Source organism: Bradyrhizobium sp. SZCCHNR1053, assembly GCF_032381235.1.
GTDB lineage: Bacteria > Pseudomonadota > Alphaproteobacteria > Rhizobiales > Xanthobacteraceae > Bradyrhizobium.
The window spans coordinates 1-189723 of sequence record NZ_JAUHJM010000012.1 but is presented as its reverse complement, the minus strand read 5'-3'; the positions used below and the strand labels follow the sequence as shown (position 1 = coordinate 189723).

Below are 189723 nucleotides of genomic sequence, written 5' to 3'. Positions count from 1 at the left end.
CTTCATGTCGTTCGGGTTCATCTCGATGAAGGGGTACGGCGTCCGGTCCATGACGAAGTCGTTCTGGGCATCCATGAACGCATTCTGCCAAACGAGGTTGGTCCGTCCGTTGTTGACCAGGAACTTGTACTTGGCCTTCTGCTCGGCCTTGCCCGCGGCCTGAAGCCCGCGCCAGGGCGCGGCCATGAAGAATGCCTTGCCGTCCTTGGTCGAGAACTTTCCGTCCGTGTACAGTCGCTTGGTTCCCTGGATCTTGTTGTCGGCGAAGCCGACAGATGGCTCCTGGAAGCCGTTCGTGCCCATCGCGCGGAGGCGCGCATACGTGACGTTCTCGCCGCCTTTCTCGTGCTTGCGGTAGCCGTCGTTGAAGGCGTCTTCCTCCGTCTTCCAATCGAACCCTTTGAACTGATCGGCGTAGGAGGCATTGCCCTGCTCGCGCAGCACGCGCTCCATCGTGTTCGCAAACCGGGCGGCGATGAGGCAGTCCGGCATCGCGTTGCCGGGCGGATCCATGTAGCGCTCGGTCAGCCGCATTCGTCGTTCGCCGTTCATGGATGTCAGGTTCATCTCGCCGGAGATGGCTGCAGGCAACCAGACGTGGGAGGCTTGTCCGATCTGGGTCGGCACGATGTCGACGTCGACCGAGAACAGGCCGCCCTGCCGGATCGCGACCATGATGGCGTCGACCATGGCCTTGCGGTCGCCCCAGGGCACGGTGTTCATGGCGTCCTTCACCATGTCCGTCCGGCGCTTGTACACCTGCTTGAACTTGAACGCGTTGAGCGTCGTCTTGTAGTGGTCGCAGGCCCAGATGTGATGGATGCCGCCGCGCCCCTCGATGAGGAGCTTGTCGACGTAGGCGGCCGGCCGCCCGACATGGGCGTCGGATGGACGCGAGTAGCCTTCCTGGTGGCCGCCCAGGCGCACGACTCCGCCGCCCGGCCGGCCGACGTTGCCGGTCGCGAGCGCGAGGTTCACGATGGCGCCGTTGGTGCGGTAGTTGTCGTTGCCCCAGATGATGCCCTTCTCGTATCCGAACATCGTCCGCCGGCGCTTGCCGCCGGCCTTCGGCTCCGCGATCCACTGGGCTGCCTTGACGATGTCCTCTCCGCGGAGCCCGGTGATCTTCGCCGCTTCCTCGATCGACGTGCGGTTCGCAGCCAAGGCCGACGCGAAATCGGTCAACGGTTGATCGGCCGGCGTGCCGCCGGGCCGCGATATCAGACCGGCGGCCTGACCCGAGGGCAACGTGCTTGCCGCGATGAACTCCTTGTCGATCCACCCCTTGTCGGCCACGTAGGTCAGAAGCGCGTTGAACAGCACGAGGTCCGTGCCAGGCTCAAGCGCGAGGTGGAGGACACGATCCTTCCCGCCCTCGGCTTCGCAGGCAGCCGTAGTCGCGGTGCGGCGTGGATCGATGATGATGATCCGGCTGGCCTCGACGGGTTCGCCGGGGAATTCCTTCTTCCTCTTGTCCATCGTGGTGCCGCGCAGGTTCGGTATCCAATGGTTGAGGAAGTAGTTGGTCTGGGTCTCGAGCGGATTGGTGCCGATCGCCACGATCGTGTCCGCAAGCTCGGCGTCCTCGTAGCAGTTGTTGAGCTCGCCGACGCCCATGTCGCGCGTCGCATGCACCTCGGAATTGTAGGCGGGCCGATTGTGAATGCGGACGTTCTTGATCTTCATGGCGCCGAAGTAGAGCTTTCCGGTACCCCAGGTGTTCTCGTATCCTCCGGCCGATCCGCCGTGGTCGAACATCGACACGAAGAGGCCGTCTTCGCCCTGTTCGTTGATCACAGCTGCCGTGACGCGCGCCACCAGATCGAGCGCGTCATCCCAGCTCGTCGGCTGCATCGAGCCATAGCGCCAGACCATCGGGTCGGTCAGACGCTGCAGCTGGGTGTTCCGTTGCTGGGAGGTGTGGTTCTCGGCCATCCGCGCGCCGCGGATCGAACCGAGACCGGAGTTCACGACACAGTCCGTGTCCGGCTTGATGACGAGGTGAACGTCCTTACCGTCCTGCTTGACGATGTTGTACATGGACGGCGAATACCAGGCCGCGGTCTCCGCGCCCTGCTGCTTGGACAGGTCGACGCCGAATTTGTTGGACTTCGGATCGAAGCCACCCTGCTTGTTGATCGCCCAGGTGTAGGCTTTGTAGCCGCATCCGACGATACAGTAGTGGCAGGTGACGTTGTGCTCCTTGGCATCCGCCGGGATGATCGGGAGGCGGTCGGTCTGGCGCTTATAGGTCATGTTGTCCCTCCCTCACAGAACGTTGGAAAGCCGGCCGTACAGGAGCTCGTCCACACCGTCGGCGTAGATGTCGCCCTTGCCGTCGATCCGGAGCTGGTATTGCGCGAGGTTCTGGGTGGCGTGACCCCAGATCTGCTGTCCTCCCTTTTCGACGTCGTAGCGTCCATAGTGACCGGGGCAGCTCAGCGACCTATCCTCCTTCGAGTAGCTCAGAGGGAAGCCCTTGTGCGGGCACACCGTCGAGAAGCCGACGATATCGCCGTCGGGACCAATTCCGCCCTCGACGCGGGTGCCGAGCTTGATCAGCACGCCCGGCGCGTCCGCATCCGGATACGCCACGTCCATGGGCTCATTCGTTTTGAGCTGAGACACGTTGGCCAGGCGGTTCGATGGATAGGCCACGCGGGCTTGGGACGGGGCAGCCTGAGCGGGTGTCGACATCGCGCTCGCGGCCACGGCGCCGGCGGCGGCCACCGTTGCGCCGCTTAGAAATCGGCGCCTGCCGGCGTCGACCATCAGATCGCATTTTTTCATGAGGGCTTCTCCCGGGTGATGCGCGGATCATTGGGCTGATCCGTTCATCTCTGGAGTCCAATTCCCGGGCCAGAAGCGTTGACGCGCTAAGCTCTTGAAGTCTCTAGGACGCACTGCAGCAAGCTGTCCAATTCTCCGAACATCCACAAACGAGATGTTCAGAAAACTGAACGTCTCAGACCGCGTTGATGCCGAAACGGCGCATGCGATCCCACAGCGTGGTTCGCGAGACACCGAGCAGCTTCGCCGCTTCGGCGATCTGCCCGCCCGTATCCTTGAGCGCGCGCTCGATCTCCTGTTGTTCAGCGGCGTCACGCGCCTCGGCGAGCGATCTTCCGGACGGCTGGCTTGCGCTGCGCATCGTCTCGGGAAACAGGTCGACCGGCATAAGCCATGGGCCCGTCGCCAACGCGACCGCCCTGTCGAGCCGATTCCGCAGCTCGCGCACGTTGCCGGGCCAGGGGTGAGCCAGAGCGGCACTTTCGGCGCCGCTACTCAGTCCGCGCAGGTCCGGATTTGCGCTGGCAAGTTCGGTGAAGAAGCGATGTATGAGAAGCTGAATGTCTTCGGGCCGCTCGCGAAGCGGCGGAATAGCGACCGCGACGACGTTGATGCGGTAGTACAGGTCTTCGCGAAATCGCCCCGCAGCGACTTCCGCCGCGAGATCCCGGTTGGTGGCGCAAACGACGCGCGCCCGGAACGGGACGATGGCTTCGCCGCCCAGGCGGTAGAAGCGGCGCTCGTCAAGCAGCCGAAGCAACTTTGCCTGAAGTTGCAGTGGCAGCTCGGCGACCTCGTCGAGAAAGAGGGTCCCGGATTGGGCACGCTCCGCATACCCGAGGTGCCTGCTGTTGGCCCCCGTGAAGGCGCCCTTCTCGTGTCCGAAGACCTCGCTCTCGAGCAGATTGTCCGGGATGGCGGCGCAGTTGACTGCCACGAATGGCCGGGAAGCGGCATCCGAAATGTTGTGGAGGTGGCGTGCGCAGACCTCCTTGCCAGAGCCGGTCTCGCCGGTGAACAGCACAGGCGTATTGCGGCCGGCCATGCGGGCGAGCAGTTCCTCGATGCGGCGCATCTGCTGCGACAGTCCCAATACGCCGTCCGGAACCGCCGGCCTACGGCCGATCAGAGCGCGGGCGCGCGATATCAGATCGTCGAGTTCGAATGGCTTGGTCACGTAGTCGCCCGCGCCGGCCCTGATGAGAGCCACCGCATGGTCGATCTGGCCGTATGCGGTCATGAACAGAAACGGCGGGGCGGCACTTTCGCCGCTCACTTTCCGGAAGATGTCCTCACCCGACATGTCCGGCAAACGGATGTCACAGATGACAAGATCGGGGGCACCTCGCCTCAGGCCCGCGAGAGCTTCCTGGCCGCTGCGCCACCACTCGACCTTGCAGCCTTCCAGCTCCAGGTACTGGTTGAGGGATTCTCCCATGATCGGATCGTCTTCGATCACAGCGATGGACACTGACTCAGGCAACATTGCGCTGCTCCTCCCCCGAGCCATCGGGTATCGCTATGGAGATCGCCGTTCCGCCGCCGGCCGGATGCTCGACTCGGATGGAGCCGCCGACTTCCAGAACGAGACGCCGAATGATCCAAAGGCCAAGGCCGGGCTCTCCGGGCCGCGGCGCGGCATCCGCTTCACGGCTTTCGAGGTAGCTGACCCTATCCTGGTCGAGTCCGGCGCCTTCGTCGCTCACTGTCAGGACTAGGCTGCCGTCCACCAGTCCCGCTTCGAATGCGATACGGCCGGCGGGCGCGCTTGCTTGGCACGCGTTGAGCAGCAGATTAAGCGCGGCCTGACGGACGGCATTCGCTCTGACGGGAATCTCGCCGGGAAGCTCGTTCGCCCACGACAGCGAAAGGTTTCTGCGATCGAGCTCGGGACCGATCAGAAGACGCAGGTCCTCGATGTCGCTTGGCTTGAGCGGACGCATCGCGGTGTCGACACGGTGGGTCACCAATGCGGACCTCACGACGTCGCGGATGCCCGCGAGCCCCCGCTCGAGAAGAGAGAGTGCACGCTCCCGAACCCCGAGCTGATGGCCATGTCGCCGAAGCGTCTCGATCGCGTTGAACATGCCTCCCAGGGGATTGTTGATTTCGTGGGCCATCCCGGAGGCAAGACGGCCGAGGCTAGTGAGGCGTTGCTCTTCGGCGACGCGAGCAGCCAGCGCCTCACGCTCGTTCCATGATCGCACCATCATGTTGTAGTGTCTGAACAGGCGACCGAACTCCGAACTGGGCGGTCCGACATCCTCATCTGCGATGCACAGCAGTTCGCCGGACTGCCCCCGCCTGAAATGCGTGGTCAAGAGCTGCACCGGTCGCAGCATTCTGCGCACCGCGATGAAGCCGACCGCCGCGACGAGCATAGTGATGGCGATATTGGTCGCGACCAACGTCCAGAGCACGTCCCGCCGCTCCTTGAATCGAGCGCCGACGTCGAATTGGGTGTAGATCACCCCGATGCGACGCCCCTGATCGAGCAGCACGCGGCGGACGCCGGCACGCTCGGCCTGCTCGTCAAGCCAGCTATCGTTTGCGTCCGCAAACCGATCGACGATCGACTTCGGCACGGGTGCAAAGGCCGGCACGGTACGGGGATCGAAGGAAGCCAGGACGATGCCGTCGGGTTCCGCCACCACCGTCTCGAGAATTGTCAAGCCGCGGTACAGTGAACGAGCGCGGTCGAGATTGTCGAACGTCTCCCAGGCGTCCCCACGGATCACCGCAGGCATCACCGACGACGAAAGCCCGTCCAGGTAGGCGGCGGTCAATTCCCGGAAATGGCGATCCTGGGTTTCGGCGAGCCTCTTGAGCACCTGATCTGTGAGCACCACCCCGATGGCGACCATGAGCAGCGCCACAAGCGCAGGGACCTTGATCACGACCGGCAGATTCGATCTCAGGTCGAAGCGAGCGCTCATCCGAGGCTCCGAACATAGTTCATCTTCGCCCCAATTGTGTCGAACAGGGATGGATCGCTTCTCGTGAATCCGTCGAGATGCAGCATCTGCAGCACTCGACGGGCCTCCGGATCGGACGACATCCCGACGAATGCGGCGGCCAGGTCATCGACCGAAAGCCCGCTCGGGCGGTTCTTTCCGCACGCCACCGGCGGAAATCCGAGCCATTCCGATTGTCGCAACACGCGAGTTGGAGCCGTCAAATCGGGCTCTACGATGCTGAGGACTTCCCACACGTAGCCATCGACGGATCCGCTATCCGCCAGCCCGGAGGCGACTGCGCGGACGACGTTGCGATGACCATAGGTGAAGAAGTGATGCCTGAAGAAATCCTCCGGCTTGGTGTGCATATCGGTCAGAAGGGCGCGAGTGACGAGGAAGCCGGAATTGCTGTCGGGATCGGAGAACGCGTGCGTGTCGCCTTTCAGATCGGGAAAGGACTCGGCCTTACGGCGGGCATCGACGATCACGTAGGACTGGTAAAGTGGGCGGCCCTTCCACACCGGTACCGCTACCAGATCGAGCTGCTCGCGAAATTGGACGTAGGGGTAGCCGCAGATCCAGGCAGCATCAATTTGTCCGTTTACCAGGAGGAGCGTGATCTCCTGGTAGGTTCGGCGCGTGAGGATCTGGACTTCCCTGCTCCAAATGCGCTCAAGATAAGAGCGAAGTGTCGCCAACAGCTCCAGGTCGGAAGTCAGAAGCACGGGCGTGAGCCCAATCTGCACCGGCCGCGGATCAGCCGCTACGGCGCGTCTGCTTTTAAGAGCAATCGTACTCGCCGCTAGTCCGGATAGGACTGCGCGCCTCGTGACTCGCGTTCTATTCGCATGTGATGCAGGGGCCTGCCTTTGACGCAAACCCATGGCGATCCCTCCTAGAGCATCGTCGCCCCTTTTTTCTTAGAGAGTATCGAATGGCGTCTAGCGCGGCAACGAATATGACAAGCATGTGACAGTGAGGTATTGAGATAGCTCAAGCAACAGCTCACCGGCGCGCGTCTCAAGGACCTGCGGGAGCTCGGCGCCACTCTGTGGTTGACAGAATGCTGTAATATCCATAAGTCTAGAAATATGGATAATGAAGAAGCGGTCTTGGCGCTCGCCGCGCTCGCTCAGCCCACTCGGCTGAACGCATTTCGTATTCTGGCAAGTCATGAGCCGGAGGGTCTGTCGGCCGGAGAGCTTGCTCGCGCCCTGGAAGTTCCCCAGAACACGCTCTCGGCGCACCTTTCGATCCTTTCAAGGGCGGACCTCGTCACCTCGGAGCGACACAGCCGGTCGATCATCTATCGCGCCAATCTTGCCGAATTCCAGAAGGTGGCGCTGTTTCTGCTGCAGGACTGCTGCGGCGGCCGGCCGGAAGTCTGCGCACCATTGATTGAAAGCCTTGCGCCTTGCTGTCCTCCGAAAAAGAAAAGGGAGCGAAGCCGTGTCTGATCACCTCTACAACGTTCTCTTCCTCTGCACCGGCAACTCCGCCCGTTCAATCATGGCGGAATCGATCCTGCGAAAGAATGCCGGCGGCCGCTTCCGGGCGTTCTCGGCAGGCAGCACGCCGAAGGGCGCGGTCAACCCGCTGGCGCTACGCACTCTCCAAAGCCTGGACTATCCGACCGACGGCTTGCGCTCGAAGAGCTGGCTCGAGTTCGCCGCCCCCGATGCACCCGTCATGGATTTCGTCTTCACGGTCTGCGACAACGCCGCCGGTGAGACCTGTCCGGTGTGGCCTGGACAGCCGATGACCGCTCACTGGGGCATCGAGGATCCCGCCGCAGTCGAAGGTACTGATCTCCAGAAGGAGGCGGCATTCGTGACCGCCTTCCGGTACCTGAAGAATCGCATCGGTACCTTCACCAATCTTCCTCTGCGCAGCATCGACAAACTGTCGCTCGGCACCAAGTTGCGCGAGATCGGCCGGTCGGAAGGCGCGAGTTCATCCCGCAACGACGTGGCCTGACACATGAGCATCTTCGAACGTTACCTCACACTTTGGGTTGCCCTCTGCATCGTCGCCGGCGTCGTGCTCGGCCACTTCATGCCTAGCTTCTTCGGAGTGGTTGCAGCCGCGGAAGTGGCCAAGGTCAATTTGCCAGTGGCAGTCCTGATCTGGCTGATGATCGTGCCGATGCTGCTGAAGATCGACTTCGGTGCTTTGAGCCAGGTCCGAGAGCACTGGCGCGGCGTGGGGGTTACCCTGTTCATCAATTGGGCCGTCAAACCGTTCTCGATGGCGCTTCTCGGCTCCTTCTTCATCGGCAACGTGTTCGCGCCGATGCTGCCGTCCGCGCAGATCCCATCCTACATCGCGGGTCTGATCCTGCTCGCAGCCGCTCCTTGCACCGCGATGGTGTTCGTCTGGTCGAACCTGTGCGAAGGAGAGCCTCACTACACGCTCAGCCAGGTCGCATTGAATGACGTGATCATGGTCTTCCTGTTCGCGCCGCTGGTGGGGCTTCTGCTCGGTGTAGCCTCCATCAGCGTTCCCTGGGCGACGCTTCTGCTCTCGGTCGTCCTGTACATCGTTGTGCCGGTCGTCGTAGCGCAGGCCTGGAGGACGTCCCTTCTCGCCGCTGGCGGTGGTGCCTTCGAGCGGACCATGCGGAGGCTGCAGCCATTGTCGCTTGTTGCTCTGCTGGCGACGCTAGTTCTGCTGTTCGGTTTCCAGGGTGAGCAGATCGTCAAGCAGCCGGTCGTGATTGCGATCCTCGCCGTGCCGATTCTGATCCAGGTCTATCTCAACGCCGGTCTCGCCTACTGGCTGAGCCGGCGCTTCGGCGTCGCCTGGTGTGTCGCTGCACCTGCGGCGCTGATCGGCGCCAGCAACTTTTTCGAGCTCGCGGTTGCTGCTGCCATCAGCCTGTTCGGACTAGACTCCGGAGCTGCGCTCGCGACCGTGGTGGGCGTGCTGGTCGAAGTGCCCGTGATGCTGTCGGTGGTCCGCATCGTGAAGGCGACTCGCGGCTGGTATGAATCCGGAGCGAATGCGGCCAAGCCCGCGATGGAGGCTCACAGATGACCATTACGATCTACCACAATCCAGATTGCGGTACGTCCCGCAACACGCTCGCGATGATCCGGCAGAGCGGCATCGAGCCTGAGATCATCGAGTACCTCAAGACGCCGCCGTCGCGCGATAAGCTCCAGGAGCTCATCACCACCATGGGAATTCCGGTTCGCGACCTGTTGCGCGAGAAGGGAACGCCCTACAAAGAACTCGGCCTCGACGATCCGAAGTGGACCGACGACGAACTGCTGGATTTCATGATCGCGCACCCGATCCTGATCAATCGCCCGATCGTCGTCACGCCGAAGGGCGTCCGGTTGTGCAGACCATCGGAAGCGGTCATCGATCTCCTTAACGGCCCGTTCGGGCGGTTCGTCAAGGAGGATGGCGAGGTCATCGAGCCCAGATGAGCCGGTACAACGACCGCATTAGATCGCTCGGTCGAAGGTGATGCCGGGCGCAGTGTCCGACGGCTTAATCGCCAGAGGGCGGGCCTCAGGGTGCCCGGAACACACCATCGATACCTATTTTGTTGTTTCCTCGTAGCCCGTTGGTCACTCCCATCCGTTGATCCATCGCAACAGAGGAGCTCGCGGCGTTGCTATTGAATCTCCGCAGGTATCCCATCGCAAAGCGATGCAACGATGCGTTCATTTTGAACACAACGCTCGTCGCACCCATCGGACTGACGGCAATTGCATGACTGCTGCGTCTGCAGGACAGCTTATTATGTCTCACTTTCGCGCGCTGAACGCCCCGACGCCGTATCTGTTTTTCACCGGGAAGGGTGGTGTCGGTAAGACGTCGCTTGCATGTGCCACCGCTGTTGGCCTCGCCGACCGTGGACTACGCGTTCTTCTCGTCAGTACCGACCCGGCGTCGAACCTGGACGAGATGCTCGAAGTCACTTTGACTGATCGCGCAGCGCCGGTGGCAAACGTGGCCGGACTTTCGGCGATGAATATCGATCCCGAAGCTGCTGCCGAGAGCTATCGCAGCCGGGTCCTCGAACAGCTCGGACCGGAAGTCACCGCCGGTGAGCGGTCGACTGTGCGCGAGCAGCTCTCCGGAGCTTGCACCACCGAAATAGCCGCCTTCGACGAGTTCGTGGGACTGCTGGACGGCGATATGGCAGGATTCGATCACATCATATTCGATACGGCCCCGACCGGCCACACTCTAAGGCTGCTCAGCCTGCCAAAGGCATGGACCGGCTTTCTCAAGGACAATGACCGAGGAGCGTCCTGCCTCGGGCCGCATTCAGGCTTGAAGATGCAGGAGGACCGCTTTCGCAAGGCGCTCCAGGCCTTGGGCGATTCCGAGCGGACCACTATCGTTCTCGTCACCCGCGCCGACAAGGGGGCCATCCGTGAGGCGGCCAGAACATCGGGCGAACTCGATGCGCTCAATCTCTCGAACCAGCTCCTCGTGGTGAACGGGCGCTTCCACGCGGCGGATCGAACTGACGTCGTCGCGACTGCCCTTGAGCGGGATCAGGACGAGGCACTAGCGGCAATGCCTGCGTCGCTCACGAAACTTCCGAGAGACGAAATCCCGTTGCTTGGTTTCGACATCGTGGGTCTGACGGCTCTGAGGGCGCTTCTGCCGTCCTCCAGCCAGCCTTCAGTAGCTGCGAGCATGCCGAACCTGGAACCGGTTGACCTGCCGGGCCTGGACCGGTTGGTCGATGACATCGCGCGGGATAAGCACGGCCTCATCATGGTCATGGGCAAGGGCGGCGTCGGAAAGACGACGATTGCTGCCGCCATTGCCGTGGGATTGGCCAAGCGGGGTCATGCCGTCCACCTCAGCACCACCGATCCCGCAGCTCATGTCGCTTTCGTGGTCGATGGCGCCATGCCTGACCTCACCGTTGACCGGATCGACCCTCGGGTCGAGACGGAGCGGTATGTCGCGAAAATCCTGGCAAGTCGGGGTCGTGATCTGGACGAGCAAGGCAAAGCTCTGCTGCTCGAGGACCTCGCTTCGCCATGTACCGAGGAAGTCGCCGTCTTCCATGCCTTCTCGCACGTTGTTGCGGAGGCCCGTAGCGACTTCGTCGTGCTCGATACGGCGCCCACGGGCCACACGCTACTCCTGCTGGATGCGACCGGGGCCTATCATCGCCAGATGACAAGCCAACTTGCGCCAAGCGGAGCCGGGCGTATCGTCACCCCGCTAATGAGGCTGCAAGACCCCACCTACACAAGGGTGATCTTGGTGACGCTGCCGGAGACGACTCCGGTTTCAGAGGCCGCTGCTCTTCAGGAGGACTTGCGGCGCGCCTGTATTGAGCCATTCGGCTGGGTAATCAACAAATGCCTGATTGCATCGGGAACTCACGATCCCCTGCTGCGATCGCGGCTCGTCAGAGAGCGGACTCAGATCGCTCGCGTTCGGAACGGCCTCGCAGAGCGGGCATTCATGGTCGGTTGGCGAATCAAGTCTCCTGTTGGCGTGACGGAGCTTGCGGCGCTGTCGTGATGACGGCGTCTTCCGACCTACGCGACCGGCAGCGAGATCGATGTGGGCGGCCACGCAGTGGGTGGCTTGGAGGCTCGGTTACCAACCTCAGCTTGGACAACCATGGTTCGAGCTGATCTCGGGAGTACCCATCTACTTCCCGCCAGCATTCTTCTGGTGGTGGTACGCCTATGACGCGTATGCGCCGCAGGTCTTCGTAGAGGGGGCTTACATCGCGTCGTCCATCGCGTCGTCTGGCGGATTCATCTCGATCACGGTTGCCGTTGGCATGTCGGTATGGCGGGCGCGTGAAGCCAAGACTGCCGCGACCTACGGTTCAGCTCGCTGGGCGATGCATCAGGAGATTCGGGCTGCCGGCCTTACCGGCCCTGATGGTGTCGTGCTCGGGCGTTTCGAGCAAAATTACCTGCGTCATGATGGACCGGAACATGTGCTGTGCTTCGCGCCGACCAGGTCCGGTAAAGGCGTCGGTCTGGTGGTGCCAACGCTGCTGACCTGGCCGGGCAGCTGCATCGTTCACGACATCAAGGGCGAGAACTCGACCCTGACCTCGGGCTTCCGAGCCCAACACGGCCGGGTCTTGCTGTTCGATCCGACCAACGCCAAGTCAGCCGCCTATAATCCATTGCTGGAGGTGAGGCGCGGCGAGTGGGAGGTGCGTGACGTGCCGCTGCACCTTGACGAGTTCGACCTGTAGGTCGTGCAGCACGGCGCGATAGGTCTTGCCGCTTTCGTGTTGTGCGGGTCGTCTTTTGGATGATTGCGACATTTGCTGACATCTGATGGCGTAGGCTCAAAAATAGCTCGCGCCTGGTGTCAGTCGGAATCAATATCGCTGATTGGGTGCGGCGACCCGCAGGGGCGTCGCACCTACTCAACCTCGAAGCTCACCGCTCCTTGTCGCCCATGTGGTGCGGCGTCGACGTCGCGGGTCCGCCGCGGTAGTGGTGACCGCCAGTGCCCTGGGTCTTGGTGGAGACGCCGACCGTCTCCTTCTTGCCCATATGGTGGGGGACTTCGGTCTTCGGCCCTCCCTGATAGTGATGGCCGTTCTTTTCGGTGTCGGATGATCCGGTCTGCGCCATCGCTGGCAACGCAATGAGCGACAGGGCCGCGGCAGCGGCAAGAATTTTGGGAAGGGTCATATTGGCTTCTCCATTGTGAAACTTGGACGACAGATGTCGGGTCGCGGTCTTGCGTGAAGATCCCAGACGAAGCTCGTTTGCGCTGTGAAAAAATCCACATCAGCGAACGGATCGCTGACGATAAGAAACCGCGCAGGAAGCAATTTAGAGTTGGGATCGCTTCTAAGATTGACTTGCATCAATCGGTAGCCGGTAAAAATCGGCACTCATTGCGACCAATCAACTGATCAGCGGGAGGGTTCCATGAAACGTCTGGCACTGCCTGTCGCATTGCTGCTTGCAACGGCGAGCACAACGTCCTGGGCGCAATCGGCCGCCGATCACGAAGCGCACCATCCTGACCAGAAGGGGGCGCCCGCCGCCGCACAACCTCAGTCGCCTGCCGGCCAGCCCGGAATGATGGGACAAGGCATGATGGGTGGCAGGGGCATGATGGGCGGCAACATGCCCATGGCGAACATGATGCAGATGATGGGGCAGTCAGGTGCTGAAGGGGGCTGCGCTGGCATGAGCGGGTTGGCCACCATCGACCGGGTCGAGGGGCGGATTGCCTTCCTGAAGACCGAGCTCAAGATCACCGATGCGCAGGACGCCGCCTGGAATGCCTTCGCCGACGCACTCCGCACCAACGCAAAGAGCCTTGGCGAGGTGCGCGCCTCGATGATGCCGCAGACGGGGGCTGGGCAGCAAGGCTTGGTCGATCGTCTTGCGCTGCAGGAGAAGTGGCTGGCTGCGCGCCTGGAAGGCACCCGCGCGATGAAGTCGGCGCTGACAAACCTCGTCGGCACCCTTTCCGACGAACAGAAGAAAGCCGCCGACGAACTCCTGGCGCCACATATGGGCATGAACGCGATGGCGCGCATGATGCCGTCCGGCCAGATGCAACCGGGAATGATGACGCAGGGTCAGGGACGGTAAGGCTCCGACTCGCCCATTGGAGGGCTGCCATGGCCCACGCTTCCCTCCCTGAGGCCCACCGCGAACGCAGATCGCAGGCTGGTCCAGTGGTCAGGCCATTGGCGGATTCTGCCGAACCGGCCGCCGGTGCCGCTCCGACGGCCGCCATCGGCGTGTGGCCTGGCGACAACATCACGCCGCCCCATCAGGCGCTCGGCTGGATTCCGAGTGTTTACTCCGACACGGACGACCTGAAGCGGGCGGGCCAGCGCATCGTCTATCTCGTCAACCCGCATGTCGGGCATCTCGGCATCTTCGTATCCGCGAGCGTCGCGCGTCTCGACTGAGCCGCGCTCTCTAATCCCAATCAACTCTGTCAAACAGCCTGCCGCTCGCCGCAGCCTTGCTCACGGTCATGCCGCCGCGATCCCGCGGCCGTGTCGGCCCGAGCTCTGCTGCAGTTGGCGTCCTCGTCAGACGAGAGGGCGCGGGGAAGGCCGGGTGCTGGTCGCACCCGCGGTCCGCGTGCAGCAAAAAAGCACGCGGCAGAACCACAGGTACGGCCGAACATCCGGCCTTCCCCGCGCGATGGCTTTACGGCTTATACGCGATCTCCCCGGGGACCGGCTGTCTTGCCCCCGTCGCCCGCAGCGCTCGTCATGAACGCCGCGACCTTGACGCCAGCATCGGGGCGCCAGGACCACGCGACTTCGCCGTCCGCAGCTCATCAGTCGTCGCGCAAAAGCGCCTGACGAAGCCGCGGCCACCGCATTCCCGCCTCACGTGCCGTGACGATCGCGATACGCCCCTCTCGGCGAAGCAGGATGGCGGGAATAAAATCACTGATTTGGGGGTGGTGTCAATAAATATTCTGGTATTCAGAATTTATGGCTTGCGCCGCTGTCGTGCCGCATCAGTTGATCACATGAGTTGGCCGCCATCAAACTCACCATTGATGACGACCTGCTTCCCGAGCACGACGAAACATCGCCGCTTGGCGCTCGCAAGAAACGCGCGGAAAAAAGTGCAGCGTCAACGTAGTCCCAATCTAAACTCTGACTGAGAGCCCGCTCCGATGGCACAGCCGGTCTATCACCAGCTCCGGAAATCCTAGAGCGTTCGGGCAATCGCGTCGTGCCAATTGCAGCTGAATGCAAGAAGGCGATATGCACTTCCGCTCGTCCGCTATCGGACTTTCAATAACACTGCCAGTCGAATGCCCATTTCCGTGGGTCGCGTTGGCTGCGGGCGAAATACGCAGTGCCGCTGTCTCCCCACATCCAGCCAGCCTCGCTTTCGCTATCGATTTGGATGGCAAACGAGAAGTCGTCATCGCTGTCCTGATGGTACCACCACGGCTCCGACTGAACGCAGCTGGGCCAACCTCCCAATTTGGTCGCATGTATGCGTGGGAAATTCATTTCATAATAAGTGTCGCGGAGATTGTCTGGAAGGTCGAGCGGCAGGAGATCGTGCGTCGGCGAGTCGGGTGTGACATTGCTCCAGAGAACTTGGGTGTCACGGATCGTGGAGCCGTGTGACGGCGCAACGAGCGGGACAAGCGCGTCAACAGAAGGATACGTCCTTAAGCACCAACTCGCTCCCTTTCCTTCACCCGGATCTCGCAGCCACGGAAACTCGGCCTCCATGAAGTGGAACGAAATGAACAAGGCAATGAGTTCAATATCGGCGAGGCTGTTCGGACGCCAGGGAGCCTCCGTCAGGTTCAGTTGGCACAGGGGCCAGAGCGGCTTTTCGCGCCACGTCGGCCAATGCTCCCCGGGTAAGCAAACATCGACCCGGCCAAAGACCGAGGCGAGCTGGTTCCTATCTGGTGAAAGGGAGCCACCAACCTTGATCGGCACACACGGTCGTTCAAGCTGCCGCTGCCATTCGATCCACTCTGAGGCACTCGATGTTGGCATTGAACCGGTCCTTCGCTACGGCGGTCCCGGATATGTGACACAGCTCCTTGGCCCAGTCATGGTCGTTTGGTCATCCATGGGCATGTCTGGCATGGGGTAAGGGCGGCAGGAGCCCGTCGGAGAAAAAATGCAGCGTCACCGTAACCCGGTTTCCACAAAGCCGCAGCGGCTTTCCGATCGACTTTGGGGATGATGGTGACATTGTACTCGGAACCTGGTGGGGAATACGGTGCAGTGCACGAAACTCTGATTGATCGTTTGCTTTCGCCTGCTCTCGAGTGACGCCCTGTCGCTTCCGCCCGGCTGAATGCGCCAGGGGTTACGGTGACGCTGCACTAAACTTGCCAACGACGCCGAGGCATCCGGCACGCCGAGGCCCACCCCCGCGAACAAGCCGGCCGATCAGGAGCCGAAATAGCGGCTAGATGTCGATGTGACCTCTCTCACGGTCAGCCGCGCGATTGCGCGTCAATGTCGGCCCATGTGTTCCTGGCACGCCGAACAAGGGATGTGATGACATGCGCTGGAGTGACTCAGCCAAGGGATTTGCGGTCATCCTGGCGGTGACCGTCGCGGGATGCCTGTCCACGACCTATGTCGACCACCGATTTGCCGCGCTTGAAGCATCCGCGGATGCGACAACGAGCCCGCCCCCGACATCCTCCGCTTGCGTCGACGAAGACGGGCGCTGGCACAATTGGCCGTGGGCGAATGTGCCGATGCTCTCGCCGGCGTGTCGGCAAAATCGATAGCACGTAGGGCGGATGAGCGGAGCGTAATCCGCCATGCAGGATCATCGATGTCGGCTTTGGACCGTCGGCCGCAAGCTCGATGAGCAACCCCTCGCCGATCAAGCTGGTTCACGGCAGGAACGAGCTTCCTCCAGGAATGAGCGCCGACGGCTGTTGGCACGCAGCGTAAGCTGGCGGATTACGCTTCGCTCATCCGCCCTACGAACTACGAACGGTCGGACTCTTTCTGACTCAAAGTCACAGGCATCCCACGACAGCCACGAATCGCCTTTGACTCCAGGTTGCCAAAGTGATCATCTTCTCCATTGACGGGAGAGGCGGGCTCCAGCCAATCACACGCACCCAGGGAGGCGATGATGAACGGCAACAACAACAAGCTCGTGGCGGAGGCGATCGGGACGTTCTGGCTGACGTTCGGCGGTTGCGGCAGTGCGGTGATCGCGGCGGGCGTGCCTGATGTCGGGATCGGGATGCTCGGCGTGTCGCTCGCGTTCGGGCTCACCGTGGTGACCATGGCCTATGCCATCGGGCACATCTCGGGCTGTCATCTCAATCCGGCTGTCACGGTGGGGCTGGCCTGCGGCGGGCGGTTCCCGACAAGCCTGATCGTGCCCTACATCATCGCGCAGGTGGTCGGCGCCATCGTTGCTGCTGCCGTGCTGTATGCGATCGCCAGCGGGGCGCCGGACTTCAGCACGGCGAGCGGCTTTGCCGCCAATGGCTATGCGGAGCATTCGCCTGGCAAATATGGGCTTGGGGCCTGCCTGCTCAGCGAGTTCGTGCTGACGATGATGTTCCTGTTCGTGATCATGGGCGCGACCCATGGCAAGGCGCCGGTGGGATTTGCGCCGCTGGCGATCGGGCTTGCGCTGACGCTCATTCACCTGATCAGCATCCACGTCACCAACACCTCGGTGAACCCGGCGCGCAGCACCGGGCCGGCGCTGTTCGTCGGCGGCTGGGCGCTGGCGCAGCTCTGGCTGTTCTGGGTGGCGCCGCTGCTCGGCGGCGCGGCCGGCGGCTTCATCTATCGCTGGCTGAGCCCGGAGCCGGCCGGCGAGGTGACCGGCGAGCGGACGGGGCAGGGCGCGGTCGCGAAAAGCGCCTAGGAAGATCTCCTCACGCGGTTGGATCGGGCCGCGTCACGGCCGATGCTGCGGTCGCGCCGCTCTTGATCGCCGCCGGCTCTGTTGGATAATGCGCGCCTTGTCAGCGTTCACGATCTTGCAGGTGCGGTGATGAGCCGGGGGAACAAGGAGCCGGTGTCCGATCGCGTCGCTAGGGCGGCCGAGGCGCTGCTGGCCGAGCAGCACTACGTCAGCATCGCCGACCTGTTCTGTGGCCTCGGCTGGCTCGATGCGAGCTTGCTGGAGCAGTGGCGGCGCGGGCAGGTCGGCTCGCTGGAGGAGGTCACGCGCTCCGGTCTCCCGCGCATCAAGGAGGCGATGACGCATGTTCGTGCCTGGGCGCTCGCCAAGGGGCTGAGCCCGAGCGAGACCGCCTATGTCGCACAGACGCCACGCCGGCAGCCGCTGCGGTTCAGCCGCAGCAATGATCCGCAACTTGAAGAGCTGTTCCGGACGCACTGGGTCTCGCCGGCGCTCTCCGAGAAGAAGCGCGAGCGTGTGGCAGCGAAGGCGAGCCGGGTGCCGGAGCTGGTGGCGATCCTGCCGACGCGGGACGGTTGGAGCTGTCATCGCTGCGGCGGGACCGGCGATTTCCTGATGATGGAGGACGGTGGTCCGGCATGCCTCTCATGCGTTGGTCTCGGCGATCTCGTCTTTCTGCCCGCGGGCAACGCGCTGCTGTCGCGGCGGGCCAAGGCGAAGAGCAAGCGCCATGCGGTCGTGGTGCGCTTCAGCCGGACGCGTGGGCGATACGAGCGGCAGGGGCTGCTGGTCGAGCCGCAGGTGCTGGCCGAGCTGGGCAAGGACACCGCGTGAGCACGGCGCAGGACGCGCCGCCGATCGTCTCCATGATCCCGCCGTGCTACGATGCTCGTCCGGAGCGGGGCATCCGATGCGCCTGCTCCGGCGTTCTGCTGCGACAGGTGAGGCCGCAATGTTCGTCGACTTGCCCGGTGGCTGGCCGCATGATCCGAAACCGGAGCCGCCGAAGCGGCGGCTGTCGCCGCGGCGTGAAAGGCTGCTGCTCGTGCTGATCGGCTTCAACATGATGCTGCTTATGGTCGCACCTATCGGCGGTGCCACGCTGATCCACTGGCTGGTCGCCGCACTCTCGCGCTGACGCGGCGTGAGTCGCCGGGCTGTCGAGGCCGGCCTACACCTTCATGTCGATCACGGTCCGGCTCATCTCGTCGCTCGCCTTCAGCACTTTTGCATTCGCGGCAAAGCTGTATTTGGCGACGAGCTGACTGATCATCTCCTGCGCGAGATCGATATTGGGCGCCGCGACCAGGCCGTCCTTGTTGGCGAACGGCGCCGAGGGATCGTAGCTCGCTGTGGTCCCGGAGCCTGCGCGGGTGATGGTCGTCTGCGTGCCGCCGCCGGCGACGTCGCTCTGCACCAGATCGAGCGGCACATAGGCTTTCGGGGCGCCCGCCGGCAGCGTGCCGTCGGCATTGGGCAGCGCGCCGGTGCTCCGCGCATTGGCGACGTTCGAGGCGGACACCTCGAGGCGGCGCGAAGCCGCGTTCATGCCGGAGACTGCGATGGTTGCGGTGGGGCTCATGGGGCGCTTGCCGACGACGACGATCCCCGCAGCTAAGCCCTGCGCGTGCCAAGCAAGCGTCAACATCGGCCGCGACATTCGATCGTTCGCGGCAAGGTTTCGTTGACCATCGGCCGGTCGCCAGCGGCGGCCGACGACGCTCAGGACGCGCTGTTCTGATCGTCACGCAGCAGCGCCAGGGCGCCCGCCGCGTCGTCCGCGGCGGAGACGAGCACATATTCGCCGCGCGCCGCGCGGACGCCGCCGGTGACGACGACCGCCCGCTTCGGGCACAGGCCGAAGCAGCTCGTCATGACGACGCGCGCGGGCTTCTCGCGGGGGCCACTGCCGCGCTCACGCTCTGATGTCAGCGCATGCTTGATCGCCTTCTTGGTGGCCTTGGGGTCATCGCTGCGCTTCAGGCATTTGCGGCAGACGAGCACCGGGGCGGCGCGGTTGGGGCGGACGAGGGGAGGGACAGCCATGCCTCCCAGCTAAGCGGCCTCCCGAGACGCCGCATCCCTCATGGATGGGGAGCCGTCGTGCGGCCGGCGAGGTTCCGGGGCCAGCGCGCCGGTCGTTGCGCCGCAACCTGCCGAGGTTGGGCTATTGCCCATGGTCCGAGCATATGATCTGGTCTGGGCGAGGCCGCTGCGCCCGCCTGGGGATGGCGGCGGGCTTCGGTTCCCGGCGCCGCAGCCGCCATGCCATAGTGCTGGCCGATCCGCGTCGAGCCTCTGCTTGGCCGGGGTAGCAGCGACTGGAAGGAGACCGCGCGGCGTCATGGCGGGCAGCGACAGCGACAAATCACGGCTGGACGACGCCGCCCGCGCCGGCTGGCTGTATTTCATCGCCGGCCACACCCAGGACGAGATCGCCCGGATGCTGCAGGTGTCGCGCGCCTCGGCGCAGCGGCTGGTGTCGCTGTGCCTCGCCGAGCGACTGATCACCTTCCGGCTCGAGCACCCCATCGCGTCCTGCATGGCGCTCGCCGCCCAGCTCAAGGAGCGGTTTGCGCTGGTGCATTGCGAGGTGGTGCCGACCGACCCGGCTGCGCCCACCGGGTCTGCAGGAATCGCCGAACGCTGCGCCAACCTGCTGGAGACGACGTTGCGAGCCGAGACGCCGGTCATCATCGCGCTCGGAACGGGGCGGGCGGTGCGGGCCGCGGTCGAGCGCGTCACGCCGATCGACCGCCCCGAGCACCAGATCGTCTCGCTGGTCGGCAACATCCTGGCCGACGGCTCGGCGAGCTTCTTCGACACCGTCGGCCGGCTCGCCGACCGCACCGGTGCGCGGCATTATCCGATGCCGCTTCCGTTCCTGATGGGCACCGAGGACGAGCGCGACCGCATGGTCCGGCTCGATGCCATTGCCAAGGTCAAGGCGGTGGCCGACAAGGCCGATCTCAAGCTGGTCGGCATCGGCCAGATGGACCAGAAGGCGCAGATGCATGTCGACGGCTTCGTCACCCGCGACGAGCTCACCGAGATGATGCGGCTCGGCGCCATCGGCGAGATCACCGGCTGGGCCTATGACGCCAAGGGCAAGCTGATCGCCGGCGGCACCAACCGCAGGCTCACCAGCATTCCACCCGAGGTGCCGGCGCGCGCCATGACCATCGCGGCGGCGCTCGGTCCGGCGAAGGTCCCGGCGATCCGCGCTGCGCTCAAGGGGCGGCTGATCAACGGCCTGATCACCGACGAGGCCACGGCGCGCGCCGTCCTGGCGTGACAGCCTTAGGCCTGCGCCGCTGCTGGCCTCTGCGGCAACGGCGCGGCTCTTTCAATCCAAGGTCATTTTCTTGCCGCGCCGCACAACCTGTGGGCGCCGACGCATGCTTGACAAAGTCTGACCGGTGTTGTGAACATCAGCTCAGCCCGTGAGCATATGTTCACGCATCGCGGGATTGAGGGAGGACACCGTGAAGACCATCTTCACTCGGACGAGCATGCTTTGCGCGCTGGCAGGCGCTGCGCTCCTGACCGCGCCCGTCATGGCCGAGACCAGCCTGACCATCGCCACCGTCAACAATGGCGACATGATCCGGATGCAGGGCCTGACCAGCGAATTCACCAAGGCCAATCCCGACATCTCCGTGAAATGGGTGACCCTGGAAGAGAACGTGCTGCGCCAGCGCGTCACCACCGACATCGCCACCAAGGGCGGCCAGTTCGACATCCTCACCATCGGCACCTACGAGGTGCCGATCTGGGCCAAGAAGAACTGGCTGGTGCCGCTCGACAAGCTCGGCGCCGACTACGACGCGAACGACATCCTGCCCAAGATCAAGGATGCGGTCTCCGTCGACGGCAAGCTCTACGCCGCGCCGTTCTACGGCGAGAGCTCGATGGTGATGTACCGCACCGACCTGTTCGACAAGGCCGGGCTGAAGATGCCGGAGAGCCCGACCTGGGACTTCGTCATCGATGCCGCCAAGAAGCTCACCGACAAGCAGGGCGGCGTGTTCGGCATCTGCCTGCGCGGCAAGGCCGGCTGGGGCGAGAACATGGCGTTCCTGACCGCGATGTCGAACTCGTTCGGCGCGCGCTGGTTCGACGAGAAATGGCAGCCGCAGTTCAACACGCCGGAATGGAAGAAGACGCTGTCGACCTATGTCGACCTGATGAAGGAGGCCGGCCCTCCCGGCGCCAGCTCGAATGGCTTCAACGAGAACCTGGCGCTGTTCAACTCCGGCAAATGCGCGATGTGGATCGATGCCACCGTGGCGGCCTCGTTCGTGACCAACCCGAAGGAGTCGAAGGTCGCCGACAAGGTCGGCTTCGCGCTGGCGCCGAACACCGGCCTCGGCAAGAACGCCAATTGGCTATGGGCGTGGAGCCTCGCGGTGCCCGCCGGCTCGCAGAAGGTCGAGGCGGCGGAGAAGTTCATCGCCTGGGCGACCAGCAAGGACTATCTCAAGCTCGTCGCCTCCAAGGACGGCTGGGCCAACGTGCCGCCGGGCACGCGCACCTCGCTCTACAAGAACGAGGAGTATCTGAAGGTCGCGCCGTTCGCCAAGCTGACCCTCGCCTCGATCGATGCCGCCGATCCGAACAAGCCGACCGTGAAGCCGGTGCCGTATGTCGGCGTGCAATACGCCGCCATCCCTGAATTCCAGGGCATCGGCACCGCAGTCGGACAGCAGTTCTCGGCTGCGCTGGCCGGCTCGATGACGGTCGACGCGGCGCTCCCGGCGGCGCAATCATCCACCGAACGCGAGATGAAGCGCGCCGGCTACATCAAATAGGCGCGCCACGTCCATCAGCTCGAAGCCAAAACTCCTCCCGAGCTGATCACTGGCGGCCATCCCTCCCCACAGGGATGGCCGCATTTTTTCTCTGCTCGAACGCGACATGCGAGGCCCGTAGGGTAGGCAAAGCGAAGCGTGCCCACCGCCGGGCCGCGAACCGTGAAGACGGTGGGCACGGCGCTCCGCGCCTTTGCCCACCCTACGACTAGCCATCAGCTCGTCATTGCGAGGAGCCGAAGGCGACGAAGCAATCCAGAGTCCCGCCCGTGTTATGGATTGCTTCGCTTCGCTCGCAATGACGGCAATATCTGTCGAGCGAACAAGGAACGGCGGTCATGGCCACCAGACAGACGCAAATCCTCGCCCGCGCGCTGATGTCGCCCGCGGTCATCCTGCTGTTCATCTGGATGATCGTGCCGCTGGCGCTGACAGTCTATTTCTCCACGCTGCATTACAGCCTGCTCGATCCCGGCTCCGAGCGCTTCGTCGGCCTCGAAAACTTCGAATATTTCCTCACCGACCCCGCCTTCCTCGCCTCGCTGCAGAACACGCTGGTCCTGGTCGGCTCGGTGCTGCTGCTGACGATCGGTCTCGGCATTCCCCTGGCGCTGCTGCTCGACCAGCCGGTGATCGGGCGCAACATCATCCGCCTGATGGTGATCGCGCCGTTCTTCGTGATGCCGACCGTCAGCGCGCTGGTGTGGAAGAACCTGCTGATGCATCCGGTGTCCGGCCTGTTCGCGTGGATCCCGACATCGCTCGGGATGACGCCGATCGACTGGTTCACCGATGCGCCGCTGCTCGCGGTCATCTTCATCGTCGCCTGGCAGTGGCTGCCATTCGCGACCCTGATCCTGCTGACCGCGCTACAGTCGCTCGACGAGGAGCAGAAGGAGGCCGCCGAGATGGACGGCGCCGGCGCGGTGTCGCGCTTCATTTATCTCACGGTGCCGCACCTGGCGCGCCCGATCACGGTGGTGATCCTGATCGAGACCATCTTCCTGCTCACGGTGTTCGCGGAGATCTTCGTCACCACCGGCGGCGGACCGGGCCTGCAGACCACCAACATCGCCTTCCTGGTCTATTCTCAGGCGCTGATCCAGTTCGATGTCGGCACCGCCTCGGCCGGCGGCCTGGTCGCCGTGGTCATCGCCAACATCGTCGCCTTCTTCCTGGTCCGCATCGTCGGCCGCAATCTGGAGGCGTAACACCATGGCGCGCAAGGTCACCGGACGTCATGTCGCAATCTCCACCGTGGCCGCATGGCTCGCCGGGTTCGTGATCTTCTTCCCCATCCTGTGGATGGTGCTGGCGAGTTTCAAGACCGAGCTGGAGGCGTTCGCGACGCCGCCGTCGTTCCTGTTCTTCCACTGGACAACCGAAAACTACGCCACGGTGCAGGAGCGCAGCGACTATCTGCACCACGCGCTGAACTCGCTGATCATCGCCGGCGGCTCGACCTTGATCGCGATGCTGATCGCCATTCCCGCGGCGTGGTCGATGGCGTTTGCGCCGACCAAGCGCACCAAGGACATCCTGCTCTGGATGCTCTCGACCAAGATGATGCCGCCGGTCGGCGTGCTCGTGCCGATCTACCTGATCTACAAGAACTTCGGTCTGCTCGACACCCGCACCGGGCTGGTCTTCATCCTCTGCCTCGGCAACCTGCCGATCGTGATCTGGATGCTGTTCACCTACTTCAAGGAGATCCCGAAGGACATCCTGGAAGCGGCGCGGATGGACGGCGCCACGATCGGGCGCGAGCTGATCTACGTGCTGACGCCGATGGCGATCCCAGGCCTCGCCTCGACGCTGCTGCTCAATCTCATCCTCGCCTGGAACGAGGCGTTCTGGACCTTGAACCTGTCGACCCTGAATGCGGCGCCGCTGACGACCTTCATCGCCTCCTATTCGAGCCCGGAAGGCCTGTTCTGGGCGCGGTTGTCGGCGGCCTCCACGCTCGCGATCGCGCCGATCCTGATCATCGGCTGGTTCAGCCAGAAGCAGCTCGTGCGCGGGCTGACCTTCGGCGCAGTGAAGTAACGAAAGGCTGGGACCATGGGACGGATCACGCTGGAAGGTGTGCAGAAATCGTTCGGGCCGGTCCACATCATCAAGGGCGCCGATCTCGACATCCCCGACGGCGCCTTCGTGGTGTTCGTCGGCCCCTCCGGCTGCGGCAAGACCACGCTGCTGCGGCTGATCGCAGGACTGGAGGACGTCTCGGGCGGCCGCATCCTGATCGACGGCAACAACGTCGTCGACGTGCCGCCGGCCAAGCGCGGCCTGTCGATGGTGTTCCAATCCTACGCGCTCTACCCGCATATGAGCGTGCGCGGCAACATCGCTTTCGGCTTGAAGATGGCCGGGCTGCCCAAGGCCGAGATCAACCAGAAGGTCGAGGCGGCCGCCGCGACCTTGAACCTCACGCCCTATCTCGACCGCAAGCCGCGCGAGCTCTCGGGCGGCCAGCGCCAGCGCGTCGCGATCGGCCGCGCCATCGTGCGCGAGCCCAAGGCGTTCCTGTTCGACGAGCCGCTGTCCAATCTCGATGCCGCGCTGCGGGTGCAGATGCGGCTCGAGGTGACGCGGCTGCAGAAGCAGCTCGGCACCACGGCGATCTACGTTACGCATGACCAGGTCGAGGCCATGACGATGGCTGACAAGATCGTGGTGCTCAATGCCGGCCGCATCGAGCAATACGGCTCGCCGATCGAGCTGTACCAGCGGCCGGCCAACCTTTTCGTCGCCGGCTTCATCGGCTCGCCGAAGATGAACCTCATCACCGGCGCGGAAGCGGACAAACACCATGCGACCACGATCGGCGTGCGGCCCGAGCATGTCGCGGTCGTCGATGACGGGCACGGTTGGCAGGGCAAGGTCGTGATCGCCGAGCATCTCGGCAGCGACACCTTTCTCTATGTCGATGCCGGCGCGCTCGGCACGCTCACGGTGCGCGTCGTCGGCGAAAAGCGCCTCGGTGCTGGCGACGCCGTGACGCTGCGGCCGGAGCCGAACCGGATCTACCGCTTCGATGCCAATGGCAATTCGATCTTCGCATGAGAGGTGACGTCCCCTCCGGGCGTCAACGACAACAACGGACGACGACGATGTATCTCGAAAAATTCAAACTGAACGGCAAGACCGCGTTGGTCACCGGCGGCGGGCAGGGCATTGGCCTTGCCTGCGTCGAGGCGCTGGCGGAGGCGGGCGCGCATGTCGTGATCGCCGATCGCGACGCCAAGGCGGCAGCGGACGGGCAGGCGGCGATGAAGGCCAAGGGCTATGACACCGAGACCGCGCTGATGGACGTCACCAACTCGGCTCAAGTCAACGAGGTGGCCGACGATCTGGTCGCGCGCTACGGCGGCCTCGACATCCTCGTCAACAACGCCGGCATCGCGCGCAGCGAGACGCCGGCCGAGACCGTCACCGACGAGCACTGGCTCAACGTGCTCGACGTCAACCTCAACGGCACCTTCTGGTGCTGCCGCGCCTTCGGCAAGCACATGCTGGCGGCGAAGAGCGGCACGATCGTCAATATCGGCTCGATGTCCGGCTTCATTGTCAACAAGCCGCAGGAGCAGTGCTTCTACAACGCCTCCAAGGCCGCAGTGCATCATCTGACCAAGTCGTTGGCGGCCGAATGGGGCGCGCGCGGCATCCGGGTCAACGCGGTCGCGCCGACCTATATCGAGACGCCGCTGAATGCCTTCGTGAAGAGCAATCCGCGCATGTACGACGCCTGGATCGGCGGAACCCCGATGGGCCGCATGGGGCAGGTCGAGGAGATCGCGTCAGTCGTCCTGTTCCTGGCCTCGGAAGCGGCAAGTTTGATGACCGGCAGCGTCGTCGTTGTCGATGGCGGCTACACTTGCTGGTAAGCTCGCGTCAAAATTTGACGGGAGCGAAACATGCGGCAGGCGTTCATCGGTGTCGATGTCGGCACAACCAGCACGCGCGCCGGGATTTTCGACTGTAACGGCCGCCTGCTTGCCGCGGCGCGGCATCCGATCCAGACCTGGCACGAGGCCGGCGACGTCGTCGAGCAGTCGTCCGACGACATCTGGCGTGCCTGCTGCGCCTCGGTCAAAGCCGCGCTGGCGGAAGCGGCGATCGCGCCGGAGCTGATCAAGGGCGTCGGCTTCGATGCCACCTGCTCGCTGGTGGCGCTGGACCCATCGGGTGCTCCCGTCACTGTCAGCAGCTCCGGCGCGTCCGCCCGCAACGTCATCGTCTGGATGGATCATCGCGCGCTGATGGAGGCGCGCGACATCAATGCGACCAGAGACGAGGTGCTGCGCTATGTCGGCGGTTCGATCTCACCGGAAATGCAGATGCCGAAGCTGCTGTGGCTGAAGCGGCACCTGCGCAAGAGTTTCGATGCAGCAGGCCACTTCTTCGATCTCGCCGACTTCCTGACCTGGCGTGCGTCAGGCTCTTTGGCGCGCTCGATGTGCACCGTCACCTGCAAATGGAATTATCTCGCGCATGAGACGCGCTGGAGCGCGGCCTACTTTCGCCGCATCGGGCTGGAGGATTTCGTCGCAGAAGATTTCGCGCGGATCGGCACCGAGATCGTTGCGCCTGGCACGCCGCTCGGCCGTGGGCTGTCGCAGGACGCGGCCGAAGAACTCGGACTGGTTGCAGGCACACCGGTCGGCGCGGCGCTGATTGATGCCCACGCCGGCGGCATCGGCGCGATCGGCGGCCGCGCGGCTGAGCGCGGCGAGGTCGATGTTTGCGAGCGCCTCGCCTATATCATGGGGACCTCGGCCTGCATCATGGCGACGACGCGCGCTCCGTCCTTCGTGCCCGGCGTATGGGGACCGTACTATCAGGGCATGGTGCCGGAGTTCTGGCTCAACGAGGGTGGCCAGTCCGCTGCGGGGGCTGCGATCGATCACCTGCTGCGCTCGCACCCGGCGTTTGCCGAGGCCACGGCCGCCGCGCGTGCCGAAGGGCTCGACGTCATCAGCTTTCTGGAGAAGCGGATCATGGCGCGAGTGCCGAATGCCGGCGCCGCTGCGCTGCTGGCGCGGGATCTCCACATCCTCCCTGAGTTTCTCGGCAACCGTTCGCCCTATGCCGATCCCGACTCGCGCGCCGTCATCGCCGGCCTCGATCTCGATACCGAAATCTCAGCGATGGAGCGGCTGTTCGTCGCGGGATTGTGCGGGCTCGCCTATGGCTTGGCCGACGTGATCGACGCCTTCGCCGCCAACGGCGTCAGCAGCCGGACGCTGGTCATGGCCGGCGGCGCCTCGCGCAGTCCGCTGGTGCGCCAGATCATGGCGGACACGACGGGGTTGACGGTGGCCTTGCCCGGCACCCAGGAGCCCGTGCTGCTCGGCGCGGCCATGCTCGGCGCGGTGGCGAGCGGCGGCTTTCGCTCGATCGGCGAAACGATGGCGTCGATGTCCTCGCTCGGCCGCCTCAGCGATCCGACCGAGCCGGGCATCGCGGCCTTCCATCGCCGCAAGCGCCGCATCCACGGCCTGCTGCGGACGCTTGATCGCGAGAGCCGTTCCGTGATGCATGGGGTCCATGGGGAGGCATGACCATGATCCTGAGCTGCGGCGATGCGCTGATTGATTTCGTCCCGGCCAGATCGGCCGATGGCCGCGATGCCTTGCGGCCGGTGGTCGGCGGCTCGTGCCTGAACGTCGCCGTCGGCGTGGCGCGGCTCGGTGCGCCCACGGGCTTTGTCGGCGGCATCTCGACCGACCTGTTCGGCACCATGATCGCGGCGCATGCGCAAGGCTCGAACGTCGATCTCGGCTACGCGACCCGCAGCCCTGACCAGACCACGCTCGCTTTCGTGCGCCATGTCGGCAGCGAGGCGCAGTATGCCTTCTACGACGCCGAGACCGCCGCGCGGAAATGGACGTTCCGGCCGGGCAGCATCCCCTTTGCCGACATTGATGCCATCCATGTCGGCTCGACGACGCTGATCCACGATCTCGGCGCCGCGCAGACCCGTGCGCTGATCGCCGCCACGCAGGGCGCGGTGACGATCTCCTTCGACCCGAACTGCCGCCCGAATCTGGTGACTGATAAGGCCGGCTATCGCGCTGACATGGATGGGTTTGCCGCAAGCGCCGACCTGATCAAGATGTCGGATGTCGATTTCGACTATCTGCATGGCCACGACGATTACGCTGCGCGGGCCGACGCGCTGCTGGCGCGCGGCACCGGCCTGGTCGTCGTCACGCGGGGTCCCAAGGGGGCGCTCGGCTGGCATGCGCAAGCCGGCGCGGTCGAAGTCGCGGTCCCCCAGGTCGAGGTGGTCGATACGATCGGGGCCGGCGACACATTCCAGGCGGGGCTCTTGTTCGCGCTGCGCAAGCTCGGCCGCATCGGCCGGGAGGCCCTGAGGGGATTGAGCCAGACCGAATTGCGCAAGGTGCTCGCCTTTGCCGGGGCGTGTGCGGCCGTCACCTGCACCCGCGAGGGCGCCGACCCGCCGCGCTGGGACGACATGGCTGCAACCTGGGATCGCCTGGGCTGAAGCACCCCATTGCACTCGTCATTGGGAACTGGTTGGCTGTTCCCTCGTCATATGTGAGTACCGGGAGACGGAGCGCGATCGCGAGACGCCCCTGTCCGGGCCGCGGAATTCTTGACGCGACAACGAGTTGCAGGGAGGAGAACCATGGCACCCGCCGCACGGACCGAGCCGCTGTCTCGTCACGCGCTGGCCTTCGTGTTGGCCGGCGGACGCGGCAGCCGGCTGCTGGAGCTGACCGACCGGCGCGCCAAGCCCGCCGTCTATTTCGGCGGCAAGTCGCGCATCATCGATTTCGCGCTGTCGAACGCCGTGAACTCCGGCATCCGTCGCATCGCGGTGGCGACGCAGTACAAGGCGCACAGCCTGATCCGGCATCTGCAGATGGGCTGGAACTTCTTCCGTCCCGAGCGTAACGAGAGCTTCGACATCCTGCCAGCCAGCCAGCGCGTTTCGGAGACGATGTGGTACGTCGGAACGGCCGACGCCGTGTACCAGAACATCGACATCCTCGAGACCTACAACACGAAATACATCGTCGTGCTGGCCGGCGATCACATCTACAAGATGGACTACGAGCTGATGCTGCAGCAGCATGTCGACCAGCGCGCCGACGTCACCGTCGGCTGCCTGGAGATGCCGCGCGAGGAATCCTCAGGCTTCGGCGTCATGCACATCAATGAGGACGACACGATCCGCGACTTCATCGAGAAGCCGGCCGATCCGCCGCCGATGCCGGGCAAGCCCGACAGGTCGCTCGCGAGCATGGGCATCTATGTGTTCGACGCAAAGTTCCTGTTCGAGGAGCTGAAGCGCGACGCCGCGGACCCGAATTCCAACCATGATTTCGGCCGCGACATCATTCCCTACATCGTCAGGAACGGCCGCGCCGTGGCGCACCAGTTCTCGCGCTCCTGTGTCCGCGCCGCCCACGATCAGGGCAGCTACTGGCGCGACGTTGGAACGGTGGACGCCTATTGGGCGGCCAATCTGGATCTGACGGACGTCGTGCCCGAGCTCGATCTCTACGATCGCTCCTGGCCGCTCTGGACCTATTCGGAGATCACGCCGCCGGCCAAGTTCGTCCATGACACGGATGGCCGTCGCGGCGAGGCGACGTGCTCGCTGGTGTCCGGGGGCTGCATCGTCTCCGGTGCCCAGGTGCAGCGCTCGCTGCTGTTCACCGGCGCTCATCTGCATTCCTATGCCAAGCTGCAGAACGCGGTGCTGCTGCCCTACGTCAACGTCGCGCGCCATGCGCGCCTCACCAACGTGGTGGTCGATCGCGGCGTGCAGATTCCGGAGGGGCTCGTGGTCGGCGAGGATCCGGAGTTCGACGCCAAGCGGTTCAGGACAACGGAGAACGGCGTGACCTTGATTACCCAGCCGATGATCGATGGGCTCAATTCATGACGCCACTGCGCGTTCTGTCGGTTGCCTCCGAGGTCTATCCCATCGTCAAGACGGGCGGCCTCGCCGATGTCGTCGGCGCCTTGCCGTGGGCGCTGATGGCGGAGGACGTCGAGGTCCGCACGCTGATCCCGGGTTACCCCGCAGTCATGACCGCGCTGGAGCAGGCCAGCGAGATCAGCTCGCTGCCGAACTTCTTCGGCGGCAATGCCCGGCTGCTCGGCGGCAGTCATGGTGCGCTCGATCTGTTCGTGCTCGATGCGCCGCATCTCTATGACCGCGAGGGCAACCCGTATCTGGGACCCGACGGCAAGGACTGGCCGGACAATGCGTTCCGCTTCGCGGCGCTGGCGCGAGCGGCGTCCTATATCGGCCTCGGCGCGGTGCCGGCCTTCGTGCCCGACATCGTCCACGGCCACGACTGGCAGGCCGGGCTCGTGCCGGCCTATCTGCTCTACAGCCACCGGCCGCATCCGGGCACGGTCATGACCGTGCATAATCTCGCCTTCCAGGGCCGCTTTCCGCGTCACTTCCTGCCGCCGCTCGGCCTGCCGCCGGAATCCTTCTCGATCTACGGCCTCGAATATTACGGCGACATCAGCTTCCTCAAGGCGGGACTGCAATTCGCCGACAAGATCACGACGGTGTCGCCGACCTACGCCCGGGAGATCCAGAGCGACGAGCAGGGCATGGGCCTCGGCGGCCTGCTGCGCCAGCGCGCGTCCGACCTCGTCGGCATCCTCAACGGCATCGATACGGCCGTGTGGGATCCCGGCAGCGATTCGGCCATCCCATCGCCTTTCGGCATCGAGCGGATCGAGGCGCGGGCACCGAACAAGGCGGCGCTGCAGACCCGCATGGGCCTGCAGGTCGCGCCGGAGACGTTCCTGCTCGGTGTCGTCAGCCGGCTGACGTCGCAGAAGGGATTGGACCTGCTGCTATCCTGCCTGCCGACCTTGACCGGTAGCGGGATTCAGCTGGCCCTGCTTGGCGACGGCGAGGCCGAACTGCGCGACGCATTCCGCGCAGCCGCCGCGCACCATCCAGGGCAGATCGGCGTCGTCATCGGCTATGACGAGAGCCTGGCGCACCTCATTCAGGCCGGCTGCGACGCGCTGGTCGTGCCGTCGCGGTTCGAGCCGTGCGGCCTGACGCAGCTCTGCGCCCTGCGCTATGGCGCGCTGCCGATCGTCACCGCCGTGGGCGGCCTCGCCGACACCGTCATCGACGAGACCGAGGCCGGCGTCGCCGCAACGGGGTTCAAGTGCGCCTCCGTGACGGCGGAGGCGCTCGATCAGACCCTGCGCCGTGCCGCTGCGGCCTTCTACGCCTCGCGCAGCAACGCCGCGAACTGGACCCGCATGCAGCTCAATGCGATGCTGACCGACGTGTCGTGGCGGCACCGCGCCGGCCGTTATGCCGAACTCTACCGGCAGATCGTCGCGCAGCGGCGGCCGGCGGGTTGAAGGACGACTGCGTTACGACCACCGTCATTCCGGGGCAAGGCCGCGGGCCTTGAACCCGGAATCTCGATGTTGTCTTGCGTCCGTTCCTGAAATCTCGGGATTCCGGTTTCAATCGTCAACGTGTTGCCGCTTCGCGGCTGCGCATTGACGATTGCCCCGGAATGACGGTGACATCGCGCTCCTTGTTGACGCAGTGCCAGCGGTCGCGGGGCTTGCAGCCCAGCCCAGCGCGCACCTCATGCCGATCCCGCTGGACGCCCAGAGGCGTGCAGCGGATAGTCCCGCCAGCTCCGATCAATATCCCCGCGCGAGACCTCATGACCGATACCCAGCCTTCCTCCGACTCCTTCGACCTGATCATCCGCGGCGGCACCGTCATCGACGGCACGCGCGCGCCACGTTTCGAGGCCGATGTCGGCATCAAGGACGGTCGCATCGTCGCCTTCGGCGAGCTTGGTGGCCGCAAGGCTGCACGCGTCATCGACGCCACCGGCCACATCGTTGCGCCGGGCTTCATCGACTCCCACACCCATGACGACAGCGCGGTGCTGGTCGATCCCGACATGATCTGCAAAGTCTCGCAGGGCGTGACCTCCGTCGTGACCGGCAATTGCGGCGTCAGCATCGCGCCGCTGAAGCCGGGCTCGCCGCGGCCGATGCCGCTCGGCCTGCTGTCGCCCGGCGACGGTCGGGTCGCAGAGTACGCCTCGTTTGCGGACTACGTGGCTGCACTGCGCGCGGCACCGGCCGCCGTCAACGTTGCGCCGATGGTCGGCCACACCGCGCTGCGCGCCTCGGTCGTGAGCGACCTCGGCCGGGCCGCGACCGACGCGGAGATCGCCGAGATGCGGGCTCATGTGCAGGAGGCGCTCGACGCCGGCGCCATCGGCGTCTCGACCGGGACGTTCTATCCGCCGGCGGAGGCGGCGCCGACCGAGGAGATCATCGAGATCTGCCGGCCGCTCACCGGCAGCGGCGGCGTCTACGCGACGCACATGCGCAACGAGGCGAACGACGTGATCAAGTCGCTGGAGGAGAGCTTTGCCATCGGCAAGACGCTCGACGTTCAGGTCGTGATCTCGCATCACAAGGTGGTGGGCCCGGCCAATTTCGGCCGCACCAAGGAGACGCTGCCGCTGATCACGAAGGCGATGAGCTGCCAATGCGTCGCGCTGGACTGCTACCCCTACAACGCCTCGTCGACCATGCTGCACACCGATCCGGCCAAGCTGCAGGTCAGGGTCGTTGTCGCGGCCTCCGGGCCGCATCCCGAAGTGGCGGGTCGCGATCTCGCCGACATCGCCGCCGGCTGGGGCGTCGACCGGCTCGAAGCGGCAAAGCGGCTGCAGCCGGCGTCGGCGATCTACTTCGCGATGGATGAGGCCGACGTGCAGACCATCCTCGCCTTCGAGCCGACCATGATCGGCTCCGACGGCCTGCCGTTCGGCGAGCGTCCGCATCCGCGGCTCTGGGGCACGTTCCCGCGCGTGCTCGGCTATTACTGCCGCGAGCTCGAGCTGTTCTCGCTGGAAACCGCGGTCTGGAAGATGAGCGGGCTGACCGCGCAGAATTTCGGCATCAAGGGACGCGGCACGATCGCGATCGGCAACCACGCCGACATCACGATCTTCGATGCGGCCAGCGTGCGTGATAGCGCGACCTATGATGACCCCTGCGTGCCGGCCGCCGGCATCGAGGCCGTCATCGTCAACGGCGCGCTGACCTGGTGGCAGGGGGCGCACCAGAAGGCGCATGCGGGGCAGGTGATCACGCGCGCATCATTGCAGTGATCTAGCTAGATCGTGAACGGGCGCTGGCTGTCGTACTCACGATCTTCCTTGCCGATCCTGTAATGGTTCGGCGATTGCGTCGGCAGCATCTTGCGCTGAATCTGAAGGTGGAAATCGTTGTAATTGCCCTTGAATTGACCGTTCGCCCAGACCAGCAGCAGCGCCGCGGTGAAGACGCTGTTGATGGCGCCATCGAATGACACCTGATTGTCCTGGCAGCCCGAGATCAGACGGATGCTGGCCTTGGCGACATCGCTCGACTCCGCACCCGGCCCGCCCTTCGCGGCCCGGCCGATGGCTTCATAAAATGCGCGGTTCTGCTCATAAGTACGGAGGGCGATATCCTGCGGCAAGAACTTGGGCGCATAGCTGATCCCTTTCGTCGCGGCCCTGCCGGCCACGGCGATATCCAAATTCCCGGCGAAGCCGGCGGCCTGCGCCATCTCGTAGTAGCTCACCTTGGCCACAGTGCCGCTATGGCAGGAATCGGAGAGAATCAGAACGCGAACGCCATCGGCGATCGCGCCGTACACGCGATAGAGTTCATCATCGATCATCTGTCCGTCATAGAGGCACCAGGTCTCATCGAGTGCGTCGATCTCGTCACCGTCGAGGTCCTGAACCTGACTGCCGTGGCCCGAATAGGTGAGCAGCAGAATGTCTCCGCTGTTCAAGTCGCGGGCGGCCATCGTCAGCATGTCAGTCACGGCGCCGCGCGTGGCCTGCTCGCTGAGCAGAATGCCGGTCCGATAGCCCGCCGTCTTCGCAATCGCCTCCATCGCGCGCGCATCATTCTCACAGGCGTTCAGCTTGCCGTCCCACCCAGCATAGTGCTTCGGGTCCAGCCGATTGAGACCGATATGCAGCGAAATGCCCTTGGCCATTTCTGTCCCCCTGATGTCTCGGCTCGCAAACATCAAGCCGGCGGTTCGAGCCGATTGCCGCTTTCCGTGACCACCCAGGCGCAGACCGCGCAGATCGCATCGCCGTAGTCGCCGTGCCAACGGCAGTTCGCGCGGATCGAACACCGCGGCAGCGCCACGGTCCACTCATTCGGCAGGAGCTCCAGCCCGTGCTCGTTCAGGATCTTGGCGACGCCACAGCGCTTGCCGTCCCACTTCCCGCAGCCGCGCGCGAGGCACGGCGACGAGAAGCGGAAGCGCTGTTCCGGCGGACGTCCCTGCCGGGCGATTGCGACGAAGGCGGCGTCGACCTCGAAGCGCTCGGGAATGAAATCGATCCGGCCCTCGGCATTGACGATGCCGAGCAGCGTGTTGCCGTCGGCGCAGCGCGAACTCGGGCACATCGGCACCGACTTCGGCTTCACGGATGCTGCATCGGACATCGCCTGAACGCCTCTCGATTCGCTCTCGCCTCGCCCGGCTTGCTTGGTCTGGACATCGCCGTGATCCGAACGTGTGCCGGGCATTCGACCGCACTCAGGGATTATCCAGCTTCGGTCGATAGACAGCTCCGTAAATTTGGGAGCCAGGTCCCGCTCCGAACGCCTTGATCTGCGACAGCGGCGTCGCAACCATGTCGCCGCGCGTATCGAGCTTTGCGATTTCGGCCGTCACCGCCTTCTGAATGGCTTGCTCGATCTCAGACTTCAACTGGTCGGAGAGCGGAGCGCCATCGATCTGAGCGACGAAGCGCTCCATCTCCGGCGCCGGCGCCGCCTTGGCGCCTCCACGCTTCGCAATCTCAGCGTCCAAAGCGGCCAGCGCAGCGACAAGATCACCCTGGACGCCGACGATCTGGCGCGCATGGTCGCGCAACGACACCAGATCGTCGATGGATGCGGGCCCTTTGACGGCCGCCGCCAACGCGTTGCCAATGGCAACGCCATAGACCATGATTGCTCCACCGGCGAAGGATGCGATTCCGCCAGCTGTACTCTTCTCGGTCATGATGTCCCCCTCCAAACCTTCAAGGCGCTGACTGAAGATCGATCGTGGCGATCAGACCCGCAGTGGCGCCGCCGTGCGTTCCCCCGAACGATTGGATTTGAGACAACGCCGTGATCTTCAGGTCGCCGCCGCTATCGTGAGCGGCAATGGCAGCCTTCACCGCATTATTGACGGCCTGCTCGATGCTCTGTCTCGCCTGTGGCTCGATCGGAAGGCCGGTGATCTGCACGGTGAAGCGTTCGGATGGCACGACCTCGGCAGGCGCCGCGCCCTTGGCGGCCGCCTGTCCGCCGCGCTTGACGATTTCCTCGTCGAGCGCGTTCACCGCAGAAACCAGATCGCCTTGAGCGTCGACGATTGCCTTCGCGTGCGAGCGCAATGTGACCAACTCATCCAGAGTGATACCGCCACTTGCGAGCGCATTGCCGATCGCAAGGCCGTACAGAGGCACCACTCCGCCTGGAACGCCTTCCTTCGCCAAATTCGCCTCCCTCGTCCTCTATACAATCTAAGGTTAGTATTTTACGATACCAATCGTCAACGATGTCGCGGCAAATTTCATGTTCTCTCGTGTACCCCACGCCGATACCGAGATGCCGGTCCGATCAATCCCTTCCGGCGGCTTGCCTACCGCTCAACCGCGCTATGTGGTCTGGGAGATCACGCTTCTCTGCAACCTGAAGTGCAGCCATTGCGGGTCCCGGGCCGGCGCACCTCGCAATGACGAGCTGACCACCGCGGAATGCATCGCTCTGATTGGCGAACTTGCGCGCGCTGGCACCAAGGAGATCGTTCTGATCGGCGGCGAAGCTTACCTCCGCCCCGATTGGCTAGTCCTCGTCGAGGAGATCACTCGTAACGGCATTGTCTGCGGCCTGCAGACCGGCGCCCGGGCACTCACGGAAACGAAGATCGAAGCAGCCGCGCGCGCCGGACTCAAGACCGTCGGCGTTTCCATCGACGGCCCGGCCGCTACACATGATCGGCTCCGCGGTATCAAGGGCAGCCACGGCCAAGCGGTGGCCGCGCTCCGGAACGCGCGAAAGCATGGGCTGATGGCGACCGCCAACTCGCAGGTCAATCGTCTTACCCTGGGGGGCCTGCGCGACATTTTCGATACGATCGTCGACGCCGGGGCCTCCGCCTGGCAGATTCAGCTCACCGTGCCCATGGGCAATGCGGCCGATGCTCCATCCTTGCTGCTGCAGCCCTTCGATCTCGCTGCGCTGATGCCGGAGCTGTTTGCACTGTTCGAAGAGGGCCTCGATCGCGGCCTGCAGCTTATGCCCGGTAACAACATCGGGTATTTTGGTCCATACGAAGCGGCTTGGCGCAGTACCTCCGGACGATTCGAATACTACGGCGGCTGCCAGGCCGGACGGGCTGGCCTGGGAATCGAGGCTGACGGCGCCATCAAGGGCTGCCCGTCGCTCCCCACGGCCGCCTATGTCGGCGGCAATATCCGCGATCGATCATTTACCGACATCTGGAACGACAGCGCCGAACTGCGTTTCATGCGCGATCTCGACGAGAGCCGCGGGCGCCGCTGGGGGTTCTGCGCCAAGTGCTACTATGGTCCGATTTGCCGCGCCGGGTGCAGTTGGACCGCGCACGTGCTGTCGGGACGGCCTGGCAACAATCCGTTCTGCCACTACCGGGTATTGCGGCTGGCCGAACGCGGCTGGCGCGAGGTGATCGTGCAGCGGACGAGGCCATCGGGACGACAGCCGTTCGACCATGGCTGCTTCGACATCATGATCGAGGACGCCCACGGCGGCCGATACGGCCAGGAAGCGTACGCGAGCGACGAGTTCCAGGATCTCGCGCCTGACGCTGCGGCGAGGCTGGACCAGCTGCTGCTCTGCGAGTCCTGCAAGCACTTCTTCTATCAGGGAGAGCCGGAATGCCCGCATTGCCGCGCAGGCGCGGACGCAACGAACAGTGCCGATGATCACGTGCGGGTCGTGCAACGCGTCATGCAGCACCACAACGAGATCGAACAAATACTGCGCCGTATCGCGGCGCCCGCCGGACCGAAGGGCGCCTCCGCAGGTTGAGCGGAGTCGTTCTTCGGTGCCTACGGCCGCGGGAAGGCGCTGGCGAAAGTCGTCTGGTCCAATCAAACCCAACCGAGGAGAGTATCCCATGAATGCAAATGAAGACGTCAGAGCCGCGTTGGCGAACATTCCCGTGTCCTGGCTGCACATGCCGGCTTTGGCGTTCGCGGAAGCAGGAGCAGCGGGCGCGAAGGAATTCGGGCCGAAGATCGCGCCCGCCGTGCTGGCGCTCGGCGCTGCAGCCGCAGGAGCGATCGTCGGCGGTGGCCTGCAACTCACGCATCAATACCTTCACGACCGCAAAGCCGGACCTGTATCGTATCAGGGCATCGACAAGGTGATCTGCACGGCGACCTTCGCCGAGATCGAAGCAGCCGCAACGCGCATCTACCAGGAGTGCGCCCAGGCCAAGGACGGCAATACGCTGCAGCAGATCATCGATACTGCGGCAGGCGCGAAGTTCGTTCCGGCGCTGGTGCCCGTTGCCGGAGCGGCGGCGGCCTTCATTGCCGGTGTCTATGCCGGTGCTGCGGCGGCACGTCACTGATCAACAGTGAAACTGATCAACGCTGAAGGTGGGCGCGCGGCTTGCCCGTGCGCCGGTTTCACAGGTGCGGCATCGCATGATGCCGACCGAGTCGATTGGCGGCTTTGGCCCCCCGGGCATCGTGGACGGTGTGTGCGCCAGACCCGCCGCGACCAGCGGCGGCAAACCGTTCCGGTCGCAGCATAGCTCAGCGGAATGGCGATAGGCCCTTCTGAGTTTTCTTACTTCGTTCGTCCATTTAAGCCTTTGGCGGATTTGCCGAGTTCAAAATGCCCGCCCCGCGGCGTGCGGTGGCCTATCCATCCAATTGGCGATCCAATTTGGCGTCGGCACCAGCATGGACAGGCGTAGCCTGGATCGCTAGCTAAGCCGCTGCAGCCATCGCGCGCGCGAATTCCGGATAGCATTCGGCGAGCTCGTCGAGGATCCGGCCGCGGATCAGCTCGACCGTCGCCCGGTCCGGCGCGGGCGTCGGCGGCACGATCTCCGGCACCGCATAATCGAATCCGGTACGATCGCGCACGTCCTCTGCCGAGTAGCCGGGATGCACCGTGCGCAGCCGGAAGCCGCCGCGCTCGCGGTCGAAATCGAACAGCGCCAGATTGGTCAGCAGCGCATGCGGTCCGCCGCGGCGCCTCACCTCCGGCGTGGTCGCCGCGGCGCTGACGAAATCCACCTTCGGCACCAGCACGCGCGGCGAATGCTCCTCGCGAAACAGGATCACCCGCGGAATGAGATGGTAGAGATAGGCCGAGCCGAACGAGCCCGGCCAACGCACATCCATCCGCGGATAGTCGCCGGTGCCGACCAGGTTGATGTTGCCGGCGCCGTCGATCTGGCCGCCGCCGAGAAAGAACGCGTCGACGCGGCCCTGCGCGGCGCAGTCGAACAGCTCGACGCCGCCATTGGTGAAGAAATTGTGCCGGCTCGAGCCGAGGATCGAGATGCGGACAGGCGGCTTGCCCTGTTGCGCGTTGCGTGCGCGCAGCAGCATCGCGCCGGCCGCCGGGATCGGCGACGAGGCGCCGACGGCGACATGGCGGATGCCATCGAGCAGGTCGGCGATGACGGTGATCAGCAGTTCTTTGCGTGCGCGCTCGTCGTGCATGGTCATGCCACCTCCTTGCTGCGGGTCAGGAAGGCGGCGAGATAGGTGCGAAAGCCCTCGTCGGTGCGCGCCATCGCGGCGTAGCGCGAAAGCTCGGCGCCATCGGTCTCGTACTCGTCCCACAGCGGCAGCGGCCAGGCCCCGTTCTCGGCGACTGCGATCGCATCGACATAGAGCGTCGGCAGCACGCCGGCGGCGGAGTCCTCGGTCGCCATCAAATCGCGATCGACGATACGCTCGACGGTGACCAGCGTGCGCTTCGCCGCATAGGCCATCGTCGCCAGCTCACGGTAGCGGCCGATGCGGACATTGCCGAAGCGGTCGGCCTCGGGGGCATGAAACAGCGCCACGTCGGGCGTGATCGCCGGCACCACGACCACCTTGCCGGGCTCGCCGACCGGACTGTCGATCACCTTCCAATCGGGGCGGACCTGCAGCAGATCGCTGCCGATGATGCCGGCGATCGGCATGAACGGCACGCCCTTCTGCCCGGCCAGCAGGCCGGCATGGATCGCAGGGCAGGTGGCATCGCGCAGGCGGATGCTGCCGTCGCGCACGGCCGCGACGAAGCGCGGTGCGCCGCCGGCCTCGCCGAGCGAGACGGCGCTGGTTTCCACCACCGCGGCCACGCCGGCGCCGATCAGCAGATCGGCCTGGAGGCCCGATATCGGCACGCAGACGAGATGCAGCCCGGTGAGGCCGGCCTCGATCATCGCTGCCGTCGCCGCCATCGAGACGCCGGCACGGTCGACCGGGATCGCGATCGATTGCCCCGGTGCGATGGATGCGACGAGCACCTCCAGGCCGACCATCTCCGTCATCGGCGTATCCTCCCGTTGTTGCTTTGCCGCGCAGTGTAGCGATGCCTCGCGGACCTGTCAGTGCTCGTATGCGACCGTCGAGCCGCGGATGATGAGCTCCGGCGCCAGGACGATGTGGTCGGTCGCTGCCTCGCGCCCGGCAAGGCGGTCGAGCAGCAGCCGCGCCGCGGCTTCCCCCATGTCGCGCTGGGCGATCCGCACCGTGGTCAGCGGCGGCGCGACCATGTCGACGAACGGCATGTCGTTGTGGCCGACCACGGAGATATCACCGGGGCAGGTCAGGCCGCGCGCGGCGAGCGCGTCATAGACGCCGAGCGCCAGCAGATCATTGGCGGCGACGATTGCGGTTGGGCGCGTCCGCCGCGCGAGCAGGCGCAGCGCAGCCTCGCGACCCGCCGCACGCGTATAAGTTTCGACGGCTTCGACCGGCGTATGGCGGGCCGACAGTCCCGCAGCCCTGATGCTGGCCTCGAAGCCGGCGCGGCGGCGTGCGCCGGTCGAGATGTGCTGCGGGCCCGCGACGTGACCGATGCGCCGGTGGCCGAGCGCGACGAGATGCTGGACGGCGAGACGCATGCCGGCGGCGTCGTCGCTTGCTGCCGAGGGCAGGAGTCCGGCGGCGTCGACGCGATTGACAAGCACCACCGGCAGCGCTGCATCCAGGCAGTGCTTCACGACGTCGTCACGCAAACTCACCGTCGCCAGTACCAGACCGTCGACGCCGCGCGCGATCAGCCGGTCGACGAGATCCCGCTCCGACCCCTCTGTGCCGGCGTCGGCCACGATCGTCGCATAGCCCTGCGCGTGGAGATGATCGGCGATGCCGGACAGCATCGGCGGAAAGCCGGGGTCGGCGATATCCGGCGCGAGCACGCCGATCAGGCCGCTGCGTCCGGTGCGCAGGCCCTTGGCGGCCATGTTCAGCCGGTAGCCGAGCGCGTTGGCTGCGGCCTGGATCTTGTCCGCGACATCGGCAGCGACGAGGTGCTTCATCGCCGGGCTGAGCGCGCGCGAGACCGTCGAGGGATGCACACCGCAACGGGCGGCGACGTCCTTGATCGTCGGGCGCGAGGACGACGCATGCAGGCCTGCTGCCGGTCGCAATGTCCGTTTCATTCCCAGCCTCTGATGTCGCCGCGCAACGACGTTTTGATCATGCTATACCTTGACACGCTTTGCGTGTATGCAATAAATTCGGCTTTGCAATCGATTGCAATAGAACAATGGGAAACGTCCACATGACAGCGAGCGCGCTGAAGCCGCATCTGGTCAGCCCGGAGCATCTCGATCCGCATTGGCGCTGGGGGCGGGCGATTCCGTCGCATGGCCATGTCTCGGTGGATTTCGAGCGCCGCGTCGATTTCGACAGGTTGCGGCGCTACCGGCTGGCGCGGGCGCGCGCGGCGCTGAAGGCGTCGGGCTATGGTGCGCTGCTGCTGTTCGACGTCAACAACATTCGCTACGTGTCCGGCACCAAGATCGGCGAATGGGAGCGCGACAAGCTGTGCCGTTTCGCGCTGCTGGCCGGCGACGGCGAGCCGATCGTGTGGGATTTCGGCTCGGCGGCCGTCCACCATCGTCTGTTCTGTGACTGGCTGGCGCCGGAGAATTGCCGCGCCGGCATGCTCGGGATGCGCGGCACCGTGCCGCCGGCCGTCGGGCTGATGAAGGCGCATGCCGAGGAGGTCATGAGCCTTTTGCGCGCCGCAGGCGTTGCCGACATGCCTGTCGGCGTCGACCTTGCGGAAACGGCGATGTTCTTCGAGCTGCAGAAGGCCGGCATGAAGGTGGTCGATGGCCAGCAGGTCATGCTGGACGCGCGCGAGATCAAGAACATCGACGAGATCATGCTGCTCAACCAGGCCGCGGCCATGGTCGACGGCGTCTATCATTCGATCTACGAGCACCTGAAGCCGGGCGTGCGTGAGAACGACATCGTCGCGCTTGCCAACAAGATGCTCTACGAGATGGGCTCCGACGACGTCGAGGCGATCAACGCCATCTCCGGTGAGCGCTGCAATCCGCATCCGCACAATTTCACCGACCGCATCCTGCGTCCGGGCGACCAGGCGTTCTTCGACATCCTGCAGTCCTATCAGGGCTACCGGACCTGCTACTACCGCACTTTCAACGTCGGCCGCGCCACGCCGGCGCAGCACGACGCCTACAAGCAGTGCCGCGAATGGCTCGACAATGCGATCGCGCTGATCAAGCCGGGCGTCTCGACCGACACCGTGGCCAAGGTCTGGCCTAAGGCCGAGGAGTTCGGCTTTCCCTCGGAGATGGCGGCCTTCGGCCTGCAGTTCGGCCACGGCCTCGGGCTCGCGCTGCATGAGCGCCCGATCATCTCGCGGCTGGTCTCGCTGGACAATCCGATGGAGATCAAGACCGGCATGGTGTTCGCGCTTGAGACCTACTGTCCGGCGACCGACGGCTTCTCGGCTGCGCGTATCGAGGAGGAGGTGGTGGTCACCGACAAGGGCTGTCAGGTGATCACGCTGTTCCCGGCCGAGGAATTGCCGATCGCCAACCGCTACTGAGCGAAGCAGGTCAAAGGGAGTGACGCAAATGGCAGCGACGCATTCGCTCGGCTGGATCGGCATGGGGCGCATGGGCTATCCGATGGCTGAGCGCCTGCTCAAGGCCGGCCACAAGGTGTCGATCTTCAATCGCACCCGCGCCAAGGCCGAGCCGCTGGCGGCGAAAGGGGGCGTCATCGTCGATCATCCCCGCGATCTCGCCGCGTGCGACATCGTGTTCACGATGGTGTCGACGGGCAAGGATCTCGAGCAGGTCTATTTCGGCGACAACGGCCTGGTGGCCGCCGGTTCTGGATCGCGTCCCCGGATCCTGGTGGACTGCTCCTCGATCGGCATCGAGCAGTCGGAGGCGATTGCCGCCAAGCTCGTTCGACTGGGCTGTGAGTTCGTGCGGGCGCCGGTGTCCGGCAACGGCAAATGCGTCAAGGCCGGCAAGCTGTCGTCGGTGGTCTCGGGCCCCAAGGCCGCGTTCGAGGTCATCGAACCGTATCTGGCGAAGATCGCCGTCTCCGGCGTGTCCTATGTCGGCGAGGGCGAGCTCGCGCGCATCTGCAAGATCGCGCACAACGTGTTCCTCGGCGTCGTGATCCAGAACCTGGCCGAGATCACCATCCTGGCGCAGAAGGCCGGCGTGCCGCGCCATGCCTTCCTGAACTTCATGAACGCCAGCGTCATGGGGTCGACCTTCACCAGGTACAAGAGCAACGCGCTGGTCAATCTCGACTGGACCACGACCTTCACGCCGCCGCTGCTGCGCAAGGATCTCGATCTCGGCCTGTCGGCGGCGCGCCAGCTCGACGTCGCGATGCCGGTGACGGCCGCGACGCGCGAGGCATTGCAGGCCCATGTCGGCGCCGCCTCGCTGCAACCGGATCCCGCCGGCTATCTGGAGAAGGACTTTGCGGCGCTGCTGGAGACCGTCGCGCTCGCGGCGGGTCTCAAGCTGCAGCCCGAGAACGTGCCGATGCCGACGGGATTGGAGACGGAGGGATAACGTCCGTCAAACCGTCAGCGCCCGCCAGCGCGTGTCGCGCGCGGAGGGGCGGCGGTGCAGGCGGGCATCGAGCAGGTCGCGTGCCTGGGCCAGCGCGCCGCTGCGGATCAGCGCCAGGATGTAGGTGTCCTCGATCACCTCGCGCTGCGCGTGGCTGCCGCCGATGCGGGGGAGATCGCCGATGACGGGCGCAAGCTCGCGCGCGCATCCGCGCCAATTGTCATCGGCGAACGCACGCAGCGCCCGCAACATGTGCGGCACGATGCGCCCGGCCGGCAGTCTGCCCTCGGCCTGCCGCCGCTCGATCGCGGCAAGGCGTCCCTTGAGCGCGGCGCTGTCATGCGTCGCTGCCGCGATCATCACCAGATGCATCTCGGCGAAGGCGAGGGTCGAACCCGTGAAGCGCGTGCTCGCATAGGCCGCCGTGTCGGCCCATGCGTTGGGCGGCACCGGTTGCTCGTCAGCCATCAGCCGCCACAGCAGCGAGGCGCAGTCGGACAGGGTGTTGAGCGGCGGCGCCGAGTCCATCGTCGGCACCAGCACGTCGGTATAGACCGCCAGCGCCTTGTCGGCATCGCCCCGGTCCAGCGCGCCGATCGCCTGGTGCCAGCAGATATGACCGTGCAGCATCCCGGTGCGGTCATAGTCGCCGATCCACCCCGCGACGAGCGCATCGGCCTCGTCCACCGCGCCGTCCTCGAACATCGCATGCAGCAGCGCATGCACGGCATAGGCGTTGTGCCGGCGCAGCGCGAAGCTGCGCTCGGTGACGACGCGGCCCTTCGCCAACTCGCCGGCCTCGGTCAGGGCCCAGCCATGGTTGGACATGAACCACCAGTCCTCGCCATAATCAGCGGCGAAGCGGTCGCAGAGGTCGCGGCGGGCGGCATCGTGATCGGCGCGGCCGGAGAAGGCGAGCAGGCCGAAAGCGCCGAGCGGGAGCGCCATGATCATGGCGTCCCGCGGCCAGTTCGCCAGATGCGCCAGGGTCGATGTCAGCGCGTCAGTGCCGCGTCCCTCGATGGCGAGCACCAGGGTCGCGACATGGCTCTGCTCGCGCGGGGTGCCGCGCTTGGCAGCGAGGTCGCGGGCCCGTGCGATGGTCTGCAGCGCCGCCTCGCGCTGCATGTAGATCGCGTGGATGCGGGCACGCGCCGCGTGCGCCAGCGCGAACTCCGGATCGAGCATGATCGCCCGCTCGAACGCGTCAGTGGCCCCGGGCCAGAATGCGAGCAGCAGATCCATGCCGTCGCGATAGGCTGCGGCCGCGTCAGTGGAGGCGGTCGACAGCGGCAGGCCGTAGCGATCCTCCTCCATCTCTCAGCCCACCCGCGGCCTGCGGCCCTCGATCGGATAGGCCGGATCGTTGTAGCCGGGCGTCGAGGCGTGGCCGGTCACGACCAGCCGGTCGATCAGCGCCTCGTCGTCGGCGGCAAAGGGATAGTCGAGCGCGCGGATGTAGTCGTCCCATTGCGCCTCGGTGCGCGGACCCGCGATCACGGAGCTGATGAAGGCGGAGTTGAGCACCCAGGACACGGCGAACTGTCCCGGCGTGAAGCCCTTCGTCTCGGCGTGACGCTTGATCTCCTGCGCCAGCTTCAACGATTCGGGCCGCCACTCGGTCTGCATCATTCGCGTATCGTTGCGGCCGGCGCGGGTGTCCGTGTCCGGCGGTGCATCGGGGCTGTACTTTCCGGTGAGCACGCCGCGCGCCAGCGGGCTGTAGGGCACGACGCCGAGGCCGTAATAGCCGCAGGCCGGCAGGTGCTCGACCTCGGGCATCCGGTTCATCGCATTGTAGTAGGGCTGGCTGACGATGGGGCGGTCGATGCCGACTGCGTCGCAGAGATTGCAGATCTCGGCGAGCCGCCAGGCGCGGTAATTGGAGACGCCGAAATAGCGGATCTTGCCGGCACGCATGAGATCGCCGATCGCGCGCACGGTTTCCTCCAGCGGAGTCGCGTGATCCTCCTTGTGCAGGTAGTAGATGTCGATGTGACCGGTGCCGAGCCGCCGCAGGCTTTCGTCGGCAGCCTGCAGCACCCAGCGCCGCGACAGGCCGGCGCGGTTGGGATCGTCGCCCATCGGATTGGCGAGCTTGGTCGCGACGATCCAGCGGTCGCGCTCGCGCGCGATGGCGCGGCCGACCACCTCCTCGGAAGCGCCCTTGTTGTAGGCATCCGCGGTGTCGATGAAGTTGATGCCGGCGTCGCGCGCTTTGGCGATGATGCGGGCGGATGTCGGCTCGTCGGTGGGACCGCCGAACATCATCGTCCCCAGGCAGATCGGCGACACCTTCAGGCCGGAACGGCCGAGCTGGCGATATTGCATTCTTGCCTCATTTCAAACCGTCACCACCGCGGGCGAAGGGGATACGATAACTCTCTCAGCGCGTCATTGCGAGCGCAGCGACGCAATCCAGGGCCGGGTCGGGACTCTGGATTGCTTCGTCGCTGCGCTCCTCGCAATGACGGAGAGGCGAGAGCACGGCTCACTCGCTCTTCAGAATCTTGAACACGCCCGAGGCCATCGCGATCACGCGATGACCGGCCATGACCTCCGTGGTGATGAACACCAGGCTGCGGGTGATCCGCACCACATGCGGCCGCGACACCAGGGTCTCGCCGATCTTGCCGGACTCGACGAAATGCGTGTCGAACTGGATCGTCGCCATGTGCTCCTTGCCCGCGGCGTAGCGGGCCGTCATGCCGCAACTGCGGTCGGCCAGCGTCATGATCACGCCGCCCTGAACCAGGCCGCGGCGGTTGTGGTGCTTGTCCTCGGTGACGATGGCGTACTCGTGGACACCGCCGACGACCCGCTGCCACAGCGGGCCGATCAGATGCAGGAAACCGGAGGTGTCGACGATCTCCCAGCCGTCGGACGTCATCCTGGCCGCGGCTGATTTCGTCATCGCTGAAGACCTTTCCCGTTGTGGCCCGAGCCGGCCTGGAGGTCGTTTCATCTGTCGCCGGCCTGGTGTAGTCAAGCTGCATGCCGATGCCGTTCGACGATGCCACGAGGCGGAAAATCGTAAGCTGCTGTGCCGGTTTCGTGCGGTTGGAGGCGGCTGCGGCGGCGGCCTCGCTGAAGCGCGCGGCGGTGGTGATCGCGCTGGCCCCGCACCACGAGACCGGCGACACGGCGCTGCTGCTCACTCTGCGTGCTGCAGGGCTGCGCAGCCATGGCGGGCAATGGGCGCTGCCGGGCGGACGCTGCGACGCCGGCGAAACGACGGTCGAGGCCGCGCTGCGCGAGCTCGCAGAGGAGCTCGGGCTGATCCTGGCGCCGGATGCGGTGCTGGGCCTGCTCGACGACTATCCGACACGGTCGGGCTATCTGATTACCCCCGTCGTCGTATGGGCGGCCAATGGCCGCACGCTGCGGCCGAATCCGGACGAGGTCGCCTCGGTGCACCGGATCGGCCTCGACGCGATCACGGCGGATGACGCGTTCGATTTCACTGCGATCCCCGAGAGCACGCGGCGCGTCATCCGTTTTCACGCCCGCGAGGGTCTCATTCACGCGCCCACCGCAGCGCTGATCTATCAGTTCCGCGAGGTCCTGTCCGGCCGCGACACCCGGGTGCACGAGCTGGAGCAGCCGGTGTTCGCCTGGAAGTAGCCGCCGTTTCGGCTACAAGGGCGGCATGCTGCATCAGCCGATTCGCACCCTTGCCCTGATTCTCGCCTGCGCCGTTTCCGGCGCGCCGCCTTTGCTGGCCGCGGAACCCGGCTCACCGGTCGCGCCGCGCGAAGCTTTGGCGCAGATGGCATCGCCGGCTGCGATTGCGGAGTATCGGCGCAAACTCGCCGAATATCAGCAGGCGCGGGCGGAGTTTGACCAGGAGGCGGGCGCCTATTGGAAGGCGATCGCCGACAAGCGCCGTGCGCGCAATGCCAAGCGCCGCGACCGCCAGCCGATCGGGCTCGACGACTATGTGTTGGAGCAGCCGCCGGTCTACACGGGGCCGAAGCGGCCGGTGAACCCCGAGCCGGAACCTGAGGGCGAGCCGCGCGAGCGCAAGTACATCCCTGTGGTCGCCGACCTCGTGAAGGCGGCACAGGAGCATTTCCAATGGTCGCCGCAGCGCCCCACCAACGACATCGATTTCAAGCGCGCCTATGCGCGCTTCGCCGCGGCGTCGGGGCTGACGCGCGAGCAGGCGGTGCGCGTCTATGCCTTCGAGACCGGCGGCAACGGCAAGCATGACTCGCAATCGGGCTTCAAGGGCAACCGCGCGATCTCGACGGCGATTGGCTACAATCAGCTCTTGACCACCAACAGTGTCGAGCTGCTGGCAGAGCAGGGCCCGCTGTTCATCCGCCTGCTCGGCGAACGCGTGGCGCAGACGTCCGGCCCGGCGCGGGGCGCGATGGAGCACAAGCTCGCGGTCCTGAAGAAGATGGTCGCGATTGCGCGCTCCGTGCCGGACGACTGGTCGGCGCATGAGAAGATCGGCAATACGCCGCAGGGCTGGGCCATGCATGCGATGGTGCTCGACATCGACGTCGGGCCGATGCTGCAGACCCACAAGCTCTTGACCTCGGTGCTGTTCGCGCGCGCCAAGGGCTACACCCGGCCGCTTTCGGCGGCCGAGCTCGAGATGATGAATCTCACCGGGGACGGCACCGGCTTCGACATGGTGACGATGCCGCTCGAGATGCGCGATCAGGTTCCGACCGCTAACTTCTTCCAGCGCGGCGGCTACGAGCGCAATCCGGTCGCCGTTCGCCACAACACCGTGGCGAAGCTGCTTGCGGTGACGGATGCCAGGATGGACTCGCTCAGCGGCCTGCCCGGCGCCAAGGAGCTGGCGGCGGCGTTCTGAGGCTGCGCTCGCTCGCCTTCACTCATCCGCGCCGAACGAGAAGCTGCCGTCGCCGTCGAGATAGGGGGCCGTCCGCATGTAGAGCTGACCGTTCTGGCCTACGAAGAACAGCGTGCCCTTCGGCACCTTCTTGGCGCCCTTGAGCAGCATGTCGGCGTTCTTGGTGCCCATCTTGTAGGCGAGCGTCTTGCCATCCTTGCCATAGGCGTAGCCCATGTCGGGCTTCAGCTCCCACGGCTCCGGCGGTGCCGCGCGCGCCGCGCTGGTCAGTGCGCCCAGCGCACCGAGGGCGATAAGGGCTTTCAGAACCGGGCTCTTCATGTCCTCCTCCAATCGATGTTATCTCGAACAAATCACGAACGCCGAGGCGGCGTCAACGTCGCCCCGTCGCAGCGCAGTGATCGTTGGCGGATTTTAAATTCGCCGATCTCGCGATTATCCTGCAGCGTGGTTTAGAAACATAGGCCAAGAAAACACTTTGGGGATGATTCGGATGAGCCTCGTCACGAAGATCGGTTGGGTTGCGGCGTTGTCGCTGGTGACGTTGGCATCCGCCCGGGCCGACGACTTCAAGCTGTCCAACAACCAACGCATCGCCTGCAGCCGCGGTCTCTCCGCCGGCAAGCTCAATACGGCCGTCTGCAAGTCCTACGCCTACCTCTTCAACGTGAAGACCTCGGAATATTTCCGCTGCCAGGTCTCACTGTCGCTGACCCGGGACAACAAGGAGGTCATCAACGTCCAGACCGACGGCGGCTGTACCAGGAAGCCGCGCGTGTTCGACACCGATTCCAAATACGAGTTCGACGCCACCGAGACCGAGCCGGCGAACACCAACTCCTTCTTCGGCAATGGCGGCTACTCGATCTGGGTGGCGGATGCGACCCAGCAGAAGGTTCGCGGCTGCATCACGATCTCGTCCGGGCTCGGCTCGGACATCTCCAAATGCCTCGACATGACGTTCCAATGATCGGTGGCCTCGCGAGGGAGGCGGCCCGCCGCATTGGGCTGCACCTGCGGTTCAAGCTGGTGATACTGTCAATGTAAGATTGAACGCGGGGCGCATCGGTCCCGGCCTCGCGCCGTGGGAGCGGGAGCGGCTGGTGCGCCAGTCTTTCGGATGGGTTGACCCAGCGCCCGCAGCCGTCCAATTTGCGGCAAAATCAATGGGAGGATCCATGCGTTTCTCGACATTCTCTGGCGCTGCAACCGGTTTCATTCTGGCAGCCGCCTGCCTGCTCGCGGCGCCAGCGGCGCAGGCGCAGAGTTTCATCAACGTGCTCACCGGCGGCACGTCGGGCGTCTACTACCCGCTCGGTGTCGCGATCGGGAAGATCTACGGCGACAAGATCCCCAATGTGAAGACCCAGGTGCAGGCGACCAAGGCCTCGGTCGAGAACCTGATCCTGCTGCAGCAGGGACGCGGCGAGCTCGCCTTCGCGCTCGGCGACTCCCTGAAAGCCGCCTGGAACGGCGAGGAGGAGGCCGGCTTCAAGTCCAAGCTGGACAAGCTGCGCACGATCGGCGCGATCTATCCGAACTACATCCAGATCGTCGCGACGGCCGAGTCCGGCATCAAGACGCTGGCGGATCTCAAGGGCAAGAGCCTGTCGGTCGGCGCGCCGAAGTCCGGCACCGAGCTCAACTCGCGCGCGATCCTCGCCGCCGCCGGCATGAGCTACAAGGATCTCGGCAAGGTGGAGTATCTGCCCTTCGCCGAATCCGTCGACCTGATGAAGAACCGGCAGCTCGGCGCCACCTTGCAGTCGGCTGGCCTCGGCGTCGCTTCGTTGAAGGATCTGTCGACCTCGTCGCCGATCACGGTGGTGTCGGTGCCGAAGGAGGTCGTCGACAAGATCGGTGCGCCGTTCGTGGCGGCGATCATCCCGGCCAACACCTATACCGGTCAGGACAAGGACGTGCCGACCGCGGCTGTGATCAATTATCTCGTCACCAGCTCGGCGGTATCAGACGATCTCGCCTATCAGATGACCAAGCTGATCTTCGATTCGCTGCCGGAGCTCGCCAATGCGCATGCCGCCGGCAAGGAGATCAAGCTGGAGACAGCGGCGCAGGACAGCCCGGTGCCGCTGCATCCGGGCGCGATCCGCTACTACAAGGAAAAGGGCATCCTGAAATAAGGAGCTGCTCGCCCGGCCTTCCTTGCAGGCCGGATCATTCGCAACCGGCTGCGCGGGAAGCCCTCCGCGCAGTCTTGTCGTTCAGGTGATTGCGGCCATGGTCAGCAGCGCCTGATGGGCGCGTTGGGGGGATCATGACGATTGAAGCCGTGAACATGGAAACGCCGGTCAAGGTCGAGTTCGACAATTTCGAGCACGGCTTTCCGGAAGGCTTCGGCCCCGGCCGCTGGGGCTATCTCGCCTACGGCATCGGGCTCGCCTTTGCGATATTCCAGCTCTACGTCGCCGCCTTCAACTATCTGCCGAGCCAGGTCGTGCGCGGCGTCCATGTCGGCTTCCTGCTGCTGCTGACCTTCGGCCTGATCGGCAACTTCACCGCCAAGACCGACGCCGGGCGCATCGCCGGCTGGACCATCGGCGCCATCGGCTTCCTCTGCGGCCTCTATCAGTGGATCTTCTATGCGGATCTGATCGCGCGCGACGGCGATCCGACGCGCACCGATCTCGTGGTCGGAACCCTGCTGGCGGTACTGATCTTCGAGGGCACGCGCCGGCTGATGGGGCTCGCGCTGCCGCTGATGTGCGGCGCCTGCCTGCTGTACTGGTTCTTCGGCCAGTATCTGCCGGCGCCGCTCAACCATCGCGGCTATGATTTCGATCAGGTGATTACACACCTCTCCTTCGGCACCGAGGGCTTCTACGGCGTGCCGATCTACGTCTCGGCGACCTACATCTTCCTGTTCATCCTGTTCGGCTCGTTCCTCGAGCATGCCGGCATGATCCAGCTGTTCACCGACGTCTCGCTCGGCCTGTTCGGTCGCACCCGCGGCGGTCCGGCCAAGGTCGCGGTGTTCGCCTCCGGCATGATGGGCACGATCTCGGGCTCGGGCGTTGCCAACGTGGTGACCGTCGGCCAGTTCACGATTCCGCTGATGATCCGGTTCGGCTACCGCCGCGCCTTTGCGGCCGGCGTCGAGGCCACCGCGTCGATGGGCGGCCAGATCATGCCGCCTGTCATGGGCGCGGTCGCCTTCATCATGGCCGAGACGCTGGGAGTCGACTACTCGGTCATCGTCAAGGCGGCCGTGATCCCGGCCATCCTCTATTTCGCCTCGGCGTTCTGGATGGTGCATCTGGAGGCCGGCAAGCACGGCCTGACCGGCATGAAGCCGTCGGAGATCCCGAGCGCCTGGAAGGCGCTGGTGGTGCGCTGGTATCTCGTGCTGCCGCTCGCCGCGCTGGTCTACATGTTGTTCGAGGGCTTCACGCCGCTGTATGCGGGCTCGATGGGACTCGCGCTGACGGTGGCGCTGATCCTGGGCACCTCGATCACCATGGGCTTCTCCAACCAGGTGCTGCGTTACGTGTTCTGGATCGGGCTGGCGCTCGTCGTCGGCGCGCTGTCGCGCAACGGCCTGCAGATCGTGCCCGTCGCTTCCGTCGTCGTCGCGCTCATCGTCATCACCGGCTTCGTGCGCGGCGGCATGGGCACCTTGCACGCCTGCCGCGATTCTCTGGCTGAAAGTGCGAAGTCGGCGTTGACCGTCGGCATGGCCTGCGCGATCGTCGGCGTCATCATCGGCATGATGACGCAGACCGGCGTCGGCTCGATCTTCGGCAGCTGGGTGATCGGCCTCGGCAAGACCAGCCTGTTCGCGGCGCTGATCATGACCATGCTGCTGTCGATCCTGCTCGGCACCGGCATTCCGACCATCCCGACCTACATCATCACCGCGGCACTGGCGGCCCCTGCGCTCGCCAAGCTCGGCGTGCCGCTGATCGCGAGCCACATGTTCGCGTTCTACTACGGCATCATGGCGGACCTCTCGCCACCGGTGGCGCTGGCGGCGCTGGCGGCGGCGCCGATCGCCAAGGAGAATCCGGACAAGATCGGCTGGGAGGCGATGCGGATCGCGCTCGCCGGCTACGTCATTCCCTTCATCTTCGTCTACTCGCCGGCATTGATGCTGCAGGCCGGCGACCCGATGGAGGCGCAACTCGGCTTCATCGGCGCGGTGGCGTATGCCTCCGTCAAGGCGCTGATCTCGATCGGCCTGTTCGGCATGGTGGCGATCGGCTTCCTGTACGTGCGCATGACCCTGGTCGAGCGCCTGCTGGCGTTTGTCGCGTCGGTCTGCCTGCTCGGCGAATTTCCCTACAGTGACGTGCTGGGATTTGCCCTGGCGGTGGTGATCGTGGCGTGGCAGTGGCGGCAGCGGCCGCCGGCTGCTGTGGCGGCCTCCGCTTGAGCCTCTGCCTCGCGTCATCGGGTGTGGTGAAGGCGCTGACGCTCGCCGGCTTCACTTTGGCTTGGACCCACTCGGTCGAGAAGACCGCGTGGCAGGAGGATTGGCGCGTCACGGCCGATGGTCTCGAACTGGTGCAGGCGCGCGTCAAGGGCTCGGGCGCGGGCATGGAGCCGCCGCCGGAGGCGCGGCTGGTTGACGGCTGGTTCCAGTGGCAGACCCAGCGGGGGCCGCTGTCGCGGATCGTGCTCGCCAATTCCGGCGCGGCCGGCGAGTGGCGCATCTGTACAGAGGGGCAATGCCGGACGCTGTCGGACATCTTCGGCCATGACATCGGCGCAGCGACCATCACGATGAGCGCCTGTAGCGAATAACGAACGAACGACGGGAGAACGCGATGGATCGTCTCGAGGGTAAGGTGGCGCTGGTGGCCGGTGCGGGCTCGATCGGACCGGGCTGGGGCAATGGCAAGGCCACGGCCGTGATCTTTGCCCGGCACGGCGCCAAGGTGTTCTGCGTCGACCGCAACAAGGACGCCGCCGCGGAGACCGCCTCGATCATTTCAGGCGAAGGCGGGCAGGCCGAGGCGTTCACCGCCGATGTCTCGAAGGCCGCCGAGGTCGAGGCGATGGTGAAGGCTTGCGTTGCCGCCTATGGTCGCATCGACGTGCTCGACAACAATGTCGGCATTGCGGAGATGGGCAGCGTGGTCGATGTCGATGAAGCGGAATGGGACCGCGTGTTCGCGGTCAACCTGAAGAGCGCCTATCTCGCCATGAAGCACGTCATTCCGGTGATGATCGGGCAGGGCGGCGGATCCATCATCAACATCTCCTCGGTGGCCTCGATCCGCCAGGTCGGCATCTCCTATGTCAGCTACGGCGCCAGCAAGGCGGCGATGAACCAGATGACGCGCACGACAGCGGTCGAGTTCGCGCCGAAGCACGTCCGCGTCAATGCGATCCTGCCCGGGCTGATGAAGACGCCGATGGTCGAGCACTCCGCTGGGCTGGCTGCGAGCTACGCCAAGGGCGATGTCGAGGAGATGTGGCGCAAGCGCGATGCGCAGGTGCCGATGGGGCATATGGGCGATGCCTTCGACGTCGCCAATGCCGCGTTGTTCCTCGCCTCCGACGAGTCGCGCTATGTCACCGGCACCATGCTGGTGGTCGATGGCGGGCTGACCTGCAGGAGTTAGGTCTCGCCGCTCTCGTCATTGCGAGCGAAGCGACGTGTCCGCCGTAGCTCGAAGAGCGAGGGCGGAAGCAGTCCGGAGTCTCTCGGGAGCTCTGGATTGCTTCGTCGCCTTCGGCTCCTCGCAATGACGGTGGTGTGGAACGGCTTTGTCTTGTTGAGGGCTATTGCGCCATCGCCAGCATGCCGCCCGCGAATGCATGCCATGCCGAGGTCATGCTGATCGGCCAGTTCAGGAGCTTCACGGCGATCAGCGCCAGCCCGCCATAGACGTAGACCGGGTGGACACGTCCGAACGTGCGGCGGTCGTGGATGATGGCGACGACGAGCAGCAGGTAGGCGACGAAAGCCGGCGGGATCGTTACGAACACCGGCGGCGGGCCGAGCGGGCCGGGCGGCGCCAGGAATGTCAGGAACCAGCGCGCCACGGCGGCGTCGAGCAGCGAGATGCCGGCGAGCAGCATCAGCCGCTTGTGCGTTTCCGGCCGGCGCAGATGGACAACCGCGAGCGTAAAGACCACGGCAAAGAAGGCGATGCCGCTGAGCGGCACGATGGCAAAGGCGATGCCCTCATTGACCTGCCCCATTGCCGCAGAGCGCTTCATCGCCTCGATGGCAACGAGGAAGCCAAAGATCGTCATCGCCGTGGCGAGCGATACGCCGAAGATGCCGAGCGAGCGGTGCCGCGCCGTGCGTCCGGATGCGGCAAGCCAGCTCTGCAGCGCGAAATACAGAGTCCAGGTGAAGAACAGGAAGCCGTGGAAATGAATCACGGGCGCGCCGGAGAATGAGCCGCGGGCCAGTGGCAGCCAGTAGGTCGGTGCGAAGCCGATGATCGCAATGGCCATGCAGGCCAGAGCCATGTTGAAATAGAAATAGCGCGCAGGGGACGCAACGACGCCGCGTGCGCGCGAATTGTCGGTCAGAATAGTCATGCGGTTGTGTCTGCTGGGATCGCAACAGGTTCAAATGGCGACCGAAGGCATCGCCGGGGGCGCGCATCCACAACATCGCGAGGGGAATGCGCGGCACGACCACACGCATTTTTGTCGGGGCCGCAATCAGCTCGCGAGCGCCCGTTCGCAAGGGGCGCCTTCTGCAGGAAAGGACTGTCGCACCGCGGCTGCCGCTGTATAGTTGAAGTCGCCGCGGCGGCGGCTACGCCCGCGCCGTGCCGGATCGCCCACGACCTGAGAGAGCCATCTGCCTTGACCGCATCCGTCTCCTCATGGGCTGCAGCCGATCGCCGGGATGGGATGCTGCGCCTCGCTGCGCTTGTCGCGCTCGGATGGCTGGTCTCGACCCAGGCCCATGCGGTCGGCGCGGCCGAGCCCGGCAAGGAGCTGGCGGTGGATGCCGGTGCCTGTATGGCGGCCTCGGAGGCGCGCGATGGCGACAAGGTGCTCACCGAATGCGGCGCCGTGATCGACAATCCCAAGGCCGCGAGGGCCGATCGCATCAACGCGCTGATCGCGCGCGCCTCGATCTTCATCACCAGGGGTGAGATCGATCGCGCCATCGCCGATTACGGCGTGACCTTGCAGCTCAACCCGACGCTCGCCAGCATCTTCAATGCGCGCGGCGAACTGCATCGCAAGAAGGGCGACCGTCCGAAGGCGCTGGCCGATTTCGCCGCGGCGCTGCGGCTCAATCCGGATCACGCCAGCGCCCGCAGCAACTACCACGCGCTCGCAGTGGAGCTCGAGCGCCTGGGCGCGCAGATGGCCGTCGCGGGCAGGCCGAGCTTCAATTGCGCCATGGCGCGGCGCGCCGTGGAGAAAGCGATCTGCGCCGATCCGGAGCTCGCCAATCTCGATCGCGAGATCGACGGCGCGCAGGCCCGCGTCGTTCGCGAGGCGGCCGGCCCCGCCGCGGCGCGCGCCCTGCAGCGCGAGCAGGACGCGTTCATCGCGCGGCGCAACGCCGGCTTTGGCAAGCCCGGCTACGATCTCAAGAAGGCGATGCAGGACCGCCTGCGGCGGCTGAACGGCGTCGACGGCTATTGACCATCGGCGTGGCCGCTTGAACCGGGTTTCGTCCGGAGACGACAACGGGGGAGATCAGCATCTCAACCCGCAACAGTCGGAATTCGAGCCGAGTCCATGCCGATGCACGCTTTCATTCGTTCGATTTCATCCCGCTCGTCCTACCTCGCGCTGGGTCTTGCAGCCGGGCTTGTCCTTGGCCTCGGGGCCCGGCCAGCATTCGCCGCGGACCCCGAATGCGCTTTGGGCAGCAAGGCGCCCCCGTCCGAACTCATCGCCGCCTGCTCGACGGCAATCGAGCAGGCATCGGGTTCGCCGAAGGATCAATCCATCGCCCTGGTCGCCCGTGCCGACGCCCGTGCCCGCACCTCCAGCGGCCTGACCCAGGCCCTGAAGGATCTCGACCGTGCCATCGCGCTCGACGGCAAGAATGCGCGCGCCTATCGGCTGCGAGGCGACCTGATGCGCGAAGCCGGTGGCGATGCCGGCAAGGCGGCGGCCGATCTGAGCATGGCGATCTCGCTCGATCCGAATGACGCCGAAGCCTATGAGCTGCGTGGCGTTGTCCATACCGAGCAGCGCCGTCTTGATCGCGCTCTGGCCGACTACGACCAGGCGATCCGGCTGAAGCCCGACTACGCGCAGGCCTATGCCGACCGGGGCGTCGCCTTCTACCTGCGCGGCGACAATGAGAAGGCCGTGCGCGACTATGACGAGGCGATCCGGCTCGACCCGGAACGGCCGCGCACATTCACCAATCGTGCCGCGGCCTACAAGAAGCTCGGCCAGATGGACAAGGCGCTGGCCGATGACGACGAGGCGATCCGGCGCGATCCGAAGGTGTCGGAATATTACGACAATCGCGGCCTCACCTACGCCGCCATGAAGGAGTACGACAAGGCGATCGCCGATTATGACCAGGCGATCAGGATGGAGCAACGGGCAAATTTCTTCACCAATCGCGGCGATTCCCATCAGTTCAAGGACGAGCTCGGCGCGGCGCTCAGCGACTACGACGCGGCGCTGCGGCTCGATCCGAATTTCGCGCTCGCCTACAACAACCGTGCGGTGTTGTACAAGAAGATGGGTGAGCGCGCCAAGGCGCTGGCCGACTACGAGGCGGCGCTGCGGCTGGATCCCGGTAACGACAATGCCATTGCCGGCCGGCGCGTCATGCTGGCCGAGATCAAGAAGTTCGGCGCCGAGCCGCCGCGTCCGTTGAATGCGCCGTCGGAGCGAAGCGGTCCGTCGTTCGATTGCGCCACGGCCGTGCGCGAGGTCGAGAAGGTCATCTGTGCCGACCCGCAGCTCTCGGTGCTCGATCTCGGCATTTCCGAAAGCTACGCCCGGCGCTTGAAGTCCTCCCGCGGCCGCGCCGCTGCCGAGCTGCGCGGAACGCAGCGTGACTTCATCGCCGAGCGCAACGCCCGCTTCGGCAAGCCGGGCTACGACCTTCGTCTAGCCCTGCAGCGTCGCCTGGATACCCTCCGCGACGCAGCGCATTGATCCGGCCCGGAAAATGGCCCGGACGTCCGGCCCGCCTGATCTGGATCAATTCATGACGGCTTGAACTGTCGCTTTGTCCCGTGACAATAGTCGGGAATAAACACAGATCTTGGGGAAACGTCATGAGCGCTGCGAGCCGCTATCACGAGGTCCATGCACGGTCGCTGCAGGACCCCGAAGGGTTCTGGGCCGAGGCCGCCCGCGCGATCGATTGGATCGAGCCGGCCAAAAAGATCTTCGATCCGTCGATGGGCGCCTATGGCCGCTGGTTCACTGGGGCCGTCGTCAACACCTGCTACAACGCGCTCGATCGCCACGTCGCCGCCGGCCGCGGCGAGCAGTTGGCGCTGATTCACGATTCGCCGCTCACCAGCTCGGTCACCAAGCTCACCTATGCCGAGATGCTGAAGGAGGTGCAGACGCTCGCCGCGATCATGCAGGATTTCGGCGTCGGCAAGGGTGACCGCGTTATCCTCTACATGCCGATGGTGCCGGAAGCGATGGTCGCGATGCTCGCCTGCGCGCGCATCGGCGCGGTGCATTCGGTCGTATTCGGCGGCTTCGCGGCCAAGGAGCTCGCCACCCGCATCGACGATGCGACGCCAAAGCTCGTGCTATCGGCGAGCTGCGGCATCGAGCCCGGCCGCATCGTGCAATACAAGCCGCTGCTCGACCAGGCGATCGAGCTCGCCGACAACAGGCCCAAGGCCTGCATCATCCTGCAGCGTCCCGAGCATGTCTGCGAGCTCAAGCCCGGCCGCGATTACGACTGGGCCGCGCTGCGCAAGTCCGCGCTCGCCAATGGCAAGGCGGCGCCGTGCGTGCCCGTGCTGGCGACCGATCCGCTCTACATCCTCTACACGTCGGGCACGACCGGCAAGCCGAAGGGCGTGGTGCGCGACAATGGCGGGCACCTCGTCGCGCTCAAATGGTCAATGGAGAATCTCTATGGCATCAAGCCGGGCGAGGTGTGGTGGTGCGCCTCCGACATCGGCTGGGTGGTCGGCCACAGCTACATCATCTACGGCCCGCTGATCCATGGCGCGACGTCGGTGATGTATGAGGGCAAGCCGGTCGGCACGCCCGATGCCGGCGCGTTCTGGCGCGTCATCAGCGACCACAAGGCGGTGGCGCTGTTCACGGCGCCGACCGCGTTCCGCGCCATCCGCAAGGAAGATCCCGAAGGCACGTTGCTGCGCAAATACGATTTGTCACAGTTCCGCACGCTGTTCCTCGCCGGCGAGCGCGCCGACCCGCCGACCGTGGAATGGGCCGAGCAGCAATTGAAGGTGCCGGTCATCGACCACTGGTGGCAGACCGAGACCGGCTGGTGCATCGCCGGAAATCCGGCCGGCCTCGGCCTCTTGCCGGTCAAGCACGGCTCGCCGACGGTCCCGATGCCGGGCTACCAAGTCGACATCGTCGACGAGGCGGCGAGGCCAGTGCCCGCCAACACCATGGGCTCGATCGTGATCAAGCTGCCGATGCCGCCGGGCTGCCTGCCGACGCTGTGGCAGCAGGAGGATCGCTTCAAGGAGTCCTATCTCAGCGAGTTCCCCGGCTACTACAAGACCTCGGACGCCGGCTACAAGGACGAGGACGGCTACGTCTTCGTGATGGGCCGCACCGACGACATCATCAATGTCGCCGGCCACCGGCTCTCGACCGGCGGCATGGAGGAAATATTGGCCTCGCATCCCGATGTCGCGGAATGTGCCGTGCTCGGCATCAAGGATGCGATCAAGGGCGAGGTGCCGTGCGGCTTCATCGTGCTCAAGGCCGGTGTCTCGCGCAGCCCGTCGCAGATCGAAAAGGAGATCGTGGCGCTGGTGCGCGACAAGCTCGGACCGGTCGCTGCGTTCAAGCTCGCGATCACCGTCGGCCGCTTGCCGAAGACGCGCTCCGGCAAGATCCTGCGCGGCACGATCAAGAAGATCGCCGACGGCGAGCAATGGAGCATGCCGGCCACGATCGAGGATCCCAAGGTGCTCGAGGAAATCGGCGAGGCGCTGAAGAGCCGGGTCTGAAGCGGCGCCGCTGAACGTACCCCGGGCTTGACCCGGGCGCCCATTGTCGTCAAGCAACGGCCGAGACCAGCCCGATTGACGAGAATGGAACGTTCGATGCGACAGACCTCCGCCCGCCTGGCCTTGGTGCTGATGGCCGTATTTTCGCTCACGGCCTGCGCCTCCCGCAACCAGGGCCCTGCAGTGGCGCTCGGCAATGACGATGACGATGCGGTCTGTCAGGCCGGCGGCAAGGTCGCGCCGGGCTCCGCCGAATATGTCGCCTGCCGCAAGGACCGCGACGTGCAGCGGCAACGCGCCGAGGCACGCGCCGATCGCCGGCAGCGCGATCTCGGCGAATACATGATGAACCATCCCGATCGGCCCTGAGCGCACGTGCAAGCGCCTCTCATGGCGCGTGACTTCGATGCAACAGTTGCGTGACATCGGCACTGCAACAATGCCGATTGATTGAGATCAAATCCAAGTCCATGGCGTCCCTGCCACATCTGCGACCGCAAGGCGCGGCTGTGCCCGCGCAAATGTTGCTCAAGGGTGGCTATGGGGACTTCGATGAACAGAATCTTGAAACTTTCGTCGTCGCTGCTGGTGCTGGCGGCGATCTGCGGAGCCATGGGCTCGGCGCAAGCAGCCGACCTGCAGGCGGCGCCGGTCTACACCAAGGCGCCGGTGGTCGAAGCGTGGAATCCGTGGATGCTTCGTGTGCGAGCGCTCGGCGTGCTGCCGGATGCCGGCGGCTCCAGCGTGAACGTGACCGGCGTGCCGGCGCTGTCGTCGCCGAACTCCGGCCTGTCGATCTCCAACTCGGTCGTGCCCGAGCTCGACATCAGCTACTTCTTCACCAGGAACATCGCGGCCGAGTTGATCCTCGGCGTCACCCGGCATTCCATCGGCGGCACCGGCTCGCTCGACGGTCTCAACATCGGCAAGGCGTGGCTGCTGCCGCCGACGCTCACCCTGCAGTATCACTTCACCGATTTCGGCGCCTTCAAGCCCTATGTCGGTGCCGGCGTGAACTACACGGTCTTCTTTAACCAGAGCGCCGCGAACCAGGTGTGGAACGGTCTTGCCGTCACCAACCTGCACATCTCCAACCAGTGGGGCGCCGCGGTCCAGTTCGGCTTCGACTACATGCTCGACAGGCACTGGGGCTTGAACGTCGACGTCAAGAAGCTGTGGCTGCAGCCGAACTACTCGGCGACCGTCAACGGCGCAATTCCGGTCACCGGCCGCGCCAACATCGATCCGTGGCTGGTCGGCGTCGGCGTCACCTACAAGTTCTGATTTTTTCAGTTCCTCCCAGACTGCCATGGCGCCGGCATCCCCGGCGCCATTTTTTTGGGAGGTCTGTTTTGGCGAAGCTTGGTTTGTCGCGAGTCCCGCGCCTCCCCACCGCTGTCGTCCCGGCCTTGAGCCGGGACCCGTACGCCGCAGCGGGAGTGAGAAACGAGGCGCTGAGTCACAACCATCTCGGGCGGTTACGCAAGCCGGCGGTTATGGGTCCCGGCGTTCGCCGGGACGACACTGAGTGCGGGGCTGGCGCCCGCGAGTGAAGCGAGGAAGACGAACGCGCCCGCGTCCTACTCCTCGTCGTCCTGCTTCTTGCCGCCGATGGTCTTGAGCTTGGCGAACACGGCGTCGACGTTGAGATCGTCCTCGTCGCGGCCCGCCGGCTCGTACTCGTCCTTGCGCGTGGTCTCGGAGGCCGGGAGCAGGGTGGCGCCGCTGTAATTGGCGTCGAGCGGCTTTTCCTTGGCGGCACGCTGGACCTCGAAGTCGAGCTCGATCTGCGAGCACAGGCCGAGCGTCACCGGGTCCATCGGCGTCAGCGTCTGCGCATTCCAATGGGTGCGGTCGCGCACGCTGGCGATGGTGGTCTTGGTGGTGCCGACCAGGCGCATGATCTGGGCGTCCTTGAGCTCGGGATGGTTCCGCACCAGCCAGAGGATGGCGCTCGGGCGCTCGTGGCGGCGCGACACCGGGGTGTAGCGGGGGCCCTTGCGCTTGGGCTGCGGCGGCAGCACGACCTTGCTCTCCTGCAGCCGCAGGCGGTAATTCGGGTCGCGCTCGGCCTTCTCGATCTCCTCACGGGTGAGCTGCCCGGTCGAGATCGGATCCATGCCCTTGATGCCCTGGGCGGCGTCCCCGTCGGCAATGGCGCGCACCTCGAGCGGGTGCATCTTGGTAAAATCGGCGACCTGGTCGAAGGTCAAGGCAGTATTGTCGACCAGCCACACGGCAGTTGCCTTCGGCATCAGCGGGGCGTTGCTCATGGCAAATCTCCTTTGTGCTCCGCCCCGGCCCTGGAGGCGAAACCTGCGGTCATCGGCGATGACGGGAATTGGCCCTATATAAGCCGTCCCGGGGGCATGGCGCAATGGCCTGGAGAAAACGGCCTTGACAGCGCTCGAAAGCAGTCCCAAGTCCTACCCAAACCAGTGTCAGACCCAAGCTCCTCGCGTATCGACCGCCCCCGCTTGCCGGCCCGGGGGTCCGTGGTCGCCGAAACCAGCCCGCAAAGATCAGCTTAGACCAGCCCCATGGCAGCCAAACCAGACCTCAAAATCGTGCTTTGCTCGCCGCGCGGCTTCTGCGCCGGCGTGGTGCGCGCCATCGACACCGTGGAGCGGGCGCTCGCCATCTATGGCGCCCCGGTCTATGTCCGCCACGAGATCGTGCACAACAAATACGTCGTCGACAGCCTGAAGACCAAGGGCGCCATCTTCGTCGAGGAACTGGCGGAGATTCCCGACAGTACCAACGCACCGGTGGTATTTTCGGCGCATGGCGTGCCGAAATCGGTTCCGGCCGAGGCCCAGGCCCGCAATTTCTTCTCCCTGGACGCGACCTGCCCGCTGGTCACCAAGGTCCACCGCGAGGCGGCGATCCACTTCAAGCGCGGCCGCGAGATCCTGCTGATCGGCCATTCGCACCATCCGGAGGTGGTCGGCACCGTCGGCCAGCTTCCGGCGGGCGCCGTGACGCTGATCGAGACCGCCGAGGACGCGGCGACCTTCACCCCGAAGGATCCCAACAACCTCGCTTTCGTCACCCAGACCACGCTGTCGATCGACGACACCAAGGATATCGTCGCGATCCTCAAGGGCCGTTTCCCGAACATCTCGGGCCCGCACAAGGAAGACATCTGCTACGCCACCACCAACCGCCAGCTGGCGGTCAAGAAGGTGGCGCCGGTGGTCGACGCGCTGATCGTGGTCGGTGCGCCGAACTCGTCGAACTCGCAGCGCCTGCGCGAGGTCGCCGAGCGCGAGGGCTGCCCGATTGCCGTGCTGGCGCAGCGTGCCTCGGACATCGACTGGGCGCGCTTCGAGGGCATCAAGAGCCTCGGCATCACCGCTGGCGCCTCGGCGCCGGAGGTGATCGTCGAGGAGATCATGGGCGCCTTCGCCGAGCGCTACGTGCTCCATGTCGAGACGGTCTCGGCGGCTGAAGAGAACGAGTTCTTCCCGCTGCCGCGCTCGCTGCGGCCGGAAGCCGCGGCCGAGTAAAGGCGGCCCTGGCGGCCGCTCTTTTTGGTCCACCGCCGGCGCATCCGTCTTGAACGCGGCGCTCGCATGCGCGATGAAGGGCGCAAACGAGCCTCCCCGGTGATGAAGTTCGCGTCGGGGGAGGCGGGGCCGGCGAACTTCGAGAACCAGGACAGGGTATGGCGGTCTATACCGACGTCGCCGCCGACGAGCTTGCGGACTTCCTCAAGACCTACGACATCGGCGAGCTGCTCTCCTACAAGGGCATCGCCGAAGGGGTCGAGAACTCCAACTTCCTGCTGCACACCACCAAGGGCTCCTTCATCCTCACGCTGTACGAGAAGCGCGTGGCGGTGGACGATCTGCCGTATTTTCTGGGGCTGATGGCCCACCTCGCCGAGCGCGGCGTGAGCTGTCCGCAGCCCGCCCGCAACCGCGACGGGGCGGTGTATTCGAGCCTGTCCGGCCGGCCCGCGGCGATCATCAACTTCCTGGAAGGCATGTGGCCGCGCAAGCCGAACGTCACCCACTGCGCCGGCGTCGGCGCGGCGCTGGCGCAGATGCATCTGGCCGGACGCGACTTCCCGCTGGTGCGCAAGAATCCGCTCTCGGTCGCCGGCTGGTGGTCATTGTTCGCGCAGGCCGCCGACCGCGCCGACACGGTGCAGGCCGGCCTCTCCGCGCTGCTCTCCGCCGAGCTCGATCATCTCGAGCGCTCCTGGCCGACGCATCTGCCGGAAGGCGTCATCCACGCCGACCTGTTTCCGGACAACGTGTTCTTCCTCGGCGACAAGCTCTCGGGGCTGATCGACTTCCCGTTCTCCTGCAACGACATTCTGGCGTATGACGTCGCGATCTGCCTCAACGCCTGGTGCTTCGAGGCCGATCATTCGCTGAACGTCACCAAGGCGCGCGCCTTCTTCAACGCCTATGGCCGCGTCCGGCCGCTGTCGGAGGCCGAGCTGGAGGCGCTGCCGCTGTTGGCGCGCGGCGCCGCGATCCGCTTCCTGCTGACGCGGCTGGTGGACTGGCTCAACGTGCCTCCCGGCGCGCTGGTGAAGCCCAAGGACCCGCTCGAATATGTCCGCAAGCTGCGCTTCCACCAGGCGGTGACCAGCGTGCGCGACTACGGCATCGGTGGAGCCGTGGCGTGAGCGAGCATCCGGTCGTCAGCATCTACACCGATGGCGCCTGCTCGGGGAATCCGGGGCCGGGCGGCTGGGGCGCGATCCTGCGCTTCGGCGACAAGGAAAAAGAGCTCAAGGGCGGCGAGCCGCACACCACCAACAACCGCATGGAGCTGATGGCCGCGATCTCCGCGCTGGAAGCGCTGAAGAAGTCGTGCCAGGTCGAGCTCTACACCGACAGCCAATATGTCCGGCAGGGCATCACCGGCTGGATCCACGGCTGGAAGCGCAACGGCTGGAAAACCGCGGACAAGAAGCCGGTCAAGAACGCCGAGCTCTGGCAACGGCTCGATGCCGCGCTGAAGCCGCACAAGGTCAATTGGCACTGGGTCAAGGGCCACGCCGGCCACGCCGAGAACGAGCGCGCCGATCAACTGGCGCGCGATGGCGTGGCGATGGCCAGGATGCAGAAGAACGTGCGGGGCTGAGGTCTTCTACGGTTGTGAGTTTGATCGTCATTCCGGGGCGACGCGAGAGCGTCGAACCCGGAATCTCGAGGTTCCGGGTTCGCTTCGCGCCCCGGAACGACTGATCATCTGCAGCAGTGCGTTGTTTACTTACAGCTGCCCGAGCAGGGTGTCGCCGCCGGAGACCTCGACCTTGCCCGGAGCGGCTTCGAGGTTCAGCTTGGTGACCTTGCCGTCCTCGACCAGCATCGAATAGCGCTTGGAGCGGATGCCGAGGCCGGCACCGGAGGCGTCGAGCTCCATGCCGATCGCCTTGGTGAACTCGGCATTGCCGTCAGCCAGGAACACGGCCTCGTCGCGCTGGTCGGTGTCGCGCTTCCAGGCATTCATCACGAAGGCGTCGTTGACCGAGACGATCGCGATCGTGTCGACGCCCTTGTCCTTCAGCGCATAGGCATTGAGGAAGATGCTCGGCAGATGCATCTTGTGGCAGGTGCCGGTGTAGGCGCCGGGCACCGCGAACAGCGCGACCTTCTTGCCCTTGAAGATGTCGTCGGTGGTTTTGACCTGCGGGCCTTCGCCGGTCATGACGCGGAATTGGGCCTGCGGCAGCTTATCGCCAACCTGGATGGTCATTCGAGTTACTCCTTCCCCTGGATGTGTCTTTTGAATGTGTCTTGCGCGGTGCGCGCTACACTATTCGGCGCGCCGGAAACGGCAACGGCCCGCCGTGATCACGTATCCGTCATCGCAGGTCCCTCATCGCACGCCGGCGCTTGCGGCGCCAATGGACTCAGGCCGCCGCCGCCGGCTTCTTCTTCTCGTCGCGCAGCTCCCGGCGCAGGATCTTGCCGACATTGGTCTTCGGCAGCTCGGTCCTGAACTCGATCTGCTTCGGCACCTTGTAGTTCGTGAGCTGCTCGTGGCAGTGCTTGATGATGTCCTCGGACGTGAGGTCGGGATCCTTCTTCACCACGAAGGCCTTGACGACCTCGCCGGTCTTCTCGTCCGGCAGCCCGATCACGGCGGTCTCCAGCACGCCCGGATGGGTCGCGATCACTTCCTCGACCTCGTTCGGATAGACGTTGAAGCCGGAGACCAGGATCATGTCCTTCTTGCGGTCCACGATCTTGATCGCGCCGTCCGCGGCCATGACGCCGATGTCGCCGGTGCGGAAGAAGCCGTCCGCGGTCATCACCTTGGCGGTCTCGTCGGGCCTGTTCCAATAGCCCGCCATCACCTGCGGGCCCTTGGCGCAGATCTCGCCGGGCTGGCCGAGCGGCACCTCGTTGCCGTCGTCGTCGCGGATCGACAGCCAGGTCGACGGCAGCGGCAGGCCGATCGTGCCGGTGAACTCGGTCGAGGTCGGCAGGTTGCAGGTCAAGACCGGCGCGGTCTCCGACAGGCCGTAGCCTTCGGCAATGCTGCAGCCCGTCACCTGCTTCCACTGCTCGGCCACCGGGCGCTGCACGGCCATGCCGCCGCCGTTGGAGACCTTCAGCTTGGAGAAGTCGATCTTGCGGAAGTCGGGATGATGCAGCAGGCCGTTGTAGAGCGTGTTGACGGCCGGGAAGGTGGTGACCTGATACTTCATCAGCTCCTTGATGAAGCCGGGGATGTCGCGCGGATTGGGGATCAGCAGATTGGCGCCGCCCGCGCGCACCGCGAGCAGGAAGCAGCAGGTCAGCGCGAAGATGTGGTAGAGCGGCAGCGCGCAGACGATCAGCAGCTGATCGACATGCGGCGGCTTGTCCATCACTGGCTGCAGCCACGCATCGTTCTGCAGCACGTTGGCGACGACGTTGCGATGGAGCAGCGTGGCGCCCTTGGAGACGCCGGTGGTGCCGCCGGTATATTGCAGGAAGGCGACGTCGTCCGGACCGATGGTGGGCTTCTGGAAGCGCTTGCCGCGGCCGGCGGCGAGCGCATCGTTGAAGGGCACGGCGCCCGGCAGCGAGAACGCCGGCACCATCTTCTTCAGGCGACGGACGACGAGGTTGACGATCACGCCCTTGAAGCCGAGCAGGTCGCCCATGCTGGCGACGACGATGTGCTTGACCTGGGTGTGGCCGACCACCTGCTGCACCGTGTGGGCAAAGTTCTCCAGCACGATGATCGCCTCGGCGCCGGAATCCTTGAGCTGGTGCTCGAGCTCGCGCGGCGTGTAGAGCGGGTTGACGTTGACGACCGCGTAGCCCGCGCGCAGCACCGCGGAGATCGCGATCGGATATTGCAGCACGTTCGGCATCATCAGCGCGACGCGCGCGCCCTTGGCCAGCCCAAGGCCCTGCAGATAGGCGCCCAGCGCGACCGACATGTCGTCGAGCTCGCGATAGCTGATCGCCTTGTCCATGCAGATGAAGGCGCGGCGATCGGCGAATTTCCTGAAGCTCTCTTCCAGCAGGTCGACGAGCGACGGGTATTTGCCCGGATCGATATCGGCGGGAACGCCGGCCGGATAGTGCTTGAGCCAGATGCGCTCCATGACCCTTCCTCTCTGATCGTCTCTTGTTCGTGTATTGGCGTCCGCCAGCCTCGCTCGGGAAGCTGGCGGCGGCCAATATCGAATTTCCGGCCCTTCAAGGCAAGCGGCCGGCGTGTCGACGAAAGCGGCAGGGTAAGGAGGCCGGGCGGAGGCTGGGCCCAGTCGGCTGCGGCCCTATGGGCCGCGCCGGATCAGCCGTCCTTCGGCGCGGGCTTGCCGGCCGTCTTCGGCTTTGCGGCGGCCTTGGGCTTGGCGGGCTTGGGCGCGTCGGAGCCGGTCTTTTCCGCCGGTTTTGCGCCGGCATCGTGCTTGGCGGCGACGTGGCGTGCCGCGCCCGGCTTGGCCTCCGACGGCTTGGCCTCCGGCTTCGCCGCGGCCTTCGCATCCGCATCGGTCTTGGCGGCGGTCCGGGTCGCCGGCTTGGCATCCTTCCGCGCGGCGGCATGCGCCTTCTTGCCGCGGTGTCTGGCCGGGGTCTGAGCGTCGGCATCGGCGGCTACGGCGGCGATCAGCGCCGCGCCGGTCCGCGTCGGGCCGGTGTAGACCAGCACCGGCTCGGACGGGACGGGCGCCGCCGCCAGCAGCTCGGACGGCTTCATGGTCGGCGCCTGCAGGCCGGCGAGCAGGGTGCCGCCGGTCGCTTCGCCGTCCGCGCCGGCAACGGTGTCCTCGTCGTCGTCGCTGGCTGGTCGGTGGCGGCGGCCGTTGCACATGTCGTCACGCAGGTTGGGCGGCGTCGCGTCGACGGGGGCCAACTGATCGACTGTGCCGAGCGGCGATTTCAGCCAGCTCAACTGGTTGCCGTTGAAGCCGCGGTCCAGCATCTGGATCGCGCGCACGGCGCGCATCTGTCCCGAGGAGGCGCCGAGCACCACCGCGATCAGGCGCTTGCCGTTGCGGGTCGCCGACGCCACCAGATTGTAGCCCGAAGCGCAGATGAAGCCGGTCTTGAAGCCGTCGGCGCCGGGATAGCGCCCGATCAGCTTGTTGAAGTTCTGCACGACGCGGCGGCCGTAGCGGATCGACGGGATGTGCACGAAGTATTCGTACTCGGGAAGATCGCGGATGATGGCGCGCGCCAGGATCGCGAGATCACGCGCCGAGGTGATCTGGCCGTCGGCCGGCAGTCCGTTCGGATTGACGTAGCTGGTCTGCGTCATGCCGAGCTTGCGAGCGGTGTCGTTCATCATCGCCGAGAAGCCGTCGATGGAGCCGCCGACGCCTTCGGCCAGCACCACCGCCATGTCGTTGGCGGACTTCACCAGCATCATCTTCAGCGCGTTGTCGACGGTGACCTGCGTGCCGGGCCGATAGCCCATCTTCGACGGCGACTGCGATGCCGCGGCCGGTGAGACCGTGAACAGCGTGTCAAGCGTGATCCTGCCGTCCTTGACCGCCTTCAAGGTGACATAGGCCGTCATCAGCTTGGTGACCGACGCGGGATACCATGGATAGGTCGCGTTCTGCGCTTCCAGCACCTTGCCGGTATCGGCTTCGACGAGCAGCAGCGCCTCGGCGCTGGCCCAGCGGGGCGTGAGCACGAGAGCGGCAGCGAGAGCGATGATCTTGATCGGGGCGTAGCGGAACAACAGGCGAAGCGTCTGCACTGGTCTGGTCCGGTCCTTTGAGACCCGCCTCGCGCGGCGAGGTGGGCAAGCGGGCTTTCGGGTTTCAAGCGTGTCCGGCGCCGCTTCGGTTGCGGCAGGCCGCGAACCTATACCGGCTCGACGCTGGCGAACAGAGGCCAGCCATTCAATTCCACGATGAAAGCGTCCCGCGATCAGGTCTTGACGATGGTACCGTCGCTCTCGGACTCTGCGAGAGTCGCGCGCGCGCTCTCCTGCACCATGAACTGGGCCTTCGCCAGTTCCGCGAAGTGGCCGCCCTTGGCGACGAGTTCATCGAACGTTCCGCTTTCGATCACGCGTCCGTTCTCGAACACGAGGATTCGCGTCGCGTTGCGGATGGTCGAGAGCCGGTGCGCGATCACGAAGGTCGTGCGTCCCTTCATCACCTCGTCGAGCGCCGCGTTGAGCTTGGCCTCGGTGACGGCATCGAGCGCTGATGTCGCCTCGTCGAGAATCAGGATCGGTGGATCCTTCAAGAGCGCACGCGCGATCGAGAGCCGCTGGCGCTCGCCGCCGGACAGCATGCGGCCGCGCTCGCCGGCATCGGTATCGAAGCCCTGCTCGGCGCGGTCGATGAAGTCGAGCGCCTGGGCGCGCGCGGCGGCGGTGCGAATCTCCTCCTCGGTCGCATCGGGCTTGCCGACCAAGAGGTTCTCGCGGATCGAGCGATTGAACAGCAGCGCCTCCTGGAACACGACGCCGATGTTCCGGCGCAGGGCCGCAAGCTTCAATCCGCGGACATCCATGCCGTCGATCTTGATGAAGCCGGATTGCGGATCGAAGGCGCGATGCAGGAGCGCAATCGCGGTCGACTTGCCGGCGCCGGTCGGCCCGACCAGCGCGATGGTCTGGCCGGGCAGCGCGGTGAAGGTGAGGTCCTCGACCGCCGGACGCTTGCCGTCATAGGAGAACGACACATCGTTGAATTCGACCAGGCCCGAGAGCCGGCCGACGTCGATCGCATCGGGGCGGTCGCGCACCGCCGGCACGGCGTCGAGCACGGTGAAGAACTCGGCCAGCCGGGGCGCTTCCATGAACACGTTGTTGATGAAGGACACGACCTGCTCGAGCTTCTGGATCAGCATGGTCGCGAACGACACGAACATCACGATCTCGCCGACCGAGCTCAGTCCCTGCTGATGCAGCGCGATGCCGAGGGTGAAGATTGCCAGCACCGTGATGGTGGTGGAGGCGCGCGTGATCACCGTCACCAGCGCCCACCAGCCGAGCACCGGCATCTGCACCGAGAGCAACTGGCCGGCGACGTTGCGCAGGCCCTGCACCTCGGCTTCGATGCGCACGAAGCTCTGCACCAGCGCGACGTTGCCGAGCGCATCGGAGGCGCGCGCCGACAGGTCGCTGTAGTGCTCTTCGACCTCGCTCTGCATGCCGTAGGTCTTGCGCACCACCAGCGTCGTCAGCACCGTGAACACCACGCACAGCACGAACAAGAGGATCGCGAGCCGCCAGTTCAGATAGAGCGACAGCGGCAGCAGCACCAGCACCGACATGATGGCGGCGAAGTGCTCGCGGAAGAACGACAGCCACAGCTTCCACAGCGCGTCGGTGCCGTTGATCATCACCTTCATCAGCCGGCCGGAATGGGTGCCGGAATGGAACGTCAGCGGCAGCTGCAAAATGTGCTCGAAATAGCTCGTCAGCACGGCATGGCGCTGCCGGTGCGCCAGCCGGTCGGCCTGCAGCGCGACCCAGGCGCTGGCCAAAATCGTGAACAGGCCGAATCCGGCCCAGGCCGCGAGCAGCGGCCAGGCGGTGCTGGTCGAGGCGTTGCCGGAGAGCGAGTCGACAATGCGTCCGAACAGCACCGGCTCGGCGAACTGTGCCACCGCGAGGGCCAGGTTGGCGATCGCCAGAAACCAGCCCAGCCGCGCCTCCTTTCCGAGCAGATGGAGCACGCGGGCATAAATGCGGAGCAGGGACATGGGCGGGGCGCTTCGTGTCGACAGTTGGAGCCAGCGCTGGGTGCGCGCGGCGTCATGTTAGCAAGGGAACGGCCGCCGCGGCGAGCGCTCAGTTGACGAGCCGGCTGTCGGCGGGCGGCAGGAAGCTGTCGTCGAAGATGTCGGCGGGTAGCGGACGCTTGTGGTGGAATTTGCCGTCCTCGGCGAGCTGGTCGAGGGCCCGCTCGAACCGGGCGGGATCGATGCCGCCGATGCCGTCGCGGCGGACGTCCGGCGTCAGCACGTTGTCGACGAGCACGCTCTGCAGCCGCTGCAGCTCGAGCTCGCGCGAGCCGTCATCCATCCGGCTCACCACGTCGGCGATCGCGCCGGCAGGGTCCTTGATGGCAAGCTGCAGGCCAGACGTCAGCGCGCGCAGGAATCCCTTAACCGCAGCCGGCTGCTTGGTTGCGAAGCCCGGGTTGACGATGACGGCGTGGCCATAGGCCTCGCAGCCGTAATCGGCGAAGCGCAGCACCGCGAGATCGGCGGCAGGCACGCCGCGGTCGCGCAGATTGAGGGCCGACAAATAGGAGAAGCCGCTGACGGCATCGACCTGGCCGGCCGACAGGATCGGCTCGCGCACGGCCGCGCCGACGCGCGACAGCTTGATGGTCTCGGGCCTGAGATGGTTGTGCCGCGCGACCGCCGGCCACAGCCGGATCGAGAGATCGCCCTCGGCGACGCCGAGCGTCTTGCCTTCGATGTCGCCGAGCCCGTTGATGCCGCGGCTCCTGCGCGCGATGATCGCATAAGGCGCCCTGTTGAACAGCACGAACACGGCCTTGACCGGCTGGCTGTTGGACGCGTCGCGATAGCGGATCAGCTCGTTGATGTCGGCGAGCGCCATGTCGGCCTCGCCGGAGGCCACCCGCGCGATCGCATCGGGAGAGCCCTTGGCCGTGGTGATGGTGACGGTCACGCCCTCGGTGGCGAACAGCCCGCGGCTGGCGGCGAGGACCAGTGGCGCCATGCTGCCATCGAGCGGCCGATCCAGCGCGAACATGACGGCGACCGGACGTTTCGGCTCCTCTGCGAGGGCCTCGTGATCTGACAGCCACGCGGGCACCACGAAGGCCGCCAGGAGCGCCAAGCGCGCCAAAGCAAGCAGGGTGACGGGTCGTCGCATGCGCATCATGTCACGCCGGTATTCGCAGGCCGTACCGGTCTTGTCACGCCGGTATTCTAATCAGTTCGCCGGCCGTCGCGGGATCGATATGTCAATTTCGTGACAATGTCGCTGTCGCTGCCGCTCGGGGCCGGCGGTGCCTGATCATGTCGGATCGAATGTGAACGGTCCATGAGCAAGGCCTGCGGCGATTTGCGGCTTCGACTTCGGGTTTCGCGAGGGGAACTGTGGACGCAGTTCGCGAGTTGGTACGCGAGATGAGATTGTACGGAGGATCCACATGATCGCACAGTGCGGAAGTTTTTCACGCTTTGGCCGTGCTACCGTCCTGGCGACGGTGGCCGCGGTGACTTTGACGGCCGTGCAGCCGACACTCGCCTTTGCCGGCTCCGCGCCGGCCGAGAAGGGCGTCGTCGCCAAGACGGCCAATGATGGCGGCGTGACCGATGTCAGCGCGCGCCGGCGCCACTATCGCGGCAACGGCGGCGCGGCGGCTGCGGCGGCGTTCGCCGGCATCGTCGGCACCGGACTTGCCATCGCGGCGACACAGAACCGCCGTTCCTACTACGAGGACAACTATTACTATGGCCGGCCGGCCTATTACGGCTACGGACCGCGCTATCAGTATTACGGCGGCGGCCCCTATTACGGTGGCGGCTATTATCATCACCCGCATTGGTGATGTGAGATCGAATAGACGATCCGCCGGCCCCGCGCCGGCGGATTTCTTCTTGCCCGCCGCGAACGTTAATATGCGGACCATCGAATTTAACTATTGTGGCGGGATGACTGATTCGATCGAGCGGCTCTATCGCGCTGTCCTGGCGGCCAGGGATCTCGATCCCGCGCGATCGCGCACGGCCAAGCTGATGCAGCAGGGCACGGCCAAGATGGCCAAAAAGCTCGCCGAAGAGGCCATCGAGGTTGCGATCGATGCCGTCGGCGGCGACGCCCAGGCCGTGGTGCGCGAAAGCGCCGACCTGATCTACAATCTGGCCGTGCTATGGGCCGAGCTCGATGTCCAGCCCGAGGACGTCTGGCGCGAGATGGAACGGCGCGAGCTGATGCTCGGCATCGCCGAGAAGCTGCCGAAATCGCCGGTGAAGGTCGCCAAGGCCGCGCCCGGACGGGTGGCGGGGCGACCGATCGTCGCGGCCGAAAGCCGGACCATCCGCAAGCGGCACTAGTGTGGCGCTCCGATTCGGACCGGCATATGGGCCATGGACAAATCCTGCCCGGTTTGCTTCATCGCCAGCATGCTCAGACGGATCTACGACTGGTGTATCGACGCCGCCCACAAGCCGCATGCCATGTGGATCATGGCCGCGGTTGCCTTCGCTGAAAGCTCGTTCTTTCCGGTGCCGCCGGATGTGATGCTGATCCCGATGTCGCTGGCGAAGCCGCAGCGGGCCTGGCTGTTCGCCGGCGTCTGCACCGCGGCGTCGGTGGCGGGCGGCTTGGTCGGCTACGCCATCGGCGCGCTGCTCTACGACTCGCTCGGCCATTGGCTGATCCAGCTCTACGGCCTCGGCGACAAGGTCGAGGCGTTCCGTGCCTCCTATGCCGAGTGGGGCGCCGTCATCATCCTGGTGAAGGGATTGACGCCGATCCCCTACAAGCTGGTCACGATCACGTCGGGCTTCGCCGGCTATAATCTGTTTCTGTTCATCGTCTGCTCGATCATCGCGCGCGGCGGCCGCTTCTTCATCGCCGCGATATTGCTCAACCGCTATGGCGAATGGATCAGGGTGCGCATCGAGAAGCATCTCGGCCTGTGGGTGGCAATTGGCGCGGCCGTGCTGGTGGCCGGCTTCGTCGTCGCCGTGAAGCTGATCTGATGCGGCCGCTGCGCCCGGGGCCGGGGGCAGGGGCGGCGCTGCTCGTCGTCGTCTCGGTTCTCTCCGCCGCCGGGGCATGGGCGCAAACGACGCCTTCCTTGGGGCTGCGAGAAGCGCCGCAACAGCCGCCGCAGCAGGTGCCTGCCGTCCAGCCTGCGCCGCCGTCCTCCAATCCGGGTCTGGTGGAGGAGCTCGGCAAGCTGTTCGAGAAGATGGCGGTCATTCCGCTGAAGCGTCCGGAGGCCACGCCGGAGCCGCCCGCGAACGAAGGCGAGATGGCCGGCGCCCCCGCAGGCCCGCCGCGGCAAGCCGACCGGCCGGCTGCCCCGAACGGCGGCGACGCCGCACCGAGTGTGCTGAAGGAGACCAGTGACACGCTCTCGCGGCTCACCAAGCCCTCGACCATGATCTCCGGCCGCATCGTCTGCCCGATCGCCGCCAACGCCACGCCGGATTGCAAGCTCGGCGCCGACCGGCTGTGCCAGGGCAAGGGTTACAAGGAAGGCAAGAGCCTCAACACCGATTCCGCGGAGACCTGCTCGGCGAGGGTGCTGATCCCCGGTCGCCAGCGCAAGCCGGGCGATTGCCGCACCGACACCTACGTGACCTCGGCGCTCTGCCAATGACGCCGGCACGCCAGCGCCTCAACGCAAGACCCTGATCGGGCTTTTCCGGTCCCTCTGCGAGCGAATTGCCATCACGGCATGATGTCGGGCATGCTCGCGATCACGAGCGTTTCCGCATTTCAACGCAAGAGGAATTCCCATCCATGTCCATGCCCGCCTTGTTCAAGGGCCGCCTGTCGATCCCGGTGATCGGCTCGCCGCTGTTCATCATCTCCGTGCCCGACCTGGTGATCGCGCAGTGCAAGGCCGGCGTGGTCGGTTCGTTTCCGGCGCTCAATGCGCGGCCGGCCGCGCTGCTCGACGAATGGTTGGCGCGCATCACCGAGGAGCTCGCCGCCTATGATCGCGCGCATCCGGAACGCCCGTCGGCGCCGTTCGCCGTCAACCAGATCGTGCATCGCTCCAACAACCGGCTCGAGCAGGATCTCGCGCTGTGCGAGAAGTACAAGGTGCCGATGATGATCACCTCGCTCGGCGCGCGCGAGGAGCTGAACCAGGCGGCGCACGGCTGGGGCGGCATCGTCTTCCACGACGTCATCAACCAGACCTTCGCGCACAAGGCGATCGAGAAGGGCGCCGACGGCTTGATCCTGGTCGCGGCGGGCGCCGGTGGACATGCCGGCACGATCTCGCCGTTTGCCTTCGTGGCGGAGACGCGGAGCTGGTTCGATGGCCCGATCGCTCTGTCGGGCGCGATCGGGAACGGCCGCGCCATCCGTGCCGCGCGCGTGCTCGGCGCCGACTTCGCCTATATCGGCTCGGCCTTCATCGCCACCAAGGAGGCGAATGCGGTCGAAGGCTACAAGCAGATGATCACCAGCTCGGGCGCCGACGACATCGTCTATTCGAACCTGTTCACCGGCGTGCACGGCAACTACCTGAAGCCGTCGATCGTCGCCGCCGGCCTCGATCCGGACAATCTCCCGACCTCTGATCCGTCGAAGATGAGCTTCGGCACCGATGCTTCGGGCGAGCGCGCCAAGCCGAAGGCGTGGAAGGAGATCTGGGGCTCGGGGCAGGGCATCGGCGCCATCAAGGACGTGCTGCCCGCCGCCGAGCTGATCGCGCGCTTCAAGAAGGAATATGACGAAGCAATCGATCCGCCGCTCTAAGCGGCTCCGCGACGGACAAAAGAAAAGCGCGGCAGCCAGGGCTGTCGCGCTTTTTTGTTGAGGCCGCAACAAGCGGGCGGGCTATTCCAGCTCGATCGCCTGGAACTTGCCGCGCTCGTCGAGCGCTGTGCCCCAGATCTTATGCGAGGCCTGGTGTTCGGCGCGGCCGAAGCCGAGCTTGGCGCCAAGACCGAGATCGATGTCACGCATGTTCTCCAGCGTGTCGATCAGCGCCTCGGTGTCGAGCTGCGGGCCGACCCGGCGCAGCGCCTGGACCAGCACGTTGGCCGAGACGTAGCCTTCGAACGACACGTAGGACGGTGCCTCGCCCGGGAAGTACTTCTCGAGCGCGCTCTTGTACTCGAGCACGGCGCTCGAATAGCCGCCGACAGCCGGCACCACCTGGGTGACGATGACGCCGCTGGCATAGCGCGGACCGAGCAGCATCAGCTCGTCCGAGAGCTCGGTCGAGCCGACGAAGGAGACGTTGGTGTAGATCATGTGCGGGAACAGATCGCGCGTCTTCTCGATGAACTTCGCGGCTGCGCGATAGGTTGCGACCATGACGATCGCCTTGGGCGGGTTCTTCAATGCCCGCAGCTGGTTGACCGCGTCGTCGACGTCGACCGTGTTGCGCTTGTAGTTGAGGCGCAAGATGGCCGTGTCGGCAAGGCCGAGCGAGCGGAAGGCCTTGGCCACACCGGAGAAGCCGGCATCACCATAGGCGTCCTGCTGCGCGAACACGGCGATGTCCTTGGCCGGCAGGCGGCGCAGCTTGACCAGATAGCGAACGACGGTGTCGGTCTCTTCGGCGTAGCTGGCGCGATAGTTGAACACGTAGCGATCCGGCGGATCGTTGCGCAGGAGGTTGGCGCCGGTGAACGCGCCGTAGAACAGCACGCGGCGCTGCAGGGCGTAGGGCATCGCCACGGCAGAGGTCGGGGTGCCGACATTGCCGACGAAGCCGAACACCTTGTCCTTCTCGTAGAGCTGCTTCATCGCGTCCAGCGTCCGCGACGGCTCGTAGCCGTCGTCGGCCGAATAGAGCCGCAACGAGCGCCCGGCGATGCCGCCGGTGTCGTTGGCGCGGTTGAAGGCGGCCTCGATGCCCATCTTCATCTGCCGGCCGAGCTCCTTGGCAGCGCCCGAGAACGGAGCGGCGATGCCAAAGCGGATCTCGTTGGCGGTGACGCCCTGCACGTTGGTGGTGGACGCTGGCGGCAGCGTCGCGGTCGGTGCCGTCGCAGCCACGGCCGCGGACGGGGCGATCACCCCGGCGAGGCTGGTGGCGGTCTGGCTCGGCGCGCTTTGCCCGAGCGAGCGCTCGAGCTCGGCGAGCTGGCGGCCCGCGGCGTTACAGTCGGTCTGCGCCGCCCCCACGCGGTTGCGTCCATCGGCGACGTAGCCGTTGAAGACGCGGGTGAGCTCGTCACGATCCGAGCCGCCGGTGGAGGCCTCCCGGATCACCTCGCGAAACTTGTCGACAATGGCCTGAACGCGGCCCTGGTCGATCGCCTGACAGGCGGATGCTGCTCCCACGATCGGCCCGACCCGGCTCGCAAGATTACGCACCACATCCGCATTGGTGCCCGCCGCGCTGGCGGGCGTTGCGAGCAATGCCGCAACCAAGAACACGCTACAACGAAAGTTCATTGCCACTATCCCACTTTGGACCCCATCCAGGTCTTCCGCCTGGTGAATTGACGCCGTGTCTGCGACGGAGAAGACATAATACCGTCACCATGCACAGACCAGCCTTTCCTAAGAGCATGACCATTTCGGTAACCCGACACGCCTTTTTCCGATCATACTTTAGGACCTGCTAACGAAACGTCTTCACCAGTTCTTCCCCTTCGAAGCTAATTCTACTCAAGTTCGATTGCCTGATACGTGCCGGTTTCGTCGAGTGCAGTGCCCCAGATCTTGTGCGAGGCCTGGTGCTCTGCGCGTCCAAATGCGAGCGTCGTGCCGAGGCCGAGATCGAGGCTGCGCATCGATTCGAGCGTGTCGACCAGGCGCTCGGTGTCGAGCGGACTGGTCTGCTTCAGCGCCTGGATCAAAATCGTCGCCGCGATATAGCCTTCGAGAGACGTGTAGTCCGGCGCCTCGCCGGGCGCGTATTTGGCCAGGGCGTTCTTGTAGTCGAGCACGAGGCTCGAATAGCCCGAAACCGCCGGCACGCCCTGCGTGACGATGACGCCGTTGGTGAAGCGCGGACCGAGCAGCTTCAGCTCGGTCGCGAGCGAGGTCGAGCCGACGGCGGACACGTTGGCGTAGATCAGGCCCGGCACCGCGTCGCGCGTCTTTTCGATGAATTTCGCGGCGGCGCGATCGGTCGCCACCATGATGACCGCCTTGAGTCCCGGCTTGTGCGCCTTGACCTGATTGACCGCCTCTTCCACGTCCATCGTCGCGCGCGGATAGTTGATGCGCGTCACGGCATCGCCGAGGTTCAACTGTCGGTAGGCCTTCGCGACACCGGCGAAACCGTCGTCGCCGAATGGGTCCTGCTGGGTGAACACGGCGATCTGCTTGGGCGAGACGCGCTTCATCTTGATCAGGTAGCGCACCAGCGCGGCCGTCTCCTCGGCATAGCTCGCCCGATAGTTGAAGACGTAGCGATCCGGCGGATCGCGTCGCACCACTGCTGCGCCGGTGTTCGGCGCAAAGAACAGCGTGCGCCGCTCCAGCGCATAGGGGATCGCCGCCTGCGAGTTGGCGGTGCCGACGTTGCCGATGAAGCCGAACACCTGCTCCTTGTCGTAGAGTTGCGTCATCGCCGCCAGCGTGCGGTTCGGATCGTAGCCGTCGTCGGCCGCCACGAGACGGAGCATGCGCCCGTTGACGCCGCCGGCATCGTTGGTGCGTGCGAACGCGGCCTCGATGCCCTGGCGCATCTGACGCCCGGTCTCCTTGCGGATGCCGGAGAACGGCAGGACCATGCCGAAGCGGATCTCACGGTCGGTGATGCCGCGCACGGGGCCCGTGGTGACGGCGCCAGTCGTCGCTTCGGCCTTGACCGGTGTGATCGGGGCCGTCGCCGCAGCCGGCTGGCCGAGCGAGCGTTCGAGCTCCGTCAGTTGCCGCTCCGCGGCGGCGCAGGTCGCCTGCGAGGCGCCCGTACGACTACGGCCCTCGGCGATGTAGCCATTGAAGCTGCGGGTCAGCTGATCGCGCTCGCCGTCATTGCTCGTCGCCTGGCGGATGGCTTCGCGGAATTTGTCGACGATGCTCTGGACCCGGCCCTGCGCGATGTCCGGGCAGGCGGACGCCTGTCCCACGATCGGCCCAACCCGGCCGCCAAGCTCCCGGACGACGTCGGGAGCCGCCGCCAAAGCGGGGCTCAAGGGAGCTGCGAAAACACTCCCGATGATCAACGCGGACCAACGCACGGCCATCGAACCTTCCACTTGCTCAGCTTGTTTCCAACCCTCTTCGTTCTACTATTCGTGGCATTTCGAATTAATGTCGGGTTTCACTGTCGCTCTTTTGTCGTGGTAGTTGAGGCTGTCTTGCCTCTAGCGGTATCCTATTCAAGTTCGACGGGTTGATAGATGCCGCTGTCGTCCAGCGCTGTGCCCCAGATCTTGTGCGAAGCCTGGTGTTCGGCGCGGCCGAAGCCGAGCTGCGTGCCGAGGCCGAGATCGATGTTGCGCATGTTCTCGAGCGTTTCGACCAGTTGCTCGGTATCGAAGTTCGGACCGGCGCGCTTCAGTCCCTCGATCAGGATGCTCGCGGCGATGTAGCCCTCGAGCGAGGTGTAGTCGGCCGGCTCGCCCGGGGCGTATTTCGCAAGTGCGTTCTTGTATTCGAGCACCAGGCTCGAATAGCCGGAGACGCCGGGCACGGTCTGGCTGACGATCACGCCCTCGGCGTAGCGCGGTCCGAGCAGCATCAGCTCGCTGGCGAGCGCCGAGCCCGCGACCGCGGAGATGTTGGCGAAGATGACGCCCGGAAATACGCCTTGGGCCTTCTCGATGAATTTGGCCGCGGCGCGCGTCGTCGCCAGCATCACCACCGCCTTGACCGGGATCTTCAGCAGCTTCAACTGATTGATGGCGTCGTCGACCTCGACCGTGTTGCGCGGGTAGTTGACCCGCACGATCGAATTGTCGCTGGCGCCGAGCGTGCGGAACGCCTTGGCCACGCCGGCGAAGCCCGCGTCGCCGAACGCGTCGTTCTGCGCGAACACGACGATCTGGCGCGGATGCAGCCTTCGCATCTTCACGAGATAGTGGACCAGCGCGTCGGTCTCCTCGGCATAGCTCGGCCGGTAGTTGAAGACGTAGCGGTCGGGCGGATCGTGGCGCACGACGTTGGCGCCGGTATAGGGCGCGAAGAACAGCGTGCGGCGCTCGAGCGCGTAGGGGATGGCGACCGCGGCGGTGGCCGAGCCGAAATTGCTGATATAGCCGAACACCTGCTCCTTCTCGTAGAGCAGCTTCATCGCATCCAGCGTGCGCGCGGGATCGTAACCGTCATCGGCGGTGATGAGCTTCAGCATGCGGCCGTTGACGCCGCCGGCCTCGTTGGCGCGATTGAACGCCGCCTCGACGCCGATCTTGAGCAGCCGCCCGCTCTCCTTCACCGGTCCGCTGTAGGGAATGACCATGCCGAGCTTGATCTCGCTCTGCGTCACTCCGCGCACGTTGCCGGCCGGCGGCAGCAGTTGCGCCGGTACGGTCGCGGCCTGCGCGGTCGCAGGTCCGATGCTCACGGCGGGCAGGTTCGCGCGCGCCGGAGGCGGCGCGGCGATGGACCGTTCGAGATCGGCAAGCTGCCGATCGGCGCCGCCGCAATCCATCCGGCCTGACGTGACGAGGCCGCGACCTTCGGCCACGTAGCGGTCGAGCAGGCGCGTCAGCTCGTCACGGTCGGCCTCGCTGGAGGCGGCCTCGCGGATGACGAGCTGGAATTTCTCGATGATGGCCTGGATGCGCGGCCGGGCGATGTCGCGGCACGCGAGCGCGGCGCCAATGATCGGGCCGACGCGGCCGCCGAGCTGGCGCGCCACGCTCACATTCTCGCCGGGCGCAGCAACGGCCTCGCTGGCCACGAGGGACGCGAGCAGGATGGCTGCCACACGGGCATGAGCCAGCGGACGGCGTGCTGCCGCTTTCTGCGGTAGGACGTCGATCATCGTCGCCTGTGATGTGTTGGAAGTCGGATCAGTCGTGTAGAGGGTTTAGCGAACCCGCTCCATCTGACCCGTCTTCTGGTTCCACTGCATGAACTGCTGCAGCATGGGCTTTTCGGGAGTGTCGGCCTCTGCCGTCGGCGCCGGAGCGTCCGCGAGCAGCGACTTGAACTGCGACAGCGCGGGAGCCTGCGGCTCGACCCGCTCCGGCAGCGCACTGGTCTGGTCCGCCTTGGCGTCCTGCACGTCAGCGGCGACCGGCGGCAGCGTCTTCATCGACTGCACGGCGGCGACGAAGGACGAGCTTGCGTCGGGCTGGCGCCACACCGGCACGATGTTGACGAAGAACAGCGCGACGACGGCGGCGACGCCGGTTGCAGCGGCGAAGCGGCCAGCCACCTTGAACACGACCGAGCGGCGGTCGCGCTCGCGCTCCAGATCCGGCGGCTCGCGCATGACCTGCGGATTCAGCGACTGACGAAGGGATTCGAACACGGCGGTCTCCAGGCGAGCATCGAGCGGTCCTTGCTGTCCCGAAGCGGGACGCTCGGCCGCCTCCGCTGCCTTGGCATTGTCACCGACGAGAGATAGACGCGCGGCTTCCGGACGTTCGCGCAGCCACCGCGGTGCGTAGTGCAGCGGGTCCTGCGGGTTCATCGGATTCTGTTCACTCAACGAACTCATACGCTACTCCTCTGACGCTCGATTCCGGAAACTGATACGCTTCTGCCACGGTTCGTATGAGAGCTAGTTTCAAACGAAGAGCGGGAGCTGGTCTGCCACTTCAGTCCACACGGAATCACTCGCAGAATCAGACGTTTCGCGTCGATCAACGATCGCACGCCAGCGGTCCCTTCCTGCAAGGCGCCGTGGCACGTTTGCCGTGCCTTGGGCGCCTCTATCGATCCCATGCCCCGCCCCCTGACGAGTGTCAATCGATCGGAACCTCCTAAAGTCGTCGGTTCCGAATTATATGTACGTTAAAGTTATCATCATGATGTGATTAAAATGAGGCATGATAGGTCTTGACGCAGATGCTCATGAATTGCGTCTCATTGATGCCAAGATTGCGCCTTGATTCGATCATCATCGAACTATGTCGGGCGGGCCGCTGTCGATTTTTGAGCGGCTTAGCGTCGATTTAACCATCCGTTAACCATCTGGCGCCGACAGTTAACCAATCACTAAGAAGGTTGGGTCGGATGGTCATGAGTGCCAGCGCTGAAACGGTGCGTCCTGTTATTCGTCTGCGCGGGCGCTCCTACGTAGCCTTCGTGTTTTCGCCGGTGGTGCCGATTGCCGACTGGCTCAGCGAGCTCGATGCAACGCTCGCGGGCTCGCCCGGCTTCTTCGTCGGCAAGCCGATCGTGCTCGATCTCTCCGCGGTGGATCTGAGCCCGCTCGCCATCACGCACCTCATCAAGAGCATCGAGTCGCGCAACATCCGCGTGCTCGGGCTCGAAGGCGTCGAGCAGGGCCGGCTGTCGCTCGGCATGCCCCCCTTGTTGTCCGGCGGCCGTCATTGCGCCGTGCAGGAGATCGAGCCGGAGAAGCCGTCGCTGCAGCAGCCGACATCGCTCTTGCTCGACCAGCCCGTGCGCTCCGGCCAGTCGATCGTGTTTCCCGACGGCGACGTCACCGTGCTCGGCGCGGTGTCGTCGGGCGCCGAGATCGTCGCCGGCGGCTCGATCCATGTCTATGGCGCGCTGCGTGGCCGCGCGATGGCCGGCATCAACGGCAACGCGGCGGCGCGCATCTACTGCCAGAAGATCGAGGCCGAGCTGGTCGCGATCGACGGCTACTACCAGACGGCCGAGCAGATCGACGCCGCGTTGCGCGGCCGGGCCGCGCAGGCGCGGCTCGAAGGTCATTCCATGAAGATCGTTGCATTGAACTGAGTAGCAGGAGGATTCGTGACATGTCGAAAGTACTCGTAGTGACGTCGGGCAAGGGTGGCGTCGGCAAGACCACCACGACGGCGGCGATGGGCGCGGCGCTGGCGCAGGCCGGCGAGAAGGTCGTCGTCGTCGATTTCGACGTCGGCCTGCGCAATCTCGATCTGGTCATGGGCGCCGAGCGCCGCGTCGTGTTCGATCTCATCAACGTCGTGCACGGCGTCGCCAAGCTGCCGCAAGCCTTGATCCGCGACAAGCGGCTGGAAAATCTGTGGCTGCTGCCGGCCTCGCAGACCAAGGACAAGGACGCGCTCACCGAGGACGGCGTCGGCCGCGTCATCGCCGAATTGCGCAAGACGTTCGACTGGGTGATCTGCGACAGCCCGGCCGGCATCGAGCGCGGCGCCATGCTGGCGATGCGCTATGCCGACGAGGCGGTCATCGTCACCAATCCGGAGGTGTCGTCGGTGCGCGATTCCGACCGCATCATCGGCATGCTCGATTCCAAGACGGTGCGCGCCGAGAACGGCGAGCGCGTCGAGAAGCACATTCTCATCACGCGCTATGATGCCGGCCGCGCCGCGCGCGGCGAGATGCTGTCGATCGAGGACGTGCTGGAGATTCTCGCGACGCCGCTGCTCGGCATCGTGCCGGAGAGCCAGGACGTGCTGCGCGCTTCCAACGTCGGCTGTCCCGTGACGCTCAACAGCCCCGCGAGCGCCCCCGCGCGCGCCTATCACGATGCGATGCGCCGCCTCCTCGGCGAGGAGGTCGAGATGCAGATCCCGACCGAGCGCAAGGGCCTGATGAACCTGCTCTTGGGACGGAGGGCTGCATGAGCGTGCTGCGGCTCTTTACGGGGCGTGCGGCCTCCGCGCCTGTCGCGCGGGAGCGGCTGCAGATCCTGCTCGCGCATGAGCGCAGCCTGCGCGGACAGCCCGATCTCCTGATGCAGCTGCGCGAGGAAATCCTCGCCGTGGTTTCGCGCCATGTGGTACTCGATCCGGACAAGGTCATCGTTCGCATGGATCGGGGAAAGCATGTCTCGACGCTCGAGGTCGACATCGAACTGCCCAATGGCGCCGACCGCGCCTTTGCCAGCGCCGGCTGAGACGTGGCGAGGCGCGCGCTGATGCGGCCGATCTTCCGCATCGCGGACAATCGGGTCGCCGTCAGCTCCGATGCTGCAGGACCGTGGGATCCGACGATGCAACACGGGTCCGCGCCGTCGGCGCTGGCCGTGTGGGCGGCCGAGCGCATTCCGACGACGTCGCCGATGCGCATCGCCCGCGTCACCATCGACCTGATGCGCCCGGTGCCGCTCGCAGAGCTCCTCATCGAGACCGAGGTGCTGCGCGAGGGCCGCAAAATCCAGCTCTGCGCGGTGCGGCTGCGCGCCGGCGATACGGTGGTGGTCACGGCGACGGTGCTCAAGATCAGGCAGGATGCCGTGCCGCTTCCGGACGATGTCCGCGAGCTGCCGGTCGATCTGGTCGGTCCTGACGATGCGCTGCCGGAGCCTGCGGATTTCTCGACCAGCCCGTTCGTGCGCGGCATGACCCTGCGCGCCGCGCGCGGCCGGTTCGGTGTCAAGGGACCCGGCGCGATCTGGTACCGCGTCGACTGGCCGCTGGTCGAAGGCCACGCCGTGTCGCAGGCGATGCGCGCCGTGGTCGCGAGCGACTTCTGCAACGGCACCTCCGCTGCTCTCGACTTCCACAGCTACACCTTCCTCAACGCCGACCTCACCGTGAACATGGCCCGCGAGCCGGTCGGCGACTGGATCCTGCTCGACGCCGAAAGCTGGATCGGCCCGGACGGTGCCGGTCTGGCGATGGCGCGGCTGGGTGATGTCAGGGGCTATTTCGGCCGCGTGGTGCAGAGCCTCGTGATCGAGAAGCGGTGAGGGGGCGGTCAGCCGTCCGGATTGCGTTCACAGCGAGTTGGCGAACTGATCACCGCACCGGCGCTGCTTCGTTTCCAACGGCGCGCCGCGGCGAGGTGTTATTAAGTTGGGTCGGTGATCGGCAGTTGCCTGCTTCGTTTCCGGTGAACCGATCACCCCCGCGCCAAGCTCCGCTGCGCCCCGCTTGCGGGGGAGAGTTGGAGAGGGGGACGCCACGCACACCGCCGCTGGAGCGGCCCCCTCCCTAGCCCTCCCCCGCAAGCGGGAGAGGGAACACACTGCCGTTGTCGCGAGTGAACGAGTTCAACGACGAATGATTTCGCTCTTGCGCCGCCCGCACCGTGTTCAAGAATCGTCCCACCTCCAGCTTCAGCCGGTTGCTGTCCTGTGACAGCGACTGCGCCGCCGACAGCACCTGGGACGAGGCTGAGCCGTTCTCGTTGGCAGCCGTGCTGCACCTCGGTGATGTTGGACGACACCTCGTGGGTGCACTGTGCCGCTTGGCCGTGGAGTTATCAATATTGCTCTAAACTTGAGCAGGCCAAGATGGTCGTATAACTACGACGCGGACTACACGCAGGTGGAACGACAAGCAGGTGGATGGGAACAAGCGTCATGGCGAAACCAACGAAGGCTACGAGCGTCGGCGAGGGGAACCAGTCTCCGTCGGAGCTGATCGACGCCCGGATCAAGGAGCTCGGGGATTGGCGCGGCGTCACGCTCAGCTACGTCCGCGATCTCATCAAACGGGCCGATCCCGATATCGTCGAAGAGTGGAAGTGGCGCGGCGTTCCCGTATGGTCGCATGCCGGCATCGTCTGCACCGGCGAGACCTACAAGGCCGCGGTGAAGCTGACCTTCGCCAAGGGAGCCTCGCTGCCGGACCCTTCCGGCCTCTTCAACGCCAGCCTCGACGGCAACACCCGCCGCGCCATCGACCTTCATGAAGGCGACGTGATCGATGAGACGGCGTTCATGGCGCTGATCCGCGCCGCGGTGGCGCTGAACATGACGAAGGGGAAGCGCTAGGGCTGGTGCATCGCTCCGCGCAGTCAGTATCAACGATCCAGGTCGCTGCTCACTCACCACGTCGTCGCGAGCGCAGCGAAGCAATCCAGGGCCAAGTCGAATCATCTGTCTGGAAGGCCTGGATCGCTTCGTCGTTTCGGGGGGGGCTCGCGACGGCGGCGTGCCGGTCGCCGACAACCTTTCGCAACGATGATCCGTGTGCATCGGGCTGGGAGGAGGCGGCAGCCATGGTTGCGCTCTGCCGAGAAACACGCTAGTTCAGCGCATCCCAACTTCAACGCAGGAGGCGACGATGTCCAGACTCACGCGCTTCCCGGGCTCGCTGCGCGATCATTGACGCGGCCGACCGGGATGATTGTCCCGGCCATGATTTGACCCTTTCGCATCTCATCGAAAAGCCCGCGGCCCTCGTGGCCTGCGCTTGAACCGTCGTGTCATGACATCAAATCTCTTGCTGACTCCCCGCCGGGAGCCGGAGCGTTCCGACCTGCGCGAACGCCGGCTGCGGCGCTATTCGTCTCGTCTGCAATCCCGCGCGCGCGCATGCGCGATGCGACATCCTCATCTCGCCGACCTCGCGCTCAGCTTTCCGGCGCTGCTGTTCGCGCTGGCGGTGCCGCGCCCGGATGTCGATCCGGAGCGGGCGATCGCGTGCGTGATCGCGGGGCGTCCGCTGGCCGAGGCGGCGGCCGCGGCCGGTCTGCCGCTCTGGCTGCGCAAGCTGCCACCGGAGGCGTTCGTCCGTCCGATCCCACCCTTGCCAGACGGCGAGCTGTTCCGGAGGCAGATCGGCAACCATTTGCCGCGCTCGCCGAAGCTGATGCCGACCTGGCTGCAGCTCGTCGCGGAGATGGCGGCGCTGGCGCATGAGGCCGCCGCCGTCTGGATCGCTCGCGAGTATCTGCGGGCGCCGAAGCGCGATCACATGCATCTGCTCGGTCTGTGGATCTGGTTCTCGGGACAGCCCGGCTGCTTCGGCCGCGAGCTCATCGAACGGCCGTGGACTCCGGCCATGAAGCTCGACGCCGCACGGACAGCCGCCTTCGCCTGGCGAGCGAACACGACGCTGCACCTCAACATCGGTCAGCGGCCGATCCGCAACATGTGGCTCAACCCGGGCCGTGTGGGTGATTATGAATTCAGGCCGCTCGATGACATCCCGGCCATCGTCGAGGAAGCGGTCGCCATGCGCAACTGCGTCCGCACCTATGACGACGACATCGCCCATAACCGCTCGCGGCTGTGGAGCGTCTGGCGCAATGGCGAGCGCGTCGCGACGTTGGAGACCGGGCTCCATTGTCATGATCCGTTGCTCAACATCGTCCAGCTCGAAGGCCCCGGGAATGCCGCCGCGCCGCGCGAGCTGTGGTGGATCGCACGGCGGTGGCTGCACCTGCACGACCTGCCGCAGATCGAGACGGGCAGGATCAAATGGCGCCAGGCCCCGCTCGATCTCGCCACCTGGCGCAGGCTGTGGCGACCGTACTGGCTCGCCAAGCGCCGCATCCCGGACTGGTTGCCGCTCGCACCGTCGCGCGCTGCGTTCGCGGCGTTGTGAGATGGTTGTCGTGTCCGGACGCTCGTTCGACAAAATCAGTGTCGTCCCGGCGAACGCCGGGACCCATAACCCCAGGGCCATATTCGAGGCACGCGCGTTGATGCATCTGGGCTCGCCACGTCCTGTGGTATCGGTCCTGGGTCGCGCGAACGCGCCGATGCCTGCACATCGTCCGGCTTCGCTTGTTCGGCACGACAGCGGGTCGGAGTGCAGACCGGCTTCACGTTGAGCCCTCTGTTGCGCGTCGCGTGGGATTCGTAGTGCCGCAGCGAGGTTGATTTGGCCGACGAGCAGGCTTGCTTCCCCATCAATACCTTCCGGCGCAGGTCGGGCGTCCGCAGCGGCGCGCGCAAAGACGAAATTCGCTCGCGCGATCAAGCTGATTTGGGCTGTCCAGATGCGGAGCGAAAAATATTCGACTTTGCATTTTCAGAAATCCATGGTCTTTTCTCCCCATCCCGCTTCACTGACGAAGGGCGCTTCGCGAACGTCACGATGCGTTGGGGTGGGATGCGGTGGCCGCGATGGGGCGCAGCATGCTTTGGGCATGCCGACGTACGCCACGTCGCGGACGGTGAAGTCGCAGGGTCCTGGCCTCCCGACGCTGAGGTCCGCGCAACGCGTGAAACGCGTTGTCGCCACGGTGGCAAACAAGCCGGTCACCGAGGAGACTGCGTATAAATCGTAAAGCCATCGCGCAGGGAAGGCCGGGTCTATCCGGCCGAACCTGTGGTTCTGCCGCGTGCTTTTTTGCTGCACGCGGACCGCAGGCCTCGGTCGAGGCCTGGCCTTCCCTGCACCCTCCGTGAGTTGGAGGGGAACGACACCAGCAAGACTCGGACGCAGATGCGCCGCGAGGCAGCAATGTCATGTCTGCAATGGGGGCAACGCATTCAGTGTTGTTTGGAGACAGCGGATCGCAGGCGAGTATCGCGCCACACAGAGGCTGTCGTCCCGGCGAACGCCGGGACCCATAATCACAGGACGATGGTCGAGGCACGCGGGTCGCGACGTCAGCGCTTACGACGCTGCCCTGTGGTTATGGATCCCGGGTCGTGCTTCGCTTGCCCGGGACGACAGCGGAGCGCGGCGGCTACGGGCGAGAGCTTCCATCGGCATTGCAAAGCCGCGAGTCTGGATTGCCGTCGTTGCGAGCGGAGCGAAGCAATCCAGGGCCTCATCCGCGGCCCTGGATTGCTTCGGCGCAAGAGCGCCTCGCAATGACGGTGGCGATCGAGGGAGCTGATGATGCCGCTACCCCACCATCCGCCCGCGGCCCTCCCAGAACCGTGCGCGCAGCACCTTCTTGTCGACCTTGCCGACGCCGGTCATCGGCAGCTCCTTGACGAACGAGATGCTCTTGGGCGCATGGGCCGAGCCCTTGCGCGCCTTCACGAGCTCGATCAGCTCGGCAGCGTCGAGCTGCGCGCCGGCGCGGGGCACCACGATCGCGGTGACAGCCTCGCCCCATTTGTCGTGGGGCACGCCCACCACCGCGCACATCGCGACGTCGGCGTGCTGCGTCAGCAGGTCCTCGATCTCGCGCGGGAAGATGTTGAAGCCGCCGGAGACGATCATGTCCTTCTTGCGGTCGAGAATGTACATGTAGCCGCGCTCGTCGCGGCGAGCGATGTCGCCGGTGTGCAGCCAGCCGTTCTTCAACGTTTCCGCCGTGGTGTCCGGCCGCTTCCAATACTCCGCCATCACATGCGGTGCGCGCACGCAGATCTCGCCGGCCTCGCCCTGCGCGACCTCCCGATCATCGTCGTCGAGGATCTTGACGTCGCAGGCCGCGATCGGGAAGCCGCACGACAAAAACAGCTCCGGCTGCTTCGGGTCATGATCGGCCTTGCGCAGCACCGACACCGGGTAGCACTCGGTCTGGCCGTAGAGCTGCGAAAACACCGGGCCGATGCGCGCGATGCCCTCGACCAGCCGCGTCGGCGACATCGCCGAGGCGCCGTACAGCACGAGCTCGAGCGAGGAGAGGTCGGTCTTGCCGAGCGCCGGATGATCGAGCAGCACATAGATCATCGTCGGCACGAACAGCGTGAAGTTGATGCGCTCGCGCGCGATCGTCGCCAGCACGGCTTCCGGATCGAAGCCCTTGAGCATGTGCACCGTGCCGCCACGCATCAGGGTCGGCAGCACCTTGGTGCCGGCGACATGGCTGATCGGCGCCACCGTCAGGTAGCGCGCACGCTCCGGAATCTCGAAATCGGCGAGGATCGCGGTGGCGAAGCCGCCATATTCCCGGTGATGGCGCAGCGCGCCCTTCGACTTTCCGGTGGTGCCGCCGGTGTAGTTCAGGGTCGCGATGTCGTCGGGCGTGGCGAAATTGCGTGCGGTGGCGTGGCCGGCCTGCTCGATTGCGGCGAGCAGGTCAACGCCATAGCCGGCCTGCCCCAGCGTGAACACGTGACGGAGGCCGTCGGCGCGCGCGGCGAGCTCGCCGCCGCGGTCGCGGAACGCTGCCGCATCGATCACCAGCACCTGCGATTCCGAATCCGACAGCTGGAACAGCTGGTCCTCCAGCGATCCGAGCGGATGCAGCCAGGTGATGGCGAGCCGCGACAGCTGTGCCGCCGTGCCGGCGCACCAGGTATCGGCGCGGTTCGCGGTGAGCAACGCGACACGTGTTCCCGGCGAAAGGCCGAGGCGCATGAACACGCCTTGCATGCGCCCGATCAGGTCGATCGCGCCCTGATACGACAGCGATCCGCCGGGCCAGCTGAAAGCGGTGCGCGAGGGGTGACGCGACAGGGTGAGCAGGGTCTGCTCGCAGACGACTGGAAACGTGTGAAGCTGATGGCTCATGGAACGTCCTCCCGGGAGGCCGCGATCGTTGTGGCGTCGCATGGCTTGTTGCCGACGCTATCAGAAAGTGCCTCGCGCTCAAGGCGCGCTCTGCCGTTCCCGGAACATCGCAGCGCGCCCCGCGTTGCCCGGCCGAAGAATAAGGAGCAAGGCCATGCGCACCTCGACAGCCTTTTTTGCAGGAGCCGGAACGGTCGCCATTGCCGTCGCGGCCGGTCTCGGCGGTGGGCTCATTCTGGCCGAGGGCATGCATCCGCGATCGCCGGTGATGGAATCGACCAAGCTCGAGCGCTCCGGACCGGACGCGCCATCGCCAAGTCCGACCGCCACCGCGTATCTTGCGGCGACGCAGGCGGCTGCGACGACGCCGATCAAGGTGTCGCCTGCAGCAGCCGAGACGGCGCCTGCGACGTCGGCCTCGGCCAGTCCCGCGCCGTCGCAGCAGGCGGCTGCGCCCGCGGCTTCTGCGGTGGCGGCCACCACCCCGGCCACCACGTCCGACGACGCCCAGGCCAAGCTCCAGGAGAAGGCCGCAGAAAAAGTTCAGGACGCGGACCTGAAGGCGCGCGGGGCCGAGCGCAAGCGCGTCGCCGAGCAGCGCCGCGCCGACCGGCACCGGCAATATGTCGAGCGCCGGCGCCAGCGCCGCGAGCAGGATCTGCGCGCCGTCGAGCAGGCGGTGCGCGAGGATACGACGCCCCGCGCCTATGCGGCGCAGCCGGTCGGCATGGAGGGGCCGCGCTTCAGCTTCTTCGGCAACGATTGATCGCATGCGGCTGCGTCGTTATCCCTGAGCCGAACAGAGATCAGGGAGGGCGCGCCGTGCAGGAGACTCGATGGGCCGGGCTGCGGACGCGGCTGCGCCTGCCGCTGATCGCAGCGCCGATGTTTCTGGTGTCGGGAATCGAGCTGGTGAGCGCGGCCTGCGCCAACGGCGTGATCGGCGCGTTCCCGACGGTCAATTGTCGCACCCCCGACGAGCTCGACGCCTGGCTGTTCCGGATTGCGGATCGGCTTGCGCGCAGCAGCGATACCAGCGGGGCGGCGACTGCGCCGGTCTGCCCGAATCTGATCGTGCATCACTCCAACGCGCGGCTGAAGGACGATCTCGCGGTGCTATTGCGGCACCGGCCGGAGATCGTGATCACATCGGTCGGCTCGCCGGCGAAGGTCGTTGCGCCCTTGCATGATGCGGGCGCGCTGGTGTTGGCCGACGTCGCCTCGATCCGTCATGCCGAGCGCGCGGTGGAAGCCGGCGCCGACGGGCTGGTGCTGCTCACGGCCGGCGCGGGTGGCCAGACCGGCTGGCTCAACCCGTTCGCCTTCGTGCGCGCGGTCAGGGCGTTCTTCGCCGGGCCGATCGTGCTCGCGGGCGGCATCAGCGACGGCGTGGCCTTGCGGGCGGCCGAAGTGCTCGGCTGCGATCTCGCTTATATGGGCACGAAGTTCATCGCCACGCGCGAAAGCATGGCCGATGATCGCTACAAGGCGATGCTGGTGGCAAGCTCGGCCGATGACGTGCTGCTCACCTCGGCGTTCACGGGCCTGCCGACCAGCATGCTTCGGCCGTCGATCGTCGCGGCCGGGCTCGATCCCGAAGCGTTGCCGGCGCGCGGCGCGATCGAGATCGGCAGCGACATCGACATCGCCGCGCGCGAGGCGCGGCCGAAACGCTGGCGCGACATCTGGAGCGCGGGGCACGCGACCTCGGGGGTCACCGACATCCCGTCGGTCGCCGTGCTGGTCGCGCGCACGGCTGATGAGTACGGCGGCGCGGGTGGCCTCCGATCATGAGAGAAAACGTGATGTGTGTCCTTAAGGCACCATTAACCATCGGGTCCCACAATCCGCGGAGCTTGAACTTGGCGGAATCGTGCGATGGGCATCGGGCTACGGCAGGACAAGGAGCGGGCGACGCTCGAGGAGATCCGGATCCGCGTCGGGCATGCTTTGCAGCGGCATCCGCTGTGCCGCAACGTCCAGTTCGACATCATGAGCGTTCCCCGCACCGCTCGCGGCGGGAACTGGACCATCAGCCTGCATTCGGTGGAACCGGCGGCGCTTTGGGAGGCCTCCGACATCGTCGCCGACATCCAGGCCGTGTACGATCTGCTGATGCCGGCCGAGCTGTATTCGGCGGCGTGAAAAAATATCCATCATGTTCACAGGGCAGAATGGTGGCCTCTGTGTTTCTGTGGCATCGTAAAGCCTTAATTAACTCCCACTTTTCGGCAAGCTGCGGCTTTCCGCCGGGATACGGAGAATTGCGTGACGAAGTCGATCGCTTTTGTCGCTGTGCTGGGCGTGCTGATCGCAGGCGCGGCCGTGACAAGCGTCCTGATGCGGGACAGCGTGCCTTCGGCCGGTGCGATGATGCCGCCTGTGGTGGCGAAGAGCCCAATCTCCAACCGTGAAGCCAAGGGCGACCGCCTGGCGATGGTCACACTTGCGGCTCCCGAGGTGCAGCAGCCGAGTGCCCCGTCGAAGGCGACGCTGCGTCAGGCCTTTGCCTATGCGCCGTCCGAGCCGGAAATGGCGAAGGCGTCGGCCGTCGTCGCTGCCGAGCCGGTGGTGCCGAAGTCCAAGATTCTCGCCAGGAGCGAGCCGGCCCCGGCGCCGCTGAAGCCGGAGGTGCAGAAGGCCTATTCGTTGCTGTCGGACGGCCAGATCGCGGGCATCAAGGAGCGGCTGCGGCTGTCGTCGAGCCAGGAATATTATTGGCCGGCGGTCGAGACGGCGCTGCGCGCCGTCGCCCGCAAGATCCACGCCGGCCGCCAGGGCGCGGCGAAGCCGGGCGCGGTGGCGATCGATCCGGATTCGGATGAGGTGCAACAGCTGAAGTCGGCCGCGATGCCGCTGCTGTGGCAGCTGCGCGAGGACCAGAAGGACGAAGTGCGGCGGCTTGCGCGCACCATCGGCCTCGACAAGGTCGCAGCCGCGATCTGATTGGTCCGGCCGCGTGAACATCAGAGAAGGCCGCGCATTGCGCGGCCTTCTTGCTTCCAGGGGGTATTTTTTACCTCGCCGGCGGATTGGCCTCCGGATGCCCGCCGCTCTCGGCACCGGCTCCGGTCAGCGACGACGCGGGCGCGGCCGTCGCCCTCGAGCGCCACCGACGCGATCTCGCGGTTGTGTCGCGAGCGCAGGAAGGCCAGGAACGCGCTGGCGGCAATGATGATCGCGGCCGCGAGCGTGAAGAACATCAGCCAGCTGATGGGTTGATCGCCTTGCACGTCGAACATCCGTCGTGTGAGGGGTGCACGACGTGCAGTCGCGTCAAACCCGCATGACAATCTTTGTTCGTTGCAATCGTCGGTGGCGGGAAAGGTTTCCCGCCCGGCCCCAGAAATCTCGCCTCAGCGCCCTTCGCCCGCGGCCCACAGCGCGCCGAGCCCGGCACGATACGTCGGGTAAGCGAAGTCGACGCCGAGCTCCTGCTTGGCCCGCGCATTCCGGATGCGGCGGTTGCTGGCATAGAAGCTCCGCGCCATCGGCGACAGCTCGGCGCGGTCGAACGGCAGCTCGGGCGGCGGCGCGATGCCCATTAGCGCGGCGGCGTAGGCGATGACATCCTGCGGTGGCGCCGGCTCGTCGTCGACAATGTTCCAGGCTCCGCCTTGCCGGCGCTCGATCGCGCCCATGATCGCGCGGCCCGCATCATCGACATGGATGCGGTTGAACACCTGTCCCGGCTTGACGATGCGCCGCGCCCGCCCGGCCCGCAGCTCGACCAGCGCATTGCGGCCCGGCCCGTAGATGCCGCCGAGCCGGAGCACCGCGAGCCGGTCGCCGATCCGCGCGCGCCAGTCCGCCTCGACGCGGACCCGGGCCTGCACCCGGTCGTGCTCAGGCGCCAGCGGCGTGTCCTCGTCGATCCAGCCGCCCTGATGGTCGCCATAGACGCCGACAGTCGAGAGATAGACTACGCGGCGCGCGCGCCCTGCCGTGATGGCGTCGCCGAACGTGGCCAGCACCGGGTCGTCGCCGGCTCCCGGAGGCACCGAGATCAGCACGACGTCGGCGCCCGCGGCTTTCGCCAGCGTCGCGGCCGGCGCCGTGCCGTCGAACAGGTCGATGTCATCAGGCGCCAGCTGCGCGCGCTTGTCGGCGCCGCGCACCGTGCCGCCGACGCGCGCGAACGCGCCGCGGTGCAGTTCGACGAAGCGCTGCGCGGTGTAGCCGAAGCCGATGACGAAGAGGTTCATGGATGCCGTTCACCCGGATGGCGCGAAGAAGCGAGCCTCGAGTTACCCGGCACCGGGTGGCCCGCGCAATTCAAATGACGCGTGCGGAGGTCACAGCCTGCGCCCCTGGCGGTGCTGGCCTGCCGCCCTTGTTATGGCTCCCGTCATGGTCCATGTCGTATGATCAGGTGACAGGAGATGGACTGCCACGATGAATTTCCATTCGATCTACCGGCACGGTTTTGCCCGCGTCGCCGCCTGCGTCACGGCCTCCAGCGTCGCCAACCCCACCGCCAACGCGGCGGCGATCCTGGCGGCGGCGCGCGCCTGCCATGACCAGGGGGCGGCGGTCGCGGTGTTTCCGGAGCTCTGCCTGTCCGGCTACGCGATCGAGGACCTGGTCAAGCAGGATCCGCTGCTCGACGCCGTCCAGCGCGGCCTGCTCACCTTGGTCGAAGCCTCGCACGACCTGATGCCGGTCATGATCGTCGGCGCGCCGCTGCGCTTTGCGCATCGCGTCTACAATTGCGCCGTCGTGATCCATCGCGGCGAGGTACTCGGCGTCATCCCGAAGAGCTACCTGCCAACCTATCGCGAGTTCTACGAGGGCCGTCACTTCGCCTCCGGCGCCGGCATCCGCGGCGAGATGATCGAGGTGGCCGAGACCATGGCGCCATTCGGCACGGATCTGCTGTTCGCCGCCGCTGACGTCGCCGGGCTCGTCATCGGCGTCGAGATCTGCGAGGACATGTGGATCCCGGTGACGCCGGCGTCCGAGTTGGCGCTCGCCGGCGCCACCGTGCTCGCCAATCTCTCGGGCAGCCCGATCACGGTCGGCCGCGCCGAGTCACGCTCGCTGCTCTGTCGTTCCACCTCGGCGCGCTGCCTCGCCGCCTACATCTACGCGGCGGCCGGTGTGGGCGAATCCACCACGGATCTCGCCTGGGACGGCCAGACCTCGATCTTCGAGAACGGCGTGCTGCTGGCCGAGAGCGAGCGCTTCCGCCAGATCGGCCAGACCATCTTCGCCGATATCGATCTCGATCTGCTGCGTCAGGAGCGGGCGCTGATGGGCACGTTCGACGACAATGCGCGCGCGCAACGCGCCGGCGTGCACTACCGCCGCATCGGCTTCGAGCTGCAGCCGACCCTCGATGACATCGGCTTCATGCGCAGCATCGAGCGCTTTCCGTTCGTGCCGAGTGATCCCGCGAGGCTCGATCAGGACTGCTACGAGGCCTACAACATCCAAGTCGCGGGTCTCGTCCAGCGGCTGCGCGCCACCGGCACCAAGCGCATCGTGATCGGCGTCTCCGGCGGGCTCGATTCCACGCATGCGCTGATCGTCGCCGCCAAGGCGATGGACCTGCTCGGCCTGCCGCGCACCAACATCCTCGCCTATACGATGCCGGGCTTTGCGACCGGCGCGCAAAGCAAGTCCTACGCGCATGCGCTGATGACGTCGCTTCAAGTCAGTGCCGCCGAGCTCGACATCCGCCCCGCCGCGACGCAGATGCTGAAGGACATCGGCCATCCCTTCGGCCGCGGCGAACAGGTCTACGACGTCACCTTCGAGAACGTGCAGGCGGGCCTGCGCACCGACTACCTGTTCCGCCTCGCCAATGATCGCGGCGGCCTCGTGCTCGGCACCGGCGATCTCTCCGAGCTCGCGCTGGGCTGGTGCACCTATGGCGTCGGCGATCAGATGGCGCACTACAACGTCAATGCCGGCGTGCCGAAGACCTTGATCCAGCATCTCATCCGCTGGGTGATCGCCTCGCGTCAGTTCTCCGCCGAAGTGGACCGCACGCTCGAGGCGGTGCTTTCAGCGGAGATCTCGCCGGAGCTGGTGCCGGTGAAGGAGGGCGAGACGCCGCAGAGCACGCAGGCCGCGATTGGCCCCTATGAGCTGCAGGACTTCAACCTGTTCTACACGCTGCGCTACGGCATGCGCCCCTCGAAGATCGCCTTCATGGCCCATCACGCCTGGAAAGATGCGGGCGACGGCGCCTGGCCGCCGGGCTTTCCCGCCGACAAGCGTCACGCCTACACGCTCGGCGAGATCAGGAAGTGGCTGGAGGTGTTCCTCAAGCGCTTCTTCGCCTTCAGCCAGTTCAAGCGCTCGGCAATGCCGAACGGCCCGAAAGTGGTCGCCGGCGGCGCCCTGTCGCCGCGCGGCGACTGGCGCGCGCCGTCGGACGGCAACGCCACCGCGTGGCTGGAGGATCTGGAGCGCAACGTGCCCAAGTGACGACCATCTTGCTCGGCCGCCGCGCTTGCCATATCCGAGACGTGCGCGTCCGCCTTTGCGGCGTCGTCATCGACATCGTTGAACGGAGCTGATCATGAGCGTGACCGCCGCCGGCATTTCCTCGATGGCGACGAGGCAGATCCTCGCTGAGCTCGCCGCCGCCTATGAGGAGGCGACCGGCGAGGTGATCACGATCGAATCCGTCGGCGGCGTCGATGCCGCCAAGCGCATCCGCGCCGGCGAAGCGTTCGACTTCGCCGTGCTCGCCTCCGATGCGCTGCAGAAGCTTGAAAGCGACGGCCATCTCGTTCCCGGCAGCATCATCGAAATCGCGGAATCGCCGATGGCGATGGCGGTGCGCGCCGGCAGCCCCAAGCCCGATCCGCTCGACGAGGCCGCCGTGCGCAGGGCGATGGAGAACGCCAAGGCGATCGGCATCTCCACCGGCCCGAGCGGCATGTATGTGCAGAAGCTCGCCCGCGACTGGGGCCTGGAGAGCGAGGGCACTTCGCGCCTGGTCCAGGCCAAGCCCGGCATTCCCGTCGCCAGGCTGCTCGCCGACGGCGAGGTCGAGGTCGGCTTCCAGCAGCTCAGCGAGATGCTCGGCGCGCCTGGCATCGACATCGTCGGCCTGCTGCCCGCGTCGCTGCAGCCCGGCACGGTGTTCGCGGCGGCGTTGTGCAAGGCCGGCGCGCATACCGAGGCGGCGCGGGCCTTCATCGAATATCTGGTCTCGGAGGAGACCGCCGAGACCAAACGCCAGCACGGCATGACGCCGGTGTGAGGCGCCGGCTCCACAGCCCGCGAAAAAATCCGATCGCCGCGTGTCGTCTCGGCCTTGTCCCGATCGTCTTCCAACCGAACAATCGGGAAGGAGACGGCGGATGAGCGCATCGTACTATCGCTGGGTGATCGTGGCGGCCGGGGGCGTGCTCGGCTGCGTCGCCGTCGGCGGCCTGTTCTCGCTGCCGGTGTTCCTCAAGCCGATGGCCGCCGAGACCGGGTGGTCGGTCGCGGGGATCTCCACCGCGATGACGATCGGCTTCCTGGCGATGGCCGTCACCAGCATGGGCTGGGGCACGCTGTCCGACCGCATCGGCCCGCGTCCCGTGCTGCTGATCGGATCGATCCTGCTCGCCGTCAGCCTGCTGCTGGCAAGCCTGACATCCTCGCTGCTGGCGTTCCAACTGCTGTTCGGCCTGATCGCAGGCATCGCGACGGCGGCGATCTTCCCGCCGGTCATGGCGACCGTCACCGGCTGGTTCGACACCCATCGCAGCCTCGCGGTGTCGCTGGTCTCGGCCGGCATGGGCGTGGCGCCGATGACGATGTCGCCGCTCGCGGCCTGGCTCGTCTCCAGCTACGACTGGCGGACCGCGATGCAGTGCATCGCCGCGATCGTGGCCGCCATCATGATTCCCACGTCGCTGCTCGTGGGCCGTCCGCCATCGTCCGCGCCCGGCGACGCCGTCGCGTCGGGTCCCGCCGCCGGGCCGGCCGAGATGACGCGATCGGCGGCGCTGCGCTCGCCGCAGTTCCTGATCCTGCTCGCCACCAACTTCTTCTGCTGCGCCACGCATTCCGGCCCCATCATCCACACCGTGAGCTACGCCGTCACCTGCGGCATCCCGCTGATGGCGGCGGTGACGATCTACAGCATCGAGGGGCTCGCCGGGCTCGGCGGCCGCATCGCCTTCGGCCTGCTCGGCGACCGCTTCGGCGCCAAGCGGGTACTCGTTCTCGGCCTGCTCGCGCAGGCGTTCGGCGCGCTCGCCTACGTGGTCGTGCGCGACCTCGCCGCGTTCTATGCGGTCGCGGCGACCTTCGGCTTCCTCTATGCCGGCACCATGCCGCTCTACGCCGCGATCGCGCGTGACAACTTTCCGCAAGGCATCATGGGCACGGTGATCGGCGGCACGGCGATGGCCGGCAGCCTCGGCATGGCGACCGGCCCGCTGGCCGGCGGCCTGATCTACGACAGCTTTGCAAGCTACACTTGGCTCTATGTCGGCTCGTGGGTGATGGGCCTCGGCGCTGTCATGATGATGATGACCTTCCGGCCGTTTCCCAAGCCGACGTCGCAGCCTGGCGCCGTGCCCATGCAAGCGCCGGCCTGACGCTGCTGCATCGCACCTTCACGCGCGCCGTCGGAATCGAACAACAACGCTTGATCCCCGGCAGGAACTGTGATGTCGCAGCCGGGTTGGGCGGCGTGGAGTTCAACCGGATAGAGATCGGATCCATGAAGAAGACCCAGCTCGCCATTGCCACCCTCGTCGCCGCCACCCTCGCCGCCGTCCCGCTCGCCGCCCAAGCGAAGCACCACAAGAAGCACAACGCCGCGACGTCGACCACCTTGTCGCAGACCACCGGCAGCAACATGAAGTCCGGCCGCGATTCCACCTCGTCGAGCCAGGGCAATGTCGGCCCGGGCACGAACCAGGCGGGAAGCATGGGGAAGTAGGACCGATTCGTCCGTCGGATTCAGCGTCGGAGTGCCCGGTGCCCGGGCTTTCCGACGCGCGATGGCGCTCCGCGCAGCGATGCAAGACGACGCGCTCCACGTGGCGGGACGCACGAAACCACGGGAGCGAACAAACGTTGCGACCACCAATCGGCCTCGCCAATCGGGCGATGGATCCCGATCAGCAAAACCCGATCACTTCGAGGCTTCCTTGATCTTGTGATCCAAATGTCCGGTGCCGTGGTCCCGGCGCAACTGGCTCAGCGACGTCTCGTTGAGCTGCAGCAGCACATCGCCGAGCTTCGTCGAATCCGGATAGCCGGCCGCAAAGGACTTGCCGTAGATCTTGCGCAACGTGGCGACCAACGTATTGCCGTGCTTCCTGCTGATCTCGCCATCCTTGTCCCGATGGCGGCCGTCGAGTCCCGGTTCCTTCATGCGTCTCTCCCCTGATGCGACTTGCGCGCTTGGGGAGGAGCCTGCGCTCAATTCGCCCGATTGGCAACGCTGCGGCGCGAAGCGACGTGATTTTCTGATACATCTGCCCTGTCCCAACTGGCTACTCCGGCCGCCCTTCGCCCGACTGCCCCGCAGCCGGACCGGGTGCGGCCGTCGTGGTCATAGGAGCGGATGCTGGCCTTCGGGGCGGCACGCTCGGAGCTGGAGGGTAATAAGGATAAAAATTCTGCTCAATCGCCCGCCTCAGTTGCTTGTAGCGCACCTTGTTCGATGGACCGGTTTCGTCCCAGTTGCGCGTGTAGAATTTACAGTTTTGCGACGTCGCTCTGTCGGCGAGCTTCCGAGTAGCCGCGACGAAATCCCGTTCGTTGATTTCGACATCACGTTTGAATGAGCCGACCATCTCCCAAGCCGGATCTTTCGCTCGGGTTGGCGTAGCGTCGCTGACCCTAATCCCGCGATCGCCGAATGTGATATCGAAGATATATTCCGTTTGTCCCGTCTGCGTCGTCCAGCATGATGGATAGGTAAGGCCGTTTCCATTTCTGTGCATCAGATTGAGCACTTCGAGGTGGCACTTGTCGCGATCGGCTTCCGTCGCTGCAAGTTTCTGGGTAACCTCATTGGAATCGAGCATCTGGGAAAGCGGCTTGATCTGGCTCGGCTGCGTATCCTTGCCCAGGGTATTAAGAATCTCGACCGCACGCTTGAGGACGGCTGGCGGATCGTTCGGATCGATCTCGGCGGCTTGCTCGACTGCCGAGGCAAACGACCGGAACGTCTGCGAGCTGTCGAGGCCAAGTGACTTGACTAGATCTGATTGCTCAGCGTGCCTGGTGGTCTGCTGCTTTAGTGCTGTATTTTCCGCCTCCAGCTCTTGTAGGCGTTTGAAGCGCTCGACGAGCTGCTGCACTGCAGTGATATCGACCGCGCCACCCTCATGTAGCGCTTGCTGAAGCGGCTTGAGCTGCTCTTCGGCCGTATTGGCTCTGTCCTGCCAATCCTTGAGTTCGGCTGAGAGCGTCAGCAGGAGCAGGAACAGGAGCAGCAGCAGGATCTCCGCCAAAGTTAGTCCGAGAATGAGGCCCCGGCGCTGTTCGCGTTCATCGGCGAGTCGCGAAGCCATTGCAGCCTCCTAACTTCGGTGAAACGGCCAAAAGTGAAACCAGCGGCGGCGCTTTTCAATCAATCCGATGGCGACCGACAAACGGTCGACGACGCGGTCCAGACGCGCCCCAAACTCGTCGAAGCGGTCATTCAGGTCATTCGCCAGCCGGACGAGCTTGACCTCGATTTTGGACGTGCCCTCACGCAGAACCTCGACGCGGTCTCCCTCAGTGCGAAAGGCACGATCAATGTTTTCCGCGGCGGTGTTGGCGACGCGGCTGATGTTCGACACTGAATCTTGCGCCGCGCCGACCGATTCTTCGGCGGCTTTGCGCGCCGCCTGCTGCACCCCGGTATGGAAGGTTTCGAACTCCGCGAGGGTCAAGCTCAGTTGGGCACGGAGGTCGGCGGAAGCACCCAGCAAATCTCGGCGGACTTCATCCTCGACTTCGTCGATATCGGCCCGCAACTGCACGAACAAAACGCGGCCTGCGACACCAACGATGGTTGTGAACAGCGCAATTCCGAAACTGCCCAACAGATCCTTGATGTCGTTGCCGTTGCGCAGCAACAACAGCGCAGCCGATAAGCTCGCCAAAGTGAAAATGAAGCCCAGATAGTAGAAGTTGTCTCCGAGGCGGTCTGGTCGAAGCTGTACGCGGCGAAACTGGAACGCGATCAACCCGTAAGCAAGCATTAGAGCGACGGCGCCGCCTGCAATATAGTCCGCATTGAACTGGTGCATCTTGAGGAATAGTATCCCGATGAAACCGAATACGGCGACCAATGCAAACAGCCCCTTGTCGGGCATATCGCTGAAGAAGCGTCGGCGTGGTACCAGGCGCGCGGCTCGATCCAGCCTCATCTCGATATCGGCCTCTTTGAGTCCATCCGCATTCTGCGCAAGTTCGGTCATGGCGTGCCCTGCTAAAGAGGTTCAACTGCAATTAAGCGGCCGCCAGATCCCGCGACCAACTGTTCCCAAAACACCTGATGGCCGCGGCTCTGGATAGAGACTTTGCCGCGAAGTGCCGTCGGCCTCAGGAGATAGAGGATGTTGACCTCGGCGCCCTTCAACTCCGGTTGCAGGGTGGGCCAAGCGCTATTATGCGACAAAGCTGCAAAATTCGGCTCGGCCTGAAAATGCGAACTCAATGCGGTGTGCTGAACCATGTCTGAAACCATCGTCAGCCGCAACGGCAGACGACCGGCATCGACCCTGCCGAAAGAGGTAATGCTGGCAGCGCGCAAGCTCTCGATGATTGGCGAGGAATTCTGACGTGAGGCATGTAGGAGATCCTCGACTACTTGATCCAATACTGCAGCGAATTTTGTCTCGTAGCTCTTCCGGACCTGTTCAGGATTCTCGATCCACGGATTGGCGGCGTCAGGCTTGCCCAGCGCGCAGATGACGAGCTTGGGTCTCAGCACATGCGTGGTGTCGCCTTCGAACGTATAAATGTCAAACCGAGTACCAAAGGACGCATCATGCTTATAGCGATCGATGGCCTGCCGAATTCGCTGGGCCTGCTGGTCCGTGATCGGATCGCTGCGGTCGAACAGAATGGCATGAACGGCGCTCGGTCCCGACAGCGGGCAGTTTGTTTCTGCGTCCAGAACCGGCCGTGTGTGCTGCACCCACCAATAGCCGCCGACAAATGCCCCGATCAGCATTAGCCCGAGAACGGCCAGCAGCAGTCCGCGCAGGCCGTCGGCGCTTCCCTTTTTCCGTCGTGATCGCCGCGACATTAGCGAGGCATCTGCGTCGGATGGGGATATTTCACAATCAGCGCCTCATATTCGTCGATGACGCTTATTGAAAGTTTGCGCAGTTCCTCAAGAGCCGCATTTGCGTCCGCAGGCGTCGATGCTGGCTCGGCGATCTCGGTCAGCACGGCAGTGTCCTTGAGGAAGCTACGCGGTAGCTGCCATGGCGCGCTGAAATAAGCTGGAGCCGGACTCTGGCGGGCAGCGCGGTTCGCGTCCCGATATGTCGCCAGCAGCCGGTTGGTGGCGGCCTCGATACTGCTCTCATAGGCTTGAAAACTGCGCAGCTCGGCTTCGCGCTGAGCCCGAACCTTCGCCGCCTGCTGCGGGAACAGCGGAATGCGGCGGATGCCCTCATCGAGCTCGGCGACTGTCTTTTCCTTGATTTGCTCGAGGTCCTCGAAGAGCAGCGCGTGCTCGTCGCTGTAGTTTTCGCGCGCTTCTTCTGCCCTGCGGGAATGCGCTCCGTAGCCGGGATACGGATCGTCGAACGTATAGCCCTTCGAGATCGCCATCGTCGACAGCACCAAGCCGAGGCCGAACAAATAGAACGAATTCAGATCGGCGAGTGTCAGCGGACTTGAGACCAGCGTCTCGCGCGCGACTGCAAAGGCGCGTTCCTCGCCGGCCGAAGCAGTCGCATCCCGATAGTGCGCGGCGAAACCATGAAGGCACGCAAGCGCTGCAACGGCGGCCGCTGTAATCAGCAGCCCGAGAATCTTGATGAGCAGGTTCCGGTGATTGATCCATCGCATCGGAAGCAGTCCGACCGAGAAGGACGTCAAGACGTTCACGAACGAAATCCCGAGCGCCATGACGATGCCACCAAGTAGGCCCAGGGTCGCTCCCTTCGCAAAAAAGAAGCCGTTCAGCCCAGCCTCCGCGCCGACAAGGAAGACCAGCAGTCCGAGCGTTGTGTGCCTGTTTGAGGGCGGGCGGGCCGCGCGCCTCAGCAGATTGGCGTCCCGAAACTCCTTCAGTTCGTCTCGAAGCGCGATAAATCGTTCGCGCAGCGGACCGAGTTCTGCCTCGGCGCGATGATGGGCATTGTGCAGCTTCGCAAGCGTATTGTGAGCAGCGAGACGAAGATTCTCGAGTTCGGTCGAGACCGAAACGGCGATCAGGCGTGCCGCGTAGGCCCGTAGACTATTGATGAGCTCGGCCCCGTGCCAGGCCCATTCGCTCTCCAACGTTTGTGTTATCTGCTGTTCGACGGCATCGAGTGTTACGGAATCGGAAGGAGGCAGCTGCTGCCGACCACGCTCGGCGGCCAGCCGCGGCAGATCAATCTCGCGCGCGATCTCGTCCACATCGATCGGCTTCAGATAGCCTTGTGCCTTTGCTCGCCCGTCGTCGCCACGGACGGCATCACGCAGCTTGCGAAAGGTCCCAACCAACATTACGCCGACCCAAAATGGATTATGCCGCTGGACGTGGATTGCCGAGCACCATAGCACAAAACGAAAGGTTGTAAGTGGTAGCGACGGATTATACCCGGAGAATATAGAGAGCTGTAGAGGATTGGAGCGGATTCCTGGAACTAAGCGAGACAGTCGAGCAAGGTGCGCTTAAGGGGCCCGATGTGTCACCGCTGCAATCCCATGTTGTTCACGGAGGAGCCGGTCAAAAATCCCGCTTTCTTTTTATCGGAAATCATGCTTTACTCCATTCATCCCGCCTCATGCAGAGGGCGTACGCGTCGTCACGATACGTGGAGGTGGGCTGCGATGGACGTGGATGCTGCGCGAGCGCTTGCGTCGCGGAGGGCGAAGTCGTGTGGTCCCGGCCTCCCGATGCTGAGGTCAAGCCTGCTGTTGATGCGCAAGCGTCACGCGGTCGATGGGGGCAAGAAAGCCCGGTCCCCAAGGAGAGCACGAAGGACACCGTTAAAGCCGATCGCGCAGGGAGGGCCGGATCGTCCGGCTGGACCTGTGGTACCTGCCGCCTGCATTTTTTTCGCAGGCGGGCCACGGGCCTCAGTCGAGGTCCGGCTCTCCCTGCGCCTCTCGTGTTTCGAGGCGCGCGCGACCAACGCATCCCTCGGACGCATCGAGCCGCGAGACCGCGCGCGCACGCCTGAACCGACCGCAAGTGGCTGTTTGACATCTGAATGACGTGACGGTGCTTGTCTGCGCCCGTGACAACGCCGAGCAGCGTCGGGCCGAACCCACGGATAGGAGACGCGGTCAGTCGCAGTGCGTCTCAAGAAGCGTGACGCGGTCAGAAACCGGGTCACGCATCGGTCTCGTACCCCGCGGGGACAGCGACAAACCCAGCGCCTTCCAATCGCTTCTTCATCGGAAATCACTGAGCGTTCGTGTCTATCCGATGAACGAGGACAACGAGATGCTCCACGCCGCCGGCTTTTGCATCACGATTGGCCTCAGCGATGGAGAGCTCCACTCGGCAAACGACAATTGAAGAAGGATGTCGAAACAGTATCACGTTGAGGTTGTATTGAGAAGGCTTGGGTGTAAAATCTTTACGATGCCAGATTTCCGATGGGAGCGACGGGCTTCCCAATAGTTCTACTGGCTGAGAGAGGGTTGTGCCGGCATGCCTCTCATTGTCTACCCGCATTGCGACATGCACGTCGCGCTGAAGAAGCCCGCGACTAAGGTGCTGCCGTTCCGCGTGTTCGACCAGGATTTGCCGAGCGGGTCGACGACCTACACGCTGACCGACGTCACCGCGGATTGCAATTTTCGGATCCTGGCGCCGTACAACCCGGTCGGCTCCCGGCTGACCAGCTTCGTGACGATCGATCCTGCGGCGCGCACCATCACCGGCGACGACGTCGGCATCAATCTCGTGGTGATCGAATATGGCCCCGGTTACGTCGTCGCGCGTATCCAGGTGCACGACGATGTGCTCGGCTGGTGGTTCGGCAACTCCTCGATCACCACGGCGCTGCATCCGACGGTCGCCCACAGCCAGCCGACGCTGTGCGCGCTGTTCAGCGACGATCCGACCGGGACCGATCTCGTCGGCGACATCACCGGACACGGCTTCGTCACGCTCAGCTCGGCCAGCCCCGGCACCTTCGTGGTGGCAAATGCGAACAATGAGGGACGGTTGAGGGGCGTGAGCGAGGGGGCGGCCCAGCTCAACGGCAGCTTCCTCGGCGTCAACCAGAGCCTGTCGGTGAAGGTGGTCGACTACGCCAAGACTCGCGACAACATCTCGACGGTGCGCGCCGGCGACCTCGCCAATGCCGCCGAGATGCACAACATCCTGTTCCTCGCCGAGGGCTTTCGCGCGTCCGAGAAGGACAAGTTCGACAAGATCGTGCAGGAAGCGGCGGACGGTCTGTTCTCGCAGAAGCGCCACGAGCCCTACGGCACGCTCGCGGGCAGCTTCAACGTATTCAAGGCCTTCCAGGCGTCGGAAGAGCAGGCGGTGACCTGCGGCTGGCGCGTCAACGACGAGGAGACCTCGGAGCTCGGCAGGGGCGGACCGATTCCGTGGAACTACAGCGTTTCGGACGACAAGAGCATCTACGAGGTCGACGAGCTCGTGGCCCGCGTCGGCCTGCCGCTCCGCAACGAGACTGCGACGCCGGCGCAATTGAAGGCGCGCTGGGCGAGCCAGTCGCTGTCCAACTACGACGCGGCGAAGGTCAACGACACCCTGATCGAAGCGTGGAGGAAGCAGAAATCGCTCGGCATCCTGGAGGCACGTGACACCTTCTACGGCCTGATGCTCGGCTCCCGCTGGGGCGATCAGTCGGCGAAGTCCGGGGCCGCTTTGACGATGCCGGCGGCGGATGCGGCGGGCGATGCCAACCTCGCGCCCCTGATCGCCCGCGCCTATCAGTTCTTCAAACCGGCCAGCGCCACCCGGCACCTTGCCCCGGATCCGCGCCGGCACCCGCCGGAACTCGCTAGGAACGGCCGCGCGAACGTTGCGGCGCCGATCATGGCCTACCTGTCCGGACTGCGGCTCGGGTCGTCGCCGCACACCGCGCTGGGCGCCGAGTGGATACCGGACGGCACCTTCAAGCGCAGCCGCGGCCTGATCGCCATGATCACCAACGAGGACATGATCGGCGGCACCAATTTCAACCAGTCGACCGTGACCGCCAATTCGCTGCAGAGCCTGAAGACGCTCGACTTCGAATATCCGGCGACCAACACGGCGACGAAGAAGGTGATGCGGCGCAAGCCTGCCAGCGACATCGACGCCGACCTCACCGATATCATCGACACGGTTGCGCACGAATTCGGCCATTCCTTCAATCTCGGCGACGAATACGAAACGAGCGCCGAAGACAATGCGACCGCTTCGAGCGAGCACGACAACATCGTCGCGCTCGCCGGCATCTTTCAGGATCCGAACTACGCCGCCAATCACTCCCGTCTGGTCGATCCGTCCAAGGTGAAATGGTTCGAACTTCTCAGGGTCCAGCTTTCGGCCAAGCTGACCCAGGCTTCGACCCAGCAGGGTGGCTCGATCGAGGTCAGGATCGACCCGCGCCAGATCCCGCGCTGGGTGCAGGCGAAGGCGGCCGGCCGCCAGGCGTTTCTCCGCCGCATCCAGATCACGGCGATCGGCCGGCAACTGCCGCTCACGTTCACCGATTCCGATTACCTCGTCAGACTCGACATCGGCGACATCGACCAGAACCTCGGCTCGATCCGGCTCGGCGGGCTGGAATTGCCGCCGGCGCCGTTTCCCGTGTTTCCGAAAGGCTCGCTGCTGTTCGTGCCGCGCCGCGACGATGCGGACGCGCTGGTCTATGTGGTGGAAAAGAAGGTGCGCGACTTCATCGCAGGCAACCATCTGCCGCTCAACAAGGATCCCGACTTCGCTCATGTGAACGACGAGGGCGACGACCCGAAGGACATCCCGAACTTCAAGCCGCCATGCAAGGCGCAGCGGCTGGTCGGCCTGTACGAAGGCGCATACAACTTCACCGGGTTGGTCTATCGTCCGGCCGGCGACTGCAAGATGCGGAACAACAGCGGCACTTTTTGCCATGTCTGCAAATGGCTGATCACCAACCGCGTCGATCCCGCGCTGCACGACGTCGTCGACCGCGAATTCTATCCGGAGGCCAAGAAGAATGGCTGAACCGGGCGCCCTCGAAACGATCGTCGCCGAGATCGGCAAGCTGCTGCTGCCGCTGCGGGCGGCGGTGGAGTCGCCGGCCGCGTTCCAGGGCCTGCTGCTCAAGCTGGGCTGGGATTCCGACGTGATTCCGAAGCCGATCGCCGATCTCGCGGTCGACTTGCAGCTGCTGTTCGATCGGCTCCAGGCGCTGGTCGGCGGCGGGCTGTCGCTCGACGGCGAAGTGGCGTCCGACGGCGAGACGACGGTCGTGTCCGGATCGCTCGAAGACGCCTTCAAGACCATCGAGGCGATCGCCGGCGTCGTGCAGGCGATCGACGACCTCGTTTCGGCGCCCGGCGGTGCATTTTCGGCGACGCTGAACGCCGATAATTTCAAGGGCGAGTTTCCGGGGCAGCTCGTCGGCTATCTCTTCATCACCTATCTGCGCAACCATCATCCGGGCATCGGTTTCGCGCTGCAGGCGCTCGGTGTCATCCGCACCCGCTATACCGCGCCCGCCGGCAACCGCCCGGACTACATCGACTACAGGTTCAGCTTCCCGGACCTGCCGAAGATCGTCTCCGACCCGGTGACGCTGTTCGAGAACGCCTTCGGCTGGGGCACCGACAGCTTCGACTTCTCCAGCTTCGCGCGGCAGATCGACAGCCTCGCGGCCGGGCTCGGGCTCGACGTCCGGATGGTGGAGGTGCCGGATCGGGTCGCGCTCGCGCTCGAAGGCGGCCCTCCGATCGGCCGTGCCGCCGTGCGCAAGCGGCTGCGCTTGGTGTTCTTCGAGCGGGCACGCGACGCAGGGCGGCTATCGGCCGAGCTCGGACTGTTCCCGCTGCCGAAGTCCGGGAGCAAGAAGCCGGGCTTCGCGCTGCTGCCGTCGTTCAGCGGGCTGCTGTCGGTGCGGATGCAGCTCGGTCCGACGATCGCGGTGACGATCTCGAGCGACCTCGATCTCACCGGCGGTGTCGGCCTGATGGTGCGGCCGGGCAGCGGCATCGACATGGTGGTCGGCTTCGCAGGCAGCGGCGCGCCGACGTCGGCCAAGGGCACCGCGCGCGTCGAAGTGGAATACTCCGCCGTCTCCGGCAGCCCGACCATCGTTCTTGGCACCGGCGAGGGCACGCGGCTCGAATACCAATCGGTGAGCGGTGCCGGCGGTTTCACGCTGGTGGCGGGCAAGGACGTCGAGGTGTTCGCCGAGGCGGACCTCAAGGGCCTCGCTTTCGTCCTCGACGCGTCCGGCTCGGACGGCTTCATCTCGACCATCCTGTCGGGTATCTCGACGCGGTTCGAGTTCGATCTCGGCCTCGGCGTCGCCTATCCGCGCGGCGTGTATTTCCGCGGCACCTCGCATCTCGAGATCCAGATCCCAGCGCATATCGACCTCGGTCCGATCCAGGTGCAGGGACTGACGCTCGCGGTGACACCGTCGGGTGACGGCCTCCCGATCGATATCGGCGCGACGCTGAAGGCGGCGCTCGGTCCGCTGGTCGCGGTGGTGGAAAACATCGGGCTGCGGACCGATCTCGCTTTTCCGGGGAGCGGCGGCAATCTCGGCCCGATCGATCTATCCTTCGGGTTCAAGCCACCGAACGGCGTCGGGCTGTCGATCGATGCCGGGGCGGTGAAGGGCGGCGGCTATCTCTTCATCGATCCGGACCGCGGCGAATATGCCGGCGCGCTGGAACTGAAGATCCTCGACTTCCTCTCGGTGACGGCAATCGGCGTCATCACCACCAAGATGCCGGACGGGTCAAAGGGCTTTTCCTTCATCGCCATCATCACGGTCGAGTTCAATCCCGGATTGCAGCTCGGCTTCGGCTTCACCCTGCTGGGAGTCGGCGGACTGGTCGGGCTCAACCGCTCGATGGACCTCGACGCGCTAGTCAACGGCGTGCGCGCCGGCTCGCTGGACTCGGTGCTATTCCCGCACGACGTCGTCGCCAACGCGCACCGGATCATCTCCGACCTCCGCACCTTCTTCCCGCCAGAGCAGGGGACCTTCCTCATCGGCCCGATGGCGAAGTTCGGCTGGGGCACGCCGACGCTGATCAGCCTGTCGCTCGGGATCATCATCGAGATTCCCGGCAACATCGCCATCATCGGCAAGCTGACGGTGGCGATCCCGGACGAGCGGCTGCCGCTCATCATCATCCAGGTCGCCTTCATGGGCGCGATCGAATTCGACAAGAAGCGCGGCTGGTTCTTCGCCATCCTGTACGAATCCCGCGTAATCTTCATGCCGCTCGACGGCGGCATGGGCGTGCTCGCGTCGTTCGGCGGCGACGCCACTTTCATCGTCTCCGTCGGCGGCTTCCACCCGGCCTACAATCCACCGGCGCTGCCGTTCCCGCCGATCCCCCGGATCGCGATCAACATCCTCAACACGCCGGTGGCCCGCATCCGGGTCGACGCCTATTTCGCGGTGACGTCGAACACCGTGCAGTTCGGCGCACATGCGGAGCTGTATTTCGGCGTCTCGATCGCCAACATCGAGGGCCATCTCGCCTTCGACGCGCTGTTCCAGTTCTCGCCGTTCTATTTCATCATCACGATCTCTGCCTCGCTGTCGGTGAAGCTGTTCGGCGCGGGGCTGTTCAGTATCCGCTTCCGCGGCTCGCTCGAAGGCACATCGCCCTGGCACGTCGAGGGCACCGGGAGCATCTCGCTGCTGTTCTGGGACGTCGACGTCGACTTCTCCCACACCTGGGGCGACAAGGAGGACACTAGCCTTCCGCCGGTCTCCGTGCTGCCCCTGCTGGTGGCGGAATACTCGAAGGCGGAGAACTGGACTGCCGCGCTGCAGAACAGCAGCAGGCTGTTGGTGACGCTCAAGACCGTGGACGCGGGCTCCGACCTTGTCCTGCATCCGGTCGGTTCGCTCAAGATCACCCAGCGTGCGATCCCGCTCGGCATCACCCTCGACAAGATCGGCGCGCAGCGCCCGGACGACGCCAATTACTTCTCCGTCGCGACCGCGACGTCGGGAATCGAGAAGCGCGCCACCATCCGGGAGTCGTTCGCGATCGCCCAATTCAAGGACCTCAAGGACGGCGAGAAGCTCAGCGCGTCCGACTACGAGGCCGAGGAGGCGGGGCTGGAGCTGTCGGTCACTGGCAACCAGGCAAAGACCAGCTATGTCACCAAGCGCATCGCCCGCTACGAAGAGATCATCGTCGACAACAATTTCAAGCGGGCACGCCGGCGCTTCGTCACGCTCATCTCCGGGCTGTTCACGCACTTCCTGGCCAACAACGCCGTGGCGCGGTCCGAGATCTCGGCGAAGTCGCGCGATCTGAAGCACGCATTCGACGACAAGATCGCGGTCGATCAGGCGTCCTATGTGGTGGTGAGCCTGGCCGACAATTCGCCGATCGCCGGCGCGCCTGCGTCGTTCCAATCGCGCGCCAGCGCCGGTGAATTCATGGCGGCGGAGACGCGGCGTAATCCGAATTTCGCCAGCGAGGCCCATATCGTGCGCCCGCACGAGATGAAGCGCGCGGCGTAGCGGAGGCACGATGATGGCGGGCGATCCGGCGAGGCGGCGGGGAGGGACGGGATGAGCGATGCGATCGGCACCTATTCCTTCCTGCCCTGGCTGCGGCTCGGCGTGGCTAACAACATCACGGCGGCCGACAACGACAACTCGGTGTCGCTGCGCGCGACGATCAAGGTCGACTTGTCGCTGGCCGGGCGGCCGGTCCAGGGCGACACGGATCTGACGGCGACGATTTCGCGCGACGTCGCGCTCTATGGTCCCGGCGACATCGTCGGCATCGATCCGAAGGCGGTGGTGAAGGTGGAGCCGCGCGACTGGATCACCAATTTCGAGCCGAACTACCTGCCCTTCGTTGAGTTCTACGACGAGGATTTTCCGTGGCGCTACACGCCAGCGGCGCCGGACGAGTCGAGCCACCGGCTGCGCCCGTGGCTCGCACTGCTGGTACTCAAGGTGGAGGAGTTCAAGGAAGTCGCGGTGTCGTCGGCGCGGCCGCTGCCGGCGATCGACGTGACGGGCGATCCGGCCTCGGTATTTCCGCCCGCCGACCAGCTTTGGGCCTGGGCGCACGTCCACGTCAACCGCGACCTGATCCAGCAGGACGGCGTGGTGGAATCGACCAATGCCGACCAGGCGAGGGCACGGCTAGAGAGCCTGCTGGCCAGCAATCCGGACTACGCCTATTCGCGCGTCCTGTCGCCGCGTCAGTTGGAGCCGAATACGTCCTACCATGCATTCCTGGTGCCGACCTTCGAGAGCGGCCGTCTCGCCGGCCTCGGAATCGCGCCCGCGGCGAATCCCGCATTCTTCGCCACCCTGTCGGCCTGGGCGGACTATACCGACCGGCCGTCCCCGACGCTGCATCCGGTGTACAAGCGGTGGTACTTCAAGACCGGGACGGTGGGCGATTTCGAGTACCTCGTCCGCCTGTTGAAGCCGCGTCCGCCGGACTCGCGGCTCGGCCGCCGCGACATGGACACGCAGACGCCCGGCTCCGGGATGCCGCCCATCGCGGTCGCCGGGCTCCACGGGGTGCTGCGGCTCGGCGGCGCGCTCAAGGTGCCGGACGAGGCGCTGACCGGCGCGCAGGAGGCGGAGGCTGCGGCCTACGAGGGCTGGGATGAACCCTACGCGCACGAATTCGAGAAGGCGCTGGCGGGCTTCGTCAACCTGACCGACGACTATGCCCGCGAAGGCGCGCCCGACCCAGTGATCACGCCGCCGCTGTACGGCCGCTGGCACGCGCTCACCGAGCGGCTGCTTGAGGAGGCGGACGGCAGCGACGCGCCGCAGCCGCGCAACTGGGTGCACGAGCTCAACCTGGACCCGCGGTTTCGCGTTCCCGCCGCGTTCGGCACCGCGGTCGTGCAGAAGAACCAGGAGGCCTATATGGACGCCGCCTGGGACCAGGTCGGCGACATCCTTGCGGCGAACCGGCGGATCAGGCTGGCGCAATTCGCCAAGGCCGCGGCCGCGATCTGGCATGCGCGCCATCTCGGGCCGCTGAAGGATCTCAGTGCGGAACGCGGGCTGACGATGATGGCGCCGGTGCAGCGCCGGGTGATCGCCGACGGCTTCACGCTGCGCCATCGGCTCAAGGAAAGCACGGTGCCCCGCGCGGCGCTGTCTGCGCCGTTCCGGCGCGCGGTCCGGCCGCGCGACCACATCGCGGCGACGCTCGGCTTCGACTCGCCGAAAGGCGCCGAAGAGCTGCTGGAGAAGATCAATCGCGGCGAGGTCAGCGCGGCGCCGCCGCGGGTCACCCCGGACGCCTTGCCGGCGGTGGAGGATGTCGCCGCGCAGCTTCAGCCGAAGTCGCTGCCCGCGGAGCTGACCGACTGGCTCGCCAAGCACCGCTGGGCGAAGTGGGTATTACTGGTCGTTCTGCTGCTGGTCGCCGTGCTGCTGCTGGCCGTCGCCATTCCGCTCGCGATCATGGTCGCGGTAGCGGCGCTGGCGCTGTTCCGATGGCTGGTGCGGCTGGAGAAGCAGGCCGGCATCGCGACCGGCGTGTTGCCGCAAGGGGCTTCGCCCGACATCATCGACGCGCTGCCGGGCTTTCCGTCGTTCACTATCCGCGATCCCGATCCCGCCGCGCCTGAGCCCGTCGGCGGCGCTTCGTCCGCCGACAGCCCGGAGGCGGCGCGCTTCAAACTAGCCCTCAAGGACCTCAACCGGCTGCTCACAGTCAGCGCCGATCTCGGCAAGCCGCCGTTGCGCAAGCCGATCGACATCGCCGCGCTCGGAGCGTCGACCTTCGCTGCGATTGATCCCGACAAGACGGTGCCCGCCTTCACCTTCTCCTCGATCGCCATTCCGCCGCGAGTGCTGGCCATCAACGGGAACGCGACGCTGCTGCAGTCGGAAGTGTTCAAGCCGGTGATGGCATATCCGGAAATCGACCTGCCGATGTACAAGCCGCTTCTCGGCTTGTCCGACGAGCACTTCCTGCCGAACATCGACAAGATTCCGCAGAACACGATCACGCTGCTCGAGACCAATCAGCGTTTCATCGAGGCCTACATGGTCGGCCTCAACCATGAATTCGCCCGCGAGCTGCTGTGGCGTGAATATCCCACCGACCAGCGCGGCAGCTGCTTCCGCCAGTTCTGGGACCCGAGCGGCGTGATCGACCGTGAGGGCCTGTCGAAGGACGAACTGCGCGAAAAGCTCCGCGATATTCCGCCGCTCCACACCTGGTCGCTGTTCTCCAAGCTCGGTGATCACGACCATCGCGAGAAGCCGGGCGAGAACGAGGAGGAAGTCGTCCTCGTCATCCGCGGCGAGCTGCTGAAGAAATATCCCACCGCGGTGATCTACGCCCAGAAGGCGCGCTGGCAGCGCGACGACGGCGGCGCGATCAATCCCCGCGTCGAGCGGGTGCTGGAGACCGACGGTCCGGTGGAAGACCGCCTGCGCACACCGCTCTACGAAGCCAAGGTCGATCCCGACATCACCTTCATTGGCTTCGACCTGACCTCGAAGGAGGCAAAGGGAGGCACCGGCCGCGGCAGTTCGACGGCGCCGGGCTGGTTCTTCGTCATCAAGGAGCGGCCCGGCGAGCCGCGCTTCGGCCTCGATATTTCTCGCGACGGGCCGCTCAACGTCTGGAACGACCTCGCCTGGCCTGACGTGCTGTCCGACGCCGACAAGGGCTTTCTGCAGATCAGGCCGGGCGGGCCGACGCTCACCCTGGACGATCCGGTGGCGCCGGAGCTGCAGGAGAAGAAACAACAGTACGACGAGGACAAGGCGCTACGCTGGCATCCGGACAGCAACTCCGCGGAGCTCGCCTACATCCTCTACCAGGTTCCCGTGCTGGTCGCGGTGCACGGCAGCGAGATGCTGCCGAACTGATCGCGCAGCGGACACGACAGGGGGCGGCGGAGGCGAAATGGCCGAGTTCGATGATATCCGCAAGGAGCTGGAAGCGTCGCGCGCCGCGGCCGATGCGACGTCGCGCGAGATCGGCCGGCTTCGCCAGACCCGCGCGCGGCTGATCCGCGACCGCGCACGGGCCGAGCGCGTCAGCAAGGGCGCCGACGATCCGGCGCTGGCGGCGATCGACAAGGAGATCAAGGCGGCGGCCTCCGAGATCGAGCGGCTGGGCGGTGCGCTGAAGGCGGCGAAGGACGAAGTGGTCCGCAATATCGGGCTGTTCGCGAACTTCACCGATCCGCGCCGCAACATCGGCCTGCTGTCCGATCAGACGCCGATCCTGCTGATGCCGCTGCGGATCGAAACGCGCTTCAAGCAAGCGACGGAATTCGGCGGCGACCGCGACGAGCTGTGGGTCCGGGCTTATCCGGACGACATCGCGGTCGACAGCTTCGAGGAGGCGTTGTCGGAAGACGAGGTGAAGCGCGCCCAGGCCTATTGGGCCGACGTCTGGCGGGCGAACCGCGACACCGCCGGGGAGCGGGCCGCCTGGCGAACGCTGCTGAGCGGACAGGGCTCGGGGCGGTCCTACTACGTGACCCAGACTCATCGCCCGCTCAACGAGGCGGCGCGACCGGCCAGGGTGGAAGGCGTGCCGACCGTGATCCTGACGGTGGTGACCAGCGCGCCGCTGGTCGATCCCGAGCGAGGTGCGGTCAGCACGTTCTGGACGGCGCTGTGGCGCGCGGGGACGGATGCGGCCGCGCAGATGAATGCGATCGCCGCGCTGGACAACGCGCTCGGCGCCGAGCGCGCCGCGGCGGTCCGTGAGGCGTACCGGCCGCGGAATCTCGCCGACGCGCCGCCCGAGGGCGCGGACCGCACGACCACCACGGTCATCGCCGCGTATCTGGAGTTTCCCGCCGCGGACGCCACGCCGATGCGCGAGACCGGCTGGTCGCAGCCGGCGACCGCCCGGACCTTGCCTGATCGCCTCGTCCTGCTCGGCTACAACGGCGGAACGCTCGAACTCGAGCAGCTCGGAAAACCGATTCCGTCGCCGCTGCCGGTCACGCCGTCGCCGACCGGAACGGACGACGCATCGGTCGCGCACGACGGCGACGACATCAAGTTCGGTCCGGAGCTCGAATGGGTGCGCAACTTCGACCGCGCCGTCGAGATCGGCATGGGATTCCGGGTGCCGCTAACGCCGCCCGCCTTCCGTCGTGGCTTCGATCAGTTGATGGTGCTCGGTGTGCGGCTCGGGGCCGATGCAGACGCCGGCCGGGTCGCGCTGGAGCAGTTGTTCACCCATCATCATCAGTCGAAGGCGGGGTTCTCGATCCTGCCGCAGGGCCAGCCGACCAACAACGTCGAGGGCGAGGGCGCCGCCTACAGCTGGCGCGAGGAGTCCGACGTCAGCTTCGATCACTACTTCGGCACTCCGCCCCTGGACCCCGACGGATGGTTCGAGCGGACAGACGGACGCTGCCTCGCCGCCACGCTCGGTCTCGATCCGGCCGCGCTGGCGGCGATCCCCTTCTACCATCGCCACGACGTCAACGACGCCCGCGCCATGAACACGGCGCTGTGGCCGGCCACGCTCGGTTACTTCATGGAGAGCATGCTTCATCCGGTCTTCGACGATTCGACGGTGGAGCGGACCCGCGACTTCTTCGTCCGGCACGTGTCGGCACGCGGGCCGATGCCCACGATCCGCGTCGGTCGTCAGCCCTACGGCATCCTGCCGGCGACGCCGCGCTCGCGCATCCAGTGGATCTTCGCGGGGGCGAACGTCGCAGTCGGGGCCGCGCACGCGCCGGATGATCCGGAACTTCGGTTCCTGACGCGGTTGTATCAGTTGTTGCGCAAGGTCGAGGCCGATCTCGAGCCGCTGATGTCGCGGGTGTCGTACATCGGCAAGCCGGACGGCGACCGTCATCAGATACTGCTCGATGTCCTCGGCCTGCACGCCGGATCGGTGGAATTCCAGCAGCGCTTCGCCGAAAGCTTCAAGGAACTGTACAACCGCCTCGCGATGCAGGGGGCGGGCGGCGCCTTGGTCGCGCTCCTGCTCGCCGCGGGCTATGTTGGAAGCGGGCTCGATCTGCTGAAGCAGCTCGGCTACACGCCGCCCGAGGGGATCGAGGTGCCGGACGTCCTTGAGAAACTCTTTCTCAAGGCGCCCAACCAGCTCAAGGGCCCGCTGATCGACGACCGTCCGTTGTCGGAGACCGAGCAGATCCGCGCCTACACCGCCGGCGGCGACAATTACATCGGCTGGCTGATCAAGGCTGCGGCGACCTCCCACGACGCGCTGCGGCTGCAGCAGGGCTTCACCCAGCGCCCGAACGCGCTGCTGTATCTCATGCTGCATCACGCGCTCGACCTGAGCTTCGTCGAGACCAGCATCCGCCTGTTCTTCAATGCCGGGCTGATCGGCGAGACCGAGCTGAAGGCGGCGCGGCGCGAGCCGAAGTTCTTTCAGGTCGAGGAGGCGAGCCTCGCCGTGCCGGCTGCGGCCGGCGGCAGCCGCTGGCGCTACCTCCACCGCAGCGACGCCGCGGTCACCGGAACGGGACTGAGGACGGTCGGCGAGTTCATCCCGACGGTGCTGACCTCAATGGTCGCCACCGCGTATCTCAAGCGCCAGCTCGATGCGCTCGAACGGCTGAAGAGGTCCCCGACGGCGGTTCTGGAACGGGTGTTCGCCGAGCATCTCGACCTCTGCACCTACCGGTTCGACGCCTGGTACGGCGGCATCATGAGCCGCCAACTGGAGCGGATGCGCTATCCGAACGGTGCCGGCCAGGGGACCGCCCAGCCGGGCGCACCGACCGGCGAGGCGAAGACCGGAATCTATCTCGGCGCCTACGGCTGGCTCGAGAACGTCAAGCCGGAGTTCAAGAAGCTGACGGCGGTCGAGCTGCCGGCAAACCTCGCGGCGATCTTCGCCGATCCGGATGCGCCGCCGCTGATGCGCGACCGCAGCAACCAGGGCTACATCCACGCGCCGTCGCTGAACCAAGCGGTGACCGCCGCGGTGCTGCGCAACGGCTATCTGTCCAACGCCACGCCCGACAATCCCGGCAGCCTCGCTGTCAATCTCAGCTCGGAACGAGTCCGCATCGCGCTGTCGATCATCGAGGGAATGAAGGGCGAGCAGAGTCTCGGCGCGCTGCTCGGCTATCAGTTCGAGCGCGGCCTGCATGACCGCCACGACGTCGAAGTGGACGGGTTCATCTACGACCTCCGCAAGGTGTTCCCGCTGGTCGGCGACCGGCTGGCTCCGACGCGTACCGGCCGGCTCGACGCGTTTGGTCGGCGACTGCGGATCAACCGGGTGGAGGCGCGCAACGTCATCGACGGCCTTGCTTTGGTCGAGCACATCAAGACCAGCGGCGTGAGCAGCTACCCGTTCGGCCACGATGCCGACCTGCCGGCGGCGAGCCCGCAGCAGGCCGCGGCGATCACCGCCGAGGCCGCGCGGATTGCCGACATCGCCGACGCGGTCGCCGACCTCGCGATGGCAGAGAGCGTGCATCAGGTGGTGCAGGGCAATTACGACCGCGCCGGCGCCGTGCTCGACACCTACTCCAAGGGAAAATTCCCGGCGACCCCCGACGTGGTCCGCACGCCGCGGTCGGGGGTGACGCTGACCCATCGGGTGGCGCTGCATCTCAAGGCCGGGCTCGACCCGAACGACGGCGCGCTGACATCGCCGCGGGCGAAGGCGGAGCCTGCGCTCAACGCCTGGCTCGCGGGCATTCTGCCGCCGCCGGCAGCGGTCGCCTGCTCGGTGACGGTCACCGACCCGCTCGATCTCTCCTCCGTCGCCTACAACGTGACGCAGGCCGATCTCGGCCTGCTGCCGATCGACCTGCTGTATCTGCTCGATCCGGACAACGATCCAGCCGCCAAGGCGCTCGACGATCTGATCGAAGCGCATGTGATCGCCGTCCATGCACCGCGCCCGGACGCAATGCTGACGATCGCCTACCGCGAGAGGATTGCGGCGATCGCCGGGCATGTGCCGCTGTTCGAGCTGTCGGCGTTGGTGCGGCATCTCAGAAGCCTGCTGCTGCGCTCGCGTCCGCTCAAGGCGAGCGACATGGCGATGGCCGGCGAGGCGAACGAGGCCGCCGATCTTGACGCGGCGCTCGCGCGCGAGCGGGCGACGCTGCCGCGCGATCTGCTCGCCGCGCGGCTTGCGGATCTCGACGCCTTCCGTACGGCGCTGCAGGCCCGCCTCGACGCCAAGCAGGAGGCCCAGATCGCCACCGAGATCGAGCAGACGATCACCGGCTTCGTGTCGGTGATGCAGGGTCTCGGTCCGTTCGCGGCGCTGCAGACCGGTACCGGTGCCGTCTACGCCGACCGGCGGCGGATCTTCGCCCAGTTGCGCGCCGCACTCGCCGGCTACATCGCTCGATGGACCAGGCAGCTCGCCGAGTTCGACGCACGCATAGTCGCCTACGACGCTGATTCCGGCACGCCGGACGCGGCGAAGTTCCTGGCGCTGCGGGTGGCCGAAAAGCTGATCGCGACCACGGCGACCGACCCTCTACCGGCGCAGCCGGACGATTTCCGCGACGATCTCATGAGCGGCAAGCGCGCCGCCTTTGTTGGACAGCGCGCCGTTCTGATCATGCTCTACGACAATGCGACCGATCTCGCCGCCCTGCATGACGGCATCGAGGCGTCGAAGGCTGCGAACGCCGCGTTCGACGCGGCGGCGATCGACATCGCGGCACAGCGCACGGCGATCGTCGCGCTCGCAGAGGACATGGCGAAGCGCACCGCCGCGCTCGCGCTCGAGCTGACGACGCGGCTGCCGGCGATCCAGGCCCGGCTCGATCAATACGATGCCGCGGCGGAGGCGAAGAACAAGATCGAGGCGTTGACCGCGGCGGCGAAGCTGTTGTTCGGCGAAGATTTCAAGATCGTTCCGGATTTCGGCCTGCCAGCGGCGCAGGCCGGTGAATGGAGCAACGCCTGGGGCGCGGGCGCGCAGGCGGACGAGACCATTCTCGGGTTCGTCAAGACGACGATCGGACGCCGCTTTCCGCTCGACGACTGGTTCACGGGTGTCGCGCGGGTGCGGTCGAAGCTGCACGATCTGGAAGCCTCGCAGCATCTCGCCGACGCGTTCACGGGGGCGGGCGTCGCGCTGCAGGCGCTGCAATTTCCGCATCGTCCCGAGTTGCCGTGGCTCGGACTCGAATTCCCGGAGACCGATGCCGACGGAAAGCCGTTCGGGATCGACGAGGACAAGCTGCTCTATACCGCGCATTTCGCCGAAAGCTTCGATCCGGCGCGGCGGCAACTCGGGCTGTTGCTCGACGAGTGGACCGAAGTGATCCCGCGCCCGACCGAGGATACCGGTCTGGCGTTCCACTTCGACCGGCCAAACGCCGAGCCGCCGCAGACTCTGCTGCTGGCGCTGCCGCCGAAATTTGTCGGCTCGTGGCAGTGGCAGGATCTCGTCGACACGGTGCGCGAGACGATGGACCTCGCCAAGAAGCGCGCGATCGAGCCCGACCACGTCGACACGACCGCCTATGCCCGCTTCCTGCCGGCGCTGGTGTCCGCCGTGACCTTCCATCCGATCACGGCCTCGCTCAACTTCGCTTTCAACAACAACCTCGCCGCGGTGCTGGCCGAGACGGAGACGGGCAATGGCTGACTATGTCGCGGTTCAGAACCTCTCCGCCGTGTTCTCCGGCAAGGTGAAGCTGCCCACCATCACGTTGTGGAACAGGCTCGAGGGCCGCCCACGCACGCACGATTTCGAGCGCGCGCTCAAGGCCGAGGTCCGTGATCCGCTGTGGCTGCTGACGAAGCAGTGGCAGATGGGCGAGTTTCAGGGCGACGACGCCGGCTCGCCCGTCGTCGCCAAGGTGCACATCGAGACCACCGAACTGACGAAATACCGCGCGGCCGGCAATCCGCCGGAAGCGTTCGCCGACGACGTGCCGCTCGAAGCCAAGGTCGAGCGGCGGCCGATCCCGTTCCGTCTCGCCGGCCAGAAGATCGCGTTCGATCTCCGCATCGCCCTGGGCCGGCGCTGGCTGAAGCTCGTCGCCGGCATCGAGCCGGGGCTTGCCCAGCAATTCATCGCGGCGCTGCCGGTCGCCATGCCAGATCCCGCGCTCAAGGCCGATGCGCCGGTCGCCGCCCATCGCGAAGCCTGGCAGACGATGGCGGCGCTGGCCGGCCGGTCGATGGACGGCTACGACCTCGTCGAGCATCTGACGGCCGCGCCCGGCAATCACGCGCACGACCTCGTCGTGCTCGGCAATCCGGCCAGCGCCGCTGCGATCGAGACGGCCGAGGCGGAATTCCTTGGCTGGTACCGGGAGGCGTTCTACCAGTCCGCCGCGGGGGCCGCCGATGCCTGGCTGCCCGATCGCCTCGAATACGCCTTCGCAGCGTCGGCGCCCAAGGCGGGCGGCGAGAAGCTCGTGGTCGCCGACGAATACTTCCAGGGGCATCTCGACTGGTACAATTTCGACGTCGACGCCTCCGGCGCAGGGCTCGGTGACCTGGCGGACGCGCCGCCACCGGCCGCCGTCGAGACGACCTTCACGGCGTCGTTCATCCCGGCGCCGATCCAGTTCGACGGCATGCCGAACACACGCTGGTGGACCTTTGAGGAGGGACGAACGAATTTCGGCGACATCGATCCGGAGACGACGGACGTCAACAAGCTGCTGCTGATCGAATTCGGCCTCGTCTACGCCAACGATTGGTTCCTGATGCCGTTCACGGTGCCGGCTGGGACGATCACCAGGGTCGCCGGCATGAGCGTGACCAACGTCTTCGGCGAGCGGATCTGGGTCGAAGCCGCGGGCAAGGGCGGGGACGCGGATTGGCAACGCTGGTCGATGTTTACGCTGGCGACGAAGGGGAGCGACGACATTCCCGCCGATCTCAGCCTTTTCATCGTGCCCAGCGTGCCGAAGATCCAGGAGAGCGAGCCGCTGGAGTCGGTGGAACTGTTCCGCGACGAGATGGCCAACATGGTGTGGGGCGTCGAGTCGCGGGTGATGTTGGCTTCGGGCGACAGCAAGAGCGGGCGCAGCGCCGCGCTCGACACCCGCCGCTATTTCCGTCGCCTGGTGGAGGAGAGCCTGCCGCCGGGCCCACCACCTGCGCCGCCGATCGAGAACGACGCCGCGATCCGCTATCGGCTGATGAGCGAGATGCCGGAGAACTGGATTCCATTCATCCCGGTGCACATCGACAACGACAGCCGCGAGATCCAGCTGCGTCGCGCCGCAATGCTGCGGGTCATCGACCGCGACCCGGATCCGCCGGTGCGCGTCGAACCTCGCACCGATCTGCTGCGCCACGGTCTCGACCTCCCGCAGCAGCAGGGCTACAATCTCCATGAGGAGGAGGTGCCGCGCGCGGGCATTCGTGTCACCCAGAGCTTCCAGCGCACGCGCTGGTACAACGGCCGCACTTTTGTCTGGCTCGGCATCCGCAAGGAGACCGATCGCGGCGAGCGGTCGAGCAGGCTCGCTTTCGACGCGATCCTTCCGAAGCGGAAGGCATGAACGCATGAAACGTCACCGTCGAAATATAGCGGTGGCGCGGCCGCCGGAGATGGAGGGTTGAACGGGCGCGCCATTCCCAAGTCGGCAATTTCTCGCGCGACGGCAGACGCTCGGCGCCCCAAGATTACGTAGCGGCCGGCAAGTGTGAATATCCGAAGACCCATTCCCGACCTCAGCGCTTCCTTCATGACATAGGAGAAGCAACGGAGAGCCAGCACGAGGAACACCGTTCAAGGTTGAGCGCGGAGAAGTTCGCCTTGATTGTTCCGAATCGAGAGTCACTGCGTTATTGTACGTTGCGGCCTGAGCCTCTTCGGCAGAGGCCCATAGCCATAAGGGCAGAGATCACGCGGCATCGCTTCTAGCATGGGCAACCGCCGGCTCTGCTCAAACCTGGTGACGGGTCGTCCCACCGCAGGCCGTCTCAGCCGGGCTCGTGAATTCTGTGCAGCCCCGTCATCAAGGCTGCAATCACGCTTATCAACGCGTTCGTACCATGGTCATTCAAGAACGAATCTCTGCGTCATAGTTGTCATGGCACCCCAGTCTGCCACGTGGAGCGCGACGATGGTGCTGGTTGGTGACACCGTCGCACTTAAGGGGAGAACGGTGATCGACACTCCGAAGTTTGGATCCCTTGGAGCCGTCGAATCCGCTAAAGCTCGACAAAGATTCGCAGGCTTTCCTGGCATTCGTCAATTCAGCACGAGAATTCAGTGACCACTGCTCTTCGTACGCTCCGTGGCTCAACGCCGCGCAAGAACACATCAGCAAAGCGCTCCGCGTCACCAAAGGCCGCCCCGCGGAAGAAGACATCGGTTGCGACAACAACGAAGGCTCCGATTCGGACCGGCATTTCCTCCTCGTCTCCACTGGGCATGTTGGCGCTGCATGTTACGGCGCGATGGCGTGCTTCGGGCCGAGGCGGACTTGTGTTCCTCGCCGAAAATGAGAGCCGAGCCGAGCTGTTGGGTTCGATCATCCCAGTTATCGAGCCGAGCTGTGATGTGCTCGTCTATCCCCGTTTGAACACGCTTCCGTTCGATCAGCTTGAGCCTTCACGTGATATCGCGGGCCGGCGGAGCTCCGTCTTGAGACGCCTTGCCAGGGCAAAGAAGCCGATCCTGCTGATCACGACGGCGGAGGCCATAATGGAGCTCCTGCCGTTGCCTGCGAACTGGTCTCGTATCGGATTTCCACTTCGGACCGGGGCCGTCTATTCCGAGGAAGACCTTGAGGCCCGTCTGCAAGCTCTCGGGTACGACCTGGACGATAGTCCGGATTATCCCGGTGGAGTTTTGTTTCACGGCAACACCTTCGAGATATTCCCAGCCGGCGCGTTCGGACCTTTTAGGATAGAGCATTCCGGAGGGAGAATCCGGCGCATTGCAGCGATCAATCCGATAGACCAAGAGGTGATTTCCGAAACGAAGGAGCTCCTGATTGACCCGATGTCCGAGCGGCTGGCGTTCACGGGCCGGGCTCGAAGAAGGTCCAGCCTATTGGACTATTGTGCGCGCGCCAAATGGATCGCCGACAGCACCGTGCCCAGGCACGCCGACACCTGGTTGAGCACGATCGAGGATGCGGCCGCCCGCAGTGAGCGCGACCGTGCCTATCTCAGCCGACGCGAATGGGAGCTGTCGGCGAAGAAGATCACTGTGTTGCCGCCAACCACTCCGTATCGTGCGACGCCAGAGTTCTACAAGGCAGCCTCTCCGCGGAAGGCCCTCCGTGCATTTATCGAGGAAGCCCAGCGCGGTAGGGCACGTGTGCTTTTCGTCGCTGCGGTCGAAGCGGATTTGCGTGTGATGGCCCGGATGAGCGCTATCAAGGCTGAATGCGTGCCGGATTGGACGCACGCGACCGCAACGGGCAGGCAGCAGGCCGCATTGCTGGCAGGCTTCGATGCGGGCTTTGTCGTTCCTGGAAAGAAGCCGCTCGTGGTCATCACTGCTGCCGACGTGCTCGGCAGCAGGGCACACCAACCGCAACCGACGAACTGGGCATGGACGCCCGGCTTCGATTCGGGAGACCTCCCTGAACTCGGATCCGTGGTCGTTCATCTGCAACGTGGACTGGCACGCCTTGGCGGCTTGAGATCCATGGGCACGGGAGATCTTTCGGCGCGCGAGATGGTCAGGTTGGTATTCGCCGGAAACGATGCCGTTCTCGTCCCTCTCGCAGAATTGGCCCTGATCTGGCCCTACGCCGCTGAGCTCGGAGACACCTCGCTGGACAAGGCCGACGGCAGCTCATGGCGGCCGCGGCGAGCTGCTGCCGAGACGGAGATTCATGTGGTCGCAAAGGAGCTGGCCAAGCAGATGAGTCAGCGCCGTCGGCGCCCGGCTCCGAAGCTCGTGCCGCGCCCTGCTGTCTATGAGAAGTTCGTCGCGCGTTTTCCCTATTTCACTACCCCCGATCAGGCGAAGGCCATCCGCGACGTTCTGGATGATCTTGCATCGGGGCACCCGATGGACCGGATCGTCTGTGGGGACGTCGGCTTTGGCAAAACCGAGGTGGCGCTGCGAGCAGCGGCAGCCGCCGTGCTGGCCGGAAAGCAGGTCGCTATCGTCGTGCCGACGACAGTGCTGGCACGACAGCATGTCGAAACCTTCCGCAAGCGCTTCGCGCCTCTTGGCATCGATGTTGGAAACCTGTCGCGGGTTGCCTCGACCGCCGAAGCGCGAAAGGTAAGGGAGCGCCTCAAGAGCGGAGAACTCAGGGTCGTCGTCGGGACCCTCTCGCTCGCATCCAAGGAGGTGAGATTTGCCGAACTTGGCCTGATCATCATTGACGAGGAGCAGCATTTCGGCGCTGCTGAGAAAGCCATGCTGTCGGGCCTCAATAAGAACGGCCACAGGCTCTGGATGAGTGCGACTCCGATCCCCCGCACACTTGCGGCCGGCTTGACGGGCTTGAGGGATCTCAGCGTGATCGCGACCCCGCCGGTCCATCGCGTTCCGGTTGCCACCAAGGTGGCACCGCTCTCGGACATAGCTATCGCCGCTGCCCTGGTTCGTGAGCACAGACGTAACGGTCAGAGTTTTGTCGTTTGTCCGCGGATCCAGGATCTCGATCCCCTGCTGGCCAGGATCCACGCGCTGGCGCCGGAACTACGTATCATTACCATTCACGGCAAGTTGCCAACGGACGAGATTGACGAGCGATTGATGGGATTCGTCGAAGGTCGTGCCGATGTACTACTTGCAACCAACATCGTGGAAAGCGGCCTCGACATTCCACGTGCGAACACTATCGTTGTGTGCTGGCCAGAAAAATTTGGCCTGGCACAATTGCATCAGCTCAGGGGACGCGTAGGACGCGGCGGCATCCGGGCGTTTGCACATTTCCTGACGGAAGGCGGCTCCGAACGCTCGGAAAAACGGCTTTCCGCCCTCGAGGAATTGAGCCGTCCGGGCGCCGGCTTCGCGATCAGCGCTCGCGACCTCGACCTCCGCGGCGGCGGCGACCTGCGCTCCGATCGACAATCCGGCCACACGCAGGTGTTCGGACCGACGCTTTACGGCCACCTTCTTACGCTTGCCCTGGAGGGAGACCGCGATGGAATGTCCGCGCTCTGGATCCCTGAGCTGAATCTTCCCATCCCTGAGCTGCTTCCCGCGAGCTATGTGCAATCGGAGGCGGTCCGGCTCGAGATCTATGCTCGAGCCGCTCGGTGCCGGAGTGATGACGAGCTGGAGGAGCTCGAGGATGAAACGCACCGCCGATTCGGCAAGCTGCCATCTGAGGCCAGCAATTTCTTTGCTGTCGCCAAGCTCAGGGTAAGTTGCCGGCAACGAGGGATCATGCGTCTCGATGTCGGCCCGGATGCGATTGCTGCAACGATGCTCGCAGGGAGGATCGGTAAATTACGCTCGCGCTCACTGCAGCGCGAGGGCGATCGCGTCGTCTATCCCGGGCGCAGCGATGAACCTGCCTTACGAAGGGTCGAACAGTTCTTGGATCTATTGGACGAATGAAGGGTGACGCGTCACTCGACTTGAAGCGATCCTGTGGACCCTGCTCGGCGCCTGAAATGAAAGCGATGGAGCTTGACCCTTGGCAAGGACGATTGAGAGAACCCTTGTTGCGCTGACGCAGAGACGATCGTTCGAGCTATTCTGAAGCGGCTCGTCGGATGAGGCGTCCTTGGGCTTTTCTTTCGTGGCCTTCGCCCGCGTCATCAGTCGTGCGCGTGGACTGCGTTGCGACCGTAAGCGATCGCGTCTGCCGCTCCACAACCTCTCGGATGAAGCGTGACGCCGCTAGAACTGTTGGGCTGGCAGCGAGTTGATGATTGATGTCCGATGGAGGCCAGCCGCGGGATAGGCCTTATCCCTCAGCTTGTCATATGAGAAGTCTGGTTCCGTTGTCTGTAGCTTGCGAACCATCTCGAAAGAAAGCTCACGGTGCCCATTATGCGCATAGAGAGCCGACAAATATCGCAAGGGGGGCGCAAAGGTCGGAGCAAGAGCATGGCTGGCTTCTGCAAGATGGACGGCCTTGTCCAGTTCTCCCGCCATCGTCCCCGCAATGCAGCTCAGGGCATCGAGCTGAAAACGGAATGGTGCCGCACCAGCGATCGTACGGGCAAGCAATGTGTGCTGGAAGCCGTCCTCTGGTTTGCCGAGATAGCTCTTTGCGATTCCCAGGCAGGCCCAGGCGATCGGGTTGGCGTGGTTCAGTTGAATGGCTCGCTCGGCCAGCTCATAGGCGGCAACGTACGAGCGTCGCATCATGGAATGGACATGCGCGCTCAGGCCAGCAACATAGGAGTTGTAGGGTTCGAGCTCCAGCGCCCGGTACATCAGATCGAAAGCCTCCGCCTCGATCGTCTGGCGGCAGTTGAATTGGCGCTCGGCGAGCATGAAGGTGCGCAAATAGGCGCGCCACGCGAGGTAGATACCGCGTGGCTCGGCCGCGAAAGCAGCCGCGAACAGCTTGTCGGCGGACTCGAAGTTGGCTCTGCCAAGTCGAAACAGGCGCAGGATACCAGCATAGCATAGATGGGAGGCAGACCTCGGAGCGCCATCCTCGATATGAGCGAGCTGATCGACGGCGAAGTTGACCACCAGGTTGATGGTTCTCATCACATTGGTGTCGTTCAGGTCGAGCGTACCGTCGCCGTTGATCTGCAATGTCGACGACCATGCCAGCGTGTTCGCAGGGCGCTGCAGCAGCGCGAGCCGAACGATCTTGCTCGTGTCAGATCCGAACACATCAGAGCGCAGGGACAGCGTGCTGACCGAGGCGCCATCGTCACCAGTCAAGCCATCTCCGGGCAAAGTGTCCGCCGGCCAGGCGGCCGACGCGCTCATGTCGCGACGATCTTGGATCGTGGCTACGCCCAGTTCCTTGATCGTCTTGGCGATGGAATCGACGAGGCTATCCGTCACGACCGCGGCATCCGACGGGCCTGTCCGGCAGCCGGGGATCAGGACGATCCGGTTTCGTGAGGGCCGCTCCTTGGGGGGCTGCAGGTGCTCTGCAAGGTCGGTCGCGAGATTGGCGGCGTGGTGGAGTTCAGGCGCCGGCGCGACGTGCGTCTGGAATCGCGCACGCTCCTCGCGCAGCCAATCCTCGAACTCCTCCTCTGCAATGTCAAAGCCTTCAAGAAACTCACCTTGGGGAGGCGCCATCGTCTGCTGCGGTGACGCGGTAGCGTAACGGGCGATGTCGGTCTCAAATAGCTTTGGATCGAGCGAAATGACGAAGCTGTCAGCGCAAAGCAGAGAGCGGTAGTCGCCCAGCGCCTTGCGGATTTCGGTCAGGCTTTGGCGAAGGCTGGCCGCGCCTTGCTCCTTGCCGCGGCTACCCCAGAGCCTGTCCTGGATCCAGACCCGCGATCGCTTGTGCTCACGCGCCAGCGCCAACATCGCAATGAGAGCGCAAGCCTTGCGTCCTCTGGGCGTGCAATCCTCGCCAGAAGCCTTGACCACGCGAAACGGACCAAGAAGCTTGATCAGCAATTTTGGATCGGAGCTCACATTCGTCGCCCACAACCATGATGTAATCAGTCGTTAAAATACGGAAATCAATGATTGAGTAGTGAAGTCTCCAACACCCTTGCTGTCAACGTGAAAAATCCGTGAAACGCCGTCATTTCGAAAGCGGGCGGCTTGACCGCGCGTGCCGTCAAAACGACCATTCAGTGGTAACGGGCGGAGCAAGTCCGCCGGGCCAGGCAGGGAGGCGGCAGATGGCATGGCTAAGCGGTGAGAGCGGAGAAAGCGGAGAAAGCGGCGAAAGTGGTGAGAGCGGCGAAAGCGGTGAAAGCGGCGAGGGCCGCCGTGCCCACGCCTCATCGCGCGCACGCGCGCTGATTACCAGCCGGGAGGGCGTCGTCGGCTACTGGAACCAGCCGTCACACATTCCTGATCACTATACTGCCGGGCCGGAGGCGCTCGATCGCTGGTCGCGCGACGTGCGACTGCGCATCTTCGCTGGCGAGCTGTTGTCGGGCCTTGTCTATGACGAAGGCGAGACCTCGATCTCGCTTCAGTACCGTGGCCGCAGCGATGAGACGTTCACGCCGATCGTGCACATGATCCGTCCCAATGCCGCGGACTTCGCCAGACAAGCGGCTTGGGTGTTCAACTATGCCGCGCTGCGGATGGAACGCAGCAGCGAGATCCTCGCCGAGCTGCACGATTTCACCAGCTTCTTGGGCCTGGTCGGATACTGGAATCCGAGCCGCAGCCCGCACACCGCCGAGCTGCTGGCGCTGATCCTGCAGGTGACGACCACGATCGAAATGCGGGTCAAGCATGCGCTCACCTGCCGGCGCCCAATCGAATACTCACCGCAGATACAGCCGATGATCCAGACGCCGGGGCATGGGTCGCTGCCGAGCGGCCATGCCACGGAATCCTTTGCCGCGGCCTTCGTGATCAATGCCCTCATGCGCAAGGCGAGGACCGGGCGAGACGATGTCGATGCGACCGATCCAGTGTTCGTGCAGCTGATGCGCCACGCCGAGCGCATTGCCATCAACCGGACGGTCGCCGGCGTGCATTTTCCGGTCGACAGCGTGGCCGGTATGGTGCTGGGCTGGACCTTGGCGGAGCTGTTCATTGCGCGCTGCTCCGGCTGCGGCCAGGTCACGATGCGCAAGTTCGACGGGCGGGGGTTCAACGACGATTTCCGCTACGACGATGTGCTGGCGATGTCCTACAGGCGATCGGCCGCTGCGAACGTCGCCAGCGAGCAGGGTGGCGGCGGCGCGATCATCGAGGCCGGCACGCCATCGACCGTTCCAGCCTCGCCGATCTTGCAGCATCTCTGGACGCAGGCGCTCGCCGAGTGCCGCCTGATCGTCGGCTGACACGAAAGGACAGGCGCATGAGAGACTGGCGAGGAGATCGGGCCGAACGAGCCAATCCCTATCAGGACTGGGAGTTGCGCAACAGGCCGCTCGGCAAGAGGCTGGACTGGTGCAGCGCGCAGATCCAACTGCTGCCGGAGGCCAACGGCAGCTATGTGGCCCATCTCGGCCAGTTGGCCGCCATCGTGGCCGCCGGCCATGAGCCGGACGAGCCTGCTGACGCGCTGACCATCCGCATGTCGGCCGACGAATTCGATCTGCTGACGAAGCTGATCGACGACATCCGCATCGGTCGCGTCCCGCCGCCGGACGATCCGCGCGATGTGCAGTTCTTTATCTACCGGCCCGAAGACATCGCCAATCGCACTGCCGCCAACGGTCTCTTCACGACGATCCATGTCGGCCCGCCGATTCCAGGGCTCCGCTTCGACGCAGTCATCGCCGCGCCGACCGATCTCGGCAAGCCGTTGACGGATTTGACGCGGCAGGTCGCTATCGGCGTCATCGATGACGGCATCGCCTTTGCCAACCGCCGTTTTCGCAGCAGGAGCGGCAGATCGCGCATCCGAGCGATCTGGCTGCAGGATGTCGAGCGCCGGACCAAGGATTTCGGCGTCGCCGCCGGGCAGCGGCTCACTGGCGATGAGCTCGACGTGCTGTTTGCGGCGAATGCGAGCGAGGCCGACATCTATCGCGCGTTCGGCATGACCGATTTCGGCAATGATCAGCACAAGCCGCTGGCGCAACGGGTCTCGCACGGCACACACATCCTCGATCTCTCCGGCGGCTACGATCCGGCCGCGGAAGATATCGCCAGCAAGCGGCCTCTGTTGGCGGTGCAACTGCCGTCGCCGGTGTCCGGCGATACGACCGGCGTCACCATGGCGAGCTATGTGCTGCAGGGAGCGCGCCAGATCATGCTGTGGGCCGACCGGATCAGCCCGAAGCTGCCGCTCGTCATCAATTTCAGCTATGGCATCGCCGCCGGCCCCAAGAACGGCAGCCACGAGATCGAGCAGGCTCTGTCGCGGATGATCGAGCGCCGCAACCAGCGCGGCGGGCCGACCTATCTGGTGCTGCCGGCCGGCAACAGCTATCGCGAGCGGACTACGGGCCGGATGGCTGTGCAGCCCGGCGCCTCCGATCAGATCGATTGGATCATGCTGCCGGATGACGGTACGTCCAATCATCTCGAGATCTGGCTCGACGGCGAAGCGATCGCGCAGCAATGGCCGCGCGTCGGCGTCAGCCTGACGCCGCCCGGCGATGTGCCGCGCATGATCGACGGATTCGGTGATGGCGATGTGCAGGTGCTGGAGGATGACGGCAAGCCGATCGCCGCCATCAATGGCCACCTGGCCAAGGTGGCCGGCCAGCCCGATCGCGTCCGCTTTCATCTGTCGGTCAATCCGACCACCGCGCGCTGGAGCGTGAGGCATCCAGCGCCGGCCGGACGCTGGCGGCTTTCCGTCACCAACGGATCGGAGGCGCCGCTGACCGCACATCTCTACATCCAGCGCGACGATACCCCGCTGGGCTACGTGCAGCATGGACGTCAGTCCTATTTCGATCATGCAGGGGGCTATCAGCGTGCGGCGTTGGATGGCAGCTACAGCGATCCGGACAGCAGCGGCTGCCCCATGACTCGCGAGGACACCCTGTCGGCGCTCGCGACCGGCGCGGGCGCGCTCGTGGTCGGCGCCGTCGATGCCGCGGGCCAGCCGACGGATTATACGGCGAGCGGTCCGACGCCGGGGCGCGCCGAGCCCGATTGTGCTGCCATCGCCGACCAGGGGCCCGCGCATTGGGGCGTGCTCGCGGCCGGTACGCGGAGCGGTTCGGTGGTGGCGATGCGCGGCACCAGCGTGGCAGCGCCGCAACTCGTACGTCGGCTCGCAGATTATCTCGCATCGCTGCAACCAGGCCCGGTGCTTGCGTCGCTTGCGGTGACCGACGGTCCCGTGGCCAGCTCCGACGTCCCGCCGCCGGGCGCCGCCGTGCTCGAGCCGATCAAGCAGGATGCGGTCGCCGCTTCGCCGTGTGACCATGCCCGTATCGGCGGTTTCATCCTGCGTGCGAGCGGCCACCCCGGCGTGCCGCCGCGGACCTATCCGCGCAGCCCAAACTTGCGCTGAGCCCGACTCCCTGGTTCGCCGCCGCGCAATTGCAGCATGCTGGCAGACAGTGAGCCAGCACAGGCGCGCCTCGACTCCCAGCCTGCATCCGATGCTTCTTGCGCCGCGCCGTTGCCGACGCGCGTCGTAAGCGCAAGTGCGTGAGTGCAGATGGCGTCGTTCCAATGCATTTTTGACGATGCTCTTGCGATGTCCTGACGATCGTCTCACACCACCTCGGCATAGTTCCTCCCGTGCAAACGAGACAACAGGAGGATTCAATGCGCAGATCCAATATCCGTATCGTGATGGGCTTGATCATCTCGCCCTTGCTGATGTCCCAGGCCTCCGGTCAGAACCTCAAGGACCTGGTGCCGACCTATCAGCCGCATCAACAAACCGACAGCGAGCGGTTGCAGAACTTCCACGCTCCAGCCCCGCCTCCGACCAACTATCCGAACATCAGCCGTGATCCTTCCACCAACGAGCCGCGGCTCAACGTCAACCGCGATGTCTCGCTCGGCGGCAACGTGACCCGCAACAGCGCCGAGGGAAACGTCCGCTTCCCGATTCCGGGATCTCGCTAGGCGCTGTTCGGCGACCTGGATGGCAGCTCGCCGTCCAGGCGCGGCGTCTCGAAAGCGGGCCGCTGATTCAAACAATCATGATGACCTGAGGAGATTGCAGATGAAGAGTCTTCGACTGATGGCCTGCTCCGCCATGCTGTTGCCCAGCGTCGCTCTGGCGCAACAGCAGATTCCGACAGGCTCACTGCCGCCCGACATCGCGGCCGCGATCAAGGCGGCTCCGCTGACGCAGACGCTGATTCCGATCAGCGGTGAGGAGAAATTCGCGCAGCAGATCATCAAGGCAGACGAGATTTCCTTCGCGGCGGGGGCAAAGCTGACGCTGACCGGATTGAACTATCCCTACATCGTGGTGGCCGCGCAACGCATCAAGTTCGCCAACCCCGACAGCTACAGCATCATCCAGCGCGATCCGCAGGCCGTGGCCGCCGTCGGCAGTGACGGCCCTGCAGGTCCCAATGGCGCCGACAATCCCGGCGAGACCAACCGGACCGGCAATCCAGGCTATCCCGGCGGCCCTGGCGGGCCTGCCGTGGCCGGACAGACCCGGCAACTGCCCGACGTCTATCTGGTCGCCGGAGAGCTCTCCGATCCGAAAGGGCCGATCCCGGCTGGTCTTCTCAACCTCGTCCTTCTCTTCCGCGGCATTGACGGCGGCGATGGTGGGACCGGGGGAAAAGGTGGCAACGGCGGTCGGGCCGGAAACGGCAAGGAAGGGGCCACGAGTCTGTTCGACTGCAAGGAGGGTGGCGGCCCCGGCGGGACGGGAGGCGCTGCCGGTCCCGGAGGACGCGGCGGTGACGCCGGCGCTGGGGGACAAGGCGCCGATCTCGTCTTCGTCACGACCAGACCTGCCTACGAAGTCCTGAGCTATTCGCGGATCAACAATGTCGGCGGGCGGGCCGGGCTCCCCGGTCGGGGCGGCAGCCCGGGCAATCCGGGCCCCGGCGGCCAGGGCGCGCCGGCCAATGGCTGGTGCAAGGGCACGGGCGGAGGATCGCCAGGCAATTTCCCGTCGCCTGCAAACCTCGGCTTCGGCAATCCGTCTGCGGACGGCGCAAAGGGCACGGTCACGGCGGTCATTCTTCCGTCCGTCGGTCCTCTGTTTGGCAAGTGATGCGGCGAGCGGCGGATGAAACCTGCAGGCCGCGTCCTGCAGGTTTCGTCCGCCAGCGCGCGAACGCGCACTCACCTTCTCCTACCAGAAGGGGCGCAACGAGGAGACGGCCAGGCGAACGGACCTGTACAAGCTCTCGCTCAATTTCAGGACCTGTGCCGCCTTCGCTGGCTTCTCGGGCGGACGCTGCACCGCCGATAAGGACTGAGCTGGTAGTCATGACCGGGTTCTGGAAGCTCTACGGCTTCACGACGGAGGGAGATGATATGGACAAGGCCATCGACGGTTTCGTTCAGGTGCTGAGCTTCGTGCTCGCCTCATCCTCGACCGCAGCGCTGCTGGCGGTCGGACTGATCCTGCTGCTCATCACCACGGTGTTCGCCTGCATCGCGCTCAGGTCAAAACCGGAAGAGGTCACCTCGTTCTTCAAGGCGGCGTTCTTCCTTTGCCTGGTTGGTGGCATCCTGTTCTCCGCGGCCGGCCCGTCCCTGGCGCTGTTCTACGTGTCGCAGGATCCGATTCGCAGGAAGTCGGTCAATGAAGCGATCGACGATCTCGCCAGCAACAGACGTGTGCGCTATGTCATCCGCATGATCTCGCGCAGCCCCTCCGATGCCGCCCTCGGCATCGACGCGCTGACCCAGCTCGGTCCGCCCCGGCAGAGATATTCCTTCGTCGCCGACTACGAGGAGTTGAAGGGTCATACGGTCAAGGAAGCGCTCGACCTGTTCGGCATCGGCTATGTCGCCGGATACCGTGTATCAGTCGTGATCTTTCCCCTGCAGATCGATCTCTATCCGGCCAATGCGCGGGGGCTGTTGCAGGTCGTCAGCAATGTCGAGGCCGGCGTCGCGCCGGAGGATCGCTTTCTCAAGCCCGGCAAGCTTCACGACGCGGAGCTCAAGGAGTTCGGCGACACCGGCATTCAGACCTACCGTATCGACAACTTCAAGCCGTTCTACCCGCATTATTGCGAGCTGGCGCAGACCTTCTTCTGCGGGCGCTACGCCGCCAAGGAGCTCGTCGGCGGCCTCTACCGCGATTGGCATCCGCTCGGCTTCTCGCAGAAGAATCCACCGACCCAACCCTGCACGATTCCCAAGGAGAAGTTCTGCGCCTTCTCGGACTGGGACAAGGTGCGGCAGGACTTCAAGGGCCACTTCGGTGTTCGCGCGTTCCTGATCGAAAATCTCGAGATTGGCAAGATTCCCGGGCGCATGCTGTTCGACTTCCAGGATCCGCAGCGCGACAGGATCCCCGAGTTGGGGCTTCCACCGGCGCTCGACTGACCTACGCTTGTCAGCGAAGGAAGCCTATGGAGGTCCGGTAGGTAGTGCCTGCCCACCAGGAGATGGACCCGTTGAAGGCACGTACAGTTCGGGGGAGTTTGGTCGTGTTGGCCTCGATCATTGAAAGCAGCAGCGCAGGGTTTCTCGCCGATCACGCAGAATGCTTCGGGATGCGTCGTAGCGCGCGCATGCTGTCCTACTCATTGGCCTACCAAGCCATCATGCGCACCGGCTCCTGCCAAGACTCCGCTGCGTGCGTATAGGCGCGGCAAACCTCGTTGACTTCTTGATGCGCAAGCCGGCGCTCAATCGCATCCGCGTTCCATTGGCCACCTTCATTCAATGGGACCGAGGCGGTCGATCAAAGACCGTGAGCGGTGATCTCGGTCTTATCGCAGCCGAGTCTGCATAGCGCAGCATTCAGCGTATTGTCGTCGATCGGGCGACGATAGGCGAAGCGCCAGAGTTTCGATCCGGTCGCGGTGACGAGCATGAAGAGCTCGCTTCATCTGAGCGCTTGTAGCCTTTCTCAGCCGGCTTCAGGTGCGGGAAATAGGGGCCGGACTTGGCCGGCATAGGTTCGATTCCACCCAAGACTTGCGATACATGACCCCCGCGAACTCCCATCAAGGATACCAGTAGAGAGGACGGATACCAACAAGACGGGGCGGACGCCGGCGAAGGGGCAAACGGCGGCTTGTCTTTGATCTTGAGGGGGGAACGAACGTCGGCGGATGCGAGCGGAGGGTGAAATGATGCCCTGGCCGGAATCGAACAATGGCCAATACTGTCGTAAAATCAGGCTCTTCCGGAAGCCCTGCCAGTCTGTACTCACAGCGTTACTCACACGGTTTTTGGTTCCCAACTCGGGCTGGTTCGGTTCTCATTCGATCGAAATTCTCGCCGGCTCTTCAAATGTGTCGGTTGATCTCGTGCGCGGCGGACGAAGCGAGGCGTCCGCCAATTTCTTGCACGAACTGTGAACTCATGGCACGCGCAGGCTCCTGCGGTAAGTGACCGACTGCCTGCTGTGCTTCACGATGACCAGTCCGGTCAGGCGTCAGCATCAGAAAATCCATTGACGCCGGAAGAATGGAGCCAATGAGTCTCCCTCCTTGTAAACGAGGGTAAATAGGGAGCACGCACATTGGCTAGCGCCTGTCGGATTTCATCATATAAATACCGAGCAGAATGCACGCTCCTATGACTATCCATGTTTCCATGGTGCCGGACACATTCGTAAAAAATGCTTTGCTGAACCCCGGCAGGGCAGCAGTAAGGATCAGCGCAAGAGCGATCACAAAGAGTAAGAACCAAAGCGCCATTTTGAATAGGAATTTTCCAGGCATAGCCGCAAATTACCCGTGGTAGATAAGAGCGACTGCGAGACCCGCTCCTATGGAGATCGACCAGAGCGTAATGTCGGAGTGTCCTAGTCCTGAATCGTACAGAAATATTCTCGTTAAAAGGGTGGTGAGGATGCTGGCAATTGCGCGCTTCATCATCGTCGATGTGGCACCCGTAGGACCCCTCATACCACCGGTCAGAGCTACAAGGGCTAGCAGCGCAAGGACGAGCAGCGCAAAAACTCCGCCTAGGTATTGATAGTCGACCACGGAAGCCCTCTTCGCGCCGAGTGATCTAAATCTACGTTAGATGAAATTGGATTGCCAGAGATTGTGGAGTGGACTTTCTCGGAAACGCCTTCAGCGTATAGGGAGGTGGCATTCTAATCGCGGACCCGCGGACAGAGTTGGTCCGTATGCTCTGCTCTTGGCAGCTCGCAATGTACGCTGCAGAAGGCACCCTTCCCGCGGATTAATTTGCAGAGTGGTGCTTCATTCGAGCTCAAATTCTAGCAAGAGAGATTGGGTCGAGAGACGATAGTCGTCTAAGAGCTTGTTGATTTAATCTCGCGCTGAAGTAGTATCCGGTCTGATTTCACCATTTGATATTTGACAGGTGCGACATGTACCGTCCTTTCTGCAAGAATTGCGGCAGCACCCATGAAGGCCAAAAACTCTACCAATGTGTAAACTGCAAAAAGAACTATTGTGGGGATTGTCTAGACTGGTACTGCAAAAATTGCGGCCAAGAGACATACCCCGGCACGTCCGGCCTGCCATTCGGGGGTAGGATGGGAATCGACGAAGTCGGTTCTATCAAGGATGTGGCCCGGCACGAAAGGCTCAGGCGTGAGCAGGAAGCTTACGACTATCAGCAGGAACAGATTGCATTAGCAGCTCGGCAGCGCGAGTACGAACGAGAGGAGGCCGCAAGAGAAAGTTACTCTCAAGAGGTTGACCGGAAAGGCCTCGGTCCGCTTGGCAATGCCTATAGAGCAATCATTGGACTGGGCGCGTTTGTTGGTTTCGCGGCGGGTATTGTCATCGCTATCAGCGACGGGTTTAATTTTGTCGGTATATTTATTTCGGGATTTATTGTTGCTCTGATCGTCGGCGGCGCGCTGGCACTTGCTGGCGCGATGCTTCTGCGCTTTTGGTGGGTTGTCCTCCTAGGCGGGCTGATTGCGCTATTCTCGGCCATGCGGCACTAGAAAAGTCCCACCTCATTGTCGGGTCGGAGCATGTGCGAGGGAGGCAGTAATCATCTGCACTAGCGTAGGGTCTATAGCTTCGTGCACCAGCTCCTCAATAGTGTCGTACGGTCCTTGCCAGGGCGTCTCTGCTGGGGGAAACTAGAAGTAATACCCTTCGTCTCTTTGCTCGACGTGGAGGGGTAAGACGCCATTGGCGATTTTTCGCATGATGGCTCCTGTGGTGGATTAGCCCTGCCGGTGCTTTGGGGAGTACAGGCCCAGTGGCCCAGCGTTCGTCTCCTCGAAGAATTGGAGTTTGCGTTCGCCACCGCAGACGGGGCAGTCGGCTCGATCCTTGATAATCTTCAGTCGGAGATTGGAATTTGTTGGAAGTGTAGAGTGCGCGTGGTCAAACATGGTGACCGTTATGGCACTGCATCACATCCCGGCTACCGCCTTACATATTTGACAACTTCGACTTCAGCTCGCGTGTTGCCGCACTCGTCGACCGAGAACGAATACATGCCGTGTTGCGTTGCAGTGAACACGCTGTCAGAGCAATCCGAGATAGGTGCACCGTTCAGCAGAATTTGGACGCCTCTACGGTTGCGGACGACCATCTGGTCCGCGTCGTCGAACTGCACGTGCTGCGGTATATACGGTGCAATAGACAGATGAAGTGTGCGAAGCACGGCTAGTGCCGGCTCGCGGCGGCTTGCAGTGGCGCGATCCTTGTTGGCCGGTTTGCGAGGAAAAGTGTCGGCTGTTTTGCGTTTCAATTCGCCAGCATCCCACGCAATAATCTTGACCTTGATCGCTTCGGTGTCGTCACCGGCTGAAGCGACAATCTCGTAGGTGCCGGCGTCTAAATTTAACGGAGCCCACCGACACCAAAAGGTGCCGCGTTGTGTCGGTGCTCGGAGGGGATCGCACTTACGTTCATTCGTGCCCTGGCGCAGCGTGAGCTGGAGTACTGTTTGTGATGGGATTGCATTTTCGAAGTACGCCAACGCTGCAAAGGTCGGTATAGGCGCCATGTACGTATCGTTAATGTCAGTGTCGGATAGTCCGCCACCCGCGGTATCGCGGCCTGTTTTTATGAGCGTGATTTGGGCCGGTGCTACGATGCGTGCTGGCGCTTGTGGTTGAGTGAGAGCGGTTGCAGGCTGCGATACTGTTGGGATCGCTGGCTGAGGAGCATACCGAGGCGCGGGAGCGGGCGTGTTGTTTGACGCCACAACATTATTCGCAGGTGGGCTGCGCAATATAAAGATGGCCCATGCAAAGAAGAGAATGCCGGCAATGACCGCGAAAGTCTTTATTCGTCCTAGAAGCGTTTCAAAAAAATCAACAAACGGATTTTCCGCGTATACATAATTGGCCTGCAACCAACGACCAAACGGCTCTGCTAATTGAACGGCGGCGTTAGCTTCAAGGCGAACATCGTTGATATTTTCAGAAATTCCGGACTGACCGTGTGAGTTCGGATTAGCGTGGCGAAATACGTGGATGAAAAATTGTCGCCCCGATGGTTGTAGGCGCGATTCAATATCTTGATAGATGTCGTTCGTATCCCGGAAGCGAGACTTGGTCTTGTCAGTCCGCTTATTCGTCATTTCTTCGGTTATGGGTATTGAATGGCGCTCGGCAATAAGTCGAGCGGCCAAGTCCGCAAAGCTGCGGATGCTGTTTAGCGAGGACGTGGGATACGTATCAACCTGCTCGACCGCAATGTTGGCGTAGTACGCCATGTCCTCCGGCAAAAAATCAAATGGGCCGGGCATAGTATGCGATATCAACCAAAGGGTTTACAGACCCGTCTATACCCCAAAAGGCGTACGCAAGAAAATAGGCCGCTAGGCGGCCTTGCTGTGCTGCTGCTTGAACTGGTCGAGCAAGTCGGCCCAACGAGCGCGATTGAGCAGCTTGGGCACCTCCCAAGCATCACGCGATCGCCGAACGGATCGCCGTAAGCGTCACTGTAGTAATCGACGCGCCCGTGCATTTCAGCGCCAACCTTGGCCTTGCACCGCGGACAGTCGATGATGAAGGTCGGCATCAAGACCTCGATTGTGATGGCGCGGGGAAGTCGCCCGCCCGCGCCAGTGGGAGCGATCAGCGAGGGCTCACCGAAGAGTAGCAGCGAAGGCTGGTGCCCCTGGCCGGAATCGAACCAGCACTCCTTGCGGAACTCGATTTTGAGTCGAGCGCGTCTACCAGTTCCGCCACAGGGGCATTCGCCGGGCCTGTGCAGGAACCATAGCGAAGCGGGCGGACTATAGCGGGCGGCCGGGCCGGGTCAACCCGCACGGACGTGATGGGCGCGCATCTCGACAGCTTTCGCGAGCCGGAGTAGGAGCCGGAACGGCCCGGCATTGGACCGGATGCAGCCCCGTTCGGGAGGACCGATGACCAATACGTCTGTGATGGCGCGCCCCGCGGCGGGAGCCATGAGCCCGGCGGTGGCGGCGGCGCTGCTCGCGGCCGGCATCGCGGCGGCGGCCTTGGCCGGCGCCTGGTACATGCAGCTGGTCTGGGGCCTGCAGCCCTGCGAGCTCTGCCTGAAGCAGCGCTGGGCCTATTATGCGATCGTGCCGCTCGGGCTGCTGATCGCGCTCGCCGCCAAAGGCGGCGCGCCGCGCGCGCTGGTGCTCGCGGGGCTCGGCGTGGTGGCGCTGGCCGCGCTCGGCAATGCCGGGCTCAGCGTCTATCACTCCGGCGTCGAATGGGGCTTCTGGCCGGGGCCGACCGAATGCACCGGGCCGATCGGCAATCTCGGCAGCGCCGGCAACCTCTTGGAGCGGCTCGACAGCGTCAAGGTCGTACGCTGCGACGAGGTGCAATTCCGCTTCCTCGGCCTGTCGCTCGCCGGCTACAGCGTGCTGATCTCGCTCGCCATCGCCGCCATCGCGGGCTGGGGCATCGCCCGGAAGCGCGCCTAGTCGTCGACATCCTCCTGCGGCCGTCCGAACAAATGGACGATGCCGGGGGTGGCGATCGTGACGAACACGAAGCGCGACAGGTGATGCGCGCCGACGAAGATCGGGTCGATGTGCAGCGTCAGCGCCAGCGCCATCATCGCGTCCATCGCGCCGGGCGCGAACGCGACGATGGTGTCGGAGAAGCGCACATGCGTCACCAGCACGATCACGGTGACGAACAGCGCCGATATCGCCACCGCGATCGCGAACGAGCCCAACGCAGCCCTGATATGGCCGACCAGGGTCTTCACCCGCATCCGGGCGAAGCGGCTGCCGATCAGGGCGCCGATGCCGACCAGCGCCACGCCGCGCATCCATTCCGGCAGGCCGCCCTCGACGAGGCCGGTGCCGTGCAGGACGCCGCTGGCGACCATCGCGCCGAACAGCCAGCTCGCCGGAAACCTGATCAGCTGCATCAGCATCGCCGCGACCAGCGAGGCCACCAGCAGCGCGAGCAGGCCGAGCGGCGAGGCGACGCTCTGGCCGAGCGAGATCGGCGCGGCCGGTGCGACGCCCGCCACCGCCAGCACCAGCGGCAGCGCCGCCGTCAGGATGATCACCCGCAGCGTCTGCACCACGGCGATCGCCGACAGGTCGGCACCGCGCTCGACCGCGAGCATCGTGATCTGCGACAGCGCGCCGGGACTGCCGGCGAGCAGCGCCGAGGTGCGGTCCCAGCCATGGATGCGCTGCAGATAGAGGCTGGAGCCGAAGGTCGAGCAGAACGTCGCGAGCGCCAGGAGGCCGATGGTCACCGGATAGGCGCTGACATGGTTGATCAGCTCGCGCGAGACCACGGCGCCGATCGAGATGCCGAGCAGCAGCAGCACGGTCTGGGTCAGGATCGGCGGCATCGCCAGCGGGCGGCCGGCGATTGCGGCGATCGCGGTCGCGATCATCGCGCCGGATATCAGCCCGCCGGGCAGATGGGCGACGAGGAAGATCAGGCCGCCGGCGGTGCCGAGCACGAGCGTCTCGATCGCGCTCAGGATCTTGGCGCGGCTCGGCAGCTCAAAGGGGAGGGAGGAGATGATCTGGCGCACGGCGCCTTATGCCAAAACCTGCCTGCGCGAACAATTCCCGCCGCTGCGCAGGCGCCATGCGCGCGTGCACCCGCAGGTGCCGGTCATTTCGGCTTCTCCGGCGTCGGCGCGGGAGCGGGCACGGGTGTCGCCGCGGCGGCCGCCGCCGCCTTGTCGCGCTTGCAGGCCGAGCGGAATTTGCCGCGTGCCTTGCCCTTCAGCCCCTGCTCGTCAGCCTCCTTGGAGCAGGCAACGGAAATCGTCCGCCGCGCCGCCTTGTCCAGGCTGGCGAACTTGTCGGTGGCGGCATCGGGCCGCGCCGGCAGCGTCAATCCGGGCTGCGAGCAGGCGGGGCCGGCGGTCCACAGGGTGGCAATTGCGATGGCCGCAATCGCCGCCCGGGCAGTGAATCTCATGCTGAAGTCCTCGAACGAAAGGCACGGCGCGATGTCCGGCGATGCTGAACCCGCAGTGAATGGAATGAGCCGGATCGCCGCGCGACGCAAATTATATTTTCGCGCGGCCACGCTCCCGCCTGCTTTGTCGGTCGCGAGCGTCTCGCTAGAATTACCGTCCCATTCCATCATGCTCCACAGGGAGATCGAGGATGAGTTTTCACGCAAAATCATTGGTTGCTTCGTCACTCGCTACGCTGGCCGTGATCGGGCTCGCGACGTTCGCCGCCGCCCCGGCGAAGGCGCTGACCGCGCAGGAATGCAGCGCCAAGTACAAGCAGGCGAAGGAGGCCGGCACGCTGGGCGGCCAGAAGTGGAACGACTTCCGCAAGGCCCAGTGCGGAAGCGATGCCGCCGCGGCCGCGGCTCCGGCCGCGCCTGCCGCCGAGGCCAAGCCGGCCAAGGCGGCGAAATCCGAAGCCAAGGAGGCCGCTCCCGCGCCGACCGGTCCCGCCGTGTTCCCCAACGCGGTGGACCCGAAATACGCCAAGGAGAAGCCCGGCAAGGCGCGGCTGCAGACCTGCGTCGATCAGTACAATGCCAACAAGGCGACCAACGCCAATGGCGGCCTGAAGTGGATCCAGAAGGGCGGCGGCTACTACAGCGAATGCACCAAGAAGCTGAAGGGCGCTGCCTGATCCGGGCTGACGAGACGTTGCCGGCGGCCGGGGGCATCATGCGTCCGGCCGACGCTTTCGACGCCGCGCATCGCCGCGAGACCGCCGGGCTCGGATCGGCGCCGGTCGCGCGGCGGTTCGCAGCGGTGGCGGCGGCATTGCTGCTCCGGTGATTTTGGGGCTTGCCTTCCTGTGCGGGAAATGACCCTGCTCTCGCCATGATCTCTGCTGTCCAAGGTGTGCTCAGCCTGTTTTGCGGCGCGATGGTCGGGTTCTCGCTCGGCCTCGTCGGCGGCGGCGGCTCGGTGCTCGCGGTGCCGCTGATGGTCTATGTCGTCGGCGTGCCCGAGCCGCACATCGCGATCGGCTCGAGCGCCATCGCGGTCGCCACCAACGCGGCCATCAATCTCGCCAATCATGCGCGCGGCGGCACCGTGATCTGGCCGATCGCGGCGCTGTTCGCAACGGCGGGCATCGTCGGCGCCTTCATCGGCTCGCTGCTCGGCAAGATGGTCGACGGCCAGAAGCTGCTGGCGCTGTTCGCGCTGGTGATGATGGTCATCGCCATGCTGATGCTGAAGACGCGCGCCCGCATCGGCACCCCCGATGTGAAGATGAGCATGGCCAACGTCCCGGCGGTCGTCGGCTTCGGCCTCGCCACCGGCACGCTGTCCGGTTTCTTCGGCATCGGCGGCGGCTTCCTGATCGTGCCGGCGCTGATGGCTGCGACGGGCATGCCGATCATGAATGCGGTCAGCTCGTCGCTGGTCGCGGTGACGACCTTCGGGCTCACCACCGCGGCGAGCTATGCCTGGTCCGGGCTCGTCGCCTGGGATCTCGCCGGACTGTTCATCGCTGGCGGAATCGCCGGAGGTCTTGCCGGCACACGCCTGGCGCGCCATCTCTCCGAACGGCGCGGCGTATTGAACGTGGTGTTTTCCGTCGTGATCGCGGTGGTGGCGCTGTATATGCTGACGCGCAGCCTGCTGCATATCTGGAGCTGACCTCGATGAAGCGCGTCCCCTCGACTGCGATCACCTCCGCCAGCAGCCGGCGTGACGTGTTGACGCTTCTTGGCGCAGGCGCGGCGCTTTCCTTGTGGCCCCGCGACAGTCACGCCGAGGATGCCGACGAGCCCGACGAGGGCGCGGTGCTGCGCGACCCCGACGCGCCGGTGCTCGGCAATCCTTCGGGCGACATCACGATCGTCGAATGGTTCGACTACAATTGCCCGTATTGCCGCAAGCTCGATCCCGAACTGCAGCAGGTCATCCACGATGATGGCAAGGTGCGCTGGGTGCTGAAGGAGTGGCCGATTCTCGGGCCGACTTCGGTAACTGCCGCGCGGATGGCGCTGGCCTGCAAATATCAGGACAAATACGCCAAGGCGCATGAGGCGCTGATCGGCGTCAGCTCGAAGCTCACCGAGCCGCGCATCGACGAATTGCTCGCGGGAGCAGGCGTCGACGTCGACCGCGCCAAGCGCGACCTCGCCGCCAACGCCAAGGCCATCGACGACATGCTGGCGCGCAACGACAAGCAGGCGCGGGGCTTGCGTTTCCGCGGTACGCCGTCCTTCATCGTCGGCAAATTCAGGGTGCCCGGGGTGCTGACCATGGCGCAATTCGAGCAGGTCATCGCCGACGCGCGCAAGGCCAAGGCGGCCAACTGATGGGCAAAGCAAAGGCGCCTCGACCAACGGCCGAGGCGCCTTGAAAACAGCAGCGTCGTGCGCGTTACTTCGACGAGATGCGAACCCAGTCGTCATGCGCGCGGGTCTTGAGTGAATTCCAGCTATCCGCCGCGACGTCCCAGTTCACGATGGTCCGGCGCGTCTGCGCGGTCGGCCCGTTGGCGACCTCGGAAGTTTGCATCGAATCATGGATGTAGACGCCGAACCCCAGGATGAGGGCCCCCAGGATCATTCCCACGAATGTCCGCATGTCATGTTCTCCAGTGTGACGGCCAACAACGCCGCGGTCGAAACTTGGTTCCGCGCTCGCCGCGGTCCCGGTCCGCCGCGATCAAGACAACCTAACTGCGCGATTTTTCAGGCCGCGATTCCGGCAGCGAAGTGACGAGATTGAGCGTTTTCAGCTCGTCGGGCTTGAACGTGAACAGCTGGTCATGCGGCGTCTCCATCGCGTGCACCCAGACCTTCAGATCGATGCCCATCTCGGCGAGGTGGCGCTGGCATCGCGCCGAGATGTTCTGCGCAAGGCTCATGTCGTCGCGGGACCTCACGGCGGTCCCGGACGTGGGGGCTGCGGCGATCTGATGCACGCCGATGATCGCCCGCTCGCCGGCCCGGCGCTCGAGACCGCCGGCGAACACCAGCGGGCACGACGAGGCGCAATATTTTCCCGCCTCCACTTCGGTTGCGAATTTCCGCGCGCGGATCAGTCGCCCCATCGCCAGCGCGTCGGCGACGGAGCCGCCGGGCGAGTTCAGCACGATCGTCCTGATATATTCGCCATGACGTTCGACTGCGTCCGCAAAGCTGCGCGCGCTGCCGGGTGTGATCGTGCCGGTCGCGAACAGCCGGCCGCCGCCGCGCAGCTCGAACTGAATCGGCTGCTGCAAGGCCCGATCGCCCTGCGGCAGCGGCATCAGCCGCTTCATCAGGGGCGCCAGCAAGGACGGTGATTCGGCCGGCAGGTCCGGCGCCTCCCGCCGAATGTCGAGCTGAGGCGGGGCTGCATCCGATGGCACCTGCGGAGCATTCAACTCGAGCAGGTCCGCCGCGAGAACCGCGACGGTGACGACGAGAACGCTGCGGAAGACCCAACGCAGAATGCTCTCGTCGGGATTGCCCGCGAGCCAGGCATGGACGCGTCGGTTCAGCGCCGAAGCCACGGGACTACTTTCCGATTCGTGCCGACGACAGCAACGTCACGTTCTCATCCGCCGCGGCCGGCGCCGGCTCAATGGCCGGTGCAGCAGGCGCTTCCGTGGGCGTTTCGGCTGGCCGTCGCTCGGCCGCCCGCCTGGCGTCCTCGACCTCGCGCGCAATCCGCAATGCGGTGACGAGATCGGCGGCCGTCAGGCTGGAGGCGCTCACGGCGGGCAGGCCCTCGCGGCGGATGGCGGCATGGACGACGCAGAGGATCAGCACCAGCACCGCCGGCATCAGGTCGATCGAGATTGCGCCGGCCCAGCTCGGGATGAAGTCGCCAGCGTAGCGCAGCACGGCTTCAGCGGGCGACAGCGTCTGGAACCGGGTCGGCTCGATGCGCGGCAGCGCCAGGATCTTGTCGGCGGCGTCGGCGAGCGAGGCGGCCTGCGTGGCGATCGCGCCCTCCACCTTGCCGACGACGGCGGTCTGGCGCTCGGCCAGGTCGCCGCTGCGTCCGCCTGCGGCGGGCGCGATGAATCCGGCCGAAAGCGACGTCGCGGCGCGCCTCACCGCAGGTGCCACCGACGTCTGCTGCAGATTGGCGATCACGCCCATCAGGTTCAACGACTCCGTGGCGAAGGCATCGCTGCGCGTTGCGATCGGGCCGCGGTCGGAGATCAGCTCGCGCATCTTGGCGAGGCTCTTGCCGCCCTGCTCGTAGAGAGCAGAGACGCGCTTGCCGGACTCCTGGACCTGCTGGCCCAGTCCGTCGAGCTGCGTCGACATCTGCGCGAGAAGCTGGACCACGGTGCCAGATCCGGAGGTGCCGGTCAGCGAGCCCGCGCGTTCGGCGTCCGCCAGCTTGGCGAAGCGGGAGGAGGCGAGCTGGATATCGGGCAGCAGGCTTTGCGCAGCGATGGCCTGGCTATTGGCCCTGTCGAGGTCGCGCGTGTAGTTCTGCACGGTGATGGCGAGATGCTGCTGGATCGCCGCGGCGCCGGCCAGGGCAGACGCATTCAGCCAGGACGACATCGCGACGATCATCAGCGAGCCCAGCAGCATGCAGCCGGCCATCATCAAACGCCCCATCGCGCTGGTGACGTGCGGCATGAACTGCATCATGAACACCCAGAAGGCGTAGATGCCGACCGAGACCGCGACGGAGTAGATGACCGCCGCAAAGAACACCGTGGTCGGACTGCCGTTGAGCAGTTCGCGGACGCCAAGATAGGTGTAGACGCCGGCGGCCAGCGCCAGGATCGCGGTCGTGAGCTTGAGCGTCACCTCGAGACGGTTGACGCCATTGGCAAGCACGACGGAGGTGGAGGAGCGGGCGGACGAGACTTGCGCGACGGACGCGGCAGGCGAGGGCATCAGCGGCGAGGGCATGAGCAGACCTTCGGCGGCGTCATGGCCGCCCGTGTGCAGCGCCCCCGCTGTATGACCGAGCAGGACCAATGCGGACAAAATCCGCCGACATTGTGTCGGCGGCATTGCCGATCAGCCATGTCGTAGCAAGGAGAGGCAAGCTCAGCGCAACAGCCAGCGCAGCAGCTCGACATTGGCCTCGCGCGGATAGCAATGGCTGAGATCGTCGATCTCGCGATAGGCGACGTCGGCGCCGGCCTTGGCCAGGGCGTCGGCCGTATGCCGCGCGATCTCGACCGGGAACATCCAGTCGAGCCGGCCGTGCACGATCTGGATCGGCAGGCCGCGCAGACGGTCCCGGTCGGCGATCTCCGCCATCAGGGGATGGAACGTCGCGGCCACCGGCGCAAGATGCGTGAACGGCGAGCCTGCGGCCAATCCGCTGACGTAGCAGAACGTGCCACCGTCGCTCATCCCGGTCAGGAGCATGCGGGCGGGATCGATCGCGACGCGGCTGCGGACGAGGTCGAGAATGCGCAGGAGGTTCGGCGTATCGGCGTCGTCGCCCATCAGCGCCCAGGTCGGTCCTGCCGCGGTGGGGGCGATCAGGATGGCGCCGAGGCTGCGCGCGGCGCGCAGCCAGCTCCAGAGAAAGTCGCGGCCGTTGCCGCTGCCGCCATGCAGCGCCATGACCAGCGGCCAAGCCCTGTCCGCCGTGTAGTATTCCGGCACATACAGCGAAAAGCCGCCGCGATTGCCGATCTCGTTATGGTCGTGAAACACTGTGTCCTTGCCTGCAGAGGACGCGGCCAGCAACTGGCGCAGCCCGTTGTCGCCATCGACGGCGGGATCGAGGAAGAATTCGCTCAGCGGCGGCAGCGTCGCTGCCAGTGGAAACAGCGCCTCGAGTGCGCGTGGCAATTGACGAAGGGCCCTGAACACATCGACCAGGTCGCCCTCACCGCGCTGAACGGCGCGCAGGCCGGCAAACGACATCAGCGCGGCGTCCGCCGCGGTGTCGAAGGCGATACGGATATGGGCGAAGTCCGCCGGCCACGACGTGAGATGAATCCGCGCCGTGTGCAGCGTCCGCTCGGGATCGCCGACATCAGCCATCACGCGATCGAAATCCGGCGGGTTCAGGTGGCGCGCGACGTAGGACAGGGCTTCGAGCGTCTGCAGCAGTGGCGGCAACACGATGAGAATGTCATCCACCACGGCATCCGTCATGCAGGTCTCCTTGGTACGCGGGTCTGGCTGTCTCGTCTGCTTGCCGGCGAGCGCGGTCATGCAACGCAAAATCGGACGTCCGGGCAATGACCATTTTCCGAACGCGTGTTCGCTCCGCGAAGCTACAATCTCGCGATGCGGCTCCTGCAAGTCAACACAGCGCGGAGGCTGCCATCGCGCGCGGCAGGTGAGTTGCGCGCGAATACACGCGGAGACGATAGTTGGTTGACAAAATCCGGGCGCGATGTCGCACTTGGTGAGAGCCGGCGGCGCAGCGGAGGGTTCCTCGTGGATCACCGCCCTGGGTCAAAACTGCCGATCGGTTGCCGAGGGGGGATTCGCATCATGACCAAGTCGCCGTCGGCCGCGTTGATCAACGCGGTGCTCGCCATGGACGTCTACAACAGAGGCGTCAACCCGACGCTTGTGGTCAATTTCAGTCGCATCGGGAGCTATGAGCTGGTGGCGGCGAGCGTGACCTCGACCGCCGACAATTTCGAGGCCGCGACCTATCAGCTCGCGGGCGATCCATCGACACGGATCATTTCGTTTCGCGGCACCGACAGTCTCGCCGACGTGCCGTCGTGGCTTGGCGGCGCCGGTCTGACCGGCTGGCCGACGCAGTTCCCGGATGCGGAAGCCTACTACAAGAAATGGGCGACATCGAACGTCTCGCTGACCGGCCATTCGTTGGGCGGCGGACTTGCCGGCTACATCGCTGCGCTCAACGACAAGGTGGTCTACGCCTACGACGCGATGCCGTTCGAGTTCGCCGCCGAGGTCCGTTACGATCAGCTGCACGGCTTCTGGGGCGCGCTGACGTCGCACCCCGTCGAGCGCTATTCCGACATCCACATGGTCTCCGTCGCCGGCGAGATCCTGCAATATGTCCGAGCCGCGGCGCCCGTGCTGGAAGCGCCCCTGGCGTTGCTGCAGCTCGGACCGGTCGCCGGCGCGCTCGCCATCGCACATGCTGCGATCGGCATCTCGTCCGAGCAGAAGACCGTGCTCGGCGCGGGCACGGATCTCGGTCTGGATCCGGTCAGCCTGCACTCGATCGCGCTGCTGACGATGATGCAGTGGGCGAGTGACAACGGTGCCCAGGATTGGAAGAAGGCGGCGGCTGTGCTGCTGGCGCCGCTGCAGGATGACGCGATTGCTTCGGCCGTCGGCATTCCCGCGGCCGGTGTGAGCGGGGAAGGCGCGCCGTCCGACAAGATGAAGGACATGATCGCCTATTCGACGGTGACCGACGCCAGCGGCTACGGCAACAGCGCCGTGCAGGCCCTGTTCAACGGCGGTGGCGTGCTCGGCAACAGTGTGACTGCAACCTCGGCTGCGACCTATCTGAAAGATGGCGGGGTCGAGAAGGCGCTGGCCGAGATCGTGGTCGAGTATTCGGCGCTGCTGGCGCAGAACCATGACGAGGTGATGTCGACGACGCCCGGCCTGATCGGCCACGAGCACGGCATCCTCTATCAGGACACGGCCAAGAACCTGCTGGTCGCCGACCTGTCATCCGATCTGTGGTCGCGCTGGGACACGGGATCGGCGGTCGACATCCTGGGCAAGGTCGCGCTCATCGATGCCGTTGCCAGCTTCGACGGCGAGGATGCTGGCCTGATCGACATGGCGATCGGCGTGCTCTGGGGCGGCAAGACCGACAATCTCGACTGGCTCAGCGCAGCCTTGAGCGACGCGGCGACAACGGTGACGATCGATCCAGTGTCGGGCGCGACCATTGCTGCAACCGATGGTGCGCTGCTGATCGCGGGCGGCGGCAACGACATGCTGTTCGGGACCGCCAACGACGATCTGCTGATCGGCGGTCTGGGCAGTGACGTGCTGCAGGGCGGGGCCGGCGACAACATCCTGGTTGGCGGCGTCGGCGCCACCTATGTCTACGCGCCCGGTGACGGCAACGACGTCATCATCAATGGCGTCGCGTCGCTGGCGAAGCCGACCGGCACGCTCGATTTCGGCACCGCCTATACGGCCGACAATTTCTGGTTCGTCAAATCGGGCAACGATCTCGAGATCGACATTCTCGGCACCCATCAGCAGGTCACGGTGGCCGACTGGTTCCTTGGCGGCTCCTATCAGCTGCAGGAGATCAAGGCCGGCGGTCTCGAGATCGATACGCACGTTTCGCAGCTCGTGCAGGCCATGGCGACCTACGCCCAGGCGCATCCGGGTTTCGATCCCACGGTGGCATCACAGTTGCCGACGGATGCGCAACTGCACGACCAGATCGCGGCGGCCTGGCACGTCAACGCGTGAACGCAGGCCCGCGGCCGCCTCAGTGCAGCCGCGGGGCCTTGAGCAGCTTGGCGCGGTCGGTCGAGGCGATCGTGACGTCGAAGGTGACGCCCTCATGGTGCACCGTCAGCGGCACGTCGACGCCGGCTGCGCCGAGCGCCCAGAGCTTGCGATAGAACTCGCTCTGGCTCGTCACCTTGTCGCCGTTGATCCCGAGGATCACGTCGCCCGCCTTGAGCTCGGCGCGGGCCGCGGGACCGTTGTCGGAGACGCCGATCACGACGACGCGATCGTCGACCTCGGTCGCGTACATGCCGAGCCAGGGGCGCGCCGGCTTGTTGACGCGGCCGAAGCGCCTGAGATCATCGATGATCGGCTTCAACAGATCGATCGGCACGATCATGTTGACGTGCTCGTCCTTGCTGTCGCGCTCGCGCTCCAGCTGCAGCGACCCGATGCCGATCAGCTCGCCCTTGGCCGAGAGCAGGCCGGTGCCGCCCCAATTCGGATGGGCGGGGTGGGTGAAGATCGCCTCGTCCAGCAGATATTCCCAATAGCCGGCGAATTCCTGCTTGGCGATGATCTGGCTCGCGACCGATCGCGTCCGCCCACCGGCGCCGCCGAGCACGACATGATCGCCGACCTTGGTAGCGGCCGACGAGCCGAGCGGCAGCGCCGGCAGGTCGAGCGACCCGAGCGCCTGTACCAGGCCGAAGCCGGTGGTGAAGTCGAAGCCGAGCACATGGCCTTCGACCACGCGTCCGTCATTGGGGTGCAGCCAGACGGATTCGGCCTCGGTGATCAGGTAGCCGATGGTCAGCACCAGCCCGTCGTCGATGACGACGGCATTGCCGGCGCGCTCGGTCCCCAGCGTTTCCGCGCTGAAGGCGTCGGACGGAATGATGGCATGCAGGCCCACGATCGAGGACAGGGCTTGATCAAGATCATATTGATAGTCTTCGGCGCGAGGCTGGAAGGCAGACGGCACTTTCCATTCGGTCAAAGAAGGCATTTCGTTCTCCTGCTCTGTCGATACCCCCGGGTGCATCGACCAAGCTTCTGCTTCGTGTCGCGTGACGGCCACAGCGTGAACGCGAGCTTAACATCTTTGGGCGTCGGCGCCAGTTCCGAGGGCTCCGCGTTCGCGCGAGGAGGAACTGCGCTTCACCGACTACCCGCGGCCGCAGCCCCTGCCGATCAGGGGCCAGACCAGCCACGCGCCGGCGGCGTAGAGGCTGCCGACCGTGGCGGCTCCCGTTCTGGCCGCGAGGTGGAAACGCCCGGCGTCGAGCAAGGCTCCATCGGCGGTAACGATCGCGGGGATCACACGGTCTGGCGGACCGAACACGACCACCGCATCCGGCTTGATCACCAGCGCCATGGCAGCCATGCCCGCAAACCAGGCGAAGGCAACTGCCAGCACGCCCTTCACGGGAACGGCGCGGGATCGGGGATGCTGGTCAGTAGTCGTAGGCATGCTCGAACGTATATCCCGCGGCTTCGAAACGGGTGATGTCCTGAACCAGTGACCGGACCGGCACGTCGACACCGATGCGACGGGCACCGGGACGGGACTGGATCGGCACGCTGAATATAGGCAGCCCGTCGAAAGCTGCCAGCCGTCCGTCGCCGGGCGGGACCACGATCGTGACCAGGATGCGGTGGTTGCCTGCGATTTCGCCGAGCGAAGCACCGCCATGACGGCCGAGCTCCTTGGCGAAAGAATCGAATTTGGCGTAGCGCTCGGTCTCGACCAGCACGCCCTTCATACCTTTGGAATCCGTGACCTCGCGGATCACCTTCACGCCCGGAATGACTGCAAGCTCGGCGGCGGGCAGGCCGGTGACGACGCTCTGGATGGTCAGCACGGCCGGATCGTAGCCCGCCGCATAGCCGATGACGGCCGCATAGGTGGCGCGCCCTGCATATTGCAGGCTGAGCGAAACGCGCCGCTCCATCGCGCGGAACGACGGCACGAAGGGCGTCTCGCGCCAGAACTCACCGAGCTTGGCGGCGAAGGGATACCGATACCAGGGGGTCTGGTACAGGAACGCGGCGTAGTCCTTCAGCAGGGCAAGGTTGAAGGCGTCCTCTGCCGTCTTGACGCCGTTCGTGGTCTCCCAGCTGATCGCTCCGATGCTCTTCTCGTAAGCGCCCTGCAGCGCCATCTCGGCGGTGAAGCTGAAGCCGATGATGTAGTTCGTCAGCTTCTGATCCGAGGTGGCGGGTCCGGAGCCCGCGGCCTGCCGCGTGGCGCGGCACAGGCTGCGCCAGAAGCCGGAGATGCTCGACAAATAGTGGAAGTCCGATTCCGATGCCTGCCCGGTCACCGCAGCGAGGTCGGCATAGGCGTGGACGATGTACCATTCCGGAAAGGTCAGGAAGCTGTCACCCTGCGATCGCGCATAAGCGGGATCGGTGATGCCGAACTCCGAGGTCACGGCGGGTGTCGGTACGTCGGCGACGCAGACCGTCTCGACGCTGATCGCGGTGGCGGCGATGCCGATCGCGGCGGCCGCGACGAGGGCGCCGGCGAGATACAGCGCTTTGCGACGCAGGCTCATGCGACGGCGGCCTGCGTGCGCCACGGCGACCAGCCGACAGCGATGCCGATCGCGCCGAGTGCGAGATGCGGCAGGCTGGAGAGAACCCTCACGAGCCACGAGGTGTTGCGGATGCCGTCGATGACGATCGAGAGGTCGAGATAGCCCGAGCCGGTGAACACGCCCATCACGCCGTCGAGGAAGTACAGCGTGCCGAACACGCGCAGGAAGAACAGCGCGCTGCGGCGGGTCAGCATCGCCGCCAGCGCCCACAGGCCGGAGACGACATGCAGCGCATCCTTGTAGATGTCGAGCTGGAACAGGCCGAACACGCGGCCCTGCGCATCGATGAAGGCCGGGATGTAGTCGGTCGCGGCGGCGAACAGGAGCGCCATGGCGAGCGCCAGCGCGGCGATGCGGTAGCGGTCCAATGCGAAGCCGTCTGCTGCTGATGTATTCATGCGAAGTAGGCGTCCCACATCGCGTTGCGGAACAGGAGGTTCGGATCATACTGCCGCTTGGCGGCGACGAAGCGCGCGGCGGCCGGATAGGCCTTCTCGACCTGGTCGCGGCGGGCGTGCAGACGATAGGGCAGATAGAACGCGCCGCCAATCGCGGTGATGCGGTCGATCAGCGCCTCCGTCGTCCGCAGCATGTCGATCTCGCCTTCGGGCGAGGTGGCCTGTGAGAACGACATCACGGCCGCTATGCGGCGCACCGGCGCGATCGTGAGCGCGGGTGTCCTGTCCTCGGCGACGTAGCGCAGGGTGACGTTGAGAAATTCGGCGCGCGCCTTGGGAATGATCTCGCGGCAGGCGGCGAGGAAGTCGCCGAACCGCTCCGGCGCCACGAAATATTCATGCAGGATGTCGGTGCGGTGCATGTCCTTCTGCGCCAGATTGGCGACCGGCTCGGCCATCAACGAGTTGCGGGTGTAGCGGCTGTCGGAGATGGCGGGGCCGAGCCGCGTCTCCATGAACCAGCGCAGGCCCTTGGCGACCTCCCAGCCGGTCTGGGCGCGATAGATCGTGTTGGCGACGCCGGTGAGATTGCCGGAGCTCACTGCCGCGGGCAGGGTCGCGGGGGCATCGGGGGCGGGTCGGAAGGTGACGAGCAGGGCGTCGTCGAAGAACGCCTTGCGCGACACCGACATCCGGCCATAGGCCATCTTCACATTGGCGTCGCCGTCGATGCTCTGCGTGAACTTCGCCGCGAACGTCTCCGGCGCCATGCGCTCGAAGCGCGGCTCGAGCAGCAGGTTCGGCACCATCTCGACCTCGAGATCGACGATGATGCCGAACAGGCCGTAGCCGCCCATCGCAAGGCCGAACAGCTCGGCATTCTCGTTGCGCGAGCACTGCACCAAGGTGCCGTCGGCAAGCAGCATGCGGATCGACTTCACCGTGGAGCCGAACGGGCCGTACGGCACCGGCCAGCCATGGGCATTGACGCAGAACGTGCTGCCGACGCCGAAATCGCTGTTCGACTGCATCACCGCCGGCGAGAAGCCTTTGGGATCGAGCGCGGCGATCACGTTCCACCAGCGGTTGCCGGCCGCGGTCCGATAGGTCTTCGCCGCCGTGTCGAGCTCGATCGCGCCGCCGTCGAGCGTGATCGCGGTGCCGTCGCGCGGCAGGCTCTGGCCGCCCATCGAATGCCGGGCCACGGCCGCGGTCACCGGGCGTTTCGCGGCCGCAGCCTCCTTCAGCTCGGCGCGCAGCCGCGCGATCAGATCGTCGGTCGTGGGCTTGCTGATCACCACGTGCCTGGCGACCGGCGTCGGGTTGAGCCGGCTGGCATCGTTGAGGATGGTGCGCAGCTCGGCACGCGCCCGCGGCATCCGCGCAAAGGGCAGCGCCGCGGCCGTACCCGCGGTGCGCAGAAACCGTCGTCTCGACATCATGGCGCGGAGTCTCCTTCCCTCACGGAGTCTACGCCAGCATCGTAAACGTTCGAAAAATTTCCGGGCCGTCAGTCTGCTGCCGGTCGCGCCCGCGCGGGCACGAGACGGAAGTGGCGGCCATCCTTCATCCACGCTGCGCGCTCGTCGCGCAGCAGGGTGCGCCGGACCTTGCCGGAATCGTCGCGCAGCATCACGTCGACCAGCTCGTAGCTTTCCGGGTGCTTGTAGCGGCTGAGCCGGTCGGCGAGGAATGCCCCCATGCCGTCGACGATGGCTTGCGCGTCCTTGGCACGGTCGATCTCCACGATCGCATGCACGCGCTGGCCGAGCTCCGGATCAGGCAGGCCGACGACGACGCAGGAGCGGATGTCGGGATGCGCCATCAGCGCCGCCTCGACCTCGGCCGGATAGATGTTGGCGCCGCCGCGCAGGATCATGTCGGCGAGGCGGTCGCCGAGATAGAGGTAGCCGTCGGCATCGAGCCGGCCGATGTCGCCGAGCGACTCCCAGCCGTCGGCGCGCCGTTTCGGCTCGGCGCCGAGATAGTGATAGGTGCTGCCGGCGCCATCAGCGGGAAGAAAGTAGATCTCGCCGCTCTCGCCGGGCGCGACATCGTTGCCGTCGGGACCAAGGATGCGCAGTTTGCAGGACTCGTCGATCCTGCCGACCGAGCCCTTGTGCTGCAGCCATTCGGTGCCGGAGATGATGGTGCGGCCCTGGCGCTCGGTGCCTCCATAGAGCTCATGGACGCGCTCGGGCCCGAGCCACTCGATCCATCTTTCCTTGAGCCATGGCGGCATCGGCGCAGCCATGTGGAACACCATCTTCAGGCTCGACACGTCGTAGCTGTTGCGGACCGCCTCCGGCAGCGCCCAGATCCGGTGCATCATCGTCGGTACGAAGTTGACCCACTGGATGCGGTGCGCCTGGATCAGCCGCAGCGTCTCCTCGGCGTCGAACTTCACCATCCCGGTCAAGCTGCCGCCGGCGAACAGCGCGTAGTGCGACACGATGAAGGGCGCGTTGTGATAGAGCGGGCCGGGATTGAGCAGCGCTGCGCCCTTCGGAATGCCGAGCGGCGGCTCGGCGGCGGTGTCGGTCACCGCAGGCTGGTGATCGAGGATCACCTTTGGCCGTCCGGTCGAGCCGCCCGAGGTCATCGCCTTCCAATAGCGTGACACCGGCGCGGTGAGCGGCTCGTCCGAAAATCCTTCGGGCGTGAAATCGGCCGGCAGCGCGTTCGGCGCGTTCCAGTCGGCCTCACCACCGACCACCAGCGACGGCTTGAGGATCTCGAGCACCGCGGCGGCCTCGCCGCGCGGCAGCCGCCACGACAGCGACGTCGGCGTCGCGCCGCACTTCCACACCGCGAAGCTGGTCTCGAACAGCGCATTGCCGTTGGGCAGGCCGATCGCGACGAAGTCGCCTGGCTTGACGCCCTTGGCTGCGAAGGCGCGCGCACGCGCATTGGCGCGGCGCTCGAGCTGCTCCCAGGTCAGCGTATCGGTCCCGTGCCGGAGCGCGACGCTGTCCCTGGGTTTGCGCTCCGCATACCAGCGCGGTACGTCGGCCATCGGAATCAGCATCCATTCCTCCACATCGTCGGCGCTTTGCTTGCGCGCGTCGTTCTTGGTCCGCGGCTCGGGCCGCCGACGTCAGTGACGAGAGCTGTTGTGCCTCAACCGAACGGGTGCGTCCATACGCGCACGCCGCAAGGTTTCGGATGGCAGTTCTGCGAAATGGCGCTCGTAGGCGCGGGCGAATGAAATGCCGGAAGCCGTGACGCACGGTGAGGTGATAATTCCGTCACGCGGACCGTGAGATGATTGAGGTCGCGCCGCGCGATCGAACTTGATCGCCCAATCGATGATGGATGCAGGCGGGAACAGAGTTAGGCGTCAGCGCGTCCGGATACGTTGTGCCGGCTCTGTGCCGAGGAATGCGAGCATCACGCCGGGATGCATGCCCATTGCCGGATCGGCGCCGAGTCCTGCCGGCGCTGCACGAATGCCTGCGAGCAGGCTGGACGCAGCACGACGCGCTTATGCTGCGCGCTCCATCGAAGAATGGAACTATATCAAAAGACAAAGGCCGGGCGCGAGGCCCGGCCAGTCCGACCATGGCGACCGGATTGCTCCGATCCTGAGAACGCCATTGCAGACAATCGATCGATCAGCCGCCGTTCAGCTTCGTGGTCAGGGTCGTGAAGATGCCTTCCAGGGTCAGTCCGAGCTTATTGAGTATGGTGATGATCGCGAGCGCGATGCCGGCCGCAATCAGGCCGTACTCGATCGCGGTTGCGCCCGATTCATCCTCGTAAAATTTGAGAAGCAATTTCCTCATCAATTCCCCTCCGCCGTCCGGCAAATGGCCGCCGGGACGATCTCCGCAAAACTACGGAATGGAACCTAAGGTAGTGTGAACGAGGTCCAGCCAAGTTTCGCAACTTTGCCGTTCATGTCGAAAATTTTAGTTGCAGCAGGGTCCGCTGCACGCGAACGGGATCACGGCGGCACCCCGGCTGCGCGCAGCGCCTCCGCATAGGTTGTGGCGAGCATTCCGGCCGGAAACGGGATCCGTTCGAGGAACCCGGACACGGTGAGATCCGGTTCGAGGCTCAGAAGCTGACGCGCGACCTCGCCGGCGCGCGACATCTCACCGGTCCCGACCAGGGCCACGATCAGGACGCGGAGCGCCACGGCGAAACGGCGGTTCTGCGCCAGCGCGATCTCGGCCCATCGAATGGCGCCTGCGAGATCGTCCTCCGCCACCGCGCAGATCGCCAGCGCTCCGGCTGCGAACCAGCCCCGTGGATCGCGCGGGTTCAGCCGCCGAGCCCGTTCGATCATCGCGCGGCCCGCAGCCGGCTGTCCGGCCATGATCTCGATCCAGCCGCTCAAGGTCAGCGCCATCGCCGAGTTGGGGTTGATGGCAAGCGAGCGCCTGAACAGCTCCCGTGCCGGGGCGATGTCCTCGGCCATGTTCCAGATCGCGAAGGCCGCCATCCACAGCACCTGCGCGTCGCTGGGCGCACGCTCGCACGCCTGCCACGCCCGCGCGACGGCGGCCGTGCGATAGGTCTCGTCCGGCGCGCTCCAGCCCTGGAAATGGCGCAGCGCCTGACAATGGGCCCAAGCCGCCATCGCGGGCGCGCAGGCGGGATCGATCGCCAGCGCCTGGTCGAGACAGGCGATCGCCGCCGCGAGGCTGTCGGGCGTGAAGGCGTCACGCAGGCTGGCGGCGCGCAGCAGCAGATCGTAGGCGTCCGGATGCAGCGGCGGCGTGGCGCGCTGCCGCTCGCCTTCCGCCAGTTCGAGCGTCGGCTCGATCGCCGCCACGATGCTTTCGGTGATGCGGTCCTGCAGCGCGAACACATCGTCCAGCTGGCCGTCGAAGCGCTCCGCCCACAGATGTGCGCCGGACGCCGCATCGATCAGCTGTCCGTTGATGCGCAGGCGGGACCCTGCGCGGCGCACGCTGCCTTCGAGAACGTAGCCGACGCCGAGCTCGCGTCCGACCGCACGGATATCGACGGCCTTGCCCTTGTAGATGAAGGAGGAGTTGCGGGCGATCACGGCGAGGCCGCTGCAGCGGGACAGCGCGGTGATGATGTCCTCGGCCATCCCGTCGGCGAAATAGTCCTGCTCCGGATCGCCGCTCATGTTGGTGAACGGCAGCACCGCGATGGCGGGGCCGTCGAAGGCTTGCGCGCCCGAAACCGCCGCCAGCGTCTGCACTGCGTCCGCCTGCTCATGGACTTCCCCGACGAAGCGGACGCCCTTGCGCGGAATGGTGCGGATCAGGCGCTGCGCCTCGCCGCTGTCGCCGATCGCGCTCCGCGCGGCGCTGATGCGGCTCGCCAGCGTCGCCTCGGAGACGATGCGGCCGCCCCACACCTCGGCGAGGATGTCGTCGCGGCTGACGACGCGGTCGCGCGTCCTGATCAGGAACGCGAGCAGGTCGAACACCTGCGGTTCCATCGCAACCAGGTCGTCGCCGCGGCGCAGCTCGCGGCGGCCGGGATCGAGCACAAAATCGTCGAAGCAATACACCACATGCACCGCCCTGGCCGCCGCGGCAGCCGGCTTCACCCTCGCGTCACGCGATCAGCAAAATCAAGCCGGCCTCAAGGAAAAATCAATGCCTCCTCCAAGCGCCGCGCGGATGCATGGCGCACAAGGACCGCACATCGGAACCAGGAGCCTCCGCCATGCCGACCGTTCTTTACCCCGACCGCCGCCGTTTCCTCACCCTTGCCGGAACCGCCGTTGCGGCCTTTCAACTCGGCTCCAGCGCTGGGCAGGCGCAGAGCTTCAAGTCGGCGTCGAAGTTGCCGGCGATCCGGCCGGGGGCGGGGACGTCGCTCGGACCGATCAAGCAGGTCACGGTCGGCGAGATCAGCATCGGCTATGCCGAGACAGGTCCGGCCGACGGTCCCGTCGTCATCCTGCTGCACGGCTGGCCGTACGACATCCACAGCTTCGCCGACGTCGCGCCGGCACTGGCCGCGTCCGGCCATCGCGTCATCATTCCGCATCTGCGCGGCTACGGCACGACGCGGCTGCTGTCGCCGACCGCGTTGCGCAGCGGCCAGCCGGTCGCCGTCGCCGCCGACATCGTCGCGCTGATGGACGCGCTCGCGATCAGGACCGCGACCCTCGCCGGCTATGACTGGGGCGCGCGCACCGCCAACATCATCGCGGCGCTGTGGCCGGAGCGGTGCAGGGCGATGGTCTCGGTCAGCGGCTATCTGATCGGCAGCCAGCAGGCCGGCCGCATGCCGTTGCCGCCGGCCGCCGAGCTGCAATGGTGGTACCAGTTCTACTTCGCGACCGAGCGCGGCCGCGAGGGCTACGACAAGAACCGGCGCGACTTCGCCAGGCTGATCTGGCAGACGGCCTCGCCGAAATGGGCGTTCGACGACGCCACATTCGCGCGCAGCGCCGCCGCCTTCGACAATCCCGATCACGTCGACATCGTCGTGCACAACTATCGCTGGCGGCTCGGCCTCGCGCAGGGCGAGGCGAAATATGATGCGCTGGAGGCGAAGCTCGCGACCTTTCCTGACATCACCGTGCCCACCATCACGATGGAGGGCGATGCCAACGGCGCGCCTCATCCAGCGCCCGAAGCCTATGCCAGGAAGTTCACCGGCCGCTACGAGCACCGGCTGATCACCGGCGGCATCGGCCACAACTTGCCGCAGGAGGCGCCGCAAGCGTTTGCGCAGGCGGTGCTCGACGTGACCGCGAGCGCGTAGCGCCGACGATCTCAGGCGGGAGCGCGTTGCTTCCCTTGACGTTGCAGCCACGTCTCCCGCCGCACGATCCATTGCTCGGAGCAGGTCTCGCCATTGTGGTGCGCGACCTCGATGAAGCCGACGAACTCGGCGCCGGTCTTCTGCTTGACTCGCCGTGACGCGACATTGGTTGCGACGTTGCAGACGGTGAACTGATCGAGGCCGAGCAGACCGAAGGCGAAGTCGTTCACGGCGGCGATCGCCTCGCTCATCAGTCCCCGATTCCAATAGGGCTCGGCGAGCCAGAAGCCGCGATGGCCCTTCACCGACTTCATGCGCGGCCGGAAGTGAATGTTGCCGATGGCCTCGCCGTCACTGTCGCGCAGCACCAGCACCCATTGATAGAGCTCCTCGCCGGCTGCGATCCTGTCGAGCTGCAGCCTGACGAAGGTCTCGGCGCCGTCGGGAGGATAGGGCCACGGCACGACGGCCGCGAGGTTGCGGATCACGTTCCAGTTGTCGAACTGACGCTGGATCGCCGGCGCATCGGCGAGGGCCAGCGGCCGCAGGATCAGACGGGCGGTATGCAACGTGGGCGTGAGCATGACGCCATGCTGTCGTTTACCAAGCTCGTTTGCAAGCCGGGGTTGCTACGCCGTCTAACTCGCATGTCATTGATAATTCGCATCGCGCTCCGCCATTAAGGTTGCCAGGAACTTTCACGCCCGGACTGGAGCCCGATACTTCCACAACGTTGCATTGCAGTGCATGAATCGAGCACACGCAACCTGCGCGAATGCAGCGCGCGTACAACCGTCGCAGGAAACTGCGCCGGCTCGGGCTCAGGGTTGCGCCCGAACGTCAACCATTCGCTTGCCGCGAGATCATCACGCAGATCTTGGGCTGGCGCGATTCGGGGTGTCGTGGACATGAAGCGCAAAGCGGCGGATCGTCAGTTACGTCGTCTGCGGGCGGAGCAGAGCTTCGATCCGCGCACATGGCGCGATCGGCAGCTCGGCCGGGCCGTGCCGTTCTACGGCTCGCAGCTGTTCCAGCTCGGCTGCCCGCCGCTGGCGTCGTTCATCGCCGCGTTCCTCGGCTGCCTGATGACCCTGCATCTGAGTGCAGCCGGGCTGTCGCCGCTGATTGCCTCGGCGGCGGCGGCTTTGCTGCTGTGCGCCTCGCTGATCCTGACACGGACCGCGGATCTGGTGCCGAGCACGTTCTTCTCGTCGGCCTATGGCGGCAGCTTCGTCGGCATGACTCCCGTGGCGCTGTTGAACGCCAGCGTCATCCGCGCCGGCCTGCCGCTCGACGCCGCCTTCGTTCTGCTCTCGCTGTTCTGTGGACTGATGTTCTGTCTGGGCTGCGCGCTCGACATGTGGCTGCGCGGCGGGCTCGCGCGCGGTTATGGCGGACGACTGGGCGCGCTGGCGGCGGTCGCTTCGTTCCTGTTCGTCGGTCTGGCGCCGCTGCTCGGCGCCGAGGGCGAGCTGTTTCCGATCGCGCGTCGCGGCGCCCTGGAGCAGGGGCTCGGCGGCATCGCGCTCACCTTCGCGTTGTGCTCGGTCGGCATGCTGGCGACGATGGCCGCCTTGCGCTGGGCGCCCGTGGCAGGGTCGCGCCGCGCGGTGCGCATCTTCGTTGCGGCGACCGTGGCCTTTGCCGGCCTCGTGGTGCTGCAGCTCCTGCCCAGCGACGCCCCCGATCTCGACGCCTATTCTGCCGGTTGCTTCGTCGGCATGTCGTCGTCGCGGCGGCTGCGCAGCCTGCTGCAGGCGATGGCCGCGGCGGTGCTGCTGACGGCTCTGCTGATCCTCACCGGTCCCATCCTGCCGAGCGTCGGCGGCAGCCTCGGATACATCGCCTTCGTCTCGGTCATCTTCGTGGATGCTGCGGTCCGGCTGTTCGTCGAGGCAGGGGAATCGCCGTGGCAGACCGCCCTCGCCTGGACGCGGGGGCTCGTCGCCACACTCGCTATCTTCGCGGTGCTGCTCTCCAGCGAGCTGATGTTTCAGCGGCCGGTGGCGGAGCCCAACGGTCCGTTCGTGAACGCGGACGGGGCCGCTGCGCCGGCGCGGACCACGATGCCCTCACGTGACGAGGATCGGCGCGACGGCATGGTGCCCGGCGAGCCGGCCTCGGCCGCTGCCACAGCGCCGGATCTGCCGCTTCAGATCCTGGATCCGCAGAGCGCCAATCCGCTCGCCGCGCGGCCCCCGAGTGAGCCGGCCCAGCAGTCCGCGTCGCCGGCCTCCGCAGGCCCGTCCCGGCGGATCGCTCGCGACGGTCAGGCCGTGGGCGTCCTAGCTGCGCCGCCGAAGCGCCACCAGACGCGGGTGGTGCCGCACGCGACGGCGCGACCGCGCATCGTGGCCCGCCATGAGGTGCAGCCCGCGCCGGAGTGGCGGCCGGACCCGTCGACGTTGGCGGGGCCGTGACAGCGGACCGCGATGGCGCGCTCGACCAGTCGTCCGAGCCCGGCTCTCGCCGCTGGCCGCGCCGGTTGCTGAATGTCGTGCCGCTGGCCTCGTTCGCCGGTGCCTTTCTCGGCTGTCTGGCGACGCTGCACCTGAGCACGTCGGGTCTACCCCCGGCGCTCGCGTCGGTCACCGCCACCCTGCTGCTCTGCGCCGGCCTGATCACGGCAAGAACCAGAGATCTGCTGCCGACGACCTTCTCCTCCTCGGTCTATGGCGGCAGCTTCAGCGGGATGACGCCGATCGTTGCGTTGAGCGAGAGCGTGGCGCGGTCGGGGCTTCCGGTCGACAGGTCCTTCCTGCTGCTGTCGCTGTTCTGCGGCCTCGTGTTCTGCAGTGTCTGCGCGCTCGAAATGCGGCTGCGCGTCGTGCTGTTGCGCGGCTATGGCGGGCGCTTCGGCGCGCTCGCGGCGATCGGCTCGTTTCTGTTCCTCAGTCTCGCGCCGCTGCTCGGCGCCGATGGCGTGCCGTTGCGCGTCGCCAGCCTTCAGGGCTTCGATAAGGGTCTCAATCATTCGGTGCTCATGCTGGCGCTGTGCGGCGTCGGAATGGTCGCAACGATGTTCGCGCTGAGGCTGCCGCAGGTCGCGGCCGCAGGGCGGCCGGCGCGCATCTTCGTCTCGGCAGCACTGGCCTGTGCCGGTCTCGTCATCCTGCAGCAGCTCGTGCCGGACGATGCCCGCCTGTCCGACGCGTATTTTGCCGGTTGTTTCGTCGGCATGTCGTCGCCGCAGCGTTTGCACGGCATGGTCCAGCCGCTGGTCGCCGCGGTGGCGCTGACCGCGTTGCTGGTCCAGGCGGCGGCGATCCTGCCCAGCGTCGGCGGCAGCCTCGGCTTCGCGGCCTTTGTCGCGGTGGTCGGCGTCGATGCCGGGCGCCGGATGATCAGCAGCGCCGCGCTGCCGCGCGAGCGTCCTGCGCCGATCTCGCTCGGCAGAAGCCTCGCCGCCGCACTCGCGATTGCGGGCGTGCTGCTGCCGAATGACATGTTCCAGTCGGGGCCGGTCGAGGAGACCACGGGATCGATCGTGCGAGCGGAGACGCCGTCTCAAGCTGCGCCCGCCGTTCAGGCCGAGCCTGTTGCGGCCGAGCCGGCCGCGGCGGCAGTCCCAATCGAAATGCCCGCCGATGCGCCGCCGGCCGCCGAGACGACATCCGACGTGGTCCGTCCGGTCGCTCCGCCGGTGCCGAGCGAGCCGCCGCGGCGGCGCCGCGCCAGCCGGCCCGCGGTCGTTGTTCCGCAATCGCGTCCGATCGATCCCGAACCTTGGCGCATCATTCGTGACGGAGAATGGGCGGGTGCGGTGACAACGACGACCAGCCTTCCGCCGGCTCGCGCCAAGCGCAGCCAGGCTCGCGCTCCCGGATCGGCGCCGGCTCCGCCGCGCGCCGCGCCACGGCCGCGGACACTCCGGGTGCAGGACCCGCAGCCCTCGGCGTCGGAACCGCGCTGAGCGGGCTCAGCCGAACTTGCGCCGCGCGTCGAGCGCGAGCCCGATGCCGACGCTGCCGAGCAGGTCGGTCTCCGCGATGCGCGCCGCCGGAAACAGCGCCAGGATCGCCTGACGCAGCGCCGGCACCATGCTCGAGCCGCCGGTGAGGAAGATGGTGTTGATGGAAGCGGCCCCGACGCCGGCATCGTCGAGCAGCTTCGTCACGGTGCCGACGACGCGCTCGACGGAATCGGCGATGGCGCGGTCGAAATCCTTGCGCGTGAAGCGGATGCGGGCCCAGTCGTCCTTCTCCGACAGCACCGAGGTCAGCGACTTCGCCGCGGTCAGCGCGATCTTGGCCTGCTCGACGCCGATGGCGAGCGTATGGCCGCGATGCTCCTCCACCACCTTGATGAAGCGGTCGACCAGATCGCGCCGCTCGGCCTCGTAGCGGATCTGCCGCAGCTCGCCGATGACGCCCCTCTTGTAGAGCTGGTTGATGCGGTGCCAGGTGGCGAGCTCGTGATAGTACAGCGTCGGCAGGTTGCGCTTGCCGTCGGCGGTCAGGCTGCCATAGCCGAGATGCGGCATCACGCTCTTCAGGCTGAGCAGCCGGTCGAAATCGGTGCCGCCGATATGGATGCCGCCATTGGCGAGGATGTCGTCCTCGCGCTGCGCCTTGCTGCGCCGCTCGGGCGAGACGCGCACGATCGAGAAGTCCGAGGTGCCGCCGCCGATGTCGACGATCAGCACCAGCTCCTCGCGGGCGACCTGCTGCTCGTAGTCGAGCGCGGCGGCGATCGGCTCGTATTGGAACGCGATGTGCCTGAAACCCTGGTCGCGCGCGATTCCCTCCAGCGCGCTCTGCGCCTCCGCGTCGGCCGCGTCGTCCTTGTCGACGAAGCGGACGGGACGGCCGAGCACGACCTGATTAATCTCCCTGCCGAGCCGCGTCTCGATCTGCGTCTTCAGATGCGCGAAGAAGAAGCCGAGGATGCCGGCAAACGGCACCGCCTTCTGCCGGATATAGGTCTTCTCGTGAATCAGCGCGGTGCCGAGGATGCTCTTCAGCGCGCGCATGAAGCGGCCGTCGTGGCCGGTCAGATAGCGCTCGATCGCGCTGCGCCCGAACTGGGTGCCGTGATCCTCGAAATCGAAGAACATCGCACTCGGCAAGGTCCGCTGCTCGCCCTCCAGGGGGATGAGCTCTGCGGAGGCGGAATTGCTGAGGCCGACCGTGGTGTTCGAAGTGCCGAAGTCGATGCCACAATGGGCCGCTGCCGCCATGCTCGTCTCGTTTCCGTCCGGGGGGCGGACCGCTTAGCCGTTCGGCGGCGCGATGTCATCCGCCAATGTGCGGAGCGGTGCGCATGGCAGTCGTCTGGCGGAGAGATGACTGGGCGTCCTGCCTGTCGAAGGTGCAGCCGGGGGCGCTGACGCCCCCGCTGTCCGGTGATCATCCCGCCGGCCTGAACGCCGGTCCCTCGAACCGCAGCCCGGCTGCGCCGCGTTCAACGCGGTCATGCGCCGCGTGGATGAGGCGCGCCTCGCCGGCGTCGGCCAGGCGGGCGCGGCCGTCCAGCAATGCGGCGAGACGCGCGAGCGCCAGCGCCTTGTTGCGATGCTGGGAGCGGCCGTCGCGCGCGATCGCGACCAGCCCCGTCGGCACGTGAACTGCGCGCACCGCGCTCTCGGTCTTGTTCTGGTGCTGACCGCCGGGCCCGCCGGCGCGAAAGCTCTCGAACCGGACGTCGGTGGCCGCCAACGCCGCCACCTGCTCCGACAGGGGCAGATCGACGATGCCGACGAACCAGTTCTTGCGGCCGTGATGCGGCCGCAGCGGACTGCGGCACACCCAGAGCAGCGAGCCCTGCGTCCAGCGCCGCGCGAGGTCGGCCGCCGTCGGCCCGTCCAGCACGACGATCGCGCTGGCCGGCCCATGCCGGTCGGTCTGCTCTCGCGCGATCGCGCATTCGCAGTCCGCCGCCTCGGCCTCGTCGGCGAGCCGCCGCAGCGCATGCGCGACCGCGAACCGGCATTCGGCCGGACCGCGTCCCGCCGTGAGGAGCAGCCGTCTCATCGGCGGTCCTCCTTCTGCCGCCGCTCGGTGGCGATCTTCTTCACCGTCACCAGCGGGCGGAAGCTGGCGACGACGCGCGCCAGCCCGAATGCTTCGAGATCGGCGATCACGCCGGCGATCGGCTTGTAGGCCTCCGGCGCCTCCTCGGCGAGCAGCGCGCGGTCCTCGCAGATCACGCGGCCGCCGAACGGATTGCGCGCGAGACGCTCGCGATCCGATCGCGTGGCGCCGACACGGCCGATCATCGAGCTCCGGTCGAACTTGCGACCGGCGCCATGCGCGATCGACCACAACGCCTCCTTTGGCGCTGACGCGAGCGGCGCGACCAGATAGGACAGCGCGCCGCGCGAGCCCGGCACGACGACGAGCCCCTGGTCGGACGGCGCCGCCCCCTTTCGGTGCAACACGCCGTCTGCACGATGCTCGATGCAATTGTGCGAGCACGCGCAGACCGGATCGGCCTCGCAGCGCAGGGCCGTCGCGGCCCGCTGCGCAATCACCTGCCGGTTCAGCGACGCCCAGCGCAGCGCGTGGTCATGCGCTGCCAGATAGGCGTGGCCAGCCTCACTGTCCGGCGCGAGCGGCTTGAGACCCTCCGCAACGTGCCGTTCGAGCAGCGCGTGGCCAAGGCCGCGCGAGCCCGAATGCACCAGCAGATGAGCGCGGTCGCGATCGATACCGCAGGACGGATCGAACACCTCCTCGACCGCCTGCAGCTCACAGAAGTGATTGCCGCCACCGATCGTGCCGAGCGACGCATCGAAGTCGGACGGCGCAAGCTGATGAGCTGCGAGCTCGCTCACGATGTCGCCGTCATAGGGTGTGGCGACGTCGCGCAGCCGGTCGGCCGCCTTGTCGACGCGAATCCGGCGCGAAGCGAGGTCGAGCTGATACAGCGCCATGCCGCAGCCCGCATCGGAGCCGACGAAGGCCGGGTGGATATGGTCGGCGAGGATGGCGCAGCCGACGGGACCGAACTTGCCGGGATGCAGATCCGGCATGCCGGCGACAGCACGCACGCCACAGATGTCGGCCACCGTTTCGAGCTGGCGCGCAGCGGCGCCCTCGATCCAGGAGCTGGACGAGTAGAAGCCGTGGACCGGCGCACGGCCGTCCACGCGATGGGAATTGCCCATGTAAATACCTTGGAGAAAGATAGGGAGAACTGGTCAGGGACGATCAGCGCGCGCGGACGCACGCATGCCAGACCAAGCCTCGCCTCACGCGAGGATCAGTCCTGGCGGCTCCTGGCGGAGCAACGGATGATCGCAGTCATCGTCTCTCTCCTGTGCGGCGGAGCCGAATGCTCGACGCCGGAGCGCGTAGTAATCACATCCCGATCATATTGGCAATGTGCATCATTCAACCGATGTCCCGCTGTGACCTACAGGACACGGATGCCCCGTCGTTTTCGAGCAGCTCGCTTTCTCTGCGTCATTGCGAGGAGCGCAGCGACGAAGCAATCCAGGGCCCCGCGCACCACACTGGATTCTTCGCTGCGCTCGCACAGAATGGGTGACATCGAAGATGGACAACGGCGCATCTGCCCGCAGCCGGCAGATCCAGGCACGTGCATCCTCGCGATCAGAACAGCGCGAGGAAATCGCCGAGGAAATAGATGATGGCCACCACGATCAGCGCGCCCATCAGCAAGAAGGAAAGCTGCACGGCGATCGCGCAGCCGCCCAGGGTCGTCGCCATCGCCGCGACGTGCCGCTCCTCGCGACGCAACTGACCCACGACGCCGAGAATGATCGCAAGCAACCCGAGCGAGACCGCGGCCACCGGCAATTGCTGGTGCAGGCGGTCGGTCCAGGACGTCTCGCGCACCGGCGCCTGGTAGTCGGCGCCCTTGATGCGCGCCATCAGGCGCTCCTTCACGCGCTGTCCGACATCGACGATGACCTTGTCGATCGGCGGCGGCGGATCGATCACCGGCAGCACCCAATGCGGCAGAACCGCCGCGACCAGAGCAACAAGCCCGATCACGCAACCGATGATGCCCAGCCGGCGTGACTGAACGATCGTGTCTGTCATGGCTCAAAATCTCCGGTGCGGGCGTGCTGCGTCTGCTTCGGTGGCGGCGGAAGGATTGCGAAACGTTAATCTCGTCATCGTCACCGCGGAAAGGACCGAACCCTGCAAGCCTGAACGCCGGATCATGCGTCGGCCGCCGGAGCTCTCCGGTTCAATCCCTCCGATCCGCCCAAGCTCATAGCAAGCGCGTCCCAAGCTGCTGCGCCTCCCAGCCTTCGAGAAATTCCCGCTGCTGCGTGACCCAGCGGACATTCTCGCTACCCCATTCGCGCGAACGGCTGGCCTGCTCGCCCATCAGCCAGAAGTGCCTGACGATCACGAAGGCATGCGCGGCCTCGAAATCAGCGGCCGAGATCGGGCGGACCGAGCGGTAGCCGTCGACGAAGGCGTGCCACGCCGCATGAAAGCGCCGGCCGAACGACAGCTTGGCCCACAGGAACACGGCCATGTCATAGGCCAGATAACCGGGACCGCCGTCGTCGAAGTCGAAGAACACGGCCTCGCCGCCGGCGCCGATGCGCGCATTGAGGCCGTGGCAGTCGCCGTGACAATGCGTCCATGTCAGGCCCTCCATCGCCTCGATCCGTGCGGCGGTTCGCTCCGCGATGTCCTGGAGAAAGCCGCCATCATCGGCATCGATCAGACTGCAGAGCTGTTGAACGCGCGCGAGCGGCCGGTGCAGCAGATGGTCGAGGTCCAGAAGATAGAGCGGCGCTTCGGGCCGATAGGACATCGCCGCCGCGTGCACTCGGGCAAGCGTCACGCCGTTGGCGCGCGCGTCGCTCTGCGATGCGACCTCCGGGGTCCGTCCCTCGATGGCGTGAAACAGCACGCCTTCGCGGCGGCCTTCCGCCGCCTCGCCGCGTACGAACAGCGCGCCGTCGCGCGCCGGAACCGCCGCGGCCACCGGCACGCCGCAGCGCGCGAGATGTGCGAGGAAGTCGGTCTCGGTGCGGACATCGGCCGGGCCGCGGGCGCGGTGATGCGACAGACGGAAGACGTAGCGTGCGCCCGTTGCGGATGTAATCAGATAGACGTCGTTGAAGCCGCGGTTCATCAGGCGGCACGCGAGCGGCTCTGATAGCGCGTAGTGTGTTGCCACGAAGCGGCTCACGCTCTCGGCGCCGGTCGTGGTGTAGATCGGCTCGAAGTCGGGCACGTCGCGTGTTCCGGATTGTGGAGACGATGGCATCCTAGGCTGCTGCCGTCCGCGGTGAAAGGCGGGACGGGCACGAGCAATCCATCGCATTGGCGTAGGCAGGTTGTACCGGGCTGGCCGTCGGGCAAATCGATCGAGGTGGCGAGCGCAATCTGCCGCTGATGTCCAGCCCGCCTGCGAAAAATATTCTTGTTTCGTTTTTCCGGAAATAATGCTTATCTCCCGCGCATCCCGCCTCATGCAGAGAGGGGCGTACGCGTCGTCACGATACGCGGGGGCGGGGAGTGGTGGCCGTCGCGAGGTCGGGCGCGTTCGCGCGCAAAGACGACTGATGTCGTGGCGGACGGTCAAGCCGTGTGGTCCTGGCGCCCCGAAGCTGGCGCCAAGCTTGCGATCACGTTCGTGCGTGGTTGCGAGCGACGGGGGCAAACAAGCCGGTCCCCGGGGAGAGCGCGGAGCAGCCGTGAAAACCATCGCGCAGGGAAGGCCGGGTCGATCCGGCTGATCCTGTGGTTCCTGCCCCGTGCATTCTTGTCGCACGGGGGCCACGGGCCTCAGCCGAGGCTCGGTCTTCCCTGCCCCCTCTCGCTTGCGGAGGGGAGTTCGATCAGCACGGCTCGGGCGGATTGCGCCGCGGGAGCGCGGACGCGTGTCTTGGCAGACGCATGTGCACGAACGCTATTTGGCGCCGGTGCGTCAGCGACGCGCCTTGTCCTGACGGGCGGCCGAATGCCGCAGCCCAGAGAGTCTCGCGCGTGTCCCGGTTGACCGAGATCAAGAGCGCTCGCGCTTGCTCCCTTAAGCCCCTACAACTCTGTTGTTCGTTGGGATCAAGAATGGACGTCGTGGTGCCGCAAGATCCAATCGTGCCTCCATCTGGCTTGCGGCGGCGGCTCGGACTGCCGCTGCTGGTCCTCTATGGCACGGGCGTAACCGTCGGAGCCGGCATCTACGTCCTGATCGGCGCGGTCGCCGGTCATGCGGGAGTCCATTCCTCCTGGGCCTTTGCGCTGGCGGCGTTCGTGATGGCGTTCACCGCCGCCTCCTATGCCGAGCTTGCGACCCGCTATCCCGTGAGCGCCGGCGAAGCCGCCTATGCCCGCGCGGCATTCAAGTCGCGGCTGTTGTCGACGGCGGTCGGCTCGCTGCGGCTCGCCACCGGCATCATTGCGGCGGCCGCGGTGACGCTCGGCGGCGCCGGCTACATCCGGCAACTGATCGATCTGCCGACGCCGCTGATCGCGATGGCCATCGTGGTCGCGCTCGGCATGGTCGCGTCCTGGGGCATTCTCGAATCGGTGATGCTCGCCGGACTGCTGACCTTGATCGAGACCGGCGGACTGGTGTGGATCGTCGTTTCGGCCGTTCACTCCGGCGTCGCGTTCGGCCCTGCCTTGCTGACGCCGCCGCCGCTCGATCTCGGCGTTCTCTCAGGCATCACGTTCGCCGGCCTGCTCGCGTTCTTCGCCTTCGTCGGCTTCGAGGACCTCGCCAACGTCGTGGAAGAGGCCAAGAGCCCGCAGCGAAGCATTCCGTGGGCGATGGCGCTCACGCTGCTGATCACCACGGTGCTTTATGTGCTGATTGCAGCGATTGCGGTGACCGCCGTGCCGCCGGGCACGCTGTCGGCCTCTTCCGCGCCGCTCAGCGTGGTGTTCAATGCCGTAGCGGGCATCAGTCCAGCGACCTTCAATGCGATCGCGATCGTGTCCACGCTCAACACCATTCTCGCCCAGATGACGATGACGGCCCGCGTCGTCTATGGCATGGCGGGGCAGGGCGACCTGCCGCGCATCGCCGGCCGCGTCGATCCGCGCACCGGAACGCCGCTGATCGCAACCGGGCTCGTCATGCTGGCGGTCGCGGTTCTCGCGCTGGCCTTCCCGCTGGAGCGGCTGGCGGAAGGCACCTCGCTCGCGACGCTGACGATCTTTGCGATCGTTAACCTGTGCCTGCTGCGTATTCGCATCCGGTGCATCGGATCGGAGGCCGCCCATGTGCGGGTGCCGCTATGGGTCCCTGCGCTCGGTCTCATCACGTGTATGCTGATGATCGTCAGCGCGTTCGTCGCGCCTTGAGCCGGCCGGGAAGGAACTGTCAGCCCGATGTATCATGTTTCCCGATGGTCCCCGGCGTCGACCCGGCGATGTGATTCAGGACCATGTCGATGCCGGATGTCATGAGCCTCAATCCTGGGATCATCGCGATCGTCGTCGCGCTCGGCATCGGATTGCTGATCGGCTTGGAGCGCGAGCGTCGCAAGGGCGAAGGGCCCGGGCGCTCGCCCGCGGGCTTGCGGACCTTTGCCGTCGCCTCGCTGGCCGGCGCGGTGAGCATGCTGATCGGCGGCAAGGTGCTGCTGGCCATCGTCACCGCTGGAATCATGGTCCTCACGGCGATCGCCTATTGGCGTTCGCGCAGCGACGATCCGGGACTGACCTCGGAGGCGGCGCTGATCCTGACCGTCCTGCTCGGCGGCCTCGCCACCGAGCAACCTGCTCTGGCGGCGGGCGTCGCCGTCGTGCTGGCGGTGCTGCTGGCGGCCCGGCCGGTGCTGCACGACTTCGTCCGTTCGGTGCTCAGCGAGAGCGAGCTCAAGGACGGCCTGATCTTTGCCGCGGCCACGCTGGTCGTGCTGCCCCTGCTTCCCGATCAGCCGATCGGTCCGTACGGCGCGCTCAATCTGCGCGGCATCTGGACGCTCGTCGTCCTGATGATGGCGATCGGTGCCGCCGGACATGTCTCGATGCGTCTGCTCGGCGCACGCGGCGGGCTCGCCATATCCGGCTTCGCCTCGGGCTTCGTCTCCAGCACGGCGACGATCGGCGCGATGGGCGCGCGGGCGCGCAAGGCGCCGGAGCTTGGCGGTGCCGCGGCTGCGGGCGCGACATTGTCGACCGTCGCGACCATCGCCCAGCTCGCCGCGGTGCTGGCCGTCACCAGTCTGCCGGCGCTGCAGGCGCTGCTGGTTCCGCTGCTATGTGCCGGCGCGGCGGCGGCGATCTACGGTGCGATCTTCACGATCGTCGGCTTGCGGCAGAGTGGCGCCGCGGACCTGCCGCCCGGACACGCCTTCAGCCTGCCGGGCGCGCTGTTGCTGGCGCTGACGATCTCTGCGGTGCTGGTGCTGTCGGCCGCGTTGCGCGACGCGTTCGGCGAAGCCGGCCTGGTGGCGAGCGCCGCCGTCGCCGGTCTCGTCGATACCCATGCGCCGGCGGTGGCCGCGGCTGCGCTTACCGCATCGGGCAAGATCGGCGCGGCCGATGCCGTGGCTCCGGTGCTCGCGGCGCTGTCGACGAACACGATCAGCAAGATCGTGGTGGCGTGGACCAGCGGCGGGTCGTCCTTCGCCCTGCGTCTCGTCCCCGGACTCGTCCTCGTCATCGCCGCCGCGTGGGCCGGCGCCTTCGGACCGAGCCTTGCCCATGGTCTTGCCGATGTGCTGGTCCATCCGTGAGCGCGACGTCCGCGCCGCACCTACGCGCTGCGCGGCAAGCGCTCGACCGCGGCAGCAGCACCGCTGCGATGCTGGACGAGCCACGCGATGGCGTCGTCCTCCTTCATCGGCTTGCCATACAGCCAGCCCTGTCCATAGGAGCAGCCGAGCATGCGAAGGCACTCGGCATCCGCCTCGCTCTCGACGCCCTCGGCGATCATGCGGTGGCCGAGCGGCAGCGCCACCGCGGTGATGGCGGCGACGAGCTGCTGATCCCGTCGATTGCTGGCGATGCCGTGGATGAAGGAGCGGTCGACCTTGATGGTGTCGATCTCGACCGCCATCAGGTTGGCAATCGAGGAATGGCCGACGCCGAAATCGTCGATCGCAAGACCAAAGCCGTATTGGTCGATCAGCTTCAATTCGTCGGCGCAGCGCTTGGGGTCGAACATCGCCTCTTCGGTCACCTCGATCTCGATCCGGTGGGGATCGACGCCGTAGCGCTCGGAGACGGTCTTGAGGGTCTGCGCCGGCGAGTGAAGCGGGAATTCCCGCGGCGAGACGTTGATCGATACCCGGATGCCGTGCGCCTTCTTGCGGTCGAGCGCGCGCAGGAACGCGCAGACGCGCTCGCCCACGAACTCCGTGAGCTGGCTGGACAGGCGCAATCGGATCGCTGCGGACACGATGTCCGGCGGCGGGATCAGTCCGGCGCTCGGGTGCTTCCAGCGCAGCAGCGCCTCGAAGCCGATGACCTCCTGCGTGGCCATCGCGACCTGGGGCTGGAATTCGACGTGCAGCTCGCGGCGGGCCAGCGCGGCGGGGAGCTCCGCATCGAGCCGGCGCTGCAGCGTCAGCTCGGACTGCATCTTGGCGTCGAACACGCGCATGCAGCCGCGACCGTCGTCCTTGGCGCGATACAGCGCGACGTCGGCGCGGGCGGAGAGCTCTTCCAGATCGATCGAGCCTTCCGCATGCGCCGCGATGCCGATCGAGCAGCTGACGGGCAGCACCTGGCCCGCGATCGCGAGCGGCTGCGTGAGGGCGGCCATCAGCCATTCGGCGAGTGCGACGGATCGGCTCGCGACATCGTCACCCTGCATGACGACCACGAACTCGTCGCCGCCCAGGCGAACCGGCAGATCGTCGGCGTGGCAGGCGGACTGCAGCAGGGTGGCCACGGCCTGGATGACCCGGTCGCCGGCGTCGTGGCCGCGCGTATCGTTGATGGTCTTGAAGTTGTCGACGTCGATCAGGAGGAATGCGACCCCACGTCCGGAACGGCAGGCCGCGGCGGCCACGGTGCGGAAGTGACTGCGATTGGCGAGCCCGGTGAGCGAGTCCGTGCGAACCAGGCGCTCCAGGGCGTGGTTGGCCTCGGCGACGGATTCCGCCAGCACCGTCGCCTCGATGGCGGTATTCTGGCTCGCAATGAAGTTGCGCTCGCCGAGCCGCGATGCGCGGAACAGCATGAAGGTCAGGAATGCGACGTCGACCGCAACGATGTAGTCGACGTCGCTGCCCGAGATCAGCATCCGCAACACGGTCGAGCCCATCAGCGGCGCGCCGAAGGCGATCGCCATCGGCGAATAAGCAAGACTCTGGATGATGGCGCCGGTGGTGGTGCCGGCCATGATGAAGACGACGTCGTTGACGTTGTGCGCGCGGGAGAAGGCCGGCAGCGCGAGCGGGACGATCGCCCACAGCACTCCGCTGGCGAAAGCCATGATGGTGAGATTGCGCAGCACGCGCCGTGGATCGCGCTCGATCCGTCCGGAAGACTTCAGGTACGACACCCATCCAGCGCGGAGCGCCGCGAAGGTGATGGCGGCTGCCAGCCACCAGAAGATGAGCGTGCCTCCCTCTCTGAGATACAGCAACAGCGCCAGCGACGTTGCGATCGCCACATTGGCGAACAGCGTCAGGGAAATGTTCTGCAGCGAGCTCGCTGCCTGGGCTTTCGCGAGCGCCGCCGCTTTGCACTCGGTGATTGCGGTCTGCATGCGCGGAACGGACGGCCCTGCTGAATCGGTGACGGAAGCGGGCAGCCATGGCGGCGCCCAACGCGGCGACGTAGGAGCATGCTGAACAGGGGCCTAAGGTGGGGTTAATCCAGCCCATTATACCGCCGGACGGCCGAGCCATTCGGCGAGCCGTCTGGCCGATCGAGCCGGTGGTCGTCGACGTCGGACATCGATCACCCCCAGCCGGCACGGCCGTGCGAGCGCGCTTCCGCCATTTCACAGAGGTCCAACGACGACGACAAAGCGCCGATCCGCTACGGATCGAGCTCGGTGTCCCAATAGAGATAGTCGAGCCAGCTGTCGTGCAGGTAGTTCGGCGGAAACAGCCGGCCGTTGCGATGGAGCTGGTGGACGGTCGGCGCGTAGGGCGCCTGCTTGGGGAACATCTTGGCCTGCTGCGGGGTCAGATTGCCCTTCTTCAGATTGCAGGGCGAGCAGGCGGCGACGACGTTTTCCCAGGTGGTCTGGCCACCCTTGCTGCGGGGAATGACGTGGTCGAAGGTCAGGTCGTCGCCGGAGTGGCAGTACTGGCAGGCGAAGCGGTCGCGAAGGAAGACGTTGAAGCGGGTGAAGGCCGGATGCGTCGTCGGCTTCACGAAGGATTTCAGCGAAACCACGCTGGGCAGCTGGATCTCGAAGGAGGGACTTCGGATCGCTCTGTCGTAGTACTCGACAATATTGACGCGATCGAGGAACACCGCCTTGATCGCGTCTTGCCACGACCAGAGAGACAGTGGGTAATAACTCAGCGGCCGGAAGTCCGCGTTCAGCACCAACACCGGCCAACCGCCTTGCGAGACATGTGCGTTCAAGTAACGCTCCTGGCCTCCATAACGGCTGCGAAGCAGCATGCCCTCACATACTACATGCAGCGTGACGGGATTGTGAAGCCCCAAGAATGGCTTGACACGGCTTCTCCCGTCTTTCGAGGCGGCGCCCGAAAGGCGTCAAAACGGCGGCAGAGCGGTTTGCAGCTGCACTGCAAATCAGTCGCAGATCTGCGGTCGCCGCCCCAACTGGCTGGCGAGGCGTCGTCAGGCCTGGACACGCTCCAGCTTCTGCAGGCAGCGGTGGATGTTGACCTCGGCGGGCATCGGCCGGTCCGGGAAGCTTGTGCTCCAATTGGTGACGCCGACCTCGCCGACATAGATGTCGCCGCGGCTGTCGATCGCGAGGCCGTGCGGCGCCAGGAAACGGCCGGTTTCCAGGCCCGGGCCGTGCTCGCCGCCCAGCCGCGCCAGCCGCTGACCGCCAGCATCCGTGATGGTCAGGCGAGGGCCGAGATTGGGGACGTTGAGGTTGACCGGCATGCCCGGACCGAGCTCACCGATGATGAAGGTCCTGCGCCCGGCGCCGCAGGCACACAGCGCACAGGGCCGGTGCAGATTGTTCCACTGCATCTCGTAGCGGCCGTCGCCGTCGAAGATCTGGATGCGGTGGTTCTCGCGATCGGCGACGTAGACGAATCCATCGGCATCGGTCGCGATGTTGTGAACGATGTTGAACTGGCCGGGATCGGAGCCGGGCTCGCCCCAGCTGCGGATCAGCCGGCCGTCGGGCGTGTATTTGTGGACCCGCGCATTGCCATAGCCATCGGAGACGTAGATCTCGCCCGAGGGCGACAGCGCCGTGTGGGTGCAGCGGTTGAACGGCTCGCCGCTCATGAACGGGGTCGGGTGCTCCGGCAGGCCGATGGTCAGCAGCAACCTGCCGTCAGGGGTGCACTTGCGCACCGTGTGGTCGCCATCGTCGGTGCAGTACAGATTGTCGTCGCTGTCGATCGACAGGCCGTGGGCGCGGCTGAACAGGCCCTCGCCCCAGCTCTTGATGAAATTGCCGTCGCGGTCGAACACGATCATCGGATGGGTGCCGCGGTTGAAGGCGTAGACGCGGTCCTTGCTATCCACGGCAACCGAGGCGACGTCGGTCAGCGCCCAGCCCTCGGGCAGCCTGGCCCAGTCCTTGACGACGCGATAGGTGAAATTGCCCGTTCCGAGAATGGACATCGCCTCGCCTCCCTGCCTCCGTGCAACCTCAGTCCTGGCAACGCTACACGGCTTTGGTCGCGGGTGAAAACCTGGTTACGTCGCCATCGTCAGCATGTGGCCCTGATGCGGCGGAATATGACCTTGCAAGGTGTCGAGATAGACGCGCTGCACGGCCTCCGGTCCGCGTCCTTCCGTGATCGTGAGCCAGCCGTCGAGCCGCGGAGCGAAGTCCCGCCACGCCGCGCCGAGCCGCGCCTCGATGCCGCCCGGTCCCCATTCCTTGGCGCGCTTCCTGATCTGGTCAGGCGCGAAGAACCAGGTGGGCCGGGCGCCGGAAAGCGTCTCGACATCATCGCTGCCGTCCTGATGCGTCAGGCCGATGCGGCCGGAATAGACGAGGTTGTCGCCGTAGTGTCGATGCAGCGCGGCGCGCAGACTGGCATTGCCGGCCATGTCGACGAAGGCCGCGCGCGACGTCGCGTCGAGCATGTCGACCGCGTCGTAGGTCACGACCTCGTCGTAGCAGCCGAGCGAGCGGACGAAGGCGGCATTCGATGACGAGGTCAGCCCGATCACGCGGATGTCCTTGCGCCGCGTATGCAGGAGGTGGGCGAGTCCGAACGCGGTCTTGCTCGAGGCCGAGGACAGGATCACGGTCGTTGCGCCGAAATGAGCCTGTTCGGCGAGGAAGTCGTCGACCAGGAACGACAGCATGAACAGCGGGCGCAGCAGGGCCTGATGATCGCCGTGCCGTCCGGCAAAGGCGGGATCGTCGCCGACCCGCGCATAGGCGTTGTAGACCGGCGCGACGCCCTGCCGGTGTGCGGCCGCGTCGCGCAGGCCGCGCTTGCCGACATCGGCGGCCTCGATGACGAGATGCGTCGCCATCGGGAAGTAGCCGAACAGGCGCTCGCCTTCCGCGACGGCAGGATGGCGGGAGGCGATCACGTCGCCGAAGCCCCACACGGGAATGATGCCGAAGCCGTCGGGCGCAGGAAACAGTTGCCAATATTTCAACTGCTCGCCGAGCAGCGCGTAGGTGATGTTGTTGGCGGTGAAGGCGAAGCGGTCGACCTTCACCAGCAGCGCCTCGGCAGGAAGCGCGTCGCCATCGGGAATCTCGGTGACGATCGTCTTGCACTGCTGCAGATCGCTGCGTGTGACGATGAAGTCGGACGATTGCATGATGAAGACCTCGGCCGTTCGATGATGTGCGTCGTGGTGCGATCCTGGCCGACATCGATGACCGTTTTGCAATCCCAACTTTGTTTGAAACGGCGTTCGCCGGAGTTGTTAGTTCGCCGATGCGATGACGCCCTCGCGCTTCTTGAGCACGCGGTAATAGCTCCACCACAGATGCGCCGCCGCGCCGCGCAGTGGCCGCCAGCTTTCCGCGAGCGGCATCATCTGCTTGGCCGTTGGCCGCGTCGCAAGGCCGAGCCCGACCTTGACCGCCTCCTGCACGGCGAGGTCGCCGGCCGGCCAGGCATCGCCATGGCCGAGGCAGAACAGCAGGTAGACGTCGGCGGTCCACGGTCCGATGCCGGGCAGGGTCGTCAAGGTGGCGTGGGCGGCATCGGCGTCCTCATTGGCGAGCACGTCGAGATTGAGCCGCCCGGCGCCAAGCTCGCGCGCGATGTGCTTCAGCGTCTTGATCTTGGCCGCAGAGAGACCGAGCCGTCCCAGCCGGTCGGCGCGGGCGCGGCGGATGGCGTCGGCATCGAAGGGATCGAATGCCGCCTGCAGCCGGCCCCAGATCGCGGCTGCGCTGGCGGTCGACAGTTGCTGGCCGCAGACGATGTGCGCGATCCCGGCAAAGCCTGGCTCGCGCCGCCGCAGCGCCGGCATGCCGGCGGCGGCGAGGATCGGCGCCAGCCGCGCGTCCTGCTTCACCAGGTCGCGGATCGCATCCTCGAGGATGTCCTGGCTATCGAGGTGAAGGGTCATCTCAGTGCGACCTTTTCCATTGTCATGCGCGGGCTTGACCCGCGTATCCATCTCGGATCGAACGAGCCCGCGAAGAATGATCGTCGGACCACGCCAGCTCAAGTCCGGCAAGGACGAGATGACATGCCACCCGTTTTCCGATTCGCCCCCAGCCCCAACGGCTATCTGCATCTCGGCCACGCTTTTTCGGCGCTGTTGAACTTCCAATGCGCGCAGCAGAGCGGCGGCCGCTTGCTGCTGCGCATCGAGGACATCGACCCGACCCGCTGCCGCCCCGAGTTCGAGCAGGCGATCTATGAGGATCTCGCCTGGCTCGGCATCGCCTGGGAGCAGCCGGTGCGGCGGCAATCGGAGCACCTCGCCGAGTACCGCGCTGCGCTGGAGCGGCTGCAGGGCATGGGGCTGGTCTATCCGAGCTTCGAGAGCCGGGCCGAGGTCGCGCGGATGGTCGCGCAACGGGATGCAGAGGGGAGGTGGCCGCGCGATCCGGATGGCGCGCCGCTCTATCCGGGGACCGCGACCTCGCTCTCCGGAGCGCGCCGTGCGGCACTGATGGCCGGCGGCGCGCCCTATGCCTTGCGGCTCGACATGGCCGCCGCGGTCGCGCGCGCGGGCCGGGCGGCCTGGGACGAGTATGGCGCCGGGCCTTGGGGCGAGAGTGGCAGGGTCGAAGCAAGGCCGGAGGCCTGGGGGGATGTGGTCTTGGCGCGCAAGGAGACGCCGACCAGCTATCACCTCTCCGTCGTGATCGACGACGCCCTGCAGGGGGTGACGGAGGTGGTGCGTGGACAGGACCTGTTTCATGCCACGAGCGTCCACCGGCTGCTGCAGGTCCTGCTCGGCCTGCCGGCCCCGGCCTATCGGCATCACCAACTGATTCGCGACGCGCAGGGCCACAAGCTGTCCAAGTCCACCCAGGCGACGGGATTGCGCGCCTTGCGCGCGGAAGGCGTCTCGCCGACGGAAATCCGACACAGGATCGGCATGGTCTAGCCGTGTCCTGTCCGCAGCCCTGATATCTCCGAATGTTTCCGGCGGGGACAACCTCCGGGGCATCGTGACACCCGGAAACGACCGTGCCATGCTGCTCAATGGCGCGGGTAATCGGGAGCTTCAATCGAAAGCGGCACGACGAGACATGACAGTACAAGTGCCCCTTCGTTTTTCGGAGTTCATGTCACAGGGGCCATGATGAAGCGCGTTCGGAAGATGAGTACGGGGCGTCGGGCCCGACCGGCCAAGCCGGCTGCGCCCAGGCCCGCCGGCGCGTCCAGAGCGCCCGCTGAAAAGGCGTCCTCCAGGACGACATCTGTGAGGATGCCGTCGTCCGCAGCACAAACGCCGAAGACACAACCGCCGAAGACCAAGGCCGCGAAGGCGGCGCCGGCTAAGGAGCGCGCCAAGGCGCGACCGCTCAAGAAGCACGTTCCTCAGGTCACGGCGATGGCGGGGAGCCGGCGAAGCGCGGCCAAGTCCGGAGTGAGGAAGCCCGAAGCCGCCAAGTCAGTGCCCAGGGCTGGCGCCGGATCACCAGGGGTCGTCGAAGCCGCGCTGGCGGTGTTCGCCCATGAGGTGCGGACGCCGCTGACAGGCATTCTCGCCATCAGCGACCTGCTTGCCACCTCCGAGCTCGGCGAGCGCGAGCGGCGCTGGGTCGATACGATCAAGGCCGGCGCGGAGCATCTGTCGAGCCTCGCCACCCTGTTCGTCGATGCCGCCAAGGACGAGACCGCCGGCGCGCTGCTGCGTGAGGATCTGTTCGATCTGCGCGTGCTGGCGCGGGCCGCCGGAGACTCGCTGTCGGGCCGCGCCGCCGCCAAGGGGCTGGATGTCAAGGTCCACGTCTCCGACGACTTGCCGGGACTCGTGTTCGGCGATCCCGTGCGGCTGCGCGCTGCGCTGGAGAACCTGATCGACAATGCGGTGAAGTTCACCGAGCAGGGCGGCGTCGCGCTGGAGGTCGTTCCCGCACGTCGCGGCGGTCGCGGCAAGCCGAGCACGGGCGCAGGCCGAGGCGCGAGCAGGGGCCGCGCCGCGATCGCCTTCCACGTCTCGGATTCGGGCATCGGCCTGACCCTGAAGGAGATCAAGCGGCTGTTCCGCCCGTTCAGCCAAGCCAATGTCTCGATCGCCTCGCGCTTCGGTGGCGCCGGCCTCGGTCTGTCCTCGGTCCGGCAGCTGGCGCGCGCGATGGGGGGCGACGTCGCCGTGGCGCCGCATGAAGGCGGCGGCACGACCTTCACGCTGACCGTGACGCTGACCGTTGCGGCCGCGCCGCGCAACACGGCAGGCGGATCGGAGAATGGCGCAGCCTTGGCGCCCACGAGGCCGTTACGCATCCTCGGGGTCGAGGACAATCCGTTCGGCCGCGTGGTGCTCAACACCATCCTCAACGAGCTCGGCCACCAGGCCGAGTTCATCGGCCGTGGCGAGGCGGCGCCGGAGCGGATCGCGGCCGGCAATTACGATGCGGTGCTGATGGACATGGTGCTGCCCGGCATCAACGGCGTCGAGGCGATTGCTCGCATTCGCAAGCTGGACGCGCCCCAAGGGACTATCCCGATCATCGGCGTGTCCGGACGCGGCGAGGACGAGGCGGCCTCGCGCGCTGCCGGCGCGGACGCGTTCCTGCTCAAGCCCGTTTCGCCGCGGGCTCTAGCGACTGCGCTTCTTGGAGCGACACGCCGCGCGGCAGCCGCGACTTGATGATCGAGGCGTTCAACTCGCCGCCATACACGAAAATCGCGGCGATGAAATACAGGAACACCAGCGCGATGATCACCGACGCGAGCCCCGCATACATCGTGACGTAGTTGTTGGCGAAGCGCGCCAGATACTGGCCGAACACGATGCCCGACACCAGCGAGGCGACGAAGGTGAAGACGATGCCGGGCACGATCTGCATGAAGCTGCGCCGGCCCGCCGGCAGCCAGGCGTGCAGGATGAATAGCGCGACGATCAGCGCGCTGATGGTGATGCCGTAGCGCGACAGGTTGACGAAGCGCTCGTTGGCTTCGACCGCCAGCGGCAAATAGCGCCGGGCGGTGGCCAGCATCAGCGGGCCGAGCACGATCAGGAACGACATCGCCAGCGCGGTGAACGCGGCGACCAGAGTATAGCCGATCGATTCCAGCCGCAGCCAGTACCAGCGGCGCTGCTCGATTACGCCATAGGCGCGGTTGAGCGCGACCCGCAGCGCCTCAACGCCATTCGAGGCGAAGTAGACCGCGAGCACGGCGCCGATCGTCAGCGCATCGGTCCGGGTCGTGGTCAGCACGTCGTGGATCTCGCCGGTCAGCGCATCCGCCACCTGCGCCGGCCAGGTCTCGAGCATCAAGGTGGCGGCCTGGTCGGCCAGGTCCTTGGAGCCGAGAAAGCCGGCGAGCGAGGTCAGGACGATCAGGAACGGAAACAGCGCCATCAGGGTCGACAGCGCGATATGGCTGGCGATCGCCCAGCCGTCGTCGGCGAGGAAGGTGTAGAACGCGTCCATGACGACGTGGAAGATGTAGCGAAGCGCCTTCACCTGTCCCTGCACTCCGCAAAAGAAACTTGGTTTGTACAATCCGATATTACGGGTCCAAAAGCCAGAAGTTGCAGCGCCGGCCGCGCGGATCCGCCATGGCGCTCTTGCGTCTGCGGTGTTATCTAGCCCCGATGGCTTCACTTCTCGGTAAATTCATCCTTCCCATCGCCGTCGGCGCGGTCGCCCTTGTGCTGTTTCTCGGCCTCGTCAACATGACGCGCGGCGGCTCGCCGAACCTGTCGCAGAAGCTGATGCGCTGGCGGGTGATCCTGCAGTTCGTCGCGGTCGTCATTGCCATGGCGGCGATCTGGGCGATGGGGCGCTGAGACCGAGACGCCGAGGCGTCGAGAAACGGACGTTGAGAAGCAGCATGGTGGTCCTGAATCGCATCTACACGCGGACCGGTGACGACGGCACGACCGCGCTCGGCAATGGCGAGCGCCGTCCCAAGTACGATCTGCGCGTCTCCGCCTATGGAACCGTCGACGAGACCAACGCTGCGATCGGCGTGGTCCGGCTGCATCTGGCCGATGCGCCCGAGATCGATGCGATGCTCGGCCTGATCCAGAACGATCTGTTCGACCTCGGCGCCGATCTGGCCGTGCCGCAGCGCGAGGGCAAGGCGGAGCGGCTGCGCGTCGTCGCCAGCCAGGTCGACCGCCTGGAGCGTGACATCGATACGCTGAACGAACGGCTCTCGCCGCTGACGTCGTTCGTGCTGCCCGGGGGAACCGCGGCGGCGGCGCATCTGCATGTGGCGCGTACCATTTGCCGCAGGGCGGAACGGATCATGACGGAGCTCGCCGGCAAGCCCGACGAGCCGGTCAGCGAGGCCGCCATTCGTTATATGAACCGGTTGTCGGATTTCCTGTTCGTGGCGAGCCGGGCCGCGAACCGGAACGGCGCCGGCGACGTGTTGTGGGTGCCCGGGCAAAACCGTTAACCCGGCGGCGTGCGGGCCTGCGTTTTTTCGCCCGTCGCGCGTTGACCGGGGGGGATGGGGGCTTTAGGTTCCGCGCCCGAAAGGTCAACCCCGGACAATTTAGAGCGAAAGAGGATCGATGAAGGTTCTGGTGCCGGTCAAGCGGGTGGTCGATTACAACGTCAAGGTCCGCGTCAAGAGCGACGGATCGGGCGTTGAGCTCGCCAACGTCAAGATGTCGATGAATCCGTTCGACGAGATCGCCGTCGAGGAAGCGCTGCGGCTGAAGGAAGCCGGCAAGGCGACCGAGGTGGTGGTGGTCTCGATCGGCCCCGCGCAGGCCTCGGAGACGATCCGCACGGCGCTCGCGATGGGCGCGGACCGCGGCATCCTGGTCAAGGCCGAGGGCAACGTGGAACCGCTGGCGGTCGCCAAGATCCTCAAGGCCGTCGCCCAGGAGGAGCAGCCGGGCCTGATCATCCTCGGCAAGCAGGCGATCGACGACGACTCGAACCAGACCGGCCAGATGCTGGCGGCGCTGCTCGGCTGGGCGCAGGCGACCTTCGCCTCCAAGCTCGAGGTCGACGGCTCCGACTTCAAGGTCACCCGCGAGGTCGATGGCGGCCTGCAGACCGTGAAGCTGAAGGGGCCGGCGATCGTCACCACCGACCTGCGCCTCAACGAGCCGCGCTATGCGTCGCTGCCGAACATCATGAAGGCGAAGAAGAAGCCGATCGCCGAGAAGACCGCCGCCGACACCGGCGTCGATCTCACGCCGCGGCTCGAGGTGCTCAAGACCACCGAGCCGGCGGGCCGCAAGGCCGGCGTCAAGGTCAAGGACGTCGCCGAGCTCGTCAACAAACTCAAGACCGAGGCGGGGGTGCTCTGATGGCCACGCTGCTGATTGCCGAACACGACAATGCCGGGATCAAGGACGCGACCAACAAGGCGCTGACGGCGGCCACTGCCCTCGGCGCCGATGTCGACGTGCTGGTCGCGGGCCAGGGCGCCAAGGGCGCGGCCGATGCCGCCGCCAAGCTCGCCGGTGTCAAGAAGGTGCTGCTGGCCGACGATGCGGCCTACGCGCACGATCTCGCCGAGCCGCTCGCCGACCTCGTCGTCAAGCTCGCCGCGAACTACGACGCGATCGTTGCGCCCGCGACCTCGCGCTTCAAGAACGTGATGCCGCGCATCGCCGCCCTGCTCGACGTGATGCAGGTGTCGGAGATCATCAAGGTCGTCGCGCCCGATACGTTCGAGCGGCCGATCTACGCCGGCAACGCGATCCAGACCGTGAAGTCGAAGGACGCCAAGAAGGTCATCACCGTGCGCACCTCGACCTTCGCCGCGGCAGGCGAGGGCGGCAGCGCGTCGGTCGAGACCGTCGCGGCGGCCGGCGACCCGGCGCTGTCGACCTTCGTCGGCGAGGAGGTCGCCAAGAGCGACCGTCCCGAGCTGACCTCGGCCAAGATCATCGTCTCCGGCGGCCGCGCGATGCAGAGCCGCGAGAACTTCGCCAAGTACATCGAGCCGCTGGCTGACAAGCTCGGCGCCGGCGTCGGCGCCTCGCGTGCCGCGGTCGACGCCGGCTATGCGCCGAACGACTGGCAGGTCGGCCAGACCGGCAAGGTGGTCGCGCCGGAGCTCTATGTCGCAGTCGGCATTTCAGGCGCCATTCAGCATCTGGCCGGCATGAAGGACTCCAAGGTGATCGTCGCGATCAACAAGGACGAGGACGCGCCGATCTTCCAGGTGGCTGATTACGGCCTGGTGGCCGACCTGTACCAGGCGGTCCCGGAGCTGACCGAGGCGCTCGGCAAGCTCGGCAAATAACGCTGCTGGCACCGGCCGCATGGGACCGCGGCGGCCGGTGTTCTCACTTCCAAGGGCATGGACGGGCGCAGCAGGCGTGCCGTCCGGGTGGATGACAACATGGCTCAGATCAACAAGCTCGGTGTGATCGGCGCAGGACAGATGGGCAACGGCATCGCGCATGTCGCCGCGCTGGCCGGGCTCGACGTGGTGCTCAACGACGTCACTGCCGACCGGTTGAAGTCGGGCATGGCCACCATCAACGGCAACCTGACCCGTCAGGTGGCCAAGAAGGTCATCTCCGAGGAGGCCCGCAATCAGGCGCTCGGCCACATCTCGATCACCGAAACCCTCGACGGCCTGGCCGATTGCGATCTCGTCATCGAGACGGCGATCGAGAAGGAGGACGTCAAGCGCAAGATCTTCCACGATCTGTGCGCGGTGCTGAAGCCGGAGGCGATCATCGCCTCCAATACCTCGTCGATCTCGATCACCCGGCTCGCCGCCTGCACCGACCGCCCCGAGCGCTTCATCGGCATCCATTTCATGAACCCGGTTCCGCTGATGGAGCTGGTGGAGCTGATCCGCGGCATCGCCACCGACGACGCCACCTTCGAGGCGGCCAAGGAGTTCGTCGGACGGCTCGGCAAGCAGGTCGCCGTCTCCGAGGATTTTCCGGCCTTCATCGTCAACCGCGTGCTGCTGCCGATGATCAACGAGGCGATCTACACGCTGTACGAGGGCGTCGGCAACGTCGAGGCGATCGATGCGGCGATGAAGCTCGGCGCGCATCACCCGATGGGCCCGCTGGAGCTTGCCGATTTCATCGGCCTCGATACCTGTCTGTCCATCATGCAGGTGCTGCACGAGGGGCTGGCGGACTCCAAATACCGGCCGTGTCCGCTGCTGGTGAAATATGTCGAGGCCGGCTGGCTCGGCCGCAAGACGCAGCGTGGCTTCTACGATTACCGCGGCCCCAAGCCGGTGCCGACCCGCTAATTTCCCGCCACCGCGGCTCCCTCGATACGCTTCGTTAAGCCTCCTCGGCTAGCGTGTGCCCCAGAGAGGTAAGCGCGTATGGATATGAGCTTGGTGGCTGCGGTCATGGCGCAGCAGACGGGTGCGATTCAGCAGCAGGTCGCGACGTCGGTGATGAAGCAGAACCTGAACGCCCAGAAGGATGCCGTCATGACGCTGCTCGGCGGCGCGCAGCAGACGCTGTCGCTCGCCAATGCCGGCCCCGGCGTCGGCGGCAATCTCAACATCGCGGCCTGATATCTCTGGTTACAGGCCCGCGGCCGCCTTCGATGTCGCCGCCTGGATCAGCTTGACCGCGTCGGCGCTGTCCCATTCGGCGGGACCCGCGATGGTCGCGATCTCGCAGCCATTCGAATCCACCAGCACCGAGGTTGGCATGCCCAGCGCGCGGCCGACCGCCTTCAGGTCCTGGAACACCTTGGCCTTCGGATCGCTGAAATAGGCCAGCCGGGTCAGCTTGGCGTCGCTGAGGAACGCCTTCGGCTTCTCCGGATCGCGGGTGTCGATGTTGACCGCGACCACCTGGAAATCGTCGCCGCCGAGCCTGGCCTGCAGCGAGTCCAGCGCCGGCATCTCCTTGCGGCACGGCACGCACCATGTCGCCCACAGGTTCAATAGCACCGTCTTGCCGCGAAAATCCGACAGTTTCTTCGGCGCCCCCGAGCTGTCCTCGAACGCCAGATCCGGCAGCCGCAGCGGCGCCGTCGCAGCCGTCAGCGCGGCCACCTCGCCCTTGATCAGCGGCGCGATCCGCTTGGCGGTGGCGACCGCCGCCTGGCACGCCTGGTCGCCCGACGGCCGTCCCTTCAGCAATCCGCCAAAGGCCACCGCGGCGATGCCAGCCGCGGCGACGACCGCGACGGCACTGGCCGCGAGCAGCGTCCGGCGCGAGCGGGCGGGGCGGGCAGGGGACGGGTCAGGCTTATCGTTTGTCATCTCGGGTCGGTTGCGGCTATCAGGAGCGCGAGTTTCGGGGCGGCGCCGGACGGTGTGTCCCATCCCATGGCGGTCAGCAAGGTCTTAAGAGCGGTTCAGGCATGAGCAACAAGATGTGGGGCGGACGGTTCTCGGAGCGTCCCGACGCGATCATGGAGGACATCAACGTCTCGATCGACGTCGATCGCCATCTCTACGCACAGGACATTGCCGCTTCCAAGGCGCACGCCGCGATGCTCGCCGCCCAGGGCATCATCACCGCGACTGATGCGAAAAATATCGGCAAGGGTCTAGACACGATTCTGTCAGAGATCACCAAGGGGTCGTTCCAGTTCAAGCGGGCGCTGGAAGACATTCACATGAATGTCGAGAGCCGGCTCTCCGAGCTGATCGGCCCCGCCGCCGGCCGCCTGCACACCGCGCGCTCGCGCAACGACCAGGTCGCGACCGACTTCCGCCTGTTCGTGCGCGACACCATCGACGACATCGACGCTGGCTTGGCGGCCTATCAGCACGCCCTCGCCACCCGCGCGCTCGATTACGCCGGCACGGTCATGCCCGGCTTCACCCATCTGCAGACCGCCCAGCCCGTCACCTTCGGCCACCATCTGCTGGCCTATGTCGAGATGGCCGGGCGCGACCGCGGCCGCTTCCTCGACGCCCGCAAGCGCCTCAACGAGTCGCCGCTGGGCGCCGCCGCGCTGGCCGGCACCTCGTTCCCGATCGACCGCCACGCCACCGCCGAGGCGCTCGGCTTCGAGCGCCCGATGGCCAATTCGCTGGACGCCGTGTCCGACCGCGATTTCGTGCTGGAGACCCTGTCGGCCGCCTCGATCTGCGCCGTGCACCTGTCGCGCTTCGCCGAGGAGATCGTGATCTGGACCTCGCCTTTGGTCGGCCTGATCAAGCTGTCGGACAAGTTCACCACCGGCTCCTCGATCATGCCGCAGAAGCGCAATCCGGACGCCGCCGAGCTGGTGCGGGCCAAGACCGGCCGCGTCATCGGCGCGCTGAACGGGCTGCTGATCGTGATGAAGGGCCTGCCGCTCGCCTACCAGAAGGACATGCAGGAGGATAAGCAGGGCGCGATGGAGGCGTTCGCGGCGCTGTCGCTCGCGATCCGCGCCATGACCGGCATGGCGCTCGACCTCGTGCCCGACGAGGCGCGGATGAAGGCCGCGGCCGGCGAGGGCTACGCCACCGCGACCGACCTCGCCGACTGGCTGGTGCGCACGCTGAAGATGCCGTTCCGCGAGGCCCATCACGTCACCGGGCGCATCGTCGCGCTCGCCGCCAAGCAGGGCGTCGCCCTGCACGAGCTGCCGCTGAAGGCGATGCAGGAGGTCGAGCCGAAGATATCAGCCGAGGTTCTCGGCGTGCTCTCGGTCGAGGCGTCCGTGAAGAGCCGCACCAGCTACGGCGGCACCGCGCCGAAGAACGTGGCCGCGCAGGCCAAGAGCTGGCTGAAGCGGCTGGAAAAACAGCGAAAGTAGGGCTGCTGTCTGAAATTTGACCGGCGTGGCGTGGCTCTCCGGCACTCGCCACATCCGGTCAATCTCTGTATGGTGCCGCCCGCATGGGGATCTCACACGTGAATCGCAGTCGCCGTCCGCTGTCCGTAGCCCGCGCCCTTCTGGTCATGGGCGCCGCAGCCCTTCTGCTCGCCGCCTGCGGGCGCAAGGGCCCGTTGGACCTGCCGGCCAACTCCCCGCCGGCGCCGCAGATGTCGGCCGCTCCCGCCGACACCGCGACGGAAGCTGCGAACAAGCCCGGCCTGTTCAACTCCGGCTACGGCGCCGACGCCGCCCCCGCCGCCACCCGCGGCCAGAAGAAACCCTTCATCCTCGACCCGCTGCTCGACAGCAAATAGCGGCTGACGCGCCCGCGACGGGCACCACCCCTTCTCCGGGGGAGATCGCATCCGACCGACGCCTGCGCAGGCACCTAGGCCGCCACCGTCCTTCGAGACGCCCGCCTCCGGCGGGCTCCTCAGGACGAGGACTGAACTTGTGGCGCGACCTGGCCCCCGGCGAGATCTCCACCCTCATGGTGAGGAGCGCCGCGCGCGGCGCGTCTCGAACCATGAGGCCCGGACGGCGCGGCATCTGTGCCTCGGCGAGGACGGCAGCTTCAATTGACATTCCGGCTCATTTCCCGGCAATTCGCCGCCACAATCAACCTTCTCGCGGCCCCGTGCGCGGATCAGACCCATGAATCATTTCGACTACCGCGACGGCGTGCTGCACGCCGAGGCCGTCAATCTCACCTCCCTCGCCGCCACCGTCGGCACGCCGTTCTACTGCTACTCCACCGCGACCCTGGAGCGGCACTACCGCGTGTTCGCGGACGCCTTCACCGGCCAGGACGTGCTGATCTGCTACGCGATGAAGGCCAACTCCAACCAGTCGGTGCTGCGCACGCTGGCGAAGCTCGGCGCCGGCGCCGACGTCGTCTCCGGCGGTGAATTGAAGCGCGCGCTGGCGGCCGGCATCCCCTCGCGCAAGATCGTGTTCTCCGGCGTTGGCAAGACCGAGGCCGAGCTGCGCGCCGCGCTCGCGGCCGACATCCACTGCCTCAACATCGAGTCCGAGCCGGAGCTCGATCTGCTGGCGCGGCTCGCCGTCGAAACGGGTCACACCGCCCGCATCTCCGTGCGCGTCAACCCGGATGTCGATGCCGGCACCCACGCAAAAATCTCGACCGGCAAGTCGGAGAACAAGTTCGGCATTCCCCTGGAGCACGCGCGCCGCGTCTATGCCCGCGCGGCGAAGATGCCCGGCATCAAGGTCACCGGCGTCGACGTCCATATCGGCAGCCAGATCACCGATCTCGGCCCGATGGAGACCGCCTTCCGCATCCTGACCGAGTTCGTGCAGACCCTGCGCGCCGACGGCCACGACATCTCCCATGTCGATTTCGGCGGCGGCCTCGGCATCCCCTATCACATGGACCGCGCGGTGCCGCCGGAGCCCGCGGCCTATGCCGCCATGGTCAAGCGCGTCAGCCACAATCTCGGCTGCACCCTGATGTTCGAGCCCGGCCGCATGATCGTCGGCAATGCCGGCATCCTCGTCGCCAAGGTGATCTATGTGAAGCACGGCGAGGCCAAGAACTTCGTCATCATCGACGCCGCGATGAACGACCTGATCCGGCCGACCTTGTACGAGGCGCATCACGACATCCTGCCGGTGATCCAGCCCGCGCCGGGTGCGCCGTCCTTCACTGCCGACGTCGTCGGCCCGGTCTGCGAGAGCGGCGACTACCTCGCGCTCGACCGCACGCTGCCCGAGCCCAAGCCCGGCGACCTCCTCGCCATCATGACATCAGGCGCCTACGGCGCGGTGCAGGCCTGCACCTACAACACCCGCGCGCTGGTGCCCGAGGTCCTGGTCAAGGGCGACCAGTCAGCGGTGATCAGGCCGCGCATCGAGGTCGAGCAGCTGATCGCGATGGATACGCCGGCGCCGTGGCTGTGAGGACGATCAATCGAACAGATCGGGCCTGATCTCGCGCGAGTGATGCATGATGGCGCGGATCACGACGCCGTCGCGATCTTCGGTGTAGAACACGATATGCGCCTGGAACCGAAACCGCCGGTGCCCGGGCGCAATATCGTCCACACTCGCACCGATCCGCGGAAAATTCGCCAGCAGATCGAACGTCCGCTCAAGCCCGGCATGGTAGGCGTCGGCTTGGTACGTACCAAAAGTGCTGTTCGTATAATCGTAGATTTCAAGCAGATCAGCCTCGGCGCGGGCTGAGAGCTTGAACTCAGCCACGGCGAGCCGCCGCCCGCCGTTGTGCCTCGGCGCGAATATCGCTCATGGTCGAGCTGCTGATGCGCGCGCAATCGGTATGCTGCAGCACTTCGCGGTAGCGCGCGAGCTGCTCGTCGCGGCTCAAAGCCTGCCATTCGGCAAGCTCGGCTTCGCTCGGCGGCAGCGCGGAAGGCATTGCACGGGTGGTAGCGTCGGTCATATCCATAAAATAGCACGGGCCACCGGGAGATGCGAGGGGGGCCGGTCTGCCGCAGCGCGACAAGCGGACCCAAGACAAAGACATCCGGAAGGCCCAGGACATCGCCGCGACACTGGAGGATTGAGGATGAAAGTCAGCAGGCTGAAGAAGTTCGACGCCGCTGAGCACCTTCGCACACCGGCCGCCCGCGCGGAGTATCTCAACATGGTGCTCGCCGACGGCGATCCCGCCGAGGTCCGCGACGCGCTCAATCTCGTCGCCCGGGCGCAGGGCATGCGCCAGGTCGCCAAGGCCGCCGGCGTGACCAGGGAGGGGCTCTACAAGACCCTTGGCGAAAACGGCAACCCCGAATTCGCGACCGTGCTGCGGATCATCGTCGCGATGGGAATCCGGCTGACGGCAGAGCCGGCCGGAGCCAAGCCGAAGGCGAAAGCCACGGCGTTGCGGTGACGATGATGCACGGCAACGCTATTCCCTACTGCTGCTCGGAGTGAGGCGGGGACGGCTTTAGAGCGTGATGTTTTTTGCCGGAATCAGGATTCCCGAGTCGGTGAACTTCTGATTCAAATTCCATGCTGGAGCCGG

The 189723-nt window shown here is 65.6% G+C and carries 163 protein-coding genes, 1 tRNA gene and 3 pseudogenes; 94 read left to right on the top strand and 73 right to left on the bottom strand.

Annotation, left to right across the window (positions count from 1 at the left end; translation table 11 throughout):
- The 5 genes from QX051_RS24520 to QX051_RS24500 form a co-directional block, all read right to left on the bottom strand.
- On the bottom strand, positions 1–2256 hold a 2256-nt coding region (locus QX051_RS24520; protein WP_315777879.1), incomplete at its 3' end, for an arsenate reductase (azurin) large subunit.
- Positions 2257–2268: 12 nt separating this feature from the next.
- Positions 2269–2790 carry an arsenate reductase (azurin) small subunit gene (locus QX051_RS24515; RefSeq protein ID WP_315777878.1) on the bottom strand — a complete coding sequence of 174 codons (522 nt, stop codon included), beginning with the start codon at positions 2788–2790 and terminating at the stop codon, positions 2269–2271.
- A gap of 175 nt (positions 2791–2965) precedes the next feature.
- Positions 2966–4276, bottom strand: a complete 1311-nt coding sequence (locus QX051_RS24510) for a sigma-54 dependent transcriptional regulator (protein ID WP_315777877.1) — start codon at positions 4274–4276, stop codon at positions 2966–2968.
- Positions 4266–5726, bottom strand: coding sequence for a HAMP domain-containing sensor histidine kinase (locus QX051_RS24505; protein ID WP_315777876.1), 1461 nt, complete (start codon positions 5724–5726; stop codon positions 4266–4268). Before QX051_RS24505 ends, QX051_RS24510 begins: the two co-directional genes overlap by 11 nt.
- Complete coding sequence (locus QX051_RS24500) at positions 5723–6472, bottom strand: PhnD/SsuA/transferrin family substrate-binding protein (protein WP_315777875.1); 750 nt, start codon at positions 6470–6472, stop codon at positions 5723–5725. The genes QX051_RS24505 and QX051_RS24500 overlap by 4 nt, the downstream gene beginning before the upstream one ends.
- Positions 6473–6838: 366 nt before the next feature.
- Here QX051_RS24500 and QX051_RS24495 point away from each other — a divergent pair, with 366 nt between their 5' ends.
- The 6 genes and pseudogenes from QX051_RS24495 to QX051_RS24470 form a co-directional block, all read left to right on the top strand.
- A complete protein-coding gene (locus QX051_RS24495) occupies positions 6839–7204 on the top strand; it encodes a metalloregulator ArsR/SmtB family transcription factor (RefSeq protein WP_315736027.1) in 366 nt (121 codons plus the stop codon).
- On the top strand, positions 7197–7724 hold the full coding sequence (locus QX051_RS24490; RefSeq protein ID WP_315777886.1) for an arsenate reductase ArsC: 528 nt from the start codon (positions 7197–7199) through the stop codon (positions 7722–7724). Before QX051_RS24495 ends, QX051_RS24490 begins: the two co-directional genes overlap by 8 nt.
- A gap of 3 nt (positions 7725–7727) precedes the next feature.
- The gene (gene arsB / locus QX051_RS24485) at positions 7728–8783 is read left to right on the top strand and encodes an ACR3 family arsenite efflux transporter (RefSeq protein WP_315736029.1); all 1056 of its coding nucleotides are present in this window, start codon (positions 7728–7730) and stop codon (positions 8781–8783) included.
- Positions 8780–9181: an arsenate reductase (glutaredoxin) gene (gene arsC / locus QX051_RS24480; protein ID WP_315773560.1), complete on the top strand. Its 402-nt coding sequence runs from the start codon at positions 8780–8782 to the stop codon at positions 9179–9181. The genes arsB and arsC overlap by 4 nt, the downstream gene beginning before the upstream one ends.
- 319 nt (positions 9182–9500) lie before the next feature.
- Positions 9501–11255, top strand: a complete 1755-nt coding sequence (arsA, locus tag QX051_RS24475) for an arsenical pump-driving ATPase (RefSeq protein ID WP_315777874.1) — start codon at positions 9501–9503, stop codon at positions 11253–11255.
- A pseudogene (locus QX051_RS24470) lies at positions 11239–11922 on the top strand (type IV secretory system conjugative DNA transfer family protein); the annotation flags it as partial. The gene arsA and the pseudogene QX051_RS24470, both read left to right, overlap by 17 nt.
- A 220-nt stretch (positions 11923–12142) precedes the next feature.
- On the opposite strand, the gene QX051_RS24465 reads toward QX051_RS24470, so the two are convergent.
- On the bottom strand, positions 12143–12400 hold the full coding sequence (locus QX051_RS24465; RefSeq protein WP_315736036.1) for a hypothetical protein: 258 nt from the start codon (positions 12398–12400) through the stop codon (positions 12143–12145).
- A gap of 243 nt (positions 12401–12643) precedes the next feature.
- Between QX051_RS24465 and QX051_RS24460 the strand changes: the two genes are divergently transcribed.
- Positions 12644–13318 (top strand): Spy/CpxP family protein refolding chaperone, encoded by a 675-nt coding sequence (locus QX051_RS24460; protein ID WP_315777873.1) that lies wholly within the window; start codon positions 12644–12646, stop codon positions 13316–13318.
- Positions 13319–13479: 161 nt separating this feature from the next.
- Positions 13480–13641: pseudogene (locus tag QX051_RS24455) on the top strand (DUF3141 domain-containing protein); the annotation flags it as partial.
- Positions 13642–14493: 852 nt separating this feature from the next.
- Here the strand turns inward: QX051_RS24455 and QX051_RS24450 are convergent.
- Positions 14494–15162 carry a DUF1963 domain-containing protein gene (locus QX051_RS24450; protein WP_315777872.1) on the bottom strand — a complete coding sequence of 223 codons (669 nt, stop codon included), beginning with the start codon at positions 15160–15162 and terminating at the stop codon, positions 14494–14496.
- 1168 nt (positions 15163–16330) lie between these two features.
- Between QX051_RS24450 and aqpZ the strand changes: the two genes are divergently transcribed.
- The 3 genes from aqpZ (at position 16331) to QX051_RS24435 (ending at position 18221) form a co-directional block, all read left to right on the top strand.
- Positions 16331–17083 carry an aquaporin Z gene (gene aqpZ / locus QX051_RS24445; RefSeq protein ID WP_315777871.1) on the top strand — a complete coding sequence of 251 codons (753 nt, stop codon included), beginning with the start codon at positions 16331–16333 and terminating at the stop codon, positions 17081–17083.
- Positions 17084–17212: 129 nt separating this feature from the next.
- Positions 17213–17917, top strand: coding sequence for a hypothetical protein (locus QX051_RS24440; RefSeq protein ID WP_315736053.1), 705 nt, complete (start codon positions 17213–17215; stop codon positions 17915–17917).
- A 118-nt stretch (positions 17918–18035) separates the two neighbouring features.
- Positions 18036–18221 (top strand): hypothetical protein, encoded by a 186-nt coding sequence (locus QX051_RS24435; RefSeq protein WP_315736055.1) that lies wholly within the window; start codon positions 18036–18038, stop codon positions 18219–18221.
- Between the two features lie 33 nt (positions 18222–18254).
- Here QX051_RS24435 and QX051_RS24430 read toward each other — a convergent pair whose 3' ends face one another.
- Together QX051_RS24430 and QX051_RS24425 are read right to left on the bottom strand one after the other, a co-directional pair.
- Positions 18255–18665, bottom strand: coding sequence for a flagellar basal body rod protein FlgC (locus QX051_RS24430; protein WP_315777870.1), 411 nt, complete (start codon positions 18663–18665; stop codon positions 18255–18257).
- A 140-nt stretch (positions 18666–18805) separates the two neighbouring features.
- Positions 18806–19129: a hypothetical protein gene (locus QX051_RS24425; protein WP_315777869.1), complete on the bottom strand. Its 324-nt coding sequence runs from the start codon at positions 19127–19129 to the stop codon at positions 18806–18808.
- Between the two features lie 298 nt (positions 19130–19427).
- Between QX051_RS24425 and QX051_RS24420 the strand changes: the two genes are divergently transcribed.
- The 11 genes from QX051_RS24420 to QX051_RS24370 all read left to right on the top strand — a co-directional run bounded on the left by QX051_RS24420 (position 19428) and on the right by QX051_RS24370 (position 33071).
- Positions 19428–20378 (top strand): sugar-binding transcriptional regulator, encoded by a 951-nt coding sequence (locus tag QX051_RS24420; RefSeq protein WP_315736060.1) that lies wholly within the window; start codon positions 19428–19430, stop codon positions 20376–20378.
- 217 nt (positions 20379–20595) lie between these two features.
- Entirely contained in the window at positions 20596–21894 is a 1299-nt protein-coding gene (locus tag QX051_RS24415) for a sugar ABC transporter substrate-binding protein (RefSeq protein ID WP_315777885.1), read from the top strand.
- A 338-nt stretch (positions 21895–22232) separates the two neighbouring features.
- The gene (locus QX051_RS24410; RefSeq protein ID WP_315777868.1) at positions 22233–23105 is read left to right on the top strand and encodes a sugar ABC transporter permease; all 873 of its coding nucleotides are present in this window, start codon (positions 22233–22235) and stop codon (positions 23103–23105) included.
- Between the two features lie 4 nt (positions 23106–23109).
- Positions 23110–23940: a carbohydrate ABC transporter permease gene (locus tag QX051_RS24405; RefSeq protein ID WP_315736062.1), complete on the top strand. Its 831-nt coding sequence runs from the start codon at positions 23110–23112 to the stop codon at positions 23938–23940.
- A 15-nt stretch (positions 23941–23955) separates the two neighbouring features.
- Positions 23956–24960, top strand: a complete 1005-nt coding sequence (locus QX051_RS24400) for an ABC transporter ATP-binding protein (RefSeq protein WP_315777867.1) — start codon at positions 23956–23958, stop codon at positions 24958–24960.
- Between the two features lie 47 nt (positions 24961–25007).
- On the top strand, positions 25008–25781 hold the full coding sequence (locus QX051_RS24395) for an SDR family NAD(P)-dependent oxidoreductase (protein WP_315777866.1): 774 nt from the start codon (positions 25008–25010) through the stop codon (positions 25779–25781).
- 30 nt (positions 25782–25811) lie between these two features.
- Complete coding sequence (locus QX051_RS24390; protein ID WP_315777865.1) at positions 25812–27458, top strand: FGGY-family carbohydrate kinase; 1647 nt, start codon at positions 25812–25814, stop codon at positions 27456–27458.
- Between the two features lie 2 nt (positions 27459–27460).
- Entirely contained in the window at positions 27461–28408 is a 948-nt protein-coding gene (locus QX051_RS24385) for a carbohydrate kinase (RefSeq protein WP_315777864.1), read from the top strand.
- Between the two features lie 144 nt (positions 28409–28552).
- Positions 28553–29818, top strand: a complete 1266-nt coding sequence (gene glgC / locus QX051_RS24380) for a glucose-1-phosphate adenylyltransferase (protein ID WP_315736073.1) — start codon at positions 28553–28555, stop codon at positions 29816–29818.
- On the top strand, positions 29815–31281 hold the full coding sequence (gene glgA, locus QX051_RS24375) for a glycogen synthase GlgA (protein WP_315777863.1): 1467 nt from the start codon (positions 29815–29817) through the stop codon (positions 31279–31281). Before glgC ends, glgA begins: the two co-directional genes overlap by 4 nt.
- Positions 31282–31598: 317 nt before the next feature.
- A complete protein-coding gene (locus QX051_RS24370; protein WP_315777862.1) occupies positions 31599–33071 on the top strand; it encodes a D-aminoacylase in 1473 nt (490 codons plus the stop codon).
- A gap of 5 nt (positions 33072–33076) precedes the next feature.
- Here QX051_RS24370 and QX051_RS24365 read toward each other — a convergent pair whose 3' ends face one another.
- The 4 genes from QX051_RS24365 to QX051_RS24350 form a co-directional block, all read right to left on the bottom strand.
- On the bottom strand, positions 33077–33955 hold the full coding sequence (locus QX051_RS24365; protein WP_315777861.1) for a caspase family protein: 879 nt from the start codon (positions 33953–33955) through the stop codon (positions 33077–33079).
- A gap of 32 nt (positions 33956–33987) precedes the next feature.
- Entirely contained in the window at positions 33988–34416 is a 429-nt protein-coding gene (locus QX051_RS24360; protein WP_315777860.1) for a hypothetical protein, read from the bottom strand.
- A 94-nt stretch (positions 34417–34510) separates the two neighbouring features.
- Positions 34511–34981 carry a hypothetical protein gene (locus QX051_RS24355; protein ID WP_315777859.1) on the bottom strand — a complete coding sequence of 157 codons (471 nt, stop codon included), beginning with the start codon at positions 34979–34981 and terminating at the stop codon, positions 34511–34513.
- Between the two features lie 19 nt (positions 34982–35000).
- Positions 35001–35462 (bottom strand): DUF1843 domain-containing protein, encoded by a 462-nt coding sequence (locus QX051_RS24350; RefSeq protein WP_315716327.1) that lies wholly within the window; start codon positions 35460–35462, stop codon positions 35001–35003.
- Between the two features lie 79 nt (positions 35463–35541).
- Here QX051_RS24350 and QX051_RS24345 point away from each other — a divergent pair, with 79 nt between their 5' ends.
- The gene (locus QX051_RS24345) at positions 35542–37038 is read left to right on the top strand and encodes a radical SAM/SPASM domain-containing protein (protein ID WP_315777858.1); all 1497 of its coding nucleotides are present in this window, start codon (positions 35542–35544) and stop codon (positions 37036–37038) included.
- 88 nt (positions 37039–37126) lie between these two features.
- Positions 37127–37585, top strand: coding sequence for a hypothetical protein (locus QX051_RS24340; RefSeq protein ID WP_315736088.1), 459 nt, complete (start codon positions 37127–37129; stop codon positions 37583–37585).
- A 364-nt stretch (positions 37586–37949) separates the two neighbouring features.
- Here the strand turns inward: QX051_RS24340 and QX051_RS24335 are convergent, their stop codons facing one another.
- The 3 genes from QX051_RS24335 to QX051_RS24325 are packed head-to-tail and all read right to left on the bottom strand — an operon-like array spanning position 37950 to position 40630.
- Complete coding sequence (locus QX051_RS24335) at positions 37950–38699, bottom strand: CoA-transferase (protein WP_315777857.1); 750 nt, start codon at positions 38697–38699, stop codon at positions 37950–37952.
- On the bottom strand, positions 38696–39514 hold the full coding sequence (locus QX051_RS24330) for a CoA transferase subunit A (RefSeq protein ID WP_315777856.1): 819 nt from the start codon (positions 39512–39514) through the stop codon (positions 38696–38698). The genes QX051_RS24335 and QX051_RS24330 overlap by 4 nt, the downstream gene beginning before the upstream one ends.
- 57 nt (positions 39515–39571) lie before the next feature.
- On the bottom strand, positions 39572–40630 hold the full coding sequence (locus QX051_RS24325; protein ID WP_315736094.1) for a LacI family DNA-binding transcriptional regulator: 1059 nt from the start codon (positions 40628–40630) through the stop codon (positions 39572–39574).
- Positions 40631–40752: 122 nt separating this feature from the next.
- Here QX051_RS24325 and QX051_RS24320 point away from each other — a divergent pair, with 122 nt between their 5' ends.
- Together QX051_RS24320 and QX051_RS24315 are read left to right on the top strand one after the other, a co-directional pair.
- Positions 40753–42054, top strand: coding sequence for a Xaa-Pro peptidase family protein (locus QX051_RS24320; protein WP_315758877.1), 1302 nt, complete (start codon positions 40753–40755; stop codon positions 42052–42054).
- Positions 42055–42082: 28 nt separating this feature from the next.
- Complete coding sequence (locus QX051_RS24315; protein WP_315777855.1) at positions 42083–43048, top strand: NAD(P)-dependent oxidoreductase; 966 nt, start codon at positions 42083–42085, stop codon at positions 43046–43048.
- Positions 43049–43054: 6 nt separating this feature from the next.
- Here the strand turns inward: QX051_RS24315 and QX051_RS24310 are convergent, their stop codons facing one another.
- The 3 genes from QX051_RS24310 to QX051_RS24300 form a co-directional block, all read right to left on the bottom strand.
- Positions 43055–44365 (bottom strand): tetratricopeptide repeat protein, encoded by a 1311-nt coding sequence (locus QX051_RS24310; protein WP_315777854.1) that lies wholly within the window; start codon positions 44363–44365, stop codon positions 43055–43057.
- A gap of 3 nt (positions 44366–44368) precedes the next feature.
- Positions 44369–45379, bottom strand: a complete 1011-nt coding sequence (locus QX051_RS24305; protein WP_315777853.1) for an aldo/keto reductase — start codon at positions 45377–45379, stop codon at positions 44369–44371.
- Positions 45380–45539: 160 nt separating this feature from the next.
- On the bottom strand, positions 45540–45962 hold the full coding sequence (locus tag QX051_RS24300) for a PaaI family thioesterase (protein ID WP_315736104.1): 423 nt from the start codon (positions 45960–45962) through the stop codon (positions 45540–45542).
- An 80-nt stretch (positions 45963–46042) separates the two neighbouring features.
- On the opposite strand from QX051_RS24300, the gene QX051_RS24295 reads away from it, so the two are divergent.
- Complete coding sequence (locus tag QX051_RS24295) at positions 46043–46672, top strand: CoA pyrophosphatase (RefSeq protein WP_315777852.1); 630 nt, start codon at positions 46043–46045, stop codon at positions 46670–46672.
- 25 nt (positions 46673–46697) lie between these two features.
- The gene (locus QX051_RS24290) at positions 46698–47879 is read left to right on the top strand and encodes a hypothetical protein (protein ID WP_315777851.1); all 1182 of its coding nucleotides are present in this window, start codon (positions 46698–46700) and stop codon (positions 47877–47879) included.
- 18 nt (positions 47880–47897) lie between these two features.
- Here QX051_RS24290 and QX051_RS24285 read toward each other — a convergent pair whose 3' ends face one another.
- Positions 47898–48200, bottom strand: coding sequence for a hypothetical protein (locus QX051_RS24285; RefSeq protein ID WP_315736110.1), 303 nt, complete (start codon positions 48198–48200; stop codon positions 47898–47900).
- A 172-nt stretch (positions 48201–48372) separates the two neighbouring features.
- On the opposite strand from QX051_RS24285, the gene QX051_RS24280 reads away from it, so the two are divergent.
- From QX051_RS24280 to QX051_RS24260, 5 genes are all read left to right on the top strand, one after another.
- Complete coding sequence (locus QX051_RS24280; RefSeq protein ID WP_315736112.1) at positions 48373–48849, top strand: hypothetical protein; 477 nt, start codon at positions 48373–48375, stop codon at positions 48847–48849.
- 208 nt (positions 48850–49057) lie between these two features.
- On the top strand, positions 49058–50020 hold the full coding sequence (locus QX051_RS24275; protein WP_315736113.1) for a TAXI family TRAP transporter solute-binding subunit: 963 nt from the start codon (positions 49058–49060) through the stop codon (positions 50018–50020).
- 155 nt (positions 50021–50175) lie between these two features.
- On the top strand, positions 50176–52269 hold the full coding sequence (locus QX051_RS24270) for a TRAP transporter permease (protein WP_315777884.1): 2094 nt from the start codon (positions 50176–50178) through the stop codon (positions 52267–52269).
- Positions 52266–52640 (top strand): DUF1850 domain-containing protein, encoded by a 375-nt coding sequence (locus QX051_RS24265; protein ID WP_315777850.1) that lies wholly within the window; start codon positions 52266–52268, stop codon positions 52638–52640. Before QX051_RS24270 ends, QX051_RS24265 begins: the two co-directional genes overlap by 4 nt.
- A 23-nt stretch (positions 52641–52663) precedes the next feature.
- Positions 52664–53464 (top strand): SDR family oxidoreductase, encoded by an 801-nt coding sequence (locus QX051_RS24260; RefSeq protein ID WP_315777849.1) that lies wholly within the window; start codon positions 52664–52666, stop codon positions 53462–53464.
- A 160-nt stretch (positions 53465–53624) separates the two neighbouring features.
- On the opposite strand, the gene QX051_RS24255 is transcribed toward QX051_RS24260, so the two are convergent.
- Positions 53625–54395 (bottom strand): hypothetical protein, encoded by a 771-nt coding sequence (locus tag QX051_RS24255; RefSeq protein ID WP_315777848.1) that lies wholly within the window; start codon positions 54393–54395, stop codon positions 53625–53627.
- Between the two features lie 321 nt (positions 54396–54716).
- Between QX051_RS24255 and QX051_RS24250 the strand changes: the two genes are divergently transcribed.
- From QX051_RS24250 to QX051_RS24230, 5 genes are all read left to right on the top strand, one after another.
- Positions 54717–55466, top strand: coding sequence for a tetratricopeptide repeat protein (locus QX051_RS24250; RefSeq protein ID WP_315777847.1), 750 nt, complete (start codon positions 54717–54719; stop codon positions 55464–55466).
- Positions 55467–55568: 102 nt separating this feature from the next.
- Positions 55569–56951, top strand: a complete 1383-nt coding sequence (locus tag QX051_RS24245) for a tetratricopeptide repeat protein (protein WP_315777883.1) — start codon at positions 55569–55571, stop codon at positions 56949–56951.
- A 122-nt stretch (positions 56952–57073) separates the two neighbouring features.
- Positions 57074–58978: a propionyl-CoA synthetase gene (locus QX051_RS24240; RefSeq protein ID WP_315777846.1), complete on the top strand. Its 1905-nt coding sequence runs from the start codon at positions 57074–57076 to the stop codon at positions 58976–58978.
- Between the two features lie 96 nt (positions 58979–59074).
- The gene (locus tag QX051_RS24235; protein WP_315736121.1) at positions 59075–59347 is read left to right on the top strand and encodes a hypothetical protein; all 273 of its coding nucleotides are present in this window, start codon (positions 59075–59077) and stop codon (positions 59345–59347) included.
- A 183-nt stretch (positions 59348–59530) separates the two neighbouring features.
- Positions 59531–60262, top strand: coding sequence for an OmpW family protein (locus tag QX051_RS24230; RefSeq protein WP_315736122.1), 732 nt, complete (start codon positions 59531–59533; stop codon positions 60260–60262).
- A 296-nt stretch (positions 60263–60558) separates the two neighbouring features.
- Here the strand turns inward: QX051_RS24230 and QX051_RS24225 are convergent, their stop codons facing one another.
- Positions 60559–61251 carry a DUF1013 domain-containing protein gene (locus QX051_RS24225; RefSeq protein WP_315736123.1) on the bottom strand — a complete coding sequence of 231 codons (693 nt, stop codon included), beginning with the start codon at positions 61249–61251 and terminating at the stop codon, positions 60559–60561.
- Positions 61252–61518: 267 nt separating this feature from the next.
- Here QX051_RS24225 and ispH point away from each other — a divergent pair, with 267 nt between their 5' ends.
- The 3 genes from ispH to rnhA all read left to right on the top strand — a co-directional run bounded on the left by ispH (position 61519) and on the right by rnhA (position 64081).
- Positions 61519–62487: a 4-hydroxy-3-methylbut-2-enyl diphosphate reductase gene (gene ispH / locus QX051_RS24220; RefSeq protein ID WP_315716301.1), complete on the top strand. Its 969-nt coding sequence runs from the start codon at positions 61519–61521 to the stop codon at positions 62485–62487.
- 158 nt (positions 62488–62645) lie between these two features.
- A complete protein-coding gene (locus QX051_RS24215) occupies positions 62646–63620 on the top strand; it encodes a homoserine kinase (protein ID WP_315777845.1) in 975 nt (324 codons plus the stop codon).
- Complete coding sequence (gene rnhA, locus QX051_RS24210; protein ID WP_315736125.1) at positions 63617–64081, top strand: ribonuclease HI; 465 nt, start codon at positions 63617–63619, stop codon at positions 64079–64081. Before QX051_RS24215 ends, rnhA begins: the two co-directional genes overlap by 4 nt.
- A 129-nt stretch (positions 64082–64210) precedes the next feature.
- On the opposite strand, the gene QX051_RS24205 is transcribed toward rnhA, so the two are convergent.
- The 5 genes from QX051_RS24205 to QX051_RS24185 form a co-directional block, all read right to left on the bottom strand.
- Positions 64211–64696 (bottom strand): peroxiredoxin, encoded by a 486-nt coding sequence (locus QX051_RS24205; protein WP_315758853.1) that lies wholly within the window; start codon positions 64694–64696, stop codon positions 64211–64213.
- A gap of 157 nt (positions 64697–64853) precedes the next feature.
- Positions 64854–66545 carry a long-chain fatty acid--CoA ligase gene (locus tag QX051_RS24200; protein WP_315777844.1) on the bottom strand — a complete coding sequence of 564 codons (1692 nt, stop codon included), beginning with the start codon at positions 66543–66545 and terminating at the stop codon, positions 64854–64856.
- A 191-nt stretch (positions 66546–66736) separates the two neighbouring features.
- The gene (locus QX051_RS24195) at positions 66737–68152 is read right to left on the bottom strand and encodes a D-alanyl-D-alanine carboxypeptidase family protein (RefSeq protein ID WP_315777843.1); all 1416 of its coding nucleotides are present in this window, start codon (positions 68150–68152) and stop codon (positions 66737–66739) included.
- A 173-nt stretch (positions 68153–68325) separates the two neighbouring features.
- The gene (locus tag QX051_RS24190; RefSeq protein WP_315777842.1) at positions 68326–70116 is read right to left on the bottom strand and encodes a glucan ABC transporter ATP-binding protein/ permease; all 1791 of its coding nucleotides are present in this window, start codon (positions 70114–70116) and stop codon (positions 68326–68328) included.
- A gap of 88 nt (positions 70117–70204) precedes the next feature.
- Positions 70205–71269 carry an ABC transporter substrate-binding protein gene (locus QX051_RS24185; RefSeq protein ID WP_315777841.1) on the bottom strand — a complete coding sequence of 355 codons (1065 nt, stop codon included), beginning with the start codon at positions 71267–71269 and terminating at the stop codon, positions 70205–70207.
- 274 nt (positions 71270–71543) lie between these two features.
- Here QX051_RS24185 and QX051_RS24180 point away from each other — a divergent pair, with 274 nt between their 5' ends.
- The 5 genes from QX051_RS24180 (at position 71544) to QX051_RS24160 (ending at position 74839) form a co-directional block, all read left to right on the top strand.
- A complete protein-coding gene (locus tag QX051_RS24180; protein ID WP_315777840.1) occupies positions 71544–71945 on the top strand; it encodes a hypothetical protein in 402 nt (133 codons plus the stop codon).
- Positions 71946–72048: 103 nt separating this feature from the next.
- On the top strand, positions 72049–72450 hold the full coding sequence (hisE, locus tag QX051_RS24175; RefSeq protein WP_315736132.1) for a phosphoribosyl-ATP diphosphatase: 402 nt from the start codon (positions 72049–72051) through the stop codon (positions 72448–72450).
- Between the two features lie 69 nt (positions 72451–72519).
- Positions 72520–73101 carry a YqaA family protein gene (locus QX051_RS24170; protein ID WP_315737020.1) on the top strand — a complete coding sequence of 194 codons (582 nt, stop codon included), beginning with the start codon at positions 72520–72522 and terminating at the stop codon, positions 73099–73101.
- Positions 73101–73727 carry a hypothetical protein gene (locus QX051_RS24165; RefSeq protein WP_315777839.1) on the top strand — a complete coding sequence of 209 codons (627 nt, stop codon included), beginning with the start codon at positions 73101–73103 and terminating at the stop codon, positions 73725–73727. Before QX051_RS24170 ends, QX051_RS24165 begins: the two co-directional genes overlap by 1 nt.
- Positions 73728–73870: 143 nt before the next feature.
- Entirely contained in the window at positions 73871–74839 is a 969-nt protein-coding gene (locus QX051_RS24160; RefSeq protein WP_315772710.1) for a nitronate monooxygenase family protein, read from the top strand.
- Positions 74840–74920: 81 nt separating this feature from the next.
- On the opposite strand, the gene QX051_RS24155 is transcribed toward QX051_RS24160, so the two are convergent.
- From QX051_RS24155 to QX051_RS24140, 4 genes are all read right to left on the bottom strand, one after another.
- Positions 74921–76492, bottom strand: coding sequence for an ABC transporter substrate-binding protein (locus tag QX051_RS24155; RefSeq protein WP_315772712.1), 1572 nt, complete (start codon positions 76490–76492; stop codon positions 74921–74923).
- 212 nt (positions 76493–76704) lie between these two features.
- On the bottom strand, positions 76705–78237 hold the full coding sequence (locus QX051_RS24150) for an ABC transporter substrate-binding protein (RefSeq protein WP_315777838.1): 1533 nt from the start codon (positions 78235–78237) through the stop codon (positions 76705–76707).
- A 131-nt stretch (positions 78238–78368) separates the two neighbouring features.
- Positions 78369–79979 (bottom strand): ABC transporter substrate-binding protein, encoded by a 1611-nt coding sequence (locus QX051_RS24145; protein WP_315777837.1) that lies wholly within the window; start codon positions 79977–79979, stop codon positions 78369–78371.
- A 45-nt stretch (positions 79980–80024) separates the two neighbouring features.
- Positions 80025–80660, bottom strand: coding sequence for a hypothetical protein (locus QX051_RS24140; RefSeq protein ID WP_315736138.1), 636 nt, complete (start codon positions 80658–80660; stop codon positions 80025–80027).
- Between the two features lie 524 nt (positions 80661–81184).
- Between QX051_RS24140 and minC the strand changes: the two genes are divergently transcribed.
- From minC to QX051_RS24120, 4 genes are read left to right on the top strand one after another with little or no spacing between them, the layout of a single operon-like run.
- Positions 81185–81874, top strand: coding sequence for a septum site-determining protein MinC (gene minC, locus QX051_RS24135; RefSeq protein WP_409998135.1), 690 nt, complete (start codon positions 81185–81187; stop codon positions 81872–81874).
- Positions 81875–81894: 20 nt separating this feature from the next.
- Positions 81895–82710 carry a septum site-determining protein MinD gene (minD, locus tag QX051_RS24130; RefSeq protein ID WP_315736140.1) on the top strand — a complete coding sequence of 272 codons (816 nt, stop codon included), beginning with the start codon at positions 81895–81897 and terminating at the stop codon, positions 82708–82710.
- Positions 82707–82982: a cell division topological specificity factor MinE gene (gene minE, locus QX051_RS24125; protein ID WP_315716282.1), complete on the top strand. Its 276-nt coding sequence runs from the start codon at positions 82707–82709 to the stop codon at positions 82980–82982. The genes minD and minE overlap by 4 nt, the downstream gene beginning before the upstream one ends.
- A 21-nt stretch (positions 82983–83003) precedes the next feature.
- Positions 83004–83777, top strand: a complete 774-nt coding sequence (locus tag QX051_RS24120; RefSeq protein WP_315736141.1) for a thioesterase family protein — start codon at positions 83004–83006, stop codon at positions 83775–83777.
- 328 nt (positions 83778–84105) lie between these two features.
- Here the strand turns inward: QX051_RS24120 and QX051_RS24115 are convergent.
- Positions 84106–84280 (bottom strand): annotated as a pseudogene (locus tag QX051_RS24115) (methyl-accepting chemotaxis protein); the annotation flags it as partial.
- 112 nt (positions 84281–84392) lie between these two features.
- Between QX051_RS24115 and QX051_RS24110 the strand changes: the two are divergent.
- Positions 84393–84806 carry a DUF1801 domain-containing protein gene (locus QX051_RS24110; protein WP_315758841.1) on the top strand — a complete coding sequence of 138 codons (414 nt, stop codon included), beginning with the start codon at positions 84393–84395 and terminating at the stop codon, positions 84804–84806.
- 550 nt (positions 84807–85356) lie between these two features.
- The gene (locus QX051_RS24105; RefSeq protein WP_315777836.1) at positions 85357–86364 is read left to right on the top strand and encodes a hypothetical protein; all 1008 of its coding nucleotides are present in this window, start codon (positions 85357–85359) and stop codon (positions 86362–86364) included.
- A 1254-nt stretch (positions 86365–87618) separates the two neighbouring features.
- On the opposite strand, the gene QX051_RS24100 is transcribed toward QX051_RS24105, so the two are convergent.
- Complete coding sequence (locus tag QX051_RS24100) at positions 87619–89181, bottom strand: AMP-binding protein (protein ID WP_315777835.1); 1563 nt, start codon at positions 89179–89181, stop codon at positions 87619–87621.
- A gap of 154 nt (positions 89182–89335) precedes the next feature.
- Here QX051_RS24100 and QX051_RS24095 point away from each other — a divergent pair, with 154 nt between their 5' ends.
- From QX051_RS24095 to QX051_RS24080, 4 genes are all read left to right on the top strand, one after another.
- Positions 89336–89947, top strand: a complete 612-nt coding sequence (locus QX051_RS24095) for a hypothetical protein (protein WP_315777834.1) — start codon at positions 89336–89338, stop codon at positions 89945–89947.
- Positions 89948–90003: 56 nt separating this feature from the next.
- Positions 90004–90975 (top strand): nitronate monooxygenase, encoded by a 972-nt coding sequence (locus QX051_RS24090; protein ID WP_315777833.1) that lies wholly within the window; start codon positions 90004–90006, stop codon positions 90973–90975.
- An 84-nt stretch (positions 90976–91059) separates the two neighbouring features.
- A complete protein-coding gene (locus tag QX051_RS24085; protein ID WP_315777832.1) occupies positions 91060–91326 on the top strand; it encodes a hypothetical protein in 267 nt (88 codons plus the stop codon).
- 180 nt (positions 91327–91506) lie between these two features.
- Positions 91507–92127: a hypothetical protein gene (locus QX051_RS24080; RefSeq protein WP_315737021.1), complete on the top strand. Its 621-nt coding sequence runs from the start codon at positions 91507–91509 to the stop codon at positions 92125–92127.
- A 20-nt stretch (positions 92128–92147) separates the two neighbouring features.
- Here QX051_RS24080 and QX051_RS24075 read toward each other — a convergent pair whose 3' ends face one another.
- The gene (locus QX051_RS24075) at positions 92148–92423 is read right to left on the bottom strand and encodes a hypothetical protein (protein WP_315777887.1); all 276 of its coding nucleotides are present in this window, start codon (positions 92421–92423) and stop codon (positions 92148–92150) included.
- 114 nt (positions 92424–92537) lie between these two features.
- Complete coding sequence (locus QX051_RS24070; protein ID WP_315777831.1) at positions 92538–93386, bottom strand: SDR family oxidoreductase; 849 nt, start codon at positions 93384–93386, stop codon at positions 92538–92540.
- Between the two features lie 190 nt (positions 93387–93576).
- Between QX051_RS24070 and QX051_RS24065 the strand changes: the two genes are divergently transcribed.
- From QX051_RS24065 to QX051_RS24050, 4 genes are all read left to right on the top strand, one after another.
- The gene (locus QX051_RS24065; protein ID WP_315777830.1) at positions 93577–95616 is read left to right on the top strand and encodes an NAD(+) synthase; all 2040 of its coding nucleotides are present in this window, start codon (positions 93577–93579) and stop codon (positions 95614–95616) included.
- Between the two features lie 94 nt (positions 95617–95710).
- Positions 95711–96400 carry a substrate-binding domain-containing protein gene (locus QX051_RS24060; protein WP_315777829.1) on the top strand — a complete coding sequence of 230 codons (690 nt, stop codon included), beginning with the start codon at positions 95711–95713 and terminating at the stop codon, positions 96398–96400.
- 100 nt (positions 96401–96500) lie between these two features.
- Positions 96501–97733, top strand: coding sequence for an MFS transporter (locus QX051_RS24055; RefSeq protein ID WP_315777828.1), 1233 nt, complete (start codon positions 96501–96503; stop codon positions 97731–97733).
- A gap of 125 nt (positions 97734–97858) precedes the next feature.
- Positions 97859–98080, top strand: coding sequence for a hypothetical protein (locus QX051_RS24050; protein WP_315777827.1), 222 nt, complete (start codon positions 97859–97861; stop codon positions 98078–98080).
- Positions 98081–98275: 195 nt separating this feature from the next.
- On the opposite strand, the gene QX051_RS24045 is transcribed toward QX051_RS24050, so the two are convergent.
- From QX051_RS24045 to QX051_RS24025, 5 genes are all read right to left on the bottom strand, one after another.
- Positions 98276–98518 (bottom strand): hypothetical protein, encoded by a 243-nt coding sequence (locus tag QX051_RS24045; protein ID WP_315772731.1) that lies wholly within the window; start codon positions 98516–98518, stop codon positions 98276–98278.
- A 121-nt stretch (positions 98519–98639) separates the two neighbouring features.
- The gene (locus tag QX051_RS24040) at positions 98640–99665 is read right to left on the bottom strand and encodes a hypothetical protein (protein ID WP_315777826.1); all 1026 of its coding nucleotides are present in this window, start codon (positions 99663–99665) and stop codon (positions 98640–98642) included.
- Positions 99666–99674: 9 nt separating this feature from the next.
- The gene (locus QX051_RS24035; protein WP_315777825.1) at positions 99675–100562 is read right to left on the bottom strand and encodes a hypothetical protein; all 888 of its coding nucleotides are present in this window, start codon (positions 100560–100562) and stop codon (positions 99675–99677) included.
- A gap of 11 nt (positions 100563–100573) precedes the next feature.
- The gene (locus QX051_RS24030) at positions 100574–101395 is read right to left on the bottom strand and encodes a hypothetical protein (RefSeq protein WP_315777824.1); all 822 of its coding nucleotides are present in this window, start codon (positions 101393–101395) and stop codon (positions 100574–100576) included.
- A complete protein-coding gene (locus QX051_RS24025; RefSeq protein WP_315777823.1) occupies positions 101395–102813 on the bottom strand; it encodes a hypothetical protein in 1419 nt (472 codons plus the stop codon). Before QX051_RS24025 ends, QX051_RS24030 begins: the two co-directional genes overlap by 1 nt.
- 1156 nt (positions 102814–103969) lie before the next feature.
- Here QX051_RS24025 and QX051_RS24020 point away from each other — a divergent pair.
- From QX051_RS24020 to QX051_RS23995, 6 genes are all read left to right on the top strand, one after another.
- Positions 103970–106486 carry a M64 family metallopeptidase gene (locus QX051_RS24020; RefSeq protein ID WP_315777822.1) on the top strand — a complete coding sequence of 839 codons (2517 nt, stop codon included), beginning with the start codon at positions 103970–103972 and terminating at the stop codon, positions 106484–106486.
- Entirely contained in the window at positions 106479–109985 is a 3507-nt protein-coding gene (locus QX051_RS24015; protein ID WP_315777821.1) for a DUF6603 domain-containing protein, read from the top strand. Before QX051_RS24020 ends, QX051_RS24015 begins: the two co-directional genes overlap by 8 nt.
- Before the next feature lie 51 nt (positions 109986–110036).
- The gene (locus tag QX051_RS24010) at positions 110037–113333 is read left to right on the top strand and encodes a hypothetical protein (RefSeq protein WP_315777820.1); all 3297 of its coding nucleotides are present in this window, start codon (positions 110037–110039) and stop codon (positions 113331–113333) included.
- Positions 113334–113370: 37 nt separating this feature from the next.
- On the top strand, positions 113371–119040 hold the full coding sequence (locus QX051_RS24005) for a hypothetical protein (protein ID WP_315777819.1): 5670 nt from the start codon (positions 113371–113373) through the stop codon (positions 119038–119040).
- Complete coding sequence (locus QX051_RS24000; protein WP_315777818.1) at positions 119033–120916, top strand: hypothetical protein; 1884 nt, start codon at positions 119033–119035, stop codon at positions 120914–120916. The genes QX051_RS24005 and QX051_RS24000 overlap by 8 nt, the downstream gene beginning before the upstream one ends.
- An 878-nt stretch (positions 120917–121794) precedes the next feature.
- Complete coding sequence (locus tag QX051_RS23995; protein WP_315777882.1) at positions 121795–124899, top strand: DEAD/DEAH box helicase; 3105 nt, start codon at positions 121795–121797, stop codon at positions 124897–124899.
- A 285-nt stretch (positions 124900–125184) separates the two neighbouring features.
- On the opposite strand, the gene QX051_RS23990 is transcribed toward QX051_RS23995, so the two are convergent.
- Complete coding sequence (locus QX051_RS23990; RefSeq protein ID WP_315736160.1) at positions 125185–126888, bottom strand: hypothetical protein; 1704 nt, start codon at positions 126886–126888, stop codon at positions 125185–125187.
- A 230-nt stretch (positions 126889–127118) separates the two neighbouring features.
- On the opposite strand from QX051_RS23990, the gene QX051_RS23985 reads away from it, so the two are divergent.
- From QX051_RS23985 to QX051_RS23965, 5 genes are all read left to right on the top strand, one after another.
- A complete protein-coding gene (locus tag QX051_RS23985; RefSeq protein WP_315777817.1) occupies positions 127119–128243 on the top strand; it encodes a phosphatase PAP2 family protein in 1125 nt (374 codons plus the stop codon).
- A 17-nt stretch (positions 128244–128260) separates the two neighbouring features.
- Entirely contained in the window at positions 128261–130378 is a 2118-nt protein-coding gene (locus QX051_RS23980; protein WP_315777816.1) for a S8 family serine peptidase, read from the top strand.
- A gap of 260 nt (positions 130379–130638) precedes the next feature.
- Entirely contained in the window at positions 130639–130944 is a 306-nt protein-coding gene (locus QX051_RS23975) for a hypothetical protein (protein ID WP_315736163.1), read from the top strand.
- A gap of 100 nt (positions 130945–131044) precedes the next feature.
- Positions 131045–132061, top strand: coding sequence for a hypothetical protein (locus QX051_RS23970; protein ID WP_315777815.1), 1017 nt, complete (start codon positions 131045–131047; stop codon positions 132059–132061).
- A 218-nt stretch (positions 132062–132279) separates the two neighbouring features.
- Complete coding sequence (locus QX051_RS23965; protein WP_315736165.1) at positions 132280–133350, top strand: hypothetical protein; 1071 nt, start codon at positions 132280–132282, stop codon at positions 133348–133350.
- 361 nt (positions 133351–133711) lie between these two features.
- Here the strand turns inward: QX051_RS23965 and QX051_RS23960 are convergent, their stop codons facing one another.
- Positions 133712–133843 carry a hypothetical protein gene (locus tag QX051_RS23960; protein ID WP_315736166.1) on the bottom strand — a complete coding sequence of 44 codons (132 nt, stop codon included), beginning with the start codon at positions 133841–133843 and terminating at the stop codon, positions 133712–133714.
- A gap of 1644 nt (positions 133844–135487) precedes the next feature.
- Here QX051_RS23960 and QX051_RS23955 point away from each other — a divergent pair.
- The gene (locus QX051_RS23955) at positions 135488–135907 is read left to right on the top strand and encodes a hypothetical protein (protein ID WP_315736167.1); all 420 of its coding nucleotides are present in this window, start codon (positions 135488–135490) and stop codon (positions 135905–135907) included.
- A gap of 431 nt (positions 135908–136338) precedes the next feature.
- Here QX051_RS23955 and QX051_RS23950 read toward each other — a convergent pair whose 3' ends face one another.
- Entirely contained in the window at positions 136339–137640 is a 1302-nt protein-coding gene (locus QX051_RS23950; protein ID WP_315736168.1) for a hypothetical protein, read from the bottom strand.
- A gap of 399 nt (positions 137641–138039) precedes the next feature.
- A tRNA-Leu gene (locus QX051_RS23945) sits at positions 138040–138124 on the bottom strand.
- Positions 138125–138297: 173 nt separating this feature from the next.
- On the opposite strand from QX051_RS23945, the gene QX051_RS23940 reads away from it, so the two are divergent.
- Positions 138298–138831 carry a disulfide bond formation protein B gene (locus tag QX051_RS23940; protein ID WP_315736169.1) on the top strand — a complete coding sequence of 178 codons (534 nt, stop codon included), beginning with the start codon at positions 138298–138300 and terminating at the stop codon, positions 138829–138831.
- Here the strand turns inward: QX051_RS23940 and QX051_RS23935 are convergent.
- On the bottom strand, positions 138828–139913 hold the full coding sequence (locus QX051_RS23935; protein WP_315736170.1) for an AbrB family transcriptional regulator: 1086 nt from the start codon (positions 139911–139913) through the stop codon (positions 138828–138830). The two genes, QX051_RS23940 and QX051_RS23935, sit on opposite strands and share 4 nt — an antisense overlap.
- Positions 139914–139996: 83 nt before the next feature.
- Positions 139997–140308: a PsiF family protein gene (locus QX051_RS23930; RefSeq protein WP_315736171.1), complete on the bottom strand. Its 312-nt coding sequence runs from the start codon at positions 140306–140308 to the stop codon at positions 139997–139999.
- Positions 140309–140499: 191 nt separating this feature from the next.
- On the opposite strand from QX051_RS23930, the gene QX051_RS23925 reads away from it, so the two are divergent.
- From QX051_RS23925 to QX051_RS23915, 3 genes are all read left to right on the top strand, one after another.
- The gene (locus tag QX051_RS23925) at positions 140500–140985 is read left to right on the top strand and encodes a hypothetical protein (RefSeq protein ID WP_315736172.1); all 486 of its coding nucleotides are present in this window, start codon (positions 140500–140502) and stop codon (positions 140983–140985) included.
- Positions 140986–141182: 197 nt separating this feature from the next.
- Positions 141183–141968, top strand: coding sequence for a sulfite exporter TauE/SafE family protein (locus QX051_RS23920; RefSeq protein WP_315736173.1), 786 nt, complete (start codon positions 141183–141185; stop codon positions 141966–141968).
- Between the two features lie 5 nt (positions 141969–141973).
- Entirely contained in the window at positions 141974–142636 is a 663-nt protein-coding gene (locus tag QX051_RS23915) for a DsbA family protein (protein WP_315736174.1), read from the top strand.
- A 64-nt stretch (positions 142637–142700) separates the two neighbouring features.
- Here QX051_RS23915 and QX051_RS23910 read toward each other — a convergent pair whose 3' ends face one another.
- The 4 genes from QX051_RS23910 to QX051_RS23895 form a co-directional block, all read right to left on the bottom strand.
- Positions 142701–142907, bottom strand: a complete 207-nt coding sequence (locus QX051_RS23910) for a hypothetical protein (RefSeq protein ID WP_172111383.1) — start codon at positions 142905–142907, stop codon at positions 142701–142703.
- 91 nt (positions 142908–142998) lie between these two features.
- Positions 142999–143820, bottom strand: coding sequence for a hypothetical protein (locus QX051_RS23905; RefSeq protein ID WP_315777814.1), 822 nt, complete (start codon positions 143818–143820; stop codon positions 142999–143001).
- Positions 143821–143824: 4 nt separating this feature from the next.
- Positions 143825–145174, bottom strand: coding sequence for a hypothetical protein (locus QX051_RS23900; protein WP_315777881.1), 1350 nt, complete (start codon positions 145172–145174; stop codon positions 143825–143827).
- A 156-nt stretch (positions 145175–145330) separates the two neighbouring features.
- The gene (locus QX051_RS23895) at positions 145331–146398 is read right to left on the bottom strand and encodes a phospholipase (protein WP_315777813.1); all 1068 of its coding nucleotides are present in this window, start codon (positions 146396–146398) and stop codon (positions 145331–145333) included.
- 345 nt (positions 146399–146743) lie between these two features.
- Here QX051_RS23895 and QX051_RS23890 point away from each other — a divergent pair, with 345 nt between their 5' ends.
- A complete protein-coding gene (locus QX051_RS23890) occupies positions 146744–148678 on the top strand; it encodes a calcium-binding protein (protein WP_315777812.1) in 1935 nt (644 codons plus the stop codon).
- Between the two features lie 19 nt (positions 148679–148697).
- Here QX051_RS23890 and QX051_RS23885 read toward each other — a convergent pair whose 3' ends face one another.
- From QX051_RS23885 to QX051_RS23850, 8 genes are all read right to left on the bottom strand, one after another.
- Complete coding sequence (locus QX051_RS23885) at positions 148698–149669, bottom strand: S1C family serine protease (protein WP_315716217.1); 972 nt, start codon at positions 149667–149669, stop codon at positions 148698–148700.
- Positions 149670–149828: 159 nt separating this feature from the next.
- Positions 149829–150134, bottom strand: coding sequence for a hypothetical protein (locus QX051_RS23880; RefSeq protein WP_315777811.1), 306 nt, complete (start codon positions 150132–150134; stop codon positions 149829–149831).
- Entirely contained in the window at positions 150118–151221 is a 1104-nt protein-coding gene (locus QX051_RS23875; RefSeq protein ID WP_315777810.1) for a hypothetical protein, read from the bottom strand. Before QX051_RS23875 ends, QX051_RS23880 begins: the two co-directional genes overlap by 17 nt.
- On the bottom strand, positions 151218–151661 hold the full coding sequence (locus QX051_RS23870) for a DUF4383 domain-containing protein (RefSeq protein WP_315755918.1): 444 nt from the start codon (positions 151659–151661) through the stop codon (positions 151218–151220). The genes QX051_RS23875 and QX051_RS23870 overlap by 4 nt, the downstream gene beginning before the upstream one ends.
- A complete protein-coding gene (locus QX051_RS23865; RefSeq protein ID WP_315777809.1) occupies positions 151658–153103 on the bottom strand; it encodes an FAD-binding oxidoreductase in 1446 nt (481 codons plus the stop codon). The genes QX051_RS23870 and QX051_RS23865 overlap by 4 nt, the downstream gene beginning before the upstream one ends.
- A 68-nt stretch (positions 153104–153171) precedes the next feature.
- Positions 153172–154689, bottom strand: coding sequence for an AMP-binding protein (locus tag QX051_RS23860; protein ID WP_315777808.1), 1518 nt, complete (start codon positions 154687–154689; stop codon positions 153172–153174).
- 586 nt (positions 154690–155275) lie between these two features.
- Positions 155276–155446, bottom strand: a complete 171-nt coding sequence (locus QX051_RS23855; protein WP_315736183.1) for a Flp family type IVb pilin — start codon at positions 155444–155446, stop codon at positions 155276–155278.
- A 161-nt stretch (positions 155447–155607) separates the two neighbouring features.
- Positions 155608–157158, bottom strand: coding sequence for a winged helix-turn-helix domain-containing protein (locus QX051_RS23850; RefSeq protein WP_315777880.1), 1551 nt, complete (start codon positions 157156–157158; stop codon positions 155608–155610).
- Between the two features lie 155 nt (positions 157159–157313).
- On the opposite strand from QX051_RS23850, the gene QX051_RS23845 reads away from it, so the two are divergent.
- On the top strand, positions 157314–158363 hold the full coding sequence (locus QX051_RS23845; RefSeq protein WP_315777807.1) for an alpha/beta hydrolase: 1050 nt from the start codon (positions 157314–157316) through the stop codon (positions 158361–158363).
- A gap of 11 nt (positions 158364–158374) precedes the next feature.
- Here the strand turns inward: QX051_RS23845 and QX051_RS23840 are convergent, their stop codons facing one another.
- Complete coding sequence (locus QX051_RS23840; RefSeq protein ID WP_315777806.1) at positions 158375–158947, bottom strand: GNAT family N-acetyltransferase; 573 nt, start codon at positions 158945–158947, stop codon at positions 158375–158377.
- Between the two features lie 324 nt (positions 158948–159271).
- Here QX051_RS23840 and QX051_RS23835 point away from each other — a divergent pair, with 324 nt between their 5' ends.
- Positions 159272–160783, top strand: coding sequence for a hypothetical protein (locus QX051_RS23835; RefSeq protein WP_315777805.1), 1512 nt, complete (start codon positions 159272–159274; stop codon positions 160781–160783).
- Entirely contained in the window at positions 160780–162276 is a 1497-nt protein-coding gene (locus QX051_RS23830) for a hypothetical protein (protein WP_315777804.1), read from the top strand. Before QX051_RS23835 ends, QX051_RS23830 begins: the two co-directional genes overlap by 4 nt.
- A gap of 6 nt (positions 162277–162282) precedes the next feature.
- Here QX051_RS23830 and QX051_RS23825 read toward each other — a convergent pair whose 3' ends face one another.
- The 5 genes from QX051_RS23825 to QX051_RS23805 all read right to left on the bottom strand — a co-directional run bounded on the left by QX051_RS23825 (position 162283) and on the right by QX051_RS23805 (position 167531).
- The gene (locus tag QX051_RS23825; RefSeq protein ID WP_315777803.1) at positions 162283–163542 is read right to left on the bottom strand and encodes an Hsp70 family protein; all 1260 of its coding nucleotides are present in this window, start codon (positions 163540–163542) and stop codon (positions 162283–162285) included.
- Between the two features lie 169 nt (positions 163543–163711).
- Positions 163712–164335, bottom strand: coding sequence for a peptide chain release factor H (gene prfH / locus QX051_RS23820; RefSeq protein WP_315777802.1), 624 nt, complete (start codon positions 164333–164335; stop codon positions 163712–163714).
- Positions 164332–165471, bottom strand: coding sequence for an RNA ligase RtcB family protein (locus QX051_RS23815; protein ID WP_315777801.1), 1140 nt, complete (start codon positions 165469–165471; stop codon positions 164332–164334). The genes prfH and QX051_RS23815 overlap by 4 nt, the downstream gene beginning before the upstream one ends.
- 448 nt (positions 165472–165919) lie before the next feature.
- Positions 165920–166372, bottom strand: coding sequence for a hypothetical protein (locus QX051_RS23810; protein WP_315777800.1), 453 nt, complete (start codon positions 166370–166372; stop codon positions 165920–165922).
- Positions 166373–166547: 175 nt separating this feature from the next.
- A complete protein-coding gene (locus QX051_RS23805; protein ID WP_315777799.1) occupies positions 166548–167531 on the bottom strand; it encodes a phosphotransferase enzyme family protein in 984 nt (327 codons plus the stop codon).
- Between the two features lie 866 nt (positions 167532–168397).
- Here QX051_RS23805 and QX051_RS23800 point away from each other — a divergent pair.
- Both QX051_RS23800 and QX051_RS23795 read left to right on the top strand, forming a co-directional pair.
- A complete protein-coding gene (locus QX051_RS23800; protein WP_315777798.1) occupies positions 168398–169609 on the top strand; it encodes an APC family permease in 1212 nt (403 codons plus the stop codon).
- A gap of 83 nt (positions 169610–169692) precedes the next feature.
- Positions 169693–170988 carry an MgtC/SapB family protein gene (locus tag QX051_RS23795; protein ID WP_315777797.1) on the top strand — a complete coding sequence of 432 codons (1296 nt, stop codon included), beginning with the start codon at positions 169693–169695 and terminating at the stop codon, positions 170986–170988.
- Positions 170989–171008: 20 nt separating this feature from the next.
- Here QX051_RS23795 and QX051_RS23790 read toward each other — a convergent pair whose 3' ends face one another.
- The 5 genes from QX051_RS23790 to QX051_RS23770 all read right to left on the bottom strand — a co-directional run bounded on the left by QX051_RS23790 (position 171009) and on the right by QX051_RS23770 (position 176926).
- Entirely contained in the window at positions 171009–172970 is a 1962-nt protein-coding gene (locus QX051_RS23790) for a putative bifunctional diguanylate cyclase/phosphodiesterase (RefSeq protein WP_315777796.1), read from the bottom strand.
- Between the two features lie 275 nt (positions 172971–173245).
- A complete protein-coding gene (locus QX051_RS23785; RefSeq protein WP_009025578.1) occupies positions 173246–173803 on the bottom strand; it encodes an HNH endonuclease in 558 nt (185 codons plus the stop codon).
- Between the two features lie 222 nt (positions 173804–174025).
- Entirely contained in the window at positions 174026–174997 is a 972-nt protein-coding gene (locus QX051_RS23780) for a peptidyl-alpha-hydroxyglycine alpha-amidating lyase family protein (RefSeq protein ID WP_315777795.1), read from the bottom strand.
- Between the two features lie 75 nt (positions 174998–175072).
- Complete coding sequence (locus QX051_RS23775; protein ID WP_315777794.1) at positions 175073–176164, bottom strand: DUF2855 family protein; 1092 nt, start codon at positions 176162–176164, stop codon at positions 175073–175075.
- Between the two features lie 108 nt (positions 176165–176272).
- A complete protein-coding gene (locus tag QX051_RS23770; protein WP_315777793.1) occupies positions 176273–176926 on the bottom strand; it encodes a DNA-3-methyladenine glycosylase 2 family protein in 654 nt (217 codons plus the stop codon).
- Positions 176927–177049: 123 nt separating this feature from the next.
- Here QX051_RS23770 and gluQRS point away from each other — a divergent pair, with 123 nt between their 5' ends.
- Entirely contained in the window at positions 177050–177919 is an 870-nt protein-coding gene (gluQRS, locus tag QX051_RS23765) for a tRNA glutamyl-Q(34) synthetase GluQRS (RefSeq protein ID WP_315777792.1), read from the top strand.
- 558 nt (positions 177920–178477) lie between these two features.
- On the top strand, positions 178478–179632 hold the full coding sequence (locus QX051_RS23760; protein ID WP_409998136.1) for an ATP-binding protein: 1155 nt from the start codon (positions 178478–178480) through the stop codon (positions 179630–179632).
- Here QX051_RS23760 and QX051_RS23755 read toward each other — a convergent pair.
- Positions 179559–180452, bottom strand: a complete 894-nt coding sequence (locus QX051_RS23755) for a YihY/virulence factor BrkB family protein (protein ID WP_315736201.1) — start codon at positions 180450–180452, stop codon at positions 179559–179561. The genes QX051_RS23760 and QX051_RS23755 overlap by 74 nt on opposite strands.
- Positions 180453–180583: 131 nt before the next feature.
- Here QX051_RS23755 and QX051_RS23750 point away from each other — a divergent pair, with 131 nt between their 5' ends.
- The 6 genes from QX051_RS23750 (at position 180584) to QX051_RS23725 (ending at position 184461) form a co-directional block, all read left to right on the top strand.
- Positions 180584–180778, top strand: a complete 195-nt coding sequence (locus QX051_RS23750; protein WP_015664263.1) for a twin transmembrane helix small protein — start codon at positions 180584–180586, stop codon at positions 180776–180778.
- Between the two features lie 44 nt (positions 180779–180822).
- Positions 180823–181395, top strand: a complete 573-nt coding sequence (locus tag QX051_RS23745) for a cob(I)yrinic acid a,c-diamide adenosyltransferase (protein ID WP_315736202.1) — start codon at positions 180823–180825, stop codon at positions 181393–181395.
- Positions 181396–181513: 118 nt separating this feature from the next.
- Positions 181514–182263, top strand: a complete 750-nt coding sequence (locus QX051_RS23740; protein ID WP_315777790.1) for an electron transfer flavoprotein subunit beta/FixA family protein — start codon at positions 181514–181516, stop codon at positions 182261–182263.
- Positions 182263–183207, top strand: a complete 945-nt coding sequence (locus tag QX051_RS23735) for an electron transfer flavoprotein subunit alpha/FixB family protein (protein ID WP_315736204.1) — start codon at positions 182263–182265, stop codon at positions 183205–183207. The genes QX051_RS23740 and QX051_RS23735 overlap by 1 nt, the downstream gene beginning before the upstream one ends.
- 99 nt (positions 183208–183306) lie before the next feature.
- Positions 183307–184185, top strand: coding sequence for a 3-hydroxybutyryl-CoA dehydrogenase (locus QX051_RS23730; RefSeq protein WP_315736205.1), 879 nt, complete (start codon positions 183307–183309; stop codon positions 184183–184185).
- A gap of 78 nt (positions 184186–184263) precedes the next feature.
- Positions 184264–184461: a putative motility protein gene (locus QX051_RS23725; RefSeq protein WP_315736206.1), complete on the top strand. Its 198-nt coding sequence runs from the start codon at positions 184264–184266 to the stop codon at positions 184459–184461.
- Positions 184462–184470: 9 nt separating this feature from the next.
- Here QX051_RS23725 and tlpA read toward each other — a convergent pair whose 3' ends face one another.
- Entirely contained in the window at positions 184471–185160 is a 690-nt protein-coding gene (gene tlpA / locus QX051_RS23720) for a thiol:disulfide interchange protein TlpA (protein WP_315777789.1), read from the bottom strand.
- Positions 185161–185261: 101 nt separating this feature from the next.
- On the opposite strand from tlpA, the gene argH reads away from it, so the two are divergent.
- The 3 genes from argH (at position 185262) to lysA (ending at position 188636) form a co-directional block, all read left to right on the top strand.
- Positions 185262–186653 (top strand): argininosuccinate lyase, encoded by a 1392-nt coding sequence (gene argH / locus QX051_RS23715; RefSeq protein WP_315777788.1) that lies wholly within the window; start codon positions 185262–185264, stop codon positions 186651–186653.
- 83 nt (positions 186654–186736) lie between these two features.
- Positions 186737–187030 (top strand): LPS translocon maturation chaperone LptM, encoded by a 294-nt coding sequence (gene lptM, locus QX051_RS23710; RefSeq protein ID WP_315777787.1) that lies wholly within the window; start codon positions 186737–186739, stop codon positions 187028–187030.
- 340 nt (positions 187031–187370) lie between these two features.
- The gene (gene lysA / locus QX051_RS23705; RefSeq protein ID WP_315777786.1) at positions 187371–188636 is read left to right on the top strand and encodes a diaminopimelate decarboxylase; all 1266 of its coding nucleotides are present in this window, start codon (positions 187371–187373) and stop codon (positions 188634–188636) included.
- A gap of 6 nt (positions 188637–188642) precedes the next feature.
- Here the strand turns inward: lysA and QX051_RS23700 are convergent, their stop codons facing one another.
- Complete coding sequence (locus tag QX051_RS23700) at positions 188643–188939, bottom strand: type II toxin-antitoxin system RelE/ParE family toxin (RefSeq protein WP_315736211.1); 297 nt, start codon at positions 188937–188939, stop codon at positions 188643–188645.
- Positions 188932–189144, bottom strand: a complete 213-nt coding sequence (locus QX051_RS23695) for a hypothetical protein (RefSeq protein ID WP_315736212.1) — start codon at positions 189142–189144, stop codon at positions 188932–188934. Before QX051_RS23695 ends, QX051_RS23700 begins: the two co-directional genes overlap by 8 nt.
- Before the next feature lie 120 nt (positions 189145–189264).
- Here QX051_RS23695 and QX051_RS23690 point away from each other — a divergent pair, with 120 nt between their 5' ends.
- Positions 189265–189588, top strand: a complete 324-nt coding sequence (locus QX051_RS23690; protein WP_315777785.1) for an addiction module antidote protein — start codon at positions 189265–189267, stop codon at positions 189586–189588.
- Positions 189589–189723: the final 135 nt, after the last annotated feature.

Excerpts from the sequence above, each read along its gene's own strand:
- QX051_RS23900 (WP_315777881.1), bottom strand. The coding sequence starts at position 145,174 with ATGCCCTCGCCTGCCGCGTCCGTCGCGCAAGTCTCGTCCGCCCGCTCC.
- QX051_RS24395 (WP_315777866.1), top strand. The coding sequence starts at position 25,008 with ATGTATCTCGAAAAATTCAAACTGAACGGCAAGACCGCGTTGGTCACC.
- QX051_RS23950 (WP_315736168.1), bottom strand. The coding sequence starts at position 137,640 with ATGGCGTACTACGCCAACATTGCGGTCGAGCAGGTTGATACGTATCCC.
- QX051_RS23825 (WP_315777803.1), bottom strand. The coding sequence starts at position 163,542 with ATGGCGGCAGCGGCCCATTGTGGCATCGACTTCGGCACTTCGAACACC.
- QX051_RS24300 (WP_315736104.1), bottom strand. The coding sequence starts at position 45,962 with ATGACGAAATCAGCCGCGGCCAGGATGACGTCCGACGGCTGGGAGATC.
- QX051_RS24410 (WP_315777868.1), top strand. The coding sequence starts at position 22,233 with ATGGCCACCAGACAGACGCAAATCCTCGCCCGCGCGCTGATGTCGCCC.
- QX051_RS23940 (WP_315736169.1), top strand. The coding sequence starts at position 138,298 with ATGACCAATACGTCTGTGATGGCGCGCCCCGCGGCGGGAGCCATGAGC.
- tlpA (WP_315777789.1), bottom strand. The coding sequence starts at position 185,160 with ATGACAAACGATAAGCCTGACCCGTCCCCTGCCCGCCCCGCCCGCTCG.
- QX051_RS23690 (WP_315777785.1), top strand. The coding sequence starts at position 189,265 with ATGAAAGTCAGCAGGCTGAAGAAGTTCGACGCCGCTGAGCACCTTCGC.
- QX051_RS24230 (WP_315736122.1), top strand. The coding sequence starts at position 59,531 with ATGAACAGAATCTTGAAACTTTCGTCGTCGCTGCTGGTGCTGGCGGCG.
- QX051_RS24065 (WP_315777830.1), top strand. The coding sequence starts at position 93,577 with ATGAATTTCCATTCGATCTACCGGCACGGTTTTGCCCGCGTCGCCGCC.
- QX051_RS24150 (WP_315777838.1), bottom strand. The coding sequence starts at position 78,237 with ATGGCCGTGCGTTGGTCCGCGTTGATCATCGGGAGTGTTTTCGCAGCT.
- QX051_RS24070 (WP_315777831.1), bottom strand. The coding sequence starts at position 93,386 with ATGAACCTCTTCGTCATCGGCTTCGGCTACACCGCGCAGCGCTTCGTC.
- QX051_RS24275 (WP_315736113.1), top strand. The coding sequence starts at position 49,058 with ATGCGTTTCTCGACATTCTCTGGCGCTGCAACCGGTTTCATTCTGGCA.
- QX051_RS24055 (WP_315777828.1), top strand. The coding sequence starts at position 96,501 with ATGAGCGCATCGTACTATCGCTGGGTGATCGTGGCGGCCGGGGGCGTG.
- lysA (WP_315777786.1), top strand. The coding sequence starts at position 187,371 with ATGAATCATTTCGACTACCGCGACGGCGTGCTGCACGCCGAGGCCGTC.
- QX051_RS24155 (WP_315772712.1), bottom strand. The coding sequence starts at position 76,492 with ATGAACTTTCGTTGTAGCGTGTTCTTGGTTGCGGCATTGCTCGCAACG.
- QX051_RS24290 (WP_315777851.1), top strand. The coding sequence starts at position 46,698 with ATGCTGCATCAGCCGATTCGCACCCTTGCCCTGATTCTCGCCTGCGCC.
- QX051_RS24420 (WP_315736060.1), top strand. The coding sequence starts at position 19,428 with ATGGCGGGCAGCGACAGCGACAAATCACGGCTGGACGACGCCGCCCGC.
- QX051_RS24405 (WP_315736062.1), top strand. The coding sequence starts at position 23,110 with ATGGCGCGCAAGGTCACCGGACGTCATGTCGCAATCTCCACCGTGGCC.
- QX051_RS24045 (WP_315772731.1), bottom strand. The coding sequence starts at position 98,518 with ATGAAGGAACCGGGACTCGACGGCCGCCATCGGGACAAGGATGGCGAG.
- QX051_RS23730 (WP_315736205.1), top strand. The coding sequence starts at position 183,307 with ATGGCTCAGATCAACAAGCTCGGTGTGATCGGCGCAGGACAGATGGGC.
- QX051_RS24170 (WP_315737020.1), top strand. The coding sequence starts at position 72,520 with ATGCTCAGACGGATCTACGACTGGTGTATCGACGCCGCCCACAAGCCG.
- QX051_RS24340 (WP_315736088.1), top strand. The coding sequence starts at position 37,127 with ATGAATGCAAATGAAGACGTCAGAGCCGCGTTGGCGAACATTCCCGTG.
- QX051_RS24415 (WP_315777885.1), top strand. The coding sequence starts at position 20,596 with ATGCTTTGCGCGCTGGCAGGCGCTGCGCTCCTGACCGCGCCCGTCATG.
- QX051_RS24100 (WP_315777835.1), bottom strand. The coding sequence starts at position 89,181 with ATGAGCCATCAGCTTCACACGTTTCCAGTCGTCTGCGAGCAGACCCTG.
- QX051_RS24315 (WP_315777855.1), top strand. The coding sequence starts at position 42,083 with ATGGCAGCGACGCATTCGCTCGGCTGGATCGGCATGGGGCGCATGGGC.
- QX051_RS24280 (WP_315736112.1), top strand. The coding sequence starts at position 48,373 with ATGAGCCTCGTCACGAAGATCGGTTGGGTTGCGGCGTTGTCGCTGGTG.
- QX051_RS23885 (WP_315716217.1), bottom strand. The coding sequence starts at position 149,669 with ATGCCTTCTTTGACCGAATGGAAAGTGCCGTCTGCCTTCCAGCCTCGC.
- prfH (WP_315777802.1), bottom strand. The coding sequence starts at position 164,335 with ATGAGACGGCTGCTCCTCACGGCGGGACGCGGTCCGGCCGAATGCCGG.
- QX051_RS23795 (WP_315777797.1), top strand. The coding sequence starts at position 169,693 with ATGTCGATGCCGGATGTCATGAGCCTCAATCCTGGGATCATCGCGATC.
- QX051_RS24030 (WP_315777824.1), bottom strand. The coding sequence starts at position 101,395 with ATGTCGCGGCGATCACGACGGAAAAAGGGAAGCGCCGACGGCCTGCGC.
- arsC (WP_315773560.1), top strand. The coding sequence starts at position 8,780 with ATGACCATTACGATCTACCACAATCCAGATTGCGGTACGTCCCGCAAC.
- QX051_RS24270 (WP_315777884.1), top strand. The coding sequence starts at position 50,176 with ATGGAAACGCCGGTCAAGGTCGAGTTCGACAATTTCGAGCACGGCTTT.
- QX051_RS23870 (WP_315755918.1), bottom strand. The coding sequence starts at position 151,661 with ATGAATACATCAGCAGCAGACGGCTTCGCATTGGACCGCTACCGCATC.
- QX051_RS24095 (WP_315777834.1), top strand. The coding sequence starts at position 89,336 with ATGCGCACCTCGACAGCCTTTTTTGCAGGAGCCGGAACGGTCGCCATT.
- QX051_RS24510 (WP_315777877.1), bottom strand. The coding sequence starts at position 4,276 with ATGTTGCCTGAGTCAGTGTCCATCGCTGTGATCGAAGACGATCCGATC.
- QX051_RS24515 (WP_315777878.1), bottom strand. The coding sequence starts at position 2,790 with ATGAAAAAATGCGATCTGATGGTCGACGCCGGCAGGCGCCGATTTCTA.
- QX051_RS24335 (WP_315777857.1), bottom strand. The coding sequence starts at position 38,699 with ATGACCATGCACGACGAGCGCGCACGCAAAGAACTGCTGATCACCGTC.
- QX051_RS24145 (WP_315777837.1), bottom strand. The coding sequence starts at position 79,979 with ATGATCGACGTCCTACCGCAGAAAGCGGCAGCACGCCGTCCGCTGGCT.
- QX051_RS24255 (WP_315777848.1), bottom strand. The coding sequence starts at position 54,395 with ATGACTATTCTGACCGACAATTCGCGCGCACGCGGCGTCGTTGCGTCC.
- QX051_RS24330 (WP_315777856.1), bottom strand. The coding sequence starts at position 39,514 with ATGACGGAGATGGTCGGCCTGGAGGTGCTCGTCGCATCCATCGCACCG.
- QX051_RS23750 (WP_015664263.1), top strand. The coding sequence starts at position 180,584 with ATGGCTTCACTTCTCGGTAAATTCATCCTTCCCATCGCCGTCGGCGCG.
- QX051_RS23910 (WP_172111383.1), bottom strand. The coding sequence starts at position 142,907 with ATGCGGACATTCGTGGGAATGATCCTGGGGGCCCTCATCCTGGGGTTC.
- QX051_RS24000 (WP_315777818.1), top strand. The coding sequence starts at position 119,033 with ATGGCTGACTATGTCGCGGTTCAGAACCTCTCCGCCGTGTTCTCCGGC.
- QX051_RS24355 (WP_315777859.1), bottom strand. The coding sequence starts at position 34,981 with ATGACCGAGAAGAGTACAGCTGGCGGAATCGCATCCTTCGCCGGTGGA.
- QX051_RS24505 (WP_315777876.1), bottom strand. The coding sequence starts at position 5,726 with ATGAGCGCTCGCTTCGACCTGAGATCGAATCTGCCGGTCGTGATCAAG.
- QX051_RS23840 (WP_315777806.1), bottom strand. The coding sequence starts at position 158,947 with ATGCTCACGCCCACGTTGCATACCGCCCGTCTGATCCTGCGGCCGCTG.
- QX051_RS23855 (WP_315736183.1), bottom strand. The coding sequence starts at position 155,446 with ATGAGGAAATTGCTTCTCAAATTTTACGAGGATGAATCGGGCGCAACC.
- QX051_RS24060 (WP_315777829.1), top strand. The coding sequence starts at position 95,711 with ATGAGCGTGACCGCCGCCGGCATTTCCTCGATGGCGACGAGGCAGATC.
- QX051_RS24240 (WP_315777846.1), top strand. The coding sequence starts at position 57,074 with ATGAGCGCTGCGAGCCGCTATCACGAGGTCCATGCACGGTCGCTGCAG.
- arsA (WP_315777874.1), top strand. The coding sequence starts at position 9,501 with ATGTCTCACTTTCGCGCGCTGAACGCCCCGACGCCGTATCTGTTTTTC.
- QX051_RS24260 (WP_315777849.1), top strand. The coding sequence starts at position 52,664 with ATGGATCGTCTCGAGGGTAAGGTGGCGCTGGTGGCCGGTGCGGGCTCG.
- QX051_RS24245 (WP_315777883.1), top strand. The coding sequence starts at position 55,569 with ATGCACGCTTTCATTCGTTCGATTTCATCCCGCTCGTCCTACCTCGCG.
- QX051_RS24430 (WP_315777870.1), bottom strand. The coding sequence starts at position 18,665 with ATGAGCCCCACCGCAACCATCGCAGTCTCCGGCATGAACGCGGCTTCG.
- minD (WP_315736140.1), top strand. The coding sequence starts at position 81,895 with ATGTCGAAAGTACTCGTAGTGACGTCGGGCAAGGGTGGCGTCGGCAAG.
- QX051_RS23930 (WP_315736171.1), bottom strand. The coding sequence starts at position 140,308 with ATGAGATTCACTGCCCGGGCGGCGATTGCGGCCATCGCAATTGCCACC.
- ispH (WP_315716301.1), top strand. The coding sequence starts at position 61,519 with ATGGCAGCCAAACCAGACCTCAAAATCGTGCTTTGCTCGCCGCGCGGC.
- QX051_RS24180 (WP_315777840.1), top strand. The coding sequence starts at position 71,544 with ATGATCGCACAGTGCGGAAGTTTTTCACGCTTTGGCCGTGCTACCGTC.
- QX051_RS24320 (WP_315758877.1), top strand. The coding sequence starts at position 40,753 with ATGACAGCGAGCGCGCTGAAGCCGCATCTGGTCAGCCCGGAGCATCTC.
- QX051_RS24250 (WP_315777847.1), top strand. The coding sequence starts at position 54,717 with ATGCTGCGCCTCGCTGCGCTTGTCGCGCTCGGATGGCTGGTCTCGACC.
- QX051_RS23895 (WP_315777813.1), bottom strand. The coding sequence starts at position 146,398 with ATGACGGATGCCGTGGTGGATGACATTCTCATCGTGTTGCCGCCACTG.
- QX051_RS23735 (WP_315736204.1), top strand. The coding sequence starts at position 182,263 with ATGGCCACGCTGCTGATTGCCGAACACGACAATGCCGGGATCAAGGAC.
- argH (WP_315777788.1), top strand. The coding sequence starts at position 185,262 with ATGAGCAACAAGATGTGGGGCGGACGGTTCTCGGAGCGTCCCGACGCG.
- QX051_RS24310 (WP_315777854.1), bottom strand. The coding sequence starts at position 44,365 with ATGGAGGAGGATCGCTACGGCCTGCCGCTGTCGACCGCCTCCACTGAC.
- QX051_RS24205 (WP_315758853.1), bottom strand. The coding sequence starts at position 64,696 with ATGACCATCCAGGTTGGCGATAAGCTGCCGCAGGCCCAATTCCGCGTC.
- QX051_RS23725 (WP_315736206.1), top strand. The coding sequence starts at position 184,264 with ATGGATATGAGCTTGGTGGCTGCGGTCATGGCGCAGCAGACGGGTGCG.
- QX051_RS24015 (WP_315777821.1), top strand. The coding sequence starts at position 106,479 with ATGGCTGAACCGGGCGCCCTCGAAACGATCGTCGCCGAGATCGGCAAG.
- QX051_RS24020 (WP_315777822.1), top strand. The coding sequence starts at position 103,970 with ATGCCTCTCATTGTCTACCCGCATTGCGACATGCACGTCGCGCTGAAG.
- QX051_RS23920 (WP_315736173.1), top strand. The coding sequence starts at position 141,183 with ATGATCTCTGCTGTCCAAGGTGTGCTCAGCCTGTTTTGCGGCGCGATG.
- QX051_RS24050 (WP_315777827.1), top strand. The coding sequence starts at position 97,859 with ATGAAGAAGACCCAGCTCGCCATTGCCACCCTCGTCGCCGCCACCCTC.
- QX051_RS24160 (WP_315772710.1), top strand. The coding sequence starts at position 73,871 with ATGTCCATGCCCGCCTTGTTCAAGGGCCGCCTGTCGATCCCGGTGATC.
- QX051_RS23810 (WP_315777800.1), bottom strand. The coding sequence starts at position 166,372 with ATGACAGACACGATCGTTCAGTCACGCCGGCTGGGCATCATCGGTTGC.
- QX051_RS24305 (WP_315777853.1), bottom strand. The coding sequence starts at position 45,379 with ATGCAATATCGCCAGCTCGGCCGTTCCGGCCTGAAGGTGTCGCCGATC.
- QX051_RS23975 (WP_315736163.1), top strand. The coding sequence starts at position 130,639 with ATGCGCAGATCCAATATCCGTATCGTGATGGGCTTGATCATCTCGCCC.
- QX051_RS24200 (WP_315777844.1), bottom strand. The coding sequence starts at position 66,545 with ATGGAGCGCATCTGGCTCAAGCACTATCCGGCCGGCGTTCCCGCCGAT.
- QX051_RS24140 (WP_315736138.1), bottom strand. The coding sequence starts at position 80,660 with ATGAGTTCGTTGAGTGAACAGAATCCGATGAACCCGCAGGACCCGCTG.
- QX051_RS24325 (WP_315736094.1), bottom strand. The coding sequence starts at position 40,630 with ATGAAACGGACATTGCGACCGGCAGCAGGCCTGCATGCGTCGTCCTCG.
- gluQRS (WP_315777792.1), top strand. The coding sequence starts at position 177,050 with ATGCCACCCGTTTTCCGATTCGCCCCCAGCCCCAACGGCTATCTGCAT.
- QX051_RS24035 (WP_315777825.1), bottom strand. The coding sequence starts at position 100,562 with ATGACCGAACTTGCGCAGAATGCGGATGGACTCAAAGAGGCCGATATC.
- QX051_RS24120 (WP_315736141.1), top strand. The coding sequence starts at position 83,004 with ATGCGGCCGATCTTCCGCATCGCGGACAATCGGGTCGCCGTCAGCTCC.
- QX051_RS23915 (WP_315736174.1), top strand. The coding sequence starts at position 141,974 with ATGAAGCGCGTCCCCTCGACTGCGATCACCTCCGCCAGCAGCCGGCGT.
- QX051_RS24295 (WP_315777852.1), top strand. The coding sequence starts at position 46,043 with ATGCCGATGCCGTTCGACGATGCCACGAGGCGGAAAATCGTAAGCTGC.
- QX051_RS24465 (WP_315736036.1), bottom strand. The coding sequence starts at position 12,400 with ATGACCCTTCCCAAAATTCTTGCCGCTGCCGCGGCCCTGTCGCTCATT.
- hisE (WP_315736132.1), top strand. The coding sequence starts at position 72,049 with ATGACTGATTCGATCGAGCGGCTCTATCGCGCTGTCCTGGCGGCCAGG.
- QX051_RS23995 (WP_315777882.1), top strand. The coding sequence starts at position 121,795 with ATGTTGGCGCTGCATGTTACGGCGCGATGGCGTGCTTCGGGCCGAGGC.
- QX051_RS24075 (WP_315777887.1), bottom strand. The coding sequence starts at position 92,423 with ATGTTCGACGTGCAAGGCGATCAACCCATCAGCTGGCTGATGTTCTTC.
- QX051_RS24460 (WP_315777873.1), top strand. The coding sequence starts at position 12,644 with ATGAAACGTCTGGCACTGCCTGTCGCATTGCTGCTTGCAACGGCGAGC.
- QX051_RS23740 (WP_315777790.1), top strand. The coding sequence starts at position 181,514 with ATGAAGGTTCTGGTGCCGGTCAAGCGGGTGGTCGATTACAACGTCAAG.
- QX051_RS23790 (WP_315777796.1), bottom strand. The coding sequence starts at position 172,970 with ATGCAGACCGCAATCACCGAGTGCAAAGCGGCGGCGCTCGCGAAAGCC.
- QX051_RS24435 (WP_315736055.1), top strand. The coding sequence starts at position 18,036 with ATGTTCGTCGACTTGCCCGGTGGCTGGCCGCATGATCCGAAACCGGAG.
- QX051_RS23960 (WP_315736166.1), bottom strand. The coding sequence starts at position 133,843 with ATGCTCGTCACCGCGACCGGATCGAAACTCTGGCGCTTCGCCTATCGT.
- arsB (WP_315736029.1), top strand. The coding sequence starts at position 7,728 with ATGAGCATCTTCGAACGTTACCTCACACTTTGGGTTGCCCTCTGCATC.
- QX051_RS24185 (WP_315777841.1), bottom strand. The coding sequence starts at position 71,269 with ATGCGCATGCGACGACCCGTCACCCTGCTTGCTTTGGCGCGCTTGGCG.
- QX051_RS23775 (WP_315777794.1), bottom strand. The coding sequence starts at position 176,164 with ATGCAATCGTCCGACTTCATCGTCACACGCAGCGATCTGCAGCAGTGC.
- QX051_RS24110 (WP_315758841.1), top strand. The coding sequence starts at position 84,393 with ATGGCGAAACCAACGAAGGCTACGAGCGTCGGCGAGGGGAACCAGTCT.
- QX051_RS23745 (WP_315736202.1), top strand. The coding sequence starts at position 180,823 with ATGGTGGTCCTGAATCGCATCTACACGCGGACCGGTGACGACGGCACG.
- QX051_RS24345 (WP_315777858.1), top strand. The coding sequence starts at position 35,542 with ATGTTCTCTCGTGTACCCCACGCCGATACCGAGATGCCGGTCCGATCA.
- QX051_RS24440 (WP_315736053.1), top strand. The coding sequence starts at position 17,213 with ATGAGCCGGGGGAACAAGGAGCCGGTGTCCGATCGCGTCGCTAGGGCG.
- QX051_RS23835 (WP_315777805.1), top strand. The coding sequence starts at position 159,272 with ATGAAGCGCAAAGCGGCGGATCGTCAGTTACGTCGTCTGCGGGCGGAG.
- QX051_RS23880 (WP_315777811.1), bottom strand. The coding sequence starts at position 150,134 with ATGCCTACGACTACTGACCAGCATCCCCGATCCCGCGCCGTTCCCGTG.
- QX051_RS24365 (WP_315777861.1), bottom strand. The coding sequence starts at position 33,955 with ATGGCCAAGGGCATTTCGCTGCATATCGGTCTCAATCGGCTGGACCCG.
- minC (WP_409998135.1), top strand. The coding sequence starts at position 81,185 with ATGAGTGCCAGCGCTGAAACGGTGCGTCCTGTTATTCGTCTGCGCGGG.
- aqpZ (WP_315777871.1), top strand. The coding sequence starts at position 16,331 with ATGAACGGCAACAACAACAAGCTCGTGGCGGAGGCGATCGGGACGTTC.
- QX051_RS24370 (WP_315777862.1), top strand. The coding sequence starts at position 31,599 with ATGACCGATACCCAGCCTTCCTCCGACTCCTTCGACCTGATCATCCGC.
- QX051_RS23875 (WP_315777810.1), bottom strand. The coding sequence starts at position 151,221 with ATGAGCCTGCGTCGCAAAGCGCTGTATCTCGCCGGCGCCCTCGTCGCG.
- QX051_RS24400 (WP_315777867.1), top strand. The coding sequence starts at position 23,956 with ATGGGACGGATCACGCTGGAAGGTGTGCAGAAATCGTTCGGGCCGGTC.
- glgA (WP_315777863.1), top strand. The coding sequence starts at position 29,815 with ATGACGCCACTGCGCGTTCTGTCGGTTGCCTCCGAGGTCTATCCCATC.
- QX051_RS24165 (WP_315777839.1), top strand. The coding sequence starts at position 73,101 with ATGCGGCCGCTGCGCCCGGGGCCGGGGGCAGGGGCGGCGCTGCTCGTC.
- QX051_RS24085 (WP_315777832.1), top strand. The coding sequence starts at position 91,060 with ATGGGCATCGGGCTACGGCAGGACAAGGAGCGGGCGACGCTCGAGGAG.
- QX051_RS24105 (WP_315777836.1), top strand. The coding sequence starts at position 85,357 with ATGCGACATCCTCATCTCGCCGACCTCGCGCTCAGCTTTCCGGCGCTG.
- QX051_RS23770 (WP_315777793.1), bottom strand. The coding sequence starts at position 176,926 with ATGACCCTTCACCTCGATAGCCAGGACATCCTCGAGGATGCGATCCGC.
- QX051_RS23865 (WP_315777809.1), bottom strand. The coding sequence starts at position 153,103 with ATGATGTCGAGACGACGGTTTCTGCGCACCGCGGGTACGGCCGCGGCG.
- QX051_RS23845 (WP_315777807.1), top strand. The coding sequence starts at position 157,314 with ATGCCGACCGTTCTTTACCCCGACCGCCGCCGTTTCCTCACCCTTGCC.
- QX051_RS23860 (WP_315777808.1), bottom strand. The coding sequence starts at position 154,689 with ATGCTGATTCCGATGGCCGACGTACCGCGCTGGTATGCGGAGCGCAAA.
- QX051_RS23815 (WP_315777801.1), bottom strand. The coding sequence starts at position 165,471 with ATGGGCAATTCCCATCGCGTGGACGGCCGTGCGCCGGTCCACGGCTTC.
- QX051_RS24360 (WP_315777860.1), bottom strand. The coding sequence starts at position 34,416 with ATGTCCGATGCAGCATCCGTGAAGCCGAAGTCGGTGCCGATGTGCCCG.
- QX051_RS24385 (WP_315777864.1), top strand. The coding sequence starts at position 27,461 with ATGATCCTGAGCTGCGGCGATGCGCTGATTGATTTCGTCCCGGCCAGA.
- QX051_RS24040 (WP_315777826.1), bottom strand. The coding sequence starts at position 99,665 with ATGGCTTCGCGACTCGCCGATGAACGCGAACAGCGCCGGGGCCTCATT.
- minE (WP_315716282.1), top strand. The coding sequence starts at position 82,707 with ATGAGCGTGCTGCGGCTCTTTACGGGGCGTGCGGCCTCCGCGCCTGTC.
- QX051_RS24025 (WP_315777823.1), bottom strand. The coding sequence starts at position 102,813 with ATGTTGGTTGGGACCTTTCGCAAGCTGCGTGATGCCGTCCGTGGCGAC.
- QX051_RS23890 (WP_315777812.1), top strand. The coding sequence starts at position 146,744 with ATGACCAAGTCGCCGTCGGCCGCGTTGATCAACGCGGTGCTCGCCATG.
- QX051_RS23985 (WP_315777817.1), top strand. The coding sequence starts at position 127,119 with ATGGCATGGCTAAGCGGTGAGAGCGGAGAAAGCGGAGAAAGCGGCGAA.
- glgC (WP_315736073.1), top strand. The coding sequence starts at position 28,553 with ATGGCACCCGCCGCACGGACCGAGCCGCTGTCTCGTCACGCGCTGGCC.
- QX051_RS24285 (WP_315736110.1), bottom strand. The coding sequence starts at position 48,200 with ATGAAGAGCCCGGTTCTGAAAGCCCTTATCGCCCTCGGTGCGCTGGGC.
- QX051_RS24235 (WP_315736121.1), top strand. The coding sequence starts at position 59,075 with ATGCGACAGACCTCCGCCCGCCTGGCCTTGGTGCTGATGGCCGTATTT.
- QX051_RS24390 (WP_315777865.1), top strand. The coding sequence starts at position 25,812 with ATGCGGCAGGCGTTCATCGGTGTCGATGTCGGCACAACCAGCACGCGC.
- QX051_RS23780 (WP_315777795.1), bottom strand. The coding sequence starts at position 174,997 with ATGTCCATTCTCGGAACGGGCAATTTCACCTATCGCGTCGTCAAGGAC.
- QX051_RS23955 (WP_315736167.1), top strand. The coding sequence starts at position 135,488 with ATGGGAATCGACGAAGTCGGTTCTATCAAGGATGTGGCCCGGCACGAA.
- QX051_RS23965 (WP_315736165.1), top strand. The coding sequence starts at position 132,280 with ATGACCGGGTTCTGGAAGCTCTACGGCTTCACGACGGAGGGAGATGAT.
- QX051_RS24225 (WP_315736123.1), bottom strand. The coding sequence starts at position 61,251 with ATGAGCAACGCCCCGCTGATGCCGAAGGCAACTGCCGTGTGGCTGGTC.
- lptM (WP_315777787.1), top strand. The coding sequence starts at position 186,737 with ATGGGGATCTCACACGTGAATCGCAGTCGCCGTCCGCTGTCCGTAGCC.
- QX051_RS23925 (WP_315736172.1), top strand. The coding sequence starts at position 140,500 with ATGAGTTTTCACGCAAAATCATTGGTTGCTTCGTCACTCGCTACGCTG.
- QX051_RS24425 (WP_315777869.1), bottom strand. The coding sequence starts at position 19,129 with ATGGCTGTCCCTCCCCTCGTCCGCCCCAACCGCGCCGCCCCGGTGCTC.
- QX051_RS23980 (WP_315777816.1), top strand. The coding sequence starts at position 128,261 with ATGAGAGACTGGCGAGGAGATCGGGCCGAACGAGCCAATCCCTATCAG.
- QX051_RS24215 (WP_315777845.1), top strand. The coding sequence starts at position 62,646 with ATGGCGGTCTATACCGACGTCGCCGCCGACGAGCTTGCGGACTTCCTC.
- QX051_RS24495 (WP_315736027.1), top strand. The coding sequence starts at position 6,839 with ATGGATAATGAAGAAGCGGTCTTGGCGCTCGCCGCGCTCGCTCAGCCC.
- QX051_RS24010 (WP_315777820.1), top strand. The coding sequence starts at position 110,037 with ATGAGCGATGCGATCGGCACCTATTCCTTCCTGCCCTGGCTGCGGCTC.
- QX051_RS23970 (WP_315777815.1), top strand. The coding sequence starts at position 131,045 with ATGAAGAGTCTTCGACTGATGGCCTGCTCCGCCATGCTGTTGCCCAGC.
- QX051_RS24005 (WP_315777819.1), top strand. The coding sequence starts at position 113,371 with ATGGCCGAGTTCGATGATATCCGCAAGGAGCTGGAAGCGTCGCGCGCC.
- QX051_RS24190 (WP_315777842.1), bottom strand. The coding sequence starts at position 70,116 with ATGTCCCTGCTCCGCATTTATGCCCGCGTGCTCCATCTGCTCGGAAAG.
- QX051_RS23695 (WP_315736212.1), bottom strand. The coding sequence starts at position 189,144 with ATGGATATGACCGACGCTACCACCCGTGCAATGCCTTCCGCGCTGCCG.